The following is a 230,686-nucleotide window of genomic DNA, read 5'->3' as shown; positions in this document are numbered from 1 at the left end:
ATGTTCCAGCAGACGAGTAAAAATGAACCCCCACCGATTGTGCAATAAAAATTGCTAGTGCACTCCCTAACGCCGTTTTAACAATTCTTGAACCAATTCTAAACATAATATCACCTATTATCTTATGAATTATTGCCTTGTTTTGTTGCATGTTATATTCCCTTGTTTTATAAGGGTTTTGTGTTTTCGTTTTATTATCGCTTATTATTATTTCTCGTAATGTAATTTATATTTTGGATTCAAAATGGATTCACTTATTAATTTAATTTGTCATGTTTAACGTCATTCTTAAACCACATTTTCTCATCTTCTGACCATGCCATCTTATCACCAAAAATCCGTTCATAAATATGAAAGTCTTTCTTAAAACTTTCCCTAATAATCTATTACATAAACCTCACAAACGACTTGGTTCTTTCCAGCTATTTCTTCAAGTTTCTTCTTCCTGGATTCGCAAGTAGTAAAAAACCTAACCACAATCTTTTTCTTATTTTTACTTTCGTACAACTTATTTAACTCCCCATACATTTCTAACTTCTCTTTATTTTTAATTAATCTCTGTTGATTATCTATTTCGATACAGTACAAAGTATCTTTAATGTATTGAGCATCTGGAATTAAACTTCTTTTGTTACCTTTAATTGTTAATTCTATAGGTGTTTCTAAATACCATCGAGGAAACTCTAAAAACATCCAAGCTTGATTTCTTAATAATATATGCTCTATTTGATTACTCTTTTTAATTGGCTCAACTCCTACTTGTTCTGCTCCTTTTTTAGATAAATAAAAAACATTTTCATGATCAATTTTAGTGTTCAATAGTAAGTCGGAATCCATCATTTCTTTCAGTATCCTTTGGCTGTTCCTTGTTCCCTGTAATTTGTGTATCGCTTGTAGTTGTTTTCTTGTCGCATACTTCAGTACTGCCATAGTGTTTAAAATTTCGTACCATCTGTTCTCCTTTTGGAGTCTCTTTGATCTCATATTGCTCTAAAACCTCCCACATTTTCTTATTATCAATGAAAGGTACTTGTAATTCTGTACATATATCTGTTTTATAGATCGCTCTCCCTGGCAATCTAGGTAATTCTTCTAAACCATTTTCATCCATAGTAACTTGGCTTGCAATTTGAGTTGGTAATCTAAAACCAATCTTTGCATCTGCATTTTGTTTTATTTGTCTTGGTAAAGTGTCTGCTGTTGGATATTGCGTACAAAAGATTAATCTAAACCCTAAACCACCAGAAACTGCTGCAATGTATTCTAGCGCCCTTTGACAAGAACCTAACAAACTCTTTTGTTCTTTACTCATTGATCTATCTGGAGCTAATTGCGCTCCTTCATCCACTATAATAAAAGTACGTTTTTTAATTGAACTATCTCGAATATCTGTAAAATCATTAGCTTTCATAACTCTCATTCGTTCCTCGACTTGGCTTTTAATATGGTCCAGTACTTCTAAACATTCTAAAGGATTTTCTGCAATTGCTTTTACTTGTTTCAAATATTTAAGTCGAATATATTCTAAACCGCCTTTTAAATCCAAAATATAAAATTCTACATTTTCTGGTTGCTGCAATGTTAAATCAGTAATAGCATTTTTAAGAAATACTGTTTTACCGTATCGAGTCATTCCTCCACAAGTCATATGAGGTGTTTTTTCAAAATCATGATAAATGTAATCGTCTAATGATTTACCCATACAAACTTCCCAAGTATTATCTTTTAAGAATCTTGGTGACCAATCATAAAAAGTAGGCATTTCATGATGGAATACTTTTATTTCTAATAAGTAATTGTTGTATTCGACTAGGATCGGTTTATATAAACTTTCTGAAATGATTTCCTGAAACTTTTGAATTAATTTACTCGGAATCCCTAATGGTAAAGTAAAAATATAAGAAGTGTAATTTTCATGAACTTCTTTTCTAGTGTAAACAGGATACTTCAAAACATCTTTTTCTTTAACGCATATATTCGCAATTTTAAACAATCTTTTAATTTTCTTCTTATCTGAATTCATAAACTTATCAAACATAAAGAACCCCCTTAATATTCTGAATATTTTCGCCAGTTTTTTGAGGATGAGGAGAGAAAAGAAAAAAGAATAAGAGTCTTAATATCTATATAGATAGTTACGCTACAAACGAATATTAGAACGAATATAACCAATATTATTAGATAAACATTTTAACCATTCGCTTCTATCATTCTCCAAGTGTTTAATACTACGCATATTAAAACGAAAACATTTAAATAAGAATATGAACTAGCTTAACGAATACACCTAAGCCTACAAAAACGACTGTTACAGGATAACCAAATTTCAAATATGCTTTACGGATCTTACGCACTTTTTCAAGATGATCAAAATCAAAATTTTCTGCTACAGCTTCATATAGCAATACACCAAAACCAACTGCTGTTGCTCCAATTAATACTGTTGTAGCTGCCATTACATTTCCCCTCCATATTCATCAATGTTATAACCAATCTTAGTTAACCATTTATACACCTGGTTAAAAGGTGAATCTTCAAATAAATCTGCTGCTTCTTCAGTATCCATCCCCATACAATTATGATGATCTATAAAAAGGTCTTTTGTTTTCTCTCTGAATTCATCACTGTAAATATCCAATTTAGAACCCCCAATACTTTTTAACCTTAGAATAGTAACTATCAGTAGATGTAGGAGCGTTTTCTAATTCCTCAATTAATGGATCGTATAAATCGTATAAATGATGTTTCCAACTACCTTCTGTAACCCCCCCATCATAACCAACTACTTCATTAAGATCATTGTCATAAATACTAAATTTCTTCACTCTGCCATTCCTAAAACCAGATACTTCAGGATCATCAAATACTTTTGCTGTATATTCATAATTGCCAAATTGACCATAAAACCAAGGAGAATCTTCACCAAATCTTTTATCTTTCCTATAGGTAAACTTCATAAAATCACTCCTAACAAAAGGAATCAAGATCCTCATTTGTTTTCTTTACAGGTTTACTAATTGTTTTTACTCCCTCCATATCCATCTGGATCAATCGCTTAACATACTTACTAAAACTTCCTTGTTCTTTAGCGAAGTTATAAAGTTTAATTTCATACCTTTCTTTTAAGTTAAAACTAACCCCTTTTACCTCTCTCATGAAGCAACTCCCCTAACAAGTAAAGCCCAATAGCATTAGCAAACTTAGGTTCATTTTCAAATGGATAATGCACAAAAGAACCTGGAAAATTAAGATGTTTACTCACGCTTTCAGCCCCACCACCAATTAAATGCATTGAATCGTCTTCACTCCATAAACCTTTTAGCTTTGAATGTATTACATCAGCAATTAAAGCTGGATCTCCATCATTCATACCACCTTGAATAGTGAAGCTTTCTAAATCTATAAACTTACCATTCTTAATTGTTGCTCCGTTAATTGTTCCACTTCCAATATCAATGATTCTAGTTAAATATTCTTTTTCTGTAGTAAAGTAAGCTACAGCTCCTTCTGCAGATACTCCTACATTTTCAATATAAAACTCTTTTCTTCTGCCATTAACAATTAATTCATGATTGCCTAATAACATTGCTTTGAATTTCTCCTTTAACCTGTCTGTATGCCCTTTTATCGGTTGACTAACAGTTATATCAAATACATCACTTTCAAACTGATATAAAGCAATTAGAACCCTTAAAACTCCTTCATCATGCACTTTAGAAATTCCGTTCGCTTGTAACTTAAAACGACTTTCATTTTCTGCTAGATCTCCTAAGAAATAACGTTTCCCCCTCCATTCAATTTCCATATCATTTTCACTAAAACTACTAGTAAGTTTTCTTTCTCTCCATTCTCCTAAACAACTGTTAAATGCAATTGCTCCATTTGCAGCAGCAACCTTTATTTCTTTATTTCCTGGATCTACACCTATTCTCATAAAACCACCTCCAGTTAAACAGGTGTTAAACAAGACTAGCTAAATTTCGATTTGGTTTAACATCTGTTTTACACTTTATGTAGGTATTTGCCTAATATTGCGTGTACTAAAAAAATATTTTGAAAGGACAATCAGTTTTAATGTAGAATCCATTAAATTAGGTGATGAACATGAAAAATAGATTGAGGATTATACTTGCAGATCGAAAAATTAAAAAAGGGGAATTTGCTAAATTGATTGGTATAAACCATTCAACTTTAACTTTAATTCTTAAAGAAGAAAGTATACCCACATTACAAGTAGCTATGAGGATCGCACATAAATTGGATTTAAAAGTTGAGGATATATGGTATTTCGAGGAATAAAATTAAGTTTATAAATAAAAAAAGTTCTAAATCCCTTTAGGAGAATTTAGAACTTTTTTATTATAATTCAATTACTTTTTCACCATTTACTTTAACTAAAGAATCATTAATTGTTTTACATACTTTATTAATTGCTATGAGGTTGTAGTTATTTTGGAAAGTAACTGCATCTAATTCCCCTTTAGAATTCAAGAAGTTTAAAATTAAGTAGGTATTCGTTTTTCCTTTTTTCGTCTTTGTACCTATACCAGACATTCCCCCAACTATAGTTCCTAGTCCTGGTACAAGTAATGTTCCAATTACAGCTCTACCTACAACACTTTTATTTTTTGCAACTAATTCTTGTTCATTCTTAACTACAGCAGCTCTTATTTGGTCCATTTTAATATTGAATTTTACTTTATTAAATGTTTCAATTCTTATATGATCCTTAAAAACGTAAATCTCACACAATTCTTTTAAGCCAATGCCTAAACCTTCAATATGCAATCCAGTAATAATATTTTCAGCTCCAGATTGTTTTATCTTTTGTTTGAATTTATTCTGTGAAGATATAACCAAATAAATTAAACCAACTGCAATAATTACTAATACTAACAGAAATATTAATGCTCCCATCCCCAACACCTCCATGTTTTATATGGCAAATTATAACGAATTTCAGAAAATTAAAATATATAATAATTAATCTATTCTACTAGGTACAAACTTAGGAATTATTTTAGTTAAAATATTGTATAATATATCTAATTTTAATTCTGGAGAAGATTATCATGTTTCCATTAAAAAACTACTACGAATCATTCATCAAGAAAGAAATAGTTGGTATGAAAAAAGAAGCAGTTTTAAAACGTCTTGGAAATCTATTGGCTTGCCCTGTTGTTACAAAAGAAACTAAAGAATCTGTCCATGTTAGATTTTTTACTTGTACAATGAAAATGAAACCAAATATGGATAGATGGTTAGGTACGATTGCATTGAGAATTGAAAACGGAGTTGTGAAGGAATCGGCTATTAGTGTTCCTGGAGATAAAAAATGAGCCCTAAGTACGAGGAGATCATAGAGCTTAATGAAGAAAATGTTTAATTTTTTAATAAGCATTTATTGTATTATTTTGATTTTCTTGTTCAACTAAATGGCAGACTAGTTGAGTAAGAAGTTTTAAAATATTATTTGATAAGTTAACATATACTTAGTTCATCAAGAAAATTTGATAAAGGAGAAAGTATATGACTGAGATGACACAACAGTTCCAGAAATATGAGCAGAAATTTAAAGCGTTAGCTGATCAGAAGCGTCTAGAAATCATGTATGAGCTTTGCCAAAGAGGAAGTACATGTGTATGCGATTTAACGGAAACGTTCGATATGACACAATCAAAGCTTTCTTATCATTTGAAAATCTTACTGGATGCAGGGCTCATTGTAAAAGAAACGAAAGGTACATGGAGCTATTACGACTTGAACGACACAGAAGTTAACAGCTTGCTATCAGAAGAGCTTTGTTGTATTTTCCGAAAATCAGATAACGGTAAACGTAACAGTAATTGTTGTTAATTTTTTTTTAATCATTAAATCAAATTTTTTTGATTAATAAATTTAGGGAGGAATTCTGTATGAAATATGTTCATGTAGGAGTTAACGTGACAAATTTAGAGGCATCAATAGCTTTTTATCAAAAGGTTTTTGGTTCATCACCTGTGAAAGTGAAAGAAGGATATGCGAAATTTCTGTTAGAAAATCCAGGTCTTAATTTCACATTGAATGTACGTGATCGAGTGGAAGGAAATCAAGTAAATCACTTTGGTTTCCAAGTTGAAACAGCTGAAGAAATCTTAGCTCACAAGGAAAGACTAGAAAAGGAAGGTTTCTTCGCTCGCGAAGAAATGAATACAACATGTTGCTATGCTGTTCAAGATAAATTTTGGGTAACAGATCCAGACGGAAATGAATGGGAGTTCTTTCATACAAAAGCAGATAGTGAAGTCCATAGTGTGAAAGAAGAAAGCTGTTGTGTACCAACTACTTCTTCAACAAATCAATGCTGTTAAAAATTCCATTTAGATAGGTGCAGAAACGTGAGAAAGAAATTAATCGCAGAATTTTTAGGAACATATTTTTTAGTATTTGCTGGAACAGGTGCTATTGTTATTAATGCTTTAACGAACAGTTTAACGCATGTAGGAATTGCCTTAACGTTCGGTCTGGTCGTCATGGCATCAATTTATACCTTTGGGCACGTATCAGGTGCCCATTTTAATCCTGCTGTGACGATTGGTTTTTTCATTCATGGTGACGTAACGAAACGAGAAGCAGCTAGTTACATTCTGATTCAATTACTTGCGGCTATAGCTGCGAGTGCGACGTTATTTGGTTTATTTGGGAACGTTGCTTCATTAGGTGCTACCTTACCAAGAGGTTCTTGGGAACAATCATTTATACTGGAGTTTATTTTGACGTTTTTCTTAATGATGGTCATTTTAGGTTCAGCTATCCACGGAAAAGCTGTTAAATCCTTTGCTGGGGTTGCCATTGGTGCAACAGTTGGACTTGAAGCCATGTTTGCAGGTCCGATTTGCGGGGCATCGATGAATCCTGCACGATCAATTGGTCCAGCAATTCTATCTGGTACAACACATTCTTTATGGATTTACATTGTTGCAACTATATTAGGAGCAAGTTGTGCAGCAATCATTTATCGAATACTTCATGAAAACTAAAGGAGAATACAATATGGCTAACAAAACAATTTACTTCTTATGCACAGGAAACTCTTGTCGTAGCCAAATGGCAGAAGCATGGGGAAAAAAATATTTAGGAAACGAATGGAACGTCCTTTCAGCTGGGATCGAAGCACATGGTGTAAATCCAAACGCAATTAAAGCAATGGACGAAGTTGATATTAATATTCGTAATCAAACATCAGATATGATTGATAATGAAATCTTAAATAATGCGGATTTAGTTGTAACTTTATGTGGTCATGCGAATGACGTATGTCCAGTAACACCACCACATGTAAAACGTGTTCATTGGGGATTTGATGATCCAGCAGGTCAAGAATGGGATGTGTTCCAAAGAGTTCGTGACCAAATTGGAAATCGTATTAAACAGTTTGCTGAAACTGGAGAATAATGAACAAAAGAACCTTCTATCAATGAAGGTTCTTTCCTTTTCCTTATACAACTAAGCATTAGTTATATAACAAATTTACCAAAAAAAGTAACCTTGTATCCAACATAGGAAACAAGGTTACTTTTTTTACTGAAACATTTTATTCCAAGTTTTAGGACCAACCTTCCCATCAACTGTTAATCCTTTTTTCTTTTGAAAGTCTTTCACTGCTTTTTCTGTTAATGGACCAAACTTACCATCCACTGTAACCTTAACTTTTTCTTGAATTAGTTTAACATTACTTCCTTTAGAACCTACTTTTAAAATTTTTCCTGGGTAAACAGGAGGTTTAGGTTTTACAACAGGTATAACTACTGGCTTTGGTGTAGGAGGATTAAGTATTAAAGCTACTTGTTTTTTGAAGTCCTCGAATAATTTTTCATCCTTTACAAAAGGCTCAGGACATGGTTTATGAGTTACATCATAGTGTCTAACAATATCTTTTTCTGTTAATTTATAAGTCTTACAAAGTGCTGCAATGTCAATAATTGCTCTTTTGATAGTGTCCTGGTGAATCGTTCCATCTTCTTCTACACACATTTCATAACTTAAAGAGTAGAGGTTAGCATTTGGAGCGATTTCTTTAACTCCTCGATAACCTTTATCATAGTTATCATTTGCATGATAAGCCACTTCATTTAATGGAATAATACAAACTGATTCATTACGATCACCAAAGATATGAGCAGAAGCAGCAGTATATTTTTTACCTTGTTGCTCTAATACTTTACTTTGAGCTGGTAAAGTAACACCGAAATATTTCACATGGTTTTTAGCTGGCGCTCCTGGGTTTGCTGTCCAATGAAGAACAATTTTTTTTACATCTTTTAATAATGTTCCTGGTCTTGTGTACTTATTTTTGGGAATGAATTCATTTCTCCAAGTCATTTTGTACCTCTCCTTTATCTTCTTTATCAAACGATTTTAATTTTTCCTCCACTTGAGAAGGAAGCACTACACCAATAGCTCTTAAATTCTCTACAATACTTCCACCCTCTTTATAGATAAATAAAGCAAGTGTAAAGCCTGTTAAGTAGAAGTTAAGACCCAATACAAAATCGAGAGCCAACACAAAGACAATCCCAACAAGTTCGCCAATCCACCGAATAATCCCATCACGCATAACTCTAGATTTATAAGGTGAAACACCTTTCCAGGTTTTAAGTAAGCCAGTAACAAAATCTAAAAATTTAACAAGGAAGTAAAATAACAAGGCTGTTTGAATTAACTTTGGTAATATCGCTATAAAACCAATCTCCATGATCTACCTTCTCTCCATAAAAATAGCCCTGTAAAAACAGGGCATAAAAAATACACCTTACATTAAATCATTTGTAGGTGCAGACATTGGTAAAACTACTTCATCAGATATTAATGCTATTGTTTCATCATATTGCTGTTGGGTAATATATCCACGCTCTAAAGCGTTTAAAATTTGTCCTCTTGTAAAGTTTTTAGCTGCGTAATTTTCAACAGGAGTATAATATTCGACTGGAATAGTATCTAATTTTTGTCTACCGTATAAATAAATATCTCTTGCGTAAGGTCCTATACGAAATGAATATACTGTCATGATGTTTCCTCCTATTTTCCTAAAGCTTGTAAAATGTAATCCATAAACTCTTGCATATCAATATTTTGTTGTATCATTTGTTGCTTTAATGCTGCGTTTTCTTCTTTTACTTGCTCTAATTCAGATTTATCTTGTGGTCTATTAATCAAGTAATCTTGATACTCATCATCTTTTACAGGCTGTCCATCAACAATTACATAAACAAATGGATTCTTAATTATTTCATGATCTTCTGGTACATCTAGTTCAATTTCTTCTGGAGTATTTCTTAAATAGCTTAATTGAACAACTCTTGTATTTTGTACAGTTAAATAGATTTTCATCTTCTCACCCTTTCTACATTTCTATAATGTATCTTAAACAAACATCACCAGAGCTTGGAGAACCTGTAGAGGGATCGTTTATAGGTTGACCTTCTATTCGATCATCATATATACGCACTTGTTTACCTACTAAAGTAACAGCGCTTGTGGTAAGGTTACAGATTATTGGGAAGTAATGAGTACATCCATTTTTTAATTCAACTGATTTTTTAGACACAAAACTATGTGCAAAATCCCAATCGTTAGAACCTACACCTGGATCATAGTCACTCCAAACTAAAATCCATCCATTTCTACATTGTGAGAGTTTTTTTGTTGGTGAAACTACCGCTCCAGAACTTAAATAAGAAGATCCAGACCATAAAACATTTTGAGCGTTCCCAAAATCTCTCTCATCCGTAACACTTGCAGCAGAGATTGTAGCAACATTAGCACCAACTGCAATTTGAGCTAATGAAATCTCCCATCTAGAAGTGTTTTGTGTTAAAGGAGGTGCTACAGGTGAAAGTGTTGGTGTACCTTGTATTACTGCTAATTGAATATTATTTAAAGTCCAATCACATCGAAGAATAACACGATCAATACGAGGTAATGTTGTTGAGTTCCCAATACCTAAAGTAGTTTCTGAATCATTATCATAGTAGTGACCTTTAATGTATGCTGCACCAGATTTTACTTTAACTTGCATCCCTGTAGAATCTGCATAAACTAACAACTCATTCATGATGGTTTTTAATACTCCAGTTCCTAACCAATGTTGAGCCATTTTTGACCACTGGTTTTCTTGGATACTTGCACCAGGTCCAGTATCAAAAGGAAAGTATGAAATAGCCATTTTATCTATCTCCTTTCTAATTTACTCATACGAAATTTCATTTTACTCATTTTCTCAGCGAAACTTAATAACTTACTCCCCATTGATTCAGGTGTTCCGATTGTAGGATTAACCAAAACTCCACCTTGATTTAGAGTGATTTTTATTTCTCTAACTACATCACTAATTTTATCAACATCTGAATTATTTGAGTTTGGAAGAATGATAGAAACTTTATCCCCTACATTGTAATCAGTGCCAAACGATAGTGAATCAGTATCAATAGGTGTAATACTTAATTTTATTTTTCGAGATTTTGAAGATAATTCTTCATCCATAGCCTGTGCTAATTCGGTATTATCATCTATATCTCTACGATCAAGAAATTCTTCAATTCGACCGTAGTTAGTAATACTGTAATAATCACCTTTTTCAAGAATTGTCCTTGATTTACCTTCACCAATACCTCCAACAATTGTATAGTTAACTTCTGGATCTTCTGTAGAATACTCAAATCCTAATAAATTACCTAAACCTGGACTAAATACAGCAATATTAGTTTTGTTTGAAGGTTGATATACCTGGAATTGTAGAGCGTTATTAACCTGGACTATACGAAAACCTAAATCTCCACCAATAAGAGCTAACGAAGTGAATAATTCTAACAAAGTTTGAAATCTTGCTCTACCAGTAATGATAGTACCTAATCCAGCATCGGCTTCTGTAGTGATTTCAATTTTCCTATCTGATCTAGCATTAACTCCTATGTTTGCGTTTAGATAAGCTTTCATAATCGTTTCTGCTTTACCTTTTCTAATATCATAATCCTGGGAAGTGTATGGTGGTCCTAAAGGTACAGGATATGCTAGGTTTCTTTGAAGTAAAATCAAATCATCATAACCATTTACTGTTAAAAGATCTCCATCTTTATCCCATTTTCGATTGATTCCAGTAACTGGACCAGAAAAAAGTGTTTTACCATCTTTTTCAACTACAATTCCAGCTTTTGGTTTTATTAAATATTGAGCTGCTTCAGTATTACTTGGTAATTCTAAAACCCATGAACCAGGAGCATTAAAACGCATTACAGCATCTAAACTTTGATAATTATCAATCTGTGCTACCTTTGTAAAATATTTATCTCTTACGAATAACTCATACATAATTAAGCACCCCAATATCTAGGAGTATAGGTTAATTGAACTGAAGAATCTGTTGTAGCGTTAGACATTTCAATCCGTATACTATTTTGTCCTTGTTGCAAAGCCCATAATGAAGAATCATCAGTTTGATAGCCAAATAGATTTTTGCCATCACCTTTTTTAACTGATTTTTTACCAATTTTGGTATTAACAATTAAAATCTCTCCTACTCCAAGTGAAGTATTCAGATTAAAAATTTCGCCAGTAGTAAGATTACGAAGAATAATAGTATCTCCTGGACCTGTTATAATCCACTCTGGATTTGTTTCTACATCACCAATATTATTAATTGCAATATCTGCAAAAACTGTAGATGATGTTAAACGTAAAGGGAAGAAAGGAAAAAATGTTGCTGGTTGACCTGTAGTGAACGTTTGAACAACTGTACTAGAATCATACCAATAAGGATCGAACGCTTTTAGAACTAAAACCATTCTTTGCCATGTTTGCCCACTTTCAGTTATTTCAAGTCCTCCAGAATAACGACAGTTTAACACTCTTGTTGTACCATCAACAGCAACACACTTTAATAATCCATCACCTTTTAATGGATTAAACCAATTCAATAAATTTCTAATTTTGTTTCTTAATTCAGATTGAGTAGTGCAAGTTATTTCAAGTGGTAAATCAATTTCTCTTGCTTCAACATTTATTCCTCTAAGTCTGCTTCCAGCTTGTATAGGAATTTTATCTTCTACAAAAGAAAAAGAAGGCATAAAACGACCTTCTGGACCAATCATTACATCTATTCCATCATCACCACTTAAATTATGTTCTACTCCATTTGCATCAATCCATGAAAAAATTTCCCTAGCCATATAACAATGCCTCCCTACGAAGCATTCTTGCTAATCTATTTTCATCAATATCAACATTATTTCCAGTAACATTGATATTGTAAGTATTATTCACTGTTTGACCACCTAATAAAGCTTTTGTTTGTGAAGCAGTTTTTACTGAAGCTCCTCTAGGAAGATTAACTAATTCAGGACCTTCTTCACCAACTATAGCGAATCCTCCAGGATGGAAATCTGTTCCTTTTGCATATTGAGCTACATGAGAAGTCCTACTTGTTACAGAACTTCCACTAGTGCTTTTCCCTGGTTTTGTTGTATTTCCCCAACTAACTTTTGGTATAATCGGTACTTTTACACCAGGAATTTTATTGATTTTATTGATCAAGCTATTTATTTTATCAATTACATCATTTACTGCACTTGCTGCTGATCGTTTAATAAAATCCCATACATTACCCCAAACACTCTTTGTACTATCCCAATTATCAGCTAAACGAAATGCACCACGAATTAAATCATCAATTGGACCTAAAATAGCATCTGCAACTGGTCTGAATGCACCTAATTTATTCCATAATTGAGTTGTTTTGGATCTGACTGTATCCCAATTCCGATATAGATAAATTCCAGCAGCTACTAAAAGACCTATTGCAGTTACAACTAATCCAATTGGATTTGCTATTAATACTGCATTTAATCCACCTTGGGCGATTGTTTGGGCGATTGTTGAAGTTCTCCATAGAACCATTAAACCTTGTACAGTTTTGATAATCTGAAAAGCTTTAATTGCTGTATAAACTCCTGCTAATACTGGTAATAAGATTTCAAAATTATCATAAACAAATTTAACTGCACCTTTAAGGAGATTAAAGGCAGTTACACCTACATCTTTAATGGTAGTAAATAATTTTTCTGCTGAAGCTACTTTATCTTCACCAAAAACTTCAGCTAAAGCAGCATGAAGCCCTTCATCTTTCAAAGTAGCTGAAAATCTATCTAAATAAGGCATTAGTGAATCAAGTGTACCTTTTAATTTTTCAAAAGCCCCTTTCATAATTTCACCACTGATAATTTTTAAATTATCTTGCATAGTGCTAATCATACCGTTAAAAGTTTCACTTTGAGCTTTAGAAGCGCCTTTTACACTCTTAGAAATTTCATCAAATGCCTTAATATATATTTCACTTGATAATTTACCCTTACTTGCTAGAATTTTTACGTCTGCTGCTGTACCACCAATTTCTTTAGCAATTGCCTTGTAAATCGGTACACCTCGATCTTGTAAAATGTTTAGATCCTCTGTATAAGCTACCCCAGCTTGACGAACTTGTGACATTTGCCTAACCATTTCTTTTGCTTGGTCTGCTGGAATAGCAAATGCACTTGCTACATCACTTGCTTTCATTAGCTCTTTAAATAAAGCTTTACCTTCTAATCCTGCATTGTGCATATATTTAGCCATCATATCAACATCTGCTGTTTCAAAAGGTGTAGCTTTAGCAAAATCACTAATTCGACTTAACATATCTTGCGCTGCTGTTGCATTACCTAAGAGAGTTTTCCAAGCAACTGCACTTTGTTCTTGCATAGCATTATAACTTATACCAGTTTTTGCAACTAAAGCTGGTAAAGCTCCTAATGAAACTCCAGCTAATGCTGCAGCATTTCCAAGCATACCTAAAGCAGATGAAGCAGAAGATTTGATACTAGCGAAAGCACTTTTTATTTGTTTACTTGCTCTATCTCTTGCAGCAAGTGTAATTTCTACTGTATTTCTACCTGCCATTTAATCACCCCCTCCGATTTGCTTCATACTGATTTTTAATGTTTTGTATATGTTCAAATGCTTCTATGTAGATGGCTGGTTGATCTAAATAACCACCTTCATATGGTAAACAATGAAACTCTTTACACATTAAAAAGAGTTTTAGTAGTTCATTAGAAAAGCTGTTCCCTCCAACCATCAAGGAAACAGCTATTGTTAGTTTTTTTTATCACCTTGAGAAAGTTCGTTCATATCATTAATAGATTTTGAAATTTTTTCAAAAACTTCACTATCTAATGCTTTTACGTTTTCCTCAGTAATTTCTTCTTCTTCACTCCATGCTTTAATAGCATGAGCTACTTTGTAGTATTCGATTTGGTTTATTTGACCAAGTACATCAAAAACACCTTCTGGAACATCTTCTTCAGTAGCGTTTTCAATGTTTTTTAATTCACTATGAAGTGGAGCTAAACGGCTTGCAATTTCATCTTTAACACCTTTTGAAAGAAATTGCAGCTCTACCCATCCACCTTCAAATTCTACTCTTTTAGTCGGTTTATTCTTTGCAAATAATGCCATCCTTTAAACCTCCGTATCTTAATAACTAGCTTTATTGTTAACTAGTGTTACTTTCATTGCATATTGGCTTGTTGAATCATATTCTGCTACACCATCCACTTGAGCAGTTAGTGAACCAGCTTCACCAACATTTACAGGGAATGAATTGAAGTGGAATTTAGGAATATCAATTGTTAATTTGAAGTTATTCACTCCACTAATTACTGGACCAATTAATTCAATTTTTAGAGGAACTTCATTTTGTGCTTTAAATAAGTTGTATTCAGTCATATCTTGCAATTCTAAAGAGAACTTAACAGGGAATGATCTTTTACCGTTTCTTAGAATACGGTTAATATTTTTAGTGCCATCTAAAGTTGCTCTGGCTTCTAGGTTGTTACTAACTCCGAATTCAATCGTATTAACATTTGTATTTACTGTGCTATTTAATGTAATTGTTGATTGATTCCATAAGAAAGGATCTTGTGCATCAAATGATGGAGTTGTTTTAGTAATTAAAGCTAATGATTTAGCAATAATTGCTGCTGAACCACTCATAATTTTCTTGTCTGTACCGAAATTGAAAGTAAGTTCATCCACTACACTTCCTGTATATTGGAAAGCTTGCCCTAAATCTCTATTCACTTCAAAAGTGTAAGGTGGTAAAGCGCAAAGATTTGAAAAGTTCGTTTGAGTAGGAGTAAATACATGAGAATAAACTCCAGTAGTTACTAAGGTTGAGACTGGCGCACCTAAAGCAGATCGTAATAAATGCCCTACAATACCTGGATAAACATCAAATGATAAATCACCAGAAATATTATGCAAACCTTCATATGATGGTGCTTCATCAACTACACCATTTAAAATTTCAGAGGCAACTTGTTCAATTTCTTCATTTATTCCCTCTGAAGCAAAACGGATATAATCAGTAGCAGCAACAGGTGTTCCAAAAGTTGTTTCTTTTCCAATTCCAATATGCGCTAAAGCTCCAATTGGCATTATTCGTCACCTTCCTTTTTTTCAATAAAAAAACCTGTGGATAAAAGTGTTTCATTAAGTTCCACTTCATCTCCAGGTTTAAATACTCCATAGTTAGGGAAAATACGTTCCCCTTCACCTATATATTTAATTAATTTTGTTTTCTTAGCCATAAATACTCTCCCTTGTAGTAGCTACTAATGTAAATTCTACAACCATTAAAGGATTAGCTTGATCTAATATTGCAAATACATCACCATTTGAAACGGTATGATATAGGCAAGAATTGTTTAAATTAATGTTTTTTCTTAGTTCTTTTAATGTATCTGTCAGTAAACTTCTTATTGCTACCTGTGGACTTTTTACATCACTTGTATTTAGCTGTAAGTATAGTCTTACTGTCCATTTCCATCCAACTTCATTTCTATTTGTAGTTAAATCATCTTGAGTAAACCCATCGAAATAAAGAGTTGCAGCAGGAAATTGGCTTATTGCTTGTGGTTCGTGATCGTAAGCTTGTTTAATACCTGGAACAGTTTCTAATACTGTTTTTATGTTAGAAGCCATTGTATTTAAATCTGTCATTTTGTTAAGTCAACTCCCTAAGAGCTTGTTCAACTCCCTGTGCAAAAAGACTGTTTACCATCCCTGAATTTTGCATTTCCTTAAATGTGTCCTCAGCATAGTGATATGCTTTAACCCCTGGATGCCTTACCTTTTTCACATAATGACCATTAATAATTAGAAATCTATTTCTTCCTCTCTTTTTCGGCTTAATTATGTGTGGTTTAGTTCCATCTTCAAGAAAATGAGCATACCAAAGTTTTGTACCTATTGTTGATTTCGTGTTAGTGGTTGATCCTCGAACACTTTTTTCTAAAGCTCCACTCTTAACTAGCCCTAAAGAGCGAATTTTACCTTTGATTTGCTTACTACCCTCTCTGGTAATTCGTCTAAGACCTAATTTAGTAGCTTTAGGTGCAAGTTCTCCACTTCTGTTTATTAAATTCTGTAAATCTGGACTAATATCAATATTAATCCTTAGATTATCCATTAATCTATCTTGTGCCATGTCTACACCACCTTTTTATAAGGTGTAACAAGCGCTTTAACTTGTGAAGGTAAAGCTTCTGGTTTAAATACAAACCCTTCTGAAAAAGTTGTTGAAAAACTAGCTACATCAGCTTTGAAAAAGCTCATTACGAAGTGTCTACAAGCTAATTCTAAAGGAGCTGGTATTTCTGTTAATCCAGCAGTATAAGTAACGGTAATATTAACATCACCTTTAACCCAACATGAATTTTTTCTAATTAAATTCCCTGTTTTTTTGTTTATTTTATATCCACTAGGATCTAATGTAATACCTTCAATCGCTACAGAAGTTATTGATTTAACAGGATATTGATCTAAAAGTAAGTATTTAGTACCTGTTCCATCGTAATCTTCTGTTAATGTTTGCTCTTTGAATTTACGTTTACAGTAATCTTCAATAGCAGTAGAACAAGCGTTTATTAAACCAATAAGACGATCATCATCATAAGTTTGAGTTGAATCAATCTTTAAATATGATTTAACTGCATCTAAAGTAGTTAAGGCATTTGCAGCAAGGGGCATTATTCATCCTCCTTCTTTTTACCTTTCCTTTTTGGCTTTTCTTCTTTTGTAGGCTCTTCTGTTTTTTCTTCTTCAACAGCTTCTTCTACATGAGTTAATACTTTTTCTTCTGGAGGAACATAAATTTCAGCAATGAAATTAGTTGTCCATGATTCTGCTACATCTTCACGAACTTCAACTATATCACCAGGAACATAATTAAATTCATTTCCTACCATACTCACTAACATTTTTACTTTTGGCATGAATTACACCTCCAATTAAAATAAAAAGCACCCCTAAAGGTGCTTTATGACAATTAAATTAAGTTGCAGAGTTTTGATATACAGCTACTGGGCTTGTGCCAGCAGTTACTAAGCGACCATCTTGACGAGAGAAGCCTAAGAAACCGATTTGTCCAGAATCCATAAATTTCTCTCCAAAACGAACCAGTAATAGATTCATAACATTACGGATGTAGTATTGCTTGAAGTTACCAAATGCAATTGATTTAGCATTTGCAGCCATTGTAGCTATATCTTGGTTGATTGTATAGTTATAACCAGCTACTGTATCTGGCTCTTTATACGCAATACCTGGAACCCAAAGTGGAGCGCCTGTAGTATCTTTTAACTTTTTAAGGTTTCGTAAAGTAGTATCGTGGAACATGAAACTTGCTCCTTCTCTGTATCCAGGATCAATTGAATGAATTAGGTCTACTAAATCATCATAAATAACTGAAGTTGTTTGACCAGTTGCACCAGTTTTACCAACTGAAGCTGCTGTTATAATACCTTGAGGTTGAGCAGTACCAGTACCAGTTGTAAACATTTGGTTAGTAATACGACCAATACGAGTTGCTAATGCTTTAGCTAAGTAAGCTTCAATATCAATAGCAGAATCTTGTAGTAATTCGATTGGTACTAAGATCATTTTAGAAGAGAATTTATAAGCTTTTAATGTAACTTGGTTGAAAGCTACATCTTGAGAACCCACAGCACCATTTTCTGGAACTAATTCCCCTACGTTTGAAGTATCATTTACAGTTGGAATTGGTAAGTCATTTCCTGCTTCAGTATTTAAAACAAAAGCAGCTTCACGCATACCACCAAAAGTTTTTAATGCTTCTTGTAATTGATTTAAGAAACCTTGAGGTACAGTGAAGCCACCAGCACCACCAGTAATTGCAGATAAAGCACGTTGATCTGATTGATCAGTTGTTTTATTAGCGAAAAGCATAATACGCTCTTCAGTATCTAACATTCCAACTCCACCAGTCATCCACTTTTTAAATACATCACGATATTCTTGCTTTTGTTGAGTTTCTTTGAAGTCTGCTTTCCCTCTGTTTTCATGACCAGAAAGCTCACTATTACGCTCTTCTAACCACTCTAAATTGCGAATTTCTTTAGTAAGAGCTTCTTCATCAGCAATGATTTTATCAACTTTTGAGTTTTCTTCTACTGATAAACCACGATTTTCACTTTTTGCAAAATCTAATACATCTTGCATTTGTTTTACTAATCCTGCTCGCTTTTGTCTTAATTCAATGACTGATTGTACGTTTGCCATTATTTTTCCTCCATTTCGGCTCTTGCCTGCATTATTTTTAGGTAATCAAAAAAGCGCTGCTCCGGAGCTGCCTGTTTAGTCTCTCTAGATAAGCGCTTTTCTTCTAAATCTTTCACTTTATCTTTACTTCTTGCTGAAACTACTGCTTCTGTATCTGGATAAGCAGGAGTAGTAACTACAGAAACATCATATAAACGACCAATTTTATTAATTGTTCGCTCATATACACCACGATCTTCATTAAAGTTCCAAGAATCAGCATCTTCTTCATTTGCTAAAGAAAAAGCGAATGAGCATTGATTAATAACTCCATTACGCACGTTTTCCATAAGATCCCTTGCGTATGTAGTGTCTGTAGGTGTTACTTTCCACTTTAGACCAATACCATCAATTTCTAAATCGACTTTTCCTTTTTCACCTGTAGCAGAATTACGACCTAAAACTAAATTTTGATCATGATTAAATAGTGCAACTACATTACTTAAATCTGCATTATCTAATGCTCTACTATCAATTTTTTCAACAAAAGGTGTCCACCACCCCAATTGATCGGATTCACGATTGAATTTTAAAGCGTAAGCTTCAATGTATTCCGTTCCACCCTCACTATTCAAGCGAAGTTCAACTTTCGTTGTTAATGTTCTTAGTTCCTTCTCCATTCCCCTCACCTCCTTTCATTAGAACGTTAATTGGTAACATAGCACTATTAACCATGTACGCATTTCCACCCTCTTCATCTGGAATAGGATTCATATTCTCTTTTTCTCGAATATCATTTGCACTTAACCAGCCATTTTGCCTTGCAATCTGGTAAGCTTCATATCTACTTTTAATGTCACCTCGTAAAAGACCATCTAAAATATGTTCTGCATAATATACTTTTCGTTCTTCTTTAGTAAGCAGCTTCATATTTACAGATTGTTCCCATCGAACTAACCAAGGTCTTAATGTGTGCATAACAAACTCAATTGATTGATGTTCAATATTGTTATTTGTAGAGCGATCTAATTCAGAAAGCATATGCAATGGCACTCGGAAAATCCTTGAAATCTCTGCAATTTGGAATTTCCTAGTTTCTAAGAATTGACTATCTTCTGGAGGAAGTCCGATTTGTTTATAAGTTAGCCCTTCTTCCAAAATAGCAATTCTATGAGCGTTTTCTAGTCCGTTATGCATTTCATTCCATGAATTTCTAAGCCTTTTAGAAGCTTCATCTGAAATATTACCAGGGCTTTCTAAAACTCCTCCAGGTTTAGCACCATTACCAAAGTATTTAGAACCATATTTTTCAGTTGCTTTAGCAAGTCCTACTGCTTCTCTATGTAATCGAATTAATGAATATCCTTGGAATCCATCGAAACCTAAACCATAGATATGTAGAACTCTGTAAGCTGGTAAAATAAAAGTTTCTCCATTTATGATAGTTTCATAAACTAACTCCTGTTTATTATTAAAAAGTGGTCTAGTGTTATCTGGTCTTAATGGATATAAAGCTACTGGCTGTCCTGCATTATTCCATTTGATTTCTGCATAACAATTACCCCAAAGTAACATATGAGAAGTCATTAATTCCTTAAAAACTATACTTGTCATATATTCATTTGGAGAATCATGTAAAAGATCATAAAGCGCATGATTTACTGCCTTACCCTTACTATTTCCACCTTTTCTTTCGTATAAAGTGAAAGGTAATGAACCAATTGATTCTGAAATAATACGAACAGCAGCACTTACAGCTGTATTTTCTAGTGAGTTCGTTTCGTTTACTGAAACTCCACTATCTGCCATTACTCCAGAATTAAAAAATACTCCATAATCATTACCTGTATAATTTGTAGAAATTACATTTGAACGTTTACCCCAAAACTTTAACGAATCCCACCAAGACATTTTTTATCTCACCTCCTTTTAGAAATAAAAAAAGACCACATAAATATGTGATCTTTAAGTGTTCCTTATTCAACTAACGCATGCGTTAGTTGAATAATATAATAAAATATTTGCTGATTAGCCTAATCTTAAATTATGACTTTTTCCAATACAGGAACTCACTTAAATGAACGATGACCGTGTCGTTCAATAATTGCATAATACATGCCTTTTGTTATCTCAAAACCACAACAATGACAAACTTCATGCATAGATTCAAGCTTCTCCATTTTGTTTCGACAATTCACACAAAAGAAAAACCCCTCTATACTATTTTCAAATGGTAAAGTTCGTGACTTTTCCTTTGTAAACTTATCTATTTTTTTATTAAAAGCTTCTTCGATATGCTTTGAAAAATAAGTGTCTCCATTTTTGCAATATAAATGTCCGTTTTTGACATTCAATTCTTCTTTACAATAAGGGCAATACATTATTACCTCCACCAATTTGATTAGATTAACAATATAATTCGATACGGATTATTATTTTCCTTGGTCAACTATTCTGCCATTTACTTCAATAAAAAAACTGCAATTAAGCAGCTTGTGATCTTCAACTATCGCATGCATTAGTTGAATAAGTATAAATAGAGCCACATAAAAAGTTTCCCACAATAGAGATAAGTAACTAAAGTATATTAGTAATCAAAAAAGACACACCGTCATAGTGTGACTTCTTTGTCTGTTACTGTGTTTCACAGTTTGAAAAATATTGAAAGAAAAATATTCACAATTTTCCTATTCATGCCCGTACCATTATTGGTACATGTATATAATTTCCACCAATTATATTTTTATTCCTGAGATGGAAATGTGTGAACAAACGATAAATGTTTAACAATTTGAATTATAAGTCCCTGTTTATAATTTAGCTACATATTTTTTGTTCCACTATCTCATTCTTTAGCCGAACAAGAAATACAAAATCATTACTTTTGGCAAAATATTCATTTTTATTTTGGATTTTTTCTTTTTTTCTATGACGATGTATTCTTTACTGATTGTCTGCATTTAAAATTATAACTTCAAAGTGTGGTTGAATCTTCATCCGTGGATACTCATTTCGCCAATCGATCTTTTTCCATATAGTTGGATGAAACGCTTTAACACGTTCACCAATTTTTAATAAATCGCAATTTGCACTTTGTATGATTTTAATACTTTCAAGTGCTCTTTTTTCTAATTCTTTGCTTAATTTTTTTTCCATTTTATGAACATATTTTGGTTTCATTTGATGAAATGGTACACCCAAATCATAGACTAATAAGTTTAATTTCACATGGATATCTACTTTTGTCTCTCCCTTATACTTTGATGATATGATATATTTCGTTGTGCCTTTTTTTACAGAAAAACCATAATTTGTTTTACTACCGGGAACTCTCTTTTTGTCACTTTTTGGTAAGTGTCCTACATATCGCTGCCTACCTTTATCTGCTCCGGTTAAAAGCATTATCATTTGTTCTTGTTTATCGTTTAGTTTAACATTTGTATTCTTTCCATTTCGAAAAAGTTCTGCACCAGTATAAATTACACGATCTTCTTTTATTGCTAATGTCGGAATTCCAAAGTCATTAAGTGGTTCATCTTTCGATTGGACAAAATTCATAATTGATACATTTGGTATAATGCTGTTTTTTCCAAGTCCAATGTTGTAATCATTAAATTCTTTTGTATACCCTTTCTTTTTAGTGAATAAGGTACTGAACAATTCATTTAGATCGCCTTCTAAGATGACCATTGGCGTATTAATTGAAGTATACGGTGCACGTAATAAGAAATCTAACTGTGCCACAGCATCTTTCTTTGCGAATGTTTCGCTTAAAACATATACTCCGGTACTAATGCCGATAAAGGGTGCGTTCACTTGAACTTGACCTTGACCAATCGCTTCTTCGACACTAGGTCCTTTTAAAACAGTATCTTCCGAAACAAGTTCATTTGAACCTTGACCAGAACTTATTGATTTTGTTATAAGAAAGTGTAAATTCGATTCATTCTTGTTTTCGTCCCAATCAAATCCAACAATATCGATAATTTTTAACTTTCGAAGTGGTAATCGATCCCAACACCCTGTTAAGAGTGGTAACATCATTAGTAATAAGAATGCTTTTTTCATGAGTTCCTCACCTTCTCACGAAATAGGATAAAAACATAAAGAAAGATTGGCATGATACTGACAAACAGAACAGTTGTTGCATGATGATAGTCAATAAATTTGAATTGGTTCTCGCGATTTTCTTCAAATAATCCAATGATATAGCTAAGTGCCCCGATGATCCAAACAAGCCATGTGTGATTTTTACTTTCGTTTCGGAAGACACAGGCAACGTATTTTGCTGATAAAAATAAATAAATGAAGACAGTTGATAGTGCAACCGATAGCCAAATTGTCATAAATAATATATCTAAACTTTGCATGACTGGCATTCTAAATTTTCGTAAAATAAAAACCATTGGTTCGCTTATCATATGTAGTTGATTTTCGCTAAAGTTATAAGTAACGATAATAGTAATCGTAACGTAAAATACCGTCGTAATCCCATTTGCAATAGAAGAAGAAATTAGTATTTCCTTTTTCTTTTGACAAGCAACAAAAGGAAAAGCATAAAGTAATAGTTCAAAACCCGCAAAAGCTTGAAACGATGATAGAGAATCTTTTGCAATTGAACCAATCCCGTGTGCTCCAATTGGTAAAAAGTGTCGAAACGTCCCTTGCCCTATCGCACTAACAAGTATGATGAATGTACAAATACCGAACATGACAAAAATCGTTTGTGAAATTGTAGCGATTGAACGAAATGAACTAGTTGCTGCATAAACAGCTATTAAAAATATTAGTCCGAGCGTGACACTCCATGGTGTTTCGAATAAAACCCAACGATTTAGTACGTCACAATAAGCAACTGCTACTGATAAACTCGATTCAGCACAATAGATTGCTAGTAAAAATAACAAAAATTTCCCAACCGGTTTTCCAATAATTTTCCTAATAAATTGCCCTATTGATTCATTTGGGAAACGTTTGCAAACACCATACGTCACAAAAATTAAGAGTTGTGCATAAATCCCACCTAACAAAACACTCATCCAACTATCGTAACCTGAGTACTTCGACTGGCTATATGGAATCGTCAGTACATGTACACCGATTTGATTTAGAGCGATGAGATAAACGAGTTGATTCGTTGAAATTTTTTTAAAATGAATCATTTGTCCCTCACCTTTTCTCTTGTGGTGTCTTTTACGAGTGTTTCTTTCGGACGTTTTGTTAAACCACTAATTGGCCCCCTAAAAATTGTATCTTTCAGTTCATCCCCTTTAAATCCTGTATAAAAATAAGGAATGCCAAAAGTATCAATTCGTGATAGGTGAATAATTAAAAAAAGAATGGATACTTCTAGTCCGATTAGTCCAAAAAGAGAAGCCATTATGATAAATGGATAGGTCAAAAACCTGATTGCACTACTCAATTCATAAGAAGGAACCATAAAAGATGAAATAGCCGTAAGTGCGATGACAACAACCATCATATTTGAAATTAAATTTGATTGAACAACAGCCGTACCAATGACAATCCCGCCTACTACACCAATTGTTTGACCAATTGGATTTGGGAGCCTGACTGTCGCTTCTCGCACTACTTCTAGTATTAATAGCATGACAAACGCTTCAAACACTGGTGGGAATGGTACTAACTGCATGGAACCTTGAAGTGTTATTAATATTTCAAATGGAATAATGCGTGGATCAAATGTAACCAGAGCCACATAGATTCCAGGTAATGTGATGGCTAATATAAAACAAATAATTCGCAGAAAGCGAATGGCACTACTCATTAACCAACCCATTTGATAATCATCTGAGTTTTGAAAAAAAGCCCAAATCGTGACCGGTAAAACGATACAATCTGGTGCCCCATCCGCTATTACAGCGATTCGTCCGTCCATCAAATTTGCACGTACACGGTCTGGTCTTTCCGTAATGAGTAGTTTAGGGAATAATTTGAACCGTTTTTCATCCACTAGTTCTTGCAAGAAACCAGGTGCATGTATGTAATCAATGTCAATTTGTTGTATTTTCTTTTCGATTTCCATTAACACAACATCATTTACTAGTGAATGGAGGTAAAGAATGCTTACGTTTGTTTCAGAACGACGACCAAGCTTAACCGTTTTAATAACAAGATCAGGTTGTTGAATGGAACTTCGAATCAAGTTTAAATTCGTTTTTAGGTTTTCATTAAATGCGCAATGTGACCCGCGAAGCGTTCTTTCATTGAGTGGAATTGTTACATTTCGTTCTTTAATTAACTCTGTTCCAAGTAAATAAACTTTAGATTCTCCATCGATTTGTAAAGCTGCTTTTCCTTCTACAAGTGATTTTGTTACATCAGATGAACTTTCACTTTCATGATAATCAATAATGGATACAATTTTTTTAATTGAACCATTTCCTTTTTGAAGAAGTGGTCGAACAATATGCTCTTGAATTAAATTAGAATCAATCATTGTATCCAAGTAGTACAATCGGTAACGAGTTTCTTCAATAAGAAAATCAATCGACTTGAAATCTGAACTATGAAACAAGTTTTCTTCTAGTTGTTTCTTGCTATCTTCAAGGAATGGTTCGATTCGCATTAATTCCCCCCCCTAATTCATATAGTTTTTAAGTATATTTTGCTCATTGACCAAGATTATATTCTTTTTTGACTAAGTAATGTCGACGTATGGATGTTAGATGTATCGACAAATAGTGTACTAGAGAGTTTTTAAACGAGATTGAGATTCTCCAGCATACAAAAGTATTCGGGAAATTTCAGTTGCATAGAAAATTACAAAAATAAAAAGCCTCTACTTTCATAGACACTTTCGGAGTTAATATTTAACATAGCTCTTACATGAGCATTGATTACTGAAGCTATTGGATCTATTCGGTCTGTTGCTTTACTCTTATCTAGCATGATGTTTTCATTTGCATCTTGTCTTGTAACTGCATTACCTACAGCCCATGTTAAAACAGGATTGTGATTATGAATTACATTACCTTTATAAACTTCTTCTCTAAAGTGTTTAGTAGGTGCGCCAAGTGTAGCGATACCTTGTCTAATTTCAACCATTGTATAACCATCAGCTTCCATATCCTGCATGAATTGAGTTGCATTCCAAGGATCGGCACATATTTCTGTAACTTTAAATTTATTTTCACTCTCAATTCGCTTAATGTATTCACGAATAAAAGCATAATCTACTACTGCTCCTGGAGTTGTAGTAATCCAACCCTGCTTAACCCATAAATCATACGGTACTTTATCAGACCTCATTTTAGCTTTTAGCGTATCTTCTGGCATAAATGAGTGGGAAAATACTGTATAAGTGCCATTTTTAGAAAAAATAAAAGAAACGCTTGTTAAGTCAATCTTTGCTGATAAATCGACTCCTACAATACATTTCTCTTCATTGAACTCATTAAAATTGACTTTTTTACCACAAATATTCCATTTACTCATATCCATGTAGCCATTGTCTTTCATATCTACCCAAATATTCATGTTTTTGGTTAAGAAGCTACGCATTTTTTCTGGAACATCTAAAGCTATCTGAAGTTCCTCACGAATGGATTTTAAACCTTCTTCATAAGTAGCTACTATAGGATTAGCTTTTATCCAATTCTTTTCGTCTTTAATATCATCATCTTTATCTAACTCACAAATCATTACAAAGTAACTATCATTTTCCTTTGGTGAATCTGGATCCAAAATTTCAGATACATATTTATATTCGGTAAACGCTGGAGCTGATAAGTTAAATCCTGCCGTAGTTATAATAACAATTAATGGAGCTTTTCGTGCTACCATACCAGAAACTAATACATCATAAATTTCACTTGTTTCATGGCAATGATATTCATCTAAGACAGCTAAACTCGGATTTGTACCATCACCTGTTTTTCTTGATTCTTTAGATAATGGTTTAATAATGGATCCACGCTTTTCATGCTTAATTCTTCCATATGAATTAGTAAACTTACCTTTTAGTAAATCAACTGCTTCTATTTGACTTAGAACTTCGTTATAAACCAAGCTTGATTGCTCTCTACCCCAACCAGCTATATAACATTCTTCCTGTTCTTCTGATAAGAAGCAGATATAAGAAGTGATTAATGCTAATAGTTGAGATTTTGCGTTTTTCCTAGCTAGTTGAATATAAACTTTTCTAAATCGCCTAAGATCATTTTCTTTATGTTTCCAACAAAAGATATTAGCAACCACAAACAATTGGAAATCTGTTAATTCTATTCTTTGATTAGATAATATCCCTTTTGTATGCTTGAACATATTGGACCATTTATAAAAGCGAAATAATTCATCTGCATCAAAATAGAATTCAAATTCATCATCTGTTATCCGCTGCACATCATTTAGGAAACGATCACAAGCTTGAATGTGTTTTTTACAAGCTAAAATCTTACCTTCAACAATATCTTGGGCATAATTCGTTACACGTTCGATTAAATTCATAGAGCACCACCAAATAATTTTTCTTCTTCAGTCAATTCTTTTTCTTCTTTCTTCGGAATAACTAACTTACATCTAGAAGAAATAGTTAATCCTAAATCAGAAGCAGCACTTCTAGACTGTTTAAAAAATTTATATTGGTGAGCTACTAAAGTATCAAAATCTGCTTCTAGTGGATCTAATTCCATTAGTTGAGTAGATATTTTAACATACATATTTCTAGCAATTAGGAAACGTGCTAAAGCATCTACATCTAGATTAGTCATAATTCCAATTTGTAAAAGTTCATCTGCAATCTTTTTAAATTCCCTCTTCAATTCTTTTGAAAGATATGCAGGAGCTTTCACTTTATCAGATGGTGCTTTTACTTCCTGGTCCTTCCGTTCTTGAATTTCGCTTTTGGTTAAGTTCTTTTTTCCCTTAAAAACTAATAAGTCAATCGGTTGTCTAGGTCTAGCCACTCCATTTCACCCCTTTCTAGGATTTCATTTAGGGAATTTTCTACACGTTTGACTGGGATGCGGTACACGTTGAAAAGGCTCTGAAGATTTGAACACCCCTCCCTTTGTCAAAAAAATTTTTCATTCGACAAAAAATTCAGATGTTCAACACTTATTATTTCTTTTACCTTCCAAATCCTCCATCTTCTGTTGCAGTCTTTCTATCATGACATGGTTTACATAATGGTTGCCAGTTGTTCTTATCCCAAAACAAATCATAGTTACCTTTATGTGGTATTATATGGTCCACTATATTTGCAATACCATTACATCTAATACATATAGGATTCATAGATAAATAGTAAGCTCTTGCCTTTCTCCATCTGTGGTTGTATCCTCGCTGTGCTGCTGTACCTCTAGACTTATCATAGTTATTGGTTAGGTCCTGGTGTTGGTCACAATACTTTGTCCTGGTTAATTGATTACATCCTATCTTATTGCAAGGCTTTAATGGTTTCTTAGCCAAATTTGTACACCTCATTTAAAATAAAAAGCACTCACAAATGTGAATGCCATTACTTTAATTAATTATTGTAATCTTGTTCAATTTCTTTAACATCTCTCATGTACTTCGTTTTAAAACTAAAATAGCAAATCATTATTATCAATACTAGTATGGTTATTATTACACCAGCACCTAAAACTTTTAGTAAAGTAAACTTTAAATTCAACATTCCTACATCATACGCTTGATCCATTGCTTGATTAACTATATTATTGTCCATTTTATTAACCTCATTTTAATGTTTTTATAATTTAAGATTAACAAGTTAATATAAAAACTACAACTCACATTTTATTAATCTCTCTAAAATAGACTCATTAATCAAACAAAGGAGAGAAGTGGAAGCAAACTTTAATGAATCTAGTTTACAAAGAATAAAAAAGAGTCCTTACTCCAAGGACTCTCTTTTGCAAGCACAGCATATTTAGTTGTCAAGGTACAAGAATATATAACATAAGAAGATTTTCAAATTCTCCTTAATACAAATTTAACATGTTTAAAGCCAAATAAACTGCCGTTTTTCTGTCAATAGTCTGCCAAATATCTGCCATCCAAAACCAAATATTATATTAAAAATAAAAAATGTATTATTGGATATGTAACCTAGTTTTTTCTATTTTTACCTTTTCCTATGTCCCAATCAAAAAAGTCCTATGATTATAGGACTATAAAAATGCTAGTATACTATTTGTTTTGCATTTTGCAATTCACTTATATCCTTAGAAGATACTCTGTATTCAGAAGCTTCTTCCTCACTACTAAAATGTAAAATTGATTGATATATTTTTTTACCATTAATAGGCTCAATTTTTAACTTAAAATTAAATTTCTCTTTATTAATTGGTTCAATAGAACATACTTTAAAATCAAAAAAACCAACTATACTATATAGCTCTAAATCTATACCTAATAATGTTAAAGAAGTTTTTTGGATAAATTGAAATGATAGTCCTTCAACACCTATTAGGTCATTAATATTCGTACCGTGAACTCCATTTACTGTAAGCTCATTAATATTTATATTATTCCTAAATGGCTTCTTCTCTATTAATGACTTATGTAACTCTTCAACTAAAATTACATCTTCATGCTCGGTTTGTGTTTCAGGTATAAATTCAACTTTTAAATAGTCCTGTAAATCTAAAACTTTTTCCCAAAATTTGATTATTTGCAATATTGATTCTTCTTCAGTTTCAATTCTGGAAGGATTCGGTAATACCTCACCATTGAGCTTGATGCCTCCAGAAATACAAGATATATATAGATTTAGAGCTTCATACACTTCTTCAGCGTTTTTTGCATTTTCAATATTTAATTTAAAATTAAACTGTAAATGATGTGACTCCTCATCAATTATATAAGATATGTCAAAAGCATTCTTTCCTATACTTTTGAACAGACTTCTATGCAAATCTTCATAAGGTTGTCTCTGGATAGTTATATTTTTAAAAATTCCGTTACCTTCTAAAATAATTTCAAAAGGTGGTTGAAAAGGTTGCGGAACCATATAAAATTCAGATTGAGTTAATAGCTCGTCAGTTAATGGAAAGTTTATAAATTCATCTATTTTAAAGCTTGTCCCATTAATACGTATATAATTATTTTCTTCTAATTGCATTTTCATTTGACGTTGTGTTCTGTACATAAATTCCATTAATTCTTTAGCGTTTTGAGGTTTAAAATTCCCAGGTAAATCTGTAGGTAAAACTACATTCAGACCCTGTAGTTTAACTTCTCCAGAAAGTGGACTGATGCCAGCTGCACCATTTCCAATATTGGTATATATAAAACCTTCTGGCAGATTTTCACTTAAAGAATTGAGTATTTCATTAGGTATTTTTTTATCTAATTCATTTTTTTTAAAAAAAGCTTTTTCAAAATTAGCAAACATCTTCTACCAATCCTCCCGCATTTCATTAAATACTAAAATCTTTGAAAATAATATGTATCTTTCATCATCTGATTCACCTATTTGATTTTCAATTAAGAAATCAATAAGTTCTTTCCTATCATTTTGATCACTAACGATTAAATGTTTAATAGCATTCAGTTCAAATTTTAGCCATAGTTCACTTTGTTGACTTATCCCCATTGAATATGAGTTATAACTTTTTGGATTCATTAGTTCTTGAGGGATTACCAATGGCAATTCGGTATTAATTCCTTCAAAACTTGGAATAAACCTCCATTCTTTTTCATCATGAAAATTACGAGTGACATATTGTTCATTTGTAATCATCTGTCCATCTATTGGTTTCATGTAAAATAATTGATGCAGTAAATAATTATTGTAATGTACGTTTTTTTCTCTGTCCTCTTCAGACATTTTAAAAACATTGGCAAAGATTTCACTAAAGTCATGCCTTAAATCAGAGTTCTCATTTATATAATGAATTGGTTGTATTCCTTGCTTAATTCCCCATTCTTTACTTAAGCCAATGCCATATGAACCATAATTACCCATATGTGGGACTAGTTTTGTTAAATGAATATCGCAGAAGCAGCTCATAGGAAATGCAATTTTTTGTATCTCATCTAAATATAAATAATCAATTTTCTCTTCATAATATCTTGGCATAATTGCTTTATTCAATAATATTTGTTTAAGATAATCTAGTTTGCTCATAAATTTAAATAATACGTTTGCGCTTTGTTCAGGACGAATGTACGAGACATTTTGTTTAATCTCAGGTTTTTGTGTTAAGTCTATGACACGAATATCTTCTGTTTTTTCAACCATTTTTTCCCCTCGCGTTCTATAATTATTTGCAAATATTATAATAAAAATTGGTAATAATTAACTATAGTATATAAGTCATTATAAAGTGTTTTATTAGTCTAATAAACAAAATTTTTTGGCCATTATTATAATTAATAACGTTGATTTAATGTAGTTTATAGTTAATACACTTGAAGTTAAGAATAAAAGGATCCTAGTTATTAAGTTCGGTTTTGGAGTTGGTACACTTTGATTAAATTTCCTTACTACATCTGAATCATATTTTCCTTTAATGAATGATATTTCTTAAAAATCGTAATGACATAATTTTTAATTCTACCTTTCTACCAATTATTGTTAAAGTAACCTGCCAATTACTTCAATAAAAAAACGAGCTACCTAAGTAACCCGTGATCTTATTAAACTAATGCATGCGTTAGTTGAAGTAGGAATTAATTCAAAGTAGGTCAATCATGTCTTTGTATATGTCCACTTTGTTGCAGAAAAAATTAATTATGAGTGCCTCTTATTAATAATAACCTCGAAAATTTGTACTCTTTTCAAAAAACGTCACGTTTGTTGAAAAACCGAATTTTGGATTCAATCGGTAGGTTAATCACCAAATGCAAATATTAGTTCTGTTTCGCAAACTAATTCTCCATCAACAGTGGCAATACCTTTTCCTTTCCCGATAGGACCTTTTAAACGAGTGATTTCAACTTCCAGACGGAGTTGGTCCCCTGGTCTAACTTGCTGTTTAAAACGACATTTATCTATTCCTGCTAAAAGCCCCAATCTTCCTTGATTTTCTTCTTTCGTAAGCATTATAACTGCACTTACTTGAGCTAAAGCCTCTACTATTAACACACCTGGCATAACTGGATAATCAGGAAAATGCCCACTAAAAAAGGCTTCATTAGCTGTCACATTTTTAGTACCAACTGCTCTTTTTCCCTCATCTAATTCTAGAATTCTATCCACTAAAAGAAATGGATAGCGATGTTTAATAATTTCTTTAATTTTTTGAGTATCAAACAACTTAAAGCCCCCATTACCAATATTATATTTTTTTTAAATATATCTACCTCATTTTAACATCTGATATTATAAGTTGGTACTAAAAATTTCATCCTCTTTTTCTAGTGTGCTTCATTAATACAATTCCCAAAGAGTTGCTGGATAAATTTTATATATACTTTAATTTGCCATAGTGGACTAAACTCCAAGCTTGTTCAATAAAAAAAGACCGACAAATAGTCGATCACGTTGTTCAACTAATGCATTAGTTGAATAAGTAAATGTTAATTACTAAGTAAATAAAAAGAATACACATTAAATGGACATCCTAACATAGTCCAATCTTATTCTATACGGTATGAATATCTTATTATTGGTTAAATATCCACTACTTGTATAGAAAGAAGGTTTTTTATGGATTTAAATAATTTTCATCGTTCAAGGAATTCTAGAGGACAATCTAGAAATCAATCCACAAGTCAATTATGTAATGAATTTGCAGAAATTTTAGGTGGGCAGGGTATGGTTACTCCAGAGGGAGTATGTTTAGTACAAAAGTTTCGCAACATTAGATTTTCCATTCTTGGACGTAGAACACATTCTCCATTAGTAAACCCACAATTTTTTTCGTTTGAAGATGTTGATAGTAAAGGTAATGCGCTAAATTTAGGAGAAACGGTACTTTTACAAGAAGAAGTTAACCCGTTATTAACTGAGCTTAGAAAAAGAAACATTATAGTTACTGCTGTTCATAATCACTGGTTATTTGAAGAGCCACGGGCAATGTATATGCACTTCGAATCAATTGAACCACCCCTAGAATTTGCTAGAAAAGTAAAAGAGGCATTTAGAGTGTTAAAAGCGTAAACCAATTACAAAACATTAATACATCAGTAGGATTTAAATCCTACTGATGTATTAATATGATACTTATTTATTCCCTGAAGCAGGTTGACCGCCCCATTTAACATAATATCTAATTGGTGGCAAAAGCTGCAATTAAGTAACTCATGTTATGCAACTAACGAATGAATTATCCATCCATGAATCCTAAGATTCACAACAGTGAATGGAAGTTTATATCGTACTCCCATGGTAGTTGAATAAGAAATATTTTTGTTAGAACTATAATTTTTCTTAGTGTTTTACATAGGAACATAATTTTATATTCTATACTCGCTATCACATTTCACTTTTCGGCAATGCATTTTATATACTCGTTTCTTCGAATAAGTAAACGGACCATATATGATTGTAAAAACATCCTATCTGCTAACCTGCCTAGTGGTCCAAAAGGTGAGGTATAATCGAATTTATCCGTCATTAACGTCCCATCTTCTTGTAATTTAAATATATGTTCATGCCTAAACCTTTTAAAAGCTCCATTAACCATCTCATCCACGAATCTATAAGGCGGATCGAACTCAGTAATAATTGATGTTAAGTGTTGGCGAACACCGAAATGGGTAGCCTCCCAGGTCACGGTTTCTCCTAGTTCAATCAACCCACTAGTACGTCCTTTAACTGCTCTTTCATTGGTTTGTGAGGTCGATTCCATATGAATATCAATACTGCGTGACAAATCAAAACACAATTGAATAGGTGCCTTTATAAACATGGATAATTTTATAATTGGCAACAGACATCCTCCTCAACCTAGTATATTGAAGATTGCATTTAACTATATTTCTTCAGTTGGTAGTGAAACCCCTTCTTTCACCAAATAGTAGTAATTAAAAAGAAGCTGATTGTTCAATCAACTACTAAGTGTAGTTAAACTAATGCATGCTTTAGTTCAATATCATTCTATTATTTTGTTCCCTTTATATCATTAGTTTTCTTTTCAAAACATATGTTAACTGTACGTTCATTGGAGCGAGTTCGATGCATTGTATTAGCTGGAATGGTAAAGATTTCCCCTGGTCTTAAAGAGATTGTTACATTGTTTTCTAAGTCAATAAAAAGTTCGCCTTCTAATACATAAAATAATTCATCGCAATCCTCGTGTTTATGCCAGTGAAAATCACCATTTATCACAGCTATTCTAAGTGCGTGGTCATTTACTTCGCTAACGATAAAATTTGTATATTCCATTTGATCTTGTATTAATTTTTGCAGGTTAATTACTTCCAATTGTCCTTTATTTTGCATAATCTATCTCCTTTAATTGTAAATATTCTCTCTTATCAAATAATTTACGAGTACTTAAATTTTACCATATTTTGGAACGTGCAAAGCTTTTTTTCTGGAATTTCTTATTCAACTAAACTGCCATTTAGTTGAACAAGAAATATTTGGATATAAAACTTATCCAACTTATAAGTTCATCATATCTAATAAACTGTTGAACTACCACAGGTGAAGTAAAACCATACCTATCCTATATTTTCAATAACATTCATATCGAGTTCCACACTTACGAAAATATGTATAATTTAAATTTAAGCATTAAAAAACCACCTTGGAAGGTGGCAAATTGTCATTGAAGGTCTAATTCCTCTAAATGTCTTTGATAATTTATTCTTACGATTTCATCACTTTGTCTAATCCAATATTCTTTACTGTAGTCAGACCAAATGGCTAACCATTCTATATACATGTTCCGATCAGATTTGCTCAATTATGGCTTCTCCTTTCTAATCCAACTTTTTATTACCATACACTTAACTATGTTTCTTTTAAGCTACCAAAGTTTAAGCTCCTTAATATTTAAAATTAACCATAGCTTTATCTAGAATATCTTGGTCCACTCCTATATACCGCAATGTAATTTCTGGCTTAGAGTGGTTAAAAATTTTCTGTAATAAAGCAATATCTTTTGTTTGTTTGTAGAAGTGATACCCAAATGTTTTTCTTAATGTATGTGTTCCAATATCTTTTAACTTGAATTTTTTAGCAGCCTTCCTTAATATCCGATAAGCCATCGATCTAGTAATTGGTCGATTTACCCCTTGGCGACTCTTAAACAAATATTCCTCACTGTCTTTTCCTAATACAAATGTGTTAATTTCCCTTCTTAACTCTGGATTAATACGAACCCACTTCTTCTTTCGAGTTTTTTGTTCTCTTATAATGATGTGAATACCGGTTACATCAGACACTCTTAAATTAAGAATGTCTGAAATTCGTAAACCTGTATAAATCCCCATGAGGAAAATCATATAATTACGATCACTTTCGGCTTTTAAGAATGTTTTTATTAATTCGATTTTTTCTATGTCCCTTATCGGTTGAACAAAATTCATTTATTTCCTACCTCCTCAAATACTTCTAAATTGAGAATGGCAGCTAATCTAAGAAGAGCCTTTGCCTTAACCCGATGATAATTCCGCTCAGACATACCTAATTCATTAAAAACCTCATAGTCAAAAATGCTATCGTCTGTCATGTATCGTCTTATGAGTATTGCTCTTTGAAGATAACTTAATCGGTTAACTGATAATTGCATTCTTCCAAGGAATGTCTTTCTAAATTTTTCTATATCTACATTTTTTATTGCTGCATGCTCGACGCTTGAATGAATGACATTTGTTTTACTTGGAGGTTGAAAGGTATAAGTTTGTGTAATGCTAGGAAAGTCTGTTTCACCGGACTTTAAAAGCAGATATCTATACTTTTCAAACTCTGATTCTACTTTTATTTTCGTTTCTTTTTCATTAACTTTTGGTAGATCAAAGTCCATCTGCACGCTTATCCCCCTAACCGATTAAACTAACTACTGATTCAAGAGCTGAAGGATTCAAAACTTCAATTAATGTACCCTTCATACCCAAACCTCTACTTCTCAAAATTCCAGCAATCTCAAGTTTTGCTAAAGCATTAATAATAATTGACTTTGTATAGCGAGTACCACCACCGATTTCGCCGCTTATAATCGTTAATTTTGTTTGACCATTTAATTCAATAACTAAAGCTTGTATAGCTTGTCCTTCTGTAAATGAAAGTTTGTTTACCAAAGTTCTAGTACATGTAACTAATTCCACTTAAACAGCTCCTTTATATGTGGTGTCATGCCATAGGCTTAATAATGCTTGTCCATTTTTTATTTGTTTTCTTCTAAGTATCTCTGCAATCTCTCTTTAGCGATTTCTCGTCGGAAAGAAGTTGCTTTATTTTCTATTGTTAAACTAGTTTCAACTAAACGATCATATGAACGTGCTCCAATCTGATTTGAAAGTTCTACTGGTTTAAGATTAGAAGTATAAAAGATTGGTAGTTTTTTACGGTAACGACCATCTATTATGTTAAACATTACTTCCTGGACCCAATCGGTTAGTTTTTCAGCTCCAATATCATCTAGTACTAAAAGATCACATTCTAAAAGAGATTTCATAATTTGCTGTTTAGTCTCTTTGTTGTCATTATTAAAAGTGCTTCTTATCCGCTCTAATAGTTCTGGTACACTTTGAAAAACAACAATATATCCTTTAGTATTTAATGCATTTGTTACAGCTGCCGCTAAATGAGATTTCCCATTCCCGTATGTTCCCCAAATTAATAAACCATCCTGTTTCCATTTAGGATACTCCTCAATATATTGCCTTGTAGCTTTAAAAGCGTGCTCCGTACCTTCTCTATGTTGAAAGTTCCCCAATGTTGAATGTGTAAATTTATCACCAAGATTACTTATTGAAAATAGTCTTTCAATATCCGCACGCTTTTGAAAGTTCTCTATTTCTCTAATTCGATTATGCTCAATTTCTTTCACGCATTTACATACTGGTTGAACCCATTTATCTATATTTAAAATTGAAATTTTTACTTTATGCTTTGGAATGAATGTTCCGCAATGGTCACATGTAATTCCTTCACGATTTTCATCACAAACCGATGTATTCAATATCTGGTTGATCGCTTCTTTTAGACTCATCTTTTATTTGCCCCTTTCGTTTTTTGAAAGCAATATCATCTGCGTAAACATCATCCATCGATTTTATATTTCTCTTTTTCCAAGATGCTAATATCTTTACAGCATATGCCCATTGTTTATTTTGAGCTAATGCTCTTTTCATTGATTCAATTACTAAACTTTCGTCACAATCTTTACACCAATGAAGAATATCTTCCGCAATATAAGGATTTAGTACTCCGAAATTATTTTCATAAAATAAAACTGCATCATCTTTATTAATAGCAAGAACAACAGGCTCATTTTCTTTCGTGACGGTCACGTCGCCTTTTTCTTGTTGTTGTTGTTGTTCTTTTTTATATTCTTTTTCTTTTTCCTGTTCTTTTTCTTTTTCTTTTTCCCCTCGTGACGTATTATGTGACGGGATACGTGACGTATATAACTTGAAAAGCTTTTCATTTTTCTCGATATTTTCTGCAACATATTGAATCAAAGTTTTATCTTTAACAAGTGAAATTTCTTTCCTAACGCAATCTTCAATCGGTTTTCCTAATCTTGGGAAATTATATTTAGCCCAATTTTTAATTGCTAATTCTCTAGTTTCTGGATTGTATTTAATTATTTTGTGGTTGTTTTCAAAACGATCCATTAACTGATTAATCGTTTCAATTGAATAACCAGTATGAAAACCCATCTGCTTTTTAGTGATTTGATAAATACCGATTTGTGAAGCGTTCGGATTAGTAATTAAATACAGATAAAAGTATTTGTCTTCAGGTGTTAAATCCTCTAACACCCTTGGATCATCCCAAAAAATAGTTTGTACTGATCTAAATATAGCCAATAAACTCACCCCGTTTAATAATAAAGACCTCTATTTTTTATAAACGTGTATTTCCGTTCTTAACCATTTGCTTCCTTCAGAAATATTTCATTTTTCAGTAAACAAATTTCGCTATGAAGTTAAAAATATTAAATTTAGCAAGGTCTCCAGGCGTTTATGTAGTTGATTGCTTCCTCATATTCATGTTTGCGAATATCTCTAAAGCTGTTTACTGCAAATGCATTTTTTAAATCTCTACCAATGGCAGCATGAACTTTTGGAACAGTATCAAAAACATCTGTATTGATTTTCCCGCTATTCCATAATTGATAAACTCGCTTATTCTTAGCATTTTGTACAATTCTTTGTTGGCCAAAATCTAATGTTAATTGATTGTTTACTTTATCTTCTAATGAATTTAAACGTTCATCTTGTTTCATCATTTCATTAGTCATGGTATGGATCATTTGTAATGGTGTCATTGGTGGCAATTGTTGAGTTACTACTTTTTCCAATTCATAAAACTTTTCAACATATCTTGCTGTAAATAAAATCCCTTTTTCACCAGTCATTTTGTTAGCTATCATATCGCAACCTTTTTTAGTAATTAAAAAACATGGTTGTGTTTGATTTCTTGAATTTAGGTATTCACTTGATACAAAGAAATTTTCACTAGGGAGATTTGCCGAGTGAAGTATTTCCACATACTTACGAATTGATTTCATTAAATCGCTGTGATCTTTAGCGACCATTTCAGCAACTTCTACTGAACTAATAGCATTTACCGCATTGTGCTTTACTACTTGTAAGTTACTCATTAAACCTCATCCTCCTCTGGATTCCATAAAAACGATGTGAATTTATCTTTAAGAATTCGTGGACCACATGCTACAGCAATTAAAATTCCTGTATACCCTCCTGCTATTATTAAGCCTATTGCATATAAAGAAAGCATTTATTTCACCTCGCTTTACTTTTGATTTTCAAGCCACTGGAAGAAAGAATCTCTATTAACAAGAACACGTTTTCCGATTTTGATTTTTGGGAAATCTGAAATTTGCATAATTGCATATGCTCTTTGTGTACTAATCCTTAAAACTGCTGCTACATCTCGAACATTTAATATAATTGGTAGATCGTTAATGGTTTCCAATAAATTTCGCCCTTCCTTAATTTTTTGTTGTTATCATTCGCCACAAATATAGAAAAATTAAAACAACTTTCATATTGTTTTGTGGCGATTATAAATAACACACTCTTAATATAATTCTTGTTATATCTAATGTCAACAACTTTAATACTTTATGTTCTCGTTTTGTATAGTTTGTTCTCCTTTTGGAAACAACTAATAAGACATATCAATGTTATTATTGGAATGAATGTTAATTTATTTAGCAACAAATAAGGTATTTATAAAATATAGAGAAGGAGGTAAAAAATGAAAATTGGTGAGAAATTGAGGATTCTTAGAAATTCTAAAGGATTGACGTTGAGAGCTTTGGAAGAGAAAGTTCATCTTGCGTATAGTCATCTTTCAAAATTGGAGAATGATAAAGGATATACCCCAAGGATTGAAACCGTAAAAACATTGGCAGATTTTTACGGCGTGAACTATATAGATTTACTTAACGAAGACGTTGATCTATTTTCTAAAGAAGAAAAAGAATTTATTTCAGAAGTGGATTTATCTGATAAAGATTTAATTGAAAAATACAATTTTAAATTAGACGGAAAAAAATTAACTGAAGAGGAATTACGCGGTATCCTCGCTTACATCAGAGCTAACAGATCCGTTCTTTGATTTAATTACAGCAATAATCAACGATAAATCAATTTCTATTTTCATTTGAGGTCTCCTTATTTATAAATAGGTGGTGAACAAATGGCACTTAGAGCAAAAAGTTGTTTGCTCCCACACCATCTTAGAAAAGCTAAAATGACTCAACAAGAACTTGCAAATCGTTTGGGTATAAGCCGTCAACAAGTGAATAAATACTGCAAGATGGACGATATGATGTCACTTAGACGTGCAGTCGAAATATCACATATTTTAAAAAATTGTGCTCCTGAAGATTTGTATGAGTGGGAATAACAATCATCACTGATTAGATGTTATCAGTCTAATCAGCTCTAATTGTCAACCTAAAAGTGTACTTTTGTAATCATTGTAAAATTTTGTAATTATACCCGTTTATCAAATTCTTAATAAACATAAAAGTATTTAATTTATTTGTTATTTAATTGTATCAAAATAGGAACAATTGTTCTATATTAATTTTATTAGTCGAACGAATATTCTATAGGAGGTAAAAAGAAATAAATGGCTTCGTTTCAAAAATACCAAACAAAAGAGGGTACTAAGTGGATGTTTATGGCTTATACAACCATAGATCCAATGACAGGAAAGAAGAAAAGAACTACTAGACGGGGATTCAAGACCAAAAAGGAAGCCCAACTTGCAGCTTATGAACTTGAAAAGGAAGTTTATCACGGAAACTTTATTAAAGAAGAAGATATACTATTTAAAAACTTTGTTCCTACATTTATCGAAATGTATTCAAAACAGGCTAAAATAAGTAGTGTTGAACTTCGTAAAAAAGAATTAAAAAAACTTCTCCATTACTTTTCTAACATTAGATTAAAGGATATTAGTAAATTAAAATATCAACAAGCATTGAACGATTTACACGAAAAAGGATATGTAAGAACTACAATTGAAGGAATTCATACTGCTGGAAGGATGCTTTTTAGAAAAGCTGTAGAATTAGAAATTATTAAAAATAATCCCACCGAGTTTGCTGTAGTTCCAAGGAAAGTAGAAACAGTAGAAGAATTAGAGAAGAATGAGAAAAAAATTAAGTATCTTGAAAAAAAAGATTTAGCTCTATTTTTAAATACTGCAAAAGATCATGGCTTAGAAAATGATTATATTTTTTTTATGATATTAGCTTATACTGGAATTCGTATAGGAGAACTACTCGCTTTAAAATGGAGTGATGTTTCTTTTGAAAAAAATACTATTAGTATTACTAAAACGATGTTTAATCCTAATGGAAATAAAAATGATTATGTATTACTACCTCCTAAAACCAAAGGATCTATACGGATAATTAAAGTGGACGAGCGAGTGATGGATTTATTAAAAGAACATAAAAAAGAACAAATTATGAATAACTTATACAGTGAAGAATTGAATTTTGTTATCACAAAATATAACGGGTTTCCTGAATATCCAAATCACGCGCCTTTTAGGATGAAAAGATTATTAAAAATATGTGGAATAAAAGAAAATTTAACTCCTCACTCTTTAAGACACACACACACAAGTTTGCTAATTGAAGCAGGAGTGGGCATTAAAGAAATCCAACAAAGGTTAGGTCATACAGACATTAATACTACAATGAACATCTATGCACACCTGACAAATGATATGGAAGAAAAGGCATCAAAAAAATTCAGTTCCTTAATGGAAAATTTATTGAATTGAATCAAAAGGATTCAAAATGGATTCACAACCTTTGATTTTAGTAAAAAACCCTTTAAAGATAAAGGGTTTTTTACTTTATTACATAATATCACCTATTATTTATGTTTTACTTTGTGAAGTATTTGATTCATTGGAACGGAATATTACAAATGAAAATTTTCATCTCATAATTACGCTTAATAAAAAATAGATTGGTAAAAATATCATTATTCTAATAAAAGGTGTGAATTTATGAATTCAAAATATTGCCATGAATCACGTTCAGCATTAACTGTTCGAGTTTTCCCTACTGACTTAAATAATCACCAAACTTTATTTGGTGGAAAAATTCTCGCTGATATGGATATGACTGCATCAATTACTGCTTCTAAACATTCAAGATTAAAATGTGTAACTGCTTCGATCGACCATGTAGACTTCTTACATCCTGTTACAGAAGAGGATTGTATCTCTTATGAATCCTTTGTCGTAGTTACAGGAACTTCATCTATGGTAATTTTCGTAAAAGCGATTGCAGAGAACTTGATTACTGGCAATCGCCGAGTTGCTGCCACTTCATTTTTAACATTTGTTGGAATGAAAGATAATAAAACAGTACCAGTTCCATCTATCATTCTTGAAACCGAAGAAGAACGAGAACTTGCAGAAATAGCAAAAGCAAGAATCGAAAATCGTAAAAATAATAAATTAATCAGTAAAAACATTGAAACGATTATCTCTACGAAACCTTTAAAATTAAAACAAAGTGATTAATAAATTAATTTTTTTCCTAAATAAAAAAGAAACTGAGGATATTTCTTCAGTTTCTTTTTCTAATTATGATTAATGCGTAGAAATACCAGATACACCATGGCCAGTATTAGACTTCACGAGAATTTCATCAAATTTAGCTTCATTTTCTTTCTTACTTGAAAGAATTGTACCTAAATATGCTGCTATGAATCCTAAAGGAATCGATATAATTCCCGGATTCGTTAAATTAATTAACGGATCTCCAACAAAAATGGCTTTTCCTTCAATTGGACTCCAAATATTAGGACTTATTGCTACTAGTATGATTGCAGATATTAATCCAGTTAACATACCAGTGATTGCGCCGGTCGTATTAAAACGTTTCCAATAGATTGTAAAGAGTATAACTGGTAAGTTTGCACTTGCAGCAACAGCAAATGCTAAGGAAACTAAAAAGGCAACATTTAATGTTTGTGCAAAAATTGCTAGTAAGATTGAGATTAAAGCAACTCCAATCGAAGCATATCTGGCCATTGAAACTTGCTCTTTTTCAGTTGCTCTACCTTGTTTTAAAATTTCATTGTAAAAATCATGTGCAAAGGCAGATGCAGCAGTTAATACTAGCCCTGCTACTACCGCAAGTATTGTTGCAAATGCAACAGCTGAAACAAAAGCAAATAATAAGTTACCACCTAATACTTCTGCTAAAAGTGGCGCCGCCATATTTCCAGCTGGATTTGCTTTAATAATCTCAGAATTTCCAACAAATGCAGCTGCCCCAAACCCAAGGAAAATTGTCATGATATAAAAAGCTCCGATTAACCAAGTTGCATAAACGACTGATTTTCGTGCCGTTTTCGCATCACGCACTGTAAAGAAGCGGACAAGTATATGGGGTAATCCGGCAGTTCCTAGAACTAATGCTAAATTTAATGAAATTGTATCTAATCCGTTTGTGTATTTTACACCTGGATTTAAAAACGAGTCTTTAAGAGGAGTTGCCGTTCTCATTTGACTAAACATTTCATTAATGTTGAAATTAAATTTAGCAAAAACGATGATTGAAATAACTAATGTTCCAAGCATAAGAAGGATTGCCTTTACGATTTGAACCCAACTAGTAGCCCTCATACCTCCAAATATTACATAAACAGTCATTAAAATACCTACTATTAAAACAGCAGTCGTATAATCAATTCCTAGTAATAATTTAATCAGTGCACCAGCACCAACTAGTTGTGCAATCATATAAAAAATTGAAATCGTCATTGTGTTTAATGCGGCTATCCCTCTTACTTTTCTTTGATCAAATCGCGCAGCAATCATATCTGCTAACGTGTATTTTCCAAGATTTCTTAAAGGCTCTGCTACTAAATATAAAACAACTAAATATGCAACTAAAAATCCGATGCTATAGAAAAATCCATCGAATCCGCTTAAAGCAATCGCACCTGCAATTCCTAAAAAGGATGCTGCTGACATATAGTCACCTGCAATTGCAAATCCATTTTGCCAACCAGTCAATCCACCTCCTGCGGTATAAAAATCTTTCGCATCTTTTGTTTTTTTAGAGGCGTAATATGTAATAACTAGCGTTCCTAGTACAATAATCAAAAATAGTGTAAATGCCGTCGTATTCATATTTCCTCCCCTCCTTTATTTAACTTTTCCAATACTCCATCTGCCATTTTGTCAAAGGATTCAGCTTTTTTACTGTAAATCATACATAACACCCATGTCATAATAAATTGAGCGAATGCAAACAACCAAGCCCATGTTACTTCTCCAATGGCTTTTGTATTTAGTGCTTTAGAATAAGAAGTCATTAAAGGTAATGCAATGTAAAAACAAAAAAAGAATAAAGACATTGGTAAAATAAACTTTCTTTTTGCTTTCAGTAACTGTTTAAACTCTTGAGATTTTGCAACTTCCGAGTATTTGCTCTGACTTATACTCGTACTAGAATTTTTATCCATTTCCATTTAATACTCTCCTTTCAAATTGTAGTTCTTAATCAATTAAAAATATTATTGCAATCAAAAAAAGAAAGAATTTTCTGAAACTAAGATAATTTTATCTCATTTTGATAGACTTTAATAAATGTTTTTGATAGACAAGAATTAACAAGTTCTAATGATTTCATTTTTTTTGTAGAAAATTGAATACAAGTTGAAGTTGAAATACAAAAAACATCAGTTGACTTACAAACCTAATACATATTTAGACAATTTCAAAGTAAAAAAATGAATTTTTTGTCAATAAAAAAAATCCCTATTTTCTGATGAAAAGTAGGGATTTCTTTACATTTAAGTAAGTAAATGACTTATAAAACTTTCTCTAGGAATAGCTTTGCACGATTTGTTTTTGGTCTAGTGAATAATTCGATTGGAGTTGCATCCTCAACTAGATTTCCTTCGTCTAAGAATAGAATTCGATCTGCAACTTCCTTTGCAAAACCCATTTCATGTGTAACGATGACCATCGTCATACCTGTATGAGCTAATGATTTCATTACTTCAAGTACTTCTTTTACCATCTCTGGATCTAAAGCTGATGTTGGTTCATCAAATAGCATTACTTTAGGTTCCATTGCAAGTGCTCTTGCTATAGCGACACGTTGTTTTTGACCACCTGAAAGTTTAGGAGGATATACGTTTGCTTTTTCAAGAAGTCCAACTTTTTCAAGAAGGGCCTTGGCATTTTCTTCTGCTTTAGCCTTACTCATACCTTTTACATGAATCGGAGCATACGTAATATTTTCTAGAACTGTCATATGTGGGAACAAATGAAAATGCTGGAATACCATACCTACATCTTCACGGATCTTCATTATATTACTTTTAGGATTTGTAATTTCAATATCATCCATCCAAATTTCACCATTTGAAGGAGTTTCTAATAAATTCATACAACGTAAAAATGTAGACTTTCCAGAACCAGATGGGCCAATTACAGCTACAACAGATCCTTGCTCAATTATAGTTGTTATTCCTTTTAATACATGAACATTTCCAAAGCTTTTATTTAAATTTGTAATTCTAATCATTTGTACGCATTCTCCTTTCAACTGATTTACCTAGAAGTGATAGGATCATAATGATAATGTAATAGATTGCAGCTACAAAAATAAGTGGCTCCATAAATGAGTAAGTCTCCCCACCTACTAAGAATGCTCTTCTCATTAAATCAGATGCACCAATTACTGTTACCATTGCTGATTCCTTCGTTAACGTAATAAACTCATTCATCAAAGCTGGTAAAATATTTTTAAATGCTTGAGGTAAAATAATTTTTGACATCATTTTACGATAAGGAATTCCTAAAGCTGAAGCAGCTTCTTGTTGACCTTTATCTACTGCTAGTATACCTGCGCGGATGATTTCTGAAACATACGCTCCTGAATTCAATCCAAAAGCCAGTACCGCTGCTGGAAACTTTTCAATATCGAAACCAATTAACTGTGGTAAACCATAATAAATGATCATTAATTGCAAAACCATCGGTGTTCCACGAAAAATCGAAGTATAAAAATCAGCTATTACAACTAACCATTTTGCACGGCTAATTTTCATTAATGCAAGTAAAATTGCTAAAACAAGACCTAATAAAATTGAACAAAGAACTACTAATAATGTTAATTTTAATCCGGCCAATATATATGGAATTGAAGGGACAATTTGAGAAAAATCTAAGTTCATATTGTAGTACTCCTTTACTATTTGTCTTTTAAATTATAAAGTTTATTCGACAAAATCTGTTTAGATAAAGAGCACTGGTTTAGAAACCAATGCCCTTTGTTTCATATAACTCATATCCAATGGATTGCTCATATTCTGTTAATGCTTCATCTAAGATTGCTAACCCATCATCGATTTGATTTTTTGTAACTGTTAATGGTGGAATCATTCGAATTACTTCACTGTTATTACCACAGAAGTAGAATAAGACACCTTTTTCCAAAGCAAGATCAAGAATTTTAAATAAACCATCACCGTTTGGTTCTTTTGTAGCTGGATTAATGATTTCAATACCGATCATTAAACCAATTGAGCGAATGCTTCCAATTACCGGATGCTTTTCTTTTAATGCATTCAGTTTTTCTACTGCGTAAGCTCCTACATCTTTCGTATTTTCTAAAAGCTTTTCTTCTTTAATGATATCTAAAACAGCCAGTGCAGCTGAACAAGCAATTGGATTTCCTCCAAATGTTGTTCCATGACTACCTAGTGGCCACTGTTTCATAAGTTCATTTGATGCTACTGTAGCACTTAAAGGAATACCATTTGCAATACCTTTTGCTATTGCCATAATATCTGGGGTTACATCAAAAGTATGTGCAGCAAACCAATTGCCTGTACGTCCAAATCCAGTTTGAACTTCATCAAAAATTAGTAAAATATTATTTTTATCACAGATTTCTCGTATTTTCTTTAACCATGCTTTAGGTGGTACTACATATCCACCTTCACCTAGAACTGGCTCTACAATAACTGCAGCTACTTCTTCTGGTGTTACTTGATGATTAAATAGACGTTTAAAATCTTTTTCTAATTGCTCTACTACATATTGTTCTTCATCATAACCTTCTGGGCAATCTGAAACATTTGCATATGGTATTTGATAAGAGCCTGTTGGTTGTAAAAACTTTCGATATTTACTTTTTGATGTCGTAACGCTTAATGCTCCCATGGAACGGCCATGGAAACAACCTATAAATGAAACAATATATGGACGTTTAGTAGCATGTTTAGCTAGCTTAATTGCACCTTCAATCGCTTCAGTTCCACTATTACCAAAAAAGAAAGTATCTAAGTTACCAGGAAGAATTTCAGCTAACTCATCTGCTAGCTTTAAAATCGATTCGTAAATAATAACACCCGACGGACCATGGGCTAAAGAATCAGCGCCATCTTTGATTGCTTGTACTACTTTTGGATGACGATGTCCAACATTTGTAGTAGCAATGCCTGATGTAAAGTCTAGGTACTGTTTACCATCTACACCATAATAGTAACAGCCTTCTTCCTTTACAACTGGTAAGTTAGGATGATCCTTTGCCATGCTTGGTGCAAGACGTAAAGGCATTTTTTCTAATAAGTGACTCCAATCTCTCTCCATTTATAATTCCTCCCCTGATTCCAACAAAAACTTATCATGTCTATCACTACTTCCGCCATCCTATAAGTTTATCTTTTAATCTATTCAAATCTTACGGATTATTTCAATTCACCGAACCATTTTTTAACTAATTTATCAACAGTTCCATCTTCTTTTAATTCTTTTAGTGCCTTTTCAAATTTAGGTGTTAATTTACTACCTTTTGGAAGAGCTACTGCTGAACCAGATTGTTCAAAGAATTCTTGCATTAATTCCCCTTGCATTTCAGGTAATTTATTTAGATACCCACTAGCTACAGATTGTTCGATCACAACAGCATCAAATCTTCCAGCTTTTAATTCTTCTACCATCTCAGGAATACGATTACGGTTCTCAACTTTAAAACCAACCTTTTTAGAAACTTCAATTGCTTTAGCCTCTTGAATTGAACCAGCTTGTACACCGACTGTTTTACCTTTTAAATCTTTAACACTTTTAATATTTGAATCTTTATTTACAACTATTTCATTTTGATCTGTAAAATATGGTTCAGTGAAATCTGCATTTTTCGCACGCTCAGGTGTCTTTTTCATACCCGCCATTATAAAATCTACTTTATCTGCATTCATTGCAGTAATTAATGAGGTAAAATCAATATCTTTTACTTTAATTTTGTATCCAGTTTTTTTACCAAGCGCTTTAGCTAAATCAACATCAAACCCGACGATCTTGTCATCTTTTGTGTCTATAAATTCGTAAGGCTTATAATCCGCACTTGTTCCTAAGATTAAGGTTTTATCATCTGACTTGTTACAAGCAGATAACATTCCAATTGATAATGCTGATGCAGCTAAAACTCCGACTATTTTTTTCATTAATGCTTCCCCCTAATTTTTTAAAAATTCAAACTTATTATTTATATTATCTTTATTAGTATTCTATTAAACAACTATTTTTTTCGAATGAATAATTATTCTACAAAATGAATTTTAACACATACTAATAAATATGCAACTATATTTTTCAGGATTTCGACAAAAAAATTAGATACAGCTTAATTTTACAGGGATATTATAAAAAATATTTTTTTATTAATATTCATTAAGTTTATATATTTATTCAACAAAGTGAATGAGTGTATTATTATTGGACTTTTCAAATCTTTCAAAAAGTTTTCGACATTTTTTGCAAATTGCTATATTTTCAGTACTTCACACTTGAATTGCCCCAAATTTTAAGCGTTTTCAAACTTATTCATAAAAAAAACACCATTTTGTAAATGGTATTTTCACAAAAATGAATACATTATTCATTTATAAATTATTTTATTATATCAAAACTTCTTCTTCTATTACCACATTAACAACCTTATTATCCTTATAATAAAAGGAATAATGATGTTTTCTCTCTTTATTTAATAGTATTGGAAGAAAATATGGAATACATTCTCCTACTCCCTGATTTTTTTCATCTATTACCCAATTAATTTTTTTCCAATCTAAAATTCCTTCATCTGTTTTTAAAGGCGTATCAAATTTTAAGCTATTAGAAACCTCTGCCAGAAATACATACATACCTCCGAAATCAACGTCTTCTTCGTGCCAGGTCACTTTACCTTTATACGTTATGTCTTTCAACTCAATATGTATTCCTGTTTCTTCTGCAATCTCTCTTTGCACTGACCTTTCGATTGTTTCCCCTTTTTCTATTTTTCCACCAACACCGTTCCATATTCCCATTGTTGGAGCATTTATACGATTTAACATTAATAGTTCATCATTTCGTTTGATAAAACATAAAGTATATTTCACAAGTTTCCACTTACCTTTCAAACATATTAATAAAGTTTACTCCTATTAATTATGGCATAATTTGCTATTATTTTGTTTGCAAAACAACTTTACTAATTTTTTAGAATATTTTAAAATTTAAATAATATATTATTACTACAAAGGAGAGGTGTGTTGTGGATCAATCAAATATTATCGATTTAAGCCAATATAGAAAATTAAAAAAGCATAAATCAGAATCCTTCGCTTTTCGAGTAAAATATGATGAAACAGCATATAAAGATGCATTGTTCTTATTATTTTTTACATGCTCTTTAGCTGCATTATCTTTCTTTTTTATCTTTTATTTTATTTATAAAATAATTAACTAAAACACTTTATTTAAGACACAGTTTACATAATAATAATATTATGCACAAAAAAAAGTACAAAAATTTATGGAATTCCCCCATAAATTTTTGTACTTTTTTATTTAAATTTCTTCACAAAATTGTTCAAAGTAATTTTGAAGTTTTTGAACGACTTGCATAGGATCATGACCTTCAATTTCATGACGCTCAACCATCGCTACAAGTTCACCGTCTTTTAAAAGTGCAAATGACGGAGATGATGGTGCTTTACCAGTAAAATATTCTCGAGCTTTTGCAGTAGCTTCTTTATCTTGCCCTGCAAACACAGTTACTAATTGGTCAGGTCTAGCATCATAGTGCACTGAATGTGCTGCTGCAGGACGAGCAATACCGCCTGCACAACCACATACTGAGTTTACCATTACAAGTGTAGTACCTTTCTTTTCTAATGCTTGCTCGACTTCCTCTGGTGTTTTTAATTCTGCATAACCAGCCGCTACGATTTCTTGACGTGCAGTATGGACAACATCATTCATAAAAAAATTAAAATTCATATTCATTTCATCTACTCCTTACATGCTTTTTTTCATCTTACCAATTTAGCGGCTATTAATTCAAGCTTTTGAACCTGCTAGATTGATTTTTCAAATGAATCTTCTAGCTCCTTAATTATTCATTCACCAATTCTACGATTACATTCGGTAAATGAGCTAAAGTAGATATGGCATATTGGTAATCTTCATTTAATTCTTCAACAACTCTTATGACAGTGACAAATGGATTATTTATGACAAACTGATCAATCTTTGCCACATCTCCTGCAATAAATAAAACTTTTGCATCAATTCTATTTTTTAATCCGATTGAATGTAATGTGGATAATACATTTCTCATTAGCTCTTCTTCTTGCTCACTAGCACCTTCTAATATTATACAGTCCCAACTTAATAACTTAAGCTGATCAAAAAGAAGTTCGTCCATATCTCTCCCTCCATATCGCTGGTTTATACAAATATATGAGGAAATGAACGAAAGCATACTTTTTTAGGATGAAATGAAAAAACTCTACTATTTAACCTTCGCCGATACCAAACGCCAATATTAAAAAAAATAAGAAAACAAAGGTAATAAAATTTAAGCAAACACCAAGAAGAATATTTGTTATTTTTTTTGAAAGGAATGCAAATATTATGCCTGTAATTGATAAGATGCTAAAAAATAAAAGGAATATACCTGGGGATTTAGTCTGTTCGTTTATAAAAAAAGTGATAATAATACTAATACCTACTGTTATCAAAGAAAGCCATCCAAATTTATTCAATAATATTCTCTCCTTCCTCTCTACTATTCTTTTTATCTTAAATGTATCACACATAATGTTTTGTAATGAATGGAAAAATAAAAATTACAACTTTACGCCCTTAAAAGAAAAAAAACGCTTTAAGAGCGTTCTTTTAAGAATTAACAGTTAACTTTGTATCCGATTCAAGCTTGACTTCTCTTCTTTTTTGAAAAAGTCGATTTACAAAAAACATCATTGGAAAACTTATAAAAGCGATTGCACTAATAATTACAAATCCTCGACCTCCATGTTCATATCCGAAGTAAGCTAATAAGCTTCCACCAAGCGCTGGACCGAAAACGAAACCGAGTTTTGAGAATCCCATTGCCCCAAAATAAGTTCCCTTTAATTCTTCAGGAGCAAGCTGATCGACAAATACATCTGTAAATGTAAAAGCAAATATTTCTCCTACAGTTAACACAATCATTACGATTGCTAATAAGAAAAAATTAGTAAATAATCCAAATCCAGCAACAGCTAAACTAACAATCACATTACCAATCATCATAGATACAGTAGGTGAAAAATTCTTCATTCTACTTACAATTGGGAATTGAAGTATAACTACAGTTACTGCATTAATAGTAGTTAAATACGCATAAAGTTTAACGCCATTATGAAACTGTGGTGCATTCGCAAAATACTGCGACATTGTAGAAAAACTTTGTGAATAACCAAGACCATAAAAACAAATTGTAAGAATCGTTAAAGCAAAGATGATATCTTTACGTAAAATTGAAAACGATGCCTTCATCGAAACTTTGTTAGTTGACGAAGCTGACTTTCCTTCTCCAATTTTATACTTTGATAACATAAATAATAATGTTAATCCATAAATAAAGTACACAATTCCAGATAATACAAATGGCAATGTGCTTTTTGAGCTTCCTAGATATAAACCAACTAAAGGACCTACTGCTACTCCAACATTAATAGCGGCATATCGCAGATTAAATACTAACAGTTTTGATTTCTCGTCGGTTAAATCAGAAAGTAATGCTCTAGAAGAAGGTTCGAAAAATGATGAACATATATTTAAGATTGAGTTCAGCACAAAAAACCAGGCGAATGAATTTCCTAGTCCAAAACCAACTAATGTAATAGACCATAAGAAAATACTCGATAATAAAATAGTTTTCCTTCCAATACGATCTGAAAGAGTTCCCCCAATAAAACTGAAAAACACCCCTAAAAAAGATGAAACTGTTAACATAAGCCCAACCATTGCAGGTGAGATATGTTTAACTGAAGTTAAATAAATAGCTAAAAACGGCATACTTACTGTGCTAGCAAATCTAACGAATAAGGTTCCAATAACGATATTCCAAGCAACAGGATGTACGGCAGATAAATTTTTAAACATCTTATCCCCCCTATTTCTCTAAGATGTCACATATTTTTAAATTATCTTACAAATGTTACAATTTGTAAAGTTTTTAGTTCAGGGATCAAGAAGTGAACTGAAGATTGTTGTAAAGGAATACTGTTTAGTATAAAACCGTGGAAAAGAGGGTTATGGGGAAGAGGAGTGGCATCCTATTCCCTTATGTTTTTCATATCCCGATAAAGATTATCTTTTAATATAGCCATGAATCGGTTTTTACTATTATCTATCACTTCAAAGCCGTATTTACGGTATAAATCGTGAGCATCTCTTGTGCCAAGCAAGAATGTCCGTACGGTTGATAGTTTTTCATAACTCATGATTTCTTGCATTAGCCATTTTGATAAACCTTGATTACGATAATCTGGGAGAATAAATACGTCAGCTAAATAAGCAAATGTGACGCCATCTGATACTACTCTTGCGAAGCCCACTTGGATTGGTTGACGATCTCCTGGATGCCCCTTGTAAACACCAAAACAGAAAGATCCTTCAATAAATCGATCAATATATTCATAAGGAATTTCATTTGCCCAATATGAATCTTTGTCTAAAAAGTTATAAATAACTTCTCTATTTAACAATTCTTTATTCGTAGATATGTAATAGCCATTTTGTTCAATTAGCATAAATTCAACCCCTTTTTAAAATTAAATTTACGGAATTTTATAATAATTAATTTTATCATAAGTCACTAAAAAAGAACTATTTTTATAATGCCGGATTCAACATATACTCCATTTTAGATTGAAACAATACTGATTTTAATTCTATAGCATAGTTAAGGGGTATTTGTGTATCTTTTTATCATTATATTGAATTTATGTGATGTGACCAATATAAAGATAGTTAGCGTATTTTTTGTTTTTAAAGAAAATTAATTCAAAATACTGTAACCGGTATGGGTAATATTTTATTTTAACTGTGATGGCAAAGGATTTAATTGCAGTTTTTGCAAATTTTAATTGCGGTTTTGGTAATTTTAATTGCAGTTTTCCTAAATTATAATTGCAGATCCGCTATTTTTATTTGCACCTCGACTTTATTTGCACCTCGCACAACGATGTTGATATTTACATTCAAAAAAATAACATAAAAAAGAGGTTGCCCTTAAGACAACCTCTATATTTTAAAATTAATATACGTTCGTATTTTCTTTTGTTGTATTTTCTAGGATTTCTTTTACTCTTCCTAAGAATTTACCACAAATGAAGCCGTCAAGTACACGGTGATCAAGTGATAAACATAGGTTAACCATATCACGTACGCCAATCATTCCATTTACAACAGCTGGACGTTTTACGATGCTTTCAATTTGTAAAATTGCAGCTTGTGGGTAGTTAATGATACCCGCGCTTTGAACACTACCAAATGATCCAGTGTTATTTACTGTGAATGTGCCACCTTGCATTTCGTCTGATTTTAATTTACCAGTACGAACTTTTGTAGCTAATTCAGTAATTTCACGTGCGATACCTTTGATTGTTTTCTCATCAGCATTTTTAATTACTGGAACAAATAGTGCATCATCTGTTGCAACAGCGATCGATAAGTTAATATCTTTCTTTTGAATGATTTTGTCTCCAGCCCACATTGAATTAATCATTGGGTATTCTTTAAGAGCTTGCGCTACAGCTTTAACAAAGAATGCAAAGAATGTTAAAGAGAAACCTTCTTTTTTCTTGAAAGAATCTTTAATGCTGTTTCTGTAATTAACTAGGTTTGTAACATCTACTTCGATCATCATCCAAGCATGTGGTGCTTCATGTTTACTACGTAACATATTTGAAGCAATTGCTTTACGTACACCTGTAACTGGAATTTCAATATCACCAACTGCTGTTGGAATAACAGGTGCTGGTGCTGCAGCAGGTGCTTTAGCTACTTCAGCTGGAGGAGCAGTTTGTGCTATAACTGGTTGAGCAGGAGCTGCAACAGGTGCTGGTGCTGCTTGAGGTACACCATTTGCGATTGCATTTAAAATATCTTTTCGAGTAACTCGACCATTATTTCCTGTACCCGGAATTAATGAAAGATCTAGATTATTTTCTTGTGCCAAACGTAGTACAGCTGGTGAGTATCGAACTTTACCAGACTCATCTGTTTTCGCAATAGTTTGAACCTCTGCAGCAGCTACAGGCGTTGCTGGTGCTACAGGTGCAGTTTTTTCAACTGGTTTAGTTTCCTCAATTGTTGTAGCAGCTACTTCACTAGAAGCACCCTCAACTTCAATCGTACAAATGATTTCACCAACAGCTAAAGTTTCACCTTCACTTGCGATTAATTCTTTAATCACACCTGAAAATGAAGATGGTACTTCAGCATTAACTTTATCTGTCATAACTTCAGCAAGTGGATCGTATTTATTTACTCGATCTCCTACTTTTACTAACCAAGTACTAATTGTACCCTCAGTTACACTTTCACCTAATTGAGGCATTTTAATATTTTCGATCATCATTATGTCCCCCTTTTTCAAACAGTGCCATTAAAATGCTGCAAGTTCTCTAGCCGCTTTTTCTACTTTATCTGGATTAACCATGAAGAATTTTTCCATTGTTGGCGAATAAGGCATTGCCGGTACATCAGGGCCAGCAAGGCGTGCGATTGGCGCATCTAATTCAAATAAGCAATTTTCAGCAATAATTGCTGCAACTTCGCTCATTATGCTTCCTTCTTTATTATCTTCCGTTACTAATAAAACTTTTCCTGTTTTAGAAGCAGCTTCGATAATCGATTCTTTATCTAATGGATAAATTGTACGCAAGTCTAAAACATGTACAGAAATACCATCTTGAGCTAATTTTTCAGCAGCTTGAAGAGCAAAATGTACACATAAGCCATAAGTGATGATTGTGATATCTTCACCTTCACGTTTAACATCAGCTTTTCCAATTGGAAGTACATAATCAGTTTCAGGTACTTCACCTTTAATTAAACGATAAGCACGTTTATGCTCAAAGAAAATGACTGGGTCATTATCACGAATTGCTGCTTTTAATAAACCTTTCACATCATAAGGAGTAGAAGGCATTACAATTTTTAAGCCTGGTTGACCTGCAAATACCTTCTCAACAGATTGAGAGTGGTAAAGTGCACCGTGTACACCGCCTCCATAAGGAGCACGAATCGTAATAGGACAAGTCCAGTCATTGTTTGAACGATAACGAATTCTTGAAGCCTCAGAGATAATTTGGTTTACTGCAGGCATAATGAAATCAGCAAATTGCATTTCAGCTACTGGTCTAAGTCCGTACATTGCAGCACCAATACCAACACCCGCAATTGCAGATTCTGCAAGTGGTGTATCTAATACACGATCCTCACCAAATTGATCATACAGACCATGAGTTGCTTTAAATACTCCACCTTTTAATCCAACGTCTTCCCCTAATACAAATACCTTTGGATCGCGTTCCATTTCCTCTTTTAACGCTAAAGTTACTGCATCTATATAAGAAATTACTGCCATATTGTCCTACCCCCTCTTATTCTTCGTAAACAAACTTCAATGCATGCTCAGGTGCTGCATATGGAGCGTTTTCTGCGTAGTCAGTTGCTTCATCAACGATCGCACGAATTTTTGTATCTATTTCTTTTTCTAATTCTTCTGTTAAGACACCAACTTCATGAAGGTATTTAGCAAATGTGAATAAACAATCTTTGCTTTTTGCTTCTTCTACTTCTTCACGAGAACGGTAAATACGATCATCATCATCACTTGAGTGTGCAGTTAATCGATAAGATACAGCTTCGATTAATGTTGGACCTTCTCCACGACGAGCACGGTCAACTGCTTCTTTTGTTACACGATAAACTTCTAATGGATCATTTCCATCAACAGTGAAACCAGGCATGCCATATCCAATTGCACGATCAGATACTTTTTCACATGCTAATTGTTTCTCAATCGGTACTGAGATCGCATATTTGTTATTTTCACACATGAAAATTACTGGTAACTTATGTACACCAGCAAAGTTTGCGCCTTCATGGAAATCACCTTGGTTAGAAGAACCTTCACCAAATGAAACCCAAGAAACAATATCTTTACCTTCCATTTTAGCAGCTAGTGAAACACCTACAGCATGAGGTACTTGAGTTGTAACTGGAGATGAACCTGTAACGATACGATTTTTCTTTTGTCCAAAATGACCTGGCATTTGACGTCCACCAGAGTTTGGATCTTCTGCTTTTGCAAAACCAGAAAGCATTAATTCTTTTGCTGTCATTCCGAATTGTAAAACTACACCCATATCACGGTAATATGGTAATACGTAATCTTTTGTATTATCTAACGCATATGCTGATCCAACTTGAGCTGCTTCTTGACCTTGACAAGAAATTACGAACGGAATTTTACCAGCACGATTTAATAACCACATACGCTCATCAATACGACGTGCCATTAGCATTGTTTCATACATACTAAGAACGTCATCATTTGATAGACCCAGCTGTTCATGACGGTTTGAAGTTGTAACCTTTTCCATAAATATCCCCCTTTTACCACATACATGTGTGGAAGCGTTTTAAATCATTATAGTGATGAAATGTAGAGATTTCTCTCTACATTTCAATTTTTTAAATTAAGAGTGAATTGCTAATCCTTCTACAGCAAGTGCAGCTTCTCCAATTGCTTCAGATAATGATGGATGTGGATGAATTGTATGAGAAATTTCCCATGCAGTTGCATCTAATACTCGTGCTAAACCTGCTTCAGAGATCATATCAGTTACATGAGGTCCAATCATATGGACACCTAGTAAATCATTCGTCTCTTCATCAACAATTATTTTAACAAATCCATCATGCTCACCGTAAACTAAAGCTTTACCGATTGCACGGAATGAGAATTTACCTTTTTTAACAGTATAGCCTTTTTCTTTTGCTTCACGCTCAGTTAAACCAACAGATGCAACTTCTGGATTACTATAAACACATTTACTTACCATTGTCGGATCTAATGGAAGTGGTGAATTTCCTGCAATATGCTCAACAGCAATTGTTCCTTCTCTTGAAGCAACATGTGCTAATTGTAAGCCACCAATAACATCACCAATCGCATAAATATGTGATTCTTTAGTTTGGTAATTAGCATTTGTTTGGATAAATCCATTTTCAACTACGATATCAGTATTCTCTAAACCAATTCCTTCAACATTCGCTTGACGGCCAACAGAAACTAACATTTTTTCAGCGGTGAAAGATTTCTCAGTATCTTTATGAAGTGCATTAATTCTAACACCATTGTCGATTACTAAAGTTTCTGCTAAAACTTTTGCATCAGTAACTAATTTAATTCCTTTTTTCTTTAATAATCTAGTCATTTCTTTAGAAATTTCTTCGTCTTCTAAAGGTAAAATAGTTTTACTATACTCGATTACTGTTACCTCAACACCAAAATCTGCTAACATTGAAGCCCACTCAATACCGATTACACCGCCACCAACGATAATAATTGACTCAGGAAGTGACTCCATTTTTAACGCCTCGTCTGATGACATTACATGCTCACCATCAATAGTTAATCCAGGTAAAGATTTTGGTCTTGAACCAGTTGCGACTAATACGTTTTTAGGAATTAGCATTTCGTTCTCGCTACCATCGTTCATTTCTACTGAAATTGTTCCTGGCATTGGAGAGAAGATTGAAGGACCTAAAATACGTCCTAAACCATTGTATACATCAATTTTACCTTGTTTCATTAAGTGTTCAACACCTTTATGAAGTCCGGCAACGATATTTTCTTTTCTTTGTTGTACTTTGCTAAAGTTTAATGTTACGCCTGATGTTTCAACACCAAACTCTTCACTTTTCTTAGCAGTTGAAAAAACTTCGGCACTACGTAATAATGCTTTACTTGGGATACAGCCTGCATGTAAGCAAGTTCCACCTAGTTTATTTTTTTCTACTACCGCTACTTTTAATCCTAATTGAGAAGCACGAATAGCAGCTACATAGCCGCCTGTACCGCCACCGAGTACGACTAAATCATATTCTGTTGCCATGATGAAATTCTCCTCACATTTATACTAAAGATTTAACTGCAAATTCTCCAGGATAGATTTTTGCTTCTTCTTCTTCTCTAAGTACGCGAAGAGCACCTTCACAAAGAGCTTGAAGTTCATTTTCACCTGGTAAAACAATTACACGTGCCATCCATTTAACTCTTTTTGTTATTTCATTAACGATAAAATCACTATAAGCAATTCCACCTGTTAAGATAATTGCATCAATATTGCCTTCAAGAACAGCTGCCGCACTTCCAATTTCTTTTGCGACTTGATACGCCATTGCTTCATATACTAATGCAGCTTTTTCGTCACCATCTTCAATCATATTTTCCACTTTAATTGCATCTGCTGTACCAAGATAGCTAACTAATCCACCTTGACCGACCATCATTTTTTGAACTTCGTTAATATAATAGTCACCAGAGTAACAAAGTTTTATTAAATCACCAATTGGTACAGTTCCAGCTCGCTCTGGACTGAAAGGTCCTTCACCATCTAAACCGTTATTAACATCAATTACGCGTCCTTTTTTATGAGCACCAACACTCACACCTCCACCCATATGGGCGATAATTAGGTTTAAATCGTTATATGACTGTTCTAACTGCTTTGACACTTTTCGTGCTACAGCTTTTTGATTTAAAGCATGGAAAACACTTCTTCTTTCCATAAGTGATTGTCCGCTGATTCTAGCAACCGGATCTAATTCATCAACAACTACTGGATCAACGATAAATGCTGGGATGTTTAATCCTTGTGCAATCTCATTAGCAATAATTCCACCAAGATTTGAAGCATGTTGACCACTATAACCAATTTTCAAATCTTCTAACATGATTTCATTTACTGCATAAGTTCCGCCTTCGATTGGTCTAAGTAATCCACCTCGACCACATACAGCGCTTAGTTTAGAAATGTTAATACCTTCTTTGTGTAATACCTCTAAAATAACATTTTTTCTAAATTCATATTGATCAATGATTGTTTTGTATTTATTTAATTCTTCATCGTCATGGCGTATTGTTTGTTCAAAAATTGGTTTTTCATCATCAAATACACCAACCTTTGTGGATGTGCTGCCAGGATTAATTACTAAAATACGATGCATTGTCAACACTCTCCCTTCTTAGTTTACCTTACCTTTATAACTAGAAAGAAAGAGGTACTATCACTTCACTCTTTCTTTCCACCTAAAAAATAAAGGAATTTCAATTAAATTTTAGTCAATTATCTTCTGCTTAAGATGTTGTGACCATTTGATAAAAATTGGCTACGAGATTTTGCCATAGTAGCAATACGCTCTTCAGCTAAACGGTCTGCAGCTAAATAAGTTGGAATACCGTCACGTTTTGAAATTTCGATAACTTTTGCAATGTTATCGTATAAACCTTCAACCTTTTTCATTGCACGGTCGTAGTTGTATCCGTATAACTCATCTGCAACGTTAATTACTCCACCAGAATTGATTACATAGTCAGGAGCATAAACGATTCCTAATTCATGGATTAAATCACCATGACGAGTTTCTTTTAATTGGTTATTTGCAGAACCTGCAATAACTTTTGCTTTTAATTGTGGGATTGTTTTATCGTTAATTGTTGCACCTAATGCACATGGAGCATAAATATCACATTCAACTCCATAAATATCATCTGGATCTACTGCTGTAGCTCCAAATGCTTCTACTGCACGTTGAACAGCTTCTTTATTGATATCTGTTACGATTAATTGAGCTCCTTCTTCGTGTAAGTACTCGCAAAGGCTGTAAGCAACATTACCAACACCTTGGATTGCAACTTTTTTACCTTCTAAGCTGTCAGTACCAAATGCTTCTTTTGCTGCAGCTTTCATCCCACGGTAAACACCAAATGCAGTAACTGGAGATGGGTTACCTGAAGAACCGAATGATGGTGAAATACCAGTTACATAATCAGTTTCTTCATGGATTAAATCCATATCTGCAACAGTTGTACCTACATCTTCAGCAGTAATGTATCGACCATTTAAGCCTTGGATATAACGACCAAATGCACGGAACATTGCTTCGTTTTTATCTTTACGTGGATCACCGATGATTACAGTTTTTCCTCCACCTAAGTTTAAGCCAGCAGCGGCATTTTTATAAGTCATACCTTTTGCTAAACGTAGAGCATCTTCAATTGCAGCTTCTTCTGATTCGTAAGTCCACATTCTTGTTCCACCTAAAGCTGGACCTAATGTAGTATCGTGGATCGCAATAATTGCTTTTAATCCTGATTCTTTATCTTGGCAGAAAACAACTTGCTCATAATCATAAGTTTCTAAGTATTTGAAGATTTCCATGTAATAACAGCTCCCTTAAAATGTGTAAGTTTAGTTTTTAGAATTACATATAGCTAATGCTAATGAATATAATTTTGTCATTGCAGAGTCAGAACGCGATGTTAAAACAATCGGTGCCTTTGCTCCAGCAATAAGTGCAGCCACTTCTGAGTTAGCCATAAAGACTAAAGATTTATATAAAATATTTCCAGTTTCTATTGTAGGTACTAATAAAATATCAGCTTGCCCAGCAACTTCTCCAGTTAAGCCTTTATGTTTAGCTGCTTCAACAGAAATGGCATTATCAAGCGCTAATGGTCCATCAACAATACAATTTTTAATTTGTCCTCTTGTATTCATGACAGTTAGTGTTGCTGCGTCTAGTGTTGCTTGCATTGCAGGATTTACTACTTCAACAGCTGCCAGTACAGCAACTTTAGGGGTTTCTATACCTACTTTCCTTGCAATTTCAACACTGTTTTCAATAATTTTTACCTTTTGATCTAATGTAGGTGCTATGTTCATCGCAGCATCTGTTACGATTACTGCTTTTTCTCTACCTGGTACGTCGAAAATTGCAACATGTGATAAAGCACTTTTATCTCTTAAACCATATTCTTTGTTCAATACTTCTTTTAGAAGAACTGAAGTTGAAAGATTACCTTTCATTACAATTGAAGCTTCACCCGAGCGAACAGCTACAACTGCATTTTTAGCAGCCTCTTTGTTTGAATGAGAATGAACAATTTTTAGTCTCTCTGCATACTGTTCGTTTTTTAATAATTCCTCATACATTTCATAAATAGCTTGCTCGTTACCGAAAAGTAAAAAGTTTGCTAAATCATTATCTAACGCAATTGAAACTGCTTCTTTTACTTCGAAGTCCTCAGCAACAGCTACAGCAACAGTTTGCCTTGAATAATTTTTCGCGCGTAACATTATATCTTTTAAATTCATTGAAAGCCCTTCCTTTCATCCCCCTGCACTATATAAAGCAATTTGCGTGCCAACTTTTTAAAAAGGATATAACTATTTTAAAAATAGTTGAAAAGCCTTACATTATCAACATTCTAGTACCAGGTACTAGTAACACCAATAAATCTATTCTACAACAATATTTTGAAAAATGACAGTAATTGTATGCAAAAATATTCATAGCACGCAAATTATTGCGTGCTATTTTTTGCAGTATGGTATTTTTCCAATTTATAATACAAATTCCTTACTGATATTCCAAGCTCTTTTGCTGACCTTGTTTTATTCCCATTATTTTTCATTAATATTTTTTCTATAATTTCACCTTCATAATTTGTAACCATTTCATCAAGGGAGCTTATTTCTTCAGTATGAACTTCGGCTTGATGAACAGATTGTTCTTGCTTAACTTGTACAATGGCTGATAAATGTTCAGGTAAGATTTGTTTTTCATTAAATTTCATAAAGATAACAGCTCTTCCAAGTACATTTTCCAATTCCCTAACATTACCAGGCCAATTGTAACTTTTTAATTTATTTAATGCTGATAATGAGATTCCCTCAACATTTCGACCGTAGTCTTGATTGATTTTTGCTAACAATCTTTCGCTAATCGGTAAAATATCTTCAATTCGATCTTTTAGTGCAGGAATAATAATAGGTAGTTTATTTAATCGATAATAAAGATCTTCTCGAAACTTTCCTTCAACGATTGCTTCCTCCAGATGAACATTGGTGGCAGCAATCACGCGCACATTTATAGGAATAGACTTTGTCCCACCAACACGTCTTATTTCTTTCTCCTGTAGGACCCTTAATAGTTTGGCTTGCATTGCAGGTGATAATTCTCCAATTTCATCTAAGAAAATACTACCATTATTAGCTTCTTCAAAAAGCCCTCTTTTCCCACCACGTTTTGCGCCAGAAAAAGCACCTTCTTCATAACCAAATAATTCACTTTCCAATAAAGTTTCAGAGATCGCAGCACAATTGACCCGAACGAATTTATTATATTTGCGATCGCTTTCATTATGAATCGCATGGGCAAACAACTCTTTACCTGTTCCAGATTCCCCACGTAATAATACGGTAGCCGGAGTGCTCGCAGCCAATTTCGCCTGCATGATTGCTAAACTGATTCCTTCAGATTCACCAGCTATATCCTCGAATGAATATTTTGCTTCTAGTGTTCTTATAATTTGACGTGCTCTATGTAGTTCATTCGTTAACTGTGAAATTTCAGAAACATCATGAATGACTCCTACACTGCCTTTTAATTTTCCGTCTACGATTACAGGTGCTACATTAACTAATACATCACGATTTTGTTTTCCGACTTTCATTCGGACTCCACGAACTGCTTGTTTTGTTTTCAACACTTTTAAATGAACACTTTCACCTTCAGCAATATCAATCGTTGCATGTTTTCCAATAACTTGTTCACTTGATAATCCAGTTAGTCTTGTGTATGCGGGATTAATAATAATTCCATTACCTTTTTCATCTACAACCGAAATTGCTTCATCCGAACTTTGAATGACTGCTTCAAGCATACTATGAACTTCTTTTAAATTTGTAACCTCTTCTGCTAAATCAATTACTTCAGTATCATCTTTAAAAACGGAAATAGCACCTTCAAGTTCACCATCTTCTCGAAAGATTGGAAATCGAGTCGTAAAAATCTTACTTCCATTTATTAAAATATGCTCTTGATTAATTTCCTTCTTTTTCGTTTGAAGCACTCGTGGTAATTTACTAGTTGGGACAACATCCAATATATACCTACCAATAGCAGCATCTTTATCAGTTTGTAACATTCTTTCTGCTGAACGATTAAATAAAAGAATTTTCCCCCATTTATCTACCACAATCATCCCATCGTGAGTGTTGTCCAAAATGAGTTCTTGTTGTCTTTTTTTATTATTGATTAAATTAAAAAGTGATTCTTTTTCTTGAACAAGATCAGATATCATTTTTGCAACAGAACCTGGGATCACTAAAGTATTCTTAGGTTTATACTCGTTTAATTCCTGGTAGATATTTTCATCCCCAGTAGTATTTATGACAACGTCAATCTCTTCGTTTAAATTAGACTTCCAATCCTTTAGTATTGGAATGTTTAAGCTTTTAGCAAATTCTAAACCTTTAGCCTCTTTTATCATATCTACTACTGCAACAACATGAAATAAATCAGAATGTGATAGAAGCTTTAATACAGCTGTGCCTCCTGTTCCCATCCCAACGATCATTACGTTTTGTTTCATCTTAGTTCACCTACTAATTTCAACAAATTATTAAACACATTAGACTATTATATATATAAAGTCATTCTTTCGTCTATTTCAAATGCTTTATAAGTCTTGACAACACTATCCTTGTATAAGATTATGAAGAAAGAGAATTACGTAAATTTATTGTTACTTTTATCGGAGGAATTAATAAACATGAAAGAATCCTTTACACGTATGTTAGCATTCGTTGTGATTGTTGTACCAATAGCTTTAGCAGTTATCGGAATTAAATTACTTCGTGATACGGTATTTCTTATCCATTCTTTTGGCATTCCAAATCTTCCATTGCAACTATTAATCGGACTTGTTTCATTAGGAGTCGGTTTTTATTTAGTTGGAAGCTTTGTATTATTTAGAGATCGTAAACGAAACAAAGTTCAAGGCAGATTTTTAAAAAGATAATACTTAAAAAAAGCCTCTTCATCACAACAATTGCTTATCTTGAGTCTCATTAAAAATCAAACGATAAATAACAAAACAAAAAAGTGCTGATGACAGCACTTTTTTTATTTACTAAGAAGTTGACTTCTCACTTGGAAAGCTAGCTCTGGATAGTCAGTAATAATTGCAGTACATTTGACTTCAAATAATCGTTTCATAACAGCTGGTTCATTAATTGTATACGGTCTTACGGCTATGTTATGTTCCATCGTTGCTTCTATCTGTTCATCAGTAATAATACGATAATTAGGGTGAATTGCATTTGCTTTATAATCTTCAGCAATCTTCCACGGTTCTTTACTTCTTCTATTAAATAGAACTGCAGTTTCAATATCCGGTGCCATTAAGTGAAATTTCAGCATGCTTTTATGGTTAAAGGAAGATAAAACGATTCTTTTTTCATATTCATACGAACGGATTAAATTTATTACTCGTTCCTCAAGTCCATGGTATTCGATTTTATCATTTTTTAATTCAATATTGATACTAAAGTTATTTCCCTTTGCCCATTCAAATACTTCTATTAACGTTGGGATTGTACATCCCTTAAATTGGCGTTTAAATCGATAACTAGCATCAAATTGCTTTAATTCAGCTAAAGTATAATCTTTAACAAAACCTTTACCGTTCGTTGTACGATTTATTGTTTCATCATGAATAACGACAATTTCACCATCTTTTGACAAGTGTACATCTAACTCTATTCCGTCTGCCCCTAAATCTTCACATGCCATAAAAGAAACCATTGTATTTTCTGGGTATGTTCCTGCAGCACCTCTATGACCAATAATATCAACCACTCAAATTCCCCCCTTGTTTTAGAAAATATGTACTTTCTTCTTTTTCTTATTGTATACTAATTTTACGAAAACTAAGGAGGATTATTATGCGTCCATTGCAAATTTCGCCTGAAACGGCAATTTTACTTTCTAAGAAACTAAACGTTCCTTTAGAACAAATTATGCATATGCCACAGCATATATTAATGAAAAAATTGATGGAATTGGATTTGACGAAAAGTGAAGAAGCATCTGAGGATAATCAATCTAAATCGTAAATTAGCGTTTTAAAGAGGGTAGAAGAGTTATTTCTCCTTCTTTTTTTAATGCGAACTTTAAATTACATTTTTATGTAAAATTGTACAAATAATTAACAATTATGAGCTAATTTTAATTTAAACTTCCTTTCATATTAATTAGTTTTCAAGTAAAATGTAATGTATTGTGTATATTTTATAACGAAAAGTATTTATGGAGGTATTTTTAAATGTTACCTGATTGGTTAATTGGTTTGATCATGGGGATGGTAGAAGGATTAACAGAATTTTTACCTGTTTCTTCTACTGGTCATATGATTTTAGTTGCAGATTTATTAAATTTCACTGGTGAGAAGGCTTCATTTTTTGAAGTAATTGTTCAACTTGGTTCAATCCTAGCAGTAGTAGTTGTTTTTTGGAAACGACTATGGTCAGTACTAGGAGTAAAATCAGATGGTTATAGACAAACGAACCTCAATTTAATTCATATTATTATCGGTGCCATTCCAGCCGGAATTGTAGGGCTTATATTCCATGATTTCATTAAAGATGTTTTATTTTCACCAAAAACAGTTGTAATCGGACTAGTAGCTGGCGGTATTTTATTAATTGTTGCTGAAAAAGTCTCTAAACATCCTAAATCATCTGATTTAGATCATATTTCATATAAACAAGCTTTTATTATTGGATGCTTTCAAATGTTAGCACTATGGCCAGGATTCTCACGTTCAGGCTCTACAATAGCAGGTGGTTTATTATTTGGTCTTGATCGAAAAACTTCTGCAGAGTTTACTTTTATTTTAGCAGTACCGATGATGATTGCTGCAAGTGGCTTAGATTTTGTTAAAAATATCGATATTTTAAGTGCTTCAGATCTACCATTATTCGCAACTGGATTCATCACTGCATTCGTAGTTGCATTACTTGCGATTGTTTCCTTCCTAAAATTATTAGAGAAAGTAAAACTAACAGGTTTTGCAGTTTATCGTTTTATTGTAGCGATTGTTTTCACGATTGTATTTATATTTTAAACTAGAAAGAGATAGGACAACCATATTGGCATGTCCTATTTTTTTAATTCTATCTATTAGTATCAGTTTATTTTACAAATGGAAAAAGGCTATTCGTACAACGTATACGAATAGCCTTTGTAATATATATGTTAGTTATTTAAATTTAAAAATTGTTGTCTATTGGCGAAAGCCCTACCTCTCTTTCGCAATTTCGGCTCCAGGGCCGTTCCATTAGGCAGCTTGTTTCACAACAATCTTCACTAACAGACACTACTACTATTTTTAAATAAGGTCGAAATAGCTGACGCGTCATGGAATACGTCCAATTTTCTTCCAAATTTTGTAGTAATAATATCGTTTTTCTATCTGTTTCAGTGGCGCACTAAGTATTATAACACAGTAAAATTAATTACGCAAACCAATTTTTATTTTTAATGAAATCGTACTTCATGTTTTAGAAAGTTTTTTAAAAGTATTAGTTAAACTTTCTGACTCTCTTTTAAGTTTGAACAAATAAATAAGGCTGTGATTAGCGTATCAGTCATCAATGAAAAAATAACTTGCAAAGCTTGTTTCAACAACATGAAAAAACGTTGTCATATAGACAACGTTTTCAGATTACAAATATAATTGCTAATGCGAAAAAGTACCGAAGATCTCATAAGAAGTTATTCGCTAAGAGAAATGTCTGTGGAATCACTGTCAGAAGTTAATCGGAATTGAATTTTTCTTGAATAAGAATAATAAAAAATAAATTAAGATGCTTTATGTTCTAATCGTAATTTATCAGCTACCATTGCAATAAATTCTGAATTTGTTGGTTTTGCCTTTGACATTGAAATTGTATAACCAAATAATGTAGAAATACTATCAATATTTCCACGGCTCCATGCTACTTCAATTGCATGTCGTATTGCACGTTCAACTCGGCTAGCTGTTGTATTAAACTTTTTAGCGATATCTGGATATAAAACTTTTGTAATTGATCCTAGAAGCTCAATATCGTTGTATACCATCGAAATTGCTTCACGTAAGTACATATATCCTTTAATATGTGCAGGTACCCCAATTTCATGGATGATACTTGTGATACTAGCATCTAAGTTACGTGGCTTGCTTTCGTAATTAGAAACTAGAGAAGGGGCATTACGTTTCGTTACTGCACTACCCTTTCCGACTACTTGGCGGATATTGCTGATTAAATGCTCCATATCAAATGGTTTTAAAATAAAATATGATGCACCAAGGTCAACAGCTTTTTTAGTAACATCCTCTTGACCAAATGCAGTTAGCATAATTACGTTAGGAATTTTTTCAACTAAGCCAGCTCGTAAACGATCTAAAACCGCTAATCCATCTAAATGAGGCATAATAATATCTAGGACTAGTACATCTGGCTTTTTATCCTTCACTAGAGGTAAGCAGTCTTGTCCATTAAACGCAACCCCAACCACTTCCATATCTGTTTGTGCGTTAATGTAGTTTTCTAACATAATAACAAGTTCTTTATTATCATCAACTAATAATACCTTAATTTTCTCCACGCCCGTTCCTCCCTACATCCTCTAAGTGAATTTTCATTACTTATTACCGATAATTTCGACAATAAAAATTTATTTCCTGTTTTTATTATAAATTCTGAATATTTTTATTAATATAGATAGTTTTCTTCAATTTCTTCTAGCATTCGACGATTGCGTTAAAAACTACTATGTAATAAGTCGAATTATACATATAATTCATTATATAAAAAATGAAATAGTATGTAAATTTATAATTTTTAATATAAATTTACAATTCAGTAACATGAACCGTCATATCAACCATCCTTTACATTAAATTTTTTTTAATCTTTCGATGTTGCTAATAGTATATTACCATTTTTTTCCTATTTTTACTTATTTTTAACAAATTACACTACAAAATATTTATTAAGTTTATTTTTCATTTTTGAAAATAATCTTTACTTGGAAAGGGCTTTTTAGCGTATTTTTATATACTAACCATTTATTGAGTGGTACTTTGAATTAACCGAATGAAACATGCTGTGTAGCCCTTTTTGCCCTCTCATAGAATAATGAGTATGCTATTATGGAATACACAAAAAAATACACCTACATAATTTAGGTGTATTTTTTAGATCAAGAAACCTTTTTATTTTGATAATCATAAATCGGTACTTTAGCCTCATCAAGCATCCACTCAATATGAACCCCATATCCACTAGTCGAATCATTAACAAAAACATGTGTAACTGCTCCGATTAATTTTCCATTTTGAATGATTGGTGAGCCGCTCATTCCTTGTACAATTCCGCCAGTTTCTTTAAGTAAACGTTTATCAGTAACTTTTAAGATTATTCCTTTAGTGGAAGGGAATTTTTGTTGGATACTGCTTACTATTTCTATGTCAAATGCTTCTACCTTATTATCATGTATTACAGTAAGTATTTTAGCAGGACCTTTTTTCACTTCATTTGATAATGCAATTGGTAATGGTTGTGACATGATCCCATTATCTATTTTATTGTTAACTTTACCGAATATGCCAAATGGACTATTTGAAGTAATATTGCCAATCGTTCCACGATCTAAAGCAAAATGTGCTATTTTTTCTCCTGGTGAGCCGTCCGCACCTTTTTCAATGGCAGTAACTGTTGAATAGACTATATGTCCATCTTCTACTTCAATGGCTTTTCTCGTATCACTATCAGAGATAACATGTCCTAATGCACCATATTTTAATGAATTAGGTTCAATGAATGTCATCGTGCCAATACCAGAAGCTGAATCCCTTATATATAATCCAATTCGATAGCTATTATGTCCTTGGTCCTTAATAGGTTGTAACATTTTTGTGTAATACTTACCCTCGCGTTTTACAGTGATTTTTATAGGTTTTCCATACTTTCCTGCTTTTTGTATAAACGGTAATACATCTGACATTTTTTCGATTTGTTTGCCATTCATTTTTATTATCATGTCTCCAACCTTAATACCTGCAATTTCACCTGGAGACTTTTGTCCTGAATTCGTATTTACTAAATGATGTCCAACGACTAAGACACCTACTGAGTTAAGTTTTACTCCTATTGACTGTCCCCCTGGTATTATTCTTAAACTGTTTAATACTTTCACATCTACCTTTTTACTTGGTAATTCATTCATGCCAAGTGCTACATTAACAATTTCTTGTTGATCCTTATTTTTTATGGTAGATGAAAACACATTATTTTGATTTATATTAAACACGCCAATACCAACTATAAATAAAAGGAGAAGAATTTTTATTATTCGATGAACATTTCTATTTTTCACAAGCGAATCACTCTCCTTAGCGCCAAGTTTCATTTTTTTATTTCGTGGCTATGTAGTTAATGTTAGCTTTGCAAAAGCAAAATATGATTGTAAAAATATGATAGATTCTTTAACGTATAATGTTGTATTAGTATGTTTCATTTAGCATTTTCCAATTACTAATTTATCAATAATTCCCATAAAAAAAAGAGAATATTTAATGTATAGAAAACAATTTCCATCATTAAACATTCTCTTTTTAGTTCATTGAGATTGGTATTTTGCATAAGCCGCCTGATCAATCAATTCTTTAGCATGTTGAATCGTTACATCTGTAATTTCAACTCCAGCGATCATCCTTGCTATTTCATTAATTTTTTGATCATTTCGTAATGGTGTAACAGAAGTTTTCGTTCGGTTTCCATCAATTAATTTGGCGATAAATAAATGGGTGTCTGCCATAGAAGCAACTTGTGGTAAGTGCGTTATACAAAGAACTTGAGAATCTATTGATACCTTGTGTATTTTTTCCGCTATTGCCTGCGCTACTCTGCCACTAACTCCTGTATCAACCTCATCAAATATGATTGACGTAATCCCCTGATGCTTCGTGAATATGCTCTTTAATGCTAGGAACATCCTTGAAAGTTCTCCACCTGATGCAACCTTTGCTAATGGTTTTAAAGGCTCTCCTGGGTTTGTTGAAATATAAAACTCAACAAAATCAAATCCATCTTTTTTAAACTTTATATGTTGATCATCTATCATTGGATCTGATTCTTGGCCTTCTTCAACATCAAACATAATTTCAAAAGTTGTTTTATCCATATAAAGCTCTTTTAATTCTTTGTGTATATCAGCAGTCAATTTGATTGCTAATTCTTTTCTTTTATTTGAAAGAGCTTTACCAGCACTAATAAGCTTTATTGTCACATTATCTAAGTCTTTTTGTAACTTCTCGATATGCATGTCTTTATGTTGAATAGTATCCAACTCTTGTTCGATATCATCTGCGTATTTTAAAATATCAGCAACACTGTGTCCATACTTCTTTTTTAACATAGAGATCTCACTTAAACGAGTTTCAATTTCGTTTAATCTATTTGGATCATATTCCATTTGTTCGATGGAATCACGTAATCGATATGATATATCCTCTAATAAGTAATAGCTACTACTGATACCTTCATGCATTTCTTTAATGTCATTATCAATATTTGTTACTGACTCTAAAGAATACATACTCGACCTGACCGAATCTAAACCTGACCCATCCTGCGATAAACTTTGATATGCTTCAACTAAAGACTTGTAAATGCGTTCAAAATTAGAAATTTTGAGTCTTTCTTCCATCAACTGATCGTCTTCATTTTCTTGCAAATTCGCATTTTGTATTTCAGTTAGCTGAAATTGTATTAAGTCCAACCTATGAGCCATTTGTTGTTCATTTTCAGTTAATTGCTTTAACTGCTTTTTTAAGTCTGTATAGTTATTAAATATATTTTGATATTCAGTATACAAAGGAGCAATTGCTTTTTCATCATATTGTTGTAACATTGGTAAATGATGTTCTTGATCCATTAAATCTTGGCTCTCATGTTGCCCATGAATATCAACAAGTAAACCACCAATTTCCTTAAGTATAGAAGTTGTCACTAATTTCCCATTGATACGGCAAACACTTTTACCAGATGAAGTAATATCTCTCTTTAAAATAATCATTTCATCTTCAATGTCAAAGCCTAATTCTTTACATCTTGAATAAATTAGATGATTCTCATTTTCGATATGAAATAAGCCTTCAATTTCTGCTTTTTCAGTATCATATCTTACGAATTCTGCAGATCCACGACCACCAAGTAACAGACCGATAGCGTCAATAATGATTGACTTCCCCGCTCCTGTTTCACCACTTAGTACAGTTAATCCCTTTTCAAATGAAATGGAAACTTCCTCAATGATTGCAAAATTTTTAATGATAATTTCAGATAACAATGAGTTTCTCTCCTCTTTTTAAAACCATTCTCCTATTGAAGCATGTCAATAAATTTTTCTTTTAAATCCTCAGCATCTACAGGCGTACGACAAATGATTAAGATTGTATCATCTCCACAGATTGTACCCATAATTTCTGACCAATCTAAATGATCAATTAATGCACCAACTGCATTTGCATTACCTGGCAAAGTTTTCATTACAATTAAATGACTTGAACTATCAATTTTAATAAATGAATCAATCAAGAGTCTTTTTAATTTTTGTAATGGATTAAATCGTTGATCTGCAGGTAAGCTATATTTATATCGACCATCAGATAACGGTACCTTTACTAAATGTAATTCTTTTATATCACGTGAAATCGTTGCTTGGGTTACTTTAAACCCTAAGTCTCTTAGCGATTGTACTAATTCATCTTGTGTTTCGACTTCATTTTTTGCGATAATTTCTCGTATTTTAATATGACGCTGACCTTTATTCATAATACACCTCTTTGCAAATTCCGACAAATATCTTACTTAAAGAATATCTTATCTAATCTACTCGTTATTGTATATATTTTTTTAAACGTTTTCATAAAATGCATTTTTTGAACATATTTTTTTCTTTTCTTTTTTATCAGGTTGAACAAATTCTATCAAATTAATTACTTAATTTGAAAAAGGAGAAAAAGGAAACCTATTTGGTTTCCTTTTTATTATTTTACCTTCTTCAATTCACTATGTGCTTCATTTACAATTTCCACTGGTAAACGATTTAACTCGTTATTTCCAACTTCTTTTGAACCTTCCCAATGAAGATGAATTAAAAATTCTATATTACCGTCTCCACCAGTTATCGGAGAATAAGTTAATGCTTTTATATCATATCCTTGGCGAAGTGCAAAATCGATCATCATTTCGATAACTTGTTCATGCACTTTTGGATCACGTACAATTCCCTTTTTGCCAACTTGCTCTCTACCAGCTTCAAATTGTGGCTTTATTAACGCGACAACATCACTTGAAGGTACTAATAATGTTTTTAGGACTGGTAAAATCAAACGTAACGAAATAAAGGATACGTCAATTGAAGCAAATTGAGGTAACCCTTCAATTAAATCTTCTGGTTTAACATAACGAAAATTTGTTCGTTCCATTACGATCACTCGTTCATCTTGCCTTAATTTCCAAGCAAGTTGATTGTATCCGACATCAAGTGCGTATGATTTTTTTGCCCCATTTTGAAGAGCACAATCCGTAAAACCACCTGTTGAGGATCCAATATCAATCATAATTTTATCTTTAACTGATAGTTCGAATGTGTTTATAGCTTTTTCTAATTTGTACCCTCCACGGCTCACATAAGGCATCACTTCACCTTTAATTTGTAAAGGGAGTTCGCTATCTATTTTTTCTCCGGGCTTATCTAATCTTTGTTCGTTTGTATAGACAAGTCCTGCCATAATTGCTCGTTTAGCTTTTTCACGTGTTTCAATTAATCCACGATCTACTAAAAGTACGTCTACTCGTTCCTTTTTTGCCATTTAAATGTCATCCTCTTATTTATTAAAAACCATATTACGGATTTTCTTAACCGATTCCTCTTTTGTTAAATGAATCTCTTCAAGTAATTTATCAACATCACCGTGTTCAACAAATAAATCGGGAATACCTATACGTTCTACGCGGACGTTTTGAAAATGATTTGAGCTTGCAAATTCTAAAACAGCACTACCAAAACCACCTTGTAATACTGCTTCTTCAATCGTTAAAATCGGTTTACCGGCCTTAAAAATATCATTTAACATTGCAGTATCCATTGGTTTAATAAATCTTGCGTTTACTACTTTAACAGAAATATTTTCCTTCTCTAACTCATCCGCTGCATCTAATGCCATTTTAATTGTTGTACCAAAAGTTAAGATAACTGCGTCAGAACCTTCTCTTAATACTTCCCATGATCCAATCGGAATTTCTTTTAATTGCTCATCCATTGGTACGCCAATTCCATTCCCTCTAGGGAAGCGTAGCGCAATTGGACCATCTTCGTATTGAATTGCAGTGTTTACCATATGTTGGCCTTCATTCTCATCTTTCGGCATCATTAGAACTAAGTTTGGTATATGTCGTAAGAAGGCAATATCAAACACACCTTGATGAGTTTCACCGTCAGCACCTACTAATCCTGCACGATCGATTCCAATGAATACATTTAAATTTTGTCTACAAATATCATGCAACACTTGGTCGTATGCTCTTTGAAGGAATGTGGAATAAATTGCTAAAAACGGCTTCATTCCTTGTGTTGCTAAACCAGCTGCTACAGTTGCGGCATGTTGCTCAGCAATACCAACATCAAAAATTCGGTCAGGTAATTGAGCTTGGAAATTTTCCAATTTTGAACCGACTGGCATTGCAGGCGTAAGCGCTACAATTCGCTCATCTTTTAAAGCTAATTTTAATACAGTATCACTTACAAGTTTACTCCATGCTGGTGGTGCTTTATCAGGCTTTATTAACTTACCAGATTCTACTTTATAAGGACCTGTGCCATGCCAAGTTCCAATATCATCACTTTCTGCTGGCTTATATCCTTTTCCTTTTTTGGTTAATACATGTACTAATACTGGGCCTTTCGTTTTCTTAGCGTATTCAAGCGATTCAAATAGGTCTTCAAAATTATGACCATCAACTGGTCCAAAATAAGTAAATCCCATTTCCTCAAAAAACATTCCTTGAGTAACTAAGTATTTAAGGCTATCTTTTAATTTTTTTGATGTACTTGATAGTTTATCCCCAATTCCAGGAATTTTTTTGATCACACCTTCAAGTTCACCTTTAGCCCAACGGTATTTCCCAGTTGTTCTCAGTCTTCCTAAAATGCTATGCAGGGCACCTACGTTCGGAGCGATAGACATTTCATTATCATTTAAAATAACGATGACATCTTTTTGTTCATGTCCAATATGATTCATTGCTTCAAGAGCCATCCCACCAGTTAATGCACCATCTCCGATAATCGGAATAATGTATTCACCAGTTTTTTTAATATCTCTAGCAATAGCCATCCCCATTGCTGCAGATAGTGAAGTCGAGCTATGTCCAGTTTCCCATACATCATGCTCACTTTCATTTCGCTTAGGAAAGCCACATAACCCCTTAAATTGTCTTAGTGTTGTAAATTCTTTTGCTCTACCAGTTAATATTTTATGAACATATGATTGATGTCCTACATCCCATAAAAATTTGTCTTTAGGCGAATCAAAGACTTTATGTAATGCAATCGTTAATTCAACAACTCCTAAATTTGGCGCAATATGACCACCTGTCTCAGAAAGCTGCTGAATAAGAAATTTACGAATTTCTTCACTTAATACTTCTAATTCACCGTTCGTTTTATTTTTTAAAAAGCTCGGATTTTCAATTGTCGTAAGATCCATCTTGGATCACTCACCTTCCTAGATGTTAAATCTATATAAATAATTCATTATTATGTAATTTTATCTATAAAATGATTTTACCATACTTGTAGTTAAACGCTAGTTTCTTAAAAGACTAACTCTTAACACCATGTATCATAATACCATTTTTATTAAAATCTGTTTAATGTTTTTTATTTTTATAGAACAAAATTATAAATATTGTTTTTTCAAAATGAAAAGAAAGCCGCTAGCACATATGTGTTAACGGCCTACATTTCTGTATATTTTATTAACAACATTAACGATTATAAAGTAGTTACATTATACATAAATGAATAAATCTATTCAATGGACATGGTGTTAATTCTATGATCAAAGTTTAAAAACTGCGATTTTCAACAAAATCACAAATTGAGATTAAGTAGTCATCTTTAATCCCACATGCGCGAACATGTTGTTTCGCTTCAGTAATAAATGTATGAAGCCTTTCTTTCGCACCCTCGACCGAATATAGCTTAACATAAGTAGTTTTATCATTTTCTATATCACTACCAACTGGCTTACCAAGTACTTCTTCATCACCTATTACGTCTAAAATATCATCTTGTATTTGAAATGCAATACCAAGTTTATAAGCAAATTGCGTTAGGTGAGCTAATTGTTCGGCTGTTGCTTTTGAAATAATTGCACCTGCAATAACTGGATACATTAGCATTTTACCCGTTTTTCTTTCATGGATATATTGCAATTCTTCTCCACTAAGCTCCTTACTTTCACCTTCCATATCTGCTACCTGACCGGCAACCATACCTTCAGGACCAGCAGCAATCGCTAATTCACTAATTAATTGTAGTTTCACTTGATCAGACACACGAAAATCATTCATTTCTGTAATTAATTTAAATGCGTATGTCAATAAGCCATCACCTGCTAATACCGCTAGATCTTCACCAAATACTTTATGATTTGTCGGTTTTCCTCTTCTAAAATCATCATCATCCATACACGGTAAATCATCATGAATTAATGAATAAGTATGAATCATTTCTAAAGCACATGCAGGTTTTATCCCTATTAATGGATCATTACCAAATGCATCTAAAGTTGCGAAAAGTAAAAGAGGTCTAATTCTTTTCCCTCCACCTTGCAATGAATAGGACATAGATTCTTTTAATTTTTCTGGTGCTTTTAAACTTTCAACCGATTTCATCATTTCATCATTTACTATTCTACTGGAATACTCCATAAAATCTTTGAAAGTGTTCATATTATTCCTCCTCAACAGTAAAAGGAGTTTGTTCACCCTGTTCATTTAATATAGAAGTCATTTGTTTTTCAACTTTAGTAAGCTTCTCTTGACAAATTTGAGATAGTTTTATACCTTCTTGAAAGTATTCGATCGCTTTTTCAAGAGGTACGTCACCTTGCTCTAATTTTTGTACGATTATTTCAATTTCTTTTATTGCTTCTTCAAAAGAACGCTCATTTTGTGACAATTGGTTCACTCTCCTTTTACTTCAAGTACTTCACAATTTAATTTTCCATCGGTCATTTGTAATTGGAATCGGTCTCCGCTTTTAGCTTGTTTAACCGATTTCATTAACTCGTTATCATTTTTATAAGCTAATGAATAACCTCTGGCCATAACTTTTAATGGACTAAGTGCATCAAGTGTATGAACTACTCTTTCCATTTCAAATTTCTTCTGGGTAATTAGGCGATTAAATTCTTTTTGTAAAGCCATATGTAATTGCTGGTGCTTTTGCTTTTCAAGCTGAACTCTATTACTTGGATGATGTATAAGCAGCGACGAATTTAGTTCTTTATGCTTGTTTATTTTTGTCTTTACAATTTCATTTATTGATGTATGTAAACGTTCATTAATTCGGTCAAATTGCTCTTGTTTTGGATGGAATAGTGAATTTGGATACCTAAAAACATAAGCATCTTGAACAGCCTTTAATTGCGCTTGTTTCCGTTCAATAATCGTATCCATTGCTTTATTAAGTCTTGATTTTCGAACTGTGAATTGCTCAAGTATTTCTCTTTGACTTAACGAAACTAATTCTGCTGCAGCTGTTGGTGTAGGTGCTCTCAAATCAGCGACATAATCAGCAATTGTCGTATCCGTCTCGTGACCCACTGCGGAAATGATTGGGATTTTTGATTCAAAGATCGCTCTCGCTACTATTTCTTCGTTAAAAGCCCAGAGTTCCTCAATTGATCCTCCGCCCCGTCCGACTATTAACACATCTATTTCTTTCATTTTACCCGCTGTTTCAATTGATTTTACAATCGACGCTTTGGCCCCTTCACCTTGTACGAGAGTCGGAATTACAACTATTTTCCCAATCGGGTATCTTCGTTGAATCGTTGTAATGATATCTCGGACCGCCGCACCAGTTGGTGAAGTAACAACCCCGATTACACTAGGAAAAGAAGGAATCTTTTTCTTAAATTTCTGATCAAAGAGTCCTTCTTCTAATAGTTTTTTCTTCAATTGTTCATAAGCTACAAAGAGACCACCAACCCCATCAGGTTGCATGTCTCTTATGTAGATTTGATAGCTACCAGATCCTGGGTATACATTTATTTCACCTTGTACAATAACCTGCATACCATCGGTTGGTTGAAATGCGATATTTGCATTATAGGATTGAAACATGACCGCTGCAATTCTAGCACCATCATCTTTTAACGTAAAATAATAATGACCGCTAGATGAATGACGTTTAAAATTTGAGATTTCTCCACGGAGTAGTATATTTTGCAAATTACGATCCGCTTGAAATTTTGCTTTTAAATATTTAGTTAATGCGGTAACAGTAACTGGTAGCTTTTCCGTCATGCATAGCCCTTCTTTCATTCTTACAAAGCAATTAATTAAAGTTTAGTACTCAAATTTAATTTACTATCAATTTGAGAAGCTGCTTTTACCGTATTATGAAGTAACATTGTAATTGTCATTGGACCTACTCCACCTGGTACAGGTGTAATATAACCCGCAACATTTTTTACATCTTCAAAATTTACGTCTCCGCATAATTTGCCATTTTCGTCTCTATTCATGCCGACGTCAATCACAATTGCTCCCTCTTTAACATAATCAGCTGTAATTAATTTGGCTACACCAATAGCAACAATTAATATATCAGCCTGCTTTGTAATATTTTTTAGATTAGTTGTACGTGAATGTGTATAAGTAACCGTTGCATTTTCATTTAAGAATAGTTGTCCAACTGGTTTCCCTACAATATTGCTACGTCCAATAACAACGACATGTTTTCCACTAATCGGAATATTTGTATTTTCTATTAATTTTAATATACCAAAAGGAGTACAAGGTAGTAATGAATCTTGATTCGTCATCATTCTTCCAATATTAATTGGATGAAATCCATCAACATCTTTTAATGGAGAAATTGTTTCAATTACTTTCTTTTCTGAGATATGAGCAGGTAATGGCAACTGAACTAAAATACCATGAATTGACTGATCATCGTTTAATTTGTTTACAACTGATAATAACTCATCTTCAGTAATTGTTTCAGGTAATTCAATTACTTCAGAATACATTCCTAACTCATTACATGCTTTATGCTTCGAATTAACATATGTTCTTGAAGCAGAATTATTTCCAACTAAAACAACTGCTAAACCTGGTGTAACACCTTGATTTTTTAATTCTGAAACACCATTCTTTAATTCCTCACGAATTGATACTGAAACTTCTTTACCATTAATTAATGTTGCTACCATTTTAGTTTCCCCCTATGCATATAAACAATCTATCTATTTAGAATTTTGATAATACCGCATTGATAAATTTACTAGAATCATCATCACCGTAAACTTTAGCAATTTCAATCGCTTCATTGATTGCTACACTTTTTGGAACGTCCTCTAAGTAATTAATTTCTACTAGAGCAATTCTTAGGATATTGCGATCAACATTGCCTAAACGATCAATCGTCCAGCTTTCAATATTTGAAGCTAATTGTTCGTCGATCACTTCTTTATGACGAACAAAATTTGTTACAATTGCCTCTAAAAATGCATCTTGTTTTTCTTCAGCTTCTTCTAATACATGCTCTAATGCATCTGAAGCATTTGCTTCACTTAAATCCATTTGGAATAATGTTTGTAATGCAAGTTCCCTTGCTTTTCTACGTTTCATCAAAATAATAAACTCCTTTAAGCTAAATTCATCATTCGTTGCATAGGTAATAACGAATTCTAATTTTGTATAGTAACACGTTATTTTACCATTTTTTTTAATAAGTTCCAACGACTGTCTGTATTAACTCTAATTTTTATTATTATTAACGTTTCTAAGCAAACTCAATACTTTAAACTGTTTTCTACATTTTAACTTAAAATCCAATAAAATAACAGACCAATGTTTGTGTTTTTTTAAAAAAAATTCCTTTTTCTTACTTTAAAATAATATTTATATACCAAAACACGAACATTCAAATTGATAGATTCAGAAAATGCCGAAATAAAGGGGTACAAAAGATTTACAAGAAATAAAAAAACTTTCCAACTAATACCAGATATTAACGTCTTTCTTGTACTCCTTGGCTCCCATGCCATTCATGTTCCAGTATGCTATATAAATAAGTGTCTCTCCAGCCGTCCCTTAATAATAGATCTTCCCGCATTTTACCTTCTAAATTTAAGCCGCATTTTTCAAGTACTTTTGCTGATGCAATATTTCTAACATCACAAGTCGCAAATATTCGATGAAGTTTAAAATTTTTAAATGCAAATGAAATTATTTCTTTAGTAACTTCACTAGCAAACCCCATGCCCCAATAGTTCGGATGAATTATGTATCCTATTTCACCTATTTGATTGATTTCATCCCTAATATTAAACTCGATTGATCCTATTAATTCATCGGACTTCTTTTCGATTATTGCAAATGCAAATCTAGTCCTATTTATTTGTTTCATATCTCCTAGTATGGTATGAATGAATTCTTTAGTTTCACTTTCTGTATTCGGTCCCCAAGGCTGAAATTGACATACAACTGGCTGTGATGCATATCTATGTACTTGCTTCCAATCACTTTCAACAAATTCACGTAAGTTTGTTCTATTTGTGCTCAAATTACAGATCATATTGTCACCTATTTTCCTATTTCATTTATAAATAAATTTTAACATATTTCAGAATATATAATCAGTTACATAAGAATCGGACACCCCCCCTTACTTCTTATCGATCAAAACAAAAAAAGAGCCTCTATCAATAGAGACTCTTTTTATCATATTAAAGTTCAATTGGAGCTTCTTGCTCAGGTTTCGTATCGAATTGAACTCCTACTACATGAACATTGACTTCAGATAATTCAAGACCTGTCATCGTTAATAATGCTTGACGAATATTGTCTTGTACATTACCTGCTACAGTTGGGATTGACTTACCAAATTTAACTAGAATGTATACATCGATTGTAATTCGATCTTCTGATAAATCAACTCGGACACCTTTACCGTGATATTTCTTACCGATAATTTCAGAAATACCAGATGCAAGGTTTCCACGCATGCTTGAAACACCTTCAACTTCAGCAGCTGCAATACCAGCAATTACTTCGATTACTTCAGGTGCGATTTCTACTCGACCTAATGTCGCAGTACCCATTTCTAAAATTTGATTTTCGTTCATACAGATCCCTCCACTTTATCCTTTAACAAGCGCATGCTCCTCAAGGAATTTAGTATTATACTTCCCTTTTACGAAGATTTCATTTTGCAATAAATTTAAATGGAATGGAATTGTTGTGTAAATTCCTTCTACCACAAATTCTTCAAGTGCTCTTATCATTATAGCAATTGCTTCTTCTCTTGTCTTGCCATGTACGATAACTTTCGCAATCATTGAATCATAATATGGCGGAATTGTGTACCCACTATATACAGCAGAATCAACACGAACATTCGGACCACCTGGTGGTAAATACGTAATGATTTTACCAGGAGACGGCATAAAGTTCTTATCTGGATTTTCAGCATTAATACGACATTCAATTGACCATCCATTTAAAGATACGTCTGATTGAGTTATTTTTAATGGATGACCTTTAGCAATTAATAATTGTTGCTTAATAAGATCAATACCAGAAATATATTCAGTTACAGGATGCTCAACTTGAATACGTGTGTTCATCTCCATAAAGAAGAAGTTTTTAGTATGTGGTTCATAAATAAACTCAACAGTACCTGCACCCCAATAATTTACTGCTTCAGCTGCACGAACAGCTGCTTGACCCATTTTTTGACGAGTTTCTTCGTCTAAAACAGGTGATGGAGCTTCTTCTACTAATTTTTGAAGACGACGCTGAATTGTGCAATCACGTTCTCCAAGATGAATCGTATTACCATGTTCATCTGCTAAAACCTGAATTTCAACATGTCTAAAATCTGTAATATATCTTTCAAGATATACACCTGGATTACCGAAAGCTGTTTGAGCTTCTTGTTGCGTAATTTGTATACCTTTTTCAAGTTCTTTTTCATCTTTTGCTACACGGATACCTTTACCACCGCCACCAGCTGTAGCTTTGATTATAACTGGATAGCCGATTTCTGCAGCAATCTTTTTACCATCTTCTACACTTTGAATAATACCTTGTGAACCAGGTACTACTGGTACTCCTGCTTCTTTCATTGTTTCACGAGCAACGTCTTTTGTACCCATTTTAGAAATAGAATCAGCCGTTGGTCCAATGAATTTCACATTGCACTCTGTACATAATTCTGCAAAACTAGCATTTTCTGATAAGAAACCATAACCAGGATGGATTCCGTCACAACCAGTTAATTTTGCAATACTAATGATATTAGTCATATTTAAATAACTATCTTTTGATAATTTAGGACCGACACAATAAGCTTCATCAGCCATTTGAACATGTAATGCTTCTTTATCTCCTTCAGAGTAAATAGCAACAGTTTCAATATTTAATTCTTTACATGCTCGAATAATTCGAATGGCGATTTCTCCACGATTCGCTATTAAAACCTTTTTCATTTCTTCACCTTCTCTAGTAAAGTACTGTTAATTTTGTAGATAATTAGGCCTTTACCAAGAATAATGGTTGACCGTATTCTACTAATTGACCATTTTTAGCAAGTACTTCAACGATTTCGCCTTCAATTTCAGCTTCAATTTCATTAAATAGCTTCATTGCCTCAACGATACAAACGATTGAATCGTTTTTAATGCGATCACCTATTGATACGTATTCTTTTGCATCAGGAGATGGAGATGCGTAGAAAGTACCTACCATCGGTGATGTAATTTTATGTAAGTTACTCGTATCTTCTTTTTCCACTACAGGTGCAGCAACTTCTGCAGCAACTGGTCTTTCTAAAGTTGCAACTGGAGCAGATGTAACAACAGGAGCTACCTCTTGGTGTACAACTGGAGCAGATGTAGCGACAGTTGTTTGTCCACCTTTTTTAATTTTAACGATAGCACCATTATCCTCAAATTCGAATTCATTTATTGTTGATTGATCGATTAACTTAATTAATTCTCTAATTTCATGAATTTTCATTTTGTTCACCCCTTAAGACATATAGTCTAATCTTATAACCTAATACTAAACTTTTCAAGAAATTATTGTAATTCCTAATTATTTTTAGCTATTTTACAAGGAATATTTATATAATATTCCTTACCAAAAATAATTCAATATAAACTATTATAACAGGGAAAACAAAAGACAGAAAGTGTATAGGAATTAGGAATAATCCTAAAATTCATATTAAATATTAATAAGGTTATTAAAAAAATGTAGAGCCAGTAGTTTAATTCTACTAGTAACTGGTGATTTTAAGATAGCTTTTATTTTGGCTATTACATTCACAATGTTCTTTTAAATGGTATCTAATCGATTACCATTCCAACTTGAAAATCCCCACTAGACGGGCTTCGTTTATTGTGGAACTGGTCATACAGAAAATATACACAATAATAGCCAGTAGAATCACTTCTACTGGCTTTTTTCATAAAATTATTTAACTTGGAATTTTACAACTACTAATTTTTCACCTAAGACACTTCTTGTCATTTGAATGATGTCATTCGCTGCTTTTCTGCTTGGTTTTGCAGATGTTACATCTACTTTTACTTCATTTTTATCAGAACGAACTAGTGCATCTTTATAACCAGCTTCTTTAATCATAGTTTCTACATCTGATTCTAATGCAGTTAATTTTTGAAGTTCGTTCATATTAGTGAAGGCTTCACTCTTCTCTTGTGCTGATGCAGTTGCTGAGTCAACAGTAGCTTTATACTCATCAATTAATTGACTTCTTTGATCTTCTTGTTCCATACGTTGTTTTAAGAATACTTCACTAGTAGAACTTTCCTTTGAAGCAGTTTCTTTATCGTTTTGTTTAGAAGTATCTGAGCTTTGTTTAGAAGTATCTGTTTTAGAATCTGTTTTCTTAGTATCTTTAGGCGTTGAGTCTAATGAATCTGTATTTGTGCTATTATTCATGTTCATAAAACTTGTTGTTTTTAAATTATCAGGTGTCGTAACATAATAAACTGATAATACAACTACTAAACTTAACATTGTTAATAACCAAATTGTTTGTTTTTTCATTTACTTTTTACCTTCTTCCTCTTATTTTTTTGGTTGTACAGAGACACGATAGCTTGGTACATCAAGTAATCGTGTAACAGCTTCTCTAATCATTTGTTTAATTTCTAAGTTTTCTGCACCTTTGGCTACAATTAGAACTCCTCTTATCCTTGGCATTTCAGTCTCAACTACTACTGGTTCTTGTTTATCTCCGTTATCAATAATGACAACTTGCTCTTCTTGCGATTGATCATCAATATTTCGTGTTCCACCTTGTTTATCTGTTTCATTAGTTTCTTGAGTTCGATTTGTTTTATTTGTTTGGTAGACTTTCTTTTCACTACCATCAAGATTTACTTCTACTTTTACATTACTTACACCAGCCATATTATTTAATGTGTCTGTAAGCTGCTGCTCGTATTTTTTTTCAATTTCTTCTATTTTGTTCTTTGAGGATTTTCCACCACCACTTCCAAGAGTCTCAACAGCTTGCTCATTATTTTTTGGAGTACCACTCGTTTCCGTGGAAATAGGTGAAAGCATTGAATTCGTTTTTTGATTTGTATTAGCAAATAGACTGCTTGCAATCATCCAACAAATCCCGAGTCCCAGTAGAGCCAGTACATATTTTCTCGTCAGTTTAAATGGACTTTTTTCTTTGTCAGAAGAGGTTTTGTCATCGCCATTTCCTTTTAGAAAGTCTGCTAATTTTATTGGTGGAATCTTTTTCTTCATTTGTCATTACTCCCCTCCTTCCATTTTGACTTCAATTTGCTTGTCCTCAAGCTCCCATTTATTTGCTAAAAAAGTTTGTAACTCTTGTTGTTTAATTTTTTCATCGTCTGTCTGAACTGGCTGATCGGTATTAATTGATACTTCTTGAACAGGTTCTACATTGCTTGTCTCATCTTTTTTAGGTCCAACGTAAACGATTACTTTAGAAAGATCATGAGCTGTTTTGACTGTATTAACTCCATCTTTTACTTGTAAATCTACATTAGTAATAACCTGTTCAAATTCTTTAGTAAAGCTTTTTTCAACGTCCTTTTTCATTTGGACAGCCATTTGTTTTAATATATATGCACGTTCTGCTTGTACTATTTCATTTTTCTTATTATTTATTTCATTTTTTATTTCGCCATTTGCTTCATACGTTTTAGACTGGTACCCAGCTAGCACCTCTTTTATATTTACTCTGAATAATTGAAAAATTGGTTGAAGCATCATGACTATTAATAATAGACTGGCTACAAATCGAACATATTTTGCTAAGCCGGTATTTGGAATTAACATCATAATGACGGTTGCAACTAATATATAGACGATAATATTTGAAACCCAGTGTATAAAGAATTCCATTTTTTCACCTACCTAAACATGACGACAATGTTTCCTGCCGCTATTATTAAAGTCATACTTAAGAAAAACATTAATGAAACAATTGATAAGCAAACAAATAAATAAGTTACACTTTTTCCGATCGTATCAATCGTGCTAATGATATTTTTACTTCCAACTGGTTGTAAAATCGCTGCTGAGAATTTATAAATTAAAGCTAAAACTAATATTTTAATAGCTGGGAAAACAACGATTGCTAATAAAGTAACTAAACCTACTATCCCAACTGTGTTTTTTAATAATAAAGACGCACTAATAACTGTATCTGTCACGTCTGCAAAAACTTTACCAACAACCGGAACAAAATTACTTGTTACAAATTTAGCTGTCTTTACTGCTACCCCATCCGAAACTGCAGTCGTTAAACCTTGTACACTTAATACCCCTAAAAAAATAGTTAAAAAGATTCCTAGTACACCTACAGCAACATTTCTTATTAACGAAGCTAGTTTTGTCACCTTTAACTCATCATTTATAATGCTTACAATACTTAAAATTGTTGATACAAGAATTAAAGGTAGTACAAAATACGTCACTAGTAATCCACTTGTATGCATTAAAAAAATTAAGATTGGATGGAAAACGCCAACCGATATAACACCACCTGATGTTGCAATCAAAGCTAGTAAAATAGGTATTAGTGCTCGTAAAAAATCAATCATTACTGTAATTGCATCTTGGGTAGCCTGCGTTGCAACATAAAAACTATTTAATGCAAAAACTACTAATACTAGAAAAACTACATTATCAGCAATCTTACTGACTGTACTCTTCTCAAATGCATTTTGTAATGATTGGAGTAAAGAGCTAAAAATAACTAACATAATTAAGATTCCTAATATTTTCCCGTTACTTAATAACTCAAAAAATATATATTTAGCAAATGCAATAAACCATTCTTGCAATGAAAATTTCTTTTCTCCCTTTATAAATTGGATAAAGTCCCCTTTTTGACTTTCTGGTAAAAAGCCGCCATATTGATGAACAACTTCATCCCAATATTGCTGAACTTCATCGATGCCTAACTTTTGTATTTGTTCATTAACTATTTCAGCAGGTGGAGGAGCAGCTTGTACAATTTTTGGTACTAAAAAAAAGAGAGTAAAGAAAAGAAGAAAAACTTTCATCCTTTTTGACATAATGTCCTCCTTCCCTTACATCTAAGAAATTTTTGGTAAAAAACTTAAAATTGTTTCAATTAAAGCTGTTAAAATCGGTACTGCAAGAACCAAAATGAGTACTTTGCCCCCTAATTCAATCTTGGAAGCAATTGCACCTTGGCCTGCATCTTTCGTAATTTGAACTCCAAATTCAGCTATGTATGCGATCCCAATTATTTTTAATAAAGTTTCAACATACACATTTTTAATACTCGCTTGATTTGCTAGTTTTTGAATTTGATCTAATAAGAATTGCACCTTATCTAATAAAAATAAAAACAAAACACAGCTAATAAAAACAGTTATTGCTAAAGTAAAATTATTCATTTTAAATTGATTTAATAGAAGAATTACAAAAGTAGCGGCTAATCCAATGCCAACAATTTGGATGATTTCCAAAGACTCTCACCCCTAATCTAATGAAATAGAAATACATCCCTAACTTTATTAAATAGATCACCGGCTTTAGTGATAACTTGAAGAAATACGATAATGAATGCAGTAATAATCGTCCAAGTAGCAAACTCTTCCTGTCCGGCTTTTTTTAAGACCGCATGGATAATTGCAGCAATTACGCCAATCCCAGCTATTTGAAACATCAGTGCATAATTTGTAATCAATTTAAATTCCTCCTACAAGAGTAATATAACGATTAATATTCCACTTAAAACGCCTAGCATTTTAGACATTCGTTCATAACTGCCCTGCGAATCAATTGCTTCTTGCTCTTCCCTTTCCAAATGTTTTAATGCTAAAATAATTTGTTTTTGTTGTGAATATTTATCATGCATACCAATTGTCTCTCCAAATTGTAATAAAACTTGTATGTCAGACTCTTTAATCGAGACAGTTTTAGCATATTTTATTAATGAATTTTCCCAGGCTTCTTTCGCTGAAAATGCACTCGTTTCAAGTTGATTAGCAAAATCCTTTAAACAACGATTAATGGGTCCTTTTAATTGACTCGAAATTCTTTTAAACGCTTCTTGAAGTGGCAATTGACTATACATTACCTCCGCTTCAAGAGATTGGAGAGCTAACTTCCAGCCCCTTAACTCTTTTGTTCGTTCTGATAATCTACCTGCAAAATAAAATCCTAGCCAGCTTGTTGAAAAAATAATAATAAGTGCTCCAATCCACCTCATCTAAAGCACCGCCCTCGGATGAAATAAACTAGTGAAATCCCTATTTTTAATATCCGTTATAGTGCCAGGCGACGGGAAATTTGAAATTTCAATAAATCGTTCAAATGAACCATTTTGAAACAAAGGCAAAAGAGAAGGGCGTTTTCTAATTTCCTCAAGAGAATAACCATGTACAGTCACGATTAATTGAACACCGGCAAAAATCGCTTCTAAAATGGCATCTACATCTTCCTTTTTTCCAATTTCGTCTACAAGAATGACATGAGGACTCATTGACCTTACAAGCATCATCATTCCTTCAGCCTTTGGACATGCATCTAATACATCGATTCTTTCACCAAATGTATATTGAGGTACCCCTTTAACTGAACCTGCTATCTCAGATCGTTCATCAACAATGCCAACCTTCCCTGGCCTTATTCCCCTTATGGCATCACCTTGACTTACCACTCTAGCAAAATCCCTAAGTAATGTTGTTTTCCCTGCTTGCGGTGGGCCAATCAGCATAGTGTTTTTCCATCTTCCTTCATAAACATACTTAACAAATGGACTAGCTATTCCTACTTTTTCTTTTGCAATACGAAAATTATAAGAACTAATATCTCGAATCATTTTAACCATTCCGTTTTCGGTTACAACTCGACCAGCTAATCCGACTCGATGCCCACCTTTAATTGTGATATAGCCTTTTTTCAATTCTTCCTCAATCGTATAAATTGAAAATTGACTTAACCTTCCAAGAATCTGCCCGCCTTCTTCTTCTGTCAGAATATAAGGTATAAAATTTGACTGATTATTAGAAATTACTTCAACTGGACGCCCAATCCTTAACCTTAATTCCTCGACTTGATGTAAATCTCCATATGAACGCTGTAGCTTTTCTTTAATTAATGTAGGTAATACATTAAAAACCTCTTCCATAAAAGGTCACATCCTATCATTTAAAAACTGCCAACAATATTAAAAACACACCACATACGACTAAAACTAATCGAATCGGGTCCAATTTAGATGCAACACCTATTATTCCAATAGCCATTGTTGAAATGAGGATAATAGGTCCCACAGTCGCCAAAACACTATTTACTGCTAATGCTTTCTTAATGTCGTTTAAATACAAAATCGTAAAAGCTGCAATTAATTCTACACTTCCACCAAAAACTCTGAGCATTCCCATACTAAGAACTGCTCGATCCATCGAATCAATCCAATCCTTCATAGCTACACACCTTTTTCCATTCTTTTTTATTACTAATATGCTGAACATGTCCATTTCAGAAGACAAACATTAATTCCAAGGCATAAAAAAGAGAGAAGTCGTATGACTTCTCTCTTTAGGCTTGCTTATGAATGGTTTATGTGTTTCTAAAAAAAAGTAAACATGACTACATCTTCACTTAAAAATAAGATTCTCAAACAAAATTAAAAGAATATATAAACAAAAAAGATTATTACCATAATAACTTGCAGTACCGCTTTTGCTAATGAGCTACTAATAAAAGAAACGACTGTTGCCCATGCAGATTTTATTGACTCTTTCGTATTCTTCCCTTGTAATTTCTCAGCAATAAAAACAGAAATAAAAGGGACAATAATTAAGCCAAAGGGAGGAAAAACAAACGATCCAACGATTACAGCTAAACAACCTACTCTTTCACCAGTCTTTGTACTGCCGTATTTTTTTAGAAAGTATTTATTCGCTAGAATATCTGCTAAAAAAATAACAGCTGTAAAAATTAGCATAATAATCCAAAACGACATATTTAAATTACTTTTATTAATACCAAAGTAATAAATTAAAAAGCCTACCCATAATACTGGTACACCTGGAATTATGGGTTTGATTAGCGCAATAAACGCCAATGCAAAACAAATGATAATCAATGTCCAAAGAACAATTGAGGTAACCATTTAATCACCCTTTCTTATTGAAATCTGTTAATAAAAAAGAGACACTCTTTAAATAAGTGCCTCCCTTTTTTTACATTAAATTAAGCTTTTGCACGTGAAACGTAGCTAGCTTCAGTTGTGTTAATAATTAACACTTCACCTTCATTAATGAAGATTGGTACTTGTACTACTAGACCAGTTTCCATTGTAGCTGGTTTTGTAACGTTAGAAGCAGTATCACCTTTAATACCTGGTTCAGTTTCAACTACTTTTAATTCAACTGTGTTTGGTAATTCAACACCTAAAATTTCACTTTCAAAAGTCATGATATAAACTTCCATATTTTCTTTAAGGAATTTTAATTCACGCTCAATATTTGCTTCTGGTAATTCAATTTGCTCATAAGATTCATTGTCCATGAATACATGTTGGTTACCATTAGCATATAAATATTGCATTTTACGGTTTTGAATATGTGCTTTTGCTACTTTCTCACCAGCACGGAATGTTTTTTCTTGTACAGCACCTGTACGTAGGTTACGAAGTTTTGAACGTACGAATGCAGCACCTTTACCCGGTTTAACGTGTTGGAAATCTATTACTTGCCAAAGTCCACCGTCAGTTTCAATTGTTAAACCTGTACGAAAATCGTTTACTGAAATCATTAAATATCCTCCTAAAAAATGAAATGGCCCTATAAGTATGTAATGTGTAAAAAAGAACCATTTCTCTTACCATGAATTTCTTTTACAACTTTATATCATAAAGTAAAATACGCTTTTTGTGTAGTTCTAATTTCTAATCTAATAAAAACTTATAAAATGATTAGATTTTTTGGTGATGACATTAAGTTTTCGTTACCACCAGTTTTAACGATTAAATCATCTTCTATACGAACTCCACCTAGATTCGGAATATAAATACCTGGTTCACAAGTTACGATCATATTTGGCTCTAAAACAGTATCAGAACGGAATGATACGCCAGGTCCCTCATGTACTTCTAGACCAATACCATGGCCAGTTCCATGTCCATAATATTCTCCATAACCTTTTTCCGTTATATAATCACGAGTTAAAGCATCGGCCTCTTTACCTGTAATTCCTGCTTTAATCCCGTTAACACCACGTAATTGAGCTTCAAGAACAATCTCATAAATTTTCTTCAAATCAGAATGAGGCTCACCAACAGAAACAGTTCTAGTCATATCTGATACATAACCTTTATAGTATGCACCAAAATCTAACGTTACAAAATCGCCTGTTTCAATTACTTTTTCAGATGCTACACCGTGAGGAAGAGCAGAACGAGCACCAGAAGCAACGATTGTATCAAATGATGATGAAGTAGCTCCTAATTTACGCATAAAAAATTCCAACTCATTCGATACTTCTAATTCAGTAACACCTGGACGGATAAAACCTAGAATATGATCAAAAGCAGATTCTGCAATTTTAGCAGCTTCCTTAATGATTGAAATCTCTGCATCCGTTTTAATTAAGCGCAATTTTTCAATTAATCCAGTTACAGGAACTAATTCTGGTTTTACTACTTTGCGATAAGAACCAAATTCTGTAAATGTAACATGATCTTGTTCAAACCCAAGTTTTGATACGCCTAATTTCTCTGTTAAAGCTGCAACTTCAGCTGGAATTGAACCTTCATGTTTAACAATTTCGAAACCTTCACATTGGCTAGTAGCTTGTTCAATATATCGGAAATCAGTAATGAATAAAGCTTTGTCTTGAGTAATTAATGCAACACCAGCAGAACCTGTGAAGTTCGTCATGTAACGTCTATTGTATGTACTAGTAACTAGTAATGCGTCTAATCCTTTTTCTACTAAAGCTTCACGTAACTTTTTAATTTTTTCCATTGTTTTTCTCTCCCCTACTAATCTTTTTTAACGCACTTAATCCTAAATCATATCCATACACACCTAACCCAACGATTTGCCCTACAGTTACAGCAGCTAAAACTGAAGTATGTCTGAACTCTTCTCTTTTATGTATATTTGAAATGTGTACTTCAATAGTTGGTACGGTAATACTTGCAATTGCATCACGAATTGCATAACTGTAATGAGTAAATGCGCCAGGATTAAACAGAATACCATCATAAACATTATTTGCCGCATGCAGTTGATCGATTAATTCACCTTCATGATTAGATTGAAAGCAATCAATCGTATCCCCATCTTCTTGTGCAAGCGATGTTAAATGATCCTCAATATCCTTTAATGTAGTTGAACCATAGATAGAAACTTCTCTCTGACCGAGCATATTTAAATTAGGTCCATTCAATAATAAAAACTTAGCCATTTTAAAAGTCTCCACCAATCATTTTTTGCATATTTATCCCAAACACACATATCTTGGAATACCTAAGTTTTATTTTATCATAGGCCAGACTATTTTGAATAGCCACGCAAATATGCCTTTTGCTCTTGAAATGCAAAAGAAACAGAATATGCAATAAAAGTTCCGTATAAAATGAATAAACAGATTGTAGTAACTGTCGTATCAGACGAGTAATCCTTAATTGCTTTTAAATCGAATGCTAATTTACCAAGAAGAATAAAAACAATAACCCATAGGAGTAATCCAAAAAATATACCTGGCAGAACTCCGTTAAATTTTCTTCCAATAAAATAAAATATAAAAGCAATAATGATTGAAATAATGCCGATACCAACAATAGAAATTAAGTTTTCAACATAGCCATTTGCCCATTTTCCAAGTTTGATTCTTTCTAAAACAAAATTTGGGCCAATTTGAGTAAAGTCAAAATAACTAAGAACTAACAAAACAGTTGACCAAAATATGCCACCAAAAAAACCGATACTTACAATCTTATTAAAGTTCTTATTTCCTTTTGATTCACCATCTCCACCTTGGACTAGGTATTCATTTTGACTTTGACTCTGATTTTGATCTTGGTTTTGATTATTTTCTTTATCCTGAGTTTCCTTTTCTTGTTCTTTATCTTTTTCCTGCATTTAACATTTCCCTTTCCATACATTGCTAAATTATCTCTGAGTATTATGTCCAACAAAGAATTTTTAATGTGATTCTGATTTTTTATTAGAAAATTAAAAATATTAAGATTATTATTTAGATTTTCCTACTTCTTACTTGCACCATTATTATGCTTACATTTACAATAGATAGTAATAGATAAAAAACAAGTTTAGGTTGGTGCAACATGAGAGAGAAAAATAAAGCAGTTTATGGGGGTCAAGCAATCGTAGAGGGCGTAATGTTTGGTGGCAAAACACATACAGTCTCTGCAATCCGCAGGACAAATGAAGAAATTCAATATTATGAAGAACCGATACATATAAATCGGACAATGCAAAAATTAAAGAAAATTCCTTTTGTCCGTGGTGTAGTCGCGATTATACAAGCAAGTATTAATGGTTCCAAGCATTTAAATTACTCAACTGAAAGATACGGAATTGATCCAAAAGATGATGAGAAAATTGCCATTGAGCGTGAAAAACAAAAAGGTACGCTTGCTACTTATCTAGGACTTTCATTACTAGCTGTTTTATCATTTATAGTTGGAAAAGTTATTTTTACACTTGTACCAGTACTACTAGCAGCAACATTGAAGCCAATATTTGAAACCGATTTTCAACAAGTCGTAATAGAAAGTATCTTAAAACTAGGTTTTTTATTAATTTATATTTACTTAGTTTCATTAACTCCATTTATAAAAAGAGTGTTTATGTATCACGGTGCCGAGCACAAAGTGATTAATGCATATGAAAATAATATTCCGTTAACGATTGAAGGAGTCCAATCACAATCTCGACTTCATTATCGTTGTGGAAGTAGCTTTATCCTATTTACTGTAATTGTTGGTATGTTCATATACTTTTTAGTTCCAACTAGCCCACTATGGCTAAGAATTGTTGATCGACTATTATTAATTCCAGTAGTTATAGGTGTTTCGTTCGAAGTTCTTCAATTAACAAATAAAGTTCGAAATATTCCTATATTAAGATGGGTAGGTTACCCTGGATTATGGCTACAATTATTAACAACTAAAGAACCAACTGATGATCAAGTTGAAGTCTCAATCGCTTCATTTAACCGACTATTAGAAGTAGAAAAAAATAACAAGATTTAATTGACAGAATTTTTTAAAAAATATCAACTTATTGGATAAAATGTAATAAACTATAAGAAACAATATTTTTCTAATACATTTAATAATTAATTTACTCTTCACCATAGGAGGTGCTTAAAGTGAATCAAAAAGTGTACACATCAATATTTTATGGAATAATAGCATTAGCACTTTTTGGCTTAATTTCTCAGTTGATAAACGATCCAGCAAAATTATTACAACGATTTTTGTTTATTGGATTAATCCTTTTAATTATTTATTTTATTTATAGAGTTTTTTCATCTTCGAATAGTCAAAGAAGCCATCAAGACTCCTATCGTAAGGCTGCTAAACAAACTATAAAAAAATATAGTACTCAAAAATCTAGCTCGTTTAAAAAATCGATTACCAAATCAAAGCCCACTTCAAGAAAAAGTACCTCCACGCCTTTGTTAAAAAAACGATCAAAGGATGCAAGTCACTTAACTGTGATTGAGGGTGAAAAGGGCAAAAAGAAAGACCGTGCTTCCTACTAAGCACGGTCTTTTTAGTTATTTGAATTTGATTGGGCTTCATTCGACTTCTGAATATCTTTTAATGCCTCGATTCGTTTTTTATCTTCTTCAAAGAACTGAACTAGTTCGCCAATTCGATCAATCGCTTCCCAACTCATATGATGTTCCATTCCTTCAACATCTTGATATATTAAATTTTCATCCACACCAATAATTCTTAAGAATTGCTCTAGTAAAACATGGCGATAGACAAGTCTTTTTCCCATCTTTTTACCTTTTTGTGTTAGGATTAATCCTCTATATTTTTCATAGATTAAGTAATCGTCTTTATCTAGTTTTTGCACCATTTTGGTTACTGACGATGGGTGTACAGATAATGCTTCAGCAATATCAGATACACGAGCATACCCTTTATCTTCAATTAAAAGGTAAATTTGTTCAATATAATCTTCCATACTAGGTGTGGGCATGTTCTTCCTCCAATACACTCATTCAAACTTTTTTCCGTCACAATAAGCATCAATAAAATGATACAACACATAAACCAAAAGTGCAATTAACATGAACACATTTAAATGATAATAGATCTTCATCCCGAATAAGGGTATGATGAAAAATAAGCAGAGTTTACCTATTAAAATATTGAATTTCTTTATTAGGAAAAATACATTATTATATATCCCGAAATGGTCTCTTCAATTGAAGCAGCCCCTTCCTTTGTTTTCGTATTTTTATTTGCGTTTTTCGAATTTAATTTGCACTTTTGCATCTTTTAATTGCACTTGAACATTTATTTACACTCTTACAACGTTTATATGCACGCCTACCCATTTCACTTCTAATTTATTCCAATCTCTCCCCCAAAACTCAAAAAAAGAAAGCCAAGAAGGCTTTCAATAAAAAACTACTTACGTAAATTCCATTCCTCGGTACTATATTTAATAGCAGCTAGTTCCTGTACTTCCTTCTCCTGAGCCTCAGTTAATTCATAAGGCACCAACTCGATATCTAAGCCAATTTCGAAGCCTTTTTCAAATGCTTTATAAAGGTCAGCCATTGTTTTAGGAGTAGTACTTTCTGCATTGATCCACGTTGCACGATCTAAGAATCGTTTTTTCATTCTTTCTCTTACTGCATCTGAAGAAAAGATATATAAGTCATATAACATATCAACATCAATATTTAAAGGAATTGAACCGTGCTGAAGAATTGAACCCTTTTGTCTCGTTTGAGCACTTCCAGCAATTTTTTTATCATTTACAACAACTTCATACCATGATGGCGCATCAAAACAAACGGCACTTGCTGGGTTTTTTAATTCATTTTTTTCTTCTGCAGTTTTTGGTACAGAAAAAGATGCATCTAAACCAAGTAGCTTGTACCCTTCTAAAATTCCCATTGAGATCACTCGATATGCTTCTGTAACTGATACAGGCATATTTGGGTAGCTTTCTGGGACAATTACACTATAAGTTAATTCATCGTGATGAAGTACGCTTCTTCCACCAGTTTGGCGTCTTACGAAATCACCATTGTATTTATTTAATGCTTCCAAACTTATTTCTTGGTTTTTTTGGAAATATCCGATTGTTACAGTAGGGTTTTCCCATTCATAGAAACGCAGTGTTGGAAGGAAACCTTCTTCACTTTGCCACTTGATTAAGCATTCATCAAGTGCCATATTATAGCTACCTGATTTTACTCCGCTATTAATAAAATTCCACTTTGTCTTTGTCATGTTGAAAATCTCCTCATTTTTCGATAAATTTTTACTTTTTTAATGAAAGTTTCTTGCACAATCCTACTAGAGAATTATAATAAGATAAGTAGGTAATTGAAAGGTGTTGAAAAATTTGAGTCAGTTTTTACCAATAATTTTTGTCGTACTAGGTATCATTGTATACTCAATAGTTATGTATTTCTACCAAAAACGTTTAATTAAAACGTTAACTGAGGAAGAATTTCGTGCTGGCTACCGTAAAGCTCAGCTAATTGATTTACGTGACCAAGAAGATTTTAAGAACGGCCATATATTAGGTGCTCGTAATATTCCGTTCGCTCAATTAAAAACGCGTTCAAAAGAAATTCGTAAAGATCAGGCAGTATATTTATATGATCAAATGGGCGTTCGTCCTGGACAAGCTGCACGTATTTTACGTAAACAAGGTGTAACTGAACTTTACCAACTTAAAGGCGGCTATAAACTTTGGTCTGGTAAAATTAAAAAAGGTTTATAATTCATATTTAATTTAAATGAAAAAACTACTTCATTTTTGTGAAGTAGTTTTTTTCGTTTTATGTAGAAGTTAGTAAAACTAAGCTCAGGACGATTTATTCTTTATGAGTTTTTGGTTTAGCGTATTTTTCGCCTTTTGTATCTACCTTTATAGACTCGATAATTACTGGAGTAACAGGTTTTTCCATTGAATCCACTTCAACTGCGTCAATTTTCTTAACAATATCGATTCCTTCTGTCACTTTACCAAATGAAGCATATTGCCCATCAAGGTCAGGTGTATCGTTTGCCATTATGAAAAATTGACTTCCAGCACTATTTGGATCACCAGTTCGTGCCATAGATAGTACACCTGTTGTATGTTTTAAGTTATTTTTAAAGCCGTTTGATGTAAATTCTCCATCAATTGCATATCCAGGACCTCCACCACCAGTTCCCTCAGGGTCTCCACCTTGAATTACGAAGTCTTTAACAACTCGATGGAATGTTAAGCCATTATAAAATCCTTTGTTTGCAAGTGATATAAAATTATCTACTGTATTTGGTGCAATATTAGGATATAATTCAGCTTTAATGACACCGTAATCCTTTACCTTTATTGTTGCGATTGGTAATTTCTCATGTTTTTTACCATTTGCAGATTTTTCATTATTGTTACCACATGCTGCTAATAAGCTGATTGTTAACACAAGACAGCTTATTAAAATTGCCTTAATTAATCTTTTTAACATTTTTCCTTCTCCCCCTCTTTCATTTTTAGTTTACCAAATTTCACCATGTACTTGCTATAGTTTCGAAAAATTGGGAATTTTTACACAGAATGAGCTAGTTCACTTAAATTAAAAAACTGTTACTCAAATATGAAATGAATAACAGTTTTCTTTAATTGATTTATCCAACTCGTTTAGATGTTTCCTCAATTTTATTTTTTGAAAATGGGAACCACCAATTCCATTTTCCAAATAACTGCATTAGGCTAGGAACTAAAACTAAACGAACAATTGTAGCATCCAAGAAAATGGCAATAGCAATCCCGATTCCCATCTGTTTAACAGGTACCATATCCGTAAATGCAAATGCCCCTGTAATAACAATCATAATGGACGCCGCCGATGTGATAATTCGGCTCGTCGACACTAACCCTTCTCTTGTTGAATAAGAATTATCTCCCGATTCGTAATATAGCTCTTGCATTCTCGACATTAAAAATACTTCATAGTCCATACTTAAACCAAATACTAATCCAAAGACAAACACTGGCAAAATCAACATAATATCAGATTGCGGCAAACCAAAATTACCACCTTGGAATAGCCAAGTAATAATTCCAAACGTTGCACTTAAAGATAATACATTCATTAAGATTGCTTTGATTGGAATGATAATGGACCTAAATGCAATCATTAATATGATGAAAGTACTAACCATAATGACAAGTAAACCGTATACAATATTATCTGTAATCTCATCAAATAATTCTTGTTCAAATTTCACTTGACCGCCGATAGTATAATCAAGCCCTTCAATTTTCCCATTGTACTTATGTTCAAAATCTCTTACCCATTGCTTCCCTTTTTCTGATTTAGGATCAGAATTCAAGAATACTTGAATATAAGTTTTATTCTTTTTAATATAGGCATCAATTGCAGGCTGAATTTTTGCTGCGTTTGGAGAGTTTAAAGCAGGTAATAATGCTTTAGCGTTTAAATTAACTGCATTCAAGACACTTTTAACTTCATAAACATTTTTGTCATTTTCAAGCTTTTTCTGTATTTTATCTAATGCGTTTACATTATTTTGCTTTAAAAAGTCAGTATTAGATTCAAGTACAATTGAGATCGTACCATGTTTTTGAGCTTCCGGAAGAAAAGCTTTTTGATATTTTTCATAATTAATTCTCGACTTTGCATCTTTTGGTAATGCATCAATTGTAGGTATATTTAAATGCACGTCCCTAATAGGAATGACGAAAAGTCCTAAAATGATTAATGATGTTAGTGCCATGATGATTGGTCGTTTCATAACGAAATTTGCAAATTTTCTCCAAACTGCTTGCTGTTGGTCTTGGCTTCGATTCGCAATCGATTTTAACGTACCTTTATTAATATTTTTACCAAGAGCAGAAAGTACTGCTGGTAATAGAGTTAATGATAAAAATAAACTAACTAATACAACAACTGCACCACTTATTGCGACACTTCTAAATAAATCAATATTTATGAAGTACAATGCTGATAATCCTATAAATACACAAATACCTGAAAAAATAATCGCTCTACCTGCAGTTGCAAACGTAATACCAATTGCTTCTTTCACTGATGAATGATTCTGTAATTCAGTTTTATAACGGCTTACGAATAATAAGGCAAAATCGATTGATAATGCTAATCCAATCATTGGTGCAACATTTAAGACAAAGATTGATAAATCAACATGCTTACCGATAAAGAATAAAATTCCAAATGTACTTAAAATACTAATCATACCGATTATAATTGGAATCGCAGATGCAACTAAACTTCCAAATGCAAAAAATAGGACGATAAACGCAATCGGTACACCAATCATTTCTGCTTTCTTTAAGTCTTCTTGACTCGTTTTATTCATAACATCACTAATGATTGTAAATCCAGTTGTTCCAACCTTTACTTTATCATTTGAAAATGACTCTATTTTTTTTGCAAATTTATTGTTTAGATCAACAAGCTTATCGTGATCCTTTTCATTGTACAAAAGAGATAAGTAGGCAATATTATCTTTTTTCATACCTGGATTCATTAGAGGGTCATGAAATTGTTTTATATTCTTTTCCTTTTGAACTTCATTCACAATCCGGTTAATATCAGATTGGAATTCGGCATTAGAGGCACCTTTTTTCCGCTCAAGTATAATGATCAGTGAATCTGGCGATTGTTCAAATTCTTTTTCTAGTACATTCTTAGCTTTTTCATACTCTCCAGGTGTCCTAAAACCATCTCCATCTAAAATGCCAGGTAAATGCTTCGAATAAATACCTAGAATGATTGAAAATATAGCTAAAATGACAATAACAATATACCGGAATTGATAAATCGATCGACCCACCTTTTTCCAAGCACTATTTTCACTTACTGTACTTTTCATTTTTTCACTCCTTATTTACATATCCTACCAATATCTTATCAAACTGATGTAAATTCGCCTATTGATTTATATTTTGAGTCAGAAAATAAAGAAAAAAAATTCACCGAGTGCAAGTCTTCAGGTGAGGCACAGGGGTAGTTTTCACTAATACTTACCTAAACTAAGTTAATGAACCCCCTCTATACCAATTGGTCTATTCTTTATGTGTAAAAAACGCCCATAATATAAATCGATTGATTTATATTAGAGCGTTAAAATTTTGATACTATGATTGCAATAATGATGCCAATTAATGCTCCAACAACAACTTCATATGAAGTATGACCTACTAGTTCATTTAATGCTTTATAATTTTTAATTCTTCCATGAAAAAAATCATTTAATAACTTCGCATGTTTACTAACTGCCAATCTTACACCTGAAGCATCATACATAATAATCGTAGCAAAAATTGCTGAGATGGCGAAAGTAACATTTCCAAAACCTTCTGTTAATCCGACACTTAATGCTAATCCAGTAACTGTTGAGGAATGTGAACTTGGCATACCACCAGAAGCAAAAAACTTAGATAAATCGACTTCTTTTTCTTTAAATAAATGGATAATGACTTTTAAAAACTGCGCAAGAAACCACGCTAAAACAGCTGAAATTAATGGTTCGTTATGAAAAATCGTCAAAATGAACCTCCTTTAAGTGTAACTAATGTTATTCCATTATTATCTATCTTAAATAATTGTATATTCATTAATAGCTTATGAGAACAAAAATATTTTTGTTAAATATTAAATTACTTGTATCAAAATTATTAGTTCAATGAATTATTTATCCATACTGTTTTTTACTTATAAATTTTTATTTAATACTTGACATATATTGGATCGGTTCAACCAAAGATATAAAATTAAGAAATATATAAATTTTTAATAAATTATCATTTTTGAAATTGACAATCCATATAATTCTGATAGACTTAGTTGTAATTAAATTCTAGGAGGAAGCTCATGAGCCAAACCAACGACTTAAAACCCATCATTGAGGTCGTGGAATCGTTACTTAATGGTTTAAGATTTGGAACAATCACATTAGTCGTTCAAGATGGGAGAATAATTCAAGTAGAAAAGCAAGAAAAAATTCGATTAAAGTAAATATGTTCCTGCTGACTAGAAAAACTAGAGGCAGCTCAAGTCTACGTATGAAGATGTAGAATTTGAGCTGCCTTTTCTTTTTAGGATAACTTGGCTTCTTTAGTCTATTGGAGGAAAAGATAATGAGATTTGAAAATTGGAACGTGAAAAATATTCCTGACTTTTCAATTGATACTGAAACAAAAGGTGCGCTTGAAGTACTAGAGTGGGCTTACAAAACCTATGGTGATGACCTAGTTTATGCTTGTAGCTTCGGAGTTGAAGGAGTCTTATTAATTGATTTAATTTCAAAAGTAAAACCTGAAGCAAAGGTTGTTTTCTTAGAGACCGGTCTACATTTCAAGGAAACTTATGAATTGATTGACCGCGTACAAGCTAAATATCCAAACTTACAGATAGAAAAGAAGACACCAAGTCTGACTTTAGATGAGCAAGCTAGTATTCATGGAGATGAGTTATGGAAGCGTGAACCAAATAAGTGCTGTAATATTCGCAAAATCTTACCGCTTCAAGAAGCTCTTAAAGGTGCTCCAGCCTGGGTGTCAGGCTTAAGAAGGGAACAATCTCCTTCAAGACAAAAAACAGAATTTCTAAATCTAGATAATAAGTTCAGCCTGGTTAAAGTATGTCCCTTAATCCATTGGACTTGGAAGGAAGTTTGGAGATATGTATATTACAAAAATCTCCCATACAATCCATTACACGATATAGGGTACCCAAGTATTGGTTGTGAGGTATGTACATTACCTGCTTCAAATTCTTTTGATAGTCGTTCTGGTCGTTGGTCTGGTTCACAAAAAACCGAATGTGGCTTACATGATTAGTTGTCTATATTAGATGCAATGAAATGAAAGTTTATTCTTACTAACTATTAAAATAGGAAAATTTAAGGAGTGTTTTGAAAATGAGTTTACCCCCTCATGGCGGAGTCTTAATTAATCGATTTAATCCAGATGTTACTATTAAAGATGATTTGAAAGAAATTCCATTAGATCTAATTGGATTAAGTGATCTAGAGTTAATTGGAAATGGAGCTTATAGTCCGCTAACTGGTTATTTAGGAAAGGATGATTATGAGCAAGTCGTAAGTACAATGCGATTAAAAGACGGGACTGTATGGAGTATTCCAATTACCCTTCCTGTGAGCGGACAAATAGCAAGCAATCTAAAACTAGGAGAACTAGTGAAACTGACTTGGGAAAATAATGTGTATGGCTTGTTAAAAATTGACGACATTTATACACCTAACAAATTACTTGAAGCACAGCTTGTTTATGGTACTACTGACACAAACCACCCTGGAGTAGCAAAAATGTATTCCCGTGGTGACGTTTATTTAGGTGGCGAAGTAACGGTAATTAGACAAATTAATCGTACCCAATTCACTGAACATTATTTAAGTCCAAAAGAAACGAGAGAAAAATTTGCATCATTAAATTGGAAGAAAATAGTTGGGTTTCAAACTCGTAATCCAGTTCATCGTGCTCATGAATATATTCAGAAAACCGCACTTGAAATTGTGGATGGTTTGTTCTTAAACCCATTAGTTGGAGAGACAAAATCAGACGATATTCCAGCAGAAGTACGAATGAAAAGCTATAAAGTATTACTCCAAAACTATTATCCTACAGACCGTGTGTTTTTAGCCGTATTCCCTGCAGCAATGAGATATGCAGGACCAAGAGAAGCTGTGTTCCATTCGATTGTTAGAAAAAATTACGGCTGCACACATTTTATTGTAGGGCGTGATCATGCTGGCGTTGGCAATTACTACGGAACTTATGATGCACAAAAAATCTTTCAAAAGTTTTCACAAGATGAATTAGGAATCTCTCTCCTATTCTTTGAAAATAGTTTCTATTGCTCAAAATGCGAGAATATGGCATCTACAAAAACATGCCCGCATGGTAGTGAGCATCACGTAACATTATCAGGTACGAAAGTGCGTGAAATGCTAAAAAACGGTGAAGTTCCTCCTTCTGCTTTTAGTAGAAAAGAAGTTGTTGAAGTATTAATTGAAGGTTTAAAAGAACGTGAATCAATTTCTGTAGAATAGGAGTAAAGTTAAATGTCTAAAAACATCGTTTGGCATCAGGCTAGTATTTCAAAGGAAGACCGCCGACAAAAAAACAATCACCACAGCTGTATTTTATGGTTTACTGGTTTATCTGCTTCAGGTAAATCGACGATTGCTAACGAGATTGCAAAAGCTTTATACCATCTTAATGTTCAACAATACGTATTAGATGGTGATAATATTCGTCACGGCTTAAACAAAGATCTAGGATTTACTGATTTTGACAGAACTGAAAACATAAGACGAATTGGTGAAGTAGCAAAACTCTTTGTCGATAACGGGCAAATTGTCTTAACGGCATTTATCTCCCCATTTATTGCTGATCGAAATATCGTTCGGTCATTAGTCGAACAAGACGAGTTTATTGAAGTTTACGTAGAATGCTCCGTTGAAACTTGTGAGAGCAGGGATCCAAAAGGACTTTATAAAAAAGCAAAAAATGGTGAAATTCAAAACTTTACGGGCATCAACTCTCCGTATGAGGCACCAATCAATCCAGAAATTACATTAAATACTGATCAGTTATCTGTACAAGAATGTGTTGAAACAATACTTCAATTTTTAAAGAGTAAAAATTATATTGGGTAAGGTGATGTTCGATGGCATATGAAAAAATATGGAAAGACAATCTTAAGCTAAATGAAACTGAAAAAAAGAAACTCGTTAAGGATGGACTAAAAATTTACGATGACATCCCCTACTATGCTAAAAATGGGTTTGAATCAATTCCAAAAGATCAATGGGATTTATTCAAATGGGCTGGATGCTATTTACAAAAACCAAAAGAAGCCGGATATTTTATGATGCGAGTTAATGTTCCGTCTGGCATATTAACACATGAACAGCTTATTACATTAGCAGAAATCGCTCGTGATTACGGTCGAGATGTATATGATATTACTACCCGTCAAGCAATCCAATTTCATTGGTTAACAATTGATCAAATACCAGATATTTTCACTCGTTTAGAAAAAGTTGGTCTTTCTAGTGCTGGTGCATGTGGTGATATTACACGTAATATCGTTGGAAATCCACTTGCAGGGATCGATCCAAATGAATTATTTGATACTACACCGATCGTAAAGGAAGTTTATGAATTCTTTCAGTTTAATGAAGAGTTCTCCAATCTACCTAGAAAATATAAAATGTCGATTAGTACAAATAAAAATAATGCGTCAAATGCAGAAATTAACTGCATTTCATTTATTCCGGCTATTAAAGAAATTGACGGCAAAGAAACGACTGGTTTTCATTTAAAAGTTGGTGGTGGGCTATCTTCTGCTCCACACTTAGCTCAAGAACTAGATGTATTCTTGTTGCCACATCAAGTGAAGGAAGTTGCAATCGCCGTTACTACCATCTTTAGAGATTATGGTTATCGTGAAAAACGCCATCACTCTCGTTTAAAGTTTTTAGTCGCTGATTGGGGCGTTGAAAAATTTAAAGAAGTATTAGAAGGATATACAGGTAAGCTTTTAACAAAAGGAACTGGCTTTGAAGAGTCATGGAATGCAGGATATTTTTATGGGGTTCATCCACAAAAGCAAGAAGGATTAAATTATGTAGGATTAAGTATACCTGTTGGAAGATTGCATTCTAAGGAAGTTTTTGAGTTAGCTAGAATTGTTAAAAAATACGGAAATGGTGAAATACGTAATTGTAATTCACAAAATTTAATTTTGCCAAATATTCCAACTGAAAATATTGATGAATTATTGAAAGAACCAATACTTGAAAAATTCACACCAGTACCGCCAAAATTTATTGGTTACTCTGTTGCTTGTACGGGAAATGAATACTGCAATTTAGCGTTAGTTGAAACGAAGGCTCGTATGAAGGAAACAGCTTCTTATTTAGATGAAAAAATTACTTTAGATGTACCTGTTAGAATTCATATGGTTGGTTGCCCTAACTCTTGTGGTCAAAGAGCAATCGCTGATATAGGACTTCAAGGAATTAAAGCTCGTAATGATAAAAAAGAATTAGTAGAGGCTTTTGAAATCTATGTAGGTGGTACATTAGTAAACGGTGGTAAATTAAATGAAAAATTAAAAGGGAAGGTTGAATCCCCTGCCCTCCACCTAGTATTAGAAAAATTCTTACAGCACTTTAGTGAAAATAAACTACCTTCAGAAACCTTTTTAGATTATGTCTCAAGAGTTGGAATTGAAGAATTACAAACCTATTTAACTTCCATTCTTGAAACTGTCAATGCATCTTAAAGAAAGTCGGTGACATATGTTTTTATATCGATTTGAGGCAACAATCGAAAGCCGTATCGTTCCTATTGTTATATTAGCAAATGATGATGAAAAAGCATTTAAACTAGTTGATACAGAACTTGAAAAGTTTTATGTAAAAAAACCGGACGTTAAAGAACTACTGATGTATGAAAAAAAGAAAGTTAGCCAAAGTGGTGGATTTGTTTTAGATGTAGAAGTTTTAAGTAAACGATAACGATGAGGTGTGTGGAATGATTGGAAAAGTTTATTTAGTTGGTGCTGGACCAGGGGATGTTGATCTAATTACAGTAAAAGGACTAAAGTGCATTCAAAATGCAGATGTCATTATATATGACCGACTAGTTAATAAGGAACTATTAGAGTATGCAAAAGAATCTGTCGAGTTAATATACGCTGGTAAACTCCCAAACTACCATGCATTAAAACAAGAAACAATAAATGCTTTCTTAGTAAAGTATGCAAAAAAAGGGAAAAACGTAGTTCGATTAAAAGGTGGCGATCCTTTCATATTTGGTCGTGGTGGTGAAGAAGCAACTTATCTTGTCGAACGTGGTGTCTCCTTTGAAATCGTTCCAGGTATTACATCAGGTATAGCAGCTCCTGCTTATGCCGGTATCCCTGTCACCCATCGTGATTATAGTAGTTCCTTTGCTTTTGTAACTGGTCATTGCAAAGAAGATGATACGGTTAAATGGGCCTCATTAGCAAAAGGCATTGACACACTAGCAATATATATGGGAGTTAATAACTTGCCATATATTCGTCATCAACTAATTTCAAATGGAAAACATCAAGACACACCCGTTGCGCTGATTCATTATGGTACTACTGAACAACAGCGAACTGTCATTAGTACATTAAAAAATGTACTATCAGACGTTGAAAAAGAAAAAATAACTAATCCTAGTATGATTATCGTTGGGGAAGTAGTTAAATTACACCATCAATTACAATGGTTTGAGACTAACTATAACGCGATTACCGATCATACTAACATTAATTATTCAAGTCTATAAATTCACCCTTAAAATAGAATGAGGTGCTTTAGAATGGATGCAATCTTATATGTATGTCATGGAAGCCGTGTAAAATCAGCTGTCCATTCAGCCATACAATTTGTTAAAAAAGTACAAAAACAAATCGATTGCCCTGTTCAAGAAATTAGTTTTATTGAACTCACAGAACCATCCATTTCAGTAGGATTAGAGAATTGTTTGCGTAAAGGAGCAAAATCGGTAACAGTATTGCCGGTTTTACTTCTTTCTGCAAATCATGCAAAGGTCGATATACCTCTTGAAATCGTGAAATTTCAAAGGGAATATCCACACATAAAAATAAAAATTGCCAATCCTATCGGAATTCATAAAAACATGATTAAATTAATCCAAAAGCGAATTAATGAAAAGGTTAAACAGTTAAAGCCAACTAAAGTACTACTAGTTGGACGAGGAAGTAGTGATCCATTAACGATAAATGATTTCAATTCAATCGTTAAACTTCTTGAAGCAAATTTAAAGCATCCTGTTCTTCCCGCTTTTATGGCCGTTTCAAAACCTTCGATTCACGAAGCTTGGAATCAACTACTGACTGAAAAAAATGATCAAGTAATAATCGTTCCCTATTTATTTTTTTCAGGAACTCTTATGAATGAATTAAAAGCTAAATTGAAATCACTACCCATAGAAATGCAAAATAAATGGATACTATGTGAAACCTTAGGGTACGATCAGTTAATTACATCAATTTTTACTGAAAGAATACTTGAAGCTAAAACTAAGGAATTATATACTGCTAAAAATAAAAGCCCTTGTTTCCTCAAATAGAGAACAAGAGCTTTTATTTTTCGTTTATTTACTTTCAACTTTAATAAAATTTGCTGGTTCGTAAGTTGGAAGAGTCTGTAAAAATCGATTAATCCTTTTGGTAGCTTCAATTAATTGATTTAATGAAGTTGCATAAGAACATCGAATATACCCTTCACCACAATCTCCAAAAACATTTCCCGGGACGACCGCTACTCTCTCTTTTAATAATAACTGCTCAGCGAACTCCTCTGATGTTAAGCCAGTATTCTGTATCGATGGGAATACATAAAAAGCTCCACCTGGAAGATGACATGATAATCCAATTTCATGAAGAGATTGCACAAGGAAATTACGACGTTGCATATAACTGCGTCGCATTGCTTCTACATCATGGTCTCCATTTCGAAGTGCTTCAACTGCAGCATGCTGTGACATGGTTGGTGCACACATTATTGCATATTGATGAACTTTAAGCATATGGGAAATAATGTCCGAAGGTGCTGCAACAATTCCAAGTCTCCAGCCTGTCATTGCAAATGTTTTAGAAAATCCAGAAATTAAAATTGTATGGTCTCGCATTCCTTCGATATTAGCAAAGCTTGTATATTCGCCATCATAAACAAGCTCAGCATAAATTTCATCAGAAATGACAATTAAATTATGTTTTTTAACAAATACGGCTAAATCCTCTAATAATTCTTTTTCTAGTAAAGTACCAGTTGGATTATTCGGATTACATAGCAAGATTGCCTTTGTTTTCGGTGTCAGTTTCTTTTTCAACGCTTGAAGATTGATTTTAAACTCTTCTTCTCCTGTTGTTGATAAATGAACTGGAACACCGCCTGCAAGTGAAACTAAAGGAGCATATGAAACAAAGCATGGATCAATAACGATTACTTCGTCCCCTGGATTTAAAATTGTTCTTAAAGCAATATCAATCCCTTGACTTGCGCCTACAGTTATAATTAATTCATCTTCTGGACGATAATGTACATCAAATTTCTTAGCAAAATAACGACTTACTTCTTGACGTAATTCTAGCAACCCAGCATTTGAAGTATATGCCGTATGTCCTGTTTCTAACGAATAAATACTTGCTTCTCTCACGTTCCAAGGCGTGACAAAATCAGGTTCACCTACCCCAAGTGAAATGACATTATCCATACTAGCCGCTAAATCAAAAAACTTTCGAATCCCTGATGGTTGTAGTGTGGTTACTGTATTTGATAAATTAAATTTACTCATGGCGTGATCACCATACGCTTATCACTTTGTTTTTGACCGTATACGATACTATCATGTTTATAACGTTTTAAAATAAAATGGGTAGTCGTTGATAAAATAGATTCTAAAGTCGATAGTTTTTGGGATACAAATGAAGCTATTGATGTCATTGTTTTCCCTTCAACTACAACTGATAAGTCATATGTTCCTGACATTAAATAAACTGATTTAACTTCCGGGTATAAATAGATTTTTTCAGCAATCTCATCAAACCCTACCCCGCGTTTTGGTGCTACTTTCACATCAATCATAGCAGTTATACTTTCTTGAACTGGGACTTTACCCCAATCAATAAGTGTAATGTATTGAAGAATAACACGATCGTTTTCAAATTTTGTTAAAATATCAGCTACTTCATCTTCTGTAGCTCCAATCATTTTTGCTAAAACATCATTACTTAAGCGTCCATTTTGTTCAATACACTGAAGTAACTGTATTTCTTTTTCTGTCATATTCATATACTCCTTATGTATTCCATTTTCTGGAATTACGTTAGATGTTGATTCTTTTCATCTATATTTTAATAATTTAGTTAGATGACACTTTTTGAGAAGAATTCTTCATAAATAACTTTTACTGCTTTTTTCTCATCACATGATTTTACTCCAAACATCATACTTACTTCTGAAGAACCTTGGTTTATCATTTCAATATTTATTCCCGCATTTGCTAACGCTTTACTCGCTCTTGCAGTCGTACCAACATTATGACGCATTCCCTCACCTACTAACATGATTAAAGCAAGGTCCCTTTCAACGACTACGTGGTCTGCATCTAATTCATCTTGGATGCGTTTAATAATTTGAACTTCTAATTCAACTGGTAATTGATTTTGACGAATAATAATTGAAATATCGTCGATTCCACTTGGCTGATGCTCGTATGAAATTTGATAATCCTCAAGTATTTGCAATAATTTACGCCCAAATCCAATTTCTCTGTTCATTAAATACTTGCTTATATAAATACTACAAAATCCATTATCACTCGCGATTCCAATTAAAGGACCGTTTGATAATGTACGTTCCTTAACAATTCGCGAACCAGGAGCAGTAGGATTATTCGTATTTTTAATGCTTACTGGAATTCCAGCTTGAAAGGCAGGTATCAATGCTTCGTCATGAAAAACGTTAAAGCCTGCATAAGATAACTCCCTCATTTCGCGATACGTTAATTCTTTTATTTCCTTTGGATTAGGAATAATCGCCGGATTTACAGAAAAAACTGCATCAACATCAGTAAAGTTTTCATATAAAGTAGCTTTAACTCCGTTGGCAACAACAGAACCAGTAATATCTGAGCCACTGCGAGAAAATGTAACGATATGACCATCTTCTGAATAGCCAAAAAATCCTGGGAAAATAAGAATTCCAGATTTTTTTCTCAATTCAGATAAGTTCTCATAGCTTTTCGCTAAAACTTGGGCATGTCCTGGTTCATTTGTAACAAATAAACCTGCTTCTTTTGGATTAATATAACTTGCCTCAAGTTCTTTTAACTGAAAATAAGACGCTACTAATCTAGCACAATTATCTTCCCCACATGCCATAACAGCATCCATATATCTTGCAGGAAAATCCTTTTTACTACTTAAAGAAAGTTCAATACCTAATGAAATCTCATTCATAATATCCTCAGATAAACCTAATCCATTTGCAATTTCAGAATATCTTTGAATAATTTGATCGAATTCTTTCGAATAATCCTTTCCCTTTAGAGCAAGTTGTGCGCAACTAATTAGTAAATCGGTAACTTTGATATCATCCGGAAATCTTTTACCTGGTGCAGATACAACGATAATTTTACGTTCAACATCTGATGTAACAATCTGAAATACTTTTTCAATTTGTTCCGAAGTGGCTAATGAAGACCCACCAAATTTTACGATTTTCATTTTTATTACCCCTAATTTAGTTAATTTTCAGTTAAAAAGAATGTTACAATTATCCTCCTTATGCGAGAAAAAATCAACACCATTTATTAAGTTTTTTGGAAATTTTAGTATGTTACAAAAAGAATTTAATATTACTGTGGGTATTTATTCAATCTATTGAAAAGAATGGCAATATGAAATTGTAGATTCATTAGAGAAAAGTTTAAGATTAAAAAGTAAAGATTAAAATGCAGGTAATAGAGAAAGCAAGGAAAAGGATATTTCGGTATATTTTCAAAACATTCTGACTCTTTTGACCTTCCTGTACTACTTTTGTATTACCGTTGGTTCACTTTAATGATTGAATAAAAATGCAATTAAAAATAATGTTAAAAATCATTAATAAATAAAAAGAATATGAAAAAAATAGCGATTATCATAAGAAAACCCGTATTAATAATCTGCCTTCAAATTTAACTGAAAATTCACACTAGAATAAAGAAGCTTTAACAATCCTTCCTTATGCTTAGTAAGTAACCTACTAGCAAATTAGGAGGGAGAATAGATTGAATTGGAACGCATTGAAAAAAGCAGTTCTTGCTTTTGTTCTTACGACTACATTATGTGCAGGAGTATTTTTGCTTTCTAGTAAACCAGCTGCTAGGAACATTCCTATTAACTCCAAGAAAGATAAGAACCGTTTCATTCATGTACAAATACTTGGTATCAATGATTTTCATGGTCAATTAGATACGACCCGAAAATTTGACGACAGGAATGTTGGAGGAGCAGAATATCTTTCCGCTTATTTGAATCAAAAGAAAAAGGAAAACAAAAATACTATTTTAGTTCATGCAGGTGACATGGTTGGTGGAAGTCCTCCTATCTCTTCATTTCTTCAGGATCAACCTACGATTGAAGTATTAAACAAGATAGGTTTTGACTATGGGACTCTAGGAAATCATGAATTCGATCGTGGTGTAGATGACATGATGAGATTGATTCGGGGAGACAACAATCAAAAAACTGGTTATTTTATTGGGGCAAATTTCCCGTATTTATGCGCCAACGTAAAAGACGATCATACTGGTAAGACGATTCTGCCTCCATACAGTATAAAAAATATTAATGGCGTACCAATTGGATTTATCGGCGTTGTAATAAAAGATACTCCAAAGATTGCACCACCAAATAAAACAGATGGCGTAAAGTTTATTGATGAAGTAAAAGCAATCAATAATTCGGTAAAATCCCTTAAAAAACAAGGTGTAAAGACAATTGTAGTGTTGGCACATATTGGTGGAAATCAGTCTAAAGCAACTGGAAATGCTACAGGTGACATCGTTAGAATGGCCAAAAAAATGGATGCTGAAGTTGACGTTATCATCTCTGGACATACACATACTTATCTTAACAAAGAAGTAGACGGAAAGCTGATTGTTCAGTCCTACTCTTATGGAATATCTTTCTCCGACATTCAGTTAACCATTGATCCTAATACAAAAGATATCGTAGACAAAATGGCAAGTATTAAGATGGTCTACCAAGATGAGATTAAACCAGATCCTGAAATAAAGAAAATGATACAAAATTATAAATCTAAAATTGAACCGATGGTTAATAAAGTCATTGGAAAAGCTGCAAACGATATTTTAAGTAAGAAGAATCAGAATGGAGAATCTAGTTTAGGAAATATGATTGCAGATTCACAACGACTTGCAATGAAATCTGATTTCGCTTTTATGAACTTTAGTGGAATACGTGCTGATCTTCCAAAAGGAGATGTAACTTTGGATGAATTGTTTACGATCCAACCATTTAATATAAAACTCGTTAAAATGACACTATCTGGTGACCAAATACGGGAACTTCTCAATCAGCAATGGCAGGAACATGGCAGTGTTCGGATGTTACAAATATCAGGTTTAAAATATACTTGGGATAATACGAAAGATTCTGGTCAAAAAGTGATTAAAATCATGCGAACAGATGGTACTCCAATTAATCCACAAACTAGTTATACTGTCACTACAAATAGCTATCTTGCAAATGGCGGTGATAATTTTTCGGTATTACTAGCAGGAAAAAATAAAAAAGAAGGTCCAACAGACTTTGATGCATTTGAATATTATGTGAAGGAACAAAAGCAACCATTGATCCAGGCATTTGATGGTCGAATCAATCGGATTAAATAGATTTTAAGAAGGTCCAAAAACATGCGTTTCATTTTGAAACGATACGATCATAAAAAAAGTTCCCTTCGATGAGGGAACTTTTTGATTTATGCTTTCATATAACGTAATACAGGTTTACGAGCTGCTAATGTTTCGTCAAGACGACTTACAACAGTTGTATGTGGAGCTTCTTGTACGATTTCTGGATTTTCTTCAGCTTCTTTAGCAATTGTAATCATTGTATCGATAAATGAATCTAATGTCTCTTTTGATTCAGTTTCAGTTGGTTCAATCATAATACATTCTTCCACGTTTAATGGGAAGTAAATTGTTGGTGGGTGGTAACCAAAGTCTAATAGGCGTTTAGCGATATCTAAAGTACGAACTCCTAATTTCTTTTGACGTTTTCCACTTAATACGAACTCATGCTTACAATGACGATCGAATGGTAGATCAAAATATGGTTCTAAACGACGCATCATATAGTTAGCATTTAAAACTGCATCTTCTGTTACTTGTTTTAATCCTTCTGGACCCATAGAACGAATGTAAGTATATGCACGAACGTTAATTCCAAAGTTTCCAAAGAAAGGTTTTACACGACCGATTGACTCTGGACGATCGAAATTTAAAACATATTCTTCTCCAACTTTTTCAACGATTGGTGCTGGTAAGTATGGAATTAAATCTGCTTTAACTCCTACAGGACCTGAACCAGGGCCACCGCCACCGTGTGGACCAGTGAATGTTTTATGAAGATTTAAATGTACTACATCAAATCCCATATCCCCAGGGCGTGCTTTACTTAATACAGCATTTAAGTTTGCTCCATCATAATAAACTTTTCCGCCTGCAGCATGTATGATTTCAGAAATTTCATAAATATCTTCTTCAAATAGACCCAATGTATTTGGATTCGTAAGCATTAATGCAGCAACGTTTTCATCAACTACGCGACGTAAATCATCTAAGTCAACTAAGCCTTTTTCATTTGATTTAACTGTGATTGTTTCAAAACCTGCAACCGTTGCAGATGCTGGGTTTGTACCATGAGCCGAGTCAGGTACGATTACTTTAGTACGGTTGAAGTCACCGCGGCTTTCGTGATAAGCACGGATAATCATTAATCCAGTCCACTCACCATGTGCACCTGCAGCTGGTTGTAAAGTTACTTCATCCATTCCAGTAATTTCTTTTAATTCTTGTTGAAGCTCATGCATTAATTCTAATGCACCTTGAACAGAATACTCATCTTGTAGTGGATGAACATGTGCAAAACCGGCCATACGTGCAACAGCTTCGTTAATTTTTGGATTGTATTTCATTGTACAAGAACCAAGTGGATAGAAACCAGAATCTACACCATGATTTCTTTTTGAAAGCGCTGTATAATGACGCATTAAATCTAATTCAGATACTTCTGGTAAATTTGCTTTTTCTTTACGTACATAAGCCGCTGGAATTATTTCCTCAATATCGAACTCCTCAACGTCCATTGTTGGAAGACTATATGCGATACGACCTTCTTTACTCATCTCAAAAACTAACGGTTGATCCTTCAGCATGTTGCATCCCCTTTCCGTCTACTAATAATGCTAGTTCTTCTACAAAAGTATCAATATGTTGTTTAGAACGTAATTCTGTTACTGCGATTAACATATGATTTTCCATAGTAGGTTCAACTTTTGCTAAGTCATAACCACCGATAATTTTCTTAGTAAATAAATGTTTATTGATTTCAGTAACATTTTGTTTTACATCAATAACAAGTTCGTTAAATGCTGCGCCATTGAATACTACTGAAATTCCATTTTCAGTTAATTTCTTCTTCATATATTGAGTACGCCAGATATTTTGAGTTGCCATTTCAACCGCACCATTTTTACCAAGAGCTGTCATTGCAACAGAAGCTGCTAATGCATTTAATGCTTGGTTTGAACAAATATTTGAAGTCGCTTTGTCACGACGAATATGTTGCTCACGCGCTTGTAATGTTAATACAAAACCGCGACGACCTTCACCATCTACAGTTTGACCAACTAAGCGGCCTGGCATTTTTCGCATTAATTTAGTTGTAGTTGCAAAGTATCCACAGTGAGGCCCACCAAATTGAGTTGGAATACCAAATGTTTGCGCGTCACCAGCTACGATATCTGCTCCAAATTCTCCTGGAGGAGTTAAAGCTGCTAGTGCTAATGGATTACTTGAAACTACGAATAAACTTTTACCTGTATGAGCAATTGGCTCGATTTGATCTAATTCTTCAATTTGTCCATAGAAGTTAGGGTATTGAACAACAACACAAGCAACATTATCATTCATTTCATTTTTTAGCTCTTCTAGATCAGTTTTTCCATCTTTAAGTCCAATTTCAACAACCTCTAAGTGTTGACCTTTAGCATAAGATAAAATAACTTCACGTGATTGTGGATGAACAGCTTTTGAAACTAAAATGCGCTTTTTACCAGTATGACCAGCTGCTAAAGTAGTTGCTTCAGCAAGAGAAGTACCTCCGTCATACATTGAAGAGTTTGCTACATCCATTCCTGTTAATTCACAAATCATTGTTTGGAACTCAAAAATCGCTTGAAGTTCACCTTGTGAAATCTCAGGTTGATATGGAGTATAAGCAGTATAAAACTCTGAACGAGATATAACATGATCTACAACTGTTGGTAAGTAATGATCATAAACACCAGCACCTAAGAAAGAAACATACTCTCTTAAGTTAGCGTTTTTATTCGCTAATTCGCTTAACTCCTGAATTAAATCAGATTCAGATTTTGCTTTTTTAATGTTTAATAAGCCATTAAAACGAACTTTTTCAGGAATATCACTAAATAGTTCATCAACTGATGAAACACCTACTACTTTTAACATCTCTTGACGATCTTGCTCTGTCGTTGGTAAATAACGATGCATTAAGGTAATCCCCTTTCTCCCCCTAGTTACTTCTTCTCTCTTTTGTAAAATGGTTTTGAAACTACTACAGCTTTTAATTTTTTATTTCGAATTTCAACTTCAAGTTCAGTACCTAAAGCAGAAAATTCAGATTTGATTAATGCAAGTCCAATATTTTTCTTTAATGTTGGAGATTGCGTACCACTTGTTACTTCACCAATTACTTCCCCGTTAACAAATACAGGATAGTGAGTTCTTGGAATGCCTTTGTCAATCATTTCAATTCCAACAAGTTTACGAGGTACACCTTGCTCTTTTTGATTTTTCAGAACTTCTTTACCGAAGAAATCTTCTTCTTTATTTAATTTCACAGCGAAGCCAATACCCGCTTCTAATGGAGAAATGTCTTTTGTTAGTTCTTGACCATATAATGCTAGAGCTGCTTCGAAACGTAGTGTATCACGAGCACCTAATCCACATGGTTTTAAACCGTCTTCCTTACCCGCCTCTAAAAGTAAAGTCCAAAGTTTAGACGCATCTTCTGCAGCTAAGTATAATTCGTATCCATCTTCACCTGTGTAACCTGTGCGTGAAACTAATACATTTAAATCACCAATTAATACATTATCTTTAAAAGTAAAATACTTAATATCAGTAACGTTCTCATTCGTTAAACGTTGTAAAATTGCAACAGATTTTGGCCCTTGAAGAGCTAATTGTGCAACTTCATTACTTTTATTAACTACTTTTACATCACCTTCAACATGTGATATTAACCATGCGAAATCTTTTTCAATATTAGACGCATTTACAACTAATAAATAATGTTCATCGTTATACTTATAAACTAGTAAGTCGTCTACCGTTCCAGCATTTTCATAGCACATTGCTGTATATAATGCGCCTTCTTCATTTAATTTTGAAATATCATTTGTCATCATTTTTTGTAAATATTTAAGACTATCTTTACCAGTTACTTCAATTTCTCCCATGTGAGAAACATCAAATAAACCAGCTGCTGTACGAACAGCTTCGTGTTCTTCTTTAATGCTCGAAAATTGCACTGGTAGCTCCCAGCCACCAAAATCAATTGTTTTACCACCTAATACTTTGTAATCTTCAAACAATGGTGTGCGTAATAAAGTCGTCATGTAGCCATTTCCCCCTTATCTACATGCTAGCATGATGGAAAACTAAATTAATAGTTCGTCCAGCTAACCATTAAATAATTTACATATTTTGTATATTTTCGGAAAAACTAGTAGAAAACAAGAAAATATATTATCAAACTATATTAGTTAACTGTTTTTTCTTAACAATAAGAGTTTTTTGTTTAATAAAAGAATAATAAATTTTTACTTTTTTCTACACTATTATCCTAACATTAAACGACAAGTTTCAGCAATATCAAAGTGAATTTTTTTGAAAATATAATCACGAACATTATATCAGCTATTTTAAAATAATGTTCATGATTACCCAATATAAAACTGAAATAGGTGAGGTTTACATGTCAATTGAGATTAAATTCCATACAGAGTGGCAAGAAGAGTTCTTAGAGAAGCTTGAAAATGATGGACCATGGTCAAATTGGGAGAATTATAAGCTTGCCTATCATACTTCTACAAAATTAGCAATTCCATCTTTTACAGGTATGATTGCTCCCACACATTTACCAAATTTAACTCCATTGCCACATCAATTAGATGTAGCGACGACAGTAATTGAAAAAATGAATGGAAAAGCAATTTTAGCTGACGAAGTAGGACTAGGTAAAACAGTTGAGGCAGGTTTAATATTAAAAGAATACATGATTCGTGGTTTAGTTAATAAGGTGCTTATATTAGTACCAGCATCACTTGTATCACAATGGACCTTTGAATTAAATACAAAATTTCATATTCCAGCAATCGCTCAACAAAAAAAGAATTATGTATGGGATAGCTGTGATGTTGTTGTTTCATCAATTGATACCGCAAAAAGAGATCCTCATCGAGAAAAAATATTAAATATTAATTATGATCTCGTCATTATTGATGAAGCTCATAAACTTAAAAATAATAAAACAAAAAACTATGAGTTTGTACAACATCTTAAAAAGAAATATTGTTTACTACTAACTGCTACACCAGTTCAAAATAACATTGAAGAAATTTTCCATTTAGTTTCTTTATTAAAACCTGGTCATTTAGGTAATAAATCTAGTTTCGAAGAATATTTTTCTGCTAAGAACCGCTCATTAGAGCATGAAGACTTATTACGAGAACTAATAGGAAAAGTAATGGTTCGAAATCGTAGACAAGATACAGGCATAGAGTGGACAAAGCGAAAGGTAGAAACAGTATTAATTAATTTTAATGAAGAAGAACAAAAACTTTATGATTTAATCGATGAATGGCAAAAATCACAATATACTGGGGTAACCTCGGCATTCTCCTTTTTAACATTTAAGCGTGAAGCTTGTAGTAGTCGTGAAGCTGTTTATGTATCAATGAAAAAAATGCTTCAAAGATTTGAAAAAGAAAATATTGATATTAACGATCCTTATATAGAGAAAATTTTTCATCAAATTAATCAAATTACGTCTAATTCAAAAGCAAACAAAGTAGTTGAACTAATAAAAAAAATAAATGATAAAGTAATTATTTTTACAGAATATCGTGCAACACAGTTATATTTACAATGGTTATTAAAACAAAACGGTATAACATCTGTACCATTTCGGGGTGGTTTTAAACGTGGTAAGAAAGATTGGATGAAAGAATTATTTAAAAATCGTGTACAGGTGCTAATAGCTACCGAAGCTGGTGGTGAAGGTATTAACTTACAGTTTTGTTCAAATATGATTAATTATGACCTTCCTTGGAATCCTATGCGACTAGAACAAAGAATTGGACGTATACATCGACTTGGACAAACAGAGGATGTAAGTATCTATAACTTTGCGACTGTTGGCTCAATTGAAGAACACATACTAAGATTACTTTATGAAAAAATCAATTTATTTGAGCGTGTGATTGGTGAACTGGACGATATTCTAACCAGAATTCCTTATAAAGATTTTGAAGCTCATATGAATGAAATATTTATTCACTCTAAAACTGAAGGTGAAATGAAAATTAAAATGGAAAATTTAACGTCCATCATTCAATTACAGCAACATAAACAAGCAGGTGATAGTTATGCAGCAACATGAAATCCATGATTATATCGAATACTTTTTCAGACATAATGATTGTGAAATTCTACAGAAAACACCAACATATTTAGAAATACAATTAACAATTGAGATGGATAAAAAATTAATGAATCGTCCTTTCTATTGGCATTATCTAGAAAAAACAGGCGGTATCCCAAATCCAATGAAGTTAACACTAATTACAGATAGTGATAATGCACCTGAGGATCTTAAAGGTGAGCAAATTCATTTTGGGTCGCCCCGCCTTCATCAAATTTTCTCAATTGTTAGTGAACTAGGACAATCAATTAGACTTTATGAAGACACAAAAGCACCTATGGGCCAACAAATTGCATTACACCCTTGGTTAGCTGTTAATTATCAGGTTTCCTTTACTTGTGATCATAAAAAAGATTATTTATATTCTTTTGGAATCCATTTAATTTCAGGAAAAATTATTGAAGATTTTCATACAAAACTTGAAAAAATCCAATTCAACTCTAAAATACCTGATTTTTGCTATTCCATGTCACCTATGATTAAACCAATAAGTGGTTTAAATCGAATGGAACAATTACTTCGAAACATAATTGAAAAAGAAGATACGGTTTGGGCAGAAGAAGCAAGGAATAGATGGCAACATGATTTAGATTTATTAAATCAATTTTATGAAGCTGATGAGGAAAAACCTGAAAATTATCATGTAGAATTCAATGCACTTAAAGAACTTTACGAACCAATTATTCATGTTGATGCTATTAATGGAGGGCTTTTTTATCTATCACCAAACACAATGAATAAGTTAAGTTAAATGCTTTTAAAAGGAGATTAGGTAGAGAGGGAAATCTAATAAGATGTTCCTCTTTTCTTTTCTTCCTCTTGTCAAAAAATAAAGACTGACTTCTATAATTGAAATCAGTCTTATTAACTAAATACTTTTCTTTTCTTTGTCTTTACGATTTTGAACTTTTTTCATTAATAAAGCTAGACTTAATGGTAACATTCCAAACATGTTAGTAGAAAACGGGGTCTTTAACTCTTCTTTTTCTTGTTTAATTGAATCACGTTTTTCTTTTGGTTGATCGATATAATTAATAAATTGTTCTGTCATATATTTTACATAATCATTTGTTTTCAATACAAATCACCTTACTTCCTTATCACTTATTTCTACTATCTCCTCCTTTTGAATAATTTAAACAGTCAATGATTTCCAACGCAATTTCAATTGGTGTTAAATTATTCGTTGAAATTTCATAATCTGCTTTTTTATATAGTGATTCTCTCTTTTGAAACAGTTCAGTTAGTTCTTCAATTGTTCGATTTACAGCATTTGGTCGGTTAGAATCTAAATGGATTCTTTCGAATATTATTTGAATTGGAGTTTCAAGATAAATTATTTTGCCAGTTTGTTTCATGTATTCAATGTTTTCATCACGAAGAATGATTCCACCACCTGTTGACGTGATCAGTTTTTTTGATGGTAAATTTTTTAATACTTGTGTTTCTATATCGCGAAAACCCCTTTCACCAAACTCTTTAAACAATTCTGGTATACTTTTGCCAGTTTGTGAAACAATTTCCTCGTCCAAATCAATAAATTTTGTGTTTACTCTTTTAGCTAATTCCTTCCCAACAGTCGTCTTACCACACCCCATAAATCCTACTAAATAAATTGATTCCATTTCATCCTCCAACTTAATCGATCCAATCCGATACTTGATTTGTACTTTTTTTATATTTAAATTGAACTACATATTTTTTTATTTTTGAATTACTACTAGTTAAAGTTACATGATATTCATCATATGTAACTAAATCAGTATTCAATATAATTTTTGTATTATTATAATACTTTACTGTATTTCCTTGAAGTGGTAAATTACCTGACTTTAAATCGTAAATTACTTGTGAATGTACACGGTCTAGCTTATTTTGATTTCTCGTATAAGAATAAAAGGTATTGAACGAATGAAAAATATCTATTTGTATTAGAAAAAAAATTAGTAAAATATTTATCATAAAAATTGTGTAAGGTAAATACACTCCATTTTCACCAAGTATTTTAAATTTAATTGATAAACATCCGAATAGTTTTTTCATAATTTCCACCGTTTAAATCGATTACTTTTACTCTGATTTGCCTTTCGCTTATTTTTTCAAACTTTATATCTCTTATATTCTGAAGTACGATTTCATGTCCTAAACCAAGCCTTTGTCGTCGAATAATCGACGCATATTTTCGATAGCTAATCGTAACTTGATTAAACTCTTCAAAGAGTAGAAGCTCAGAATGAACTGTAAAACTTATACTTTTGTTTGCCTCTTTTTGAACTTCTTTTATAAAATTATCTAATTCTAACTTATTTACAGATTCATAACTGTAATTTCGTTTAATAAAGCTTTTTATACTTGAAGTTGATATCGAAATAATCATTAAAAATAAAACAAGTGAAAAAAGTGTTTCTAGTAAAGTAAAGCCTTTTTCATTCTGTGAGTACTTCACATATTTCACATTCCTTTTTTCGATCTGTCCAAGTAACACAAATGGAATTAAAATTATTTCTAGCATTTATTTTTACTAAAAACTCTCTGCCATTCTTTGTATAGAAACCCTCTTTAAAATCTTCTCTGTTCATAAAATAAAGATGAATCATATCTGTTAATAAGTCGTCTGCAATATTGCTAATCGTTATCTTATCTTTTTTCTGTAAAAATAATGTCATTGAAGGAACAATCATAATACAAAAAATAATTAGTAAGTTTAAAGAAATAACTGCCTCGATAAATGTAAAGCCTTTTTCATTTACGATCATATTTAAATCGACCACTTCCTAAGTAAAATGTAACAATATATTCAGAATTTTTATATTTAATTGAAATCGTTCCAGAGCTTGATATATTACCGTCGGAGTTAAATCTTAACGGAGGTTTTAAAGTAAGGTTAGTTATATTAATTGATTTGTCAAAATTTCGTATGACTACAGGGGGATTTAATAAATTATCTTCCATTTCATATTTATTTTGATAAAAGATGATCCTAGTAGGAATTTGTTTTATTATTGCATTCCTTTGTGCAAGAAAAATATCATTTTGAAGCATTTGAATAAATAGTGTTAACTTTTGTTCATCTTCAATCTTCCTAACTTGATTGATCGGTAAAATTAATAACAGTATCATGATTGAAAGGACTAATAACATCTCAACAAATGTAAAACCAAACGGATTATCCAGCCTTTTTTTAAGGTATTGATACAGTTCCAGTTGCTTTGTCATACAATAATTCAACTTTATTATTGCATTTATATGATGTTATATAGCCCTGTTCTTTTAAGTCTGATAAACTTTCAGGTAATTGCTCATTTTCTAATCGGAATGATTCAACACTTGACTGAACCATTTTTTGAAGTGCAGAACATCCTTTCGTTTGAATCGACTGTTGCTGTTTTCCTAAATTTGGTATTACCAGTAATAAAAGAAGTGAAATGATAAATAAAACAATTAACATTTCTATTAAAGTAAATCCTTTTTCATTCAAAAATAATCCCTCCTAGATATTGTTCATCAGTTGAAACATAGGAAACAGGATGGCTATATACAGTGATAGAATACTTGAAGAGATTAGGATTAGTATAATCGGCTGAATAATCTTTATTGATCTGTGAAAATAAGCCTCAACACTCTCCTTTAAATAATCAGCATAATCAGCAAGTTCTTTACTAAGAGTACTATTGTTCATGCCATGTTCAATCACAAATATAATATCTCTATGGAATGCATGTTCATTTTTAAATGCTTCTTGCATAGAAATACCGTTTAAAATTTGATTGTAAAAAACTACTGCTTTTTCTTTTATAAATGTCCTACTATCATTATTCTGCATTGTTTTTAGTGCATCAACTATTGGAAAACCGGCATGTAATAATATACTTAACTGCATTGAAAATTCATAAGTATTCATTGTAATTAAATACTTACTAACTAACGGGATTCGAATTAATCGATCCATCCGCTCAATTGAATTTAATTTATTAATTAAAAAGAAGTATCCATAGGCTGTCAATCCAATTAGGAGAAGAGATGAAAACATGATTGAAGGTAATCTTTTTATAACTTGTAGGTAGATGAATATAAAAGAGTTCTGGTTAGTATGGAATGTTGAAAATAGCATTTCATATTGAGGAATGATTATATTTCTAAACAAAAACAAAATTAGCATTAAAATTGTAATTAAAAAAATAGGATATCCCATGATCTTTCTTATGTAAGCTCTATGTTGAATCTTCTTTGTAAGCATATAACTGCCTTCGCCAAGCGCCAAGGACAAATCACCATGCTTTTCTGCATAATACAAATAAACGAGTACATCTTGATGAAGGCAAAGCATTTTAGCAAAATCGATGAATGATCCTCCTTCAACCAAAGCAAATTTAGCTTTATAAATCCATTCTTTTAGGTCAGCTGGGAATTGAATTGTTAAGAATTCAATTGCTTGAACTAGTGGATAACCTTTTTGTAAAAGTTCTCCCAATATTTTTAGAAGTTTTGCCTGTTCAATATAAGTTAATTTTCTTTTATGAAAATATTTACCCATAAATTATACTTCTGTCCAAATGTTTGTTATCAATAAAACCTAATGCATACCCTTTAATGAGTTGATCATTTAAGGTAGATAATTGAACTTCATCTTGTAGCCCTCTAAATTCATTAATAACAGAGTTTAGAGCATTACCATATAGCAATTCATATATCCCTAATCTTCTATGATTTCGATTTACAAAACAGTTTGGTTCACATTCCCCTTCACAAAAACGGCATTTTATTGGAACTAACCTTTGAGAAACGATAGCAACCATTGCCTGAAATAATTCCTCCTTTGGAATTCCAAGCTCTAACATTCGATAGAGTGCACCTTTTGTGTTATTAGAATGAATTGTCGTTAATACTAAATGACCGGTCAATGCTGCCCGAACAGCAATTTTTGCAGTTTCTTCATCCCTAATCTCTCCTACCATTACGATATCTGGATCAGACCTAAGAATAGCTTTTAACCCAGTTGCATAGGTTAAGCCTGCTTTTTCATTTACTTGCACTTGAAAATATTCATCAGATTTCCTTTCAATCGGATCCTCTAAAGTGATAATATTTCTGGCTATGTCTTTTTTAGCTGACTGCAATAAGGAATACAGCGTTGTTGTTTTCCCGCAGCCTGTTGGCCCTGTAAACATCATAAGCCCATGTGAATGATGTAATAAAGACAAAAGTTTACGAGTTGTAGATGGGAATAAGGAAAGACTTTCTATTGGAGTGATTTTTTGTTGGGGATGAATACGAATAACCATAGACTCATCAATAATGGTTGGTAAAGTGGCCAAGCGAAGTGATAATAAAATTTCATTAATATTTACAACTAATATTCCAGTCTGTGGCCGTCTAATTTCTCCTATATCCATACTTCCTAAAAACTTCAAATGCATGATGATCCTCTTAGACTTCTCTTTATTTATCCTTTGAATAAGTTTCAATTCACCATCAACACGAAAAAAAATTTGTACATCATCCTCTTTTGGTAATAAATGAATATCCGATGCCCCAAAATAGCAAGCTTTTTTTAGAAGTTCTTCGACCATTGTTTCTACTGATACCATTTTTAGTCCTCCTTTCTATATGAGTAATTATATTTTTGTTTCCCTCACCTATCAAATCGTAATAATTAGGAAACTAAACGAAAATTTAAATTTTGATAAAAATTTATTTACAAATTAAAGTTAATTTATCGAAATAACGAACAAAAAAATCAAATAGTTAACTTAAAACAAAAAGGATGTTTCCAAATCAATGTATAGAAAATCATTAAATAAGAAAAATAATATCAGATATGGATAATTTCATTATCTCTAGAATCAATTTAGAATTGTATTAATACATTGTTTACAATTGTAACTTTCTTATTTTATAATAATGAATGGGTAGAAATTTTTTATGGGGGGATTTAGGATGGATCGAATGTTCCGCGTTCTAGGATTCTGGACAGCTATATTTACGGTAATGTTCTTTGTTGGACATATGTCAGCAGCTGCACTTATTTTCGCATGTCAAACAGCATTTTTCGTAGTATTAGGCTATCTAAAGCTTTCTGAGCGTATGTACATCTATATCTTTGGCGCATACTTAACTGTGTTCTTTATTGGATTTACATATTATAGTACTTTCTTATTAGTACCTGGCTTTAGTGAATAATAAAAAAACCAGTCATATGACTGGTTTTTTTATTTGTATTCATTTAATGAAATCAATTTATTTAATTTAGTATGTTCATTTGTTGACATACCTTTTGTTTGTAATAGCCATTGGAAGGAATCGCTTATTCCCCCAGGCATAATTAAAGATTGTACAGCTCTATTTTGTTTATATTCGCTTGAAAAAGGATTTGACTGAGCATGCGGAATAAGCCAACTTAATATACCAAAATCTAATATTGCATCTCTTTGGTTAGAAAAGTATAGATTATCGATATTATTCTGTATTCCGAACTTTTTTAATTCATCCCAGTGAATATGAGTTGTAATGTCCATATGCCCTAAATTCTCTAGTATATTTGTTTTCATTTCATGCTTGTAATAACCACGCAAACTTCCCTTAATTCGATGGGGTACATCCCACTCTTCCCTCGTAAAACCATAATCAACAGTTAAAATGATTCCTTTACTAATTTTCGATTGTAAATGGTCATAAACTTTTTCCATACCAACAGGAATTTCAACTCTTTGTCCATTTTTCCCAACAAAATTGTATCTACTTAGAAAATCATTGATTTCATTATCTTGTATTTTAACGAGATATTCTTTCAAATCATTTAAATCATCAATGATAATTACTACTTCATGCCATTCGTTTTGATTAAATTCAACTACTCGAACAGGTAAAGCATCAAACAATTCATTTGAAAATATCATTCCATTATTGATTTGCTCGATTTCTAGAATATTTGAGAAGTATTTACAATTCATATGGTTCGCCAGTAATTCTTTTTGTAAAGTACGATGATATTTGCTTGCATCAATAATATAGTAAGTTAAATTATAATAAATTTCTGGCTCTTTTTTTTCACAGTACGAAAGAAAGGATGATGCGAATCTGCCACTTCCACCACCAACTTCAACAAAAAAAGGTTCGATTAGCTTATTCTTAACAAACCGACAAAATGAAGCTGCAATTACTTCTCCATATACTGAACCTACAGAGCTTGTAGTATAGAAATCACCTTTTCGTCCAATTTTTTCATTTGCTTTTTGATAATAACCATCTTCAGGATCATAAAGCACTAGCGAAATAAATTGTTCGTATGTAATAAAGCCCTGTTTGCTATTATTTATCGCATTAATAATTATGTTTTTCATTATATTACCTTATAAAAAAGGATTATGTCTTTTCTCATCACCTATCGTTGTAGTTTCTCCATGACCACTACATACAACTACATCATCAGGTAAAGATAGAAGCTTGCCTTTTATACTTCTAATCAACTGTTCGTGATCTCCACCAGGTAAATCAGTTCGTCCAATGCTACCTTCAAATAAAGCATCACCCGAAAATACGGTCTTTATTTCTTTACAATAAAATGAAACACTTCCTGGTGAATGGCCTGGAGTTTCGAAAATTGAAAATAAGAAAGGACCAATTTCCATTTTGCCTTCTTTTTCAATCAAATGGTCTGCTTCTCTTGCAAAAATTGACTGATTTCTCATAAATAATTCAGAACCATTTTTTTGTCCATCAGTTAACCAATCTGCTTCATATTTATGAATATAAACGGGTATATTATATTCATCACGTACATCATCAACAGCCCCAATATGATCAAAATGAGCGTGGGTTAAAAGGATAGCTAGTGGCTTTAATTTATTTTCTTCAATAACATTAAATATTACTTGTGCTTCTTCGCCCGGATCAAAAATAATCGCTTCATTCATATCATTACTTAAGATATAACAATTAGTTTGTAATGGACCTAGTGGTAATTGTAAAACATTCATATTCATACCCTGCTTTCTTTTTTTATTCTATCTAATACTATATCATAATTTTGGTTTAGCACTTAATTTCAAATAGACAATTGTTCACAAAAGTTTTACAATAATAATGATGTGATAGCAAACAGGGGTTGCTTGAAGAAATTTAAGGGGGTTTACAATGGGTACAGTTATTATTTTTATACTAGTAGCTATTCTATGTGTTCCAGCTTTAATAGGATCATTAAAGAATAAGAATTTTTTAGCTGTTTTTTGGTCTGGTGCTACATTAGTTTTATTTGCTTGGTTTGCCATTATGACAATTTTACATAACGGTTATCCACCAGCGCACTTATAAAATTTATTTCATTATGAACGAACAAATTTCTACATATAGAAAACATGTTCTAAATAAAAAAGCTGACAACTTTGTCAGCTTTTTTATTTTAGAGATGATTGGATATTTTCTAAGTTAAATAATGACGCTAACAGAATAGGAAATGTCTCGGAAAAAATGGATTCAAACATAGAAAGTGGCAAAGGATTTATTCCTTTTCCTAATTCAAGTGTAAATCCTGGTTTCCGAAAATCTTGTATATACCAATCCTTATAACCTGCATGGCTATCAATTGTTTTTACTGCCTTATACGGACTAACACGTGCAAAATAATTTGCATAGACTTCCGATATGGACGGTTCCAGATTATCATACCCCCAATAAAATTCTTTACCTTGAGTATGCAAAGCCAAAATAAGATCAAACTTCCTTTCAATCGCTAAATTACTCATAGCGATTGTTTCTGGTTCAGAAAGTGGAGCATCACCTGGATAGTCTCTAGGAGAGAATGTTTTTTGTTTCTTTCTTTCTTTTTCAATCTCCCATTTTGCAGGAAATTGATTGTTAAGATCAACGCCTCTTATATTTGCTTTCCATCCAGTAAAACCATCATTTCCTTCATTAATTTTATGAACAAATTCCATATAATCACTTTGTTCAACAGCACCATTTATAACTAAATTTACCCCATCAGGATTAACCATAGGGACAATCGACAAAGTATTTTCATTAAATAAAGCTACTAATTCCTTATGAAATGGCAACTCCTCAGTTATTAAAGTGTTACATATCCAAAAAAGCATTTTCATGATGACACAAGTTGTAATCCATTCATTTGCATGAAACGAACCATTCCAATGTACCTTTCTATGGCCATTACCAATTTGAAGCTCATATATAGGCTGATATAAAACACTGTGTCCAATCGTATTTAAACGGAGAAATGGAAATTCATGTACTAATAAATTGATATCATTTGAAAGTTCGTTAAAATCGTATTTTCTTGAATGAAAGGATAAAGGCCGATTGTTTTTATGCAAATTTTTCACCTCATCAATTCTTTTCTAGTTAATTGTATGTATTTAAAATAAAGAAAAGCACTTTCGTTTAAGAAGTGCTTTATTTAACGCTTTAAAAAGTAATATTAAATTTTTAAAGTTCGTGAGTTTAGGTCTCTTGTTGGTATAGTAGAAAGGCTTAGAAATGGGGCTAAAAGACTTGCAGGACGAATGGTGTCAAGTTAGCACCAAAATCTGGCTACAATTAAAGGCAAGCACCCTGTAGTGGAAACCAACATCACTCTACTCCTTTTACGAAAATTTTGGCAATTTAATCGAAAGTTGTTTTTTAACAGCGTGAAAAAGCACTCCCAACAAGGAAGTGCTTTTCATGTTTATTCAAACTTCGTATCAGCTTTTTTATATTTAACTTCATAGAAACGAAGTAAATCTTTATAAATAATTGAGTTTGAGTACTCAAGTGATTTATTTGCTTTTGCTAAGTCTTCTTTAGGTGGTTTTTGTCCTTTTATTTCTTCACCAGTATTTGGATCATACATCTTCTCGCCAGTATAAATATATTTATCTGTAACGATTGTTCCATCACGGAAAACTACAAAGTTTTTGTGTTTTGGAGAGAAAATATCATTACCAAAGTTAATAGAAGTTTTATTTGGATCTTCACCTAATAAGTTTAAAATTGTAGGTTTAACATCAATTTGACCTGCAACTTTATGAATTGTTTCACCTTTAGTTTGTCCAGGTAAGTGGATAAAGAAAGGTACTTTTTGTAATTTAACATGTTCTGCAGGTGTAATGTCTTGTCCTAAGACTTCACTCATTGCACGGTTATGGTTTTCAGAAATACCATAGTGGTCACCATACATAACGATGATTGTATTATTATATAAACCTTTTGCTTTCATTTCTTCAATGAAATGTTTAATTGATTCATCTAAATAACGTACTGTTGTTACATAATTATCAACAGTTTGGTCTCCTGTTTTTAAACGTGGAATCATTAAATCCTCATCATTTAATTCGAATGGATAATGGTTAGTTAGTGTAATCATACGGTTATAGAACGGTTTAGGCTCTGCTACCATTTTATCTACTGATTGTTCAACGAAATATTTATCTTTTAGTCCCCATCCAATTGAAGTAGCTGCAGATACTTTATAGTCAACTTCATTATAATAACGATCGTAACCTAGACTTGGATACATCATGTCACGGTTCCAGAACGATTTATTATTTGAATGCATTACTGACGTGTAATAATTTTGATCCTTTTTAAGGATTGCTGGTGTTGCAGTAAACGTATTACCACTGTTTGTAAAGTAAACTGCACCACGATCTAATGGGAATAAACTATTATCAATTAAGAACTCAGCATCAGATGTTTTACCTTGTCCAGTTTGGTGGTAAAAATTATCAAAATAATAACTTTCTTTCGTAAATTTATTTAAGAAAGGCGTAATTTCTTGTCCATTAATTTTTCGTCCAATTACGAAATTTTGTAATGATTCTAATGAAACTACTACTACGTTTTTACCTTTATATTTACCATGTAATTGTGCATTCACACCCGTATCGTTAGCACGAATAAAGTTCTCGATTCCTGCTAATTCACTATCATCAGCCATCGCTTTTTGAGCAGATGTTTTTGATTGAATAACCATATCATAAATATGGTAATTGTATAATCCTAAAAATTTAACAATGTATTCTCTATCAAAAGAACGTGTTAATAATTGTGGGCGTTCAGTTTCTGCTAAACCAAGGTTAACTAAGAAAATAGCAACCGCTGCTAAGAAATAAGCTGTTCTAGCTTTCCCTTTAATGTTACCAGTAGTAAAGAATTTTTTACCCCAGAAATAATTAACTGCAATTAAGATAAAAATATCAGAAAAAGCTAAGATTGTTTTATAGCTGATCATTGCTTTAACACTTGAACCTAAATCCCCAAAGTTTCGTGTCATAAATAAAACTGGAATCGTTACGAAATCGTCAAAGAATGAATAATAAGCTGTATCAGCTACTAAAATAAAGGACATGATTATAGTAATCCAAATAACTGCTCTATTACGTTTCGGTCCTTTTGCAAAAAGAGCTATACCTATAAATATTAATAATGAAGATATAGGAGCAATTATTAAGATAAATTCTTGCATTGAATTTTCAATTTCTAAATCAAAATAAAATTGGCTTAGAATAGTTGCTTTAATCCATAAAAGGAATACAGCAAGTAACGGGAATCCAAAGTTTTTAATAAACTTTTTCCACATATTCTGTTCCTCCTCTTTTTTAGACTATTAATCTATTTTATCTATTATAAATCAATGTTTGGCATTTCACATATCTATTTTATTGGCATTTAAATACCAAGAATTTTTGAAATCATTCATACAATTATTAGCTACTAAATGTATGGATTTAAAAATTTTATTTGACGTTACCTTAGGTTTTTTTCTAACGTCATTCAATTTATCATAAACTAGTTCCGCCGTCAAATAACTAATTATTTTTTTCAATTCAATACAATAAACATAATAAGGTACTTCAATTAGAAGTACCTTAAATTTAAGTTAAATTTCATTAGTAATAAATTTTTTCACTAAATATGCTGCTCCAATTGCTCCTGCATCATTCCCTAACTTGGCAATTGAAAGTTTTGTCGAATCTCGTACTGTTGTGAAAGCAAACTCGTCAAAATATTTCTTTAAAGGTTTTAATAACAGTTCACCTGCATTTGATACTCCGCCACCAATAATGATATTTTCAGGATTTAGAGTATTTCCTACTCCGGCTAAAACTAACGCTAGATATCTCATTACATGATTAACGATTTCTTCTGCAACTTCATCACCATTTGAATAAGCATCAAAAACGTCCTTAGCTGTAATTGGTGAATTATTCGACATTTCTTTTAAAACCGTTTCTTTTGTCGTATTTTGCAACTTCTCGTTTGCTATTCTTGCAATTCCTGTAGCTGAAGAAATTGTTTCTAAGCATCCCGTTTTTCCACAGTTACATAATACTCCATTTTCAAGTTGCACTGTTATGTGACCAATTTCACCAGCAGATCCACTAATTCCATGTGCAACGTCACCATTTACAATTACGCCTCCGCCAACTCCTGTTCCAAGTGTAACCATTACTACATCTTTTGCTCCGTTTCCAGCACCTTTCCACATTTCGCCAACAGCTGCTATATTTGCATCATTATCAACAATGACAGGAATACCTGATTCCTTTTCTAGAATTTCTTTTAAAGGAAAATTAACCCAACCTAAATTTACTGCTGCAAAAATAAGTCCATCTTCTAATCGAACAGAACCCGGAGCTCCAATACCGATTCCAGCAATATCTTCCTTTGTTTTATCCATCTGTTTAAGCTTTTCTTCAATTGCAATTGTAATTGTTTTAGGAATATGCTTACCACTATCAGATTTATCTGTTGGTACTTCCCATTTATCGATGAATTCCCCGTTATTTGTTAATAATGCCAACTTAATGCTTGTACCACCTAAATCTACACCTACAATCATTTTAGCCATAATGCCTTCTCCCTTCACTGTGAAATCGTTTGCAATAGATTTTAAAAAAAACGATTTCTTCAAACCGTTTTATTTTTTATTTCATCCATCTCTTTTTTTAATATCATGGTAGCAATTTGTAAATCTTTACTTTCAAGTATATTCGCTAAAAATAATTCTTTTAGCTCATCTTGCATTAACATCAAGTCAGCTAATCGATCACCTGTATATATAATGGTGCCATAGCTCTTTAGAAATTGTTGAATATCATATACGGATTTCATACTTAACTCCTATTATTTTATCTATCTAAACATGTAATAAGTATAAGTTGGAAACGATTACTCGTCAATGTGAAATACCATACAAACCATTTATTTTGTAGGCATTTATTATTATTTTTTAGGCTTCATTACTTCTTCTAAAGCTAAATCATTTTTATATAAATATGTAGCGTACTTTGTTCCGATATATCTTATATGCCATGGTTCATAATTGTATTCAGTAATATTTACTTTGTCCTCCGGATAACGAATGATAAATCCAAATTCGTGTGCATGTTCCGCAAGCCAAGTTCCTTCTTTCGTTTCTCCAAATCCTTGTTCAAGCTTGTTACCGAAGTTTGGAGATGATACATCTATTGATAAGCCAGTTTGGTGTTCGCTTGTACCAGGAACAGCGCTAAAAGATTGAGTCCAATCTTCACCATGAATCTGTACATAATAATTATACAAACTTTTTTGTCGATTAAAAGAACGATATGCGGAAACTGGAGTAAGCTTTATGCCATTTGCTTCTGCTCTTTCAAATAATTTTTCTAAAGCATGAGCTGCCTCTTTTCTCATTAATGTCTTATCTTTGTTTACACCATGCAAGGGAACAATTGGATAAACAAGATCTGGCGGTTCATACCCATCTGGTAGCTTTCTTTCTTTATTAACTAATACTAAATTAGATGTAGGATTCGTAACAGCTAATAATCCATTCTCCGCCTCGATTGCTGTATCATCGTAATTAGGAAATTTCACTGAAGTCTCTATATGCTTTTTTAGATGTTTATTAAAAAATTCTTGGTTTCCATAATATAGAGCTAGTCCAATTATAAAGATTACTATTAATAACCATGCGTACTTATTATTTATTTTTTTCAAAATTACCTCCATAATTTTTTTGTTACTTTTACAATATAAAAAGTTGGCATATTTTTCAAATAATAATCTATACACTAAGACCTCTTTCAAATAGAAAGAGGTCTTAGTTGTGTAATTATAAAATTGGTTCCATCGTTTTTCTTAATGTGTCTACCGAGTTTTTAAACTGACGTTGTTCTAATTCATTTAAATCTAGTTCAACAATTTCTCGAATTCCACTTCGATTTATTACTGCTGGAACGCCTATATATATATCATGTTCTCCATATTGTCCATCTAAATAAGCAGAAACAGTTATGATACTATTTTCATTTTTTAGAATCGCTTTTGTTAATCTAACTAAGCCCATTCCAATTCCATAGTATGTTGCACCTTTTTTCTTTATAATGTGATATGCGGCATCACGTGTATTTAAAAAGATTTCATCAAGATCTTTTTGACTATATTTTGGATTTTTCTTTAATACATGCTGTACTGGTGAAGTACCGACATTTGTTTTAGACCAAACTGGTAGTTCACTATCACCATGTTCACCGATTATATACCCATGGATATTTCTTGCGTCCACATTAAAATAATCCCCAAGCATATATCTAAAACGTGCAGTATCTAAACTTGTTCCAGATCCGATTACTCTTTCTTTTGGTAATCCTGAAAATTTCCAAGTTGCGTATGTTAAAATATCTACTGGATTTGTAGCAATTAAAAAGATACCGTCAAATCCTGAAGCCATAATTTCTCCAATAATCCCTTTAAAAATAGCACAATTTTTTGCGACTAAATCTAAACGAGTTTCTCCAGGCTTTTGAGCTGCACCAGCTGTAATGACGACTAAACTCGCATCTTTACAATCACTGTAATCTCCAGCCCAAATCTTTGTTCTAGAACTTACAAAAGGTAGACAATGACTTAAGTCCATTGCGTCCCCTTCCGCTTTATCTTTATTTAAATCAATCATAACTAATTCTTCGGCAACACCTTTATTTAACATACCAAAAGCATAACTTGCTCCAACTGCGCCTGTTCCGATAAGTGCGACACGATTTACTTCTTTGTGTAACATAATATCCACCTCATTTTGTGTTATAAAAGTGTAAGTAACTGGGACTTCTATATTATATATGTATTTAAACTCAAAGTTTGTGAAACTTTTTACAAAATTGTTACAATATTAGTTGTGTATAAATTTGATTTTTAAGCTATAAGACTATTTCCAGTCTTACCTATTTTCAAACAAATCGTATCACATTATGCACTTACTTTACCGATTTTATTATTCTTGATTCTGTTAAAACCAACGGCATCTTAATATCATGTTTTTCTGTTGGTATTTCTTCAATGATTTGAATTTCATAAGCTAAAGCTAATAGTTGTTTATTATAATCTTCTAGGTAGCGATCATAATAACCACCACCATATCCTAGTCGTTCACCATTTTTTGTATATGCTACTCCAGGTACAATAATTAAATCAATAAGTTCTTTTCTTATTTCCTCGCATTTTTCTTCTATCGGCTCTTGTATTCCAAAATAACCTTCCTTTAAATCATCAAATGAATTGATTTTGTAAAAATGCATTTTTCTTGTCTCATGGTTGCATTTAGGGACAACAACTGATTTATTCATTTTCCAACAAGCAGTTATTAAATACTTAGTATTTATTTCATGCTCCATTGGCATTGTTGTTGCTATTATATTTGCACTCATCATTTGTTCAGTACCTAATAATTTTTCTATAATTTGTTTTGACTTTTCTTCTCTTTCCGATACTGAAATATTTTTCAAGTTTTTCATCATAGAATTTCTAATTTCTTTTTTTTCCATAATAATGGCCTCCATAGTCAGGATCGAGTTTTCTATAGTAAAAAGTTTTATTGATCTGTATTCTAATTAAAATTATAAAGTATTTGAATATAAAAAAAACAGTAGGAAAATTCCTACTGTTTACTTTGTTTCGCGATGAACTGTAACTTTTTTAAGTCTTGGGCAATATTTTTTAAGCTCAAGACGGTCTGGGTTATTACGTTTATTTTTAGTAGTGATGTAGTTACGATCTCCGCATTCTGTACATGCTAATGTAATATTTACGCGCATTTTATTTTCCCTCCTGACATAGTGACATAATCAGACTTGTATATAATAACATTCTTTCGCGATAATTTCCATACTTTTTATTGATTCAATGGATTTCTTTTGATATTTTTTTTATTGAATTATGTACAAACTTATTTTCATAATTCAGTGTATATTTTTGAAAGACAGCTTGATGATGTAATACACTGCCTTGATCAATTCGAATATTAGAACTAATCGACACATATGGGCCAATTACACAGTTTTCTTCAATCGTAACATCATTCCCAATAATAACAGGTGAAACAATCTTAACATTATTTTTTATCGTTACATGTTCACCTAAAAAGATTCTCGGTAATATTTGAACAGCAGGAATAGGTAAGTTTAATTTCTCTTCAATCCAATCTACGTTTAACTTTGCAAATCTTCTAGGTGTCCCATAATCAATCCAATAACCTTTTAAATGAAAAGCTTGTAAACAGATATTATTTTTTAACATTAAAGGAATCAAATCATTACTAATGTCAAAATAACGATTTTCTGGAATTTGAAATAATAATTCAGGATTCATTATATAAATTCCAGTATTAACTAACTTACTAATTTCACTACCTTCATTCGGCTTTTCAATAAAGTCGATTATTTGTCCATTTTTTACTTTTACATTTCCGTATGATCCACAGTTTTCAACTTGTTTTACAAACATAGAAAATTTACTTTTATTTTCTAAATGAGTTTTTAATGCATCTCTAATATCACCGTCAAATAAAATATCACCATTCACTAATAGAAAGGGCTCATGAAGAAAATGCTTAGATAGTCTTAAACAACCAGCAGACCCTAAACTTTTTTCTTCTATAATATAATCAATTGAAACATTTTTTAATTTCATTGCATTGATCGTCTCGATTATTGCTTGGGACATATAATGAAGCTGAATGATAAATTCGTTAAACCCAAGTCTTGTTAAATGTAATATTAAATGCTCAATTGCCGCTCTATTTGCGATTGGTAATAGTGGCTTAGGAATGTTGTTAGTAATTGGTAAAAGCCTTTGACCGTATCCTCCAGCTAAAATAACAACCTTCATTTATTACCACCTCAATATCTTTTACTAGTTAAAGAAGTATGCTTAATATTACATAAATATGACAAAAGGGCATTCAGGTAAAATTTGTCTGAACACCCTTTTATCATATTTGACTGTTTTTATTGATTTAATAAATAATATTTCCCTTTAACTAGGTAATAAATATTCTCAGCAATATTTGTTGCATAATCTGCAATTCTTTCAAGATATCTACAAATAAATGCCATTTGCATGATATTAGATACATGCTCAGGAGAATCTGCAATGCTTGACATTAGCGTTCTAACAGTTGTTCCATATAATTCATCAACTATATCGTCAATTTCACCAATCTCTTTGGCAGCTTGTAAATCTTCTGTTCGGTATGCTTCTGAAGCTTTTGTTAACATATCTAAGCCAAGTTCATGCATCTTTTCTATATTTTCTAATGGTAAGTTTTCTTGACGACTACGGATACGAATTGTCGATTTTGCAATATTTACTGCGTAATCTGCAACTCGTTCAAGATCATGAGCAATCTTAATAGCAGTTAAATTTCTTCTTAAGTCGACAGCAACTGGTTGTTGTCTTGTAATAATCACTAAAATTAATTCATTTATTTCTTTTTCTAATTTATTAATGCGGTCATCTTCGTCTATTACTTCTAAAGCTAGTTCAATATTTTCAGTACGAAATGCATCCATACTTTTAATGACTGCTTTTTTTGTTTTCTCAGCCAATTCGATAATCATTTCTTGTAATGATCTTAAGTCTGCTTCAAATTGATTTCTCATCTCTTTTCACCTGTTCCCTTCTATTATCCGAATCGTCCAGTAATGTAGTCTTCAGTACGTTTATCTTTAGGTGTTGAGAACAGTTTATTAGTATCTGAGAACTCAACTACTTCACCGCTTAAAAAGAAAGCAGTTTTATCAGAAACACGAGCTGCTTGTTGCATATTATGTGTAACAATAATAATACTAAAATCTTTCTTTAAATCGTGAATTAACTCTTCAACTTTCAAAGTGGAAATAGGATCTAGCGCTGACGTTGGCTCATCCATCAAAATAACATCTGGCTCGATAGCTAAACAGCGTGCGATACATAAACGTTGTTGTTGCCCTCCTGAAAGACCAAATGCATTTTCATGCAAACGATCTTTCACCTCATCCCAAATTGCTGCGCCTTTTAAACTTTTTTCAACAATCTGATTTAATGTAGCTTTATCTTTAATACCATGTATTTTCGGTCCATATGCAACGTTTTCCCAAATTGATTTAGGGAATACATTTGGTTTTTGGAATACCATTCCTACGTGTGTTCTTAATTCTTCAACAGGATAGTTTTTATCGAAAATATCTTGTTCGCGGTAAAGGATCTTCCCTTCTGTTCGAACTGAAGGAACTAACTCAACCATCCGATTTAACGTTTTTAAATAAGTTGATTTACCACATCCACTAGGTCCAATAATCGCAGTAACTTCATTCTCATAAATACTTAAATTTATATTTTTTAATGCTTTATCTTGTCCATACCATAAATTTAAATCTTGTGTATCATATACAATTGATTTTTTCACGTTTGTATTTGTCTCTTCAAAATCATCATTTTTAATAATGTTCTCTCTATTTAATGTCATTGTCATAACTTTCGATCCCCTCTCATCCTAAAGGAAGCATTCTATTTTTGATATATAAAATATTAACTAAAAAATAGATAAAATTTATATACTCGTTATAATTCAGTATTAGATTACATGAATAATCATATTCTCAAACTATTAAACCTGTTTTAACCGAATGTAAAGATTATGTAAATAAATTCAGAAGGTAAAGGAAGGCTATAGAAAAGGAGTTTTTCAAATAAAAAAGAGAAGGGTTTAATCCCTTCTCTTCTTATTGATTTTTATTTTGAGTGTCTTCATTCACTTGACTACTTTGATTGTCTTGGTTATCTAAAATATCTTTTGGTTCGTCATTATAAATTGATTGTCGTTCTTTCTTCAATTTAAAGTATTCATCCATAATATCTCGGCCAATGTATTTATTTACTGGCGCTTGGTCAGTTTGTAACCAAGGAACGACTACTACAAAGGCAACTTCAGGATTATCATATGGAGCATAACCCATTAAAGTTTCATTATAAGTTTTTTGTGGCCCATTGTATTTTTTACGATCAGGACCGTCATAGACAGATTGGGCTGTTCCTGTTTTACCGGCGATTTTATAATCTACCCCTATAAAGTATTTGTGAGCAGTACCACCAGTCTCATTATATACTTTGATCAAACCTTGTTTAACATGATCGATGTATGATTGTTTCATATCGATTCGATTTAATACTTTAGGTTTTACTTCTGTTCTAATAACACCGGTATCGTCACCAATAGAAGGCTGTCTAATTTCTTTTGCAACATGCGGTTGAATTCTATAACCGCCATTAGCGATTGTAGATACATATTGAGCTAATTGAAGTGGCGTATAAGTATCATATTGCCCAATCGCCATATCTAGAAGGAAACCTGGGCTTTTGTCTACACCTTTAAATCCAATTGCTTCATTTGGTAAATCAATTCCCGTTTTAACACCAAGTCCGAATTGACTGAAACTATTTCGGAATGTATCAAATGCTTTTACGTCAATATCTAAAGGCCTGTTCTCTACGTAATGTGCATGTCCAATAGCCATAGCTGTGCGGAACATATAAACGTTTGATGAATACTTTAGTGCATCTAAATCATTAATCCATCCGAAGTTTTTATATGAAGCTTTTACTGGTGTTCCCGCAATTTTAATTGGTGTATCAAATTGCCTTTGACCTGGAGTAATTGCTCCTGTTTGATAACCAGTTAAAAGGGTTGCACCTTTTACTGTTGAACCCATCTCATAAGATGAAGTAAGATTTCCTGTTGCATAGTCGACAACTTTATTTTTGCCTGTCTTTTTGTCTTTAACAATTTGCTTACCTGACATAGCTAAAATTTCACCCGTTTTCGGGTTAATCATCGTAACAAATGCACGGTCCAAATATCGACCATTTGACGTTGCTTTAGCTTTTATAAGCTCTCTTTTTACTATTTCATCAACTTTACCTTGAAGTTCCATGTCAATTGATAATACTAAATCACTTCCGGGTTCCCCTTCTGTAATCACTTTCGTATCAACAACATTTCCATTTGAATCAATAACATTTTGTGCCTTACCTTTTGTACCACGTAAAACATCTTCATATTGCTTTTCAATATAACTTTTTCCTACACGGTCATTACGGTCATAACCACGTGCTAAATAATAATCGACATTTTGAGCAGGTAGTCCTTCTTTTTCGGAAGTAATATTACCTAAAATTGTTCGGAACGTATCACCATAAACGTATTTTCTTTCCCAATTTGTCGTTACATCTACACCTGGAAGCTGATCCAAATGTTCACTCACTGTTGCATATTCTTTTTCAGTAACTCCCTCACTTTTAATTGTTTGTGGAGTTAGTGCATAACCAGCACTCATTTGCTTGTAAATTGCAAGGATCTGTAAGTCATTTGCACTAAGTGAATTGATTTCATCTGCAGTAATTTTATCAAGCTGTAAATTATAGTAAGCTTTATTGTAAGCAGCGTCATCATCTTTATTTTGAGCTTTAAGTGTTTTATTCTCTTCTTTTGATACTAATTTTTTTGCATCCTTAGGATTAGTTAATAACCAATAATCTTTTTTATCTCGTTCAGTTATTTTATTAGTAGGCATCTTTAGATAACTTTTTAACTTTGTAGCCATTGTTAATAATTCACCTGAAGTTGTCCCTTTTTTTCTTGTATACGTAATTGTACGTAAAGGCGTATTATCTACGACAACCTTTCCGTTACGATCTAAAATTTTCCCCCTTGGTACAGCTTGATCGACGGTCATATTTTCAGTACGCTCTAATTCTAATTTATAGTCTTCACCTTTAACAATTTGTACGACACCTAATCTTAGAATTAAAAAAGAAAATAAGACAAACACAAGAAAAAATAGTGTATTCAGTCGTGTTGGTAATGTAATTTTATATTTCTTAGGCTTATTCATTTTTTCTCCTCTTTTTTCTACAATTCCTAATTCTACATATTAATATTTTAATGATTTGGAAATGGAATCAAAGCTAAGTTTTTGACAATTTCGTGACAATACTTAAGCATGCTTATATTCTAATTTCCTCATTACGAAATAGACCAAGAAGTGTCCTGTTCCAAATAAACACATTAATAATGGAATAAATTTTTCTGGTTGGAATAAAAACGTACATACAATGAAAACTGCAATGGAAAACATTCTACCGCTATTTAAATACACTTCACGTATTACGATATATTCCACCCTATATTCCCTGGCCTTATACGATTTTCCTATTATATCATATGTTAAAGACAAGTAAGGTACTAAAATGATTGGATATGCCAAAGAAATTATTGCACCGTAAATAATTAATAAAGGAAACGAAACTTTAAAAGCGATTACAAAAACAGCGCAAAATAGTAAAAAACCACCAATAAATATAGCTTTCATTCTAAAATTTTCTTTTATTATTCTTGTAACAACATAATAGGTAATAAAGCTAATTAGCGATGTAATTAATCCGTATTTCCCTAACGCAAATTCACTTCCTGTAGATAAGAAAATATAAATTGAAATAACAAACATAAAAATCCCTTCACGAATACCCTGAAAGAAATTAGCATATGTTACTCTCCGCCAATTTTTATTTAATTTTCTTTCTTGAATGACGCGCTTAATATTGAACTCACTATCAAGTTCCCGTCTAATTAAGAAACAACTTAAGACCACTGCACATATAAATAAAATAACTGCAGCAAGAAACACAAAATGATAACCTTTATTTCCGATCATTGAAGAAATAATCGCTCCGGCTATAAATGGCCCAAGCATTCCCGTGAACGAATTAATTAGCCCTAAAAAACCATTAAAAAATTGTCTGGTTTCAGGTTCAGTAACTTCAAACGTTAATAAGTTAAACGCTAAATAGTAACAGCCATTCCCTAACCCTAAAATCGCTCCAATCAAAATTGTTGCTAATAATGTCTTCGTTTCGAATAGTAAAACGACTATGTAGAATATTGCCAAAAAAGAAATACCCGCTCTTAAAATGACAACTCGATCAATTGTTTTAGCTAATCTTCCTGCTATTACGAATGTAAGAGCTTGAAAAAATGCAATCGAAAATTGGTACGAAGCAATGGGTAAATAATTATTTGATTGCTTCCACAAATAAACATTTACAAATGTACTAGATAGAGCTGTAGCTAAAGTAAACAATCCACCGACACTTAGTAAAAGAATTAAATCTTTATTTAAATCTACGTCACCTAATAAAAATTTCCACTTACTCATAATAAACTCTCCTTTGTCTCATGAACTAGTTTTCCGAGTAAATGAAAATTTATCCTTTTTTAAAAACAAAAAAAACACTACTTAAATAAATTAAGTAGTGTTCATTTTTTATAAATTATTTAGCAGCTTGGTATAATTCTTCTACTTTTTCCCAGTTTACTACATTCCAGAATGCACCAACATAGTCTGGGCGTTTGTTTTGGTAGTTTAAGTAGTAAGCATGTTCCCATACATCTAAACCTAAGATAGGAGTTTTACCTTCCATTAAAGGTGAATCTTGGTTAGCTGTGCTAGTTACTTCTAACTCACCATTGCTTACTACTAACCAAGCCCAACCAGAACCGAAACGAGTTAATGCAGCTTGAGTGAAAGCAGCTTTAAGCTCATCTAAGCTACCGAATTTAGCGTTAATTGCTTCAGCAACTTCACCAACTGGAGTGCCTGTGCCTTCTGGAGTTAATAAAGTCCAGAATAAGCTATGGTTAGCATGTCCACCACCATTGTTACGTACAGCAGTACGGATACCTTCTGGAAGTGCATCTAAGTTTGAAATTAATTCTTCGATTGAAGAAGCAGCTACTTCTTTACCTTCTAAAGCAGCGTTTAAGTTTGTTACATATGTATTATGGTGACGAGTGTGGTGAATATTCATTGTTTCTTTATCAAAGTGTGGCTCTAATGCATCATAAGCATAAGGTAATTGTGGTAATTCAAATTTTGACATTTTTTATTTCCTCCCAAAGATAATAGTGAATTTCAATTTAAAGTTATCAAATATACTGAAAGATTTCAATAGTAATGCTCATAAAAGGGAAAGAAAGTAAAAAAGTTTAATTTTTGGAAGAAAATTATTTAAGCAAGTGGATCAAAGAAGAATTAAAAAAACGAAAAAAGTCTTCAACATGATAGTTGAAGACTTTTTCACTAATTAAGGAGTAAGAGGGATTCGAACCCCCGCGGGCTGTTACACCCCTGTCGGTTTTCAAGACCGATCCCTTCAGCCGGACTTGGGTATTACTCCATAATAAAATATTGGTAGCGGCGGAGGGAGTCGAACCCACGACCTCACGGGTATGAACCGTACGCTCTAGCCAGCTGAGCTACACCGCCAAACTATATAAATGGCTCCGCAGGTAGGGTTCGAACCTACGACCACTCGGTTAACAGCCGAGTGCTCTACCACTGAGCTACTGCGGAATAATTTTGTTTGTCCTTAAGACAATATTTAATTTATCATGTTTCATACTAGACGTCAACACTTTTCATTATTTTTTTGATTATTAATTTATATTAACTATTTTATAGTGCAAATAGATTGTTTTATCGAGGTTTAGAACCAAACTTAAATACAATCCTTAATTCATTGTACTTCTCTTCTGATTTACTCTTACCATTTTAATTAAAGTTTAATATTCAATTACCAAAAAAAGATTATAATATACAAAATAGCCCGAAAGTTACATAATAAATTTCGGGATGTGAAATAACATTAAATAAGAAAGGATGAGTTTATGAATATATTTAAACAATTTTGGTTTAGTTTATACTCTCCAAAAACAATATCAAGATATAGACTCCAAAAAATCGGTAAAACAATCTTTTTTCTTTTCCTACTAGCAATTTTATATACTCTTCCTGGTTTCTTTTCATTTGAAAAAAATGTGAAGCTTCAGGTGAACAATGTTTCTGATTTGCTTAAGGACAATATTCATTCAATTTCTTTAAACAAAGGAGCTATAACAATTAACGATAATAAGCCGTTCGAACGAAATATCGGTGAATATAAATATGCTTTTTATCCAAATGAAACAGTTATGCCTTCAAAATTAAAAAGTGAACAATTTTCTGTTGTTGTATTAAAAAATAGAGTAATTATAAAAAATGATAAAGGCGAGCAAGACTTTCCTTACCCTTCATTAAAATCTACAAAAATAAACAAAGCAGACGTTTCAAAATTTATTAAAAATATTGAAGAATCTCTTCCAGTATTTTTAATCGCATTATTTTTTCTATTTTATTTAGGATCTTGTATCTTCATATTTATAGTTGCTACATTATTAGCATTTTTAACAGCTTTATTTAAGTCGACTAAACACCTACCTTTTAGACAACGCTTTGCAATGGTTTCGTATAGCTTAACATTGCCTACTGTTATCTATATATTACTAGGATTATTTAAAATAAACATTCCATTCCAAACTTTAATTTTTATTTTAATAACTGTTGCTATGTACACATTAACAATTAAAAATTTACCTTCTAAAAAATAATGATGACTGAAGTGTGTTTCACACTTCTTTTTTTTTTCTAAAATATTTATTGGACCAAGCTCCTAGTAGGAATATTCGTTGTGGACAAGCATATAGTCTACAAAAGGAGTGATTATTAATGAAAAAAATAGCTTTTTTACTAGGTTCTTTATTGCTCGCATATATAATATTTTTTGACCTCCAAGTAGGGACGATCCCAACTAAACATATTGCTACAGTAGCAAAAGCAACAAAATCTGAAACAAAATCAACCTCACTTCCAAAATATGAAAAAATTCAAGTTAAAAACGGTGACACTGTATTAGGAATTATCGAAGAACTTAACCCTGATTTTAACCAACCAATTAGCCAAATTACAGAAGATTTTAGTGCATTAAACAATGGACTTTCACCTACTAAAATTCAAAGTGGAAAATCATATAAATTTCCAATTTACTCTTCACAAAAATAAAATTTGTGATATATTTCTTTAGAACCAGTTGATAAAATGAGTAATCATGAAGAAAATATGATAATGTAGATTTATAAAAATAGAAATAAAGTTATTTTTGAAGGAGCGAGTTACTCGTGAACGAAATTACACATAGAAGTAAAACACGCGCAGTTAAAGTAGGTAATGTCGTTGTTGGTGGGGCAAATGAAATTTCAATCCAAAGTATGACAACGACAAAAACACACGATGTTGAAGCAACAGTTGCAGAAATTAAACGACTTGAAGAAGCTGGATGTCAGATTGTTCGAGTTGCAGTACCAGACGAAAGAGCTGCAAATGCAATCGCTGATATTAAAAAACAAATTAACATACCTCTTGTTGCAGATATACACTTTGATTATAAATTAGCCTTAAAAGCAATTGAAGGCGGAATAGATAAAATAAGAATTAATCCAGGTAATATCGGTCGTAAAGAAAAAGTTGAAGCTGTAGTAAATGCTGCTAAAGCGAAAGGAATTCCGATTCGTATCGGTGTTAATGCTGGTTCATTAGAAAAACGAATCTTAGAGAAATATGGTTATCCAACTGCTGATGGAATGGTTGAAAGTGCATTACATCATATTAAAATTCTTGAAGATTTAGATTTCCATGACATCATCGTTTCGATGAAAGCATCAGATGTAAACCTTGCAATTGAAGCATATGAAAAAGCTTCAAAAGCATTCAATTATCCTTTACATTTAGGGATTACTGAATCAGGTACATTGTTTGCTGGTACAGTTAAGAGTGCCGCTGGTTTAGGTGCAATCATTAGTAAAGGGATCGGAAATACAATGCGTATCTCATTAAGCGCAGATCCAGTTGAAGAAGTAAAAGTTGCAAGAGAATTACTTAAATCTTTCGGTTTATCTTCAAACGCTGCGACATTAATTTCTTGCCCTACATGTGGTCGAATTGAAATCGACTTAATTAGTATTGCAAATGATGTTGAAGAGTACATTTCAACTTTAAAAGTACCAATTAAAGTTGCCGTACTTGGATGTGCAGTAAACGGTCCTGGTGAAGCACGCGAAGCAGACATTGGTATTGCCGGAGCTCGTGGCGAAGGATTACTATTCCGTCATGGGGAAATCGTACGTAAAGTACCAGAAGCAACAATGGTAGAAGAACTAAAACGCGAAATCGATATCATTGCCAAAGAAAAGCTAGCTGAACTAGAAGCAGCAAAAGGTTAATAATAATAAAAAAGGTTAAGGAATGCTCCTTAACCTTTTTTAGTTCTTTTTCCTTATCAAATCGAATAATCTTGAGGAATAAATACCTTCAATTCATTAGGACGGACAAATACCCTTTCTCCAAGTTGAATCTTTAGTTCGTAAAATAATTCGTTCATAAGTTCAATTTCAACATAATCATTTGTATCCTCCCGTAAGACTTCCACATAGACGATAGGCCCTACAGCATGAATATGAGTTACAATTGCACTGATCGAAGTTTGATTTGTTTCAAATTTTTCGATTGTAATTTGATGAGGACGAACATAACCCGTAACCTCTTTCTGTTCTTTATGTTCTTGTTCAACTAATTCTGGTAATGGAATTTCTAATCCTCCACTTATTAAGCTCCCCTTATTTATCCTTCCATGAAATAAATTTACTTTGCCAAGAAAATCATAAACAAACGGACTTGCTGGTGTATGGTAAACTTCTTCAGGTGTTCCGATTTGTTCAATCATTCCGCCATTCATTATGACAACTCGATCTGCAACTTCAAGTGCTTCCTCTTGATCATGCGTTACAAATATGCTCGTAATATGAATTTCATCATGGAGTTTACGCAACCATCTTCTTAAATCCTTCCGAACTTTTGCATCTAATGCTCCAAAAGGTTCATCTAATAATAATACACTTGGTTCAACAGCTAATGCTCTAGCTAATGCAACACGTTGTCTTTGTCCACCAGATAATTGAGAAGGAAATCGATTTGCAAAGCTTTCTAATTTTACTAATGATAGTAATTCCATCACTTTCTCATTAATTTTTCTTTTTAAAGGGCGAGTAGCTCTTGGTCTAACCTTTAAACCAAAAGCAATATTTTCAAAAACAGTCATGTGCTGAAATAAAGCATAATGCTGGAAAACAAACCCTACATTTCTCTCTTTTACCTGCACATTTGCTACATCTTGATCTTCAAAAAATATTTCACCGGAATCTGGATTTTCTAGACCGGCAATTATTCGTAACAACGTTGTTTTACCGGACCCGGATGGACCTAATAAAGCAACCAATTCCCCTTTTTTTATCGTTAAATCAATTCCTTTTAAGGCAGTTTCATTTTCATAACTTTTTATTACATTTGAAACTTTAATTGACATACAATCCTCTCCTATTGTTTCTCTACCTTTTGAACTTTCCATTCAATTATATTTTTAATCACTAACGTCAGAATCGCAAAAATGGACATTAGTGACGCAACTGTATATGCTTGTGGAAATTGGTACTCATTATATAAATTTTCAATATGAAGTGGCATCGTAATTGTTTCTCCTCGAATATGTCCAGATACAACTGATACAGCACCAAATTCTCCAACCGCTCTTGCATTGCATAATATAACGCCATACAAAAGTCCCCATTTAATTTTCGGAAGTGTCACCTTCCAAAAAATATGCCATCCGTTCGCACCCAAAGTGAGCGCAGCCTCTTCTTCAGCACTCCCTGTTGCCTGCATAACTGCAATTAATTCTTTTGCGACAAAAGGCAATGTGACAAAAATTGTTGCTAAAACAATTCCTGGGGTTGAAAAAATGATTTTCAAATTATGTTCCTTTAACCATCCACCAAAAATCCCATTATTCGGGCTAAATAAAAGTACAAATAAAAATCCTGCTACAACCGGCGATACTGCAAAAGGAAGTTCTATTAAAGTTACTAAAATATTTTTTCCTTTAAAATTAAATTTCGTTGTAGCCCACGCAATCGAAACGCCAAAAATCGCATTAAGGGGTAACGTAATAATCGTTACCAAAAACGTCAATTTAATTGCTGCTAATGTCTCATCATTTACAATCGCTTCTTTATACACGCCAAAACCATCTTGTAAAGCCTTTATAAAAATTGAAACTAATGGAAGAAATAAAAATAGTGCTAAAAAGAGTATGACAATACTGATTAAAATGATGGGAATCGTACTGACGCTCAATTTTACTCTTTTATCAGTACTAGAATTCACTTCTATTTTTCTCTCAATTTTATATTCTCTTTCCATTCTTAACCTTTACCCCCTTGAACAAAAGCACGATTTGCATATCTTTGAAAAATACTAATGATCAATAAGAGTAAGAAAGAAGTTACTAATAATACAACTGCAAGTGCGGTTGCACCCGAGTAATCGTATTGCTCTAATTTTGTCATGATTAACAAAGGTGTGATTTCAGTCTTCATTGGCATATTTCCAGAAATAAACACGACTGACCCATACTCACCTAAGGATCTTGCAAAAGCTAAAGAAAATCCCGTCAATAAAGCTGGTAAAATCCCTGGAAAAATAACCTTCCAAAATATTTGAAAACGGTTTGCACCTAAACTTGCTGCTGCTTCCTCAACATCTTTTTGAAAATTTTCAAGAACAGGTTGAACCATTCTAACTACAAATGGTAACCCAATAAATGTAAGAGCTATAATAATACCGAGTGGTGTATAGGCAATTTTGAATGAGAAAAATTTTCCAACCCAACCATCAGGAGAATACAATGTAGTTAAAGTAATCCCAGCAACTGCAGTTGGTAATGCAAAAGGTAAATCAATGAATGCATCTACAACTCGTTTTCCAGGAAATCGATAACGTACAAGCACCCAAGCTACTAATAAACCAAAAACAGCGTTAATAATCGCAGCAATAAAGGCAGTTCCAAAACTGACTTTATAAGACATTAGTACTCTATGTTCACTAACAATTTTAATAAATTTTGACCAACCTATATCGAACGAATGTAAGAACAGCATCGATACCGGAAGAAAAATAAAAAAACTTATATATAATATTGAAAATCCAAACGTTAATCCAAATCCAGGTAGGATTTTTTTCCGCTTCTTAAACAAATTCTGTCAATCCTCCTTAAAATAAAAATCAAATAAAGAAGACTTGGCTTAAGCTCTAGTAAAACGCCTAATAAAGTCCAATGTCCTCCTTATTTTCGAATTACGTGATTATTGATATATTTGATCGAATACTCCGCCATCATTAAAATGCTTCGATTGAGCTTTATTCCATCCTCCGAAATCTTTATCAATTGTTAATAATGGCAGGCTAGGATATAGTGCACTATATTTAGCGAGTATCTCTTTATCTCTCGGTCGATAATAATTTTTTGCAATGATCTTTTGACCTTCTTTACTATAAAGATAAGATAAGTAGGCCTTTGCCACTTCTTCCGTTTTCTTTTCCTTCACATTTTTATCAACAACCGCAACAGGTGGCTCAGCTAGAATACTAATTGAAGGATAAACAATTTTATATTTCCCCTCACCTAATTCCTTCACTGAAAGTAGTGCTTCATTTTCCCATGCAATTAATACATCTCCAATTCCTTTTTCAACAAATGTAGTTGTTGAACCACGTGCACCAGTATCTAATACTGGAACGTTTTTATATAATTTCTTCATAAACGCTTTAACTTGTTTCTCATCACCATTATATTTTTTGTCTGCATAACCCCAAGCAGCTAAATAATTCCACCTTGCACCACCGGACGTTTTTGGATTTGGAGTAATTACTTGAACTCCTTTTTTCGTTAAATCATCCCAATCCTTAATATTTTTCGGATTTCCTTTCCTTACTAAAAAAACAATTGTTGATGTATAAGGTGTTGAATTGTATTTAAATTCTTTTTGCCAATTAGGAGATATTAGTTGTGCCTTTTCATTGATTGAGTCAATATCATATCCAAGAGCTAATGTAACGACATCAGCATCTAAACCGTCGATTACTGCCCTAGCTTGCTTCCCAGAACCACCATGAGACTGTTTAATTGTTACAGTTTGGTTATGTTCTTTTTCCCAATATTTACTAAAAACTTTATTATAATTTTCATATAATTCGCGAGTTGGATCATAAGAAACATTTAACAATTCTACTTTTTTATTTGCAGCTCCAGTATTAGTAACCTCAGATTTATCATCCTTCAAGGTCGCATACAATACTCCCGAAACTGCTAAAACAACAACTACCGAGCTAATAATCCATTTCTTTGCGCCCACAATGATCTACCCCTATCAGTTTCAATTTTTTTGATTTTTATTTGTACCATCTCTACACTTCAACACATTAAAATCTCCCCTTTAAGGCACAAATGTAAAGAAAGCTCGTCGATTGCCTAGCCTTTTAGGCGTAGGCCGAGACGCTAGTTGCACTTTTACTTTATAATTGGTCGCTACAGTGAGTACTCTTTTAGCGCTGCCAATTTATCCTTTTTAAAGTGCAAAAAAGACCCTTAACTAATGAAAATAGTTAAGGGCCTTTGGTCTTCCAATCAGCCATATTGATTTTTTATATAAGCTTAATAATAAACACACTATTCCTATGTGTCAACTATGATTTTAGAAAATTTAAAATTATTTCACCTATTTTTCACTTTTTATACAATCCTCATTGTATACTCAATATATTTACTATTTACAATAAATTTATGGAGGATTGCATGCTAATCGAGTCATATTTTAAACACATCTGTTTAAATAAACCCCTAACAATTTCATATTCCTCATTAAAACAAATTCACAAGCACCATTTACTTTCAATACCTTTTGAAAATATCGATATTATTTCTCATATACCACTCTCAATGAATCCGTCTGTCATAATGAAAAAAATAGCTACAGGTAAGCGTGGTGGAATTTGTTTTGAAACGAATTCATTACTTTTTACAGTTCTACAGGAATTAGGTTTCAATGTATCTTTTATTTCAACTAAATTTTGGAATGAAGAAAAACAGTGTTGGAATCCTGAATTCTCACATTTATCTCTATTAGTAAAAATTGACGATCAAAACTATCTCGCAGACGTAGGAATTGGTGGAGGCTTTTTAGAACCACTCTTGCTTCGTGACCAATATGAATACTCAGATTCAAACGGGTCCTATCGAATGATGAAACAAGACGATTCGAATTTTATACTTCAAAAATTTAATAGAATTTGGAGAGATTTACTATTCATTACAATTATCCCAAAACAGCTCCAACAATTCGAAGAACAATTTCATTACATCCAAACTAGTAATGAAACAATTTTTACCCAATATAAAATCGTCAACTTATTAACGAAAGAAGGAAGAATTTCATTATCAGATCACCAATTAAAAGTAACCAAAAATCATAGAATCTGTCTAACTGAAATAAATAGCCAAGATGAGTGGCAATCCATTTTTAATCAACTATTTAATCAAAAAGCAGAAATAAAAGGTTAAAAAAATTAGCTGTCACTGAACATTTTCGCCCCACAAACTTCTAATAATTTAGTAAATTTTGCACAAATTAATAGTAATCGAAGTGAAGGGAGCAAATTAAATTGAAAAATCGCGAAACGCAAAACAGCATGATAAGAGAAAGAAGAGAAGACGAAATAAATAATATTAATCAGAGCCAAAAAAATAACCAACCACTTCCTCAGCCAAAGGATATTGAAGAAATTGAATATTAAATAAAAAAACCTTCTTTTTAGAAGGTTTACTTTTTCTCATTTTATCTTACTAATCATATGAATCACTTCTTCGACTATATAAGGCACTTCTTCAAATGCATTTCTCATATGTAGCCTCTCAGTTAACTTATGAGCATCTTTTCCGAACGGTCCGATATTTAACACTGGGGCATTTAATTTTTCCATTAAATGAAAAGGTAAAGTATAACTATCTCCCCATACTGGTGTGTTCAACTCGAATGCTGCCCATCCGCCAGTCGAATCACTGTAATTAACATAGCTTAAGTCACTTATTCCATTAAAATAGTGAATACGTTTGACGGGTAAATTAAACTGACTACTAGCAAGCTCAGAAGAAAATTTAATACACTGCTCCACTAACTCATCTCCAGTAGAATTTATTGCTGGATAATAAGGTGGTGCGAATAAAATGATAATAGCAGGTGCAAGCTCCTGACATTCAATCATTAAATTGTCTGCAATTCGAAAGGACTTTTCACGATCATCCCACTCACTGTGCGAATGAATTTCTTTTTTCAGGTTCAACACATATTCTTCGCCGAGCTTCTTGATAGCATATTGCTGCAACTCTGAATATTGGATAACTTTTACTTTTCCAATTGGATTTACGTTATGTTTTTTACAAATATTTTCATATTCAAAACTACATTCTTCAGCAGCTTCATGTGCTATTTTTTCGAATAAATTAAAAACATCAGAAGCATTCCTTTTCATTAAAAACACATTGTATAGAGCACATGTACGAAATGGTGTTTGAGTTGAATACTCCAACCTCAAGTCCTTCTGCTGTAATGTAACAGGTAACGGAGTCTTCTCACCAAAATCAATCTCTTGAAACTCCTCATTCCACTCCATTTTTCTAGTTAAAAAAGATGCAATATATGGAGATGTTATACCACTTAATGGTTCACCAGCATGAGTTTCTTTACCATAAAATAATGCTGCTGGCATTATTTTACCTATTGTACCAGAGTAAATATAATACTTTGGATCACCTGGTTCTTGTGAAAATACGGGCTCACCATTTAAAAATAATTTAAAATTCAAATCATATTCTTCTTGAAGATTTACAAGTGTTGAGACCGCGTCACGCATTCCAGTCGAATTTACCTCTTCATCAGGAACAGTTAATAATAAAAGATTAATTGGCCATTCCTCAATACTAGCTTTCTCAATTATACTCATATGCATCGCAAGTCCCATTTTCATATCCATCGAACCACGACCAAATAAATATTCTCCAGATTCCAAATCACTTTGAACTTCTTTTGATAATTCATTTAGCCTTTCATGAAAAGCATTTGTTAAATCATCTGTTTTTGTAGACAAATGTTCAAGCTCACCATATTCCTCTGTATTTACCGTATCAAAATGACTTATCAGACAAATTGTATCTTTTACATCTGGCCTTTTATACAATGCAGTTAAAAATTTTCGACCTTTATCTGAATCATGTAATTTCAGTTGATGTGGTAAGTCTTTAAAATATTTTAAAGCAGATAGCTTGTTAAATAAATTAACAGGAAATTCCCTTTCCCCAGCTGTCAGCGTTATACTTTTCCAGCCAACTAGCTCTGTAAGTAATGCTTTTAAGTTTTCAGGTGAATTCCATAACATCTTATTCATATCTGTCCCCCATCATATTCTGTAATTTAAGTTTATATTATCTCTACTTGCAAATAGGTAATTCAATCAATATTTCACCTATTCTATAAATGTAACTTAATACCTTTTTTAAATAGAAAAAATAAAAAACCATCTATTTCTAGATGGAAAAATTAATAGCAGTATCTAGTGAAAGTAGAACTTAAAAACTTGATTAGTAGACTCTTTACAAGCGTTTGGAAAGCAGTCTGACGCTTAATATTGTGCACCATTTATATTCCACACAATAAAAGTACATACAAAAATTAGTCCAAATAAGAACATTAGTATAAATCCGGATAATTTCGCTAACCCTTTTTCTTCTTTTATAATCGCAACTACACCAGTCATTAAGCTCGCAAAAAGACAAATATAATAAATATAAAATGCTATAACCTTTATCGTATTTAAAGTTTCGATTGTAAATGCAAAAATCGCACTAATTAAACTACCTAAAACAAAGAAATAGGCTAATTTACCGATTTTTTGACTAAACTTAATCACTCCATTTGTAATAATTCCAAAACAGCTAATTAGCGATAGCCAAAAAATCCCTTCTAAGATTCTTCTGCTAACAATTGGCAATGAGTTCGCAAAATGTCCTATTAATGAAATAAATATAACAAACAATAATATGAAGACATTTCTTCTATATTTTTTGAGCTCCTGCAATCCACTCAGCCTCCTAGGCTATAAGTTTATTAAACATCTTGCCCTAATGCATACTATTCAACAATAGAGACAATTCCCCTCTATTTAACGGAAAAATTAACAAATAAAAAAGAACAAAAGTTCTCGTTTTATGTCGAAAAAAATTTAATTCAACTCGTATTGCAAACGTATGTTCTTTATTTTATAATTTAGATATGGATAGAAGAGAATATGGCAATGGATAGACAAGAACAATAATTTTTAACAAAGGAGTGAAGCGGGACATGTCATTAGAATTAATCCCTTATTTAATCATGGATGGAAATGCTCAAGAAGCAATCAACTTTTATGAAAAAGCACTTGATGCAAAGGTATTATTCAGTCAAACTTATGGAGAAGTTGGAGAAGATTCAGAAGGAAAGATACCGTCTGATGCTAAGAATTTAATCATGCACGCAACGATCCAAATCGGAGAATCAGTATTAATGCTTTCAGATGCTTATCCTGGTTACCCGTTCCAAAGTGGAAACCAAGTAACAATTTGTATTTCCACAAATGAAATTGAAATTTCAAAACGATTTTTCGAGGGCCTTTCAGAAGGTGGCGAAGTAGAATTACCATTACAAGATACTGGATTTAGCCCATGTTATGGTAAAGTAGTCGACAAATTTGGCGTATTATTCCAAGTATTTACACACCCTGCCGGGCAGAAATAATATCATTTTAATTACCTATTATTGAACACATTGCTTGTTACATAGTTCTACAATTCCATGTTCGAAAATTCTTAGTTAGTATTTCATACTTAATTTAACCGCAAAAAAAATGACTCAGCCATCTATGTCTGAGTCGTTTTAATAAATTATATTCTTCTTTGGATATACCTTACAACATTCGTAACTAATTTTCTTGGCATGAATCGAACAGAATTTGCCAGAATTTTATTTGTCATCCCAGGTATCACAATTGTCTTACCATCTCTAAATCCATTATAACCTACTTTAGCTACATCTTTTACATTCCCTACTCCACTTTGAAATAAATTTGATTCATGCATATTTGCACGCTTTCCAAAATTCGTTTCTGTTGCACCAGGACAAACAGCTGTTATTTTAACATTTGTTCCTTTCACTTCATTCGCAAGTGCTTCTGTAAAAGAAAGAACATAAGACTTTGTTGCATAATAAACAGCCATTAATGGCCCAGGTTGAAATGCTGCAGTAGATGCAATATTCATTACTCCGCCTTTATTTCGATCAAGCATCCCTTTTAAAAACAGTTTTGTAAGATGTGTAACAGTACGAATATTTAAATCAATCATGTTTAACTCATCGTCTAAATTTGTAGTGGCAAACTCCCCAAATAATCCAAACCCTGCATTATTTACTAAGTAATCAACTTGAATATTTTCAGCATTTAATTCCTTTTGTAAAGAAACTATTTCCTCTTCCTTAGATAAATCTTTTGAAAATAGACGAATCTTTACTTTCGACATTGATTCAATTTCACTTTTTACTTGCATTAAATTATCAATCGATCTTGCTACTAAAACTAAATCGAACCCATCCTTTGCAAATAAAATAGCTAATTCTTTTCCAATTCCTCCAGATGCTCCTGTAATTAATACGGTATCATTTGACTTCATGTTTTTTTCTCCTTACTCTTCATACTTATATTATTTGTCATTTAATCCTAATAAAGATTATACGTTTAAACATTTAAACATATAAGATGAAACTTACTATACCTTAAAAAAGAAAAAAAGACAATCATTTATTGTCTTGAAAATGTTGGAATTATAAAGGAAAGTTTCTTTCAATCAGATGAGTGGTCCTAATCTTTTTTTAAGTTTTCATTGATCTTATCAAGCTTTGCTTCAATCCTCTGCATTTGAAGCCTATTTTTTCTAATAAAAATAAATACTAAAATAATAATAGCAACTGGTATTAAAAATACAATCAACTGAAAAATTAAATCTCCTATTGCCATACTACCTACTCCTTCCTTATTTTAAGTTCATTAAACTAATTTCACTTCTAAATTAAAGTATAAACGAAGTTGGGAAATTATGTAATATACACTTGTTCCTAAAATAAATAGAGAGTACAATTGTACTCTCTAAAGTGAATAGACTTCAACTACATTCTGGACAAAGACCGTATATTTCAAATTTATGGCTTTGGACTGTATATCCTGGTAAATCAACAGATAAATTGTCCATAGGGCATCTATAAATGCTTTTTGTATTACCACAATCTAAACAAATAAAATGATGATGGTGCTCTGAAGAAGAACACTTCGATCGAAAACGTTTTTCACCATCTAGTTCTGTAACTTCTACTACATCAACCTCAATAAATGTTGATAAATTACGATAGATTGTATCGAAGCTAAGTCCTTTGTATTTATCTTTTAATGCCTGTTGAATATCTCTTGCAGTTACATATTTATTTTGCCTAAAAATATATTCAAGCATATCATATCGTTTAGGCGTATTTTTGAAGCCTCTTTCTTTTAATAATTTTGAAGCATCTGCTAATTTCATTTAATCACTACCTTTGACTTGTTCTTAATTTCTTCAAACTTAAAGTAAAAATAAGAATAAGGATTTGCAGGATCACAATCGTACCACCAGGCGCGAGATTTAAATTATAAGAAAGCAAAATACCTGCAACAACTGAAAACTCTCCGAAAATAATTGAAAAGAAAATTGTTTGCTTAAACCCCTTCGAAATTCGTATGCTCGCTGCTACTGGTAAAGTCATTAGAGAAGATACTAATAAAACGCCTACAACTCTCATAGAAATGGATACTACTAAAGCAACTAATAAGATAAACAAATAATGAATCCATTTTGCATTAATACCTGAAGCAACTGCATATTCTTCATCAAATGATAATAAGAACAATTCTTTATAAAGTACTATGATAGATATTACTACAAAAACAGCTATAATTATGACAGTAATTAAATCTTCTTGTGACACAGCACTAACACTACCGAATAAATAACTAAATAGATCAGTATTAAATCCATTAGCTAATGAAATTAAAATGACACCTAATCCCATTCCTCCTGAAAGAATGATTGGAATTGCTAACTCCTGATAATGTTTATAAACACTTCTTAATTTTTCAATTAAAAATGCTCCTGCAACTGAAAATGTCATCCCCATAAATAAAGGACTAATAAAACCAGATGTAAAGAAAAACTTTTCAAGTAAAAGACTTGCGGCAACTCCTGATAAAGTTACGTGACTCAATGCATCAGAAATAAGTGATAGTCTTCTAAATACAACAAATACACCTAATAATGGAGCCATAATTCCAATAATCATACCAGTGATTAATGTATTTCTAAGAAAATCATAATGAAAGAAATCCATCATATTCGATCTCCTCCATTCTCGTGATTGTGAGATAGTACATGCACAGAATGGCCATATAGAAGAGACAAATCCTTCTCAGTAGCATCTTTAAACGTATCTCGACTACCATGGAAGTGTAATCTTTTATTTAAACATGCAACATGTGATACTTTGTCAGTAATAATGCCTATGTCATGAGAAACTAATAATAAAGTAATTCCAAGCTTAGTATTTAAATCGCTAAGTAATTGATAAAAGCTTTCTACATTTTCAGCATCTACCCCAACGGTTGGTTCATCGAGTATTAATAGTTCAGGATTACTTACAAGTGCTCGTGCAATAAAGACACGCTGTTGTTGTCCTCCTGAAAGTTCACCAATATTTCGATTTGCAAATTCATACATTCCAACTGATTTTAAAGCTTCAACGACTTTTTGTTTATCCGACTGTTTAAAACCGTTAAACAATCCAATTTTAGAAACAAGACCTAATGATACTACTTCAAAAACCGATGCTGGAAATCCGGAGTTAAAACTATTCGCTTTTTGAGAGACATATCCAATCTTATCCCAACTTTTCATTTTTCGGATATCAGTACCGAATATCTCTATTTTTCCTTCATCTGGTTGTTGGATACCTAATATACATTTTAGTAAAGTTGATTTTCCACTACCGTTTGGACCAACTAGACCTAAAAAGTCTCCTTTTTTTACTAGAAGATTAATGTCTGTTAATACCTTTTGACGTTCATAGCTATAAGACAAATCTTCAATTTTTATGATATCTTGACTCATTTATTTAAACACCTTCATCTATTTAGGAATAATTACGTTTTACTTCAAGTTCTTAGTATAAGAGAATACTTCTTATTTGTAAACAAAGAAAACTCGGCAAAATATTTATCGGTTATTAATTGATTTTCCCCCTTAATTCTCTAATGCATTTTTAATAAAACAAGTCTTATCACTTTGTGATGAAAAATACAATATGTTACAATTAAGCTATAAATATAGATAAAGAGGTGGTTTTTTGAACGCAATTACACATCGTAAGCTTTCAAACTTTAAGATTATTAGACGGGGGTTTTTTATTACATTAGGAGCTGCTTTGATGGCAGCTTGCTTAAAAGCATTCTTTATTCCAACTGATATCATTGATGGTGGAATCGTAGGTATCTCTTTGATCCTCTCCCATATTACTTCGATTAATCTCGGTATTTTTCTATTCTTGTTAAACTTACCTTTTGTAATAGTAGGTTATAAGCAAATCGGTAAAACATTCGCTATTTCAACTTTATTTGGTATCACTGTACTTTCAGTATTTACCTCTCTTTTTAAGGACATTCCTCATTTAACTAATGACCCTTTACTAGCTGCATTATTTGGTGGATTAGGTTTAGGTATTGGCGTAGGCTTAGTAATTCGTAATGGTGGCTCACTTGATGGGACTGAAATTATAGGAATACTTTTAACAAAATCATCACCTTTTTCAATTGGTGAGGTTGTTATGGCATTTAATGTATTTATTCTTGGAAGTGCAGGATTTGTATTTGGATGGGATAATGCTATGTATTCATTAATTGCCTATTATGTAGCATTTAAAACAATTGATTTAACAATTGAAGGGTTCCAGGATACTAAATCTGTTTGGATCATTAGTGATAATGATAAAGAAATCGGTGATGCATTAAATGCCCGATTAGGTCGTGGAGTTACATACTTTCATGGCGAAGGTGGCTTTATGGGTGAAGATAAAAAAATCATCTTTACAGTCATTTCAAGGCTTGAAGAAGCAAAATTAAAATCAATTGTTGAAGACTATGATGAAAATGCTTTTGTAGCAATCGGAAATATAGCTGATGTTAAAGGTGGAAAGTTTAAGAAGAAAGCAATCCACTAATAGTAAACAATTAAGCTTGAATTCTATTATGAATTCAAGCTTTTTCCTATTTTAATAGTTTAATTGAGTTGCTCATTCGCTTTTTAGGTTTCCTCATTCAAATTCTTCAACGCCAAACTTATTCAGTTAAAGATTACCGCAAATAAGAGGATTTAAAGTTGCATCTGAATCCCAATGTGAAAACATAGATATGGCACAGTTTTCTATCGACACCTCCCACTGTTTTAAATAAATCAATTGAGATTGGTGTCCTATGCTCATTATTTATCATAAGCTTTCATAAAATTAATTGATGAAATATTTCACCTAAGAGGAGGTTCAGAATGAATATTATCCAAACTCTCATAAATAAAAAGGTAAATAGTATTACACCAAAGGATTTATTAAAATTAAGTCAACAATATCAAGTGTATATTACCCCAGATCAAGCCAATAAAGTGGCTGCAATATTAAACGGGAAAAATTATAATATTTATGACGTTGAACATAAGAAACAAATTCTTTCCCAAATTGCTAATGTTACCTCTAAAGCCACTGCACAACAAATCGATATTATTTTTCAAAAACTAACTTAAGCTTGGTTAAAATGTTCATTAAAAAGCTTTAATTTATAACTCTACTCATTTCACAAATCATATAATGCTCATACAAAGAATCACCTACCTATTCTAAAACGAAATGAGAGGGATTAATATGGATTTGCATGAGCTACATTATGAAATAATTTATTTAGACAAAGAAACAGATGACGAAGTGAAATTCAAGCACATGTTTCATATGGATGATTTAAGCCATAACTTAGCTCTTAATATCGCTAGTAGTTTAATCGAACGTGACAAGGCACATGTGGTCTATATTAAATTAATGCACTTAGACGAACATGATCACGAATTAGTTAGTAATGTTGTCACTGTGAAAAGAATTAAAGACGGAAAAATAATTGCTTCATATATGGATAGCAAGTTAAAGAAGGTTATAGAAATAGAATTATAAACTAAATCAAATGGGCTGTCTCATAAATCGGATTAACTGACATATGGATGGCCTTTTTTATTAGTGCTAGCATGGGGATATATCTATAATGCTTTTTATTTGTAACTGATCAATTATAAATAATGAACTGTTTTTTTCATTTTAGTAAGATTAAGACCATTTTTACCATACCAGTTTTTCATTTGAAATGTTCTACTTTTATCTGATTTTTAAGTCATAATACCTTAAGGGGTATAGGTAATTTGATTCTTGGGAATTTTATTGCAGTTTGACCAATTTTAATTGCGATTTCGAGATTTTATTTGCAGAGCTTCCTTATTAAAGAAAACCAGCCCATTATTTAAAATGAGCTGGTTCTTTGAATTAAGCATTCAATAATTCTTGAATTAAGTTTTCATTGAATTCTTGATTGCGTAGCATTTCAATTTCTAATTTATACGGTGGTACCTTGTTGTTTTTATCTTCACCAACATATGGAGTTTCTAAAATTTTAGGGATTTCCATTAGTTGTGGATGATGAACAATATAGTTTAATGCTTTAAATCCAATCGACCCAAAGCCAATATTCTCGTGTCGGTCTTTTCGACTTCCCATTGGATTTTTACTATCATTAATATGAAGTACTTTTATTTTATTGACCCCAATTAATTGATCGAATTGCTGTAAGACACCATCAAAGTCATTAACGATATCATAACCAGCGTCATTAATATGGCATGTATCAAAACAAACTGATAATTTATCGTTGTAGTGTACACCTTCCATAATTCTAGCTATTTCTTCGAATGATTTACCACATTCTGAACCTTTTCCAGCCATTGTTTCAAGCGCAATTTGTACTGGAGTTTCAGCTGTTAATACTTCATTTAAACCTTGAATAATTCTGTCGATTCCAGCATCTTCACCAGCGCCTACGTGAGCACCCGGGTGTAATACAATTTGTTTTGCTCCTAATGCTGCTGTACGGTCTATTTCTTTTTGTAAAAATTCAACACCTAATTCATAGGTAGCAGGATTTGTAGTATTTCCAATATTGATAATATAAGGTGCATGGACTACTATATCAGCAATTCCATTTTCAGCCATATGTTTTAAACCCGCTTCAATATTTAAATCTTCAATTGCTTTACGACGTGTATTTTGGGGCGCACCTGTATATACCATAAATGTATTAGCACCATAGCTTGCAGCTTCTTCACTAGCGGCTAAAAACATCTTCTTACCGCTCATTGAAACATGAGATCCTATTCGTAACATTCTTTCAGCTCCTACTTAATTAATCATAGTAACCATTTTAACACGAAAATCAATTATGTTTAAATTGTTCGCCTGTTAATAAAAGAAAAAGAAAGGAATATTCTTCCTTTCTTTCAATGTGTAGACTTATTTTCAGACTGATAGCAAGCGCTTGTCTTTCGAGGCGCGGAGTTACCTTAGACGGTAATGAGCACCTAAGCAGGCAGGCGTAGCAACGAAGAAAGCGAGCGTTTTCGGGCAGTCTGAACTATCTGCTCGTTTTTCTTTTCACTTTATTTTTAAATGACTCTCTTTGCTCATTCAGTTTACGTTTATAGCCAGGTTTTACTTTAGACGGCTTTTTAATTGCTTTACCAGCAACTGCATCTAAATTTCGATCAGTTTTTTTACGTAGTTTACGTTTTGAACGAGGTCCTAAATCAACCCATTCACCTTTTTTAAGTTCACGATGCTCAAATGTAATTCCACGATCTTGAAGTTTATCTAATGCTTGTTCATCTTCTTGATCATAAATTGTAATAGCCGTTCCAGAGAAGTTTGCACGCCCTGTACGACCTACACGGTGAACATAAAAGTCTAAATCTGCTGGTAGTTCAACATTGATTACATGACTTACCCCTTCAATATCAATTCCTCGGGAAGCTAAGTCAGTAGCAACAATATACTGGAACTCTAAATCTTGAATTTGCTTCATCATTTTTTTACGTTCACGAGGACTTAAATCTCCGTGAATTTGACCAACTTTTAAGCCATATGATGATAATTGAGTCGCAACTTCTTCAGCCTTTTTCTTCGTATTTGTAAAGACAATTGCTAAATATGGCTGAAAACTTAATAATATATCTTTAGCCATTTTAACTTTATCTTTATGGCGGCTTGGAACAATAATATGCTCAATTTTTTGAGCTGAAAGTTGTTGCGGGTTAATATGAATATGTTCAGGATTTTCCATATACTTTTTCAAAAACGGTTTAAGCTTTTCAGGAATTGTCGCTGAAAAAACAAGCATTTGTAATTTCTTTGGCATTTTTGATGCAACTTGGTCCACATCATGGATAAATCCCATATCTAACATTAAATCAGCTTCATCCACTACTAAATACTTCGTAGTATGAACTAATAATACATTATCATTTACTAAATCTTTAATACGTCCAGTAGTCCCGATTACAATATGAGGCTGTTTTTTTAGTTTTTCAACAGTACGTTTGTAGTCAGTTCCACCAACGAAGTTTTTTGCAGTTAATTGCTGATCTTCTGGACAACATTCAATGATCGCTTGAACATCATTATAAATTTGAGTCGCTAATTCACGAGTTGGAGCAGTTATTACTAATTGCACTTGATCTAAAGATGGATCTAATGTATTAATTGTCGGAATTAGGTATGCATGAGTCTTTCCTGACCCTGTTTGCGATTGTCCGATTACACTACGTCCAGTTTTAACTTGAGGAATGATCTTTTGTTGAATTTCTGTTGGTTCTGTAAAGTGTTTCTTCTCTATCGCTTCCAAAATAAATGGTTTTAATTGAAAATTTTTAAATGAAATTGCCATATAACTCACCTTCTTAATTTAAACTTTCTATGTATTGAGGAATCTATCTCCTCGTACAAAATAGCTACAATTATCTATTATACAATAGATTTGCCCAATAAAGCTAATTCTAATTTTTCTTTCTTCTTTAGTAGCATTTTAATTTTTATTCTGTCCTATACTAACCATTTCAAATTATGTGCATAGCCTAAGTAATAAAGAGTATTTCCAGAAAGGAGGTATTAGATTGGGATTACTTGATAAATTTAAGAAAAAAAATAAACAGCCTTTTCCTATGAACGGTCCAAATTTTTATAATAGTTATCAACAGCCTTATCAAAATATACCAAATCCATACGGTGCAAGACCAAATTTTGATCAACGATATCCATATCCCCAATCAGTGCAGCAACCTTTTCAACAACATCAACAACAGTTTTATCCACCTGTCCAACAAATTATTGGGCAACAAGGTCATTATCAGCAACCAATTTCATATCAGCCGCAGTTAAACGCACATCAACAATATATAAGTCAAAATAAAATTTTACAACCTGTTCCTTTTCAAAATCAGCCAGTAATGCAACCTCAAGGCGGTAGTAATTATCAGCAACAAGGAACACAAAATCTATACCCAATGACCGGGCAACCACCCGAAAAAGAAGAAGATGACAGTCCAGGGTTTTTCTCGCGTTTAATGGGAGGAGACACTTCTATTACAGGTGTCATCGGTGGTATGCAAAGAGCTGTTCAAGCGGCTCAACAAGTCACGCCAATGATACAACAATACGCTCCTGCTATTAAAAATTTTCCTTCAATCTATAAAATATTTAAAGCAGTAAATACCGACGACCCAGTCGACACAAAAAAAAGTAAAAAAAATGATTCAAATGAAATAATTGATGTTGTGCAAACAGAAGAAACAAAACCAAAAAAAAGAAAAAAAGTACCAATTAAGTCTAAAGCAGTAGAACCAACTCATAATATTGAAGAAACTGCAACAAACGTAAATCCAAAACCAAAATTGTTTATGTAAATTTTCTTTTTCTTTGTATAGTAGCATCTCCCTCCTTTATAATAAAAAATGACAACAATATTATAAAGGAGGGGCTACTCCATGAAAGTTATTAAAGTTACCCCACGAGGCTATTGCTATGGAGTTGTAGATGCAATGGTCATTGCTAGAAATGCAGCTAAAGATCCATCATTACCAAGACCAATATACATACTTGGTATGATTGTTCATAATAAACATGTTACAGACGCATTTGAAGAAGAAGGTATCATTACTTTAGATGGTCCAAGCAGATTAGATATCTTAGATAAGATTGAAAAAGGTACTGTTATTTTTACAGCTCACGGAGTTTCTCCAGAAGTAAAATCAAAAGCAATTAAAAAAGGACTTACGACCATTGATGCTACTTGTCCTGATGTAACGAAAACTCATGATTTAATTAAGGAACGCATGGCTGAAGGCTATCACTTTATTTATATTGGAAAAAAAGGACATCCGGAACCAGAGGGCGCAGTTGGAATTGCCCCTTCGATTGTTCACCTAATTCAAAATAAATCCGATATTGATGCTTTAGATATTCCTACTGATAAAATAATCATTACAAATCAAACAACTATGAGCCAATGGGATGTAGTAGAATTAATTCAATACGCAATTAAAAAATATCCGACTGCTCATGTTCATAAAGAGATTTGTATGGCAACTCAAGTTCGTCAAGAAGCAATTGCTGATCAAGCTGGGCAAGCAGATTTAACAATTGTTGTAGGCGACCCGATGAGTAATAACTCAAACAGACTTGCACAAGTTTCGCATGAAATTGCAGGAACAAAGGCATTTCGTATTTCAGATATAACTGAACTTCAGTTAAAATGGTTGGATGGCGTTGAAACTGTAGCAGTTACTTCTGGGGCTTCTACTCCAACACCGATCACTCGTGAAGTTATTGCATTTTTAGAGAAGTATGATCCAAACGATGAAAGCACTTGGGATACAAAATCTGGAGTAGAATTAAGTAAAATACTACCTAAAGTTAGAATAAAAGACTAAAAAATAGGACTTCTGGATTTTAACCCGGAAGTCCTATTTTTTAGATTTAAATAAATGTAAATGGATCAGTATGGATTGTTGAAGCGATAATTTCACAAGCCATGTTTTTTTCTTTTAATTTAGTATCTAAAAGACGTTTCACACCTGTTTTCATTACTTTTTCAATATTGTGACCTGCATCAATTATATTTAAATTAAGCATTTTCCAATCCTGTGCCACGTGGTAATATATATCACCACTTAAATAAACATCTGCGCCATTTCTTTTTGCATGATATGCAAACTTATTTCCGTCTCCACCTACAATTGCTACCTTTTTTACTCGATCTCTTAAGTTCCCTACCACTCTTACACCTTGTAAATCTAATTTTCCTTTCACATAATGCGCAAATTCTTCTAATGAAATTTCTTCTTTAAGGCTTCCAATTCTCCCAATCCCGAATGTTTTACCTTCATTTTCAAGTGTGTATGTATCATACGCTACTTCTTCATACGGATGAGCTTTTTTCATCACTTTAAGCACTTGTTTTAATTTTAATTGTGGCACAACTGTTTCAAGTTTTACCTCATCAACTTCTTCTAATTGACCCTGTTGCCCAATAAACGGTGTTGTCCCCTCTAATGGCATAAATGTTCCTGTACCATTCGAACTAAAGCTACAATGGCTATATTGACCAATATGACCCGCTCCAGCATCACAAATAGCATTTAATACAATTTCAGCATGTGTTTTCGGTACATATACAACTAACTTAATTAATTTTTCTACATAAGTTGGAGCGAGAACACTCGTATTTTCTAATTGTAAAGCTTCGGCTAAAAAATCACTCACACCGTTTTCTGCAATATCAACATTTGTATGTGCTGCAAAAACAGCTATATCATGTTTAATACAAAGTTCCACAATTTTACCCGGTTCACTGTCTGTATCAATCTTTTTTAAAGGACGATAGATAATAGGATGGTGTGCAATAATTAGGTTAGCACCGATCGAAATTGCCTCTTCTACAACCTCTTTTGTGACATCTAATGCAATTAATACCTTTGTCACTTGTTTTGATAATGTACCTATTTGAAGACCATTTGGATCACCTTCCTCAGCTAAATGCTTAGGGAATAGTTCTTCAAATTGCTGTACGACCTGAAAACCATTTATCGATTTCATGAAAGCACCTCTTTTATCCACGCAAGTTTCTGTTCAACTTCTTTAATTTTCCGAACTGATTCCTCTGTTTGTTTTGCTGATTCAAGTTGAGTTAAGATTCTTTCAAAATTATTTTTTTCATGCTCCCATTTCTTCTTAAATGCATCATTTTTATTCTTTAATAAGTATGGACCAATAAATAGCTCCATATCTTTCTTTTCTCCGTATGCACTAATTTGATTTGATTTAGAAGCAACTAAAATTTCATAAATTTTTCCATCTTCTTCTAATATATCTTCTTCCACTAGAGAATAACCTTCATGATCAAGCCAATTTCTAATTTGATGTGCACCTATATTTGGTTGCAACACTAACGTTTCAACACCTTGAAGTTTTTCTTTACCTTTTTCTAGTATGCTAGAGATTAAAGAGCCACCCATTCCAGCTATTGTTATAACATCTACTTCGTTAGGTACTAAAACTTCCAGCCCGTCTCCCATTCTAGCTTCCACAATTCCTTCTAACCCACTTTGACGAATCGTAGATCGTGCTGAATTATATGGACCTTCAGTAATTTCGCCTACAATTGCTGAGGAACATCTTTTATTTAAAACTGCATAACAAGGTAAATAAGCATGATCTGATCCAATATCAGCTAATTTCGTCCCCTCTGGTATGTAATCAAATACTCTTTTTAAACGCTTTGATAAATTTACTTCATTCATAAACAAATCACCATTTCATTTTATTTTCATAACATCATTTTACACTATAGTAGCCAATAAACCAAAATAACCTCTTCGGTAGAAGAGGTCATTTTGAGTTTACTTACCAAACGCTCGCTTTCTTTATTGCTTCGGCCGCTTGTGGTGCACATTACCGCCTTAGGTAACTCCGCTCCTCTTCGACCTTCGACCTTCGCCCCTCGAAAGAAAAGCTTTTTCAAGCAGTCTGAAAATCAAATTTTTACTTTGACTAACAGTGAAATGACCTCTTCATTAGAAGAGGTCATTTTATATGCTTGCTTATTTTTTCTCAGATAACCATTTAGCAACAGCATCCAATTGTGGTCCTTGTAGTAAACCAGCTGGCATTCCGCCTTGTTTACCGTTTTTAAGTATGTCTTTGATTTGATCTTCTGAGTATTTTGAACCTACTTTAGTTAAGTTTGGCCCTACAACCCCTTGTAATTGATCACCATGACAGCTAACACATGTTTGAGCATATATTTCATCTGGCTTAGTTGATGCTGTTTGCGCCGGTTTTTTATCTCCGTTTGCAATTTCATCAGCCTGTTTTGCTCCCTTTAATGAAATAATTAGCATGACTGCGATTCCTAGTGCTGCAATTAGAGCAAAAGGAATTAATGGATTTCGTTTCATTATGATCCCCCTTATGTAACCCCTTAAAAAAATAAAATTAATTACTATAACATTATTATTGTATACGATTAAAAACAATAAAAAAAGTATTATATTGGATAAATTTAAAAATTGTTAAACGATTTCAAAATTATATAAAACTTCCTACTATAAAGAATAAACTTCTGTATAGCATAATGACAAATTATATTTGTATAAACTCACCTCTTAATAAATGAAATAAGTAAGTTTTTTTAAGAAACCATTTCAAACCATTGTAACCCAATAAACCTTTTGTTTGATTTGAATTATTTCCACAAAAAGCTTTAATAATTGCTATTACGATATAGGCCATATGTCTTTAAACCAATAATTTTATTTTTAGTAGTATTGAACTAATTATAAAAATTATTAAAAAAGTAGGGAAAATGAGTATTTGCAAATTTAAAGACAATTCTGTAAAATAAAGTAAATAGGTATCCAATTGTTAAAATGATGGATTACTACTAGCGTCTCCATAATTTATATTAACCATTTTTGCTTAAATTATCCTTTGACTCGTCTTTAGCATGAATGATTAAAAGATCCACCGTTTTAGAAGGATTACTTAGTATGTAGCATAGCACTACAATTATCTATTTAGTACGGACATTCGATATATTTTGACAAATTATTTTATTGTGACATATTTACTAATTTAAACGTTTTTCTTTTTTATATTTAAGACGAAAATAAAAAAAGTTTACCCAATAAAGGATAAACTCTTTTTAAACATCCTATTCTAAGAAATCTTTTAGACGTTTGCTTCGGCTCGGATGACGTAATTTACGTAGAGCTTTTGCTTCAATTTGACGAATACGCTCACGTGTAACGCCAAATACTTTACCAACTTCTTCTAAAGTACGAGTGCGCCCATCATCTAATCCAAAACGTAGACGTAAAACATTTTCTTCACGATCTGTTAATGTATCAAGAACATCTTCTAATTGCTCTTTTAGCATTTCATAAGCTGCATGCTCAGCTGGTGAAGTAGCTTCAGAATCTTCAATGAAATCACCTAAGTGTGAATCATCTTCTTCACCTATTGGTGTTTCTAATGAAACTGGCTCTTGAGCAATTTTAAGGATTTCTCTAACTTTTTCTGGTGGTAAATCCATTTCTTCACCAATTTCTTCAGGAGATGGCTCGCGACCTAGATCTTGAAGCAATTGACGTTGAACACGAATTAATTTGTTAATTGTTTCCACCATATGAACTGGAATACGGATCGTTCTTGCTTGGTCAGCAATTGCACGAGTAATCGCTTGACGAATCCACCAAGTAGCATATGTACTAAATTTATAACCCTTACGATAGTCAAACTTTTCAACGGCTTTGATTAATCCCATATTACCTTCTTGAATAAGGTCTAGGAAAAGCATACCGCGTCCTACGTAACGTTTTGCAATACTTACTACTAATCGTAAGTTCGCTTCTGCTAAGCGTCGTTTCGCTTCTTCATCGCCTTCTTCAATACGTTTCGCTAAATTGATTTCATCTTGTCCAGAAAGTAAATCAACTCGACCAATTTCTTTTAGGTACATACGTACTGGGTCATTAATTTTTACTCCAGGAGGAACACTTAAATCATTTAAGTCAAATTCTTCTTCCTTCTCTAATTGAGCTCCTCTAGGTTCATCATCAGCGTCACCAACAATATCAATACCTTGTTCACCTAGTTGCTCATAAAATTCTTCAAGTTGATCTGAATCAATTTCAAAACCGTTTAAACGATCTGCAATTTCTTCATATGTAATTACACCACGTTTTTTACCATTTTCAATTAATAATGCTTTTACTTGATCAAGTGTTACTTCTGTTTCCGTATCTTTAGAACGAGCCGATTTATCAGCCATCTGTTCCCCTCCTTCGAAAAGTTCGCGAATCATTTAACATATTTCATACTAGATCTTAGCTGTGTGATTTGTTGGAGAATCGTTGCAGCTTTTACAAAATCTCCTTCACGTTCGGCCTTTTTCAGATCTATTTCTTTTTCACGTATACGTTGTTGTTTATCATAGTTGTTTAATGCATCTAAATAATCCTTTAACTCTCGCTCTGTTAGTTCAGGTGCTATCTGTAAATTGACAATTTTTGAAACTACTTCAAGTAACCTTTTTGAAGGAAGGTAATTCATAAATTTACTAATATTAGACTCATTGCCCTCTTCATAATAAGCATAAAGATGGATTATAATCTCGGAATAATCATTATTGTAGAATAGACCCTGATATTGCTGCCTTACTTTTTCAGCCACTTCACTGCTATTTAACATATGAGCTAAAAGTAATTGTTCTGCTCGAACATGTGCAGGAAGAAGTGTCTTAGTTGTAATATCGCGTTTGATATCAGATTTTACTTCTGTTACATTAGATATACGATTTGCCTGATTACTATATTGTCCAAATTCCTTCTTAAGTACTTCAATCGAGATAGAAAACTCTTTAGAGAGTTGGTTTAAGTAATAATCTTGTTCGATCAGTTGACTTAGTTTAGCAATTTCTTGTAGCATTTCTTTTATATACTGAAATTTAACAGTTTCATCTAAAAGATTTTTTCCTTTTCGGTGATATTGCATTTTAAAACTCATTAATGATACACTAGCTTCAATAATAGAGATATTAAATTTTTCTGGACCAAATTTTCTTATATATTCATCAGGATCTAAGCCATCAGGCATTTGTGCAACTTTAATTGTAAATCCTTCTTTTTGAAGAACTTTAGCTGCTTTTTCAGTTGCGTTAATACCCGCCTGATCTGAATCATAGCAAATAATAATTTGATCAACAGATGTTTTCAATACTTTCGCTTGATCCTCTGTTAATGAAGTTCCCATGGTTGCAACTGCATCATGGATTCCAGCTCTAAACGCGGAAATGACATCTGCAAAACCTTCCATCAATATTGCCCGATTTTGCTTTCGCATGACATTTTTTGCTTGGTAAAATTGATATAATAATTTTCCTTTATGGAAAATTGAAGATTCAGGACTATTTAAATATTTTGGTGAACCTTCACCCATTATTCTTCCACTGAATGCAACAATTTTTCCTTGATGGTTATGAATTGGAAAAATTAATCGATTTCGAAATCGATCATAGTAATTACCATCACGTTCACTTCGAACAACTAGACCAGCTTTCTCCATGATCGGCATTGGATAACCACGTTTTTCTAACACCTTAGTAACAGCATCCCAAGAATCTAAAGCAACACCAAGCTCAAAATGCTTTATTTCCTCTCTAGAAATCCCTCTGTTAAGTAGGTATTCTAGTGCCTGTTTACCTTCTGTTGTGTTAACTAATAGATGATGATAGTACTTTTTGACAAACTCATGAGCTTCAAGCATAATGCCTTGCTCAGTAGCTTGTGGATTCTTGACTGTGTCAACCGTTTCTGAAGGTAAAGTGATATTTGTCTTTTTTGCAAGCTGATGGACAGATTCTTGAAAGTTAAGTCCTTCAAGCTGCATAATGAAAGAAATCGCATTTCCTCCAGCACCGCATCCAAAACAATGAAAAATTTGTTTTTCAGGAGACACAGAAAAAGATGGTGTGCTTTCTCCATGAAAAGGACAGAGTCCAAAATAATTTCTTCCTTGTTTTTTCAGAGGAACATACTCACTTACTACATCAACTATGTCAACTGACTGACGAACCTGCTCGACAAGTTCATCGGGAATTCTGTTTCCCATACTGACAGCTCCATATACTATTTTATTCGATAAAACTCACTGTATTCCTTCATGATTCGACAAAAATATTTCCATATATTTTAACTTAAGTTAATTTACTTTATTAAATCATATGTGATTTATAAATTGTCTAAAAAGAAGTGCTATACAGTAGTTCATAAGCATTGCATTCAACTGCTAGTTCTGGTTTTCAATAACCCATTTATTTATCGCTTATGATTAATTTCTACACGTCTTTTGTAATTCCTTCAAAACATGTATCGATTTATGTAGTTTTATTTCCATCTTTCAATAAACTAGGAAGCACATATTCATAGTTTATTCGTAAGTATAAAAAGTTAAACCTATTAATTAGTTCATTTCATACAATTTTTTATTATAATCTATTTTAATTAGGAAATCTAGCAATAAGTACTAAAGAATTTTAACTTTTACAAACGATCCTAATTTAACTAAACTCCTATAAAAAAAGTAAAAACGATGAAAACACATTAGATTACTCTAATGTGTCAGTCTAAAAAGAACGATCATTATTTTTAATTTCAATAAATTATCTAATCTGCTTATTTTGGTAATAGTAATTTAATATTACATTAGCGGATTCTTCTACTGCCTTGCTAGAAACATCAACAACTTTACAGCCAATTTGCTTAACAACATTATTAAAATGTTTTAGTTCTTCTTCAATTCTTGAAATATTAGCATAGCTTGCTCCATCGTGAAGACCTAATGAAATTAATCTTTCTTTTCGAATATGGTTTAACTTTTCTGGAGAAATCATTAGCCCTATGCACTTTTCTTTTGGAACTTTAAGTAGTTGTTCTGGTGGATCTACTTCTGGAACTAAAGGTACATTGGCAACTTTAAATCCTTTATGAGCAAGATATTGTGATAAAGGAGTCTTTGATGTTCTCGATACACCGATTAAGACTATATCAGCTTTTTCAATACCTCTTGGATCTCTTCCATCATCATATTTAACAGCAAATTCAATTGCCTCAATACGTTGGAAATAATCTTCATCTAGTTTACGAACTACACCAGGTTCATTTCTAGGTTCAAGTTTATGAATCGTTGAAATTTTATCGATTAATGGACCGATTAAATCATATACGATTACACCTGCACTTTGCGACTCTTCTAATAATTTCTTTCTCATATCAGGTTTTACTAATGTAAATACAATAATACCATTATTTTCTTTTGCTACTTGAACTATTTCAATTAATGTTGCATTATCTTCAACGTATGGTACACGTCTAATCTCGAATTTTTCATGAAATTGACTAATAGCCGCCTTTACGACATGCTCTGCTGTTTCACCAACAGAATCTGATACAACATAAACGATTGAATTGCCCATATGTTCACCTCTTAACTTTACTAAAACATATCATTGTTCATTAAGTCTACAATCGCACGAGTAAAATTTGTTTTTGTAAATCGACCAATTACCTCAAGTCCATGCTCACTTTCACGAACAACAGGGACAGCATCAATTTGTTTTTCAATTAAACTCTTAGCTACATTATAAATTGTATCATCTTTATAGCAAATTGTAATGTTTGGCATTCTCGTCATGATAATATCTACGGGTAATGTATGCAAATCTTTATTTCCTATACTTGCACGGAGTAAGTCTTTTCTCGAAAGTACTCCTGATAAAATCGAATTTTGATCAACTACAAATAACGTTCCTACATCTTCAAGAAACATTGTAACAATTGCATCATACACTGATGAACTTCGATCTACTACAACAGGAATCGCCTGAAATTCCTTTACAGTCAATTTTTTAATTCTTTCAATGACTTGTGCACCGCTTGTTCTTCCTGTGTAATAATATCCTACTCTTGGTCTTGCCTCTAAAAAACCAGTCATTGTAAGAATAGCTAAATCCGGGCGAAGCGTAGCTCTTGTAAGTGCTAGCTTATCAGCTATATGTTCACCTGTAATTGGTCCATTATTTTTTACAATTTCAAGTATTTGAGTTTGTCGCTTTGTCAGTTCGATTTCCCTCACCCCTAACTATCCAATATGTTATACTCTCTAATAAATATTATATACTATTTTTACAATTTAAAAAAGAAAGAAGGAAATAGGTGACCTATTTCCTTCCTTAGGTTTCTGAATTTTTATCAGTTTTCAGAAAATTATCCATATTTTTTAATTGCTCTAAAAATTTGCGTGATTTTAAATAGATTCCACTATATTCATCATAGTAAGAAAATAAAATTTGTTGTAAGTTTTTCTTTGTTACCTCGCTAACCTCAATTTTTCCAAGTCGATTTACATCAAAATGATAAAATATCCTCATTAACTTAACCGACTTTTCAGTAACAGAAAAAGCATAGGGATCAGTCTGTTTACAACGCTGACATAAAAACCCGCCTTCTTTAACAGAAAAGGCTACAAATAAATTTTCATTTGCACTACATCTACAATTCACACATTGATCAAAAAATGGGTGATATCCTAATACAGGGATCATTTTCGTCATAAATAAATAAGTCAAAACTTCAGCGTCTGCACCTTCATTCATGTGCTGTAGTAGTTGAAGGACCAATTCAAATATATATGGATTATTTTTTTTCTCTTCAACCGCTTTATCAGTAAGCTCTACAACAATCGAAGCATATGCAGTTGCAACTAAATCACTTCTTAACTCACGAAATGAATCAATCAGTTCCCCTTGACTTAATGTACCTAAACCAGATCCTTTTTGAATTAAAAACGACCCATATGTAAAGAGTTGTGTAACAGAAGCAAGTCGACTATTTGTCTTCTTTGCTCCTCTTGCCACAACTCCTATCTTACCTAATTCTCTTGTTAAGAGAGTAATAATAACATTTGATTCTCCATAAGCGTTTGCCCGTAATACAATTCCTTCTACACGCTGTAACAATAAACTCACCATCCAATTGGATGAAGGTTAAGTATGTAGGGAATCAATATCAGCTATCTCTTCATCAATGTAACTTTTCTGATCTACATGTTCCTGTTCAAGCTGTTTAAACAATAAATATGTCTCAACATTTCCAGTTTTAGAAAAGACATCCCAGGTAAAATTCAACATTGAGAAACCACCTTTCAAGAATAGCTACAACTCATTGCTCATTACCTATAGCCAATTACTTTCCCTGCTTACTTATAATGTGACCTTCTCTCCCGATTTTCATGTGTATAAAATTTATTAAAATCACAAATAAAAAGCTTGCAAAATCAAGAAAAATATGTTGGGCTTTTTTTGAACAAATGGTAATATGATTCGACCATGATGCTAAGCCCTGTACCTTGATTTATGCCTTTTAATACTCATCCTCACGGAACCCTAAATCTCTTAATTGAGACATGCGGTTACGCCAATCTTTTTGAACCTTAACCCATAATTCTAAGAATACTTTTGTATCAAGCAAGTTTTCTATATCTAAACGAGCACGCTTGCCAACCTCTTTTAACATGCTACCTTGCTTTCCGATAATGATTCCTTTTTGGGATGATCTTTCAACGACAATTGTTGCATTCACGTATATTGCATTTCCTTCTGGTCTTCTTTCAATTTGCTCAATAATAACAGCAATTGAATGTGGAACCTCTTCTCTAGTTAAATGCAATACTTTTTCTCTTATTAATTCTGAAATGATAAATCTTTCAGGATGATCGGTTACTTGATTTGCAGGATAGTATTGTGGACCCTCTGGTAAATAAGTTTTAATCACTTTTAATAAGCGATCGACGTTATTCCCTTGTAATGCAGAGATTGGAACAATTTCAGCAAATTGGAAAAGATCTTTATATTTATTGATTAAATCAAATAACTGATCCGGATGAATTGTATCAATTTTATTAATGACTAAAATTACTGGACTACGACTTCCTTGTAGTTTCTCAATAATGAATTCATCTCCACGACCAAACCCTTCATTGGCATTTACCATAAATAACGTAGCGTCAACATCCTTAATTGATTCTTGAGCTACCTTTACCATAAAGTCACCAAGTTTGTGTTTTGGTTTATGGATTCCTGGCGTATCAATAAAGACAATTTGTGCATCATCTTCAGTAAAAACGCCTTGAATTTTATTACGAGTAGTTTGAGGCTTATCACTCATTATAGCTATTTTTTGACCGATTACTCGATTAAGGAATGTACTTTTCCCTACATTTGGTCTACCTATAATTGAGACAAAACCTGATTTATAACTTTCTTTATTCATTCAAATCCTCCGATGTAAATGCTCCTGGCAATAATTCTTTTACTGTTGTTTCTTGGATTGCTCCATTTAAGTTTGATAAATATACGACTGTATCTGGTCCACTAAGTTCAAATAAAACTTGACGGCATGCCCCACAAGGAGCAACAGGTCCCTCAGTATCAGCGACTACTGCCACTGCTGTAAACTCCGTAATGCCATCTGAATATGCTTTGAATAATGCAGTTCGTTCTGCACAATTCGTAAGACCATATGATGCATTTTCTATATTACAACCATGAATAACTTGACCATCCTTAGTAAGCAATGCTGCACCAACTTGAAATTTCGAATATGGTACATATGCGTTTACTCTAGCTTTTATCGCTTCATTTATAAGTTGTTGTTTATCCATTTATGTAGCCTCCTATTATAAGCCCGAACACGAAAGTGGGGTCTTATTAACGTAGTATAGTAAAATACGGAAAAAATAGCAAAGCACCTATAATGATTGAAACGATTGCAGCGACTAACACTGCCCCAGCCGCCACATCCTTCGCTTTTTTTGCTAAAGGATGTTTATTAGGTGATGCTAAATCGACAACTGCTTCAATTGAAGAATTAACTAGCTCTAGCGATATGACCATTGTAATAATAAGCAGTAGGATTAACCAATCTATTCGGCTAATATGCAAATAAAACGCAAGACCAATCGAAATAAGTGCTGCAAATAAGTGGATTTTTATATTTCGTTCATCCTTAATCACTTTAAAAATACCACTAAATGCAAAACCAAAAGATTTAAATAATGGCGCTCTTTTTTTAGAGTCTTTCAAGGCCATATTTTTCTAATATTTCCTTTTGTTTTGTAAACATCACTTTCTCATCGGCTTCATTCATATGATCATAACCAAGTAAATGTAAACATCCATGAACTGCTAAAAAACCTAATTCACGGCGGAACGAATGACCATACTCTTCAGCCTGTCTCTTAGTAGTAGGTATCGAAATGACAATATCACCTAAAGTACGTGGTAAGTCAACTCCAATGATTTCAATTTCACCTTCTCCTAATTCCTCCATTGGGAATGAAATAACATCAGTAGCACGATCTTTCTCTCGATACTCTTTATTAATTTCATGAATTCTTTCATCATCTACAAAAGAAACAGCAATTTCAACCTCACCCGTTACACCCTCATATTCTAAGGCGCACTCAAGTAAACCTTTTATATCAGATTGCTGTTCTTTTGTCACTTCATTTGTTTCATCTATAAAATCAATTTCTAGTTGAACCATTATCTCACCTTATCTTTCATCTGGATACTGTATTCTTGAATGGAAAGTTCCTTTTAAAGTCTCACACAATGATTTCTCAACAATATGTAATTCTTTTAAATTTAATTCACACATTGCAAACTGACCATCATTCAAACGATCATGCATAATGGAAGATACTAATACTTCGATTTTTTCCATATTAGGGTCCTTTAACGAACGAACAGCTGCTTCAACGCTATCAGCAATTCCTACAATTGCCGATTCCTTCGAATGAGCTTTTGGACCTGGATATCTAAAATCACTTTCTTTAACATCAGGATTTGTTTCTTTTTCCTTATAATAAAAATACTTTAATAAAGTTGTACCATGATGCTCTGCTGCAATATCAATAATATCTTTTGGCAAATTATATTTTTTTAGTATTTTTACTCCATCACTTACATGTCTTAAAATGATATCTTTACTTTGAATCGGTTTAATACGATCATGAGGGTTATGACCACCCATTTGATTTTCAATAAAGAATCCGGGATTATTCGTTTTACCAATATCATGATAATATGCTCCTACTCTAGCTAACAAACCATTTGCGCCGATCGCTTCACAAGCACCTTCAGCTAAATTTGCAACCATTATACTATGATGGTATGTACCAGGAGCCTCTAATAATATTTTTCTTAATAAAGGATGATTTGGACTACCTAACTCAACAAGTTTAAAAGAGGATACCATTCCAAACGAATCTTCTACAAAAGGTAAAATCCCCATCGTAATGACACTTGATAAAACTCCGGAAGTAAGCCCCATTAATAAATAGATCCCAATTTCTACTGAAGAATATTGACCATTGCGAATTAAGATCAAAGAAAATAGTGTAGCAATATTAACAAGCGAAATTAAAAATCCTGCATGGAGAATCATTGAACGCTTATTTTTAACCTCATTTATGAATAAAACGGCGATTGAACTAAATAAAATATAGATTCCAGTCGAATAATTAATTGCACCATTAACATCTTCGTTAAACATTAAACTGCCGCAAATAGAGAAAATAATTGACGAAACCATTAAATATCGATTACCTAATAAAAACTTTATCAATAAAGTCCCAATTGCAACTGGGGCTACATATACAAGGCCAGAAAACTCAACTTTTTGAAACAAGCTAACAATTTTCAATATCAAGATTGTGAAAATTACAATGCTATAGTATGTAACGATGTATATATTCCCTTTTTCTTTTAAATTTGCCGTTTGTTTTAATACAAAGTACGCTAATACTCCAATTAATAAAATTAATCCAATATAAGGTTGAATTGACTGTTTGTTTTTTATTAGGCCAACTAATTTTAATTGATCATATTTTTCCTTTGTAATTGTTTCTCCGGCTTTTACTAAGACTTGTCCTTGTAAAATATAGACACTATCTACACTTTCACTTTCTAGACGTTTTCTCTCTTTTGTCTCCTCTGCATCAAAAAAGTAGTTAGGCACAATCGCAAATTCACCTATTGAGATCATCGCATCCTTTAGTGAAGGATTAACACTTACATATGATAATTCGTTTCTTAGTTTCCCACGAGATTCTTCGATTTGGTTCGTCGTAATTTCCTCAGACATTACATTGTTAATAGCCGTATTTAGCGAAGCCTTAGTAATATTTAACTGCTCTTCTGACGATTTAACTAAAGTGCTAAATACACTATCTTCTAAATTTTTACGAATATCGTCAGGCAGTTTTTTCTTAACATCGCTTGTTTCTTTATCAATTAATGCTTGTCCTGTAGGATTATCACTCTTAGCATTTTCATTTTTAACTTCTGTTACAATATCAAAAATTGAATTTACTATGTCTATCCGTTTTTGTGTATAACTTTCCTCATATTTATATACATCTTCAACTCTTGCTGCAGCCTCAAGTCGTTTTTTAGCGGTAGCTCCTTTGTCCTCAATCGTGATAGGTGAATAAATATTATCATCAGCAATAGATAATAGCTGAATGTCGTATTTTACCGGTCTAACATGACTAACTAAAAGAAGAAAACTTAATAAGCTGAATGCAATAGTACACATTAATATGACAAGAGTTTGATTCTTAAAACGCTGAATTAAAGCTTGCAAACTATTCATTGTTTCCCCTTTCTAGAAATGCACCTCATCATAAAAATACGAAATGACCCTATCAATGTAGGGCCACTACGAATCATTCTTTTGCTAAATCATAAGCTTGAATAATCTTCTGTACTAATGGGTGACGAACTACGTCAGTTTGTTCCAAGATTGTCATACCAATACCCTCAACACCTTTAAGTGTATTTTGAGCTGAAATTAAACCAGACTTTACTCCTTTAGGTAAATCAATCTGTGAAGGGTCACCTGTTATAACCATTTTAGAGCCAAATCCTAAACGGGTCAAAAACATCTTCATTTGAGCCATTGTAGTATTTTGAGCTTCATCTAAAATGACAAAGGCATCTTCTAAAGTACGTCCCCTCATATAAGCTAAAGGTGCAATTTCAATTGTTCCTCTTTCAATTAGACGCACAGTATGCTCTTGTCCTAATACATCGTGCAAGGCATCATACAATGGTCTTAAATATGGGTCAACCTTTTCCTTTAAATCTCCTGGTAAAAATCCTAAACTTTCTCCAGCTTCCACAGCAGGTCTTGTTAAAATAATTTTACTTACTTTATTATTTTTTAATGCTTGAACAGCCATGACAACTGCTAGATATGTTTTACCTGTACCAGCAGGTCCAATTCCAAATACTAAATCATTTGATTGAATTGCACGAAGATAATGTCTTTGTCCAAAAGTCTTAACTCGAATTGGTTTTCCTTTTGAATTTTTAATAATTTCTTCGTCATACAACCTAGCAAATGATGACAGCCTTCCTTCTTTAGCCATCTGAATTGAGTATGTAACATCCCTCGATGTAATACTCACTCCATTTCGAATAACCTCTAAAAGGGCTTGAATGATTTGCTCAACAGTTTTCACATCTTCATTCGTACCTGAAACTTGTACAGATTGACCACGTGACACAATCTTAACATCAAGCAAATTTTCAATTATTTCTAGATGCTTATCGTTTGTACCAAATAAGGCAATTGCTTCGTTTGGATCCTCTAGTTGTTGATTAATCGTTAGTAGTTGTTCTGGCATTACTCAGTCCCCTTGAACAATAGTTTTCGTTTTTGTGATATCTTCTAAAACTTTATAATACATTCTTAAATTAACTTTACCATTGTCTATTGACTCGTGCAAAACTTTTTCTTGTAAAATTTTGGCATCTGGACTTAACTTTTTCATTAATTCCTTCTTACCAATTTGTTTTCCAAGTTGAGCAGCCTGCACTTTAGAGTACGTTCTTACATATTTTTCACTTTCCAGCGTTGTTTTTTTACTGAAAAAAATCGGCAATTTCCATTTTAAAAATTTAAATTGATACGAACTACTTTCGTCTTGAAAAGACTTATATTTATTCTTATCAAAACCCCAAAATTTTATTTTATTTTCCTTAGTTCCAATATAATAACTCGTTTTTCTCTCTCCCGTAAGAACCGTAAACGGAGTATCTAAAGGAACACTAATAATTTCTTCTCTCCAAACTTCCCCCATGATTTTGCCAACAGCAGGGACTAAAATAGGATGATCTTCCGTTCCGATTATTCCAGACACCAATATTTGGCCTTTTTTTACAAAGTCATTCTTTACTACAAGAGGTTTCCCCTTTTCAACAAACATACTTGAAATAACAGCTTCTTCACTTGCAATAATATGTCGTGGACTTAACGCCTTCTCAGGCTTAGGAATATGCTTCTCAACTACCTCAAAATGAAAGGTAGTCCCATTTAATTGTACACCAATCCATGTTAATGTTGGATTGTCATTTTGTAGCTTTTTCTGGATTGTTTGCATTCTAGGTAAAGTAAATTGAGACGCGCCAGTCTTAACACCCATGGCGGTTAAATCTTTCCGTAGCTTATATTCCACTTCAGGTGAAGCACCCTTGATATCAATTCGCCAAACCATATTTGATAGTAAAAATAATACAACTAAAAAGCCAACAACACCTACAACAAATCCAAAATACTTCCATGCTTTTCTAACTTCAAAAGGCAATCCCTTCCTGCCAATAAAATGTACCTTATATTCTTTTTTCCGCGGAATATTCTTGATCCGTTTATAATCTTTTAACTCAATTGTAAACGTAATCGAATTTGTTCCACTTTTCTTCACATCACGAAGTGGAATCCCCTTTCGCATACAATCATTTAAAAAACGTTCTGGTCCAAGCCCAATTACTTTTACTTGAACCATCCCCGTAAAATTTGAAGTCCATTGGTTTTTCATCTTAAATCCCCCATGTTCATTAGACTGATCATGGTGTATGTTCTAGATGCTATTCATTAATAAAATACACATGCTCAATTTCGCCTTCTAACAAAATCTCCTCAGGCAACATCGTCTTCAAAACAAAATCTTTCCCCTTAATCAATAACTGCCCCTGCTTCATTAACAAACGCAATTCATTATCCGAATACACAAGTAATCCTCTATGGTTTTCAATATAAATATGTAGTTGGCCTAGCATTGTAATACGTGGTAATTCCAATAGTACATCTGGTGGTAAGTCCATCTTACTTGACATCCATGTTTTTAAATTATGCGCTAATCTTTTCAAGATAGACTCCTCCCCCTTTCATATCATATTTATGATGAATTTTCAGAAGGTATGATATAAAAAGAAAAGCCAAAGGAAATATTTAAGATGAATATTTAGACTTATAGTAGTGGAGTTTATTGATTATTGATTATGGAGAGCAAGTTTGGCTATATGGTTACTTGCACCTGTTTGGTACAGAAAATCTCAAAATCGAAGGTCTTCCTAAGAGCCCTCTTATAGAATTATGCATAGAAAAAAACCGAGAATAAATAACTATTCCCGGTTCAAGTTTATTTACGTTATTACATTCTTCTTTGGATTGTAACATCTTGATAAACATCTTGTTTTCCTTGTGAAGTAGTAACCCACCATAGAACCCCTTGAGTAAGAAAGAAAAGACTCCACATTACTACAAAACCAATTGAAGTAATATCACTATTGCCATCACCGTATATTCCTTTGACCGTAACATAAGTGATGAGTACGCTCACGATTAAACCGACCAACTTAATGAATAACGGCCTTTTTGCCATAGTTGTATCAAATTGTGGTAAATGATTATTTTCTGTTATGAGTGGTTTTTTAATTGATCTAGCATAGTCATGAACCCCTTGTTTGATCTCATCTTGTAGTCGTTCTTCGTCACCTATTGCCATCTCTCTCGTAATATAAATTAATGTAAAAGCAAATGGTACGACAATAATTAACCACCCTAAAGCAAATGCTATTCCACCTAGATCGTTGTGTAAATCCCCAAACGGTATCATTATTCATCTCTCCCCTGTAGATGTTAAACAAATGTATTGTTTATGTGAATTCATCATACCGAATAACATTATTTCTGTATGTGATTTAAATCACACACATGGTTAAATTTTGACTAAAATATAAATAATCTTTTAATTGGAGTTTTCTCTAGACTGGAATTATGCAGATTTTTATAGGGGGTATTAATTTACATCCAAACTGGATATGGGGGATTGGTGAAAATTAAGTAGATTTATGTGATGTCTTTGACTAAAGCAATTATTTTGAAGGAGTTAATTGCAGTATCAGAAATTTTATTTGCACTTTAATAGCAGTTTCCAAATTTTGCAGTAATCAAAAACAAAAAAAATAAACGTCTATAAATAGACGTTTATTTTAACAGACTTGCTACAGCTTTATTCACAGAAGAGCCATCAGCTTGTCCTTTTACTTTAGGCATAACTGCACTCATTACTTTCCCCATGTCAGCTTTTGATGTAGCACCGACTTCTGAAATTGTAACACGTACAATTTCAAGAAGTTCCTCTTCAGATAATTGTTGAGGCAAGTATTCTTTTAGAATCAGTAACTCTTGCTTTAATTTATCCACAAGGTCTTGACGACCAGCTTTTTCGAATTCCAGGAGGGAGTCTTTACGTTGTTTCACTTCACGAGTTAAAATTGTTAACTCTTGATCAGCTGACAATGTCACATTATTCCCTAAGCTAATTACTTCATTTTGTAATGACGCTTTCACCATTCGAATAACTGCTAACTTGTCTTTGTTTTTTTCCTTCATCGCTTGTTTCATATCTGAATTCAAACGTTCGAGAAGACTCATAGTAACACCCTCTCTTAGAATTTACGTTTTCTCGCTGCCTCTGATTTTTTCTTACGTTTTACACTTGGCTTTTCATAAAATTCGCGTTTTCTTGCTTCTTGTAGCGTACCAGTTTTAGAAACTGAACGTTTAAAACGACGAAGAGCATCTTCTAAAGATTCGTTTTTACGAACGACTGTTTTAGACATCTTACTTTTCCCTCCCTCCAAGCTACCACTTACAATCAATAAAACACTGCAAAAAAGAACACTTTTCCACATGTCTTTTACGATTATAATACATAAACTATTGATAGGTCAACAGGTAAATGTCAAGTTTGAAACTTAACACCCTTTGACATTAAAAGAAATCAATAGCCTTCTGTTGCAACGTTTCCTTGGACAATCGTAATTCCATTACTTGTACCAATTCGAGTTGCTCCAGCTTTCACCATTTCATTCACACTTGCTATATCACGAACTCCCCCAGATGCTTTAACTCCAATATCAGGTCCAACTGTTTTTCTCATTAATGCTACATCCTCTACAGTTGCACCACCTGTTGAAAATCCTGTAGATGTTTTAACGAAATCAGCCCCAGCTTTTACAGAAAGCTTAGAAGCCATTTCTTTTTCTTCATTCGTTAAAAGACTTGTTTCAATAATCACTTTTACTAACGCTTTACCTTTTGCTGCATTAACAACTGCTGCTATATCTTGTTCTACCGTATCATAGTCCTTATCTTTTAAAGCTCCAATATTGATGACCATATCGACTTCCCCGGCACCATTTTCAATTGCATTTTTTGTTTCAAACGCTTTCGTTTCTTTTGTATTCGCACCTAAAGGAAACCCAATTACAGTACAAACTAAAACTTCAGAGCCCTTTAACAAACTTGCACAATGACTGACCCAAGTTGGATTCACACAAACTGAAGCAAAATTATGTTCTTTTGCTTCTTGACATAATTTTTCAATTTGAGATTTAGTTGTTTCAGGTTTTAAAACTGTATGATCAATCAATTTATTGATATTATTTGTCATTTTGTAGTGCTCCTAACTTAATGTTTTTTTCAAATTTACTCTTTTAAAGACACTGAAATATCAGCTTTATTATTATTTGTTTTTTTATATTAATTATGTGAAACCTGAGCTTAAATTTATAACTCAATCAAAAAATTCAAAGCATCCTATTTAAAAAGATGCATTTGAATTTTTTTCGACTGTTATATGATTATCTTTTACTTTAAGCATCATGAAGAATGAAATTGTAATAAAGATACAACCATACAAAAACATGAACTTAAATCCAATTAGATCCATTATTGTACCTAGTAATGGTGGTGATATAATATTTGCAATTGATGAAAATAAATAATATAACCCTGTATACGTTCCAATAAATCCAATCGGTGCCATTTCGGCTAAGAAAGGATAAGAATTAATGTTTACTAATGCCCATAAACATCCCATTATTAAAAAGACAATTCGAATGAATAATAAATCCTTTAAGAAAAATAAAACAATAAAACCAATGATAATTCCAAATATACCAATTAATATGCTGCGTTTCTTACCAATTTTTGTTCCAATAAAGCCGGCAGGAATGGCAAAGATTAAAAACGCTAATGAAATGAATGCGAATGAAAAAGCGGCTGCACTAACTTTTACCCCTAAATAAACTTCCCCATAACGTGTAAAAAAGGTTTCAATTCCATTAAATCCCGTGAACCAACTCAGAATTGCTAATAATAGAAATAATGCATTTTTATTCTGAATAGCTGAACGAAAACCTTCTCTTAATTTTATCTTTTCTTCAGCCTGCTCATAATTTAGAACATCTCTTTTTTCTCTAATAAAGAAAAAAAGGATTAGAAAGCTAAATAACATTAAAAATCCTGCCAAGTAAAAAGGATATCCTTTATTTAAATCCCACAAAATTGAACCTACAAAGAATGCAATTAAAGCACCAATTCCACCCATAAAATTAATGACACTATTCGCCTTGCTTCTTTGTTCATCCCTTGTTAAATCAGGCATAAGTGCTATAACTGGGGAACGGAAAATACTCATACTTAAATTCATAAACACTATAAAAAAGATCAACATAAAAAGTGTTTTATGCACTGGAATTAAAAAGGTAAATAATGCTGCAAGTGGCATACCGACCATTAAAAATGGCATTCTTCTACCAAATCGTGTATCTAAACGATCACTATACATTCCAACGGCAGGTTGTAAAAATAATGCAAAATAATTATCAAACGTCATAATAAATCCAATTAAAGCAGATGACTTTAAATAATCACTTAATAGTTTTGGCATAAAAGCATTATAGACGGACCAAGTAAGACTGATTGCAAAAAATCCAAATCCTAAAAGCAAAATTTTTTTGTAATTTAGTTTAGGCATTCGAATTTCTCTCTTCTAATCTGTCTATAAACATTTTCTAAATGAGTTTGATCTAATAACACAATCATCTCCCCCTTATTCTCAGTATAGTAAGCACACCAATCAAATATTTACCCTTTTTTCAATTGTTATAAAATATTAATTTATAGTAAAATTTCATAAAATAGAGATTGTTCCATAATAAAAAGGAGCTTTAAACTGACAAAAAAACCTAGTGTAAACACTAGGCATTTTCTTTAATCATTTTAATAATATAAAATCGTGCAAATTAAAAAGATAAAAGTAAATCATTATTCTCCCAAGATACCTCATTTGCAGTTTACATTCTTTCTTCTAAGGCTTTCGCGGTATTACTTGTTACTACTTCCTTCTCATCCTTCAATGTACCAAAAATCCCATCAAAAATAGGGGTCGATACGCCGTACCAAAAGTTTTCATTTTTAAAATGATGCAGGATATGTAGCTTTTTAATCTGTCTCCCTACCTTCGTTAAAGGTTTAATTGGTTTGTGAGCTACATAATGCTTCCATTCGTATACTAGTAACATAAAAATTAAACCTGAACCAAATGCAATTGTTTGAATTAAATCTTTCGATATCAAAAAATAAATGATACAAAGTGATCCTAAATTCGGAATGCTATACCATATCGGTAAAAATAATAATTTCAAATCATCTGGATACATATGATGATCATAATGAATCCTTTTCATAAATTTAAGTAATAGTTTATTTTTTGGTGCCTTTATATGAAAAATGAAACGATGTGTTACGTACTCACTAAACATAAAAAAGATTAATCCAATAATGAAAATTAAGACAGTCAGCCATGATAAATGAAATCCTAAACTATAAATAATTCCAACTAAAAAAAGTACCCCCATCACAATAATATCGAAATGAAGAAAAAAGTCTCGATATAGTCCCTTCATATATTTCCCCCCTCATTTATACTTAAATTATCTTAATATCACATTTATATTTCAATATTATTTATGAAATTCCTTTTTAAGTTCGAGCTGATTATAAACTTTGAATAAAGCACTGGTTGGTGAGGATAATAAAAATGATAACCAAAATTACGTAAAAGGGAGATCTATATGGAAAAAAGGAGATATTATGTATCCGTTCAAGCAAAAACAATTGTTCCAAATCAAGGGGACGCACCTTATGAGTTAGAAATCGATGCTACGATTGATGAAAAACATAGACTCGAAAGAATTTTCCATCAGATTGACAGTTATGATGAAGCAGCAGGTATTCAAACTGCTTTCATCATTCCAATCACAAATTGGAGCCAAGAAAACAATGATGGGTATGATTATTTTTTAAAACAAGCCTATGCGATGATTTATGAATTAGGTACTGAAGAAACACGTGCTCATATAAACCAAATGAAAATTTTAAAATAAAAAAGAAAGCTTACAGAGCTTTCTTTTTATTTTAAACATCAATTACTTTTGTTTTTGCAATTAAATCATGTAGTGTTTTTCGTTCAGAAGAAAAAATGAAAAACGGATCAATAAATGCAACAAAACCTACAACTAATGATAAATATTGTATTTTTATGTATCCTAAAATGAAAAAAATTTCTCTTATAGTCATTGTCTTTAAATTTACTTCTTGATCATCGTTCTTAACGACTGCAATATTTAACCAACGCTTTCCGACTGTTTGCCCTTTCCAAACAAATGTGGGGATCAAAATATAAAATAGAATGACACTAATTATGGATAGTAGTGAAGTTCCAATATCAAACTTGTCTACTCTAGTAGGATTAAAAAATGTTGTAAACTTTGTCATTCCTGTAATGGTCGATATGGCAAAAATAAAAAGAAAACTTATAAATCCATCAACCAATATTGCTAATAATCTACTTGATCTACTTGCTAATTTAGAATACGATTCCAATAAAATCTCCACCTTTAATTTCTAAGATGTCCTTAACGACAGTTTAAATTATACAGAATTTTTAATTTAAAAAATATAAAAAGCCTGATAGAAAGAGAGCAATCAAGCTAAAAAATTACGATTAAAATTTTTTTAAGTAGTTTTAATTATACACCTGGAGCATCAACCAATGTCCAAGTAACAGTTGCTTCAGAAGGTTCTGGTCCAGTAACATCAGTAGATCCAACCGACCCGTCAACTCCATTAGAGCCAATTGGTCCTACTAATAGAAGTTACTGCCAATTATAGTAAAGGAAAATGCAATTGTCTGTGAATAACTTGTGAAAACATTCACTAAAATTTTCCTTTTAATTTTACAAATCCCCTAATTATAATAAATTTTATATAGGTAAAAATGAATTTCAAGTGAAATACTTCACGTAAGTTTATAATTTCTCCTTGAAAGTTCTGGATTTTCCGATTAAAATTCATTACAAAAAAGAAGCCTACTTTAAATATAAGTAAACTTCCAAGTTAAAATTCTATTGAAAAATTACTAAAATTGAGGAATAAAAAACATTTTTTTACCTAACCCCGAAAGTACTTTTTTCACTTAAGCTTTCCCTACTTACTTTTAAGTGTTATTTCCCATTCTATACCTGTATCAATTCCGTATTCATCAGTAAACGACCCTTGATTTACAGCAACTGCCATTTGATCTAGACTGTTTACATATAAGATTGGTTCTCCAATTGCTACATCAGCAAATGATTTTCCATATTTTACGGCTTCTTTGTATACTTTTCTACCTTGGTGTGTAATTAGTACTTCGACTAAGTCCCCATGTGAAACGCCTTGTTTGAGAAAATCTGTTCGACCTATATTTGTCCAAATACTACCATAGCGAACATCAAGTATATCGATCGTTCCTGTTATCGAATTGTTTTCACTATGGCATTCTTTCATTGGTAATTTTATGTATGAATTTGAATCCACTTCTGGACCAATATTTTCAAAGTCAATTATTCCAGAAGCTAATCTTGCACCTGTAAATGCAAATATATCTCTCCCATGGAAAGTATAAGATTCACTTGAATTTGGTAGTCTATTAATTTCTTCGTCAATGACTCTTAATTGGTTGATTCCATATATTTTGCCAACATGTGTTAATGTTCCGTTATCAGGTGTTATTATGAAGTGATTCGTATTTGTGTGAGCCACTATACTTCTACGATCTGAGCCTACGCCCGGGTCTACAACTGATACAAATACTGTTCCAACTGTCCAGTAATTCATTGTTTGTACAAGTCGGTAAGAAGCTTCCCAAATATTGTATTGAGGTATATCATGGGTCAAGTCGTAAATCTTTATATCTTGATTTACACTACAAGAAACACCATACATAGCGCTAACTGCTCCATCTAGTAATCCAAAATCTGACTGAAACACTAATGCATTTCCCATCTAAACACCCCTAATTGTTCGAATATTTAAAATTAAATATAAATTCAATCTATTATTTAGTCAATGATATTATTCTTATTTTTTTGAATGAATTTAATGATAGCTTTGCTTTTTTTATTATTACATTGGAATTGTATAGTTTTGGTAAATCCTAAATCTTTTAAGCTTAATGTATGTTTCGAATTTTTCTTTAAACTCCAAAATAAAAAAGATATAGTTGTCGATCCTATATCAATTAATAACATTAGCATTAAAAAGTATCTAATTTTAAAATGCTTATCACATAAACATTTATTATTACTTTTAGTGTCCCCAAGGTTTGTGTAAAAATGTATTCTAAAATAAATCACATAGATACAATAACATTTTAATTTAATAGGCTAGGTGTTAAATAAAATTTCTCTAAACACTTCTAAATTAATAGAAAATCTTCCTATTAATTCTTTAAGTGGACGAATTGTATGAATGTACTGAAGAAAAATCATATTAGTGGATTGCGAAAGTAGTTAACTTCTAGTTCTAAAGGACTTATTTTTTTTGTGAATATTTTACTAGATACTAAATAGGTTCTGCTTTACATAACCCCCTCCAATTATTAATTTCCAAACCATAACAACTAAAGAACTAAAAATGAATTGTCTATTTATAAGTAAATAGAACTTATTATTCCATATGATGGAATTTTCTTATACTATAGTAACACTCCAATTAACTTTAAAAAGGTAATTTAGTCCTCAATAGCGAATAGTTAGTATGTGGCGAAATATAGGGAGGCTAACTATTGTACACGTTTATTGAATTTTTATGTCTTATAGGAATCCTATTCTTTATTATTAGGGGCATTATCTCTTTCTTTAAAATGAACGGAAAATCATTAAAGAATTTTATTATTACTGGGGCCTTATTTATTTTATTTATTTTTACCTCATTTACAGATCCTTCAAATGAAGCAAAACATAAGGAAGCAACAGAAAAAGAAACAAGTACTAAGCCAACCAAAGTTTATAAAAGTGAGCACTCTAAACTAAAAACTGGTCAAAATGAAACAAGATTATCTACACCTAAAAACAGTAATAACTTAATTAAATCCTGTAAGAATAAACTAGGATGCAATTCGAAATCGGATAAAGCACCTATCCAAGAACGAAAAAAAGTGAAAATTGAAAAAGGAATATTTAGAATTGTTTTTATGGTATTCGGTTTAATGTGATAGTTGTCTTATTTAAGCTAGAATCAGTTAAAGCATTTTGGACGCACTTTAATATGTAATTGGGGGCTATATCGGAGGTTGTTTTACCTCTCATATAGCCCCCGTTTTTATACCAATCCAATTTAAAAGGTGAATTATTTTGGAGTGAAGAGTTGAATTAATTCTGCGCAACTAATTTTCCTGAGTAGATCGAAACTTGCCCAACTACAAACACGATCCTCCCAAGCTACTAAGCAATGATTATCTTTAGTTTCCATAACCGTTCCCACAGCACCATCTAAGCTAAACATAACATAGTTGCCTATCGAGAACATTTTCGATCACCCCAATCTAAAAATAATTCCGTGCCCACCTTTCGGATATTCCCATTTAATATTTTGATGAGGACAGCCTATTCTACAGCTTCCACATTCATGACATCCCTCGTATCCTACATGCATTCGAATATTTTCCCATTTATAAACTTCTGCTGGACAAAAGATCGTACAGATTTTATCAGGACATTTTGTCATACAAATATCGGAATCTAGTACAGTTAAGTGCGATTTTGTATCGGCATTAAAACGAACGAGATACTGCTTTTCTTCGATAGTACTTTCTTTTTTTGTCTCACTCATTTATTTCATCACCTTCCATGCTTTGTATACATCTTTCGCAAGCTTAAGTTTAGCTTTTGCTCCTCCTATATTACTCATAATATTCTTTTGTTTTTCCCATTTAGATTGACCATCTACGGTAAACATTTGGCTAGCAGATTTATTTAATAGTGGAATATATTGCTCGAAATATTGAGGGAATTTTTCAAAATGATGTGTTGCATCTTTATATTTTTTCAAATCCTGTCCTACGAAGCTATTTAGTAGTTTATCAGCGTAAGGTTTTAAAGCAACATCAGAGTAGTTATCAATCGCTTTTGCTTCGATAATGGTCTCTGCTGCTAATCTACCAGATGTCATTGCCATATTGGAGCCTTCACGATGAATTGCGTTTACTAGTTGTGCCGCATCACCAATTACCAATACTCCGTTTCCTACCAATTTTGGAATTGATTTGTACCCACCTTCTGGAATTAAATGAGCTAGGTATTCTTGTGGTTCGCTTCCTTGAATATACGGTCTAATCATCGGATGATTCTTAACGTATTCAAGTAAATCATAAGGTTTCAATTTGTTTTCAATCATGCCGGATAATAATGTACCGACCCCAATACTAAGAGTATCTTTATTTGTATATAAAAATCCTGTGCCAACTATGCCTTTTGTCGCATCTCCAAACAACTCAATTGCTACCCCTTGGTTACCTTCAAGACCAAATCGATCTTGAATTATTTTACTATCCAGCTTTAAAATTTCCATTGTAGCCAAAGCGACTTCATCTGGTCTCCATTCTTTATGGAAACCTAAAGATTTTCCTAAAAGTGAATTTACGCCATCTGCCAGAACTACTACATCTGCATATAAATCACCATCAGGTCGATCCGTTCTTACCCCTACTACCATATCGTTTTCAACAATACACTCGAGAACAACTGTTTCATTGATTAATAATGCACCTTGTTCTACTGCTTTTTGAGCAAACCATTGATCAAACTTTGAGCGAAGAACCGTAAAATTATTATAAGGTTCTTCAGCAAATTCAAGACCTTTATATCCAAATGTTGTAGCAGATTGTTTATCAAGCAACATAACTCGTTGTTCTACAATCACACGCTCAATCGGTGCATCCTTCCAAAATTCAGGTATAACGTCCTCCATCATTTTACGATACAATACGCCACCCATAACATTTTTCGAACCAGGATACTCTCCTCTTTCAATAAGGACAACATTAACACCATTTTTTGCGAGCTCGTATGCACATGAAATTCCTGCTGGGCCTGCTCCAACGACAATTACATCAAATTTTTCCGGCATGATCGTGATTTTCCTCCTTTAAAGAAAAACTTTCTTGGAATTGGTTAATCAGCATTGGTACAATTTCAAATGCGTCTCCTACGATGCCGTAATGACAAGATTGAAAAATTGCCGCATTCGGATCTTTATTTATCGCAATAATGAGACCTGAATTTTGCATTCCAACAATATGTTGTATTGCCCCGGATATCCCAATTGCAAAATAAATTTTTGGTGTAACCGTTACGCCAGTCTGACCTACTTGATGATGATGTTCGACCCACCCAGCTTCAACTACATCACGACTTGCTCCAACAGCCGCTCCAATCGATTCAGCAAACAGATGAATTAACTGAAATCCGTCTTTACTTCCTAATCCTTTACCACCCGCTACAATAATATCGGCTTCGTCAATGCGAACCTTCTTAGTTGTTGCACGTACAATCTCTAATACTTTTGTACGAATATCTTCTTCTCTTAAATTAATTTCCTCTTCAATCACAACTCCTTCAGCACCAGGAGTCGGAGTGAGCGCTTTCATTACCTTTGGACGAACTGTAGCCATTTGAGGTCTATATTTCTTACAAAGAATTGTTGCCATTATATTTCCACCAAATGCAGGACGACTAGCTAATAATAGTCCTGTATCTTCTTCAACATCTAATACTGTTGTATCGGCAGTTAAACCTGTAGGTAAGTCAGTTGCAACTGCACTTGCTAAATCCTTCCCTTTTGAAGTTGCACCATACAATAAGATTTCTGGCTTATATTTGTTACAGCATTCAAGTACTGCTTTCATATAAGACTCAGTACGATAATCTTTAAAAATTGGATCATCATATACATAAACGATGTCAGCACCGTATTCAAATAACGTAGGGGCTAATGATTTCACATTTTCACCAATTAATAAACCTGCTAATTCGCAACCACGTTTTTCTGCTAATTCTTTACCAGCTCCAAGCAATTCTAGTGAAACGGGTGCGATGACTTTATCGTTTTCTTCAATAAACACCCAAATACCTTTGTACTCTGAGAAATCCATTTATACCCCTCCTTTCACTTCAAATAACTCTTTCTTCTCATTTAAAATCTTCATTAGTTCATTTACTTTTTCTAATGAAGTTCCTTCAAAAATCGTTCCACCTTTAGCCTTCGGTGGAGCCCATACTTTCGATACAATTGTTGGTGAACCTTTTAGACCTAATTGTTTAATATCAATATCTTCTAAATCCTTCACGGCCCAAATGGTCGGGTGATACCTTGCAGCCTTTATCATATTTGTAAGTGATGAATAAGGAACTTCATTGATTTCCTTCTCAACTGCAAATAAACAAGGTAAGCTTGTTTTAATCACCTCATGTCCATCTTCTATTTTTCGATGAACAATCGCATACCCTTCATCTTTATTAATTTCTTGAACTTTCTTAACTGATGTTAAAGGCGGTATATCTAAACGACGTGCAATTCCTGGTCCAACTTGTCCAGTATCACCGTCAATTGTCATCTTTCCACATATGATTAAATCAATCGCTTGAATTTGTCCTATTTTCTCAATCGCCTTTGTCAAAGCATAACTTGTCGCTAAAGTATCTGCCCCAGCAAATGCACGGTCTGAAATCATATATCCTTCATCTGCACCGATTTCAATACATTTTCTTATAGCTTTTACAGCAGGTGGCGGCCCCATGGTAATAACCGAAACTGTTCCACCATATTTATTCTTAATTCGAACAGCTTCCTCTACAGCATGAGCGTCATACGGATTTAATATTGCTGGAGCACTTGCACGATCCATCGTATTCGTTTTAGGATTCATCTTAATGATCTTCGTATCAGGCACTTGTTTTATGCAAACCACAATATGTAACACTTTTTCACTCTCCCTTTTTCTTCCCGTCTCCCATAGTTAGTAAATGTACATGTTGTTCAAATATATTATTTTTATTGAAAAAATATGATAGAAACCAACGAAAAAATGAGAAACAAAAAAAGAGACATTCACAACTTAGTAGTTGAAAATGTCTCTTTAGACTGCCTGCAAAACGTTCAATTTCGTCGTTGCATCGCTTGTCTGATTCTCAATTTTTTTGTATTTTTGTCTTTCATTTACCAACTAATAGTTGGATGCTTATGCCTGAAGGGTCCTTTGTAAATGTAACGCCATTTTCTTCAAAAACAAAAACTCCCATATTCTTTAAGCGATTTACTACGACCGATTTTTCTTCTTCACTTGGATAAAGTAATGTAAAATTCTTTAATCCTGCACTGCTTTCAGAAGGTGCAACACCTCCAGCACTATGCCAAGTGTTTAAACCGATGTGATGATGATAACGTCCAGTTGAAATAAATAATGCTTGGCTTCCATATTTCGTTACAACATCAAATCCAAGCCCTTCACAATAAAACTTCTCTGTACTATTTAAATCAGAAACTTGTAAATGAATATGACCCATAATTGTTCCTTTTGGTAGTCCAGTAAAAGTTTCATTCTCAGCAAGATTCAAAAGACCTTCTACATCTAATCGTTTACTATCCATAACGACATACTCATTATGCCATTGCCAATTCTCCGATGGACGATCTGCATAAATTTCAATACCATTCATATCCGGATCCGCTAAATAAATTGCTTCACTCACTAAATGATCCGAACCACCTTGAAGTGGATTTCTAGTTTCAATCAGATGCTTAAGTACAATACCTAAATCTTTTCTAGTAGGTACTAATAACGCAAAATGATATAATCCAGTATTTTGCTCATTTCTAGGTGTAACATTGGCTGGCTGCTCTAATTTAATTAAAACATTTTCCCCATCAGCAGTTAAACTAGCAGTTTTAGTCGAATGGTCCAAAACTTTTAAACCAATTACCTCTTGATAAAACGCTATTGAACGCTCTAAATTTGCAACTTTTAATTCAACTGTTGGAGCATAAACCTTTGGCTTTTGATGAAAATTCACTTTAATTTACCCCCTCTAGAAAATAGTACAATTAATGTTAACACTAACAGAACAAATGGAGCCATTGCAACACTCATGCCTTGACCAGCATGTAAATGAGTAAATACAGCTCCTACCATAATAATTGCTAATCCAACTGAAGCAAGCTTACCGAATATCACCTTCCAATATCCTACTAATAAACCAATTGCACCTAACACCTCAAATGAACCAATCGTATACATCATACTTTTTGAATAACCATAAACCTCTTTAAAATCATGTAACATCTGAGTATTGCCACTTAATTTCACAAATCCAGACATTAGAAAAGCAATAATTAATATCCCTTGTATAATTCGAATAAACCATTTCATTTAGAAATCTCTCCTTTTTTTGTTTTTACTGAACTTGATTTAAGTACAGTTATTTTTAAAGTTTTATAACTGTATTTAATTTTATTACCTTTACTGTTCTTTATTCGGAGACAGTAAAGAATAAAAAAATAGTGATTAATAACATTTGGTTACTTTTTGTAAGTAAGTGATTTAAATATAGTATATGCGATAACTGTTCTTATTTCAAGTGCATTTTTTTGATTTTTGTTTAACCATTCATTCCAAGTTTGAATTTTAGGCTTGTTGAAACCCGTTAGGTACTAATTTTTTGTACGACATTAGAAAGCTTGGAGAAAGCTATCACTAAGTCCGCATACCATTAACAGAAACATTAAATCAAAAAAATTCATACATTTTTTTCCCAAAATTTTCTAAATTATTTTTGTTACTTTTATAGTATCCCATATAAATATTTAAAAAAATTCTTAAATTACTTTACTGATGTTTTATAAAAATAATTAATTAATACTATTTTTACTCATTATTTATATCCCCTATTTCCAGTTTCTTGTTTAAAACCATATAATCATTTCTGCTAAAAGAGATAGTTACTCTATCTAATCGATCCCCATTTGGATATAAAAATAATTGTTGATTGAACTTGATACCTAAAGGTACAACTGTTTGATAGATAAGATTTATTATTTTAAAGCTTTCTAAATCTACTCCTTCTTTCAAATGATTTTTAACATGAATAATTACGAAACCATCAATGCTTTCAAATCTAGGTTTTCGAGGAGAGATTTTATTAGCTTTACAAAGCCTTTTTAATAAATTTTGATAATAATCATTTTGATCCAAATAAAACACCCCACATTATTATTTTTTATTATTATATAAAAATACTTAATTAAAAAGGAGGAAAATTTTATGAAAAAAATTATCTTAAATAGTTTGTATTGATAAATGACTGTTAATTGTAGTTTCATTGTTTTTAATTAAAATAAAAAATATCGTACATCCAAATGTACGATATTTTCAAAGTGATTCGATCGTTTTATGACTGGCACGTCTTACAAAATCGGCCAAAGTATAGTTACATAAAAAGCCAAGTAAGTGCTCTTCTGCTTCAATTGCAAAGTCTGAAAATACATTGTTCATTACACGTCCACTTGTACAGTCAGATGTGGATTCAATTAGTGCGGTTGATAGAGGTTCTGTCATTTGTAGCGCAATGTAGACTTGTTTTAAGGTAATTTCCTCTGGTGACTTAGCTAATAAATAGCCACCATCTCGTCCCTCTCTTGCTTCTACTATTTTTTCTTTTACGAGAGGAGCCATGATTCTTCTCATAAATGAAACACCTGATCTAATATGTTTTGCGATTGCTTTACTTGGTGTAACCCCTTCTGTTGTTGCTAGTAAAACTAATGCCTGAATAGCAAATCCGAACCACTTAGGTGTAACGGAATTTTTACAGCTTGACATCTTTTATCACCATCCAGTGATATTATTATCCCCCGTTTTTGTTTCCCTTGCAAGTATATAGTAGTTTTTAGTCTTGTATAAATAGGTAGATAAAGATTTACCGGATAGTTCTAGTGGTTTTTTAGACAATAAAAAAGGATAGAAAATTTGATTTCTATCCTTATTTTTTATTTAACGAGCATATCCGCCTAGGCTTTGTTCTGCCATTTGAACTAGACGCTTCGTAATTTCTCCACCAACTGAACCGTTAGCGCGTGAAGTTGTGTCTGGTCCTAATTGCACTCCAAATTCAGAAGCTATTTCGAACTTCATTTGCTCAATTGCTGAACTTGCATTTGGTGCAACATATTGATTTGAAGATCTTCTGTTTGCCATGTTGTCGACTCCTTTGTCTATTGGATGCTCTGATGTTGTTTATCAGATTAAGGATAGTATGATTCTAAAAATTTATTCTATACATTTATTTACAAATTTTTTTCTTTTTACCAAAATTACTTCTTGTTACCATCTGAAGTTTTCCTGTATAAATATTTCCAAGTTCAAAAACTTGTATTATCTCTTTAGATTTTCTATAATCTTAGCATACTGTATATAATTAAAACACAGTTTATCAAATGAAAACGTCTCGTTATTTCCATATATTGAAAATTGTTATTTAGGAGGAAAATTTTATGATGAATAATCGTTTCCAAGATAAAGTTGCTAAGAATTTAAGTGAAATACCTTTATCTGTATTAGACTTAGCACCAGTTGTTGAAGGAAGCACTCCTGCTGATGCTTTTAAAAATAGTCTTGATTTAGCACAGCACGCTGAAAAATGGGGATATCACCGTTATTGGTTTGCTGAACATCATAATATGCCAGCAGTTGCAAGTTCTGCAACTTCAGTTGTAATTGGACATATTGCAAGTGGGACATCAACGATTCGAGTTGGTTCTGGAGGCATCATGTTACCAAATCATGCTCCATTAGTCATAGCAGAACAATTTGGTACATTAGAATCACTACATCCAGGTCGTATTGATCTCGGATTAGGTCGTGCTCCTGGTAGTGATATGTCTACAACTAGAGCGTTACGTAGAGATTTACGCAGCCATGAAGACTTCCCTGCTCAATTAGAGGAATTACGTAATTACTTTAATCCGCCGGGTGGAATTGGCAGTTTAACGGTTCAAGCTGTACCTGGTGAAGGTTTAAATATACCAATTTGGTTACTAGGATCAAGTGGCTTTAGTGCTCAGTTAGCTGCTGAACTAGGTTTACCATTTGCATTTGCAGCCCATTTCGCACCTGACTATACAGTTCAAGCAATGCAGTTGTATCACAATAACTTTAAACCATCTGACGTATTAGATGAACCATATGCAATGATTGGCTTAAATGTTGTTGTTGCTGACACAGATCAAGAAGCAAAAAGACTTTTCACAACTCAGCAACAATCATTCTTAAACTTAATTCGAGGTGGTAAACCAGCTCTTTTAAAACCACCAGTTGACGATATGGATGAAATTTGGAGTCCATTCGAAAAAGAAACACTTGAAAATCAAATGAAACTATCTGCTATTGGTACAATTGAAACCGTTACTGAAAAACTACAAACAGTATTAAATATAACAAAAGCTGATGAGATAATGGTAAATGGTTCTGTTTTCGATCATGCAGCACGTTTATATTCATATGAATTATTAAGTAAAATATCAAAATAAATAAAAAAGGAGAGTATTAGATGCTCTCCTTTTTTATGTATAGTAGCTTAATCCTGTTCTTTTAAAGCTTCTTGTTCGACTCTTTGTATAAATTCATGTACTGCTTTTAAATTATTCCCCTTTGGATTCGCTAGCTTTAACATTGCTCGTCCGATAAAATTTACTCCAGCGTTCGTGCCTTCATAAATAAATTTTGTATGTTTATCGTCGATTTTTTCTAATATAAATGTCAGATTCGTTTCAAATGCATTTGCTAAAACAAAATGGATTTGCTTTTTTTTATATGATTCAGTATTTTCATATGCTAAAGTTTCAACAATATAAGATTCTACACGTTTTCCTTCTCTATAACTTTGCTGATGCTTTGCACCTACTTCGTTTTCGTTTTTATCGATTAAATTATGCTCTTCAACTTTTGGCATGATTTTCTTAATATTTTTATCTAAAAATAGACTCCATACTTTTTCAATATTTGTATTAATAACAATATCTTCGTTCCATTTTATCATTATTTCTATTCTTCCTTCCTGAAGTAATTCATTTATTTTTAAAGTTAACCCTTATTTAATTTTCTTTAAAACCTTGGAGATCACCACAATTTCATATACTAGTTATATTATAACGAATTATGTTTTCATCTCATAAAAAATAGCCCTCTCATTTAATGAGAAGGCTCTGATTTTTATTTAATTTACCTTAAGCTTTTTCGATATTTATATTGGTTCCATTGAAAATGAATATAGCATCCAATACAAAATCCATTGATTGCGATGAATGATGCTAATGCGACCATAATTGAAAACACATAAAATAATACGTTCCAACCGACTAATGTACCAATAAATGCTAGAGATAAGCAGGTTACTGCAATTGTTTGATTAAAATTTTGTTGGTCTTTATCCTCTTGCTTATAGCTCGATGGTTTATTTTTTAAAAAACGTTTAGCCAATTTTATGATTGGATGGAAATCAAAAAGCAATCCACAAAGACCACTAATTAAAGGAATAAGTAGTAGCCAGTACTGACCAGTGACCCAAGTTAATATAACAGAAATAAAGATTGTCCATTGATTTGTACGAACTAAAGGTAATGGAATTGTATTTTTTTTTGAATTAGACATAGATAAAACCAACCTTTCGTATCGGATTAATTAAGTATAATATGATTTCAAAAACAATACAATTCATAAAATCAGAAAAAAGTGAAAATTAAAAAAGTTGTCTATTTTAACGACCTTTAGGTACTCTTATTCAACTAAAGCATTGGGTTAATTGCTTATACTCTTTACAGAACCAAACAAAAAAAACGATCAAAATGACCGTTTCAGTTTTAATTAATAGGTGCTCCATATTTAACAGGATATAAGCTTCCTTTATAAGCGAAAGATATATTTCCCGTTTCTTCTGATACCACTAGGGCAAGTGCATCGCTTTGTTCGGAAATTCCAACTGCTGCTCGGTGCCTTGTTCCAAGTTTTTTATTATCGTATGTAATTTTAGAAAGTGGAAGTACATTACCTGCTGAGATGATCATGTTATTTTCAACAAGAACTGCTCCGTCATGTAACGGGCTACCTGGATAAAAAATTGACTCTAGCAATGCTGGAGATAGTTTTGCACCGACGTGGATCCCTGAACTCATCAACTCATCAAGTGAGTCGTCTCTTTTTACAACAATTAATCCGCCATGTTTGCGTTTGGATAAGTGTTGAACTGTGATTGTCAATTCATCAAAGATATCAGTATATGGAGATAGGTATGAATTTAAATAAAATGAGGCTGCATCCATTTGTAAATCATTAAAAACTCGATGGATATTTTCAAATTCCGTTAATATGCCGCATCCTTTATTTTCAATTCTTCCAATCATGCCTTCGATTTTTAAATTAAGTTGAGTTAGCGTTTTGGTTATATTTTTTCTTACAGTGGGATTTAATTGAGACTCGAATTCATCCATTTCAATTTTTCATCTCGCTTTCGAACCGAATTACCTCCACTTAAGTTTCCCAAAGTTAGCTGTGTTATACCAATCATTCCCATCATGTTTATTACAATCACAATTGATGGTAAGTAATGAACTTTGTTGATTATCTTGCTGCCCATGCTTCAACTTCTATTTTAATATCAGGATTTGCTAAAGCTGATACATAAGCATAAGTTGTTGCAGGTGGGTTACCAGAATGAAATTGGCTCCAACACTCTAGAAAGAATTGACGATCGATTTTCTCAGTTAGCCAAAAGTTTAGTTTAAAAAGATTATTAAGCTCGACTTTCTCACTCTCTAGGATGTTTTTTATATTCTCAAGTGCATTGACAAATTGACTTTCGATATCGTTTGGAAATACTCCATTTATATCGTTTCCTACTTGACCTGATAAAACAATTAGCTCTGCATGTCTTGGGACAATTGTGACATGACTATATTGGCCAACTGGTGCTGCAACAGATTCGGGGTTTACTTTTTTTATTTTCATTTTTATTTCCTCCTTTTTTCTTTCAAAAAACCTCAAATGTCATAAACATTTGAGGTAGTCTTTTTATATGTATACAAATCATCTTAATAGTTCGATTACTCTAGCTAATCCTGTAGGTGTTAGTGAAATATTAAATAATGAAGCAATTTCTTTTTGGTCTATATCACTCTTAATCCAAGTTAAACCGTTTATAAATCCTTGCATTTCCAATTCTATTAATGCAGGTTCGACATCATCAATTTCTACTCCTACTTCATTATGAAGCCCTTTTTCGAAGTCCGGCTCTTTTTCTTGAAGTTCTTTAAAAATAGCCAATAGCATTAATCCTGCATCTGAAATCTTACTACCCAGAAAGAACACCACCTTTTTAGATTATTTATTCTACAAAAGGTGGTAATTTCCTTTTTTTGCTAATTCTTCTACTTATTTACTAACTTATTTGTTTTTTCAACAAGCCTTTGTAGATCTATCGGCTTTACTTGATTGTTATTTAGTTTATATTTTTGTTTAAGTAAAATGATTCGTTTTACACTTTCGTTTATACGTTCTTCTGAAATTGTTTTGTTTTTCACGGCTGTTTCGATTTCTTTATAAACAGCTTTTACTTTGTTAGGATCATGAGCAACCATAATGATATCACTTCCAGCTAAAATAGAAGTAACCGCTGCTTTTTCTAATTTATAATTTTTTCCAATTGCATCCATCGTCATGTCATCCGTCATAACAACTCCATCATATTTTAAGTCATCCCTTAACATTGAAGTAATGATCGTTTTAGACATTGATGCTGGATTTTTCGGATCAATTTTTGGTAATAAAATATGTGCAACCATTACAGCATCTGCGTTTTGGTTGATTGCGTCCTTAAACGGAATTAGTTCCAATGATTTTAAATCAGTATACGATTTATTTACAACAGGTAATTCTAAATGTGAATCAACTGACGTATCACCATGGCCCGGAAAATGCTTAATAACCGGGATGATATTCTCTGATTGAATTCCTTTCATTGTTTGTATTCCTAAATTACTTACAGTTTTTGGATTATTACTAAATGAACGATCACCAATGACCGGATTTTTAGGATTACTATTTACATCTAAAACAGGTGCAAAATCCATATTTAAACCAAAAGCTTGTAGCTGTTCTCCAAGTATTTGACCAATTTCAAATGAAAATTGTCCATTATTTTTCTTTCCAATTATCTCGTTTGACGGTATTTGACCAAGATTTCCTGGTAAACGAGAAACTCTGCCGCCTTCTTGATCAACTCCGAATAAAATCGGTAAATGATTCTTTTGATTAGCAGCCTTTATTGAATTTACAAGTTTAACGGTTTGACTGTTATTCGTTAGATTTTCATTGTAAAAAATAAATCCACCAATATGAAATTGTTCAACTAGTTCCTTTAAACTACTTGAATAATTCGGTCCGTAAAAACCTGAGATAATCATTTGACCTATTTTTTCTTGAAGTGTCATCGCATTTAAAAGCTGATCTAGATTAGTGCCAGTACTAGGATTAAATTGGTCAATTATTGAGACTGACGTATGATGCAATGTTGGATTATCATTTTCACTGGTTGGTCTTGGTAAGATAAACTTCAGTTCAATATGATTAGGCAGTTCATAAACTAAAATAATTTGATCAACTTGTTGATCCTTATAATATTTAATTTTACTTGGCTTTTTTAATTGTTTGATAATAGCGTCATAGTGAATTTTTTGTAATTTAGCATCATAAGATCTCACTTCATAAATTCGCTTTTGTTGATCATATCCTACTGCAAATCCCTGCTTTTGATAGGTTAAGTACGTACCATTAGCAACCTGATCTTTTTGGGTAGATTCTCCATATTGCTCCGTTAGATCTTTTAAGAAAGTCTTCCCTACTTCTATATTTTTTTGGTTTGGAATTTCTCCTTGTTTAGCGCTTGAAAGGATATTATTTAAAATTTCTTCGGTTGAATACGCATGTTTAGTCTCTGTTTGGTGATTTGTATTTTTATTTGGTTTCGATTTTGAAGAATCTTGGAAAACTTTATCTTTCACCGCAAAGTAAACACTTGTACAAACAATTAACAATAGTATGAGTAAAATGATAGCTTTTTTGATACTAATCTCCTCCTAAAATATTATTTTCCCCTCTTTACTTACTTATATTTCCATTCGTTAAGTGGGTACCTTCTAACGAATAGGTGCATACGATGAGAAAGATTAACGAGGAGGGACTAATTTGCATGACAAGAAAAAAATCCCATGAAATGATTCAACTGATCGACTACAATCATCAAAATATGAATAATCCTTATTATGATTATCACCAATATTGGTATAACAAATATCAATCATATCCTATTCATCAACAGCATCATTCAATTGACGAATCTGACATTTTTTATCGTCAGTATGCTCAAGCTACTTTCGTTTTAGTTCACGGCTCATGGGTTGATCCATACTTTTGGCACGGAATAGCACGAGAACTACAAAAAATGGGACATATTGTTCACACACCACAGTTACCTGGACATGGTACAGATAAAGATAAAAATGTAAATCATGAGTTGATTACAAAACAAGTTGTTCATTATATAACGTCTAATAAGCTTAATAATATTATTTTAATCGGTCATAGCTTTGGTGGTACAGTCATTCAAAAAGTCGCTGAACAGCTTCACGACCGAATTAAACGATTAGTTTTTTGGAATGCTTTTGTTTTAAATGATGGTGAAAGCTTGGCTGATCAATTTCCACCACAAACACAAAAATTCCTTTTAGACTTAGCAAAACAATCTTCTGATAATACAATCAAACTACCATTTCAATACTTCCGAGATGTGTTTGTTAACTTGGCTGATTTACAAACGGCGAGGCAAATTTATAATGCGACAACACCTGAACCGGCAACCCCTCTTGTCGAAAAGCTAGATTTAAAAACGTTTTACCAATTATCTATCCCAAGAAGCTTTATTAATTTGCAAGAAGATACAGTAGTACCTGCAGGCGCAAATTCGGGTTGGTATCCCCATATTGCTAGTAGATTAGGAGTTTATCGGTTTATACAAGGTAGTGGCGATCATATGTCAACTGCAAAAATTTACCCAAGAAAAATGGCACAATTAATTGTAAATGCTTCGCGAGACTAAAAATGGACTTTGTTAGTTTATGATTGTATCACTTAATTTATTTACCTTTAAGTGAAGTGAATTTATTTAACTTCATTTAAAGGTAATTTAAATAAATTTTAATCCTATTAATATTTATTTAATATTTTTGTAACATGTACTATACTAATAGTATGAAAAATTTTAATATTATATTATTAGGAGACCGAAATGAATAAAATAAAGAAAATCGCAACTATAGCAACTGCAACAACTCTATCAGCAGGTATTCTATTAGGTATGCTACCAACTGAAACTCAAGCAGCAACGAATACTAAAGTTGTCCAAGCTCAAAATGATTTAAAAAAACAAGTAAGCTCTTATATTAAAGTACTGAACAACTTAAAAAGTGAAATCTATTATACAGATCAAGATGTTTATGATTATTATAAAGAACTTCAAACTGATGTTACTTTATTTAATAAGTACGGGTATACAGGGAAAGAAGCACTAGTGAAAAAAACAGCGAGCTTTAAAACAAGAATTGATAAAGCACGTAAAGATAATGCAGCAGTGGACATGAAAAAAATAACAGCACAGTTTAATACATATATTAAAAAAGTAGATTCAAAGAATGCTAAAACATACTTTACTACACAAAAAAATAAATTGACGGCAATTAGAAATTACCAAAACCACACATATGATACGATTGAGTCATATGTATACGATATCGAGGATCAAATTTATACTGAAAATTTAATTTATATTCGTAAGCAATTACCTACTGAATATAAAAACTATGAAACTGAATACGCTTTAGTGGATCAACACTTTTATGGGATGACATCTAAACAACAAGAAATTATTAGCTATGCATACGATGTTCTTGATATGGATTACACAACACATCGTCAAATTGAAAAAGATCTAGATTCTATGTTTGATCAGTATTTTAAAAATGGTTTTGATGAAATCTATGAGATAGAAGATAATGAAAACTTAGATAATGCAATTCAAAGCAGGAATGTAGCAAAAGCAAAAGTTGCTCTTGTAAATGCAACTACCGTTTTTAAAAAATTTAATAGTGCTTACAACCAATTTGAAGCAGTAGCCGACGTATATAAAACAAATCTAACAGTTAAATTCGCTAATAAAGTAAAAAAAGCACCTGCTACACAACAATAAGATACATCTAAATAAAAACAGTCCTTTGTAAGAAAATCATCTTTTCCTAAGGACTGTTTTTTATGTTTAACTTGATTTAATTTTTCTTGTTTCGTTTTTGTTCTACGCGTATTTAAATCTAACATCGCAAATGAACTTCTACTTAATTCTGGATTACGTTTACCTTCTCTAACTAGTTTGTCTCGTAATTTTCTTGCTTTTGATTTGCTCATTCTTTCCACCTCTTTTAACTTCATATTTCTATTATATACAAGCAATCAAAGTTTTCCACTAACACTTCGCCATTTATTTTTTTGAAATTGGAATAAAGTGATTAAATAAACCAACAACTTTTATTTCCTTATCTAAAGCCTTAACCTCGTAGACTGAAAAAAAGACATAATCTTTCTTAGTTGTAAACTTATTAATCAGTTTTTCTCCTAATAAGTCAATCCCAAAATCAAGATATTTATTTTTTGATTCCAATTTAAGTTGATCCTTTGCCCAAGTGACAAACTCACCTTTAGAAGGATTTGTTTGTGCAGATATAATTAAACAGATTGCAAAAGCCCCGATAATAAGTAATTTTTTCATAGAGTCACCTTTTCATTCTTTTTACTAATTCTATGATAAAGGATATTACTGAATTGTCCAGAAAATTTCCCTTTTTATTAATATAATGACTATAAAAAATAAAAAAGGGTCCTTAGAGACCCCACAAAGTAAAAACAAGTTTAGTTAGAACCTTATTTAATTACTGCATTTTTTACAATTTTTGAATCTAAAAATGGAACCACTGACAAAATTTCATTAATGCCATGTTTTGATATAGCATCTAAAGCAAGTTCATTAAGTAGGTCACCTTCTATAAACGGACAGATTGGTGCTAATGACTTGATCCCATCGAATTCATAACTCTTTCTTACGCATTCATCAATTATGTCATTACTAATAAATGGTGCCATTGATGCTAGTCCTTTTATACCATTTGTTTTAAATTCTTTCTTTGCACATTCATCGATTATTTCATCACTGATAAATGCTGCCATTGATGTTATTTCTTTTATGCCATTTTGCTCAAACTCTTTCTTTGCACACTCATCGATGATCTCATCGCTAATATATGGTGCCAATGACGTTAATCCTTTTATACCGTTTGTTTCAAACTCTTTCTTTGCACATTCATTCATAACTTCTTCACTGATAAATGGTGCCATTGATATTAATCCTTTTACACCATTCGTTTCAAACTCTTTCTTTGCACATTCATTTATAACTTCTTCGCTAATAAATGGTGCCAAAGTTGTAAATCCTTTTATACCATTCATTCCAAACTCTTTTTTCGCTAATTCATCAATTAACTCTTGAGATAGAAACGGTGCTACTCGTGATAATTCTTCAATTCCAGTTGACTCAAACTCTTTCTTCGCTAATTCACCAATTACATCGTTACTAATATAAGGTGCCATTCTTGATAATTCTTTGATTCCTTTCGAATCAAATTCTTTCTTTGCACATTCATCGATTATTTCTTCACTAACAAATGGAGCAATATCCGCTGTATCGGTAATCGTAAGGTCGTTCTCAACATTTCTAAAAACTAAGTCAGCTTGATCGATCGTAAGAATCGGTGCAATCGTTAAAAATTCATCTTTTTCAACTTCTAACTCAATTGAAGAATCCGGATTATCTTTTTCAATTAAGTTATTGATCAATTGCACACCTTTTTCATTACATAAAATTTCATCAATGCTTACATGAAAAATTTCAGCAAGCTCTGGTAATTTAGAAATATCGGGCATAGTCTCTCCACGTTCCCAGTTACTAATTGCTTGAAAGCTAACACCTAATTGATCAGCTAGCTTCATTTGTGTAATCTTGTTTGCTTTTCTTAATTGAGCGATTTGTCTTCCTACTTTTTTCATATCAAACATTTAGATCACCTCTATGTAAAAGTTAATTTCATTGTATCTAGTTAATTGAATAGTTAAAATCAAGTGTTACTTGAATGGAGGAAAAATGGACTCAAGTAATAATTGAGTTTCTAGAAAATCAGCAAATTTAGTAAAGTTCATTCTGTCTTGAACTTAACTTAATGCTCAATTTATTATAACAATTTTTATTAATATAAGTATTTGAATTTTCAAGCAATAAAAAAACAACCCAAAATGAGTTGTCTTCAGAAATAGCATTCATTATTCTTTTGTAGTCCATTCGTAAAGTGCTTCAAAATTTAATTTCTCTAACCAATGTCTTTCCGCTAAAATCACTGGGTGAATCAAGATATCTTTTCGATTTGAGTCATCACAAAAATTAAATAATTTATCTTTATAAGGTTCTAACAGATCTAGAACTTCTTTTATTCGCCATTTAAATCGTTTACTGGAACCCCAGCCAACTATTATAATGTCTGCGTTACTAATCGCTAATTTAATTGCTTCATCGTTATGTTCGCCAACTTCGCATTCTTTCCCTTTTAGCTTTGTTGAATCCGGTTCCATTAATGCAAAAAGATTTACTAGTTCTAGGGATCCGAAGTTACCTTTCTTATAATCTATAAAAAAGTTAAGACATCTCGCCAATATATAATCACTCTTTAGGTGATCTGCTCTACAAGGATTAAGTAATACAAGTGTAGCTTTCTTTTTTGATTCATCCCAAGTTCTTGTAAGCGAATATCGCATTAATTTATTTTGTTTATCAAAGACCGCCTTCGTTTTAATTTGCATTGAATGACAGTTTACAAAATCCTCAAATGACATATACTCACTCTTTTCATCATTAATTAAAACAAAATCAACAAGGTATTATATTCGATTTAATCGTCATTTGTACTAAATAATTAATTTAAAATAAATAATCCTTACATTGAATTTTTTAAAAAAAGTGAAATTTTAGTAACTTTCTATTTACTAATTCATATTTTCCTAGTACGATAGTGGATAATTTATACAGTTCATATTAGGAAGGGGCTTTTTATGATTAAAGGAATCATTTTTGATTTGGATGACACATTACTTTGGGACCAAAAAAGTGTTCAAGTTGCATTTGCAAATACATGTAAGCTTGCTACAGAAAAATACGGTATAGATTCAGCTGAGTTTGAAAATGCCGTTCGTAATGAGGCTAGAAAGCTTTATGAATCATACGATACATACGAATTCACAAAATTGATTGGCATAAATCCATTCGAAGGACTATGGGGGAATTTTTTAGATGATCATGATCAATTTCCAAAAATGAGGGAGAATTCACCTACCTATCGAAAAAATGCATGGACACTCGCCTTAAAAGCATTTGGAATAGATGATCCAGAATTTGGTCATTTATTAGCCGAAACATTCCCTAAAGAACGCAAAGGAAACCCTTTTGTATACGATGAAACATTTGATGTGCTTGATCGATTAAATGGACAGTACAAACTACTCTTACTAACAAACGGATCCCCTGATTTGCAACATACGAAACTTTCAATTACACCAAAGATTAAAGAATACTTTGATCAAATACTAATTTCTGGAGACTTCGGAAAAGGTAAACCTGATCCAAGTATTTTTGAACATGCCCTCTCATTAATGGAACTCTCAAAAGAAGAGGTCATTATGGTTGGAGATAATCTTATGACGGATATCTTAGGCTCAAGCAGAATTGGAATGAAAAACGTTTGGATTAATAGGCATAATAAAGAGCGAAATGAAGTTGTACCTACTTATGAAATCACTCATTTAGAAGAGCTTTATCCAATTATTGATTCGTTGAATAAATAGGTCTTGTTAAAAAAATCTAGTGGTCCAATTTCATGTGGGCTTGCTGGATTTTTTTTATTGATTGGGTATTAGTTCGTCATTACTCAAGCAAGTGCAAATAAGTTCCTGGAATCATAATTAAAAATGGCAAATCTGTAATTAAATTGCAGGAACTACAATTAAAAATTCTAGTAATACAACTAAAAGGATGAAAAACGCAATTAAACTAAAAATATCCCCATACTACTATCCGTATATCATGCTTCTTTTCGTCAAAAGCTGGTGCCTTTAATAAATTGTAGTCTAACCAGACAATTCCGCCAAACTATCAAATCAAACATCCAATTTGAATCGACATTATTAAATAAATATTACGATTTTGACTAGATATACCCCCTATTTATGTCAATAATCTTAAAAATCTTCCCCTTGAAAGACTGCTCGTCCTAAAAATTTTCTTAACTAATGATATTAACCGTTTCGATGAGTAGGATTCGATTCATAAAATGTAGTATCAAATTTATGGAGGTTAACTACTATTGTCGGAACAACATGGAATTAGCATATCTAAAAGCACTTCTCCAGAGAATAGAAATCATATTTTAAAAAGAGCTAAGAAATTACTTGGGAAAAAGGTTTTTTTGGAGACATTTTTATTCAATTATAGAGGAAGATTAGTATCAATTAATGAGGACCATTCATTCAATGTAATCATTTTGGCTTCGGATGAGGTGTTTAGGCAAATTACAATTGATTCAGCACTGGTTATTGAGATTGGTAAATTAACTTGTAAAAGTGTTTCTTCAAGAAATGAGCAAGGAGATTTTTCAAGTGATAAGTCATGGGAGGCAAAGAGACATTATATAACGGTAGCTGAAAGTACGTCTCCTCAGACACAAAAAAGAATTAATCGTCTTGCCAAAGAATTAAAAGGTGAGGTAGTTATCGTAAAAACATTAATTTATCACTATGTAGTTTGCATTAATGAAATTCATGATTCATATATTACAGTCCACCAACTTATCGATTTCGTTCCGCATTATACCATTGAGTTTAAGATTGATAAAAATATTATTTATGAAATTGTTGATTTTCCAATTTAATTTTAGATCTAAACTAAAAAGTACTTTCTAATTAAATTTTAGAAAGTACTTTTTTTATCAACTCTAGATTAATAAACTGTATTGCTACTAGATTTCAGTAAAGCTTGTTGTAAATCGGCTACGATATCTTCCCATGCTTCTAATCCAACTGACATGCGAAGCATATTTTCTGTAATGCCCATTTTTTCTCGTAACTCTTTTGGAACAACAGCATGTGTCATCGTCGCCGGATGTTGCACTAATGTTTCTGTATCCCCTAGACTAACTGCTATTTTTATCATTTCTAAATGATTAATAAATTCCTGTGTATCTTTCTTTGTCCCGTCAATTGTAAATGCGAAGACTCCGCCACCTTTTTTCATTTGCTTACTTGCAATAAAATAATTTTGACTTTTAAAATCTCCTGGGTAAAATACTTCCTTTATCATTGGATGCGATTGTAAAAATGAGACGACCTTTTTTGCATTTTCACATTGACGGTCCATTCGAACTGCTAATGTCTTTAATCCTCGAAGCAGGAGCCATGCATCAAATGGTGACATAATTGCTCCTATATCTTTTCGAATAGGTATCATTCGATCAGCTAGCTCTTTTGTTTTACAAACAACAATTCCTGCAACTACATCACCATGACCACTAATATATTTCGTAGCGCTATGTAGCACAATGTCACAGCCTAGTGTTAATGGCTTTTGTAAATAAGGTGAACAAAATGTATTATCAACTACTACGGTAATATGATTTTTCTTTGCAACTTCGACAACCATTTCAAGATCAATGACTTTCATTGTTGGATTGATCGGTGTTTCAATAAAGATAACTTTCGTGTTTTCTTGGATTAAGTTTTGGATTTCTTCCTCAGTATCCATTTCACAAAAGTTATGTTCAATTCCAAATTTACTCTCAAGCATTTCTAAAAAGCCATACGTGCATCCGTATATGCCTTTTGAACATAAAATATGGTCACCGGTGCTTATTAAAGAAAAAATAGTAGCAGACACAGCAGCCATTCCGGAACCAAATGCTAACGCTACTTCTCCTTCTTCTAATGCAGCCATTCGTTCTTCTAAAATTTGAACGGTTGGATTTCCTAACCTTGAATAAATAAAGTCATCTCTTTCTCCTGCAAAGGACTGCTCTCCATGTTGTGCAGTAGGAAATGTATAAGTAGACGTATGAAATAATGGCGGAGTTAAACTCCCGTTATACTCACTAGTTTTGTAGCCTTCGTGAATCAACTTTGTATCAAACTGATTTTTCTTCATTTCTAATTAGCCTCCTTAATTAAGTGCGTGTTGATCAAACGATAATGAAAGCAAAAAACAAAAATGAAAGCCCTTACAAAATATTCACTTTGACTACTTCTATATTTAGGAAAGCAATACCTTTTAATAAATCCTACTATAGGTAAAATTACACACTCTTAATCTAATATAAGATTTAAATAGAAAATAGAAAGTAGCGAAATGATTAATTTTACATTGGTTCTTTCTATCTACTCACTAAAATATCTTTCCTAACTTTTTCCCTATTATTTTTTCGTTCGGTTTAATTGCAAAATCTTGATTGATAATGGAAAAAAGCACTTTCTAAAATTCTAGAAAGTACTTTTTTATTCTAAAAATTATTCTCTTTTTAGTTAATCCTCTAACCACTTCAGAATTTCATCGATTCCAATCGCTTCTTCAACTTCTGGAAATTTCTTAATAAAATTTAAATCGGTATCATTTGGTATCAATTCATCAAATTCGTTTGGATCATGGAAGCTCATTGACTACACCTCTTTAGTAATTTTATTTAATTTTTGTATTGTAAACAAACTTACTTAATAAAATACATATCCAATTTTTAATGAAAAAGTACTTCGATTAACTTAAAATGGATTAATTATAATAATAGTTCGTATTTTTTTTATTTTTTCCTCTTTTTTTTATAAAAAAACTTGTACAAAATAGTTCAGTGTCTAGAACAAACTCTTGCTTTCGACCATTTAATATTATATGTATTTCATTAGATGTATTTTATGATCACATTTATTACCGAGACTATATAACGATGATTTTCTTACAACATTTTATTACTGATTATAAAGTCATCCCTATAATTCCTTCTTCTAGTCTTATGTTTAATCTAAAATTATCACTATTCAATTCGAAACTTTTTCTCCTGAACTACCTTTTCAACTTATTCCCCCGAATTGATTTTAAAAGTAATACAAGCCATTAAGAAAAATTTCATTTATGTAGATCTCGGTCCAAATAAAGTAGGTGTTATCTCAGTTAGAAATAACATCTACTTTTTATTTACATTCCTAAACTTCCTACTTCACCATTCCATTCCGAAGTGCCGTTATGACTACTTGTGTTCGGTCTTCGCAGCCAAATTTTTGTAAAATACGATGGTCATGTGACTTAACAGTACCTTCCGTTATATTTTATCAATTTGGTCTTTTCGAAGTCCATAGGTCATTTCCTGAAGGATTTCTTGTTATGATTGCATACCTAATGCAAAATCCACAGCACTCTCAGCATGAATTCTTGTCGTATCAAAAATAGGGATACTGCAATTTTCCTGAGAGATCAACATCGTTATTTCAGTACATCCTAAAATAACCGCTTCCGCTCCCCGTTCAATTAAATGATCGATTATGTTTAAATAAATTTGCTTAGATTCTTCTTTCACAATTCCAAGACAAAGTTCCTCATAAATAATGGTATGTATTAGTTTCCTTTCAGCTTCATTTGGGACAATAACATCTAAACCAAACTGCTCAATTAATCTTCCTTTATAAAAATCATGCTCCATTGTAAATGCTGTTCCTAACAAAGCAACTTTTTTAATTCCATTCTTAACAATTTCTTTAGCAGTTGCATCAGCAATATGTAATAAAGGAATTTTGACCGATTCTTCAACATCCTTTGCCATCTTATGCATCGTATTCGTACAAATAACAAGACAATCTGCTCCACTTGTCTCTAGCTTTTTAGCTATTTCAATCATTATTTTCGTTAACTCATCCCATCGATCCTCAAATTGAAGCGTTTTAATTTCCTGAAAATCGACTGAATACAGTAAGCTTTTTGCGGAGTGATGGCCGCCAAGCTTTTCTTTCACACTTTCATTCATAATTTGATAATACAGTAATGAAGACTCCCAACTCATACCACCAATCAGCCCGATTGTTTTCATCAATATTCAACTCCAATTTTTTTATCTTTTGTCAAAAATAGTGATTAGTTAGCTTTTGATAATCGATCAATTGCTTCTTGTTTTGTTGAAACAAAAAATACATTATTCCCTTTATTACACTCAAAAATGAAATCTTTTAGTGCCTTACTTGTATAACTAGAAAAGTCACCTATAATCGCAAACTTAATATTGTAATTTACGAATTTTTGAAGCACAGTACCTGCAAGTTTCGTACTAAGATTGAAAAAGTCTTCTGAAATTGCTTCTTTATTAAGTGCTATACGATTACTTTGATGATCGTAACTTATAGTCATAATAAGATCTAAAGCACTTTGTTCATCCATAAGAATGACTGAATCTGCATTGGCGATTGCAATTTGTTGCCCATTCACTTCTGCTGTTTTTATATTCATCTCCGCTTCCCCTTTCACCGTTTTTATTATTTCTACTATTTTAAAACAAAGAATATGTAGCGTGAAGCGATACTTTTTCTAATAATTAATTATCGATGAACACTAAAATACCATCTATTTTAGTCGGATTGATTAAAATAGATGGTACTAAAATCAAAATCAGGATAACTTTCTTTGAAGACAGGAGACTATCAACAGTTTCAAAAAAAGTCATAATTCCTAGCAAAAAATCATTTAACAATTTTGAATAAGAGGTTTAGGACATAAACAGTTTGTCCTATTCTTCTCCAAAAATTATTAGCCGATTTTTGCTACTATTTGTGCTAATAATGCAATTGCAGCTTGAATAACTGCTTCAAATTGAAGTTCAGTTTGTGTTACTACAATTGTATCAGCTTTTTCAATTAAAACAGATTGTGATTGTAATTGAACGTTCTCTAAAGACTGAGCAACTTTTTGTAGCTGACTAATTCTTGGATCATCACCAAAAATTAGAATTACAGCTTCAATTGCTGCACTTAGTGAAAGTTGTACTAAAACTAAAGCTTGAGCTTCAGTCTGAGCAACTGTAACATTGTGTGAATCACGAATTACTAAACGTTGCAATTCTGCTTGTGCATTTTCTATTCTATTAAAAGATCCTTGTCTTTGAGCTACACTAGCTTTAGACACTGGACGCATTGAATTCATAAAATCACCTCCTGAGTTTTAATATAATTTATTCAAAATAATAGAAAGTAGATTGGACAAGTATCCTAGTATAAATATGGAAATTTTAATAGAATTCGATTTTAAAAAAATTGAAAAAAATGGTACAAGCCGCTTTCATATTCGATCTTAAATTTATTTATAAAACGAAGAATTTGGCAATAAAGATAACGGTTCTCTTTCGAAAACTGAGCTGTTTTGTACACAGACCTACTAAAATTAAAAGTCTTTTTTTAAAACTCAAAGTTCTTTATAGTAATGAGTAGTTAATCATGGATGTAAGTTTCATCCAACTTATTTAAAGAGAGGAATCACTATGAAAATTGATACACCTACTATCCCCAAAGAATTAATTGCTAAAAATTTTTATGACATTTTTTATGAAGAGGATCCAGAATTAGGAATGTGTGAGATCTCTGGGTCTGTTTTTGAAAATGAAGTTGTAGAGCGTGTATTTTTATATAAAGTCGTTATCAAGAATTGTAAATTTACGAATACAGATTTTAAAAACATCAGTATGACTGATGTCTATTTTGAAGACTGTGATTTATCAAATTGCAATATGAAAAATTCATCTATCCACAAAGTTATCTTTAAAAATTGTAAATTATTAGGAGCAAATTTTACGGAATCTAGCATTGGTAATGTACAATTTGAAAATTCTGTTTTAAATTTGGCACTATTGGGTGAATCAAAATTAGAAAAAGTAATTTTTCTAGACTCTGTTCTAAAAAGTACTGATTTTTATGATTGTAAATTCAAAAAAGTAAATTTTAATAGATGTAATATTGATGGAGCAAATTTTGAACAAACTTCTCTAAACGGTATAGATATTAGTAGTTCTACTTTTAATGAATTAACAGTTTCTATTAGTAATTTAAATGGCTGTAAGGTTTCATCAAATCAAGCTGTCCAATTTGCAACATTGATGGGCCTAAAGATTGTAGATTAGATGTAGAGTATTTGATTAAATCTAAAGATTTTTAGTTAGAAGTAGATTTAAATCCTGTTATGAATTGGAGTGGTAAAAACATGGATTATACTTCACCGAACAAAGCGGAGTTAAAAGTGAAAATGTCGCATAAAGATTCTATTACAGCTGGTTATCGTCATTCCGTCGGGCTTAAATCAGATGGTACGGTCGTAGCTGTAGGTCGAAATAACGATGGCCAGTGCAATGTAAGTGAATGGCACAACATTGTGGGGATTGCAGCAGGTGACTGGCATACAGTAGGGCTTAAATCGGATGGGACTGTTACAACTGTCGGTAATAATCGGTTTCTTCTGAAAATAAAACTACTCCTCTTCTATTAATAATGATAAATTTTCTTTTATAAGGTGTAAAAAATATCCATTTTTCTAAGGGGGATTTAGAAATGAAAAAAACAGCTCTTTTAGTAATTGATGTACAGGCTTTTATGTTCTCCGAATCTAATCCGGTATATAACGGGGAAAGATTATTAAATAACCTAAACAAATTGATCAATAAAGCAAGGGCTACGAATACTCCAATATTTTATATACAGCATTCTGAACAAGGTTCTCCACTTGAATACGGTACACCTGGTTGGGAAATTCAGTCAGATATTGCTCCAATTGATGGAGATATCATTATACATAAAACAACACCAGATTCATTTTTCAAGACGAATTTAAAAGTAGAACTAGCAAAAGAGGAAATTAATCATCTAGTCCTGGCGGGAATTCAAACGGAAATCTGTGTTGATACAACGACTAGAAACGCTTTTGGAAATGGATATGAAGTTACACTTGTTACGGATGCTCATAGTACTTGGGATTCAGATGAGCTGACGGCTGAACAAATTATTAAACACCATAATCAGACCCTGCGCTGGTTAGCTGAGCCTAAAACTACTAGTGAAGTTGAATTTAAAAAGGCAGCTAATTAGCTGCCTTTTTTTCTTAACAAACGCAAGCATTCTTCTTTGTCCCTCGCCAATCTGCGCTTTTACAACTTAGGTAAATTCGTGCCTCATAAAGCAAGCGGTCGTATTCAGTCTGGAAACATTCTGAAGAGATCCCTTTGTTTTCCCTTAATTCTTAAGTATGCGAAACAATTATTTCACAATCTCCATCTAAAACAAATTCCCCAAATCCAACAGGAATGATGAAGTTCGAACCTTTTGATAAAATATATTCCTCACCACTATGAATCAGTTTTCCATTACCGTTTATTACACTTAAAAGTAAATAGTGATCATTATAGGTTAAATAAGCTTTTCCAGTAATATCCCATTTATAAACAGTGAAAAATTCTGAATCTACAAATGTATTAATCTTTATATTTTCTTTTTCTTCTGTCTTAAATTCCACCTTTGCTTCTTGATGAGGAACTGTTGTTACATCGATGGCTTTCTTTAAATGAAGCTCTCTTAAATTACCTTCATGGTCTTTTCGATCATAATCGTATACCCGATAAGTTGTATCAGAGCTTTGTTGTGTTTCTAATACAAGAGTTCCTTCACATAATGCATGAATCGTTCCACTTGGGACATAGAAAAAATCACCCGGCTTAATTTTTACTCGACGAAGTAAATCTGACCATTCGCCTTCTTTAATTTGCCTAATGAGTTCTTCTTTTGTTTTGGCATTATGGCCAAAAATCATATGTGCATCTTCTTTACAATCAAGAATATACCAGCATTCTGTTTTCCCAAGGTCACCATTTTCATGCACTTTCGCATAAGAATCTTCAGGATGTACTTGAACAGATAAATCCATATTTGCATCTAATATTTTCGTTAAAAGTGGGAAAACTTCTTCCTTTGGATGACCAAATAACTCCGGTTGCTTTTCCCATAATTCATTTAATGCAATTCCTGCAAAGGGGCCATTTTCAATAATAGATGCACCATGAGGATGAGCTGAAATTGCCCAGCATTCACCCGTATTTTCATTTGGTATATGATAGTTAAAGTCTGATTTTAAAGCTGTTCCACCCCAAATTCGTTCTTTAAATACTGGTTTTAAAAATAATGGTTGCATGCTAATTTCCTCCTATAGGCTATTTAAACTAGTGCATTTTTATTTAAAGCATTCTTTGCAAGCATAAGAGCTCCGGTAATTCCAGCGTTATTACCTAAACCAGGTGGTACTATATATTCATTCAATGCTGGTAAACTTACATAATCGGAAACTACCTCTTTCAAATATTTGTAAACACTTTCAAAAACTTGTATTTGAATCATAACGCCTCCACCAAGAATGATTTTCTTAGGCGAAAGAATTAATATGTATTGCATAAGTGCTTGGGCAATATAGTATCCTTCTAAATCCCAAACCTCTTTTCGATTGATTAGATTTGAACCTATTTTTCCCCATCGTGCTTCAATTGCAGGTCCAGAGGCTAAGCCTTCTAAGCAATCACGATGGTATGGACAGTTCCCTACAAACTCATCATTGGGATGACGTCTAACTAATATATGTCCCATTTCAGGGTGTGTGATTCCTTGAAGTAAATTGCTATTTACGACAGCTCCAGCCCCTATACCCGTTCCAATTGTTAGATATAAACAGCTATCTAACCCTTTTGCTGCTCCAAAAGTAGCTTCACCTAGTGCCGCTGCATTCACATCGGTATTAAATCCAATCGGAACAGAAAAATGCTGACTAATTGCTTGTACGAAAGGAAAACCTTGCCATGCCAATTTAGGAGTTGATGTAATCGATCCGTAAGTAGAGCTCTCCTCGTTTACATCAATCGGACCGAATGATCCAATACCAATTGCTTTTATGGAATAGTTCTTAAAAAATTCAATTACTTGTGAAATCGTTTCGTCTGGCACAGTTGTTGGGATTTGAATACGCCTAATTAAATTGCCATTTTCATCTCCGATAGCACATACAAACTTTGTTCCACCTGCTTCGATTGCACCTAACATTTGCCATTACCTCCAATTAAAATAAACTAATTAAACCTTACATTATTTAAAGTAGTTAGAAGCTCGCCTTACTTTTTTTGTATATAGAAACATTTTTATAGGGATAGATTGTGATTAATTTCACATGTTTTATTGGAAGAAATATATTTAATCCATATATACTTATGAAAGCTATATAAAAATAAGACTCTTTTCATGTACAAAAAAAAGAAGCCCTTCCCCACGAGCGACTTCCCGTAAATTTAAACTCCAAATGCATAAGTAACTCAATACTAAAAAATAAATACACAAAATTGCATAACATATTTATTAAAATCAACACTTGTCCATTTCTTTTTGCTTGTCCAAACATATGATGTAATTGTTGAGATGAAATTTAAAAGAAAAGGTGTTGTTTTTAATGAGTTGTAACTGTAATAATGGGAGAAATAATGAGAGAAATAACGAAAGAAATAATAATAGAAATAACAGAAGAGATAGAGAAATTACATTTAATGCGAAAGTTACGGTTAATCAAGATGAATTCTGCCGTGCAGTAGACCGTTGCGACGATGAAAGACGCGATAATTTCGGTCGTCGTTGTGACAGATGGTGGAACTTTTAAGTTCAAAAAAAGCGAAAAAGGAAATTCGTTTTTTCCTATACTTTGAATTAATTGAATGATAGGATACTCTTCAATGTCTTTTAAGAGAACATCTATCCCTTCCTTTAAATAGGGATAGATGTTCTTTGTTTATTCGATAGTAATTCCTTAGGTAATAACTAGCCTGCTTTTTTGTCACATAAAAAAATGAGTTGCTAGCAACTCGACCATACTTTAGTTGAATACGGTTCAGTTTTTTTCTCCTTCATATCCTCCATAATAATCAATGATTGCTTTTAACTCGGTTAATGTTGACGTTAAATAACTTTGTTCACTTTCAAATTCGAAATGTAAAAAATTCTCCTCGGATGGATACTCTTGAAAACTTCCAAGTATTGTAAATTGACCGAGGTCTGTAAATTCGAGCACTAATTTAAGCTCTGATTCAGTATTAGGAAAATTAACTTTACCTTTTAATTCTTTGTAGCATTTAAAGAGTTGTTCATAGAATTCATCAATTTGACCTGTTGAAAACCACAGTTCGGCATCTTTTACATAATAATTTCCACTTTTTATTTCAATCTTTCCTCTAACATCGTAGCCACCTAAAAAACTCTTTTCATTTGGATAGCCAATAACTTCATTTAGTTTAATTCGGATATATCCTTGTTTACCGCCAAGAAAAAATTGATACACTTTTCTCATCTCTTTCCATTAGATACCTTTAATTCAAACATTGCAGAAAACGTTATTATTTAACAAGTAAGAAATTATGCAGAATGTTTAATTTCATTTAAAACCTTCTAAAATAAATAACACCTTTCTAAATAACTCATCTTTAGTCAATTCCTTAGGGACAGTAATAATATCTTTTTTGAATTGCTTAAGACTTCTATAAACTTCATCAAAGAAAATATGATTAGGTACAATAAAGTAACTTGTATTAGGTATCTCTAATGATTTAAATACTTTATTCCCATCATATATTAAATTTTCAGGCTTCGATCTCAAAAATATATGTGTGTTACACCCATCATTTTTAAATAGATACTCAATTGCCATAAAATCTTCATTTAACCTGATAACTTCATATGGTTCTTTTTCTTTGTCGGCAATGAAAAAAGACAACTCAGTAACATAGCTTAAAATAGGTAGATCGTAATTTTTTACTTTAAGCTCTTTATTAAAATTTTCACTACTTTTTACAGGTAAAAATTTATCCATAAAATCTTTATTATCAATACTAAGATTTAATTTACCCATAATCCTCTCAAAGGCATCGAAATCCTCGTCTATTTTAGTAAAGTCAAAGTCCAAGTTAATTGCAAAATCTATTCTAAAATCCATAAATTGATTTTTCCTCTTTTTCATAATACTGTTGAATGTTTAAAAGTCTACTAGACTCACAATCTCTTAATGAAAAACAAAAGAGTCACCAAAGAAACTCTTTTTTGTTCAACTAACTTGTCTAGTCAAATTTTTCTACAAATTAAAATTCAACACTTTCTCTTTTTCTCGCCTTTAAACGCTTATAAATTGGATAGCCCACCATATAATACCCTGAGAATGATAACAGTACTAAGGATAAACCAGTCAATGTTAGGAAACTGTATCTATACCAATTCCCAAAAAAGGTTCCATCATGTAAAGTAATGATGAAAGTCGAGTAATCAGGGTTTTTAGATAAAACCTTACCTGTGCTTGCATCAATCTGAACGTCTTGGCTATTATTAAATCGAACCTGGTAAATGTTTAAACCAGGTCTATATTCTATTCTAAAAATATCTTCAACCGATTTGGCACCTGAGAGCCCTTGAGATGTCGCAATTGAAACGACTTTATCCATAGTTATTGCTTGACTTGGACTCGCCTCTTTCCCTATTTTTAACTCATCTGCAACTCCAAGTGGTATCATATAAACTAGCATGAGCCCTGTTACTGCAATAAACATAAAAAACAAAGATAAAATTAAACCAGACCATTTATGTACTTTTCGACTAAATTGGTACAGCCTTATAGATTTTGACATTCTCCTCACCCCTTATCTTAATTTTTATTACTACTATTCAATGTAATATAATGCTTCGAATCTAGTAACATAAACATTCTCATAAGCAATAAAAAAGGATCTTTTGATTTTTATGTAACAAGCGCATTGCTTTAGTTAAATTATGTATAATAAACTAATGTCCCTACGCCAATAAAAAAAACACCAATAATTCCAGTCCAAACAGAAAATTTAAACTGATTAAAATGTCCTAATTTAAAAAAATCATCTTTTACTACTCGTTGTTGGTCAGGAGATTGAAAAGCTCCAATAAATATCCCTGAAATGAGTAAAAAAATTGCACCTAGTATAAAGCAGATTTTTACCAACTAATTACCTTCCCCTCATTGTTATTTTTACCGATTATTTCCATATAGTTGATTTCTGCATTAAGCTCCTCATTCCTTCAATATTAAATTGGGTTATTTTAGCCATGATTTAATCGTATGAATAAGTTCTTAAAGTAAAAGTGTCTTTAATTAGTGATATTTAACACAAAAAATATAAGAATTCTAATATAGCTAATCTGCCTTTCGTTACCATAAGAAAAACGATCCTTCGTTTTTGAAGAATCGCATCGGTTAGTTACATGGTTTTCTTTCGAGGAACAAGTAATAAAATATATATATTCTTGTTTTCTCGTAATTGAATCATTTCTTATTCAACTAAATAGCCATTTTGTTGAATAAAATCTACTAAACAGCCGATTTTGTTGTTCAACTTAATCATGTGTTTGTTGCATATGAAAGAATTATATACTGCTCCAAAATTGATGGTTTAGTTCTGCAAGTTTGCTAAGTGAAATTTCTCTATTTTCTTGATCATAAATTTTTATGGTTTCAGTTTGTATATAGAAGTTACCACCAGTATTTAAATTACTTAAACACTTTAAAACTACTTTATTATCTATTTCTTCTGCTTCTATAATTTCCAAGTCATACTTTTTTTAGTAACTCTGAATCAACTACTGTAAAATGATCTTGTTCCCAAAATAGATTCTTGTGATATGTAACTAACGCATGGATTTGTTTATTATGGTGTAACTTGTTTTTTTGTCCACTCTTCAAAAAAAGTTTGAAGGTCTATATTTGGGTCATTGATATTGTAATTATAAATATTTTGGATAAAATAATTTTCATTTTTTAATTGTGGAAGTTGAATTAACGACCCATCTTCATAATAAATTGACCAGTATTCCTCATGTTCATAAGCTATTGCCTCATGATAAAGTGCTTCATTTATAAAATGATCATCATTTCCTAAATAACAACTAAGGTGGAGATGACACCATTCTCTTTCAAAAAACTCTTCAAACCTTAAGTTATTATCAAATAAACTCTTTTGTAACTGAATTAATTGTTTGGGCGTTAATCTCACTTGGTAACCTTCTCCATATTTTTTCTTAGACTTTGAAACAATATATGGACTCAGTTTTCCCATGTTCTTTGGTTGACCTAATATGCCAATTAATATTTTTTTTATTAAAGGAAAATTTGAACTTTCGTAACACTCAATTTTGTAATTATCATATTTCCTTTTGTAAGACAAAAAATTCTCCTTGCTTTATCTCAACTTTTTTTATTATATTGTAGCATTTCTTTAACATAAAACATGAAGAATTTTTATATAGAATTTTTCATTAAAAAGTACCCCTTACTTTAATCCACTTTTAATTATTTTCACCATTTCAAAATGTTCCACTGTTGGAAAAGGGTCGTAAAAATGATGAAGTTGCTTTTTCCAATCTTGGTATTGACAAGATTGCCTAAAGCCAATTGTATGGTCCTCCAATGTCTCCCACTGCACCAGTAATAAATACTTCCCTTTTACTTCCATGCATCGTTGTAATTCATGTGATACGTACCCATTCATGGAAGAAATAATTTTTGATGCAACTCGAAAAGCTTCTTCATATTGTTCTTCCATACCTTCCTTAACATATAGCATTACAGCTTCCAATATCATTAAATCACCCCACAACCCAATTATTTAGATTCGAAAGTATATTATTCAACAAATTTTACTAATCACCTTTATGTATCCATATTCCAATATCCTGCCAGCTTGTACAATAAAAAAAGCCGCAGCTACGACTTATAATTTTGAAAACTAACGCATTATTTAGTTGAATAACACGTTTCCGAAATTCATACCAAAAATAATTTATGTTCAGTAGTAAATTTTGTCATAAAAAATGCACCTCCAAATGTTAGATGTGTCTAACATTTGGGGTGCACTTCACAGATGGAAGGTTATTTGGCATGTCTATTTTTAGTATAACATGTGTTTTATAAGATTTTTATTGAAAAATATTGAGAACTATTAGCTGGTTTAGTTGTATAAGAAACGTAGTAGATTTTATAAAGATTTTGTACGTTTTTTTAATTTTTTTACCGCTCCCGATAGTATCAGTAGTATATTCCAGTTTAATGTCTCTTAACACCAGACCCTCTCTACTTAATATTCTCTATATACCTATCGAGTTCTTTATGAGAATCTAGTAGTTTCTTCTTTCCACGATTTTTAATATAGTAGAAAAAATAGCATAAAGCAATGAAGGGTACTCCGCTATACAGTGCAATTCGTTGGCTTTGATCGAAAGCAAGTCCTACACAAGAACCGATACATAAAACAAAAGCAGTGATGGGTACAAAGGGATAAAGAGGTGTACGAAATTTCAAATGTGTAATATTCCCCCCCTCTTTAATAAAGCGCTTACGAAACATATACTGCGATAACACAATTCCCATCCACACAATAACCACGGCAAATCCTGAAATAGCTACTAGCACTAAATAAACCGTATCTGGTGCAACTACACTAGAGAATAACGACAAACAGGCTACTGTCATACTTGCAATTAACGCATTAAGCGGCACTCCTTTTGAAGTTACCTTTCCTAAAAGGGGGCTTATTGTTTTTTCGTTAGAAAGAGACCATAACATACGAGTAGATGCATAGAGACCGGAATTTGCTACGGATAATAAAGCTGTAAGAATAACGAAGTTCATGATATCAGCTGCATAAGGAATTCCTATATTATCAAAGACCATAACGAACGGACTTTCAATTACTCCCGCTTCTTTCCAAGAGATTAATCCAGATAATACAAATATAGCACCAATAAAAAAGAAAACAGTTCTCCAAATTACATTTCTAACAGATCGGGGAATGTCTTTTTCCGGATTTTCGCTTTCTCCCGCGGTAATTCCAATTAGCTCTGTTCCTGAAAAGGCAAAGTTTACGGAAATCATAGCCATTAAAACTGGAAGCAGCCCATTAGGAAAAAGACCTCCTTCACTAGTAAAATGTGAGAGCATTGGGGCAGATGCATGGCCTTTCATTGGTATGAAACCAAACATCGCAGCTCCCCCCAATAGGATAAATAAAATAATGGTAATTATTTTAATTCCGGCAAACCAAAATTCTGCTTCAGCAAAAAATTTTACTGAAAAGGCATTTAGTAGAAAAAGGGTAATCGCAAAAATGGCACTCCATATCCAAACGGAGGTATCTGGGAACCATCTCTTCATTAATAGACCGGATGCGGTAAATTCCGATCCTACTGTTACCACCCAGGTAAGCCAGTACATTACACCAATGGTAAATCCGGTAGCAGGACCTACATACTTTGTAGCATACGTTTGAAATGAGCCAGTTACAGGCATGGCTACAGTTAATTCACCAAGGCACAGCATAACAAGATACATAATCAATGCCCCGACCAAATAAGCGAGAATCGTCCCCCCTGGTCCAGCTTGATTAATGGTATAGCCCGTGCTTAAAAAAAGGCCCGTTCCAATTACCCCTCCTAGCGAAATCATGAACAAATGTCTGCTTTTCATTGTACGCTTTAACTGATTTCGATCAGAATTATTTGCCTGTAGCATTCAGTTTCCTCCTTTGGTATAGGGAACTACGTAGCCAACCTATTAGGACAATCCCTATTAAACTAGCATTTTATCTAATTTGACTTATTATCTTTTAACGGCAACCTTAAAACAAACAACTTTTGGTTCGGTCATTTCTTGAAGTGCAAATTTAATTCCTTCACGACCAATACCAGAACCTTTTACCCCTCCAAAAGGCATCGCATCTATTCGATAATCGGAGCTGTCATTTACGATAACCCCGCCTACTTCCAGCTTACGTACCGCCCCCAAAGCATAATCTAAATTTTGAGTGAAAATACCTGCTTGTAAACCGAAACCCACATTGTTAGATTTAAAAATAGCTGTATCAAGATCAGGAACACTATAAAGGCTAACAACTGGTCCGAAGACTTCTTCTGTTGCCAGCTTGCAATCAGCTGATACATTCTCTAAAACAGTCGGGTAATAAAAAGATCCCTTTCGTTTGCCGCCACAAAGTAATTTTGCACCGCTTTCAACGGCTTCATTAACCCAACTCTCCACCCGCTTTGCTTCCTTTTCTGATATCATTGGCCCCATATCGGTTTCCTCTAAAAATTTATTACCTACTCGATACTTTAGGGTACGAGTAAGGAACCTTTCGACGAAGTCCTGATAAATCCCTTCTTGAACATATACTCTTTGCACCCCAAGGCAATTTTGACCTGCAGCCCAAAAGGCTCCGGAAACAGTTGATTCAACGGCTTCTTCTAAATTAGCGTCTTCCAGAACGATAACCGGTGAGTTCGATCCTAATTCCATACTAAACTTTTTCATGCCCGCCTTTTGCATAATCGCTTGGCCAGTGGAAAGTCCCCCTGTAAAAGATATCATTCGTATCGCTGGATGGGTAATCAGGCTTTCTCCCATATCACTTGGATAACCGGTAATCACGGATAAAACTTTAGGAGGCAAACCTGCATTTTCAAATGCTTCTGCCAATAAAAGAGCACTTAATGGTGTAGCAGGTGCTGGTTTAACGATGATCGCATTTCCAGCAGCAATAGCTGGCCCCACTTTATGTGCAACAAGGTTTAATGGATCGTTAAAAGGCGTGATCGCCACAATGATTCCAACAGGAAAACGAAAATAATATCCCATGCGATCTTCACTTCCCGGCATTTGGTCAAATAAAATCGTTTCTCCATTGATTCTCCTTGCCTCTTCAGCACTAATACGAAGAGTCTCAATACAGCGTAATACTTCTTTTCTTGCTTCTTTAATTGTTTTACTTCCTTCACATGCAATCGTGGTTGCAAATTTTTCTTTATGCTCATAAATCCAGTCAGCAGCACGATTTAGAATAGTAATTCTTTCGTGCGTCGACATGTCAGAGGCAATTTTTGCTCCATTTTTTGCCTCCTCTATGGTATGAAGTACATCATCTTCATTAGCGGCAGGGACAGTTGCAATTAAACGGTTATCTTGAGGGTCGAAGACTTTAATAGTTTTGGTGCGGGATACCCACTCGCCAGCTATATACATCATATTTTCATTTGTTTGTGTCTTTATAAATGTCATTGTGTAACCACCTCAAATGATTAATTTTTCATTTTGTAATTTGATAGTTCAAAAGATTACACTTGATCGCGGCTTATATTAATTAAATCTATTAGAATAGAGAATCCGGTTTCCTTACGTCCAGCACCGGCACCAATAAGCGTAATCGGACCAGCTAAATCACAATCATATGTAATCGCATTTTGTGCACCTGAAACTCCAGCTAAAGGATCTGTAATCGGTATCGCTTCGGGACCTACCTTTGCAATGACTTTATCACCATCTTTTATGCATTTAGCAATAAGCTTCCACTTTCTACCCTCAGATTTTGCCCATTGGATATCTTGTTGTGTAAGATGACTAATTCCTTCACATTCTACTTCTTCTCGTTTCATTGGAACGTCCATCACTATATTAGTAAGAATAGTAACTTTATATTGCGCATCATACCCCTCAACATCGCTTGTAGGATCTGCCTCTGCATAGCCAAGAGCTTGTGCTTCTTCCAATGCTGCCTCGTAACTTAAGCCTTCTTCCATTTTGGTTAAAATATAATTAGTCGTTCCATTTAAAATCCCACGTATTTCAGAAATATTATTTCCTGCCAATGCAACGAGGGGCATTCTCAATGCAGGTGTTCCGCTCATAACAGTTCCTTCAAAGCCCCATCGAACATGATTCTTTCTGGCTAACTCAACCAGCTCTTGGTAAGCTAAAGAAACTGGACCTTTATTGCTCATTACTACATTCTTTCTGCTTTCGAATGCTGCCTTACAATGATCGATGGCAGGTTGGCCGGTTTTTACATCTGTGAAAGTAATTTCAACAATGGTGTCCGCATTACTTTCACGGATTGTCTGAAAACTATCCCATCCTCTTACCAAACCCGGGCTTTCCGGGTAATGGTCAAGTTTCCCTGTTTCCTTTACAGCTTGTAATGCTTTAGCAATATCCAAGCCTTCTGGATGATAAAGAGATCCCTTAAGAAAATCGGAAATGGCAACAATTTTTGCTTCAAAGCCAAGTACACTGCGTAACAATTCACCTTTTTCTTCTAAAATTTCTGCAAATCCTTGACCAACAACACCAAAACCAATCAACGCAATTTTATGTTCCAACTCACTACCCCTTTCTTTGTTATATTTTCACCTGCTGCCTTTAACAGGCAATTGTGACTCTAAATGGGAAAAAGCTTGTTCTAAATCCGAAATAAGATCTTCTGTATCTTCAATCCCTACGGAGATACGAACCAAACCTTCCGGAATACCAAGAGCTTTCCGTTCTTCAAGAGTACATTCGACATGGCTGGTCGTTCTTGCCGGTCCGAAGATTGTTTCTACAGCTCCAAGATTTCCAGCTTTGTTTGCATATTGTAATTTTGGCAATAAAATTTTGATCGCCTCCATTTCATCTTTCAATACAAAACTTAATATTCCGCCAAAACCCTTCATCTGTTTCTTTGCAATTTGGTAATGTGGGTGTGTTTCTAGTCCAGGGTAATAAACTGCTTCCACAAGCTTTTGCTTTTGCAGATACTTTGCAATCACCATTGCGCTCTTTTCTTGCTGTCGAACACGAAGTTTTAAAGTTTTCATCCCTCTTAAAATAAGATAAGCTGACCACGGATCCATGGTTGCTCCATTAATTTCTCGATAATGATAAACTCTTTTCATAAGTTCTTTGGAGCCACACACCACACCCCCTAACGCATCGGCATGTCCGCTTAAAAATTTAGTAGCACTATGGATGACGATATCAACTCCTAATTGAATTGGATTCTGATTAATAGGAGTAGCAAAAGTATTGTCTATTATCACCAATGCCCCCACCGATTTACCAGCTCGCACCATTCTCTCAATATCCGTAATTTTCATGGTAGGGTTGGTTGGAGTCTCCAAATATAAAACCTTACATCCTTTGGCCACTTCGGCTTCAATTTCTTCATGATTTCCAGTGTTGCATAACGTTACATCTACATCTATATTCTGTAAGAATTCAGTAAAGATTTTATTAGTTCCCCCATAGGTGTCTTTTACGGATATTACCCGGTCTCCAGGCCTTAAAAATGTATATAAGGTGCTGCTAATAGCGGCCATACCTGATGAGAAACCAATCGCTTCCTCCGCTCCCTCAAGAATTCGTACTTTTTCTTCAAAAGCTTGCACAGTTGGATTTGTCATTCGATTGTAAATATGTCCAGGTTTATTTCCGATAGCAACCTCTTGCCACTCATCCACGTCATCGTAATTGTAGGCTACACTAAGAACTACAGGAACTTGGGTTGCATTGTAAGCAAGAGATTCTTTTTCTCCTGCCCATACAGCTTTTGTACCGTCTTGTATATCTTTAAAGTTTCTTTCACTCATGTTTCTACCACCTCTCATTTTTAATTTTGAAAATGTCCTTTTGTATTCCAACTAAATTTCATAAAAAAATCCCCCTTTACAATAAATTGTTTGCACTTACCATTTTTAATTAGTGCGTTCTTTGGGCACCTTCTCACTAAGATATTTCGAATTATACAGTATATTGTATAATATACTGAATTATCTGAAAAATTTTTATATAAAGATTATATAATGGATTTTTTCCATTTTCAATTTAAAAATTAAAAAAATATTTTAAAATTTAACTGACTAGTTTTAATAATTAAGATATATTTGTATTAGCTTGTCTTAAAAAAAACTGCTCCGCTTCTTTACTATTCTTTTAATTTTCTTAAAATAGGAATCAAATATGCATCGATTCATAACAGATTAGACTTGGAGACAAAAGCTTTAAGAGGATAATGAGTTACTTTGGGACGATATTGAAGAGATATTGAAGAATTTGGGTGCTCATGCTAATATAAAAAGCGAGAATTTCCAATTTTTTGAACTTAGGGGGGAATAACTATCAAAAAGCGGTACCGATCACTAAAAGATCATGTATATGATTATATAGCCACAGAAATTCAAAATGGAACATTACTTCCCAATCAAAAGATAAATGAAATAGCACTAAGCGAGAAATTAGAAGTAAGCAGAACCCCTGTGAGGGAAGCCTTAATCCAACTAGCTTCTGAAAATTTACTAGAGTTCTTTCCTCGTAGAGGATTTATCGTTAAAGAAATTAATACCAAGAATAAGCTCGATGTTTTTAGTGTTGTTGGTGTACTAGATGCCTTTGCAGCCACTTTAGCTTTGGAGAATTTGACCGAAGATGACATGGAACTAATGGAAGAGTTGGTTAGGAAAATCGACCTTGCCATTTCTCAGAAAAATTATACAGATTATCAAAAATACCAAAACCAATTCCATAAAGTATACACTGATAAGTGTTACAACACTACATTAATTGAGCTTCTTGATTCTTTACAGACCAGTTTTGTCAGGCAGATTTATTTAAGTAAAGACGAAGAAAAACTCTTTACAGCATTAGAACAAATGAATGAACAGCATAAACAAATTATTGATTACTTTAAGAACAAAGACAAAGAAAGCTTGGAGCACCTGATTAAGAATGAACATTGGAAAATAACTCATATCGATATGATATAGAATATATGGGGCGGGTTAAAATGATTTACTAGAAAAATAATTTAAGTCAAATGATTTTCCTAGTAAATTTCGATTCCCCATAAAGACATGAAATGGCGCTCTTGTCAGCGCCCCCAGCCTTCTTCCACGATATGTAATACCTGCCTCATGGTCTTATGCTCCATTTCGAAAAATTTCCCCTCAAGAAAAAACAGCGATTAGCATATGCCATTGCTGTCTATACTCCTTAAATTAACCTGTAACGTATGAAAAAATCTATTTGCCAAATTCTAGTGAAAAAATAGTACAGGTATTAATAGCAATGAAACATTAAAGTGCAGCCAAGAGTTAGATAACTTACTAAATCTCCATAATTTTCTTACTCACATATATTATATTTTGTAGTGATGTCATTAGATTATATGTAGCAATATGCTTTTGACATAATCTTTTTAGACTTTTTGATACATTCCCTTTATCCATATTTAGGTCTAGTGCAATTCTTTCCCGAAATCCAATTTTTTTTTAAAATAGATTTTACCACTTACGATCTGCGCCACCACCACCACTGCCGCTTTTACATTTATTATCTATGATACATTTTGCTTTATTAGGATAATATTTTCTCAATTTCTTTTCCGCATCTTTTTTTTGTAATAGTAGTTACCTTATCTACAAAATCTGTCTTTGAGTATTTTCTTTCACTTGACAGGGTTAAAGATTTATACTCATCGTATACTTTTGAAGATATATCTGCAATAAGAGATCCCAAACTAAATTGATCATTTAAGCTACTCCAAAAAAATAATTTTTGAACAGCACTATTATAGTTCTTTTCTAAAGATTTAAGCGTTGGTTTTGATGCCGCTTCGGTTGAACCAGGTTGCACTAGCAATTAATTCTATTACTGATACAATCCAAATTAAAATTTTAAATTTTTTTGCTATTAGGTTGAGCTGGCTGGTTTTTTTTGATTTTTCGTATGTCCGGAATTTTTGAGATATTTTTTCTGTGGCAAAATTACCACGAACAAAATATGGAGTAGCGGTAGGGTTATGCGGATCGTGAGAACCAAAATTAAGGAAATTAAAAAATAAATTCCCTTCTGCAGTAAGAACAAAAACCAACCCATCCTTCGTTATTGAAGAATGGCACTGCTTTAGTTGAATAACAAAAAATCAATTTAATCACTTCCAACTGATATTTTAAATATTTGTAGATTTGATATTTTATCAATAAACTCTTGGTACTCCACTTGTTTATTTTTTGAAATAAACATCTTATATTTTTTTAAATCTTCAATTAAGTCAACTAATGAAGAACCTATATATTCTTCATCAGTGCGATAATTTTCACTCAATTTTCTTAGTTCTTGATAGCTTCTCCAAAGTTTATTTGAATTGAATATTTAATTATGGGGTCCCACCGTCATTTTAACGAAAATATACGCTAAGCAAATTTCGACATAAAATGAGCCGGTTTTTCTAATCTAAGAAAAATCCGACTCTTATTTTTAACGTTACTCAAGTAGTAGGTCTTTAATATTCAACAAACTACTCTGTTGAATTTTACAAGCTTGACATAGATAAGTTTCGATATTTCCATATCTTTCAATAATTTCATTATAAACCTCTTCTAAGTATTCACGACGTACTTCTAACATTGGTTTTATACGATCAGATTCGACTTGAAAAAGACTCATCCATCTAATAAATTTTTCGACTTTTTTCATACGTGGTGCAATTAAATCATTAGAAAACAGGTAATCATCTAAAACCGTTTGATATGGTACTCCAACAAGTAATTGAATTATGGCAGATATAAAACCTGTACGATCCTTCCCACTAGTGCAGTGAATAAGTGCTGGTAGATTATTTTGTTCTGAAAGTGATGTTATGATTTCACAAATTTGAGTATGACTAATAAATGCCATATTACAATACATCTCTTTCATTATTTTTTCAAAATTTATGGTATTAGACTTACTTACTAAAAACTTAAAAAATTCGAGGTGTGTAAATTCTTGACTCTTATCTTGAATGGATATATTTACTAACTGTATTCCATGTTCAGACTTAATTCTGCTTGGTTTTGATTTTTGTTCAGTGCGAGTTCTTAAGTCATAGATTGTTTTTATATTTAGCAAATTAAACGTCTCTATATCTTTCTGTGATAGACGAGACAGCTCATCTGAACGAAACAAAACCCCTTTTTTCATTATATTTCCATCTAATGTTTTAAATCCCCCTATATCTCGAAAATTATATAGTCCATCAAAATGAGTTGATAATTCTTTTTCTAATATTTTCATCATTATTTCCCCGTTTTATTTAGAATATTTATTTTTATTTTTTATTGAAATTCATGCTTAATCTATTTTTTGTCAGTCATCTTTTTGAAAAATTCCTCCTAACTTAAAATATTGACTTAAATTACAGATCATTATTATCAATCCTTTCTTACAATGTAAAATGCATAGTTTATATGACTATTATAGTTTATATAGTCATATAAACTATGAATAAAAAGACTGTGCCTTTTACAGTCTAATGTTTACTTCTATTTATATAGCCGTTATGATAAGTATATATATTATATGACTAAAAATTCATAAAAAGTCACAAAATTTTTAAAAAGGAGTATTTTTATGCCTAAATTTACAGATCAAGAAAAAGAACAGATTCGTCAATCTCTTTTAATAAAAGGAAAAGAACTATTTATTCAATATGGTCTAGCTAAGACTAGTATTGATGATATTATACTTGTATGTGGAATTGGAAAAGGTACTTTTTATAAATTTTTTTCATCAAAAGAAGAATTGTATTTAGAAATTTTAAAAAATGAAGAAGAAGTTCGAGAAACAGTACTCAATGAGTTATTTCGTGAAAATCTTCCTCCAAAAGAATTATTATCCTCTTTTTTTCATACATCATTTGAATTAGTCGAAAAAAATCCATTTCTTCAACGGGTTTTTCAAAATGATGAGCATGAGCGCCTTTCCCGAAAACTCCCTGAACAGATGTTTGAATTTTCAGAAAAAAATAGAAAAAGAGGCATTCATGCCATCAAAATTTTAATAGATCGTGGAGTATTACCTAAGAAGGATCCACAAGTTATTGTAGGAATTATACAAGCGGTTATGATGATACGGTTGCACCAACAAGAAATTGGATATGGAGTATTTCCTAAAGTAATGGAACAAATTATAGAGTTTGTATCAGAAGGATTCACTAAAGAAATATAAAAGTTAGTGAAAACCCTCTATATATAATTAGTTGATTTATTTAAAAAATAAAAAGAGCTAATCTCTCTTAT

General features: G+C 32.5%; 265 protein-coding genes, 3 tRNA genes and 4 pseudogenes (1 of these 272 cut by a window edge). 56 read left to right on the top strand and 216 right to left on the bottom strand.

Annotated features, from left to right (window positions below; genetic code table 11):
- From RAH41_RS08295 to RAH41_RS08260, 8 genes are all read right to left on the bottom strand, one after another.
- Nucleotides 1-151, bottom strand: partial view of an aromatic acid exporter family protein gene (locus RAH41_RS08295; protein ID WP_331221787.1) — the start only. 845 nt of this gene lie to the left of the window's left edge; the window shows 151 of its 996 coding nt (coding positions 1-151); the start codon lies at nucleotides 149-151; its stop codon lies off the left edge, out of view.
- A 224-nt stretch (nucleotides 152-375) separates the two neighbouring features.
- On the bottom strand, nucleotides 376-888 hold the full coding sequence (locus RAH41_RS08290; RefSeq protein ID WP_331221986.1) for a hypothetical protein: 513 nt from the start codon (nucleotides 886-888) through the stop codon (nucleotides 376-378).
- Nucleotides 809-2,038 carry an FtsK/SpoIIIE domain-containing protein gene (locus tag RAH41_RS08285; RefSeq protein ID WP_331221786.1) on the bottom strand — a complete coding sequence of 410 codons (1,230 nt, stop codon included), beginning with the start codon at nucleotides 2,036-2,038 and terminating at the stop codon, nucleotides 809-811. The genes RAH41_RS08290 and RAH41_RS08285 overlap by 80 nt, the downstream gene beginning before the upstream one ends.
- Before the next feature lie 214 nt (nucleotides 2,039-2,252).
- On the bottom strand, nucleotides 2,253-2,456 hold the full coding sequence (locus RAH41_RS08280) for a hypothetical protein (protein ID WP_331221785.1): 204 nt from the start codon (nucleotides 2,454-2,456) through the stop codon (nucleotides 2,253-2,255).
- The gene (locus tag RAH41_RS08275) at nucleotides 2,456-2,638 is read right to left on the bottom strand and encodes a hypothetical protein (protein ID WP_331221784.1); all 183 of its coding nucleotides are present in this window, start codon (nucleotides 2,636-2,638) and stop codon (nucleotides 2,456-2,458) included. Before RAH41_RS08275 ends, RAH41_RS08280 begins: the two co-directional genes overlap by 1 nt.
- A gap of 1 nt (nucleotide 2,639) precedes the next feature.
- Complete coding sequence (locus RAH41_RS08270; protein ID WP_331221782.1) at nucleotides 2,640-2,957, bottom strand: DUF7678 domain-containing protein; 318 nt, start codon at nucleotides 2,955-2,957, stop codon at nucleotides 2,640-2,642.
- 10 nt (nucleotides 2,958-2,967) lie between these two features.
- Nucleotides 2,968-3,156 (bottom strand): hypothetical protein, encoded by a 189-nt coding sequence (locus RAH41_RS08265; protein WP_331221781.1) that lies wholly within the window; start codon nucleotides 3,154-3,156, stop codon nucleotides 2,968-2,970.
- On the bottom strand, nucleotides 3,134-3,934 hold the full coding sequence (locus RAH41_RS08260) for a ParM/StbA family protein (protein WP_331221780.1): 801 nt from the start codon (nucleotides 3,932-3,934) through the stop codon (nucleotides 3,134-3,136). Before RAH41_RS08260 ends, RAH41_RS08265 begins: the two co-directional genes overlap by 23 nt.
- Before the next feature lie 170 nt (nucleotides 3,935-4,104).
- Between RAH41_RS08260 and RAH41_RS08255 the strand changes: the two genes are divergently transcribed.
- Nucleotides 4,105-4,299, top strand: coding sequence for a helix-turn-helix transcriptional regulator (locus tag RAH41_RS08255; protein ID WP_331221778.1), 195 nt, complete (start codon nucleotides 4,105-4,107; stop codon nucleotides 4,297-4,299).
- A gap of 60 nt (nucleotides 4,300-4,359) precedes the next feature.
- Here RAH41_RS08255 and RAH41_RS08250 read toward each other — a convergent pair whose 3' ends face one another.
- On the bottom strand, nucleotides 4,360-4,917 hold the full coding sequence (locus RAH41_RS08250) for a hypothetical protein (protein WP_331221776.1): 558 nt from the start codon (nucleotides 4,915-4,917) through the stop codon (nucleotides 4,360-4,362).
- A 155-nt stretch (nucleotides 4,918-5,072) separates the two neighbouring features.
- Here RAH41_RS08250 and RAH41_RS08245 point away from each other — a divergent pair, with 155 nt between their 5' ends.
- The 5 genes from RAH41_RS08245 (at nucleotide 5,073) to arsC (ending at nucleotide 7,434) form a co-directional block, all read left to right on the top strand.
- The gene (locus tag RAH41_RS08245; RefSeq protein ID WP_331221774.1) at nucleotides 5,073-5,339 is read left to right on the top strand and encodes a hypothetical protein; all 267 of its coding nucleotides are present in this window, start codon (nucleotides 5,073-5,075) and stop codon (nucleotides 5,337-5,339) included.
- A 199-nt stretch (nucleotides 5,340-5,538) separates the two neighbouring features.
- Complete coding sequence (locus RAH41_RS08240; RefSeq protein WP_331221984.1) at nucleotides 5,539-5,856, top strand: metalloregulator ArsR/SmtB family transcription factor; 318 nt, start codon at nucleotides 5,539-5,541, stop codon at nucleotides 5,854-5,856.
- Between the two features lie 59 nt (nucleotides 5,857-5,915).
- On the top strand, nucleotides 5,916-6,350 hold the full coding sequence (locus tag RAH41_RS08235; RefSeq protein WP_331221773.1) for an ArsI/CadI family heavy metal resistance metalloenzyme: 435 nt from the start codon (nucleotides 5,916-5,918) through the stop codon (nucleotides 6,348-6,350).
- 27 nt (nucleotides 6,351-6,377) lie between these two features.
- Nucleotides 6,378-7,019, top strand: a complete 642-nt coding sequence (locus tag RAH41_RS08230; protein WP_331221772.1) for an aquaporin — start codon at nucleotides 6,378-6,380, stop codon at nucleotides 7,017-7,019.
- A 13-nt stretch (nucleotides 7,020-7,032) separates the two neighbouring features.
- The gene (gene arsC, locus RAH41_RS08225; protein ID WP_331221770.1) at nucleotides 7,033-7,434 is read left to right on the top strand and encodes an arsenate reductase (thioredoxin); all 402 of its coding nucleotides are present in this window, start codon (nucleotides 7,033-7,035) and stop codon (nucleotides 7,432-7,434) included.
- Nucleotides 7,435-7,560: 126 nt separating this feature from the next.
- Here arsC and RAH41_RS08220 read toward each other — a convergent pair whose 3' ends face one another.
- The 29 genes from RAH41_RS08220 to fabZ all read right to left on the bottom strand — a co-directional run bounded on the left by RAH41_RS08220 (nucleotide 7,561) and on the right by fabZ (nucleotide 31,858).
- Nucleotides 7,561-8,361, bottom strand: coding sequence for an N-acetylmuramoyl-L-alanine amidase (locus RAH41_RS08220; RefSeq protein WP_331221768.1), 801 nt, complete (start codon nucleotides 8,359-8,361; stop codon nucleotides 7,561-7,563).
- The gene (locus RAH41_RS08215) at nucleotides 8,345-8,734 is read right to left on the bottom strand and encodes a phage holin family protein (RefSeq protein WP_331221766.1); all 390 of its coding nucleotides are present in this window, start codon (nucleotides 8,732-8,734) and stop codon (nucleotides 8,345-8,347) included. Before RAH41_RS08215 ends, RAH41_RS08220 begins: the two co-directional genes overlap by 17 nt.
- A 57-nt stretch (nucleotides 8,735-8,791) precedes the next feature.
- Nucleotides 8,792-9,046, bottom strand: a complete 255-nt coding sequence (locus RAH41_RS08210) for a hypothetical protein (RefSeq protein ID WP_331221764.1) — start codon at nucleotides 9,044-9,046, stop codon at nucleotides 8,792-8,794.
- 11 nt (nucleotides 9,047-9,057) lie between these two features.
- A complete protein-coding gene (locus RAH41_RS08205) occupies nucleotides 9,058-9,369 on the bottom strand; it encodes a hypothetical protein (RefSeq protein ID WP_331221763.1) in 312 nt (103 codons plus the stop codon).
- 13 nt (nucleotides 9,370-9,382) lie between these two features.
- Nucleotides 9,383-10,204: a hypothetical protein gene (locus RAH41_RS08200; RefSeq protein WP_331221762.1), complete on the bottom strand. Its 822-nt coding sequence runs from the start codon at nucleotides 10,202-10,204 to the stop codon at nucleotides 9,383-9,385.
- 5 nt (nucleotides 10,205-10,209) lie between these two features.
- Nucleotides 10,210-11,346: a siphovirus ReqiPepy6 Gp37-like family protein gene (locus RAH41_RS08195; protein WP_331221761.1), complete on the bottom strand. Its 1,137-nt coding sequence runs from the start codon at nucleotides 11,344-11,346 to the stop codon at nucleotides 10,210-10,212.
- A 2-nt stretch (nucleotides 11,347-11,348) separates the two neighbouring features.
- Nucleotides 11,349-12,203 carry a phage distal tail protein gene (locus tag RAH41_RS08190; RefSeq protein ID WP_331221760.1) on the bottom strand — a complete coding sequence of 285 codons (855 nt, stop codon included), beginning with the start codon at nucleotides 12,201-12,203 and terminating at the stop codon, nucleotides 11,349-11,351.
- Entirely contained in the window at nucleotides 12,196-13,968 is a 1,773-nt protein-coding gene (locus RAH41_RS08185; protein WP_331221759.1) for a tape measure protein, read from the bottom strand. The genes RAH41_RS08190 and RAH41_RS08185 overlap by 8 nt, the downstream gene beginning before the upstream one ends.
- A 195-nt stretch (nucleotides 13,969-14,163) precedes the next feature.
- Entirely contained in the window at nucleotides 14,164-14,526 is a 363-nt protein-coding gene (locus RAH41_RS08180; RefSeq protein WP_331221758.1) for a hypothetical protein, read from the bottom strand.
- An 18-nt stretch (nucleotides 14,527-14,544) separates the two neighbouring features.
- Nucleotides 14,545-15,507, bottom strand: coding sequence for a phage tail tube protein (locus RAH41_RS08175; protein WP_331221756.1), 963 nt, complete (start codon nucleotides 15,505-15,507; stop codon nucleotides 14,545-14,547).
- Complete coding sequence (locus tag RAH41_RS08170) at nucleotides 15,507-15,659, bottom strand: hypothetical protein (RefSeq protein ID WP_331221754.1); 153 nt, start codon at nucleotides 15,657-15,659, stop codon at nucleotides 15,507-15,509. Before RAH41_RS08170 ends, RAH41_RS08175 begins: the two co-directional genes overlap by 1 nt.
- On the bottom strand, nucleotides 15,652-16,071 hold the full coding sequence (locus tag RAH41_RS08165; RefSeq protein WP_331221752.1) for a hypothetical protein: 420 nt from the start codon (nucleotides 16,069-16,071) through the stop codon (nucleotides 15,652-15,654). Before RAH41_RS08165 ends, RAH41_RS08170 begins: the two co-directional genes overlap by 8 nt.
- 4 nt (nucleotides 16,072-16,075) lie before the next feature.
- Complete coding sequence (locus tag RAH41_RS08160; protein WP_331221750.1) at nucleotides 16,076-16,558, bottom strand: HK97 gp10 family phage protein; 483 nt, start codon at nucleotides 16,556-16,558, stop codon at nucleotides 16,076-16,078.
- 2 nt (nucleotides 16,559-16,560) lie between these two features.
- Nucleotides 16,561-17,100 carry a head-tail connector protein gene (locus RAH41_RS08155; RefSeq protein WP_331221749.1) on the bottom strand — a complete coding sequence of 180 codons (540 nt, stop codon included), beginning with the start codon at nucleotides 17,098-17,100 and terminating at the stop codon, nucleotides 16,561-16,563.
- Nucleotides 17,100-17,345 (bottom strand): hypothetical protein, encoded by a 246-nt coding sequence (locus RAH41_RS08150; protein WP_331221748.1) that lies wholly within the window; start codon nucleotides 17,343-17,345, stop codon nucleotides 17,100-17,102. The genes RAH41_RS08155 and RAH41_RS08150 overlap by 1 nt, the downstream gene beginning before the upstream one ends.
- 58 nt (nucleotides 17,346-17,403) lie before the next feature.
- The gene (locus tag RAH41_RS08145) at nucleotides 17,404-18,651 is read right to left on the bottom strand and encodes a phage major capsid protein (protein ID WP_331221747.1); all 1,248 of its coding nucleotides are present in this window, start codon (nucleotides 18,649-18,651) and stop codon (nucleotides 17,404-17,406) included.
- Nucleotides 18,651-19,310, bottom strand: coding sequence for an HK97 family phage prohead protease (locus RAH41_RS08140; RefSeq protein WP_331221746.1), 660 nt, complete (start codon nucleotides 19,308-19,310; stop codon nucleotides 18,651-18,653). The genes RAH41_RS08145 and RAH41_RS08140 overlap by 1 nt, the downstream gene beginning before the upstream one ends.
- Entirely contained in the window at nucleotides 19,273-20,541 is a 1,269-nt protein-coding gene (locus tag RAH41_RS08135) for a phage portal protein (protein ID WP_331221745.1), read from the bottom strand. Before RAH41_RS08135 ends, RAH41_RS08140 begins: the two co-directional genes overlap by 38 nt.
- Before the next feature lie 158 nt (nucleotides 20,542-20,699).
- Entirely contained in the window at nucleotides 20,700-21,011 is a 312-nt protein-coding gene (locus RAH41_RS08130) for a hypothetical protein (RefSeq protein WP_331221744.1), read from the bottom strand.
- 562 nt (nucleotides 21,012-21,573) lie between these two features.
- Complete coding sequence (locus tag RAH41_RS08125; RefSeq protein WP_331221743.1) at nucleotides 21,574-22,698, bottom strand: Ger(x)C family spore germination protein; 1,125 nt, start codon at nucleotides 22,696-22,698, stop codon at nucleotides 21,574-21,576.
- Nucleotides 22,695-23,792, bottom strand: coding sequence for a GerAB/ArcD/ProY family transporter (locus tag RAH41_RS08120; protein WP_331221742.1), 1,098 nt, complete (start codon nucleotides 23,790-23,792; stop codon nucleotides 22,695-22,697). The genes RAH41_RS08125 and RAH41_RS08120 overlap by 4 nt, the downstream gene beginning before the upstream one ends.
- Nucleotides 23,789-25,219, bottom strand: coding sequence for a spore germination protein (locus RAH41_RS08115; RefSeq protein WP_331221740.1), 1,431 nt, complete (start codon nucleotides 25,217-25,219; stop codon nucleotides 23,789-23,791). Before RAH41_RS08115 ends, RAH41_RS08120 begins: the two co-directional genes overlap by 4 nt.
- A 194-nt stretch (nucleotides 25,220-25,413) precedes the next feature.
- Nucleotides 25,414-27,099 carry a terminase large subunit gene (locus RAH41_RS08110; RefSeq protein ID WP_331221738.1) on the bottom strand — a complete coding sequence of 562 codons (1,686 nt, stop codon included), beginning with the start codon at nucleotides 27,097-27,099 and terminating at the stop codon, nucleotides 25,414-25,416.
- The gene (locus RAH41_RS08105; RefSeq protein ID WP_331221736.1) at nucleotides 27,096-27,557 is read right to left on the bottom strand and encodes a phage terminase small subunit P27 family; all 462 of its coding nucleotides are present in this window, start codon (nucleotides 27,555-27,557) and stop codon (nucleotides 27,096-27,098) included. The genes RAH41_RS08110 and RAH41_RS08105 overlap by 4 nt, the downstream gene beginning before the upstream one ends.
- Before the next feature lie 163 nt (nucleotides 27,558-27,720).
- Nucleotides 27,721-28,062 carry an HNH endonuclease signature motif containing protein gene (locus RAH41_RS08100; protein ID WP_331221735.1) on the bottom strand — a complete coding sequence of 114 codons (342 nt, stop codon included), beginning with the start codon at nucleotides 28,060-28,062 and terminating at the stop codon, nucleotides 27,721-27,723.
- Nucleotides 28,063-28,120: 58 nt separating this feature from the next.
- Entirely contained in the window at nucleotides 28,121-28,321 is a 201-nt protein-coding gene (locus tag RAH41_RS08095; RefSeq protein ID WP_331221734.1) for a hypothetical protein, read from the bottom strand.
- 456 nt (nucleotides 28,322-28,777) lie between these two features.
- A complete protein-coding gene (locus RAH41_RS08090) occupies nucleotides 28,778-29,992 on the bottom strand; it encodes an abortive infection system toxin AbiGii family protein (RefSeq protein WP_331221733.1) in 1,215 nt (404 codons plus the stop codon).
- 3 nt (nucleotides 29,993-29,995) lie between these two features.
- Complete coding sequence (locus RAH41_RS08085) at nucleotides 29,996-30,841, bottom strand: abortive infection system antitoxin AbiGi family protein (RefSeq protein WP_331221731.1); 846 nt, start codon at nucleotides 30,839-30,841, stop codon at nucleotides 29,996-29,998.
- Nucleotides 30,842-31,432: 591 nt separating this feature from the next.
- Nucleotides 31,433-31,858, bottom strand: a complete 426-nt coding sequence (fabZ, locus tag RAH41_RS08080; RefSeq protein ID WP_331221730.1) for a 3-hydroxyacyl-ACP dehydratase FabZ — start codon at nucleotides 31,856-31,858, stop codon at nucleotides 31,433-31,435.
- Between the two features lie 393 nt (nucleotides 31,859-32,251).
- On the opposite strand from fabZ, the gene RAH41_RS08075 reads away from it, so the two are divergent.
- Nucleotides 32,252-32,704 (top strand): DUF1259 domain-containing protein, encoded by a 453-nt coding sequence (locus RAH41_RS08075; RefSeq protein ID WP_331221729.1) that lies wholly within the window; start codon nucleotides 32,252-32,254, stop codon nucleotides 32,702-32,704.
- A 322-nt stretch (nucleotides 32,705-33,026) separates the two neighbouring features.
- Here RAH41_RS08075 and RAH41_RS08070 read toward each other — a convergent pair whose 3' ends face one another.
- The 11 genes from RAH41_RS08070 to RAH41_RS08020 all read right to left on the bottom strand — a co-directional run bounded on the left by RAH41_RS08070 (nucleotide 33,027) and on the right by RAH41_RS08020 (nucleotide 38,662).
- A complete protein-coding gene (locus RAH41_RS08070; RefSeq protein ID WP_331221728.1) occupies nucleotides 33,027-33,476 on the bottom strand; it encodes an SRPBCC family protein in 450 nt (149 codons plus the stop codon).
- A 170-nt stretch (nucleotides 33,477-33,646) separates the two neighbouring features.
- Entirely contained in the window at nucleotides 33,647-33,988 is a 342-nt protein-coding gene (locus RAH41_RS08065) for a cupin domain-containing protein (protein ID WP_419471576.1), read from the bottom strand.
- Between the two features lie 328 nt (nucleotides 33,989-34,316).
- Nucleotides 34,317-34,457, bottom strand: coding sequence for a hypothetical protein (locus tag RAH41_RS08060; protein ID WP_331221727.1), 141 nt, complete (start codon nucleotides 34,455-34,457; stop codon nucleotides 34,317-34,319).
- Between the two features lie 82 nt (nucleotides 34,458-34,539).
- Nucleotides 34,540-35,082, bottom strand: a complete 543-nt coding sequence (locus RAH41_RS08055) for a site-specific integrase (protein WP_331221726.1) — start codon at nucleotides 35,080-35,082, stop codon at nucleotides 34,540-34,542.
- Nucleotides 35,079-35,519, bottom strand: coding sequence for an ArpU family phage packaging/lysis transcriptional regulator (locus RAH41_RS08050; RefSeq protein ID WP_331221980.1), 441 nt, complete (start codon nucleotides 35,517-35,519; stop codon nucleotides 35,079-35,081). The genes RAH41_RS08055 and RAH41_RS08050 overlap by 4 nt, the downstream gene beginning before the upstream one ends.
- Before the next feature lie 16 nt (nucleotides 35,520-35,535).
- On the bottom strand, nucleotides 35,536-35,820 hold the full coding sequence (locus tag RAH41_RS08045; protein WP_331221725.1) for a hypothetical protein: 285 nt from the start codon (nucleotides 35,818-35,820) through the stop codon (nucleotides 35,536-35,538).
- 59 nt (nucleotides 35,821-35,879) lie between these two features.
- On the bottom strand, nucleotides 35,880-36,707 hold the full coding sequence (locus tag RAH41_RS08040; RefSeq protein WP_331221724.1) for an ATP-binding protein: 828 nt from the start codon (nucleotides 36,705-36,707) through the stop codon (nucleotides 35,880-35,882).
- Nucleotides 36,658-37,530 carry a DnaD domain protein gene (locus tag RAH41_RS08035; protein WP_331221723.1) on the bottom strand — a complete coding sequence of 291 codons (873 nt, stop codon included), beginning with the start codon at nucleotides 37,528-37,530 and terminating at the stop codon, nucleotides 36,658-36,660. The genes RAH41_RS08040 and RAH41_RS08035 overlap by 50 nt, the downstream gene beginning before the upstream one ends.
- A 134-nt stretch (nucleotides 37,531-37,664) precedes the next feature.
- Complete coding sequence (locus RAH41_RS08030; RefSeq protein WP_331221722.1) at nucleotides 37,665-38,327, bottom strand: Rha family transcriptional regulator; 663 nt, start codon at nucleotides 38,325-38,327, stop codon at nucleotides 37,665-37,667.
- Nucleotides 38,327-38,464 carry a hypothetical protein gene (locus RAH41_RS08025; protein ID WP_331221721.1) on the bottom strand — a complete coding sequence of 46 codons (138 nt, stop codon included), beginning with the start codon at nucleotides 38,462-38,464 and terminating at the stop codon, nucleotides 38,327-38,329. Before RAH41_RS08025 ends, RAH41_RS08030 begins: the two co-directional genes overlap by 1 nt.
- A gap of 15 nt (nucleotides 38,465-38,479) precedes the next feature.
- The gene (locus RAH41_RS08020) at nucleotides 38,480-38,662 is read right to left on the bottom strand and encodes a helix-turn-helix domain-containing protein (protein WP_331221720.1); all 183 of its coding nucleotides are present in this window, start codon (nucleotides 38,660-38,662) and stop codon (nucleotides 38,480-38,482) included.
- Nucleotides 38,663-38,947: 285 nt separating this feature from the next.
- On the opposite strand from RAH41_RS08020, the gene RAH41_RS08015 reads away from it, so the two are divergent.
- The 4 genes from RAH41_RS08015 to RAH41_RS08000 all read left to right on the top strand — a co-directional run bounded on the left by RAH41_RS08015 (nucleotide 38,948) and on the right by RAH41_RS08000 (nucleotide 41,749).
- On the top strand, nucleotides 38,948-39,310 hold the full coding sequence (locus RAH41_RS08015; protein WP_331221719.1) for a helix-turn-helix transcriptional regulator: 363 nt from the start codon (nucleotides 38,948-38,950) through the stop codon (nucleotides 39,308-39,310).
- Nucleotides 39,311-39,391: 81 nt separating this feature from the next.
- On the top strand, nucleotides 39,392-39,601 hold the full coding sequence (locus tag RAH41_RS08010) for a helix-turn-helix transcriptional regulator (protein WP_331221718.1): 210 nt from the start codon (nucleotides 39,392-39,394) through the stop codon (nucleotides 39,599-39,601).
- A 228-nt stretch (nucleotides 39,602-39,829) separates the two neighbouring features.
- Nucleotides 39,830-40,996, top strand: a complete 1,167-nt coding sequence (locus RAH41_RS08005) for a site-specific integrase (RefSeq protein ID WP_331221717.1) — start codon at nucleotides 39,830-39,832, stop codon at nucleotides 40,994-40,996.
- A 231-nt stretch (nucleotides 40,997-41,227) separates the two neighbouring features.
- A complete protein-coding gene (locus tag RAH41_RS08000) occupies nucleotides 41,228-41,749 on the top strand; it encodes an acyl-CoA thioesterase (protein ID WP_331221715.1) in 522 nt (173 codons plus the stop codon).
- Nucleotides 41,750-41,818: 69 nt separating this feature from the next.
- Here RAH41_RS08000 and RAH41_RS07995 read toward each other — a convergent pair whose 3' ends face one another.
- The 7 genes from RAH41_RS07995 to RAH41_RS07965 all read right to left on the bottom strand — a co-directional run bounded on the left by RAH41_RS07995 (nucleotide 41,819) and on the right by RAH41_RS07965 (nucleotide 48,636).
- Complete coding sequence (locus tag RAH41_RS07995) at nucleotides 41,819-43,369, bottom strand: cation acetate symporter (RefSeq protein ID WP_331221714.1); 1,551 nt, start codon at nucleotides 43,367-43,369, stop codon at nucleotides 41,819-41,821.
- Entirely contained in the window at nucleotides 43,366-43,710 is a 345-nt protein-coding gene (locus RAH41_RS07990; protein ID WP_331221713.1) for a DUF485 domain-containing protein, read from the bottom strand. The genes RAH41_RS07995 and RAH41_RS07990 overlap by 4 nt, the downstream gene beginning before the upstream one ends.
- A 341-nt stretch (nucleotides 43,711-44,051) precedes the next feature.
- Entirely contained in the window at nucleotides 44,052-44,774 is a 723-nt protein-coding gene (locus tag RAH41_RS07985) for an amino acid ABC transporter ATP-binding protein (RefSeq protein ID WP_331221712.1), read from the bottom strand.
- Nucleotides 44,767-45,426, bottom strand: coding sequence for an amino acid ABC transporter permease (locus RAH41_RS07980; protein WP_331221711.1), 660 nt, complete (start codon nucleotides 45,424-45,426; stop codon nucleotides 44,767-44,769). The genes RAH41_RS07985 and RAH41_RS07980 overlap by 8 nt, the downstream gene beginning before the upstream one ends.
- Nucleotides 45,427-45,505: 79 nt before the next feature.
- Nucleotides 45,506-46,846, bottom strand: coding sequence for an aspartate aminotransferase family protein (locus RAH41_RS07975; RefSeq protein WP_331221709.1), 1,341 nt, complete (start codon nucleotides 46,844-46,846; stop codon nucleotides 45,506-45,508).
- Between the two features lie 98 nt (nucleotides 46,847-46,944).
- On the bottom strand, nucleotides 46,945-47,700 hold the full coding sequence (locus RAH41_RS07970; RefSeq protein WP_331221707.1) for a transporter substrate-binding domain-containing protein: 756 nt from the start codon (nucleotides 47,698-47,700) through the stop codon (nucleotides 46,945-46,947).
- 453 nt (nucleotides 47,701-48,153) lie between these two features.
- On the bottom strand, nucleotides 48,154-48,636 hold the full coding sequence (locus RAH41_RS07965; protein WP_331221705.1) for an 8-oxo-dGTP diphosphatase: 483 nt from the start codon (nucleotides 48,634-48,636) through the stop codon (nucleotides 48,154-48,156).
- Nucleotides 48,637-48,791: 155 nt separating this feature from the next.
- Between RAH41_RS07965 and RAH41_RS07960 the strand changes: the two genes are divergently transcribed.
- Nucleotides 48,792-48,986 (top strand): hypothetical protein, encoded by a 195-nt coding sequence (locus RAH41_RS07960; RefSeq protein ID WP_331221704.1) that lies wholly within the window; start codon nucleotides 48,792-48,794, stop codon nucleotides 48,984-48,986.
- 101 nt (nucleotides 48,987-49,087) lie between these two features.
- On the opposite strand, the gene RAH41_RS07955 is transcribed toward RAH41_RS07960, so the two are convergent.
- From RAH41_RS07955 to RAH41_RS07895, 13 genes are all read right to left on the bottom strand, one after another.
- Complete coding sequence (locus tag RAH41_RS07955; RefSeq protein ID WP_331221703.1) at nucleotides 49,088-49,525, bottom strand: BrxA/BrxB family bacilliredoxin; 438 nt, start codon at nucleotides 49,523-49,525, stop codon at nucleotides 49,088-49,090.
- 109 nt (nucleotides 49,526-49,634) lie between these two features.
- Nucleotides 49,635-49,946: a hypothetical protein gene (locus tag RAH41_RS07950; RefSeq protein WP_331221702.1), complete on the bottom strand. Its 312-nt coding sequence runs from the start codon at nucleotides 49,944-49,946 to the stop codon at nucleotides 49,635-49,637.
- A gap of 91 nt (nucleotides 49,947-50,037) precedes the next feature.
- Nucleotides 50,038-50,286: a hypothetical protein gene (locus RAH41_RS07945; protein ID WP_331221701.1), complete on the bottom strand. Its 249-nt coding sequence runs from the start codon at nucleotides 50,284-50,286 to the stop codon at nucleotides 50,038-50,040.
- 133 nt (nucleotides 50,287-50,419) lie between these two features.
- Nucleotides 50,420-51,670: an MFS transporter gene (locus RAH41_RS07940; protein ID WP_331221699.1), complete on the bottom strand. Its 1,251-nt coding sequence runs from the start codon at nucleotides 51,668-51,670 to the stop codon at nucleotides 50,420-50,422.
- 173 nt (nucleotides 51,671-51,843) lie between these two features.
- Nucleotides 51,844-52,320 (bottom strand): GNAT family N-acetyltransferase, encoded by a 477-nt coding sequence (locus tag RAH41_RS07935; RefSeq protein ID WP_331221698.1) that lies wholly within the window; start codon nucleotides 52,318-52,320, stop codon nucleotides 51,844-51,846.
- A 506-nt stretch (nucleotides 52,321-52,826) separates the two neighbouring features.
- The gene (locus RAH41_RS07930) at nucleotides 52,827-54,152 is read right to left on the bottom strand and encodes a dihydrolipoamide acetyltransferase family protein (protein ID WP_331221696.1); all 1,326 of its coding nucleotides are present in this window, start codon (nucleotides 54,150-54,152) and stop codon (nucleotides 52,827-52,829) included.
- Nucleotides 54,153-54,179: 27 nt separating this feature from the next.
- Complete coding sequence (locus RAH41_RS07925) at nucleotides 54,180-55,163, bottom strand: alpha-ketoacid dehydrogenase subunit beta (RefSeq protein ID WP_098844809.1); 984 nt, start codon at nucleotides 55,161-55,163, stop codon at nucleotides 54,180-54,182.
- Between the two features lie 16 nt (nucleotides 55,164-55,179).
- Entirely contained in the window at nucleotides 55,180-56,184 is a 1,005-nt protein-coding gene (locus RAH41_RS07920; protein WP_248268724.1) for a thiamine pyrophosphate-dependent dehydrogenase E1 component subunit alpha, read from the bottom strand.
- A gap of 96 nt (nucleotides 56,185-56,280) precedes the next feature.
- Complete coding sequence (gene lpdA, locus RAH41_RS07915) at nucleotides 56,281-57,702, bottom strand: dihydrolipoyl dehydrogenase (RefSeq protein WP_331221693.1); 1,422 nt, start codon at nucleotides 57,700-57,702, stop codon at nucleotides 56,281-56,283.
- A 19-nt stretch (nucleotides 57,703-57,721) separates the two neighbouring features.
- A complete protein-coding gene (gene buk / locus RAH41_RS07910) occupies nucleotides 57,722-58,822 on the bottom strand; it encodes a butyrate kinase (protein ID WP_176522468.1) in 1,101 nt (366 codons plus the stop codon).
- 113 nt (nucleotides 58,823-58,935) lie between these two features.
- The gene (gene bcd, locus RAH41_RS07905; RefSeq protein ID WP_097974510.1) at nucleotides 58,936-60,030 is read right to left on the bottom strand and encodes a branched-chain amino acid dehydrogenase; all 1,095 of its coding nucleotides are present in this window, start codon (nucleotides 60,028-60,030) and stop codon (nucleotides 58,936-58,938) included.
- Between the two features lie 30 nt (nucleotides 60,031-60,060).
- Complete coding sequence (gene yqiS / locus RAH41_RS07900) at nucleotides 60,061-60,966, bottom strand: phosphate butyryltransferase (protein WP_331221691.1); 906 nt, start codon at nucleotides 60,964-60,966, stop codon at nucleotides 60,061-60,063.
- 209 nt (nucleotides 60,967-61,175) lie between these two features.
- Entirely contained in the window at nucleotides 61,176-63,248 is a 2,073-nt protein-coding gene (locus RAH41_RS07895) for a sigma-54-dependent Fis family transcriptional regulator (RefSeq protein ID WP_331221689.1), read from the bottom strand.
- 180 nt (nucleotides 63,249-63,428) lie between these two features.
- On the opposite strand from RAH41_RS07895, the gene RAH41_RS07890 reads away from it, so the two are divergent.
- On the top strand, nucleotides 63,429-63,677 hold the full coding sequence (locus tag RAH41_RS07890; protein ID WP_069034062.1) for a DUF2627 domain-containing protein: 249 nt from the start codon (nucleotides 63,429-63,431) through the stop codon (nucleotides 63,675-63,677).
- Nucleotides 63,678-63,781: 104 nt separating this feature from the next.
- Here the strand turns inward: RAH41_RS07890 and RAH41_RS07885 are convergent, their stop codons facing one another.
- On the bottom strand, nucleotides 63,782-64,516 hold the full coding sequence (locus tag RAH41_RS07885) for a glycerophosphodiester phosphodiesterase (RefSeq protein ID WP_331221687.1): 735 nt from the start codon (nucleotides 64,514-64,516) through the stop codon (nucleotides 63,782-63,784).
- Between the two features lie 86 nt (nucleotides 64,517-64,602).
- Here RAH41_RS07885 and RAH41_RS07880 point away from each other — a divergent pair, with 86 nt between their 5' ends.
- Both RAH41_RS07880 and bacA read left to right on the top strand, forming a co-directional pair.
- Nucleotides 64,603-64,773 carry a YycC family protein gene (locus RAH41_RS07880; protein ID WP_331221686.1) on the top strand — a complete coding sequence of 57 codons (171 nt, stop codon included), beginning with the start codon at nucleotides 64,603-64,605 and terminating at the stop codon, nucleotides 64,771-64,773.
- Nucleotides 64,774-64,982: 209 nt separating this feature from the next.
- Nucleotides 64,983-65,783, top strand: a complete 801-nt coding sequence (gene bacA / locus RAH41_RS07875) for an undecaprenyl-diphosphate phosphatase (protein ID WP_097974501.1) — start codon at nucleotides 64,983-64,985, stop codon at nucleotides 65,781-65,783.
- A 737-nt stretch (nucleotides 65,784-66,520) separates the two neighbouring features.
- Here the strand turns inward: bacA and spo0A are convergent.
- From spo0A to RAH41_RS07730, 29 genes and pseudogenes are all read right to left on the bottom strand, one after another.
- The gene (gene spo0A / locus RAH41_RS07870; RefSeq protein ID WP_069034065.1) at nucleotides 66,521-67,309 is read right to left on the bottom strand and encodes a sporulation transcription factor Spo0A; all 789 of its coding nucleotides are present in this window, start codon (nucleotides 67,307-67,309) and stop codon (nucleotides 66,521-66,523) included.
- A gap of 597 nt (nucleotides 67,310-67,906) precedes the next feature.
- Nucleotides 67,907-69,016 (bottom strand): annotated as a pseudogene (spoIVB, locus tag RAH41_RS07865) (SpoIVB peptidase); the annotation flags it as partial.
- A gap of 309 nt (nucleotides 69,017-69,325) precedes the next feature.
- A complete protein-coding gene (recN, locus tag RAH41_RS07860; RefSeq protein WP_331221680.1) occupies nucleotides 69,326-71,056 on the bottom strand; it encodes a DNA repair protein RecN in 1,731 nt (576 codons plus the stop codon).
- A 32-nt stretch (nucleotides 71,057-71,088) separates the two neighbouring features.
- Entirely contained in the window at nucleotides 71,089-71,541 is a 453-nt protein-coding gene (ahrC, locus tag RAH41_RS07855) for a transcriptional regulator AhrC/ArgR (protein WP_069034068.1), read from the bottom strand.
- A gap of 215 nt (nucleotides 71,542-71,756) precedes the next feature.
- Complete coding sequence (locus RAH41_RS07850; protein ID WP_331221678.1) at nucleotides 71,757-72,584, bottom strand: TlyA family RNA methyltransferase; 828 nt, start codon at nucleotides 72,582-72,584, stop codon at nucleotides 71,757-71,759.
- Between the two features lie 15 nt (nucleotides 72,585-72,599).
- Nucleotides 72,600-74,480, bottom strand: a complete 1,881-nt coding sequence (dxs, locus tag RAH41_RS07845; protein WP_331221676.1) for a 1-deoxy-D-xylulose-5-phosphate synthase — start codon at nucleotides 74,478-74,480, stop codon at nucleotides 72,600-72,602.
- A 361-nt stretch (nucleotides 74,481-74,841) separates the two neighbouring features.
- The gene (locus RAH41_RS07840; RefSeq protein ID WP_419471575.1) at nucleotides 74,842-75,729 is read right to left on the bottom strand and encodes a polyprenyl synthetase family protein; all 888 of its coding nucleotides are present in this window, start codon (nucleotides 75,727-75,729) and stop codon (nucleotides 74,842-74,844) included.
- 1 nt (nucleotide 75,730) lies between these two features.
- Nucleotides 75,731-75,958, bottom strand: coding sequence for an exodeoxyribonuclease VII small subunit (locus tag RAH41_RS07835; RefSeq protein ID WP_419179245.1), 228 nt, complete (start codon nucleotides 75,956-75,958; stop codon nucleotides 75,731-75,733).
- A 5-nt stretch (nucleotides 75,959-75,963) separates the two neighbouring features.
- Nucleotides 75,964-77,310: an exodeoxyribonuclease VII large subunit gene (xseA, locus tag RAH41_RS07830; RefSeq protein ID WP_331221675.1), complete on the bottom strand. Its 1,347-nt coding sequence runs from the start codon at nucleotides 77,308-77,310 to the stop codon at nucleotides 75,964-75,966.
- A 35-nt stretch (nucleotides 77,311-77,345) separates the two neighbouring features.
- Nucleotides 77,346-78,221 (bottom strand): bifunctional methylenetetrahydrofolate dehydrogenase/methenyltetrahydrofolate cyclohydrolase FolD, encoded by an 876-nt coding sequence (gene folD / locus RAH41_RS07825; protein WP_331221673.1) that lies wholly within the window; start codon nucleotides 78,219-78,221, stop codon nucleotides 77,346-77,348.
- A gap of 37 nt (nucleotides 78,222-78,258) precedes the next feature.
- Nucleotides 78,259-78,639 (bottom strand): transcription antitermination factor NusB, encoded by a 381-nt coding sequence (gene nusB / locus RAH41_RS07820; RefSeq protein ID WP_331221976.1) that lies wholly within the window; start codon nucleotides 78,637-78,639, stop codon nucleotides 78,259-78,261.
- A 382-nt stretch (nucleotides 78,640-79,021) separates the two neighbouring features.
- Nucleotides 79,022-79,588: a GNAT family protein gene (locus RAH41_RS07815; RefSeq protein WP_331221671.1), complete on the bottom strand. Its 567-nt coding sequence runs from the start codon at nucleotides 79,586-79,588 to the stop codon at nucleotides 79,022-79,024.
- A gap of 151 nt (nucleotides 79,589-79,739) precedes the next feature.
- Nucleotides 79,740-80,138 (bottom strand): Asp23/Gls24 family envelope stress response protein, encoded by a 399-nt coding sequence (locus RAH41_RS07810; protein ID WP_056475162.1) that lies wholly within the window; start codon nucleotides 80,136-80,138, stop codon nucleotides 79,740-79,742.
- A 15-nt stretch (nucleotides 80,139-80,153) separates the two neighbouring features.
- Entirely contained in the window at nucleotides 80,154-81,503 is a 1,350-nt protein-coding gene (gene accC, locus RAH41_RS07805) for an acetyl-CoA carboxylase biotin carboxylase subunit (RefSeq protein WP_331221670.1), read from the bottom strand.
- A 43-nt stretch (nucleotides 81,504-81,546) separates the two neighbouring features.
- Entirely contained in the window at nucleotides 81,547-82,032 is a 486-nt protein-coding gene (gene accB, locus RAH41_RS07800) for an acetyl-CoA carboxylase biotin carboxyl carrier protein (RefSeq protein WP_331221669.1), read from the bottom strand.
- Between the two features lie 459 nt (nucleotides 82,033-82,491).
- On the bottom strand, nucleotides 82,492-83,088 hold the full coding sequence (locus RAH41_RS07795; protein WP_331221668.1) for a SpoIIIAH-like family protein: 597 nt from the start codon (nucleotides 83,086-83,088) through the stop codon (nucleotides 82,492-82,494).
- Between the two features lie 21 nt (nucleotides 83,089-83,109).
- Nucleotides 83,110-83,802: a stage III sporulation protein AG gene (gene spoIIIAG / locus RAH41_RS07790; RefSeq protein ID WP_331221667.1), complete on the bottom strand. Its 693-nt coding sequence runs from the start codon at nucleotides 83,800-83,802 to the stop codon at nucleotides 83,110-83,112.
- Nucleotides 83,803-83,808: 6 nt separating this feature from the next.
- A complete protein-coding gene (gene spoIIIAF, locus RAH41_RS07785; RefSeq protein WP_331221666.1) occupies nucleotides 83,809-84,426 on the bottom strand; it encodes a stage III sporulation protein AF in 618 nt (205 codons plus the stop codon).
- 8 nt (nucleotides 84,427-84,434) lie between these two features.
- Nucleotides 84,435-85,604, bottom strand: a complete 1,170-nt coding sequence (gene spoIIIAE, locus RAH41_RS07780) for a stage III sporulation protein AE (RefSeq protein ID WP_331221665.1) — start codon at nucleotides 85,602-85,604, stop codon at nucleotides 84,435-84,437.
- A gap of 21 nt (nucleotides 85,605-85,625) precedes the next feature.
- Entirely contained in the window at nucleotides 85,626-86,015 is a 390-nt protein-coding gene (spoIIIAD, locus tag RAH41_RS07775; protein ID WP_069034314.1) for a stage III sporulation protein AD, read from the bottom strand.
- 26 nt (nucleotides 86,016-86,041) lie between these two features.
- The gene (gene spoIIIAC, locus RAH41_RS07770; protein ID WP_088072847.1) at nucleotides 86,042-86,245 is read right to left on the bottom strand and encodes a stage III sporulation protein AC; all 204 of its coding nucleotides are present in this window, start codon (nucleotides 86,243-86,245) and stop codon (nucleotides 86,042-86,044) included.
- A gap of 12 nt (nucleotides 86,246-86,257) precedes the next feature.
- Nucleotides 86,258-86,770, bottom strand: coding sequence for a stage III sporulation protein SpoIIIAB (gene spoIIIAB / locus RAH41_RS07765; RefSeq protein WP_331221664.1), 513 nt, complete (start codon nucleotides 86,768-86,770; stop codon nucleotides 86,258-86,260).
- Nucleotides 86,771-87,691: a stage III sporulation protein AA gene (gene spoIIIAA, locus RAH41_RS07760; RefSeq protein ID WP_331221663.1), complete on the bottom strand. Its 921-nt coding sequence runs from the start codon at nucleotides 87,689-87,691 to the stop codon at nucleotides 86,771-86,773.
- Nucleotides 87,692-87,707: 16 nt separating this feature from the next.
- A complete protein-coding gene (locus RAH41_RS07755) occupies nucleotides 87,708-87,989 on the bottom strand; it encodes a YqhV family protein (RefSeq protein ID WP_025672203.1) in 282 nt (93 codons plus the stop codon).
- A 203-nt stretch (nucleotides 87,990-88,192) separates the two neighbouring features.
- Nucleotides 88,193-88,681 (bottom strand): DUF456 domain-containing protein, encoded by a 489-nt coding sequence (locus RAH41_RS07750; protein WP_331221661.1) that lies wholly within the window; start codon nucleotides 88,679-88,681, stop codon nucleotides 88,193-88,195.
- A gap of 80 nt (nucleotides 88,682-88,761) precedes the next feature.
- Entirely contained in the window at nucleotides 88,762-89,325 is a 564-nt protein-coding gene (gene efp / locus RAH41_RS07745; protein WP_088010930.1) for an elongation factor P, read from the bottom strand.
- 149 nt (nucleotides 89,326-89,474) lie between these two features.
- On the bottom strand, nucleotides 89,475-90,536 hold the full coding sequence (locus RAH41_RS07740; RefSeq protein ID WP_331221658.1) for an aminopeptidase P family protein: 1,062 nt from the start codon (nucleotides 90,534-90,536) through the stop codon (nucleotides 89,475-89,477).
- On the bottom strand, nucleotides 90,523-90,981 hold the full coding sequence (gene aroQ / locus RAH41_RS07735) for a type II 3-dehydroquinate dehydratase (RefSeq protein WP_331221656.1): 459 nt from the start codon (nucleotides 90,979-90,981) through the stop codon (nucleotides 90,523-90,525). Before aroQ ends, RAH41_RS07740 begins: the two co-directional genes overlap by 14 nt.
- A gap of 89 nt (nucleotides 90,982-91,070) precedes the next feature.
- Nucleotides 91,071-91,658, bottom strand: a complete 588-nt coding sequence (locus RAH41_RS07730; protein ID WP_331221654.1) for a YqhR family membrane protein — start codon at nucleotides 91,656-91,658, stop codon at nucleotides 91,071-91,073.
- Nucleotides 91,659-91,864: 206 nt separating this feature from the next.
- On the opposite strand from RAH41_RS07730, the gene RAH41_RS07725 reads away from it, so the two are divergent.
- Together RAH41_RS07725 and RAH41_RS07720 are read left to right on the top strand one after the other, a co-directional pair.
- Nucleotides 91,865-92,794 carry a DUF1385 domain-containing protein gene (locus tag RAH41_RS07725; RefSeq protein ID WP_331221653.1) on the top strand — a complete coding sequence of 310 codons (930 nt, stop codon included), beginning with the start codon at nucleotides 91,865-91,867 and terminating at the stop codon, nucleotides 92,792-92,794.
- Between the two features lie 119 nt (nucleotides 92,795-92,913).
- Complete coding sequence (locus RAH41_RS07720) at nucleotides 92,914-93,309, top strand: SA1362 family protein (protein ID WP_331221652.1); 396 nt, start codon at nucleotides 92,914-92,916, stop codon at nucleotides 93,307-93,309.
- Between the two features lie 11 nt (nucleotides 93,310-93,320).
- Here the strand turns inward: RAH41_RS07720 and mntR are convergent, their stop codons facing one another.
- Complete coding sequence (gene mntR, locus RAH41_RS07715) at nucleotides 93,321-93,758, bottom strand: transcriptional regulator MntR (RefSeq protein ID WP_331221651.1); 438 nt, start codon at nucleotides 93,756-93,758, stop codon at nucleotides 93,321-93,323.
- A 434-nt stretch (nucleotides 93,759-94,192) separates the two neighbouring features.
- On the bottom strand, nucleotides 94,193-95,026 hold the full coding sequence (locus RAH41_RS07710; RefSeq protein WP_331221650.1) for a biotin/lipoate A/B protein ligase family protein: 834 nt from the start codon (nucleotides 95,024-95,026) through the stop codon (nucleotides 94,193-94,195).
- A gap of 175 nt (nucleotides 95,027-95,201) precedes the next feature.
- Between RAH41_RS07710 and RAH41_RS07705 the strand changes: the two genes are divergently transcribed.
- Nucleotides 95,202-95,525 carry a rhodanese-like domain-containing protein gene (locus RAH41_RS07705; protein WP_084006937.1) on the top strand — a complete coding sequence of 108 codons (324 nt, stop codon included), beginning with the start codon at nucleotides 95,202-95,204 and terminating at the stop codon, nucleotides 95,523-95,525.
- Nucleotides 95,526-95,619: 94 nt separating this feature from the next.
- Here RAH41_RS07705 and RAH41_RS07700 read toward each other — a convergent pair whose 3' ends face one another.
- The 3 genes from RAH41_RS07700 to RAH41_RS07690 form a co-directional block, all read right to left on the bottom strand.
- The gene (locus RAH41_RS07700) at nucleotides 95,620-96,255 is read right to left on the bottom strand and encodes a peptidylprolyl isomerase (protein ID WP_331221649.1); all 636 of its coding nucleotides are present in this window, start codon (nucleotides 96,253-96,255) and stop codon (nucleotides 95,620-95,622) included.
- A 160-nt stretch (nucleotides 96,256-96,415) separates the two neighbouring features.
- On the bottom strand, nucleotides 96,416-98,647 hold the full coding sequence (locus RAH41_RS07695; protein WP_331221648.1) for an MMPL family transporter: 2,232 nt from the start codon (nucleotides 98,645-98,647) through the stop codon (nucleotides 96,416-96,418).
- Nucleotides 98,648-98,898: 251 nt separating this feature from the next.
- Nucleotides 98,899-99,327: a divergent PAP2 family protein gene (locus RAH41_RS07690; protein WP_331221973.1), complete on the bottom strand. Its 429-nt coding sequence runs from the start codon at nucleotides 99,325-99,327 to the stop codon at nucleotides 98,899-98,901.
- A 321-nt stretch (nucleotides 99,328-99,648) separates the two neighbouring features.
- Here RAH41_RS07690 and RAH41_RS07685 point away from each other — a divergent pair, with 321 nt between their 5' ends.
- The 8 genes from RAH41_RS07685 to RAH41_RS07650 all read left to right on the top strand — a co-directional run bounded on the left by RAH41_RS07685 (nucleotide 99,649) and on the right by RAH41_RS07650 (nucleotide 105,935).
- Nucleotides 99,649-99,792 carry a YezD family protein gene (locus RAH41_RS07685; RefSeq protein WP_056475111.1) on the top strand — a complete coding sequence of 48 codons (144 nt, stop codon included), beginning with the start codon at nucleotides 99,649-99,651 and terminating at the stop codon, nucleotides 99,790-99,792.
- A gap of 122 nt (nucleotides 99,793-99,914) precedes the next feature.
- Nucleotides 99,915-100,616, top strand: coding sequence for a phosphoadenylyl-sulfate reductase (locus tag RAH41_RS07680; protein ID WP_331221647.1), 702 nt, complete (start codon nucleotides 99,915-99,917; stop codon nucleotides 100,614-100,616).
- Between the two features lie 80 nt (nucleotides 100,617-100,696).
- Nucleotides 100,697-101,848, top strand: coding sequence for a sulfate adenylyltransferase (gene sat / locus RAH41_RS07675; protein ID WP_331221645.1), 1,152 nt, complete (start codon nucleotides 100,697-100,699; stop codon nucleotides 101,846-101,848).
- 12 nt (nucleotides 101,849-101,860) lie between these two features.
- Nucleotides 101,861-102,457, top strand: coding sequence for an adenylyl-sulfate kinase (cysC, locus tag RAH41_RS07670; RefSeq protein ID WP_331221644.1), 597 nt, complete (start codon nucleotides 101,861-101,863; stop codon nucleotides 102,455-102,457).
- Nucleotides 102,458-102,468: 11 nt separating this feature from the next.
- Nucleotides 102,469-104,091, top strand: coding sequence for a nitrite/sulfite reductase (locus tag RAH41_RS07665; RefSeq protein WP_331221642.1), 1,623 nt, complete (start codon nucleotides 102,469-102,471; stop codon nucleotides 104,089-104,091).
- A gap of 16 nt (nucleotides 104,092-104,107) precedes the next feature.
- Nucleotides 104,108-104,326: a DUF3906 family protein gene (locus RAH41_RS07660; RefSeq protein ID WP_331221641.1), complete on the top strand. Its 219-nt coding sequence runs from the start codon at nucleotides 104,108-104,110 to the stop codon at nucleotides 104,324-104,326.
- 16 nt (nucleotides 104,327-104,342) lie between these two features.
- Entirely contained in the window at nucleotides 104,343-105,128 is a 786-nt protein-coding gene (gene cobA / locus RAH41_RS07655; RefSeq protein WP_331221640.1) for a uroporphyrinogen-III C-methyltransferase, read from the top strand.
- A gap of 33 nt (nucleotides 105,129-105,161) precedes the next feature.
- On the top strand, nucleotides 105,162-105,935 hold the full coding sequence (locus RAH41_RS07650; RefSeq protein ID WP_331221638.1) for a sirohydrochlorin chelatase: 774 nt from the start codon (nucleotides 105,162-105,164) through the stop codon (nucleotides 105,933-105,935).
- Between the two features lie 24 nt (nucleotides 105,936-105,959).
- Here the strand turns inward: RAH41_RS07650 and RAH41_RS07645 are convergent, their stop codons facing one another.
- The 3 genes from RAH41_RS07645 to RAH41_RS07635 form a co-directional block, all read right to left on the bottom strand.
- Nucleotides 105,960-107,162 carry an aminotransferase gene (locus RAH41_RS07645; RefSeq protein ID WP_331221637.1) on the bottom strand — a complete coding sequence of 401 codons (1,203 nt, stop codon included), beginning with the start codon at nucleotides 107,160-107,162 and terminating at the stop codon, nucleotides 105,960-105,962.
- Nucleotides 107,159-107,659 carry an Lrp/AsnC family transcriptional regulator gene (locus tag RAH41_RS07640; protein WP_170927411.1) on the bottom strand — a complete coding sequence of 167 codons (501 nt, stop codon included), beginning with the start codon at nucleotides 107,657-107,659 and terminating at the stop codon, nucleotides 107,159-107,161. The genes RAH41_RS07645 and RAH41_RS07640 overlap by 4 nt, the downstream gene beginning before the upstream one ends.
- A 74-nt stretch (nucleotides 107,660-107,733) precedes the next feature.
- Entirely contained in the window at nucleotides 107,734-109,095 is a 1,362-nt protein-coding gene (locus tag RAH41_RS07635) for an aspartate kinase (protein ID WP_331221634.1), read from the bottom strand.
- Nucleotides 109,096-109,640: 545 nt separating this feature from the next.
- Between RAH41_RS07635 and RAH41_RS07630 the strand changes: the two genes are divergently transcribed.
- Nucleotides 109,641-111,269 (top strand): bifunctional metallophosphatase/5'-nucleotidase, encoded by a 1,629-nt coding sequence (locus RAH41_RS07630; RefSeq protein ID WP_331221633.1) that lies wholly within the window; start codon nucleotides 109,641-109,643, stop codon nucleotides 111,267-111,269.
- Between the two features lie 86 nt (nucleotides 111,270-111,355).
- Here RAH41_RS07630 and gcvPB read toward each other — a convergent pair whose 3' ends face one another.
- The 3 genes from gcvPB to gcvT are packed head-to-tail and all read right to left on the bottom strand — an operon-like array spanning nucleotide 111,356 to nucleotide 115,300.
- On the bottom strand, nucleotides 111,356-112,813 hold the full coding sequence (gcvPB, locus tag RAH41_RS07625) for an aminomethyl-transferring glycine dehydrogenase subunit GcvPB (RefSeq protein ID WP_331221632.1): 1,458 nt from the start codon (nucleotides 112,811-112,813) through the stop codon (nucleotides 111,356-111,358).
- A complete protein-coding gene (gcvPA, locus tag RAH41_RS07620) occupies nucleotides 112,785-114,170 on the bottom strand; it encodes an aminomethyl-transferring glycine dehydrogenase subunit GcvPA (RefSeq protein ID WP_331221631.1) in 1,386 nt (461 codons plus the stop codon). The genes gcvPB and gcvPA overlap by 29 nt, the downstream gene beginning before the upstream one ends.
- A gap of 26 nt (nucleotides 114,171-114,196) precedes the next feature.
- A complete protein-coding gene (gcvT, locus tag RAH41_RS07615; RefSeq protein WP_331221630.1) occupies nucleotides 114,197-115,300 on the bottom strand; it encodes a glycine cleavage system aminomethyltransferase GcvT in 1,104 nt (367 codons plus the stop codon).
- A 359-nt stretch (nucleotides 115,301-115,659) separates the two neighbouring features.
- Here gcvT and RAH41_RS07610 point away from each other — a divergent pair, with 359 nt between their 5' ends.
- Together RAH41_RS07610 and RAH41_RS07605 are read left to right on the top strand one after the other, a co-directional pair.
- The gene (locus tag RAH41_RS07610) at nucleotides 115,660-117,345 is read left to right on the top strand and encodes a DEAD/DEAH box helicase (protein WP_331221629.1); all 1,686 of its coding nucleotides are present in this window, start codon (nucleotides 115,660-115,662) and stop codon (nucleotides 117,343-117,345) included.
- Nucleotides 117,332-118,138, top strand: a complete 807-nt coding sequence (locus RAH41_RS07605) for a YqhG family protein (protein WP_331221628.1) — start codon at nucleotides 117,332-117,334, stop codon at nucleotides 118,136-118,138. Before RAH41_RS07610 ends, RAH41_RS07605 begins: the two co-directional genes overlap by 14 nt.
- 117 nt (nucleotides 118,139-118,255) lie before the next feature.
- On the opposite strand, the gene RAH41_RS07600 is transcribed toward RAH41_RS07605, so the two are convergent.
- The 9 genes from RAH41_RS07600 to comGA are packed head-to-tail and all read right to left on the bottom strand — an operon-like array spanning nucleotide 118,256 to nucleotide 122,975.
- Entirely contained in the window at nucleotides 118,256-118,465 is a 210-nt protein-coding gene (locus RAH41_RS07600; RefSeq protein ID WP_331221627.1) for a YqzE family protein, read from the bottom strand.
- 22 nt (nucleotides 118,466-118,487) lie between these two features.
- Complete coding sequence (locus RAH41_RS07595; RefSeq protein ID WP_331221626.1) at nucleotides 118,488-119,012, bottom strand: shikimate kinase; 525 nt, start codon at nucleotides 119,010-119,012, stop codon at nucleotides 118,488-118,490.
- 13 nt (nucleotides 119,013-119,025) lie between these two features.
- Nucleotides 119,026-119,430 carry a hypothetical protein gene (locus RAH41_RS07590; RefSeq protein WP_331221625.1) on the bottom strand — a complete coding sequence of 135 codons (405 nt, stop codon included), beginning with the start codon at nucleotides 119,428-119,430 and terminating at the stop codon, nucleotides 119,026-119,028.
- On the bottom strand, nucleotides 119,399-119,833 hold the full coding sequence (gene comGF, locus RAH41_RS07585; RefSeq protein ID WP_331221624.1) for a competence type IV pilus minor pilin ComGF: 435 nt from the start codon (nucleotides 119,831-119,833) through the stop codon (nucleotides 119,399-119,401). Before comGF ends, RAH41_RS07590 begins: the two co-directional genes overlap by 32 nt.
- Nucleotides 119,814-120,143, bottom strand: a complete 330-nt coding sequence (locus tag RAH41_RS07580; protein WP_331221623.1) for a hypothetical protein — start codon at nucleotides 120,141-120,143, stop codon at nucleotides 119,814-119,816. Before RAH41_RS07580 ends, comGF begins: the two co-directional genes overlap by 20 nt.
- Nucleotides 120,130-120,603, bottom strand: coding sequence for a competence type IV pilus minor pilin ComGD (comGD, locus tag RAH41_RS07575; RefSeq protein ID WP_331221622.1), 474 nt, complete (start codon nucleotides 120,601-120,603; stop codon nucleotides 120,130-120,132). The genes RAH41_RS07580 and comGD overlap by 14 nt, the downstream gene beginning before the upstream one ends.
- Entirely contained in the window at nucleotides 120,569-120,865 is a 297-nt protein-coding gene (gene comGC, locus RAH41_RS07570; protein WP_331221620.1) for a competence type IV pilus major pilin ComGC, read from the bottom strand. The genes comGD and comGC overlap by 35 nt, the downstream gene beginning before the upstream one ends.
- Nucleotides 120,866-120,877: 12 nt before the next feature.
- Nucleotides 120,878-121,921 carry a competence type IV pilus assembly protein ComGB gene (gene comGB / locus RAH41_RS07565; protein ID WP_331221619.1) on the bottom strand — a complete coding sequence of 348 codons (1,044 nt, stop codon included), beginning with the start codon at nucleotides 121,919-121,921 and terminating at the stop codon, nucleotides 120,878-120,880.
- Nucleotides 121,914-122,975 carry a competence type IV pilus ATPase ComGA gene (comGA, locus tag RAH41_RS07560; protein ID WP_331221618.1) on the bottom strand — a complete coding sequence of 354 codons (1,062 nt, stop codon included), beginning with the start codon at nucleotides 122,973-122,975 and terminating at the stop codon, nucleotides 121,914-121,916. The genes comGB and comGA overlap by 8 nt, the downstream gene beginning before the upstream one ends.
- A gap of 349 nt (nucleotides 122,976-123,324) precedes the next feature.
- Here comGA and RAH41_RS07555 point away from each other — a divergent pair, with 349 nt between their 5' ends.
- Complete coding sequence (locus RAH41_RS07555; RefSeq protein WP_056475051.1) at nucleotides 123,325-123,567, top strand: DUF2626 domain-containing protein; 243 nt, start codon at nucleotides 123,325-123,327, stop codon at nucleotides 123,565-123,567.
- Nucleotides 123,568-123,596: 29 nt separating this feature from the next.
- Here the strand turns inward: RAH41_RS07555 and RAH41_RS07550 are convergent, their stop codons facing one another.
- A complete protein-coding gene (locus RAH41_RS07550; protein ID WP_331221616.1) occupies nucleotides 123,597-124,727 on the bottom strand; it encodes an SAM-dependent methyltransferase in 1,131 nt (376 codons plus the stop codon).
- A 9-nt stretch (nucleotides 124,728-124,736) separates the two neighbouring features.
- Nucleotides 124,737-125,363, bottom strand: coding sequence for an MBL fold metallo-hydrolase (locus tag RAH41_RS07545; RefSeq protein WP_331221614.1), 627 nt, complete (start codon nucleotides 125,361-125,363; stop codon nucleotides 124,737-124,739).
- Between the two features lie 157 nt (nucleotides 125,364-125,520).
- Here RAH41_RS07545 and RAH41_RS07540 point away from each other — a divergent pair, with 157 nt between their 5' ends.
- On the top strand, nucleotides 125,521-125,697 hold the full coding sequence (locus RAH41_RS07540) for a DUF2759 domain-containing protein (protein ID WP_098233292.1): 177 nt from the start codon (nucleotides 125,521-125,523) through the stop codon (nucleotides 125,695-125,697).
- An 83-nt stretch (nucleotides 125,698-125,780) separates the two neighbouring features.
- Here the strand turns inward: RAH41_RS07540 and RAH41_RS07535 are convergent, their stop codons facing one another.
- The 17 genes from RAH41_RS07535 to RAH41_RS07455 all read right to left on the bottom strand — a co-directional run bounded on the left by RAH41_RS07535 (nucleotide 125,781) and on the right by RAH41_RS07455 (nucleotide 141,089).
- Entirely contained in the window at nucleotides 125,781-126,716 is a 936-nt protein-coding gene (locus RAH41_RS07535) for a M14 family metallocarboxypeptidase (RefSeq protein ID WP_331221613.1), read from the bottom strand.
- Between the two features lie 353 nt (nucleotides 126,717-127,069).
- The gene (locus tag RAH41_RS07530; RefSeq protein ID WP_331221611.1) at nucleotides 127,070-128,962 is read right to left on the bottom strand and encodes an LTA synthase family protein; all 1,893 of its coding nucleotides are present in this window, start codon (nucleotides 128,960-128,962) and stop codon (nucleotides 127,070-127,072) included.
- A gap of 300 nt (nucleotides 128,963-129,262) precedes the next feature.
- Nucleotides 129,263-130,237 carry an ROK family glucokinase gene (locus RAH41_RS07525; protein ID WP_098860889.1) on the bottom strand — a complete coding sequence of 325 codons (975 nt, stop codon included), beginning with the start codon at nucleotides 130,235-130,237 and terminating at the stop codon, nucleotides 129,263-129,265.
- A gap of 56 nt (nucleotides 130,238-130,293) precedes the next feature.
- Nucleotides 130,294-130,497, bottom strand: coding sequence for a YqgQ family protein (locus RAH41_RS07520; protein ID WP_248268664.1), 204 nt, complete (start codon nucleotides 130,495-130,497; stop codon nucleotides 130,294-130,296).
- A gap of 111 nt (nucleotides 130,498-130,608) precedes the next feature.
- A complete protein-coding gene (locus tag RAH41_RS07515; RefSeq protein ID WP_331221609.1) occupies nucleotides 130,609-131,364 on the bottom strand; it encodes a M15 family metallopeptidase in 756 nt (251 codons plus the stop codon).
- 115 nt (nucleotides 131,365-131,479) lie between these two features.
- Nucleotides 131,480-132,427, bottom strand: a complete 948-nt coding sequence (locus RAH41_RS07510) for an L-lactate dehydrogenase (protein WP_331221607.1) — start codon at nucleotides 132,425-132,427, stop codon at nucleotides 131,480-131,482.
- A 193-nt stretch (nucleotides 132,428-132,620) separates the two neighbouring features.
- A complete protein-coding gene (locus RAH41_RS07505; RefSeq protein WP_331221605.1) occupies nucleotides 132,621-133,187 on the bottom strand; it encodes a 5-formyltetrahydrofolate cyclo-ligase in 567 nt (188 codons plus the stop codon).
- Nucleotides 133,188-133,307: 120 nt separating this feature from the next.
- Nucleotides 133,308-133,457, bottom strand: a complete 150-nt coding sequence (gene rpmG / locus RAH41_RS07500) for a 50S ribosomal protein L33 (RefSeq protein ID WP_056475024.1) — start codon at nucleotides 133,455-133,457, stop codon at nucleotides 133,308-133,310.
- Nucleotides 133,458-133,542: 85 nt separating this feature from the next.
- Nucleotides 133,543-134,529 (bottom strand): NDP-sugar synthase, encoded by a 987-nt coding sequence (locus RAH41_RS07495; RefSeq protein WP_331221604.1) that lies wholly within the window; start codon nucleotides 134,527-134,529, stop codon nucleotides 133,543-133,545.
- Between the two features lie 119 nt (nucleotides 134,530-134,648).
- On the bottom strand, nucleotides 134,649-135,302 hold the full coding sequence (gene phoU, locus RAH41_RS07490; protein ID WP_331221603.1) for a phosphate signaling complex protein PhoU: 654 nt from the start codon (nucleotides 135,300-135,302) through the stop codon (nucleotides 134,649-134,651).
- A gap of 23 nt (nucleotides 135,303-135,325) precedes the next feature.
- The gene (pstB, locus tag RAH41_RS07485) at nucleotides 135,326-136,153 is read right to left on the bottom strand and encodes a phosphate ABC transporter ATP-binding protein PstB (RefSeq protein WP_331221602.1); all 828 of its coding nucleotides are present in this window, start codon (nucleotides 136,151-136,153) and stop codon (nucleotides 135,326-135,328) included.
- 250 nt (nucleotides 136,154-136,403) lie between these two features.
- Nucleotides 136,404-138,572: a penicillin-binding protein 2 gene (locus tag RAH41_RS07480; RefSeq protein ID WP_331221601.1), complete on the bottom strand. Its 2,169-nt coding sequence runs from the start codon at nucleotides 138,570-138,572 to the stop codon at nucleotides 136,404-136,406.
- Between the two features lie 102 nt (nucleotides 138,573-138,674).
- Nucleotides 138,675-139,892 (bottom strand): MFS transporter, encoded by a 1,218-nt coding sequence (locus RAH41_RS07475; RefSeq protein WP_331221600.1) that lies wholly within the window; start codon nucleotides 139,890-139,892, stop codon nucleotides 138,675-138,677.
- A 115-nt stretch (nucleotides 139,893-140,007) separates the two neighbouring features.
- Nucleotides 140,008-140,616, bottom strand: coding sequence for a superoxide dismutase (locus RAH41_RS07470; protein WP_331221599.1), 609 nt, complete (start codon nucleotides 140,614-140,616; stop codon nucleotides 140,008-140,010).
- Nucleotides 140,617-140,823: 207 nt separating this feature from the next.
- Nucleotides 140,824-140,913 (bottom strand) — tRNA-Ser (locus RAH41_RS07465).
- Nucleotides 140,914-140,925: 12 nt separating this feature from the next.
- Nucleotides 140,926-141,002, bottom strand: a tRNA-Met gene (locus RAH41_RS07460).
- Nucleotides 141,003-141,014: 12 nt separating this feature from the next.
- Nucleotides 141,015-141,089: transfer RNA gene (locus tag RAH41_RS07455), tRNA-Asn, on the bottom strand.
- A 314-nt stretch (nucleotides 141,090-141,403) separates the two neighbouring features.
- Between RAH41_RS07455 and RAH41_RS07450 the strand changes: the two genes are divergently transcribed.
- The 3 genes from RAH41_RS07450 (at nucleotide 141,404) to ispG (ending at nucleotide 143,830) form a co-directional block, all read left to right on the top strand.
- Nucleotides 141,404-142,162, top strand: coding sequence for a DUF1189 domain-containing protein (locus RAH41_RS07450; RefSeq protein ID WP_331221597.1), 759 nt, complete (start codon nucleotides 141,404-141,406; stop codon nucleotides 142,160-142,162).
- Nucleotides 142,163-142,280: 118 nt separating this feature from the next.
- The gene (locus tag RAH41_RS07445) at nucleotides 142,281-142,613 is read left to right on the top strand and encodes a hypothetical protein (RefSeq protein ID WP_331221596.1); all 333 of its coding nucleotides are present in this window, start codon (nucleotides 142,281-142,283) and stop codon (nucleotides 142,611-142,613) included.
- A 116-nt stretch (nucleotides 142,614-142,729) separates the two neighbouring features.
- A complete protein-coding gene (ispG, locus tag RAH41_RS07440) occupies nucleotides 142,730-143,830 on the top strand; it encodes a flavodoxin-dependent (E)-4-hydroxy-3-methylbut-2-enyl-diphosphate synthase (RefSeq protein WP_331221595.1) in 1,101 nt (366 codons plus the stop codon).
- Between the two features lie 56 nt (nucleotides 143,831-143,886).
- Here ispG and RAH41_RS07435 read toward each other — a convergent pair whose 3' ends face one another.
- The 4 genes from RAH41_RS07435 to RAH41_RS07420 form a co-directional block, all read right to left on the bottom strand.
- Nucleotides 143,887-144,969, bottom strand: a complete 1,083-nt coding sequence (locus tag RAH41_RS07435; RefSeq protein WP_331221593.1) for a sulfate/molybdate ABC transporter ATP-binding protein — start codon at nucleotides 144,967-144,969, stop codon at nucleotides 143,887-143,889.
- Between the two features lie 11 nt (nucleotides 144,970-144,980).
- Nucleotides 144,981-145,862 carry a sulfate ABC transporter permease subunit CysW gene (gene cysW / locus RAH41_RS07430; RefSeq protein WP_331221592.1) on the bottom strand — a complete coding sequence of 294 codons (882 nt, stop codon included), beginning with the start codon at nucleotides 145,860-145,862 and terminating at the stop codon, nucleotides 144,981-144,983.
- 2 nt (nucleotides 145,863-145,864) lie between these two features.
- Entirely contained in the window at nucleotides 145,865-146,695 is an 831-nt protein-coding gene (gene cysT, locus RAH41_RS07425) for a sulfate ABC transporter permease subunit CysT (RefSeq protein ID WP_331221591.1), read from the bottom strand.
- A 108-nt stretch (nucleotides 146,696-146,803) separates the two neighbouring features.
- Nucleotides 146,804-147,856: a sulfate ABC transporter substrate-binding protein gene (locus RAH41_RS07420; RefSeq protein ID WP_419471578.1), complete on the bottom strand. Its 1,053-nt coding sequence runs from the start codon at nucleotides 147,854-147,856 to the stop codon at nucleotides 146,804-146,806.
- Nucleotides 147,857-148,293: 437 nt separating this feature from the next.
- Between RAH41_RS07420 and RAH41_RS07415 the strand changes: the two genes are divergently transcribed.
- On the top strand, nucleotides 148,294-149,058 hold the full coding sequence (locus RAH41_RS07415; protein ID WP_331221589.1) for an arylamine N-acetyltransferase family protein: 765 nt from the start codon (nucleotides 148,294-148,296) through the stop codon (nucleotides 149,056-149,058).
- Between the two features lie 101 nt (nucleotides 149,059-149,159).
- Nucleotides 149,160-149,291, top strand: a complete 132-nt coding sequence (locus RAH41_RS07410; RefSeq protein ID WP_331221587.1) for a hypothetical protein — start codon at nucleotides 149,160-149,162, stop codon at nucleotides 149,289-149,291.
- A gap of 36 nt (nucleotides 149,292-149,327) precedes the next feature.
- Here the strand turns inward: RAH41_RS07410 and RAH41_RS07405 are convergent, their stop codons facing one another.
- Complete coding sequence (locus RAH41_RS07405; protein WP_331221585.1) at nucleotides 149,328-150,938, bottom strand: M20/M25/M40 family metallo-hydrolase; 1,611 nt, start codon at nucleotides 150,936-150,938, stop codon at nucleotides 149,328-149,330.
- Nucleotides 150,939-151,172: 234 nt separating this feature from the next.
- Nucleotides 151,173-151,628 carry a hypothetical protein gene (locus RAH41_RS07400; protein ID WP_331221584.1) on the bottom strand — a complete coding sequence of 152 codons (456 nt, stop codon included), beginning with the start codon at nucleotides 151,626-151,628 and terminating at the stop codon, nucleotides 151,173-151,175.
- A gap of 263 nt (nucleotides 151,629-151,891) precedes the next feature.
- On the opposite strand from RAH41_RS07400, the gene RAH41_RS07395 reads away from it, so the two are divergent.
- Entirely contained in the window at nucleotides 151,892-152,323 is a 432-nt protein-coding gene (locus RAH41_RS07395; protein WP_331221583.1) for a VOC family protein, read from the top strand.
- A gap of 146 nt (nucleotides 152,324-152,469) precedes the next feature.
- Here RAH41_RS07395 and RAH41_RS07390 read toward each other — a convergent pair whose 3' ends face one another.
- The 5 genes from RAH41_RS07390 to RAH41_RS07370 form a co-directional block, all read right to left on the bottom strand.
- The gene (locus RAH41_RS07390; protein ID WP_331221582.1) at nucleotides 152,470-153,252 is read right to left on the bottom strand and encodes an SDR family oxidoreductase; all 783 of its coding nucleotides are present in this window, start codon (nucleotides 153,250-153,252) and stop codon (nucleotides 152,470-152,472) included.
- A gap of 188 nt (nucleotides 153,253-153,440) precedes the next feature.
- Complete coding sequence (locus tag RAH41_RS07385; RefSeq protein ID WP_331221580.1) at nucleotides 153,441-153,596, bottom strand: hypothetical protein; 156 nt, start codon at nucleotides 153,594-153,596, stop codon at nucleotides 153,441-153,443.
- 145 nt (nucleotides 153,597-153,741) lie between these two features.
- The gene (locus RAH41_RS07380) at nucleotides 153,742-154,152 is read right to left on the bottom strand and encodes a Fur family transcriptional regulator (protein WP_069034156.1); all 411 of its coding nucleotides are present in this window, start codon (nucleotides 154,150-154,152) and stop codon (nucleotides 153,742-153,744) included.
- A 7-nt stretch (nucleotides 154,153-154,159) separates the two neighbouring features.
- Nucleotides 154,160-154,996 carry a metal ABC transporter permease gene (locus RAH41_RS07375; RefSeq protein ID WP_331221578.1) on the bottom strand — a complete coding sequence of 279 codons (837 nt, stop codon included), beginning with the start codon at nucleotides 154,994-154,996 and terminating at the stop codon, nucleotides 154,160-154,162.
- Nucleotides 154,993-155,769 (bottom strand): metal ABC transporter ATP-binding protein, encoded by a 777-nt coding sequence (locus RAH41_RS07370; RefSeq protein ID WP_331221577.1) that lies wholly within the window; start codon nucleotides 155,767-155,769, stop codon nucleotides 154,993-154,995. Before RAH41_RS07370 ends, RAH41_RS07375 begins: the two co-directional genes overlap by 4 nt.
- Nucleotides 155,770-156,004: 235 nt before the next feature.
- Between RAH41_RS07370 and RAH41_RS07365 the strand changes: the two genes are divergently transcribed.
- From RAH41_RS07365 to RAH41_RS07355, 3 genes are all read left to right on the top strand, one after another.
- A complete protein-coding gene (locus tag RAH41_RS07365) occupies nucleotides 156,005-156,874 on the top strand; it encodes a YitT family protein (protein ID WP_069034159.1) in 870 nt (289 codons plus the stop codon).
- 323 nt (nucleotides 156,875-157,197) lie between these two features.
- Nucleotides 157,198-157,449, top strand: coding sequence for a DUF2624 family protein (locus tag RAH41_RS07360; RefSeq protein WP_331221575.1), 252 nt, complete (start codon nucleotides 157,198-157,200; stop codon nucleotides 157,447-157,449).
- Nucleotides 157,450-157,567: 118 nt separating this feature from the next.
- Nucleotides 157,568-157,867, top strand: coding sequence for a hypothetical protein (locus tag RAH41_RS07355; protein WP_331221574.1), 300 nt, complete (start codon nucleotides 157,568-157,570; stop codon nucleotides 157,865-157,867).
- 363 nt (nucleotides 157,868-158,230) lie between these two features.
- On the opposite strand, the gene RAH41_RS07350 is transcribed toward RAH41_RS07355, so the two are convergent.
- Both RAH41_RS07350 and RAH41_RS07345 read right to left on the bottom strand, forming a co-directional pair.
- Nucleotides 158,231-159,124: a deoxyribonuclease IV gene (locus tag RAH41_RS07350; protein ID WP_331221573.1), complete on the bottom strand. Its 894-nt coding sequence runs from the start codon at nucleotides 159,122-159,124 to the stop codon at nucleotides 158,231-158,233.
- 247 nt (nucleotides 159,125-159,371) lie between these two features.
- A complete protein-coding gene (locus tag RAH41_RS07345) occupies nucleotides 159,372-160,679 on the bottom strand; it encodes a DEAD/DEAH box helicase (protein ID WP_331221572.1) in 1,308 nt (435 codons plus the stop codon).
- Nucleotides 160,680-160,905: 226 nt separating this feature from the next.
- On the opposite strand from RAH41_RS07345, the gene vrrA reads away from it, so the two are divergent.
- Together vrrA and RAH41_RS07335 are read left to right on the top strand one after the other, a co-directional pair.
- Nucleotides 160,906-161,694 carry a VrrA/YqfQ family protein gene (vrrA, locus tag RAH41_RS07340; RefSeq protein ID WP_331221570.1) on the top strand — a complete coding sequence of 263 codons (789 nt, stop codon included), beginning with the start codon at nucleotides 160,906-160,908 and terminating at the stop codon, nucleotides 161,692-161,694.
- Between the two features lie 81 nt (nucleotides 161,695-161,775).
- Complete coding sequence (locus RAH41_RS07335) at nucleotides 161,776-162,720, top strand: 4-hydroxy-3-methylbut-2-enyl diphosphate reductase (protein WP_331221569.1); 945 nt, start codon at nucleotides 161,776-161,778, stop codon at nucleotides 162,718-162,720.
- 46 nt (nucleotides 162,721-162,766) lie between these two features.
- Here RAH41_RS07335 and RAH41_RS07330 read toward each other — a convergent pair whose 3' ends face one another.
- The 23 genes from RAH41_RS07330 to RAH41_RS07220 all read right to left on the bottom strand — a co-directional run bounded on the left by RAH41_RS07330 (nucleotide 162,767) and on the right by RAH41_RS07220 (nucleotide 184,010).
- The gene (locus RAH41_RS07330; RefSeq protein WP_331221568.1) at nucleotides 162,767-163,885 is read right to left on the bottom strand and encodes a Nif3-like dinuclear metal center hexameric protein; all 1,119 of its coding nucleotides are present in this window, start codon (nucleotides 163,883-163,885) and stop codon (nucleotides 162,767-162,769) included.
- Nucleotides 163,882-164,589, bottom strand: a complete 708-nt coding sequence (locus RAH41_RS07325) for a tRNA (adenine(22)-N(1))-methyltransferase TrmK (RefSeq protein ID WP_331221567.1) — start codon at nucleotides 164,587-164,589, stop codon at nucleotides 163,882-163,884. The genes RAH41_RS07330 and RAH41_RS07325 overlap by 4 nt, the downstream gene beginning before the upstream one ends.
- A gap of 300 nt (nucleotides 164,590-164,889) precedes the next feature.
- Complete coding sequence (gene cccA, locus RAH41_RS07320; protein WP_331221566.1) at nucleotides 164,890-165,246, bottom strand: cytochrome c550; 357 nt, start codon at nucleotides 165,244-165,246, stop codon at nucleotides 164,890-164,892.
- A gap of 755 nt (nucleotides 165,247-166,001) precedes the next feature.
- A complete protein-coding gene (rpoD, locus tag RAH41_RS07315) occupies nucleotides 166,002-167,120 on the bottom strand; it encodes an RNA polymerase sigma factor RpoD (protein WP_056474947.1) in 1,119 nt (372 codons plus the stop codon).
- A 29-nt stretch (nucleotides 167,121-167,149) separates the two neighbouring features.
- The gene (dnaG, locus tag RAH41_RS07310) at nucleotides 167,150-168,958 is read right to left on the bottom strand and encodes a DNA primase (protein WP_331221564.1); all 1,809 of its coding nucleotides are present in this window, start codon (nucleotides 168,956-168,958) and stop codon (nucleotides 167,150-167,152) included.
- Nucleotides 168,959-169,508: 550 nt separating this feature from the next.
- Nucleotides 169,509-170,321 (bottom strand): pyruvate, water dikinase regulatory protein, encoded by an 813-nt coding sequence (locus RAH41_RS07305; RefSeq protein ID WP_069034170.1) that lies wholly within the window; start codon nucleotides 170,319-170,321, stop codon nucleotides 169,509-169,511.
- A 20-nt stretch (nucleotides 170,322-170,341) separates the two neighbouring features.
- Nucleotides 170,342-170,980, bottom strand: a complete 639-nt coding sequence (locus RAH41_RS07300; RefSeq protein WP_331221562.1) for a helix-turn-helix transcriptional regulator — start codon at nucleotides 170,978-170,980, stop codon at nucleotides 170,342-170,344.
- 97 nt (nucleotides 170,981-171,077) lie between these two features.
- Nucleotides 171,078-171,863, bottom strand: a complete 786-nt coding sequence (gene recO / locus RAH41_RS07295) for a DNA repair protein RecO (protein WP_331221560.1) — start codon at nucleotides 171,861-171,863, stop codon at nucleotides 171,078-171,080.
- A 27-nt stretch (nucleotides 171,864-171,890) separates the two neighbouring features.
- Nucleotides 171,891-172,034: a YqzL family protein gene (locus RAH41_RS07290; protein WP_069034173.1), complete on the bottom strand. Its 144-nt coding sequence runs from the start codon at nucleotides 172,032-172,034 to the stop codon at nucleotides 171,891-171,893.
- A 232-nt stretch (nucleotides 172,035-172,266) separates the two neighbouring features.
- Nucleotides 172,267-173,175 carry a GTPase Era gene (era, locus tag RAH41_RS07285; protein WP_331221558.1) on the bottom strand — a complete coding sequence of 303 codons (909 nt, stop codon included), beginning with the start codon at nucleotides 173,173-173,175 and terminating at the stop codon, nucleotides 172,267-172,269.
- Nucleotides 173,168-173,566, bottom strand: coding sequence for a cytidine deaminase (locus tag RAH41_RS07280; protein WP_331221556.1), 399 nt, complete (start codon nucleotides 173,564-173,566; stop codon nucleotides 173,168-173,170). Before RAH41_RS07280 ends, era begins: the two co-directional genes overlap by 8 nt.
- Nucleotides 173,567-173,612: 46 nt before the next feature.
- Nucleotides 173,613-173,993 (bottom strand): diacylglycerol kinase family protein, encoded by a 381-nt coding sequence (locus RAH41_RS07275; protein ID WP_331221555.1) that lies wholly within the window; start codon nucleotides 173,991-173,993, stop codon nucleotides 173,613-173,615.
- The gene (gene ybeY, locus RAH41_RS07270; protein ID WP_025671608.1) at nucleotides 173,974-174,450 is read right to left on the bottom strand and encodes an rRNA maturation RNase YbeY; all 477 of its coding nucleotides are present in this window, start codon (nucleotides 174,448-174,450) and stop codon (nucleotides 173,974-173,976) included. Before ybeY ends, RAH41_RS07275 begins: the two co-directional genes overlap by 20 nt.
- Before the next feature lie 9 nt (nucleotides 174,451-174,459).
- A complete protein-coding gene (locus tag RAH41_RS07265) occupies nucleotides 174,460-176,562 on the bottom strand; it encodes an HD family phosphohydrolase (RefSeq protein ID WP_331221553.1) in 2,103 nt (700 codons plus the stop codon).
- Nucleotides 176,563-176,635: 73 nt separating this feature from the next.
- Nucleotides 176,636-177,598, bottom strand: a complete 963-nt coding sequence (locus RAH41_RS07260; protein ID WP_097974242.1) for a PhoH family protein — start codon at nucleotides 177,596-177,598, stop codon at nucleotides 176,636-176,638.
- Between the two features lie 3 nt (nucleotides 177,599-177,601).
- Nucleotides 177,602-178,789, bottom strand: coding sequence for a sporulation protein YqfD (yqfD, locus tag RAH41_RS07255; protein ID WP_331221551.1), 1,188 nt, complete (start codon nucleotides 178,787-178,789; stop codon nucleotides 177,602-177,604).
- Between the two features lie 49 nt (nucleotides 178,790-178,838).
- Nucleotides 178,839-179,087, bottom strand: coding sequence for a sporulation protein YqfC (yqfC, locus tag RAH41_RS07250; RefSeq protein WP_088011443.1), 249 nt, complete (start codon nucleotides 179,085-179,087; stop codon nucleotides 178,839-178,841).
- A 317-nt stretch (nucleotides 179,088-179,404) separates the two neighbouring features.
- Nucleotides 179,405-179,869, bottom strand: coding sequence for a hypothetical protein (locus tag RAH41_RS07245; protein ID WP_331221550.1), 465 nt, complete (start codon nucleotides 179,867-179,869; stop codon nucleotides 179,405-179,407).
- Nucleotides 179,870-180,240: 371 nt separating this feature from the next.
- Entirely contained in the window at nucleotides 180,241-180,690 is a 450-nt protein-coding gene (locus RAH41_RS07240) for a GatB/YqeY domain-containing protein (RefSeq protein WP_069034181.1), read from the bottom strand.
- A 14-nt stretch (nucleotides 180,691-180,704) separates the two neighbouring features.
- On the bottom strand, nucleotides 180,705-180,878 hold the full coding sequence (rpsU, locus tag RAH41_RS07235; RefSeq protein WP_003152957.1) for a 30S ribosomal protein S21: 174 nt from the start codon (nucleotides 180,876-180,878) through the stop codon (nucleotides 180,705-180,707).
- Nucleotides 180,879-181,039: 161 nt separating this feature from the next.
- On the bottom strand, nucleotides 181,040-181,711 hold the full coding sequence (deoC, locus tag RAH41_RS07230) for a deoxyribose-phosphate aldolase (RefSeq protein WP_331221548.1): 672 nt from the start codon (nucleotides 181,709-181,711) through the stop codon (nucleotides 181,040-181,042).
- Nucleotides 181,712-181,861: 150 nt separating this feature from the next.
- Nucleotides 181,862-183,079: an MFS transporter gene (locus RAH41_RS07225; RefSeq protein ID WP_331221547.1), complete on the bottom strand. Its 1,218-nt coding sequence runs from the start codon at nucleotides 183,077-183,079 to the stop codon at nucleotides 181,862-181,864.
- A 319-nt stretch (nucleotides 183,080-183,398) separates the two neighbouring features.
- Complete coding sequence (locus RAH41_RS07220) at nucleotides 183,399-184,010, bottom strand: sterol desaturase family protein (RefSeq protein WP_331221545.1); 612 nt, start codon at nucleotides 184,008-184,010, stop codon at nucleotides 183,399-183,401.
- 168 nt (nucleotides 184,011-184,178) lie between these two features.
- Here RAH41_RS07220 and RAH41_RS07215 point away from each other — a divergent pair, with 168 nt between their 5' ends.
- Nucleotides 184,179-184,490 carry a hypothetical protein gene (locus RAH41_RS07215; protein WP_331221543.1) on the top strand — a complete coding sequence of 104 codons (312 nt, stop codon included), beginning with the start codon at nucleotides 184,179-184,181 and terminating at the stop codon, nucleotides 184,488-184,490.
- A gap of 31 nt (nucleotides 184,491-184,521) precedes the next feature.
- Here RAH41_RS07215 and RAH41_RS07210 read toward each other — a convergent pair whose 3' ends face one another.
- The gene (locus RAH41_RS07210; RefSeq protein ID WP_331221542.1) at nucleotides 184,522-184,989 is read right to left on the bottom strand and encodes an RDD family protein; all 468 of its coding nucleotides are present in this window, start codon (nucleotides 184,987-184,989) and stop codon (nucleotides 184,522-184,524) included.
- A 603-nt stretch (nucleotides 184,990-185,592) separates the two neighbouring features.
- A complete protein-coding gene (locus tag RAH41_RS07205; RefSeq protein ID WP_331221541.1) occupies nucleotides 185,593-186,432 on the bottom strand; it encodes an S-adenosyl-l-methionine hydroxide adenosyltransferase family protein in 840 nt (279 codons plus the stop codon).
- A 781-nt stretch (nucleotides 186,433-187,213) separates the two neighbouring features.
- Here RAH41_RS07205 and RAH41_RS07200 point away from each other — a divergent pair.
- Entirely contained in the window at nucleotides 187,214-187,642 is a 429-nt protein-coding gene (locus RAH41_RS07200; protein WP_331221540.1) for a hypothetical protein, read from the top strand.
- Nucleotides 187,643-187,776: 134 nt separating this feature from the next.
- Here RAH41_RS07200 and RAH41_RS07195 read toward each other — a convergent pair whose 3' ends face one another.
- The 10 genes from RAH41_RS07195 to RAH41_RS07150 all read right to left on the bottom strand — a co-directional run bounded on the left by RAH41_RS07195 (nucleotide 187,777) and on the right by RAH41_RS07150 (nucleotide 194,677).
- Nucleotides 187,777-187,956 (bottom strand): hypothetical protein, encoded by a 180-nt coding sequence (locus RAH41_RS07195; protein WP_025568179.1) that lies wholly within the window; start codon nucleotides 187,954-187,956, stop codon nucleotides 187,777-187,779.
- 6 nt (nucleotides 187,957-187,962) lie between these two features.
- A complete protein-coding gene (locus RAH41_RS07190) occupies nucleotides 187,963-188,259 on the bottom strand; it encodes a ferredoxin family protein (protein ID WP_025568180.1) in 297 nt (98 codons plus the stop codon).
- Nucleotides 188,260-189,555 (bottom strand): FAD-dependent oxidoreductase, encoded by a 1,296-nt coding sequence (locus tag RAH41_RS07185; RefSeq protein WP_331221538.1) that lies wholly within the window; start codon nucleotides 189,553-189,555, stop codon nucleotides 188,260-188,262.
- Nucleotides 189,539-190,579: an electron transfer flavoprotein subunit alpha/FixB family protein gene (locus RAH41_RS07180; protein ID WP_331221537.1), complete on the bottom strand. Its 1,041-nt coding sequence runs from the start codon at nucleotides 190,577-190,579 to the stop codon at nucleotides 189,539-189,541. The genes RAH41_RS07185 and RAH41_RS07180 overlap by 17 nt, the downstream gene beginning before the upstream one ends.
- Entirely contained in the window at nucleotides 190,580-191,407 is an 828-nt protein-coding gene (locus tag RAH41_RS07175; protein WP_331221536.1) for an electron transfer flavoprotein subunit beta/FixA family protein, read from the bottom strand.
- A gap of 232 nt (nucleotides 191,408-191,639) precedes the next feature.
- Nucleotides 191,640-192,497, bottom strand: coding sequence for a VOC family protein (locus RAH41_RS07170; protein WP_331221535.1), 858 nt, complete (start codon nucleotides 192,495-192,497; stop codon nucleotides 191,640-191,642).
- Complete coding sequence (locus tag RAH41_RS07165; RefSeq protein ID WP_331221534.1) at nucleotides 192,494-192,853, bottom strand: DoxX family protein; 360 nt, start codon at nucleotides 192,851-192,853, stop codon at nucleotides 192,494-192,496. The genes RAH41_RS07170 and RAH41_RS07165 overlap by 4 nt, the downstream gene beginning before the upstream one ends.
- 495 nt (nucleotides 192,854-193,348) lie before the next feature.
- Entirely contained in the window at nucleotides 193,349-193,675 is a 327-nt protein-coding gene (locus RAH41_RS07160; protein ID WP_331221533.1) for a hypothetical protein, read from the bottom strand.
- A 177-nt stretch (nucleotides 193,676-193,852) separates the two neighbouring features.
- On the bottom strand, nucleotides 193,853-194,302 hold the full coding sequence (locus tag RAH41_RS07155) for an RrF2 family transcriptional regulator (RefSeq protein WP_025568186.1): 450 nt from the start codon (nucleotides 194,300-194,302) through the stop codon (nucleotides 193,853-193,855).
- A gap of 171 nt (nucleotides 194,303-194,473) precedes the next feature.
- Nucleotides 194,474-194,677, bottom strand: a complete 204-nt coding sequence (locus RAH41_RS07150) for an alpha/beta-type small acid-soluble spore protein (protein WP_088072372.1) — start codon at nucleotides 194,675-194,677, stop codon at nucleotides 194,474-194,476.
- 296 nt (nucleotides 194,678-194,973) lie between these two features.
- Between RAH41_RS07150 and RAH41_RS07145 the strand changes: the two genes are divergently transcribed.
- Complete coding sequence (locus RAH41_RS07145) at nucleotides 194,974-196,008, top strand: LLM class flavin-dependent oxidoreductase (protein ID WP_331221530.1); 1,035 nt, start codon at nucleotides 194,974-194,976, stop codon at nucleotides 196,006-196,008.
- Nucleotides 196,009-196,055: 47 nt separating this feature from the next.
- Here the strand turns inward: RAH41_RS07145 and RAH41_RS07140 are convergent, their stop codons facing one another.
- The 6 genes from RAH41_RS07140 to nagZ all read right to left on the bottom strand — a co-directional run bounded on the left by RAH41_RS07140 (nucleotide 196,056) and on the right by nagZ (nucleotide 200,532).
- Nucleotides 196,056-196,517, bottom strand: a complete 462-nt coding sequence (locus tag RAH41_RS07140) for an SRPBCC family protein (RefSeq protein WP_331221528.1) — start codon at nucleotides 196,515-196,517, stop codon at nucleotides 196,056-196,058.
- A 182-nt stretch (nucleotides 196,518-196,699) separates the two neighbouring features.
- Nucleotides 196,700-197,128 carry a DUF4395 domain-containing protein gene (locus tag RAH41_RS07135; protein ID WP_331221527.1) on the bottom strand — a complete coding sequence of 143 codons (429 nt, stop codon included), beginning with the start codon at nucleotides 197,126-197,128 and terminating at the stop codon, nucleotides 196,700-196,702.
- A gap of 209 nt (nucleotides 197,129-197,337) precedes the next feature.
- On the bottom strand, nucleotides 197,338-197,964 hold the full coding sequence (gene cdaS, locus RAH41_RS07130; protein ID WP_331221526.1) for a sporulation-specific diadenylate cyclase CdaS: 627 nt from the start codon (nucleotides 197,962-197,964) through the stop codon (nucleotides 197,338-197,340).
- A 130-nt stretch (nucleotides 197,965-198,094) separates the two neighbouring features.
- On the bottom strand, nucleotides 198,095-198,481 hold the full coding sequence (locus RAH41_RS07125) for a RidA family protein (RefSeq protein WP_331221525.1): 387 nt from the start codon (nucleotides 198,479-198,481) through the stop codon (nucleotides 198,095-198,097).
- Between the two features lie 78 nt (nucleotides 198,482-198,559).
- Nucleotides 198,560-198,796, bottom strand: coding sequence for a hypothetical protein (locus tag RAH41_RS07120; protein ID WP_331221523.1), 237 nt, complete (start codon nucleotides 198,794-198,796; stop codon nucleotides 198,560-198,562).
- A gap of 104 nt (nucleotides 198,797-198,900) precedes the next feature.
- Nucleotides 198,901-200,532, bottom strand: coding sequence for a beta-N-acetylhexosaminidase (nagZ, locus tag RAH41_RS07115; protein ID WP_331221522.1), 1,632 nt, complete (start codon nucleotides 200,530-200,532; stop codon nucleotides 198,901-198,903).
- A gap of 188 nt (nucleotides 200,533-200,720) precedes the next feature.
- Here nagZ and RAH41_RS07110 point away from each other — a divergent pair, with 188 nt between their 5' ends.
- Together RAH41_RS07110 and RAH41_RS07105 are read left to right on the top strand one after the other, a co-directional pair.
- Complete coding sequence (locus tag RAH41_RS07110) at nucleotides 200,721-201,626, top strand: alpha/beta hydrolase (protein ID WP_331221521.1); 906 nt, start codon at nucleotides 200,721-200,723, stop codon at nucleotides 201,624-201,626.
- A 189-nt stretch (nucleotides 201,627-201,815) separates the two neighbouring features.
- Complete coding sequence (locus tag RAH41_RS07105; RefSeq protein WP_331221520.1) at nucleotides 201,816-202,772, top strand: hypothetical protein; 957 nt, start codon at nucleotides 201,816-201,818, stop codon at nucleotides 202,770-202,772.
- A 29-nt stretch (nucleotides 202,773-202,801) separates the two neighbouring features.
- Here RAH41_RS07105 and RAH41_RS22600 read toward each other — a convergent pair.
- The 4 genes and pseudogenes from RAH41_RS22600 to RAH41_RS07085 form a co-directional block, all read right to left on the bottom strand.
- A pseudogene (locus tag RAH41_RS22600) lies at nucleotides 202,802-202,984 on the bottom strand (hypothetical protein); the annotation flags it as partial.
- Between the two features lie 73 nt (nucleotides 202,985-203,057).
- Complete coding sequence (locus tag RAH41_RS07095; protein ID WP_331221519.1) at nucleotides 203,058-203,345, bottom strand: hypothetical protein; 288 nt, start codon at nucleotides 203,343-203,345, stop codon at nucleotides 203,058-203,060.
- A 152-nt stretch (nucleotides 203,346-203,497) separates the two neighbouring features.
- Entirely contained in the window at nucleotides 203,498-204,685 is a 1,188-nt protein-coding gene (locus tag RAH41_RS07090) for a helix-turn-helix transcriptional regulator (protein WP_331221517.1), read from the bottom strand.
- A gap of 261 nt (nucleotides 204,686-204,946) precedes the next feature.
- Entirely contained in the window at nucleotides 204,947-205,513 is a 567-nt protein-coding gene (locus tag RAH41_RS07085; protein ID WP_331221515.1) for a DUF1643 domain-containing protein, read from the bottom strand.
- Nucleotides 205,514-205,729: 216 nt separating this feature from the next.
- Here RAH41_RS07085 and RAH41_RS07080 point away from each other — a divergent pair, with 216 nt between their 5' ends.
- Both RAH41_RS07080 and RAH41_RS07075 read left to right on the top strand, forming a co-directional pair.
- Nucleotides 205,730-206,518, top strand: a complete 789-nt coding sequence (locus tag RAH41_RS07080) for an HAD family hydrolase (protein WP_331221514.1) — start codon at nucleotides 205,730-205,732, stop codon at nucleotides 206,516-206,518.
- Between the two features lie 518 nt (nucleotides 206,519-207,036).
- The gene (locus RAH41_RS07075; protein WP_331221512.1) at nucleotides 207,037-207,600 is read left to right on the top strand and encodes a hypothetical protein; all 564 of its coding nucleotides are present in this window, start codon (nucleotides 207,037-207,039) and stop codon (nucleotides 207,598-207,600) included.
- 68 nt (nucleotides 207,601-207,668) lie between these two features.
- Here RAH41_RS07075 and megL read toward each other — a convergent pair whose 3' ends face one another.
- The 6 genes from megL to RAH41_RS07045 form a co-directional block, all read right to left on the bottom strand.
- Nucleotides 207,669-208,865 (bottom strand): methionine gamma-lyase, encoded by a 1,197-nt coding sequence (gene megL, locus RAH41_RS07070; protein ID WP_331221511.1) that lies wholly within the window; start codon nucleotides 208,863-208,865, stop codon nucleotides 207,669-207,671.
- Between the two features lie 374 nt (nucleotides 208,866-209,239).
- On the bottom strand, nucleotides 209,240-209,371 hold the full coding sequence (locus tag RAH41_RS07065; RefSeq protein ID WP_282439847.1) for a hypothetical protein: 132 nt from the start codon (nucleotides 209,369-209,371) through the stop codon (nucleotides 209,240-209,242).
- 549 nt (nucleotides 209,372-209,920) lie between these two features.
- Complete coding sequence (locus tag RAH41_RS07060; protein ID WP_331221970.1) at nucleotides 209,921-209,995, bottom strand: hypothetical protein; 75 nt, start codon at nucleotides 209,993-209,995, stop codon at nucleotides 209,921-209,923.
- Nucleotides 209,996-210,087: 92 nt separating this feature from the next.
- Nucleotides 210,088-210,789 (bottom strand): aspartate/glutamate racemase family protein, encoded by a 702-nt coding sequence (locus tag RAH41_RS07055; RefSeq protein WP_331221508.1) that lies wholly within the window; start codon nucleotides 210,787-210,789, stop codon nucleotides 210,088-210,090.
- 44 nt (nucleotides 210,790-210,833) lie between these two features.
- Nucleotides 210,834-211,202, bottom strand: coding sequence for a DUF4180 domain-containing protein (locus tag RAH41_RS07050; RefSeq protein WP_331221506.1), 369 nt, complete (start codon nucleotides 211,200-211,202; stop codon nucleotides 210,834-210,836).
- 297 nt (nucleotides 211,203-211,499) lie between these two features.
- Nucleotides 211,500-211,892: a spore coat protein gene (locus RAH41_RS07045; protein ID WP_331221505.1), complete on the bottom strand. Its 393-nt coding sequence runs from the start codon at nucleotides 211,890-211,892 to the stop codon at nucleotides 211,500-211,502.
- Between the two features lie 334 nt (nucleotides 211,893-212,226).
- Here RAH41_RS07045 and RAH41_RS07040 point away from each other — a divergent pair, with 334 nt between their 5' ends.
- The 3 genes and pseudogenes from RAH41_RS07040 to RAH41_RS07030 all read left to right on the top strand — a co-directional run bounded on the left by RAH41_RS07040 (nucleotide 212,227) and on the right by RAH41_RS07030 (nucleotide 213,820).
- The gene (locus tag RAH41_RS07040) at nucleotides 212,227-212,862 is read left to right on the top strand and encodes a pentapeptide repeat-containing protein (RefSeq protein ID WP_331221503.1); all 636 of its coding nucleotides are present in this window, start codon (nucleotides 212,227-212,229) and stop codon (nucleotides 212,860-212,862) included.
- Nucleotides 212,863-212,999: 137 nt separating this feature from the next.
- Nucleotides 213,000-213,191, top strand: a pseudogene (locus tag RAH41_RS07035) (chromosome condensation regulator); the annotation flags it as partial.
- Between the two features lie 95 nt (nucleotides 213,192-213,286).
- Nucleotides 213,287-213,820 (top strand): cysteine hydrolase family protein, encoded by a 534-nt coding sequence (locus RAH41_RS07030; protein WP_331221502.1) that lies wholly within the window; start codon nucleotides 213,287-213,289, stop codon nucleotides 213,818-213,820.
- Between the two features lie 151 nt (nucleotides 213,821-213,971).
- Here RAH41_RS07030 and manA read toward each other — a convergent pair whose 3' ends face one another.
- Together manA and RAH41_RS07020 are read right to left on the bottom strand one after the other, a co-directional pair.
- Entirely contained in the window at nucleotides 213,972-214,916 is a 945-nt protein-coding gene (gene manA, locus RAH41_RS07025; RefSeq protein ID WP_331221501.1) for a mannose-6-phosphate isomerase, class I, read from the bottom strand.
- 23 nt (nucleotides 214,917-214,939) lie between these two features.
- Nucleotides 214,940-215,812, bottom strand: a complete 873-nt coding sequence (locus RAH41_RS07020; protein WP_331221500.1) for an ROK family protein — start codon at nucleotides 215,810-215,812, stop codon at nucleotides 214,940-214,942.
- Nucleotides 215,813-216,212: 400 nt separating this feature from the next.
- On the opposite strand from RAH41_RS07020, the gene RAH41_RS07015 reads away from it, so the two are divergent.
- Nucleotides 216,213-216,416 carry a hypothetical protein gene (locus RAH41_RS07015; protein ID WP_331221498.1) on the top strand — a complete coding sequence of 68 codons (204 nt, stop codon included), beginning with the start codon at nucleotides 216,213-216,215 and terminating at the stop codon, nucleotides 216,414-216,416.
- 228 nt (nucleotides 216,417-216,644) lie between these two features.
- Here RAH41_RS07015 and RAH41_RS07010 read toward each other — a convergent pair whose 3' ends face one another.
- The 10 genes from RAH41_RS07010 to RAH41_RS06965 all read right to left on the bottom strand — a co-directional run bounded on the left by RAH41_RS07010 (nucleotide 216,645) and on the right by RAH41_RS06965 (nucleotide 226,219).
- Nucleotides 216,645-217,091 (bottom strand): hypothetical protein, encoded by a 447-nt coding sequence (locus tag RAH41_RS07010; protein WP_331221497.1) that lies wholly within the window; start codon nucleotides 217,089-217,091, stop codon nucleotides 216,645-216,647.
- A 93-nt stretch (nucleotides 217,092-217,184) separates the two neighbouring features.
- Nucleotides 217,185-217,742: a hypothetical protein gene (locus RAH41_RS07005; RefSeq protein ID WP_331221496.1), complete on the bottom strand. Its 558-nt coding sequence runs from the start codon at nucleotides 217,740-217,742 to the stop codon at nucleotides 217,185-217,187.
- A 142-nt stretch (nucleotides 217,743-217,884) separates the two neighbouring features.
- The gene (locus tag RAH41_RS07000) at nucleotides 217,885-218,424 is read right to left on the bottom strand and encodes a PepSY-associated TM helix domain-containing protein (RefSeq protein ID WP_331221495.1); all 540 of its coding nucleotides are present in this window, start codon (nucleotides 218,422-218,424) and stop codon (nucleotides 217,885-217,887) included.
- A gap of 140 nt (nucleotides 218,425-218,564) precedes the next feature.
- Complete coding sequence (locus RAH41_RS06995; protein ID WP_331221494.1) at nucleotides 218,565-218,771, bottom strand: hypothetical protein; 207 nt, start codon at nucleotides 218,769-218,771, stop codon at nucleotides 218,565-218,567.
- A gap of 703 nt (nucleotides 218,772-219,474) precedes the next feature.
- The gene (locus tag RAH41_RS06990) at nucleotides 219,475-219,990 is read right to left on the bottom strand and encodes a hypothetical protein (RefSeq protein WP_331221493.1); all 516 of its coding nucleotides are present in this window, start codon (nucleotides 219,988-219,990) and stop codon (nucleotides 219,475-219,477) included.
- Nucleotides 219,991-220,095: 105 nt separating this feature from the next.
- Nucleotides 220,096-220,407 (bottom strand): antibiotic biosynthesis monooxygenase, encoded by a 312-nt coding sequence (locus tag RAH41_RS06985; protein WP_331221492.1) that lies wholly within the window; start codon nucleotides 220,405-220,407, stop codon nucleotides 220,096-220,098.
- Between the two features lie 488 nt (nucleotides 220,408-220,895).
- Entirely contained in the window at nucleotides 220,896-222,332 is a 1,437-nt protein-coding gene (locus RAH41_RS06980; RefSeq protein WP_331221491.1) for an amino acid permease, read from the bottom strand.
- An 87-nt stretch (nucleotides 222,333-222,419) separates the two neighbouring features.
- Entirely contained in the window at nucleotides 222,420-223,874 is a 1,455-nt protein-coding gene (locus tag RAH41_RS06975) for an aldehyde dehydrogenase family protein (protein ID WP_331221490.1), read from the bottom strand.
- 56 nt (nucleotides 223,875-223,930) lie between these two features.
- Nucleotides 223,931-224,971 carry a homoserine dehydrogenase gene (locus RAH41_RS06970; protein ID WP_331221488.1) on the bottom strand — a complete coding sequence of 347 codons (1,041 nt, stop codon included), beginning with the start codon at nucleotides 224,969-224,971 and terminating at the stop codon, nucleotides 223,931-223,933.
- A gap of 27 nt (nucleotides 224,972-224,998) precedes the next feature.
- The gene (locus RAH41_RS06965) at nucleotides 224,999-226,219 is read right to left on the bottom strand and encodes a cystathionine gamma-synthase family protein (protein WP_331221487.1); all 1,221 of its coding nucleotides are present in this window, start codon (nucleotides 226,217-226,219) and stop codon (nucleotides 224,999-225,001) included.
- A 522-nt stretch (nucleotides 226,220-226,741) separates the two neighbouring features.
- Between RAH41_RS06965 and RAH41_RS06960 the strand changes: the two genes are divergently transcribed.
- Nucleotides 226,742-227,392 (top strand): GntR family transcriptional regulator, encoded by a 651-nt coding sequence (locus RAH41_RS06960; RefSeq protein ID WP_331221968.1) that lies wholly within the window; start codon nucleotides 226,742-226,744, stop codon nucleotides 227,390-227,392.
- A 288-nt stretch (nucleotides 227,393-227,680) separates the two neighbouring features.
- Nucleotides 227,681-227,776, top strand: a pseudogene (locus RAH41_RS22595) (Spo0E family sporulation regulatory protein-aspartic acid phosphatase); the annotation flags it as partial.
- Between the two features lie 205 nt (nucleotides 227,777-227,981).
- Here RAH41_RS22595 and RAH41_RS06955 read toward each other — a convergent pair.
- Nucleotides 227,982-228,260: a hypothetical protein gene (locus RAH41_RS06955; RefSeq protein WP_331221486.1), complete on the bottom strand. Its 279-nt coding sequence runs from the start codon at nucleotides 228,258-228,260 to the stop codon at nucleotides 227,982-227,984.
- A gap of 630 nt (nucleotides 228,261-228,890) precedes the next feature.
- The gene (locus RAH41_RS06950) at nucleotides 228,891-229,685 is read right to left on the bottom strand and encodes a tyrosine-protein phosphatase (RefSeq protein WP_331221484.1); all 795 of its coding nucleotides are present in this window, start codon (nucleotides 229,683-229,685) and stop codon (nucleotides 228,891-228,893) included.
- Nucleotides 229,686-230,018: 333 nt separating this feature from the next.
- Here RAH41_RS06950 and RAH41_RS06945 point away from each other — a divergent pair, with 333 nt between their 5' ends.
- Nucleotides 230,019-230,615, top strand: coding sequence for a TetR/AcrR family transcriptional regulator (locus tag RAH41_RS06945; protein WP_331221483.1), 597 nt, complete (start codon nucleotides 230,019-230,021; stop codon nucleotides 230,613-230,615).
- Nucleotides 230,616-230,686 lie beyond the last annotated feature (71 nt).

This window comes from Gottfriedia acidiceleris (genome assembly GCF_036421055.1).
Lineage (GTDB): Bacteria > Bacillota > Bacilli > Bacillales > Bacillaceae_G > Gottfriedia > Gottfriedia acidiceleris_C.
Note: the sequence above shows the minus strand (reverse complement) of the source record. Positions and strands in the feature narration are given on the sequence as shown.

Bases quoted from the DNA above. Each gene is read 5' to 3' on its own strand.
- RAH41_RS08285 (WP_331221786.1), bottom strand. From the start codon at position 2,038: ATGTTTGATAAGTTTATGAATTCAGATAAGAAGAAAATTAAAAGATTG.
- RAH41_RS08280 (WP_331221785.1), bottom strand. From the start codon at position 2,456: ATGGCAGCTACAACAGTATTAATTGGAGCAACAGCAGTTGGTTTTGGT.
- RAH41_RS08270 (WP_331221782.1), bottom strand. From the start codon at position 2,957: ATGAAGTTTACCTATAGGAAAGATAAAAGATTTGGTGAAGATTCTCCT.
- RAH41_RS08265 (WP_331221781.1), bottom strand. From the start codon at position 3,156: ATGAGAGAGGTAAAAGGGGTTAGTTTTAACTTAAAAGAAAGGTATGAA.
- RAH41_RS08260 (WP_331221780.1), bottom strand. From the start codon at position 3,934: ATGAGAATAGGTGTAGATCCAGGAAATAAAGAAATAAAGGTTGCTGCT.
- RAH41_RS08255 (WP_331221778.1), top strand. From the start codon at position 4,105: ATGAAAAATAGATTGAGGATTATACTTGCAGATCGAAAAATTAAAAAA.
- RAH41_RS08250 (WP_331221776.1), bottom strand. From the start codon at position 4,917: ATGGGAGCATTAATATTTCTGTTAGTATTAGTAATTATTGCAGTTGGT.
- RAH41_RS08245 (WP_331221774.1), top strand. From the start codon at position 5,073: ATGTTTCCATTAAAAAACTACTACGAATCATTCATCAAGAAAGAAATA.
- RAH41_RS08240 (WP_331221984.1), top strand. From the start codon at position 5,539: ATGACACAACAGTTCCAGAAATATGAGCAGAAATTTAAAGCGTTAGCT.
- RAH41_RS08235 (WP_331221773.1), top strand. From the start codon at position 5,916: ATGAAATATGTTCATGTAGGAGTTAACGTGACAAATTTAGAGGCATCA.
- arsC (WP_331221770.1), top strand. From the start codon at position 7,033: ATGGCTAACAAAACAATTTACTTCTTATGCACAGGAAACTCTTGTCGT.
- RAH41_RS08220 (WP_331221768.1), bottom strand. From the start codon at position 8,361: ATGACTTGGAGAAATGAATTCATTCCCAAAAATAAGTACACAAGACCA.
- RAH41_RS08215 (WP_331221766.1), bottom strand. From the start codon at position 8,734: ATGGAGATTGGTTTTATAGCGATATTACCAAAGTTAATTCAAACAGCC.
- RAH41_RS08210 (WP_331221764.1), bottom strand. From the start codon at position 9,046: ATGACAGTATATTCATTTCGTATAGGACCTTACGCAAGAGATATTTAT.
- RAH41_RS08205 (WP_331221763.1), bottom strand. From the start codon at position 9,369: ATGAAAATCTATTTAACTGTACAAAATACAAGAGTTGTTCAATTAAGC.
- RAH41_RS08200 (WP_331221762.1), bottom strand. From the start codon at position 10,204: ATGGCTATTTCATACTTTCCTTTTGATACTGGACCTGGTGCAAGTATC.
- RAH41_RS08195 (WP_331221761.1), bottom strand. From the start codon at position 11,346: ATGTATGAGTTATTCGTAAGAGATAAATATTTTACAAAGGTAGCACAG.
- RAH41_RS08190 (WP_331221760.1), bottom strand. From the start codon at position 12,203: ATGGCTAGGGAAATTTTTTCATGGATTGATGCAAATGGAGTAGAACAT.
- RAH41_RS08185 (WP_331221759.1), bottom strand. From the start codon at position 13,968: ATGGCAGGTAGAAATACAGTAGAAATTACACTTGCTGCAAGAGATAGA.
- RAH41_RS08180 (WP_331221758.1), bottom strand. From the start codon at position 14,526: ATGGCATTATTTGCAAAGAATAAACCGACTAAAAGAGTAGAATTTGAA.
- RAH41_RS08175 (WP_331221756.1), bottom strand. From the start codon at position 15,507: ATGCCAATTGGAGCTTTAGCGCATATTGGAATTGGAAAAGAAACAACT.
- RAH41_RS08170 (WP_331221754.1), bottom strand. From the start codon at position 15,659: ATGGCTAAGAAAACAAAATTAATTAAATATATAGGTGAAGGGGAACGT.
- RAH41_RS08165 (WP_331221752.1), bottom strand. From the start codon at position 16,071: ATGACAGATTTAAATACAATGGCTTCTAACATAAAAACAGTATTAGAA.
- RAH41_RS08160 (WP_331221750.1), bottom strand. From the start codon at position 16,558: ATGGCACAAGATAGATTAATGGATAATCTAAGGATTAATATTGATATT.
- RAH41_RS08155 (WP_331221749.1), bottom strand. From the start codon at position 17,100: ATGCCCCTTGCTGCAAATGCCTTAACTACTTTAGATGCAGTTAAATCA.
- RAH41_RS08150 (WP_331221748.1), bottom strand. From the start codon at position 17,345: ATGCCAAAAGTAAAAATGTTAGTGAGTATGGTAGGAAATGAATTTAAT.
- RAH41_RS08145 (WP_331221747.1), bottom strand. From the start codon at position 18,651: ATGGCAAACGTACAATCAGTCATTGAATTAAGACAAAAGCGAGCAGGA.
- RAH41_RS08140 (WP_331221746.1), bottom strand. From the start codon at position 19,310: ATGGAGAAGGAACTAAGAACATTAACAACGAAAGTTGAACTTCGCTTG.
- RAH41_RS08135 (WP_331221745.1), bottom strand. From the start codon at position 20,541: ATGTCTTGGTGGGATTCGTTAAAGTTTTGGGGTAAACGTTCAAATGTA.
- RAH41_RS08130 (WP_331221744.1), bottom strand. From the start codon at position 21,011: ATGTATTGCCCTTATTGTAAAGAAGAATTGAATGTCAAAAACGGACAT.
- RAH41_RS08125 (WP_331221743.1), bottom strand. From the start codon at position 22,698: ATGAAAAAAGCATTCTTATTACTAATGATGTTACCACTCTTAACAGGG.
- RAH41_RS08120 (WP_331221742.1), bottom strand. From the start codon at position 23,792: ATGATTCATTTTAAAAAAATTTCAACGAATCAACTCGTTTATCTCATC.
- RAH41_RS08115 (WP_331221740.1), bottom strand. From the start codon at position 25,219: ATGCGAATCGAACCATTCCTTGAAGATAGCAAGAAACAACTAGAAGAA.
- RAH41_RS08110 (WP_331221738.1), bottom strand. From the start codon at position 27,099: ATGAATTTAATCGAACGTGTAACGAATTATGCCCAAGATATTGTTGAA.
- RAH41_RS08095 (WP_331221734.1), bottom strand. From the start codon at position 28,321: ATGGACAATAATATAGTTAATCAAGCAATGGATCAAGCGTATGATGTA.
- RAH41_RS08090 (WP_331221733.1), bottom strand. From the start codon at position 29,992: ATGTTTGCTAATTTTGAAAAAGCTTTTTTTAAAAAAAATGAATTAGAT.
- RAH41_RS08085 (WP_331221731.1), bottom strand. From the start codon at position 30,841: ATGGTTGAAAAAACAGAAGATATTCGTGTCATAGACTTAACACAAAAA.
- RAH41_RS08075 (WP_331221729.1), top strand. From the start codon at position 32,252: ATGGATTTAAATAATTTTCATCGTTCAAGGAATTCTAGAGGACAATCT.
- RAH41_RS08065 (WP_419471576.1), bottom strand. From the start codon at position 33,988: ATGCAAAATAAAGGACAATTGGAAGTAATTAACCTGCAAAAATTAATA.
- RAH41_RS08055 (WP_331221726.1), bottom strand. From the start codon at position 35,082: ATGAATTTTGTTCAACCGATAAGGGACATAGAAAAAATCGAATTAATA.
- RAH41_RS08050 (WP_331221980.1), bottom strand. From the start codon at position 35,519: ATGGACTTTGATCTACCAAAAGTTAATGAAAAAGAAACGAAAATAAAA.
- RAH41_RS08040 (WP_331221724.1), bottom strand. From the start codon at position 36,707: ATGAGTCTAAAAGAAGCGATCAACCAGATATTGAATACATCGGTTTGT.
- RAH41_RS08030 (WP_331221722.1), bottom strand. From the start codon at position 38,327: ATGAGTAACTTACAAGTAGTAAAGCACAATGCGGTAAATGCTATTAGT.
- RAH41_RS08025 (WP_331221721.1), bottom strand. From the start codon at position 38,464: ATGCTTTCTTTATATGCAATAGGCTTAATAATAGCAGGAGGGTATACA.
- RAH41_RS08015 (WP_331221719.1), top strand. From the start codon at position 38,948: ATGAAAATTGGTGAGAAATTGAGGATTCTTAGAAATTCTAAAGGATTG.
- RAH41_RS08010 (WP_331221718.1), top strand. From the start codon at position 39,392: ATGGCACTTAGAGCAAAAAGTTGTTTGCTCCCACACCATCTTAGAAAA.
- RAH41_RS08005 (WP_331221717.1), top strand. From the start codon at position 39,830: ATGGCTTCGTTTCAAAAATACCAAACAAAAGAGGGTACTAAGTGGATG.
- RAH41_RS08000 (WP_331221715.1), top strand. From the start codon at position 41,228: ATGAATTCAAAATATTGCCATGAATCACGTTCAGCATTAACTGTTCGA.
- RAH41_RS07995 (WP_331221714.1), bottom strand. From the start codon at position 43,369: ATGAATACGACGGCATTTACACTATTTTTGATTATTGTACTAGGAACG.
- RAH41_RS07990 (WP_331221713.1), bottom strand. From the start codon at position 43,710: ATGGAAATGGATAAAAATTCTAGTACGAGTATAAGTCAGAGCAAATAC.
- RAH41_RS07985 (WP_331221712.1), bottom strand. From the start codon at position 44,774: ATGATTAGAATTACAAATTTAAATAAAAGCTTTGGAAATGTTCATGTA.
- RAH41_RS07980 (WP_331221711.1), bottom strand. From the start codon at position 45,426: ATGAACTTAGATTTTTCTCAAATTGTCCCTTCAATTCCATATATATTG.
- RAH41_RS07975 (WP_331221709.1), bottom strand. From the start codon at position 46,846: ATGGAGAGAGATTGGAGTCACTTATTAGAAAAAATGCCTTTACGTCTT.
- RAH41_RS07970 (WP_331221707.1), bottom strand. From the start codon at position 47,700: ATGAAAAAAATAGTCGGAGTTTTAGCTGCATCAGCATTATCAATTGGA.
- RAH41_RS07955 (WP_331221703.1), bottom strand. From the start codon at position 49,525: ATGAATATGAATTTTAATTTTTTTATGAATGATGTTGTCCATACTGCA.
- RAH41_RS07950 (WP_331221702.1), bottom strand. From the start codon at position 49,946: ATGGACGAACTTCTTTTTGATCAGCTTAAGTTATTAAGTTGGGACTGT.
- RAH41_RS07940 (WP_331221699.1), bottom strand. From the start codon at position 51,670: ATGTTTAAAAATTTATCTGCCGTACATCCTGTTGCTTGGAATATCGTT.
- RAH41_RS07935 (WP_331221698.1), bottom strand. From the start codon at position 52,320: ATGCTAATTGAACAAAATGGCTATTACATATCTACGAATAAAGAATTG.
- RAH41_RS07930 (WP_331221696.1), bottom strand. From the start codon at position 54,152: ATGATGATCGAAAATATTAAAATGCCTCAATTAGGTGAAAGTGTAACT.
- RAH41_RS07925 (WP_098844809.1), bottom strand. From the start codon at position 55,163: ATGGCAGTAATTTCTTATATAGATGCAGTAACTTTAGCGTTAAAAGAG.
- RAH41_RS07920 (WP_248268724.1), bottom strand. From the start codon at position 56,184: ATGGAAAAGGTTACAACTTCAAACCGTCATGAACAGCTGGGTCTATCA.
- lpdA (WP_331221693.1), bottom strand. From the start codon at position 57,702: ATGGCAACAGAATATGATTTAGTCGTACTCGGTGGCGGTACAGGCGGC.
- bcd (WP_097974510.1), bottom strand. From the start codon at position 60,030: ATGGAAATCTTCAAATACTTAGAAACTTATGATTATGAGCAAGTTGTT.
- yqiS (WP_331221691.1), bottom strand. From the start codon at position 60,966: ATGAATTTAAAAGATATAATGTTACGCGCGAAAAATTATTCAAGGCAA.
- RAH41_RS07895 (WP_331221689.1), bottom strand. From the start codon at position 63,248: ATGAAACAAAACGTAATGATCGTTGGGATGGGAACAGGAGGCACAGCT.
- RAH41_RS07890 (WP_069034062.1), top strand. From the start codon at position 63,429: ATGAAAGAATCCTTTACACGTATGTTAGCATTCGTTGTGATTGTTGTA.
- RAH41_RS07880 (WP_331221686.1), top strand. From the start codon at position 64,603: ATGCGTCCATTGCAAATTTCGCCTGAAACGGCAATTTTACTTTCTAAG.
- bacA (WP_097974501.1), top strand. From the start codon at position 64,983: ATGTTACCTGATTGGTTAATTGGTTTGATCATGGGGATGGTAGAAGGA.
- ahrC (WP_069034068.1), bottom strand. From the start codon at position 71,541: ATGAATAAAGGTCAGCGTCATATTAAAATACGAGAAATTATCGCAAAA.
- RAH41_RS07850 (WP_331221678.1), bottom strand. From the start codon at position 72,584: ATGGCAAAAAAGGAACGAGTAGACGTACTTTTAGTAGATCGTGGATTA.
- dxs (WP_331221676.1), bottom strand. From the start codon at position 74,480: ATGGATCTTACGACAATTGAAAATCCGAGCTTTTTAAAAAATAAAACG.
- RAH41_RS07840 (WP_419471575.1), bottom strand. From the start codon at position 75,729: ATGAACACTTTCAAAGATTTTATGGAGTATTCCAGTAGAATAGTAAAT.
- xseA (WP_331221675.1), bottom strand. From the start codon at position 77,310: ATGACGGAAAAGCTACCAGTTACTGTTACCGCATTAACTAAATATTTA.
- folD (WP_331221673.1), bottom strand. From the start codon at position 78,221: ATGGTAGCAACATTAATTAATGGTAAAGAAGTTTCAGTATCAATTCGT.
- nusB (WP_331221976.1), bottom strand. From the start codon at position 78,639: ATGAAACGTAGAAAAGCAAGGGAACTTGCATTACAAACATTATTCCAA.
- RAH41_RS07815 (WP_331221671.1), bottom strand. From the start codon at position 79,588: ATGATCTGTAATTTGAGCACAAATAGAACAAACTTACGTGAATTTGTT.
- RAH41_RS07810 (WP_056475162.1), bottom strand. From the start codon at position 80,138: ATGAACGAAAATCAAATTTTAGAAATGGGTACTGCGACATTAGGTCGA.
- accC (WP_331221670.1), bottom strand. From the start codon at position 81,503: ATGAAAAAGGTTTTAATAGCGAATCGTGGAGAAATCGCCATTCGAATT.
- accB (WP_331221669.1), bottom strand. From the start codon at position 82,032: ATGAAAATTCATGAAATTAGAGAATTAATTAAGTTAATCGATCAATCA.
- RAH41_RS07795 (WP_331221668.1), bottom strand. From the start codon at position 83,088: ATGAAAAAACAAACAATTTGGTTATTAACAATGTTAAGTTTAGTAGTT.
- spoIIIAG (WP_331221667.1), bottom strand. From the start codon at position 83,802: ATGAAGAAAAAGATTCCACCAATAAAATTAGCAGACTTTCTAAAAGGA.
- spoIIIAF (WP_331221666.1), bottom strand. From the start codon at position 84,426: ATGGAATTCTTTATACACTGGGTTTCAAATATTATCGTCTATATATTA.
- spoIIIAE (WP_331221665.1), bottom strand. From the start codon at position 85,604: ATGTCAAAAAGGATGAAAGTTTTTCTTCTTTTCTTTACTCTCTTTTTT.
- spoIIIAB (WP_331221664.1), bottom strand. From the start codon at position 86,770: ATGAGGTGGATTGGAGCACTTATTATTATTTTTTCAACAAGCTGGCTA.
- spoIIIAA (WP_331221663.1), bottom strand. From the start codon at position 87,691: ATGGAAGAGGTTTTTAATGTATTACCTACATTAATTAAAGAAAAGCTA.
- RAH41_RS07755 (WP_025672203.1), bottom strand. From the start codon at position 87,989: ATGAAGGATTGGATTGATTCGATGGATCGAGCAGTTCTTAGTATGGGA.
- RAH41_RS07750 (WP_331221661.1), bottom strand. From the start codon at position 88,681: ATGGTTACCTCAATTGTTCTTTGGACATTGATTATCATTTGTTTTGCA.
- efp (WP_088010930.1), bottom strand. From the start codon at position 89,325: ATGATTTCAGTAAACGATTTTCGTACAGGTTTAACAATTGAAACTGAC.
- RAH41_RS07740 (WP_331221658.1), bottom strand. From the start codon at position 90,536: ATGGAAAAAATTAAAAAGTTACGTGAAGCTTTAGTAGAAAAAGGATTA.
- aroQ (WP_331221656.1), bottom strand. From the start codon at position 90,981: ATGGCTAAGTTTTTATTATTGAATGGACCTAATTTAAATATGCTCGGT.
- RAH41_RS07730 (WP_331221654.1), bottom strand. From the start codon at position 91,658: ATGCAGGAAAAAGATAAAGAACAAGAAAAGGAAACTCAGGATAAAGAA.
- RAH41_RS07725 (WP_331221653.1), top strand. From the start codon at position 91,865: ATGAGAGAGAAAAATAAAGCAGTTTATGGGGGTCAAGCAATCGTAGAG.
- mntR (WP_331221651.1), bottom strand. From the start codon at position 93,758: ATGCCCACACCTAGTATGGAAGATTATATTGAACAAATTTACCTTTTA.
- RAH41_RS07710 (WP_331221650.1), bottom strand. From the start codon at position 95,026: ATGACAAAGACAAAGTGGAATTTTATTAATAGCGGAGTAAAATCAGGT.
- RAH41_RS07705 (WP_084006937.1), top strand. From the start codon at position 95,202: ATGTATTTCTACCAAAAACGTTTAATTAAAACGTTAACTGAGGAAGAA.
- RAH41_RS07700 (WP_331221649.1), bottom strand. From the start codon at position 96,255: ATGTTAAAAAGATTAATTAAGGCAATTTTAATAAGCTGTCTTGTGTTA.
- RAH41_RS07695 (WP_331221648.1), bottom strand. From the start codon at position 98,647: ATGAAAAGTACAGTAAGTGAAAATAGTGCTTGGAAAAAGGTGGGTCGA.
- RAH41_RS07685 (WP_056475111.1), top strand. From the start codon at position 99,649: ATGAGCCAAACCAACGACTTAAAACCCATCATTGAGGTCGTGGAATCG.
- RAH41_RS07680 (WP_331221647.1), top strand. From the start codon at position 99,915: ATGAGATTTGAAAATTGGAACGTGAAAAATATTCCTGACTTTTCAATT.
- sat (WP_331221645.1), top strand. From the start codon at position 100,697: ATGAGTTTACCCCCTCATGGCGGAGTCTTAATTAATCGATTTAATCCA.
- cysC (WP_331221644.1), top strand. From the start codon at position 101,861: ATGTCTAAAAACATCGTTTGGCATCAGGCTAGTATTTCAAAGGAAGAC.
- RAH41_RS07665 (WP_331221642.1), top strand. From the start codon at position 102,469: ATGGCATATGAAAAAATATGGAAAGACAATCTTAAGCTAAATGAAACT.
- RAH41_RS07660 (WP_331221641.1), top strand. From the start codon at position 104,108: ATGTTTTTATATCGATTTGAGGCAACAATCGAAAGCCGTATCGTTCCT.
- cobA (WP_331221640.1), top strand. From the start codon at position 104,343: ATGATTGGAAAAGTTTATTTAGTTGGTGCTGGACCAGGGGATGTTGAT.
- RAH41_RS07650 (WP_331221638.1), top strand. From the start codon at position 105,162: ATGGATGCAATCTTATATGTATGTCATGGAAGCCGTGTAAAATCAGCT.
- RAH41_RS07645 (WP_331221637.1), bottom strand. From the start codon at position 107,162: ATGAGTAAATTTAATTTATCAAATACAGTAACCACACTACAACCATCA.
- RAH41_RS07640 (WP_170927411.1), bottom strand. From the start codon at position 107,659: ATGAATATGACAGAAAAAGAAATACAGTTACTTCAGTGTATTGAACAA.
- RAH41_RS07635 (WP_331221634.1), bottom strand. From the start codon at position 109,095: ATGAAAATCGTAAAATTTGGTGGGTCTTCATTAGCCACTTCGGAACAA.
- gcvPB (WP_331221632.1), bottom strand. From the start codon at position 112,813: ATGCTGAAGGATCAACCGTTAGTTTTTGAGATGAGTAAAGAAGGTCGT.
- gcvPA (WP_331221631.1), bottom strand. From the start codon at position 114,170: ATGCATCGTTATTTACCAACGACAGAGCAAGATCGTCAAGAGATGTTA.
- gcvT (WP_331221630.1), bottom strand. From the start codon at position 115,300: ATGACGACTTTATTACGCACACCATTGTTTGAAGATTACAAAGTATTA.
- RAH41_RS07610 (WP_331221629.1), top strand. From the start codon at position 115,660: ATGTCAATTGAGATTAAATTCCATACAGAGTGGCAAGAAGAGTTCTTA.
- RAH41_RS07605 (WP_331221628.1), top strand. From the start codon at position 117,332: ATGCAGCAACATGAAATCCATGATTATATCGAATACTTTTTCAGACAT.
- RAH41_RS07595 (WP_331221626.1), bottom strand. From the start codon at position 119,012: ATGGAATCAATTTATTTAGTAGGATTTATGGGGTGTGGTAAGACGACT.
- RAH41_RS07590 (WP_331221625.1), bottom strand. From the start codon at position 119,430: ATGAAAAAACTATTCGGATGTTTATCAATTAAATTTAAAATACTTGGT.
- RAH41_RS07580 (WP_331221623.1), bottom strand. From the start codon at position 120,143: ATGATCGTAAATGAAAAAGGCTTTACATTTATCGAGGCAGTTATTTCT.
- comGD (WP_331221622.1), bottom strand. From the start codon at position 120,603: ATGACAAAGCAACTGGAACTGTATCAATACCTTAAAAAAAGGCTGGAT.
- comGB (WP_331221619.1), bottom strand. From the start codon at position 121,921: ATGGGTAAATATTTTCATAAAAGAAAATTAACTTATATTGAACAGGCA.
- comGA (WP_331221618.1), bottom strand. From the start codon at position 122,975: ATGGTATCAGTAGAAACAATGGTCGAAGAACTTCTAAAAAAAGCTTGC.
- RAH41_RS07555 (WP_056475051.1), top strand. From the start codon at position 123,325: ATGGATCGAATGTTCCGCGTTCTAGGATTCTGGACAGCTATATTTACG.
- RAH41_RS07550 (WP_331221616.1), bottom strand. From the start codon at position 124,727: ATGAAAAACATAATTATTAATGCGATAAATAATAGCAAACAGGGCTTT.
- RAH41_RS07545 (WP_331221614.1), bottom strand. From the start codon at position 125,363: ATGAATGTTTTACAATTACCACTAGGTCCATTACAAACTAATTGTTAT.
- RAH41_RS07540 (WP_098233292.1), top strand. From the start codon at position 125,521: ATGGGTACAGTTATTATTTTTATACTAGTAGCTATTCTATGTGTTCCA.
- RAH41_RS07530 (WP_331221611.1), bottom strand. From the start codon at position 128,962: ATGTGGAAAAAGTTTATTAAAAACTTTGGATTCCCGTTACTTGCTGTA.
- RAH41_RS07520 (WP_248268664.1), bottom strand. From the start codon at position 130,497: ATGAAATCCGTATATGATATTCAACAATTTCTAAAGAGCTATGGCACC.
- RAH41_RS07510 (WP_331221607.1), bottom strand. From the start codon at position 132,427: ATGTTACACAAAGAAGTAAATCGTGTCGCACTTATCGGAACAGGCGCA.
- RAH41_RS07505 (WP_331221605.1), bottom strand. From the start codon at position 133,187: ATGGAAAAAAAAGAAATTAGAAATTCTATGATGAAAAACTTGAAAAAT.
- rpmG (WP_056475024.1), bottom strand. From the start codon at position 133,457: ATGCGCGTAAATATTACATTAGCATGTACAGAATGCGGAGATCGTAAC.
- RAH41_RS07495 (WP_331221604.1), bottom strand. From the start codon at position 134,529: ATGAAGGTTGTTATTTTAGCTGGAGGATACGGTCAAAGGCTTTTACCA.
- phoU (WP_331221603.1), bottom strand. From the start codon at position 135,302: ATGAGAAATCAATTTGAAGCAGACTTAAGATCATTACAAGAAATGATT.
- pstB (WP_331221602.1), bottom strand. From the start codon at position 136,153: ATGACAATGACATTAAATAGAGAGAACATTATTAAAAATGATGATTTT.
- RAH41_RS07480 (WP_331221601.1), bottom strand. From the start codon at position 138,572: ATGAATAAGCCTAAGAAATATAAAATTACATTACCAACACGACTGAAT.
- RAH41_RS07475 (WP_331221600.1), bottom strand. From the start codon at position 139,892: ATGAGTAAGTGGAAATTTTTATTAGGTGACGTAGATTTAAATAAAGAT.
- RAH41_RS07470 (WP_331221599.1), bottom strand. From the start codon at position 140,616: ATGTCAAAATTTGAATTACCACAATTACCTTATGCTTATGATGCATTA.
- RAH41_RS07450 (WP_331221597.1), top strand. From the start codon at position 141,404: ATGAATATATTTAAACAATTTTGGTTTAGTTTATACTCTCCAAAAACA.
- RAH41_RS07445 (WP_331221596.1), top strand. From the start codon at position 142,281: ATGAAAAAAATAGCTTTTTTACTAGGTTCTTTATTGCTCGCATATATA.
- RAH41_RS07435 (WP_331221593.1), bottom strand. From the start codon at position 144,969: ATGTCAATTAAAGTTTCAAATGTAATAAAAAGTTATGAAAATGAAACT.
- cysW (WP_331221592.1), bottom strand. From the start codon at position 145,862: ATGGAAAGAGAATATAAAATTGAGAGAAAAATAGAAGTGAATTCTAGT.
- RAH41_RS07415 (WP_331221589.1), top strand. From the start codon at position 148,294: ATGCTAATCGAGTCATATTTTAAACACATCTGTTTAAATAAACCCCTA.
- RAH41_RS07405 (WP_331221585.1), bottom strand. From the start codon at position 150,938: ATGAATAAGATGTTATGGAATTCACCTGAAAACTTAAAAGCATTACTT.
- RAH41_RS07395 (WP_331221583.1), top strand. From the start codon at position 151,892: ATGTCATTAGAATTAATCCCTTATTTAATCATGGATGGAAATGCTCAA.
- RAH41_RS07390 (WP_331221582.1), bottom strand. From the start codon at position 153,252: ATGAAGTCAAATGATACCGTATTAATTACAGGAGCATCTGGAGGAATT.
- RAH41_RS07385 (WP_331221580.1), bottom strand. From the start codon at position 153,596: ATGGCAATAGGAGATTTAATTTTTCAGTTGATTGTATTTTTAATACCA.
- RAH41_RS07380 (WP_069034156.1), bottom strand. From the start codon at position 154,152: ATGAAATTAGCAGATGCTTCAAAATTATTAAAAGAAAGAGGCTTCAAA.
- RAH41_RS07375 (WP_331221578.1), bottom strand. From the start codon at position 154,996: ATGATGGATTTCTTTCATTATGATTTTCTTAGAAATACATTAATCACT.
- RAH41_RS07370 (WP_331221577.1), bottom strand. From the start codon at position 155,769: ATGAGTCAAGATATCATAAAAATTGAAGATTTGTCTTATAGCTATGAA.
- RAH41_RS07360 (WP_331221575.1), top strand. From the start codon at position 157,198: ATGAATATTATCCAAACTCTCATAAATAAAAAGGTAAATAGTATTACA.
- RAH41_RS07355 (WP_331221574.1), top strand. From the start codon at position 157,568: ATGGATTTGCATGAGCTACATTATGAAATAATTTATTTAGACAAAGAA.
- RAH41_RS07350 (WP_331221573.1), bottom strand. From the start codon at position 159,124: ATGTTACGAATAGGATCTCATGTTTCAATGAGCGGTAAGAAGATGTTT.
- RAH41_RS07345 (WP_331221572.1), bottom strand. From the start codon at position 160,679: ATGGCAATTTCATTTAAAAATTTTCAATTAAAACCATTTATTTTGGAA.
- RAH41_RS07335 (WP_331221569.1), top strand. From the start codon at position 161,776: ATGAAAGTTATTAAAGTTACCCCACGAGGCTATTGCTATGGAGTTGTA.
- RAH41_RS07330 (WP_331221568.1), bottom strand. From the start codon at position 163,885: ATGAAATCGATAAATGGTTTTCAGGTCGTACAGCAATTTGAAGAACTA.
- RAH41_RS07325 (WP_331221567.1), bottom strand. From the start codon at position 164,589: ATGAATGAAGTAAATTTATCAAAGCGTTTAAAAAGAGTATTTGATTAC.
- cccA (WP_331221566.1), bottom strand. From the start codon at position 165,246: ATGAAACGAAATCCATTAATTCCTTTTGCTCTAATTGCAGCACTAGGA.
- rpoD (WP_056474947.1), bottom strand. From the start codon at position 167,120: ATGGCTGATAAATCGGCTCGTTCTAAAGATACGGAAACAGAAGTAACA.
- dnaG (WP_331221564.1), bottom strand. From the start codon at position 168,958: ATGGGAAACAGAATTCCCGATGAACTTGTCGAGCAGGTTCGTCAGTCA.
- RAH41_RS07305 (WP_069034170.1), bottom strand. From the start codon at position 170,321: ATGGGCAATTCAATCGTTTATGTTGTATCAGATTCTGTTGGTGAAACA.
- RAH41_RS07290 (WP_069034173.1), bottom strand. From the start codon at position 172,034: ATGTTGAATTTTACCTGGGATGTCTTTTCTAAAACTGGAAATGTTGAG.
- era (WP_331221558.1), bottom strand. From the start codon at position 173,175: ATGAATAAAGAAAGTTATAAATCAGGTTTTGTCTCAATTATAGGTAGA.
- RAH41_RS07280 (WP_331221556.1), bottom strand. From the start codon at position 173,566: ATGGATAAACAACAACTTATAAATGAAGCGATAAAAGCTAGAGTAAAC.
- RAH41_RS07275 (WP_331221555.1), bottom strand. From the start codon at position 173,993: ATGGCCTTGAAAGACTCTAAAAAAAGAGCGCCATTATTTAAATCTTTT.
- ybeY (WP_025671608.1), bottom strand. From the start codon at position 174,450: ATGGTTCAACTAGAAATTGATTTTATAGATGAAACAAATGAAGTGACA.
- RAH41_RS07265 (WP_331221553.1), bottom strand. From the start codon at position 176,562: ATGAATAGTTTGCAAGCTTTAATTCAGCGTTTTAAGAATCAAACTCTT.
- RAH41_RS07260 (WP_097974242.1), bottom strand. From the start codon at position 177,598: ATGCCAGAACAACTACTAACGATTAATCAACAACTAGAGGATCCAAAC.
- yqfD (WP_331221551.1), bottom strand. From the start codon at position 178,789: ATGAAAAACCAATGGACTTCAAATTTTACGGGGATGGTTCAAGTAAAA.
- yqfC (WP_088011443.1), bottom strand. From the start codon at position 179,087: ATGTCAAGTAAGATGGACTTACCACCAGATGTACTATTGGAATTACCA.
- RAH41_RS07245 (WP_331221550.1), bottom strand. From the start codon at position 179,869: ATGATACCGTTTGGGGATTTACACAACGATCTAGGTGGAATAGCATTT.
- RAH41_RS07240 (WP_069034181.1), bottom strand. From the start codon at position 180,690: ATGAGTCTTCTCGAACGTTTGAATTCAGATATGAAACAAGCGATGAAG.
- rpsU (WP_003152957.1), bottom strand. From the start codon at position 180,878: ATGTCTAAAACAGTCGTTCGTAAAAACGAATCTTTAGAAGATGCTCTT.
- deoC (WP_331221548.1), bottom strand. From the start codon at position 181,711: ATGACAAATAATATCAATAAATTGATTGATCATACAGTTTTAAAACCT.
- RAH41_RS07225 (WP_331221547.1), bottom strand. From the start codon at position 183,079: ATGCCTAAACTAAATTACAAAAAAATTTTGCTTTTAGGATTTGGATTT.
- RAH41_RS07220 (WP_331221545.1), bottom strand. From the start codon at position 184,010: ATGAAGGGACTATATCGAGACTTTTTTCTTCATTTCGATATTATTGTG.
- RAH41_RS07215 (WP_331221543.1), top strand. From the start codon at position 184,179: ATGGAAAAAAGGAGATATTATGTATCCGTTCAAGCAAAAACAATTGTT.
- RAH41_RS07205 (WP_331221541.1), bottom strand. From the start codon at position 186,432: ATGGGAAATGCATTAGTGTTTCAGTCAGATTTTGGATTACTAGATGGA.
- RAH41_RS07195 (WP_025568179.1), bottom strand. From the start codon at position 187,956: ATGTTCTCGATAGGCAACTATGTTATGTTTAGCTTAGATGGTGCTGTG.
- RAH41_RS07190 (WP_025568180.1), bottom strand. From the start codon at position 188,259: ATGAGTGAGACAAAAAAAGAAAGTACTATCGAAGAAAAGCAGTATCTC.
- RAH41_RS07185 (WP_331221538.1), bottom strand. From the start codon at position 189,555: ATGCCGGAAAAATTTGATGTAATTGTCGTTGGAGCAGGCCCAGCAGGA.
- RAH41_RS07180 (WP_331221537.1), bottom strand. From the start codon at position 190,579: ATGGATTTCTCAGAGTACAAAGGTATTTGGGTGTTTATTGAAGAAAAC.
- RAH41_RS07165 (WP_331221534.1), bottom strand. From the start codon at position 192,853: ATGAAATGGTTTATTCGAATTATACAAGGGATATTAATTATTGCTTTT.
- RAH41_RS07155 (WP_025568186.1), bottom strand. From the start codon at position 194,302: ATGTCAAGCTGTAAAAATTCCGTTACACCTAAGTGGTTCGGATTTGCT.
- RAH41_RS07150 (WP_088072372.1), bottom strand. From the start codon at position 194,677: ATGGCAAACAGAAGATCTTCAAATCAATATGTTGCACCAAATGCAAGT.
- RAH41_RS07145 (WP_331221530.1), top strand. From the start codon at position 194,974: ATGATGAATAATCGTTTCCAAGATAAAGTTGCTAAGAATTTAAGTGAA.
- RAH41_RS07140 (WP_331221528.1), bottom strand. From the start codon at position 196,517: ATGATAAAATGGAACGAAGATATTGTTATTAATACAAATATTGAAAAA.
- RAH41_RS07135 (WP_331221527.1), bottom strand. From the start codon at position 197,128: ATGTCTAATTCAAAAAAAAATACAATTCCATTACCTTTAGTTCGTACA.
- cdaS (WP_331221526.1), bottom strand. From the start codon at position 197,964: ATGGATGAATTCGAGTCTCAATTAAATCCCACTGTAAGAAAAAATATA.
- RAH41_RS07125 (WP_331221525.1), bottom strand. From the start codon at position 198,481: ATGAAAATAAAAAAAGTAAACCCCGAATCTGTTGCAGCACCAGTTGGC.
- RAH41_RS07110 (WP_331221521.1), top strand. From the start codon at position 200,721: ATGACAAGAAAAAAATCCCATGAAATGATTCAACTGATCGACTACAAT.
- RAH41_RS07105 (WP_331221520.1), top strand. From the start codon at position 201,816: ATGAATAAAATAAAGAAAATCGCAACTATAGCAACTGCAACAACTCTA.
- RAH41_RS07095 (WP_331221519.1), bottom strand. From the start codon at position 203,345: ATGAAAAAATTACTTATTATCGGGGCTTTTGCAATCTGTTTAATTATA.
- RAH41_RS07090 (WP_331221517.1), bottom strand. From the start codon at position 204,685: ATGTTTGATATGAAAAAAGTAGGAAGACAAATCGCTCAATTAAGAAAA.
- RAH41_RS07085 (WP_331221515.1), bottom strand. From the start codon at position 205,513: ATGTCATTTGAGGATTTTGTAAACTGTCATTCAATGCAAATTAAAACG.
- RAH41_RS07080 (WP_331221514.1), top strand. From the start codon at position 205,730: ATGATTAAAGGAATCATTTTTGATTTGGATGACACATTACTTTGGGAC.
- megL (WP_331221511.1), bottom strand. From the start codon at position 208,865: ATGAAGAAAAATCAGTTTGATACAAAGTTGATTCACGAAGGCTACAAA.
- RAH41_RS07065 (WP_282439847.1), bottom strand. From the start codon at position 209,371: ATGAGCTTCCATGATCCAAACGAATTTGATGAATTGATACCAAATGAT.
- RAH41_RS07055 (WP_331221508.1), bottom strand. From the start codon at position 210,789: ATGAAAACAATCGGGCTGATTGGTGGTATGAGTTGGGAGTCTTCATTA.
- RAH41_RS07050 (WP_331221506.1), bottom strand. From the start codon at position 211,202: ATGAATATAAAAACAGCAGAAGTGAATGGGCAACAAATTGCAATCGCC.
- RAH41_RS07045 (WP_331221505.1), bottom strand. From the start codon at position 211,892: ATGAATTCAATGCGTCCAGTGTCTAAAGCTAGTGTAGCTCAAAGACAA.
- RAH41_RS07040 (WP_331221503.1), top strand. From the start codon at position 212,227: ATGAAAATTGATACACCTACTATCCCCAAAGAATTAATTGCTAAAAAT.
- RAH41_RS07030 (WP_331221502.1), top strand. From the start codon at position 213,287: ATGAAAAAAACAGCTCTTTTAGTAATTGATGTACAGGCTTTTATGTTC.
- manA (WP_331221501.1), bottom strand. From the start codon at position 214,916: ATGCAACCATTATTTTTAAAACCAGTATTTAAAGAACGAATTTGGGGT.
- RAH41_RS07020 (WP_331221500.1), bottom strand. From the start codon at position 215,812: ATGTTAGGTGCAATCGAAGCAGGTGGAACAAAGTTTGTATGTGCTATC.
- RAH41_RS07015 (WP_331221498.1), top strand. From the start codon at position 216,213: ATGAGTTGTAACTGTAATAATGGGAGAAATAATGAGAGAAATAACGAA.
- RAH41_RS07005 (WP_331221496.1), bottom strand. From the start codon at position 217,742: ATGGATTTTAGAATAGATTTTGCAATTAACTTGGACTTTGACTTTACT.
- RAH41_RS07000 (WP_331221495.1), bottom strand. From the start codon at position 218,424: ATGTCAAAATCTATAAGGCTGTACCAATTTAGTCGAAAAGTACATAAA.
- RAH41_RS06985 (WP_331221492.1), bottom strand. From the start codon at position 220,407: ATGATATTGGAAGCTGTAATGCTATATGTTAAGGAAGGTATGGAAGAA.
- RAH41_RS06980 (WP_331221491.1), bottom strand. From the start codon at position 222,332: ATGCTACAGGCAAATAATTCTGATCGAAATCAGTTAAAGCGTACAATG.
- RAH41_RS06975 (WP_331221490.1), bottom strand. From the start codon at position 223,874: ATGACATTTATAAAGACACAAACAAATGAAAATATGATGTATATAGCT.
- RAH41_RS06965 (WP_331221487.1), bottom strand. From the start codon at position 226,219: ATGAGTGAAAGAAACTTTAAAGATATACAAGACGGTACAAAAGCTGTA.
- RAH41_RS06950 (WP_331221484.1), bottom strand. From the start codon at position 229,685: ATGATGAAAATATTAGAAAAAGAATTATCAACTCATTTTGATGGACTA.
- RAH41_RS06945 (WP_331221483.1), top strand. From the start codon at position 230,019: ATGCCTAAATTTACAGATCAAGAAAAAGAACAGATTCGTCAATCTCTT.